The following is a 229,765-nucleotide window of genomic DNA, read 5'->3' as shown; positions in this document are numbered from 1 at the left end:
ATTGGATCCTTTTCACCCCGGAGCCGCTGCGGGCGGCGTTGATCGAGTTCGCATTGCCGGAGCCGCCGAGCGCACCGCTCAGATTGACGGTGTAATCACTCGTGGCGGATGCGGTCGGCAGAAAAGCGAGCTTTGCCGCCGTCAGCAGCGCAGACGTCTGTTGAGCCTTGGCGACAGCGGATTGCAGCGACTGATTTGAGACCTCCAGGCTGGCCATGATCGCATCCAAATCCTTGTCATGAAAAATGGACCACCAGTTGCCCCGCGGCAGATGATCGGCGGGCTCTGCCACTTTCCAGCCAGAGCCCTCTTTAAACTTTGCAGGCAGGCTCATGGCGGGAGCCTGCTTTTTCGGGCTGAAACTGCAGCCGGCAGCCACCAGCGTGAGCAGCGGGAAAAGAAAACGGGTCATCATAGAGCGGCAGGAGCGGGAGCAGAGGCAGGATGCGTTACGGGCGAGATGCGGTGTTTTTTCAGGAAGCGCAGGCGCAGGCTGTCGAGGAAGAGATACACAACCGGCGTGGTGTAAAGGGTGAGCACCTGGCTGACGATGAGCCCGCCCACCACGGCGATGCCCAGCGGGCGTCGCAGCTCAGAGCCCACACCGCTTCCGAAGGCCAGCGGCAGCGCACCCAGCAGGGCCGCGGCGGTCGTCATCAAAATGGGGCGCAGGCGCAGCTGGCAGGCCTCGTAGATGGCCTGAAAGGAGTCCAGCCCCCGCTCACGCTCCGTCTGCAACGCAAAGTCGATCATCATGATGGCATTCTTTTTCACGATGCCGATGAGCAGGAAGATGCCGATCATCGCCATGACATTGAAGTCCATGCCAAAGACATACAGCGCCAGCAGCGCCCCCACCCCGGCGGAGGGCAGCGTGGAAAGGATGGTGAGCGGGTGCAGGAAGCTCTCGTAGAGAATGCCCAGCACGAGATAGATCACAATAAGCGCCGTGAGGATCAGGATAGGCTGACTGTCCATGGAGGCCTGGAAGGCACCCGCCGTGCCGGCAAAGGTGCGCTGCACGTCTTCAGGCAGCCCCAGCTTGTCCACCGTCTCGGTCACCGCCTCGGTGGCCTGGGCAAAGGAGGTTCCGGGCGCCACATTGAAGGAGAAGGTGAGCGCGGTGAACTGCCCCTGATGGCTGATGGAAAGCGGCGCAGGCGCAGCCTCCCAGCGTGCCAGCTGATTCAGCGGCACCAGCTTGCCGGAGGTGGCGCGCACCATCACATGCTCGATGGCGCCTGCATCGTCGTTTTGAGAAGCCTCAAGGATGACGCGGTATTGATTCAGCGGCGCATAGATGGTTGAGACCATGCGCTGGCCAAAGGAGCTGTTTAAGGCGGCGTCCACCGCCTGCATCGTTACCCCGATGCGGGCGCAGGCATCGCGGTCCACCACGAGGCGGGTCACGGTGCCTTTGTCCTCAAAGTCGCTGTTCACATCGGTGAGCTCCTTGAGGCCCAGGAGCGCCAGGCGCACCTTGGGCTCCACATTGCGGAGGGTGGCCACGTCATTGGCCATGAGGGTGTATTGATACAGCGCACGGCTGGAGCGCCCGCCGATGCGCAGATCCTGCGAGGGCATGAGCAGGAGCATGGCGCCGGGGATTTTGGAGAGCTTGCCGCGAAAGCGCGCGAGGATGGCGTCCATGGGCTCACGCTCGGCCAGGGGCTTGAGCGCCACGAAAACACGGCCGGTGTTTTTGGGACCGCCCATGCGCGAGTCGGAGCCGCAGCTGGCATTGAGCTTGGCCACGGCGGGGTCGTTTTGCACGAGATTGGCGATGGTGATGATCTTGTCGCGCATGGCCTGGAAGGAGATGTTCTGGTCTGCGCTGATGCTGCCGATGAGGAGGCCGTTGTCCTGCTGAGGAAAGAAACCCTTGGGGATGGTGACGTAGAGCCAGCCTGTGAGGCCCACGATGCCGAAGAGGGAGCCCAGCGTGATCCAGCGGTGGCGCAGCGCGATGTGCAGCGTGTAGGCGTAGAAGGACTGCACCCACAGGAAGATGCCCTCCGAAAACCGGGCGAAGAAACCCGGCTTGTGATCATGAGGATCAGCCCTGACCATGCGTGCACACATCATCGGTGTGGTGGTGAGGGAGACCACGAGAGACACGGCGATGGCCACGGAGAGCACCACGGCAAACTCACGGAAGAGCAGGCCCATGAGGCCGCCCATGAGCAGAATGGGGATGAACACGGCCACGAGCGAGATGCTCATGGAGATGACGGTAAAGGTGACCTCCCGCGTGCCGCGCCGCGCCGCCTCCATGACGGGCATGCCGTTTTCGATATGCCGCGTGATGTTTTCCAGCACCACCACCGCATCATCCACCACGAAGCCGGTGCTGATGGTGAGGGCCATGAGCGAGAGATTGTCCAGGCTGTAGCCGCAAAGGTACATGATTCCAAAGGTGCCCAGCAGGGAGACGGGCACGGCCACTCCGGGAATGAGCGTGGCGCGTGCACGGCGCAGGAAGGCAAACACCACCAGTACCACCAGCGCGATGGCGATGAGCAGCGAGTGCTGCACATCATCAATGGAGGCCTTGATAGTGATGGTTCGCTCCATCGTGATCTCCAGGTTCATGGCCGCGGGAATCATGGCGCGCAGGCGCGGCATGAGGGCTTTGATCTTGTCCACCACCTCGATGATGTTGGCCCCGGCCTGGCGGAAGACGATGAAGGAGACGGAGGTCTTGCCGTTGGTGCTGCCGTAGTTGTAGGCATCCTGCACGGCGTCGGTGACCTCGCCCAGATCCGCGAGCCGCACGGCAGCTCCGTTGCTATAGCTGACGATGATGTTTTTGTACTCCTCGGCATGGGAGAGCTGGTCACTGGCCACCACCTGCCAGCGGTGGCTGCGGTCCTCCACCACACCTTTGGGCCGGGTCACGTTGGCGCCGGTGATGGCGGCACGCACGTCCTCCATAGTCAGATTGGCGCGCGTGAGAGCGGGCATGTTCATGGTGGCGCGCACTGCGGGCAGCGAGCTGCCGCCGATGCTGACATTTCCCACGCCGTCCACCTGCGAGATCTTTTGCGCGATGACAGTGGAGGCCACGTCATACATCTGCCCGGGCGTCGCCACATCCGAGGTCAGCGCCATGATCATGATCGGCGAGTCCGCCATGTTCATCTTCCGGTAGGTCGGATTTCCCGGCATGCCGGTGGGCAGCAGGCTGCGGGAGGCATTGATGGCGGCCTCCACGTCCCGCGCAGCGCTGTCCACATCCCGGCTGATGTCAAACTGCAGACTGATGCTCGTGGAGCCCATCGAAGAAGACGAGGTCATCTCCGTGACACCCGCGATGCGGCCCAGCGCACGCTCCAACGGCGTGGCCACCGTGGCGGCCATGGTCTCCGGACTGGCACCCGGCAGCGAAGCGGAGACAGAGATGGAGGGCATGTCCACCTGTGGCAGCGCGGACACCGGCAGATTGTTGTACGCCAGGGCACCTGCCAATGCGACCGCCAGCGTGGCGAGCGTCGTCGCCACGGGCCGGTGGATGAAGGTGTCCGTAAAACTCATGCGATGGCGGGACTGGCGACTGCCGGCTGCTCGGCCGCCTGCCTGCGATGGGCAGAGGGAGCAAAGCGGTCAAAGATGAGGTAGATGACCGGAGTGGTGAAAAGCGTGAGGAGCTGGCTGAAGAGCAGGCCGCCCACCATGGTGAGACCCAGCGGATGGCGCAGCTCGGAGCCCTCCCCGTGGCCAATCATGAGCGGCAGCGCACCGAGCAGCGCGGCCAGCGTGGTCATAAGAATGGGTCGGAAGCGCAGCAGACAAGCCTGGTAGATGGCCTCTCGCGGAGCCATGCCGTGCTCGCGCTCAGCCTCGATGGCGAAGTCAATCATCATGATGGCATTCTTTTTCACGATGCCGATGAGCAGCACGATGCCGATGATGGCCATGACACCGAGCTCGGTATCTGTGAGCTTCAGCGCCAGCAGCGCGCCCACAGCGGCAGAGGGCAGCGTGGAGAGAATGGTGAGCGGGTGGATGAAGCTCTCATACAAAATACCAAGCACGAGGTACATGACCACCACGGCGGCGAGGATGAGCAGGAGTTGATTGCTCAGCGCGCTCTGGAAGGCGAGGGCGGTACCGGCAAAGGCGGTCTCGATGCTCTCGGGCATGTTGATCTCGTCTTTGATGCGCTGGATCTCCGCCACAGCAGCACCTAGGGAGACACCGTGCGCTAGATTGAACGACACCGTGGCGGCGGGAAACTGATCCTGATGGGCAATGGCCAGCGTCGAAGGCTCCTCAACGATTTTGGCCACGGCGCTCAGCAGCACCTGCTGCCCGGTGGTGGAGGGCACTCGCACCTGGTCAAAGGCGGCCAGCCCATCCTGAAACTCCAGGTCGTGCTCCAGCACCACGCGGTACTGCCCGCTCTGAGTAAAGATGGTGGAGACGAGCCGCTGGCCAAAGGCATTGTAAAGAGCGGCATCAATGGCGGCGACGGTGACGCCGAGGCGGCTCGCGGTCTCGCGGTCAATAATGACACGCGCCTGCAGGCCGCGATCAAGCAGGTCATCGGCCACATCAGCGAGCAGCGGGGACTCGCGCAGTTCCTCCACCAGCGCATGCGTCCACTCCTGCAGGGATTCCATGTCGGGAGACTGGAGGGTGAACTGGAACTGCGTGCGGCTCACGCGGTCCTCGATGTTGAGATCCTGCACAGGCTGGAGGTAGAGCTGCACATCCGGCAGGTGATTGGCCTTGTCCTGCAGGCGGCGCACCACCTGCATGGCGGTGGCATCACGCTCATGGCGCGGGCGCAGATTGATCAGCAGGCGGCCCGTGTTAGGCGTGGTGTTCACCCCATCCACCCCGATGAAGGAGGAAACGCTCTGCACGGCGTTGTCTTCGAGGATGAGCCGCGCCAGCGCCTGCTGCCTGCGCCCGAGCGCGGAGAAGGACACATTTTGCGGAGCCTCCACAAAGCCCTGGATGAGCCCCGTATCCTGCAGCGGGAAGAAGCCCTTGGACACGCTCTCGTAGAGCACTCCGGTGGCCACGAGCGTGGCGATGAAGACAAGCATGGTGGTGGCTCCGTGATTGAGCACCACACGCAGTACGCGTCCGTAGAGGGCGATGACGGCATCGAACCCGCGCGAGACCATCTGCGCGATGGGCCCCTCCCCGCCATGCCTGAGCAAGCGGGCGCACATCATGGGAGTGAGCGTCAGGGAGACAACGGCGGAGATGACAATGGAAATGGCCAGCGTGATCGCGAACTCACGGAACAGGCGGCCCACAACGTCCTGCATGAAGAGCAGCGGAATGAGCACGGCGATGAGCGAGAGCGTGAGGGAAATGATGGTGAAGCCGATCTGCCTCGCACCTTTGAGCGCAGCCTCCATGGCAGATTCTCCCGCCTCGATGTAGCGCGCGATGTTTTCGATCATCACGATGGCGTCGTCGACCACGAAGCCAGTGGCAATCGTCAGGGCCATGAGCGTGAGGTTGTTCAGGCTGAAGCCGCAGACCCACATGACGGCAAAGGTGCCCACAAGGGAGAGCGGCACGGCCACGGCAGGAATGATGGTGGCGCTGACACTGCGCAGGAAGACAAAGATGACGGCCACCACCAGCACAATGGAGAGCAGCAGCTCATACTGCACGTCCTCCACCGAGGCGCGGATCGTCGTGGTGCGGTCGGTGAGAAGCTGCACGTCCACAGCCTTGGGCAGGTTTTCCTTGAGCTTGGGTATCAGGGCTTTGATGCGGTCCGCCACCTCGATGACGTTGGCACCGGGCTGGCGCTGCACATTCACCACCACAGCGGGCTGCACGTCCGCCCAGGCGGCGAGGCGCACGTTTTCCGCTTCATCCACCACATCGGCCACATCAATGACACGCACCGGTGCGTTGTTGCGCCAGGCGATGACGAGATTGCGGTAGTCGTCTGCGGAGATGAGCTGGTCATTCGCGTCCACGGTGCTGCTCCGCGTGGCACTGTCGAAGCCGCCCTTTGGCTGGTTCACATTGCCGGCGGCGATGGCGTTGCGCAGATCTTCCGTGCTGAGGCCGCGCGCGGAAAGTGCCACCGGATTGGCGCGGATGCGCACCGCCGGACGCATGCCGCCGCTGAGGGAGACGAGGCCCACACCGGAGATCTGCGAAAGCTTGGGCACGAGACGCGTGTCTGCTGCATCCTGCACCTTGATCAACGGCAGAGAGTGCGAGGTAAGCGCCAGCGTGATGATGGGCGCGTCGGCAGGGTTGACCTTGTTGTAAACCGGCGGGTTGGGCAGGTCGGTGGGCAGCAGCGTGGCGGCGGCATTGATGGCGGCCTGCACACTCTGCTCGGCGATGTCGAGCTTGAGCCCCAGCGTGAAGCGCAGGGTGATGACGGAGGAGCCACCGCTGCTGATGGAGTACATCTGCGCGAGGCCGGGCATCTGCCCAAACTGGCGCTCCAGAGGCGCGGTGACAGAGGAGGTCATCACCTCCGGGCCTGCTCCGGGATAAAGCGTGACGACCTGGATGGTAGGGTAGTCCACCTGCGGCAGTGCCGAAACCGGCAGCAGGCGGTAGGCCAGCCCGCCCACCAGCAGTACAGCCACCATCAGCAGTGTGGTGGCTACAGGCCGCTCGATGAAGATGCGTGAGGGGTTCATGTGCAGGGGCTCAAGCAGTGGCCTTCATCAGGGGAGCATGGCGGCTTTGTCGCCTTTCCCCTGCCCTTTTCCTTTGTCCTGGTCTCCGCCTTTGGCCAGCCTGCCCGCGGGCGGCTTGCCAGGGATGATGACCTCAACCTTGGCTCCCTCGCGCAGACGGTCCACCCCCTGGGTGATGACTTTGTCTCCGGGCTTCAGTCCTTCGGTGATGAGCACACGGTCCCCCTGTGTGGGGCCAGTGGTGACGACATGCATGCTGACGGTGCTGTCCGCCTCCTGCAGCACATAGACATACGCTCCCTTGGAGCCGCGCTGGATGCAGTTGGCCGGTGCTACGGTGGCATTGGGAATCGTGTTCACAAGCAAGCGCGCAATCACAAACTGATTGGGGAAAAGCAGGCCGTCCGCATTGGGAAATTGCGCCTTGAGCTTGAGTGTGCCGGAGGTGAGATCAATCTGGTTGTCGGTAGTGAGAAGGTGGCCGCGACCAAGAAGCTTGTTCATCTCCTTGTCCACGGCTTCGACCTGCACCTTGTCACCCGAGGCCAGACGCCTGCGCACGGCGTCCACTCGCTCCTGCGGGATATTGCAGACAAGCCCGATGGGATCCATCTGCGTGATGATGACGAGGCCGTTGGCGTCAGTGGAGCGTATCATGTTGCCAGGGTCCACCTGGCGCAGTCCCACGCGACCAGTGAGCGGTGCAGTGACTTTGGTGTAGCTGAGTTGCAGGGCCGCACTGGCGACTGCGGCGCGGTCGGAGGTCAGCGCAGCATCATACTGGCGCACCAGCGAGGCCTGCGTGTCCACCTGCTGGCGGGCGATGGAGTCCTGCTTCAGCAGCATGGTGTAGCGGTCCATGTCCTTATTGGCATTAGCCAGCAGGGCCTCATCGCGCTCGAGCTGCCCCTGGGCCTGGTCCAGCGCCACCTGGAAGGGGCGCGGGTCGATCTCCGCCAGCAAATCGCCAGCCTTGACCATCTGTCCTTCAACGAAGTGTACCTTGTCGAGCTGGCCGTCCACACGGCTGCGCACGGTCACGACATACAGCGGTGTCACGGTGCCCGCGAGGCTGACCCACTCATCGAAATTCTCCTGCTTGACCTCACCCACGGTCACAGCCGCCGTGCCGCCGCGCATTCCCCTGCCCCCGGGAGCACCAGCCGCCGCAGGCTCGGGCCGGTGCATCCACAGCCAGCCGCCGCCAGCAAGGGCTAGAAAGATGATGATGAAACATCCGGCGCGTCCTTTGGCTGACGACGGATTGATGGGAGGGGTGGATTCGTTCATTTCAAGTGTCTTGGCATGGCAGATGTAACCGAATTCTGAATGCAAAGTTCCGACTCGGCGCATGCAAAGCTACGAATCTGACATGCGTGAAGTAGCAGTCCAGCAGCAGGAAAGCATAATTAAAAAAAGATCAGCTTCTGTCCATGACTCGACTGTAGCTGTGCACGACAAGCCGTCAGCCTAGTCAATGTAGCGCCAAGCATGATTCATTGGTAATCCCCACCTTGCACCATTCAAATCCCCCTGCAGTTCTCAGCTCTGAAGAACACGCTGCCAGCCTTGCTCAAAATCGCCGACTAACGTGCAATCAATGGCAGCGAATGCATCGCCTTGGCAAAAGTGACGATGTGCTGATGGGAACGCCAACCAGCAGCCTTACGTTTGAAATGTCACTCCAGCACCTGTCACCGGTCAAAGTTTCATTCGCCAGTCACACCACAAGCTTCAAGCACCGGAAAAAATCACAGGCAGGCTGTGTGCAGAAGAAAGCACTTAACAAAAATCCGCCACCTAGGCTCACTTGCCGAGTTCAGAAACCGGTCGTGGAGTGAGGTCGTTGACCCCCTTCGGGAACATCCGCCCACGCGCTGTCAAAATCTCAGGCTCGTCAGGCGTGATGAGCACCACATGCTCAAAATGCGCTGAGGGCTTGCGATCCGTCGTCACCACAGTCCATTTATCCTCGAGGATGCGCGTCTTTCCCGTTCCCATGTTGATCATGGGCTCAATGGCAAGGGTCATTCCCGCTTTGAGCCGTGGCCGATCACCTTTCTTGCCATAGTTTGGCACCTGAGGCTCTTCGTGCAGCTTTCTGCCGACACCATGGCCGACAAACTCACGCACCACGGTGTAACCATACTGCGTCACATGGTGCTCAACACTGTGGCACAGATCTCCGAGCATCCACCCGTCTCGCGCAAACTTCACGGCATTGAGCAAAGACTCTTCCGTCGCTGCAAGAAGATGCAGCGTTTCCTTGGCCACATTGCCCACAGGAACAGTCAGAGCGTTATCTCCAACCCAGCCGTCGTAATAAACCCCCACATCGATTTTCACGATGTCTCCATCCTGAATGACGCGAGGTCCGCCGATGCCATGAACAACTTCCTCGTTGATGGAAATGCAGATCGTTCCTGGAAACTGACGATAACCCAAAAAGGCGCTGGTGGCTCCACAAGCCTTGATCTCGGCGGCTGCGAAACGATCCACCTCGGCAGTCGTCACCCCTGCATGCACTTGTGCAGAGGTTTTGATGAGCACATCGCGAGCCACCTGGCAGGCACGGCGAATGCCCTGCTGCTGCGCGCCGTGACGGATGGGGATGTTCCCCGATTTTACAAAAGCCATGACGCGCTGGATGAGGCTCACTTGAGAGCGAGTTTATACACAACGCCAATCAAGACCATGATGGCAAGAGCGACCCACAGCCAGACGACAGTGGTGGAGTCAACAGCACGGGCACCCTGCTGGATGCGATCCACACGGCCACGGATGCGGCCCTTCTTCAGGAAACCATCATAGTGGCTTTGCAGCAGGTGTGTTTCCACCTGGCGCATCACGTCGAGGACAACGCCCACAAGAATCAGAAGGCTCGTACCTCCGAAGAACTGGGCAGCCGAGCTGGAGATTTTCATCGAGCTGCTGACAATGCCTGGCATCACATAGAGCCCGGTAAGGAAGATCGCACCGGCAAAGGTGAGACGGCTCATGGTGAAATCAAGGAAATCGGCTGTGGGCTTGCCCGGGCGGATGCCTGGGACGTAGCCGCCGCTCTTCTTGAGGTCTTCAGAAATCTGCGTCGGCTGGAACATCGTGGCCACCCAGAAATAGCTGAAGAAGAAAATCAGCAGGGAGGAAGCGACATAGTAGACCCAGCCGCTGCTGATAAACAGCGCCATGCGCTGGATCCAGTTCACATCTTTGAAGAGTGAGGCAAGAATGGTGGAGGGGAACAGAAGGATCGCCTGGGCGAAGATGATCGGCATGACACCGGAATAATTGATCTTCAGCGGCAGGTATTGCGTCTGTCCACCGTAAACCTTGCGGCCCACAACGCGTTTGGCGTAGGTGATCGCGATTCGGCGCGTCGCCTGGGTCAGGGCAATGACACCAGCGATCACAAGAATCATAAAGCCCATGAGGAGTACCAGTGTGAAGGCGCTGGCGGGGCTGGCCTTGATGCTGCCCACGAAAGTCTGCCAGACCTGAATCAGGGCACCTGGAAGATCTGAAACGATGTTCACGCAAATCAGAATCGAGACACCGTTGCCAATGCCGCGGTCAGTGATCTGCTCGCCAAGCCACATCATGAGCATGGTGCCGGCGGTGATGGTGATGACACTTGTGAAAACAAATCCAGCTCCGTAGTTGGGAACCAGAGGACGTCCGCCAAGTTTGTCGATGGCATCCTGCAGGCCGGCCATCAGATAGTTCTGCGCAGGGTCGTGCAGAGACTGCGCAAGCAGAGTCGCCTGAAACACGCAGAGAACAATGGTGGCAATACGGGTGTACTGCGTGATCTTCTGACGCCCGCCTTCTTCACGGGCAAGCTTGCTCAGAGGAGGCCACACCGCCGTCAGCAGCTGCAGCATGATGCTGGCACTGATGTAAGGCATGATGCCAAGAGCAAAAATAGCGCAGTTTTGCAGCCCGCCGCCGCTGAAAATATTCAGAAGCGCGGCGACTTGAGAGGCGCCCGAGGCATTGTCTCCCGCCTTGTTTTCAATCCAGGCATTCAGCACAGTCGCGTCAACACCCGGAAGCGTGATGGACGTGCCGATACGGACGATGACAATCATCGCCAGAGTGAAAAGGATGCGTGAGCGCAGTTCGGGAACTTTGAAGCTGTTGGCGAAAGCAGAGATCATGAGAGAAAGACTCTAAGCGAAGATGGGCCTGCTTCCTGACAGCATTCGCTGCGCGGAGACCGGCCCATCAAAGAGGTTGGTTGGGTCAGAAAAATCAGGCAGCGATGGAGCCGCCGGCTTTCTCAATCTTTTCACGGGCCGTAGCGCTGACTTTCGCGCCCTCGATGGTGAGTTTACGGGAAAGATCACCAGTGCCGAGAATTTTGATGATGTCGCAATTGCGGCTGACAAGCCCCGCTTCGCGGAGAGCAGCTTCATTGATGACAGCACCATCGTCGAAGGCTTCATTCAGTTCACCGACGTTCACGACTTCGATGGCGTCCTGGAAGAGACTGTTGTTGAAACCTTTCTTCGGCAAACGGCGATGCATTGGCATCTGACCGCCTTCAAAGCCGGGGCGGATGCCGCGACCTGCACGGGCCATCTGGCCCTTGTTGCCTTTACCGGAAGTTTTACCGTGGCCTGAGCTTTCGCCACAGCCAATGCGCTTGCGGCGCTTTTTGGCACCGGGGCGGGGTTTGACGTCTTGGAGTTGCATGAAAAATTAAATGGAAAAAGGGGGAATTCGATCAGAGTGCCTTGCGCTCTTTGATTTCCTTGCCGCGTGCGCGGAGGATCTCATCAGCAGGGCGGAGGGCCGTAAGTGCGGCGAGCGTCGCGCGAACAACGTTGGCATGGTTGCTGGAACCAAGAGATTTGCCGATCACGTCCTTCACACCTGCAGCTTCGAGCACTGCACGGGCACCACCACCTGCGATGATGCCTGTACCCGCTGTGGCAGGTTTGAGGAGAATGTGTCCGCCGCCATGGGAACCAACCACTTCATGTGGGATGGTGCTGTCCTTCAGGCAGATGGAAAGCATGTTCTTGCGGGAAGCTTCCGTCGCCTTCTTGATCGCGTCAGAGACTTCGTTGGCCTTGCCAAAACCGCAGCCCACTTTGCCCTTGGCATCGCCGGAAACGACGAGTGCGCTGAAGCTGAAGCGACGACCACCTTTGACCACCTTGGCGCATCGGTTGATGTGAACGACTTTTTCGACGCCATCCGTCTCACGCGGCGCACGATCATCACGACCACGGAAACCACCGTAGGAGGGAGTCGGAGCTGCTGGAGCCTCCGCGACGGCGGCGGCTGGGGGATCGATAACTACTGTTTCTTCGGCCATAAGTTTACGTGAGGCGGTTTTAGAATTTCAGACCCTTTTCGCGGGCGGCATCAGCAAGGGCTTTCACCTTGCCATGATAGATGAAACCGGCACGGTCGAAGACCACTTCGGTAATGTTTTTTGCCATGGCGCGCTCAGCGAGGAGACTGCCAATTTTCGTGGCGTTCTCGACGTTGGCCTTGCCAGCGCCATAACCTTTTTCCTTGGTGGAAGCAGAAACGATCGTCTTCCCTGCCACGTCGTCGATGACCTGGGCGTAAACGTTCGTGTTCGAAAAGTAAACGGCGAGGCGGGGACGCTCGGCTGTGCCGCTGAGCTTGCGGCGGATGCGCTTGTGAATGCGAGCGCGAATTTCTTTGCGATTGGTAAGAGCCATGTTGAGTATCTCCGGAGATTATTTGACAGATTTGCCGGCTTTACGGCGGATGTGTTCACCCACATAACGCACGCCCTTGGCCTTGTAAGGCTCCGGCGGGTAGTAGGCACGAATGTCAGCGGCAAGCTGGCCGACAACCTGTTTGTCAATGCCTTCGATGGCGATCTTGGTGTTTTCAGTGACGGTCACCTTCACCCCTTTCGGGATCGGATGAAGACGGTCATGGGACTGCCCAAGCTGAAGGTCGATGTTGGTGCCCTTGACAGCAGCGCGGAAACCGACGCCGTGAATCTCAAGGTTGCGGGTGTAGCCCTGGCTGACTCCAATCAGCATGTTGGAGATAAGGCGCTGAGTGGTGCCATGAAGGGCACGCACCTTGCGGTCTTCGGATTCGCGGGTGACGTTGATCGTCTTGTCGTCCGAATTGACTTTAACACCGAGGGGAAGGGTCCAGCCAAGTTCTCCCTTGGGGCCCTTGACCTGCACCGAACGGTCATCACCAATCTTGATGGTGACCTTGTCTGGAATAGAAATGATTTGTTTGCCTACGCGTGACATAATGGTTGTGACGGGTTGGGGGTTTACCAGACGGTGGCGAGGAGTTCACCACCCACTTTGGCCTTGCGGGCCTTGGCGCCGGTCATGATGCCGCGGGGTGTGGAAAGAATGGAAATGCCCAGTCCACCGAGCACACGAGGGATCTCGGTGCTGCCGACGTACTTGCGCAGACCAGGCTTGCTGACACGGTCAATCTTGCGAATGACGGCAGTCTTGTCCTGGTACTTGAGCTTGAGTTTGAGACGGGGATGAGCGGCGCTGGTGTCCACTTCATAGCTCCAAATGTAGCCTTCTTCCTGAAGGATGCGGCAAAGTTCTGCCTTCATCTTGGAGAAAGGAATGAGCACCTGCTCCTGCTGTGCGGCGCAGGCGTTGCGGATGCGGGTGAGAAAGTCTGAAATCGGGTCGGTCATGACGCTGAGGGTGTCCGGGTGTTGGGGTTATGCGGCGGCTTCAGTGCCATCTTCCTTTTTAGGCTGGGCAGTGCGTGTGCGGAACGGCATGCCAAGGGTGCGCAGCATTTCACGCGCATGGTCATCGTTGTTCGTGCTGGTCACGAAAGTGATGTCAAAGCCAAGGGGGCGCTTGATCTTGTCGAGCTCGATTTCAGGGAAGATCGACTGCTCAGCAACACCGAGCGTGTAATTGCCGCGGCCGTCAAAGGCACGGGGGGCAACACCGCGGAAGTCACGGATGCGGGGAATTGCGGTGCGCACGAGACGCATCATGAAGTCGTACATCTTGCTGCCACGGAGAGTGACTTTGACGCCGACATTTTCACCTTCGCGCAGCTTGAAGTTGGCGATGGCTTTTTTACTCTTGGTGATGACAGGCTTCTGGCCGGTGATCAGAGTCACTTCGTTCACGGCGTCTTCGATCGCCTGCTTGCGCTCGGACTGGCTGCCGATGGCGCAGTTCACCACAATCTTCTTGAGCTGTGGTACCTGATGGATGTTTGCAAGACCAAGCTGATCTTTCAGCTGGGTACGCTTTTCTTTGTAGAGGGTCTGTAGGATGTGTTCCATGATTCAGTTTGGGCTGTGCCGCCTTTCCCTCGGTGATCGCCCCGTGCGGAGCGACGACGGCGAGGGGGGAGGCAAATGGGGGGCGTTGATTTAGGCCTTGACCTTCTTCTTCGCAACTTTCTTTTTCTTCTCTTTCACAGGCGCATCAACGCGCTTGACATTCGAGATATGAATGGGGCCTTCCTTGTCTTGGAAGCCGCCTGACTGGTTCTGCTGGGTGGGCTTGATCGCTTTCTTGATCATGCGCACGCCTTCGACGAGCACCCGGCCTTTGCCTGGCTGCACTTCCAGGACAACTCCCTGGGCACCTTTGGCGGCTCCGGAAATGACGACGACATTGTCGCCTTTTTTAACGTGGGTCTTGGTACGGCTCATGGGGATTACAGCACTTCAGGTGCGAGGGAAACGATCTTCATGAAGTTTTTGTCGCGCAGCTCACGGGCCACAGGGCCAAAGATACGGGTGCCGCGCGGGTTGTTGTCTTTGTCGATGATGACCATGGCGTTGCGGTCAAAACGCAGGATCGAGCCGTCAACACGGCGGATCGGATGCGAAGTGCGCACGATCACGGCACGGACGACTTCACCCTTTTTCACAGCCGCTGTCGGCGTGGACTCACGCACGTGCGCGGTGATGATGTCGCCGACATAAGCGAAGCGGGTGTTTTTCTTGCCGAGCACGCCGATCATCGTCGCCAGTCGGGCACCGGTGTTGTCAGCCACCGGGATTGAGGACTCCATTTGCAACATAAGCTGTTTCTCCTGGTCTGGTTTAAGGGTTCAAATTGCGAATTAGTGCTTCTGCACTTCGATCAGTTCCCAGCGCTTCAGCTTGGACAGCGGGCGGGTTTCGGCGATGAGCACCTTGTCACCTTCTTTGGCCAGACCATTTTCGTCGTGGGCATAGAACTTGGAGGTTTTGCGCACGATCTTCTTGAAGATTGGGTGCGGAACGCGGCGTTCGACTTTGACGACGATGGTCTTCGTCATTTTGTCGGACACCACGACGCCGACGCGCGTTTTGCGCACGGGTGTTTTTTCGGTGGCTGCAGGGGCTGCTGCGGTGGTCTCGCTCATGATGTTAAAATTGCTTCAGTGGGTTGATGACCGGATCAGGCGGCCTTCTTGGCGGCCGCAGCGCGGGCGCGTTCGGTGATGATGGTTTCGATCCGGGCGATCTCGCGACGGATGTGGGTCAGACGGGCGGGGTTTTCGAGCTGACCGCCACCTGCGCTCTGCTGCACGCGCAGATTCAGCGCTTCCTGCTTCAGTTCGCGACGGCGTGCGGAAAGTTCTTCCACAGTCGATTCACGGAGTTCTTTGATCTTCATAATTCAGTTCGCGTAGTTTATTTGTGCAGGCTTTCACGGCTGACGAAGCGGCAGCGCAGGCCCAGCTTCGTGGCGGCGAGACGGCAGGCTTCACGGGCGGTGGCCTCGTTGACACCGGAAATTTCAAACAGCATGTGCCCTGGAAGGACCACAGCAACCCAGAATTCCGGGGAGCCTTTACCCTTACCCATTCGAACTTCAGGCGGACGCTGCGTGACGGGCTTGTGCGGGAAAATGCGGCAGAAGACCTTTCCTTTACGCTTCAAAAAGCGGGTGATGGCAACACGGCAGGCTTCAATGTGGATGTTTTTGATCCAGCCACGCTCAAGAGTCTGGAGACCGAAGTCACCAAAGTCCAGCTTGTTGCCGCTGGTGGCGTTGCCACCACGGTTGCCGCGCTGCGATTTGCGATATTTTACTCTGCTTGGAAGAAGGGCCATACGTCTAGGTCCGGTAAAAAGGGGTTAGTTCAGAAAAGTTGGGCAATTAAGCCTGGGCTGGAGCGGGTGCAGGAGCTGGGGCACCATAGCCACCACCACCTTGAGGTCCGCGGCGGTCACCACCACGGGGACCAGGAGCGCCTGGACGGCGATCACCACGGTCATCGCGGCGCGGGCGACGCTCGCCGGAAGGGCGGGACACGCCTTCAGGAGCATTACCACGGTTCATCCAGCACTTCACGCCGATGATGCCATAAACGGTGCGGGCTTCAGCAAAGCCGTAGTCGATCGGGATACGAAGCGTCTGAAGGGGCACCTTGCCCTGGCGGTACCACTCGGCGCGGGCAATGTCAGCACCACCGAGACGGCCGGCGCAGCGGAGACGGATGCCGTCAGCACCCATGTCCATGGCGGTCTGCACGGAGCGCTTCATGGCGCGGCGGAAGGAAATACGGCGCTCAAGCTGAACGGCCACAGCTTCTGCGACGAGTTGGGCGTCGAGTTCTGGCTGCTTGATTTCGAAGATGTCGATCTTGACCTGTTTGCCACCGCACATTTCGGAGACCTTCTGGCTCATCACGTCGATTTCCTGACCTTTGCGGCCAATGACGAGACCTGGGCGGGCCGTGTGAAGGGTCACACGCACCTGGTTCCAAGCGCGCTCGATGACGATCTTGGAGATGGCGGCCTGCATGAGCTTTTCCTTGAGGTAAGCACGGATGGCAAGATCGCTGTGGAGCGAGTCTGCGTATTCTTTTTCAGGTGCGTACCACTTGGAGCGCCAGTCTTTGGTGACTGCAAGGCGGAAGCCGATCGGATTTACTTTCTGTCCCATAAAGTGAAGAGGTGCGGTTGGGTGGCGTTGCGGTTATTCAGAAGCTTTCTTGGCCTTGGCTGCCTTCTTGACGGCAGGAGCGTTGCGGCGGGCGGATTTCGGGGCCTTCTTTTCACCTTCGGCCTTGGCTTCTTCAGCCTTCGGCGCGCCGATGATGACGGTGATGTGGGTCATGCGCTTCTTGATCGGAGCTGCAGAACCGCGGGCGCGTGGCATGATGCGGCTCAGTGCAGGTCCCGGTGTGGCAACTGCGGACTGAACGATGAACTCGGAGGCATCCTGCTCATGGTTGTTCTCCGCATTGGCAATCGCCGAACGAAGGGTTTTGCCAACAAGGAAGGCGGCTTTCTTTGGAGTGAAGTCGAGAACGCTCAGCGCCTGGGAAACTGGCATGCCGGTGATGGCACGTGTGACCTGGCGGGCTTTCTGCGAGGAGATCCTGGCGTATTTGAGGACGGAGCGGACGGACATAAAGCGAGGGGGGGTTCTTGACTTCGTTAGAGAGATTTGTTGAGATCGACGCGACCCCGGTCACCGACACGGACGGGATCATTGGCAGTGGCCAGTTCTTGGACCACAGCGCCACAAACTGAGTTGCGGACTTCGGTGACGAGGACTTTGGCGATGGGCTTGTCTTCGCGGTAAATTTCAAAAGGCATTCCTGGCTTCACGCCGTCCTTGGCACCAATGGAGAGAACGGCAATGCCAAGTTCTGTCTTCAGGCTCACAACACGCGCGTTTTGCAGATCACCCACGGCCTGACCGCTCTGTCCACCACCAGCTTTGACAAGGGCGGCATCAGCGGCGGTGATGGCCTTGTTAAGTCGGTCAGCGGCGGCTGGATCAGCGCTCTGTGCGCTTTTCATCAGCCCCATTCCAGATTCAGCCAGTTCAATCAGAGCGTTGGAAAGTTCGTCCCGCTGCTCTTTCATGATGCGCAAGTCGCTGAGTGCGGCGAGCAGGCGCTCCTGTGTTTGGTCTTTGTTGTTTTCAAGCGCCCCAACTCCCAGTCCTTCGAGAAGACCACGCAGCTTCTCGTAGCGGTCTTTGAGCTCGTTGGATTCGGCGTTGGCAGCCGCTGCACTCTGCGCAAGAGCGTCATTCTTGTCCTTGGCGGCAAGAAGCTGAGCATCCTGTGCCTGGATCTTGGCAGCGGCAACTTGAAGCGAGATGTGAAGCTCCTGGTTTTCGAGCCTGTCATCCGCGCGCACTCCGGCCACACCCGCTGCAACAAGCAGCGAGAGCGTGGTGAAAGTGATGGAAGCGCGGAGTGACATGTCGGTGCCAGGGGCTCAGGAATTACTTGGCAGCCTTGACGGTGACGGCACCGTGAGACTTGAACATACGGGTCAGGGCAAACTCGCCCAACCGATGCCCCACCATGTTTTCCGTCACATAGACAGAGACGAAGTCTTTGCCGTTGTGAACAAGGAAGGTGTGACCGACAAGGTCAGGAGTGACCATGGAGGAACGGGCCCAGGTCTTGATGGGGCGTTTCTGCTTGGCATCGTTGAGCTTGTCCACCTTGTCGAGGAGAGCTTGCTGAACGAACGGGCCTTTTTTGAGTGAGCGTGCCATGTGATTGCTGGAATGAGGAATGGATTACTTCTTGGCGTGACGGCTCTGGATGATGAGCTTGTTCGTAGCCTTCTTCTTGTTGCGGGTCTTCTCACCTTTGGCGTGACCCCAAGGGCTCAGCAGATGCTGACGACCACCACCGGACTTGGAACGACCTTCACCACCACCGTTCGGATGGTCAATCGGGTTCATACACATACCACGGACGGTTGGGCGTGTGCCCTGCCAGCGTGTGCGGCCAGCCTTGGCGCTGACGACGTTCATGTGTTCCACATTGCCAACCTGACCGATCGTTGCGTAGCAAACGGCAAGGATCTTGCGGATTTCTCCGGATGGCATGCGCACCAGGGCGAAGTCACCTTCACGGTTGGAGAGCACTGCAGCCTGACCGGCGGCACGTGCGACGACGCCACCTTTTCCAGGCGAGAGTTCGATGTTGTGGATCGAAGTTCCGAGAGGGATCTTGCTCAGAGGAAGCGCGTTTCCGACTTCAGGAGCAGCCTTTTCACCAGCCATGACCAAGGCGCCCACTGCGAGGGCGTTTGGAGCAAGGATGTAAGCACGCTGGCCGTCTTTGTACTCGACAAGCGCGATGCGGGCAGAACGGTTGGGATCGTACTCGATGCCGACCACCTTGGCAGCTTCATCACGGCGGGAGCGTTTGAAATCGATGAGACGGTAACGCTTGTCGTGACCACCGCCGATATGACGGCAGGTGATACGGCCAGTGTTGTTACGGCCACCGGATTTACGGAGAGCCACGGTGAGGCTTTTCTCCGGGGAATGCTTGGTGATCTCCTCGAAGGAGTTCCACTCTTTGTAGCGATTGGTGGGCGTGGTAGGCTTGAATGTTTTCAGCGCCATGACGGTAAAATGAGTTAAAGGGTTGCGTGCCTGGGTTTACGCGAGGTCGAACTTCTCACCGTCCTTAAGGCGGACGATGGCTTTCTTCCAGTGGTTGGTGCGGCCGTAATCGGCGCGGCGCTCACGACGGGCCTTCCCGTCATAGTTCGCAGTGCGGACACCGGTGACTTTTTTGCCAAAGAGCTTTTCTATGGCCTGCTTGATGTCGATCTTGGTAGCCTCGACGTCGACGGAGAACACGTACTCGTTGTTTTTTTCGCCCAGCAGCGTGGCTTTTTCGCTGAGACGGATGGTTTTGATGACTTTATGAAGGTCTTTCATGATCAGGCGGTCCTCTTGGCAAGGGTTTCAAGGGCGTCACCGGTCACCACAACGCTGCGATAGCGCAGAAGGTGCTCGGCATTCACTTCGTCAGCGGAGATAAGCTGAACGTTCTGGACATTGCGGCCGGCGCGGAAGGTGAGCTCATCAAAGCCTTTGCCGATGAGGAGCACGTTTTTCGCGGTGGTAAGGCCATTGACAGCAGCGATGAAGCTCTTGGTCTTGCCATCAGCCACGGCGAAGCTCGCGGTGGTAAGCACTTCCCCGTCCAGGATGCGGGCGGTCAGAGCGGCACGAAGAGCAAGCTTGCGGGTGTTCTTGGTGGTTTTCTTGGCCCAAACCGTGGTGTTGCGTGGGCCGAAGACGACACCACCACCACTCCAGATGGGGGAACGCTTCGAACCCATACGGGCGTTGCCGGTTCCCTTCTGGTTCCAGAGCTTCTTGCCGGAGCCGGAAACTTCAGAGCGGTTCTTGGTGTGGGCATTGCCCTGGCGGCGGTTGGCGCGGTAGGCCACCAGCGTGTCGTTAAGAGCCTGGGAGCCTTTGTAGCCCTCGGTCAGTTGAATGTTGGCCGCCTTGGCGGCGTCGGCTGAGAGAATGGTCGCGGACATGATTCAGTTCCTCGTGGTTATTTCTTGGCGACAGCCTTTTTGCCGGGGCGCACCACAACGATGCTGCCAGTGTTGCCGGGGAGGGCGCCTTTGATGAGCAGGATGCCTTCTTCAGGGCGGCTCTGCACGACAACCAGATTCTGCGTGGTGCAGCGCGTGGTGCCGTCGTGGCCGGGCATCTTCTGGTTCTTCCAAACGAGACCGGGAGTCAGACGGCAGCCGATGGAACCAGGACGACGATGCATCATGTGACCATGCGAAGCAGGCTGTCCGGCGAAATTCCAGCGTTTCACAACGCCCTGGAAGCCTTTGCCCTTGGTGTTGCCGATCACGTCAACCACCTGGCCGTTGCTGAAGATGCTGGCGTCGAGCTTCGCGTCAGCCGCAGGCAGCTGGTCGTCGCTGGCAAGACGGAATTCTTTGACGATGCGCTTGGCGGTCGTGCAGCCGTGTTTCTTGAAGTGTCCAAGAAGAGGCTTGCTGACGCGGGATTCTTTTTCCTGGTCACCGTAGCCCACCTGCACTGCGCTGTACTTGTCTTTGCCATCGCTGCGCTTCACCTGAATGATGGTGTTGCCGCTGACATCAACCACTGTGACCGAAATCGCGTCGCCTTTGGCGTCATAGACTTTGGTCATTCCGAGTTTTTTACCGATCAATCCGAGACTCATGAGTGTGTCCTCCTGTTTTTAAAAGTGATGAGACCAAGTTAGATCTTGATCGTGATGTCCACGCCGGAGGGAAGATTAAGCTTCTTCAGCTCGTCCACAGTGCGGGAGGTGGGATCCACAATGTCAAGCAGGCGCTTGTGCGTGCGGATTTCAAACTGGTCCATCGACTTCTTGTCGACGTGCGGAGAGCGGTTCACGGTGAACTTCTCAATGCGGGTCGGCAGCGGGATGGGGCCTGCGACGCGTGCGCCTGTGCGCTTCGCGGTTTCGACGATGTCTGCGGTGCTCTTGTCGAGCACGCGGTAGTCATAGGCGCGGAGGCGGATTCTGATGCGTTGATTTGTCATGACGTTGGTCCTTAGGGTAGGGTTTCAGTGCGCTTGGGCGTTATGCCTTGGAGCCTCCACGTTGCTCGACGATCTGCTCAACAATCTGCTGCGGCACCTGCTCGAAGTGAGAAGGCTGCATGGAGTAGCTGGCGCGGCCGGAGGAAAGGGTGCGGATGGCGGTGGAATAGCCAAACATTTCTGCGAGCGGCACTTCGGCACGCAGGATGGCGGTGGTGCCGCGGCTGTCCATGCCCTGGATCTTGCCACGACGGCGGTTCAAGTCGCCCATGATGTCGCCCTGATAGTCTTCAGGTGTGGAGGCTTCCACAGCCATGATCGGCTCAAGCAGGATGCACTTGGCTTTCTTGAGGGCGTCCTTCACGGCGAAGATACCAGCCATCTTGAAGGCGTTTTCGTTGGAGTCCACTTCGTGGCTCGAACCATCGACCAGGTCGATGTGCATGTCGATCACCGGATAGCCGGCGATGATGCCGTTCAGTGCGGCTTCGATACAGCCAGCCTTCGCAGGGTTGATGAATTCCTTCGGAATCGTACCACCGACCACCTTGTTTTCGACGACGATGCCGGAGCCCTTTTCACCAGGACGCACCTTGATGACCACGTGTCCATACTGACCACGACCACCGGACTGCTTGACCAGCTTGCCTTCGCCATCGGCTTCCTGTGTGAGGGTTTCGCGGTAGGCAATCTGAGGCTTGCCGGTGTTTGTTTCCACCTTGTGCTCGCGCTTGAGGCGGTCGCAAAGAATTTCCAAGTGAAGCTCGCCCATGCCAGCGATGATGGTCTGGCCGGTTTCTTCGTCGGTCTTGACGAAGAAAGTCGGATCTTCTTCGGAGAGACGCTGGAGGGCGTTGCCCATCTTTTCCTGGTCGCCTTTGGTCTTTGGCTCCACGGCCATCGAGATCACCGGTTCTGGGAAGGTCGGCGGCTCAAGCTGCACTTCGAGGCTTTCGTCGCAGAAAGTGTCGCCAGTGCGGACATCCTTCACACCCACGAGGGCGGCAATATCGCCAGAGTAGCAGGTGTCGATGTCCTTGTGCACCGCAGCCTGGATCTGAATCAAGCGGCCCACGCGCTCAGACTTGCGTGTGCGGGGATTGTAGATCGTGTCACCCTTGGAAACCTTGCCGGAGTAAACGCGGAAGAAGACGAGACGGCCAAACTTGTCCGACCACAGCTTGAAGCCGAGAGCGATGAACTTGCCGTTATCGTCAGGCTTGGCCTCGACGATGTTTTCGGGCTCATCCACCACAGTGCCCTTCTGGGCTTCGATGTCGAGCGGGCCCGGGAGGTAATCGATCACGGCGTCGATCAGATACTGAACGCCTTTGTTCTTGAAGGCGGAACCACCGGCCATCGGGATGATCTTGTTGGCGATCACTGCGCGGCGGAGGCCGGCCTTGAGTTCTTTCGGACCGATGGGCTGTTCTTCGAGGAACATCATGCCCAGCTCTTCATCAGCGCTGCAGACGGCATCGAGGAGCTCATCATAGGCTGCCTTGGCAGTGGCGACTTCGTCACCTTCCAGTTCACGCACGGTGTACTTGGAGCCAAACTTTTCGTCATCAGAGTAGATGATGGACTTCTGGTTGACCACGTCGATCTGGCCGATCAGATTTTCTTCAGCACCGATCGGGATCAGGATCGGGAAAGCAGGAGCGCCGAGCTTGGTGCGGACGTCCTTCACCACGTTGAAGAAGTTGGCGCCGGTGCGGTCCATCTTGTTCACGAAGGCGATACGGGGCACACCATACTTTTCAGCCTGGCGGTACACCGTTTCAGACTGGGGCTGCACGCCCGCCACGCCGCAAAGCACGAAGATCGCACCGTCGAGCACGCGGAGGGAACGTTCCACTTCAGCGGTGAAGTCCACGTGTCCTGGGGTGTCGATGATGTTGACGCGGATGTCTTCGAGTTCGCGGGACTTGTAGATGCCAGCTTCCTTGAGCTGCTTCCACTTGGCGGTCACAGCAGCGGAGGTGATGGTGATACCACGTTCCTTTTCCTGCTCCATCCAGTCGGTGGTGGCAGCGCCGTCATGCACTTCACCGATCTTGTGGATCATGCCCGTGTAGAACAAAATACGCTCGGTCAGGGTCGTCTTGCCCGCGTCGATGTGGGCGCAGATCCCGATGTTACGGGTACGCTCAAGTGGGAATTCGCGGTTGGGGGAGTTGGGGTTCGACATGGGTCGGAAAAAACGTGAAGTGGACGGAAAAGGTGAAGTGGGAGCGATTAGAAGCGGAAGTGGGCGAAGGCGCGGTTGGCCTGAGCCTGCTTGTGGACGTCGTCACGCTTGCGGACGGCGTTCCCCTGCCCTTGCGCGGCGTCCTTCAGCTCATTGGCCAGGGCGCGGTGCATTGCCTGACCTTTGCGGCCACGGGCAAAACCGACGATCCAGCGCATGGCCAGGGACTCCTGACGGCGTGGGGAAACTTCAAGTGGGACCTGGTAGGTGGCGCCACCGACACGACGAGCCTTGACTTCGACACGTGGCTTGGTGTTCTCAATCGCACGATTGAAGAGCTCCAGAGGATCGACGCTGTCGGTCTTGTCGTTGAGCGTCTCAATGGCGGAATAAACGATGCGCTCTGCGAGCGACTTCTTGCCATCAAGCATGATGTTGCTGATGAGCGTTGCAACGAGTTCGCTGTCGTAACGGCTGTCCTTGCGGGCTTCTTTGGTGTAAACGCGTTTTCTGCGGGCCATGGCTTGATGAGATAAAGAGTGAGATCAGCGGAAATTATTTCTTCTTCGCAGTAGCGGCGGCAGCACCTGCCTTTGGACGCTTTGCACCGTACTTGGAACGGCCACGACGACGGGCATCAACGCCAAGGCAGTCAAGGGTGCCGCGGACGATGTGATAGCGCACACCGGGCAAGTCTTTCACACGACCACCACGGACGAGCACAATGCTGTGTTCCTGAAGATTGTGACCTTCACCGCCGATATAGGCGATGACTTCGTAGCCATTGGTCAGACGCACTTTGGCCACCTTACGCAGAGCGGAGTTTGGCTTTTTGGGGGTGCGGGTCATCACCTGGAGGCAGACGCCACGACGCTGCGGGCACTTGGCAAGCGCAGGAGACTTCGACTTTACCGCTTTGTCTTTGCGGCCGTGTCTGACGAGTTGATTGATGGTGGGCATGGTGTGAAAGAGCTGTGAACCTCGGCTTTGTTCGTAGCCAGTTTCGGGGGACAGCGCGCCATGCTCACATTGAGCATACGCAGACTTTTCCGGTTCTGGTTCCGATAATGAAGAGCCTCCGTGGAGGATCTTGATTTGCCAGCTTCGTGGGGGAAGGCTGGGCCTTGGGAGCGCGCATCTTGGCGAGTCCTGCTCACCCCGCAAGCGGTATTTCGATCTTTTTGCAATAATTATTCACATTGCCTCTCACTTGTTAACGCATTCTCACACAAAAAAGCTCATCCAAGGGCATTAATCCCATGTATTTGCATCGTCATCACTTCACGCCACACTGGCATCATGCGCACGCTTCTCTGCCTCTTTGTTCTTTTGCTGCACCCCCTCCCAGCCCAGCAGCAGCCAGCCCCAGCGGAGCGCAAGCTGGAGTCCCTTCTCCTCATGCCGGAGCCCAAAGCCTTGCGCGGCGCCTATTCCATCACTCTGCCCAATTCCAAGCGCACCGTTTTCACCTGCTATCGTGAGAGCACCGAGGCCTTCAACGGTGTTGAGGCCTACACACCTGAGGCCTTCGCCAAGCTGGGCCTCAGTGTCGAATCCTTCGCAGCGCGTGCCAAAACCGCTGCAGACAAGCGCCTCCTCCAGCTCAAGCCGGAACTCATCAAGGGCGAAGACGGCAGGATCGCCTACGCTGTTTATCGTGGTGAGTCACCGCTCTTCGCCACCCTGATCATCGCCCCTTCCCTGCCAAAAATTTTCGCAGACCTGTTTGGCCAGGAAGTCTGGGCCGCCACCCCTGACCGCCACTCCCTCTACATATTTCCAGCAAAGGCTGAGCTGGTTGATGAGTTTGCCGCCGATCTTGCCGAGCGCTACGCCTCTGATGCCTATGCGGCCAGCTGTGAAATTTTTGCGCTCAAGTCGGGCACAGAACCTCGGGTGATAGCCTCCTTTGCTGGGGATGAATAGCTCCGCAGCTTACCCGCAGCAGGCTCCTCCGCCTGTTTTTTGAACAGCCTCCCAACTCTTGGATGCCATATCAGGGCAACCAATGCCCTGATTCATTCAAAACCAGTGATATAGGATCACCGAAATCCGAAAGGCAATCATGACGCGCAAGCATCTTGAAAACCTTTTCTCCCAACTTCCCCCTGCCAGCGCCAGCATTACACCCTTCGTGAATATCGCTCACCAGGCCGTCTCCATGACCTACTCCGAGCATGATCAACCGGAGCCAGGAGAAAAGCCAGCACACCTCACGGCCCGTCAAAAACGAGGCCACCATCCTCCGTCGCCTCCTTAGCCGCACCCTTCTTATGCTCCAGCCCCTCCGCTCGGCGGCGGCGGGCCTCAGCAAAAAATTCCTTCAGAATGCGGACACAGTCGTCATTCAGCACCCCGGCGGTGATTTCCGTGCGGTGATTGAGATTCGGTGCCTGGAGGAGGTTCCAAAAACCACCCGCGGCACCACCCTTGACATCCGGACAGCCAAAAATGACGCGGCGCACCCGGCAGTGCATGATCGCCCCCGCACACATGGGACAGGGCTCTTTGGTCACATACAGGTCACAGTCGGTCAGTCGCCAGTCGCCCAGGGCGCTTTCAGCCTGGGTGAGCGCCAGCATTTCCGCGTGGGCTGTGGCGTCTTTCAGCGTCTCCACCTGGTTCCACGCGCGGCCGACGATGCTGCCCTGGTGCACGATGACAGCCCCGATGGGCACCTCATCCTGTTTCGCCGCCTTGCGTGCCTGGCGCAGCGCCTCGCGCATGAAATGTTCGTCGTCGTAGGGATTGATGATCAGGGGGTCAGTCACACAGGTTCATTAAACGCGCTCCAGCATAACTCAAACCTTGAACTTTAAACCCGGAACCTTATCTCAGCCCCATGCATCACTCGACGAACCTCATCCTCCCTTCCCTGCTGGCTGCCGACTGGTCCAAGATCGACCTCGAAGTCAGGCGCGCCTCCGCCGCCGGAGCCCAGTGGCTGCACTTGGACGTGATGGACGGGAACTTCGTGGACAACATCTCCTTCGGCCCGCAGATGGTGCAGACCGTGCGCAAATGCACCGACATGTACTTGGATGTTCACCTCATGATCCACCGCCCGGACCATTACCTGGAGCGTTTCATCAAGGCTGGAGCCCAAAACATCACCATCCATGTCGAGGCAAACTACGACACCAGCGTCGCCGAAACCCTGAAACGCATCCGCGCGGCGGGTCTCCACTGCGGCCTGGCCCTGCACCCGAGTACCCCGTTTGAGGCCGCCCTGCCTTTTGTCCGCGACATTGACCTTCTTCTGGTCATGACCGTGGTGCCCGGCTTCGGCGGCCAGCCCTTCATGGAAAAGGAAACCATGCCAAAGCTCGCTGCAGCACGCGACTACCGCGCCGCCCACGGCCTGAACTACCACCTCGAAGTGGACGGCGGCATTTACACAAGCACCGCCCCCATCGCCAAAAAGAACGGCGCCAACCTCTTCGTCTGCGGCACCTCCTCCTTCGGCCCGCCGGACATGGAGCAGTCCATGCGCGAGCTCGCGGCATCGGTAGCCTAAACTGAGACGCACCCCGCTGCTTCACGCCCAGGAAACCAGGCCTGTCGCCAGTCAGCACCCAAAATAAAAAGGGCAGGACTCAAGTCCTGCCCTTCGTGATCTATGGGAGACAACTACTCCAGAGGCGGCGTTGGGGCCAGCTTCACAGGGGGAGCCTGCTGGCTGTGATTTTCCCCATGATGATCGTCGTCATCATGATGATCGTCGTGCTCATCATGCTTGTCCTCACGCGGGTCATGCCCTTCGTGGTGGATGATGTCGCTGTGCTCAGTCACACCTTTGAGGTGCGTCTTGAACTTGCGGTGGCGCTGACGCTCCGGCAAAGGACTGAGCTGCATGTTGATGTTACGGCCCGCCATGCGCGGATCCTGATCCACATGCCCCATGGTCAGAAGGTCTTCCTTGATCTTCTTGGCCAGCTGGTGCCCGAGCTCCTGATGCGCCATCTGGCGCCCGCGGAACTGGAGCTGGATGCGCACTTTGTGCCCTTCCGCCAGGAAGTCCTCGGCATGCGTGATCTTGATCAGGTAATCGTGAGGGTCGATGCCGATGCGGAATTTCATTTCCTTCACCTTGCCGCCCTTCTGATGCTTGTGGGCCTCCTTCTTGTGCTTCTCCTGAATGTACTTGTATTTGCCGTAATTGACAATCTTGCACACGGGCGGGTCAGCGTTCGGAGCCACCTCGACCAGATCCAGTCCACGCTCTTTGGCGATCCGAATGGCCTGCGCCGTGGGGATCACCCCCAGCTGATGATGACCATCCTCCTCGACCACACGCACCTTCGGCGCGCGAATGCGCTCATTCACACGGGTTTGATCGACAAAACGGCCGTTCGGACGATCCCGTCCGCCTGGACGATTGCCACCGCCGGGGCGAAAGCCACCACCAGATCCTTGATAGCCACCGGCCGGACGCGGAGGCCCTGAAGGACGGGGGGCGCCCATGGGTGGTCCGGCTGGACGCGGCGCTGAATTAGGGGGGCCTGCCTGGCCCGCAGGCCTCGGCGGGCCTCCGGTGCCTTGGTTTTGCTGGGGACGTGGCGCAAAACTGCCGCCGCTCAACTGCTGGAATGGATTGCTTATGGGATACCTCCGGGTGTGTTCGAAACTCCAGGCCGCCTTGTGGCAGACACCTGGAAAAGGGTTGTGATGAGACGCGCTGTAAAAAACATCATATCAGCACGGACTCGGTTCCGGCATGCACGCGTCACCTGCCGCCCGTTCATGCGGGGTATGTGTACGCGACAAAGAAAAAAACATGCGGAGAAAGTCAGATTAAAGCGCTTTCAGTGGAAAGCCGTTGGCAGAGTCATGGACTCAAACGCTGCATATAGGTAACGACTTTCATGAGATTCAGCAAGCCGATTTATTGCCACTCAACATTTCCTAGTGGTCTTTGCCACAGACCTGGCACATAAACCGGTTCCCCCGGTGAGGGATTTCGTAGCTTTTTCCACCACAAAACGGGCAGGTCACCGCCACGCAGCTGCGCACAATTCGCCGGGTGATCATGCCGACCACCAGCGCTCCCACCAGCATCGTCACCAGGGGCGGGATGTGATGGCGCTCCAGCCAGCTCCAGATCAGCCAGATGAACCCGCAAAAAAACCCGCTGGCGACAACAGGCCCAAAAAAGCTGAGGACAAAATGGCGCGAGGAGCTCATGCGAGCGCAAACTGTTCACCCCAGCACGGCTTTCTGCAAGCCTGCACGCATGGCTTCCAGCGGGGCTGGCCGGTCAAACCAGTGCTCGAAGGAGATGGCCCCCTGATGCAGCAGGAGTGAAAGCCCGTCCACTGTCCTCGCCCCTGCCTCCCTGGCATCCGCCAGCAGCGGGGTGCAGCCATCGGCGCGATAGACCATGTCAAAAACAAGGTGGTCTGCCCTCAGCACACCTTCGGGCAGCAGCCTGGCGTCACTAGGCTTCATTCCTAATGAAGTGGCATTCACGATCAAATCGACCTCTGCCAGCGCTCTTGCCAGCGCATCATCACTCCATGACGCCACAGTCGCCTCAGGGCAGCAGCCCAGCGTGCCAATCTCAGCTGCCACAGCCTCAGCCTTAGCCTGCGAGCGGTTCACCAAAACCAGTTTTGGGCAGCCCCTTAGTGCACTCTGCACCGCCACCGCACGCCCGGCACCGCCACCTGCACCGATGATGAGCACCCGCAGGTCTTTGATATCTGCACCAAACGCTTCCTTCACACTGCGGAGAAAGCCGGGGCCGTCACTGTTGTAGCCGTGGAGAGTGCCCTCGCGAATGGCCAGCGTGTTCACCGCACCGAGCTGGCGCGCCAGCGGATCGAGCACGTCCACCGCATCCAAAGCTTCAAACTTGTGCGGGATGGTGATATTGACGCCGAGGAAGCCGCAAGCGGCAAACTGGCGAAAGGCCTGCGCCACGCTGCCCACGGGCACCTGCACGCGGATGTATTGCGCGTCGATGCCGCAGGCCTGCAGCGCCGGGTTGTGCATCTGCGGACTGCGCGAGTGGCCGATAGGGTCCCCGATCACCGCCAGACGGGCAGGCGGCGTGAAGCGCCCGGCCGCTGCGTTCCAGTTCATCAAATCTTCGAATGATAAAAAATCTCCCACGTCCCAGACATGCCGCAGAACCACGGGCTGTCAAAGCTGCCCGCAATTTTCCCGCTCGACATCCCGTTCCATCCGCGCTGCAATCAGCTGCACAGCCCCCTCCCAACCAACCATCCCCTCATGCGACTTTTCTTTCCTCTTCTCACGCTCACCGTCACAGCCGCCCTGTTCCTCGCCCAGGCCGCCGACACCGCCGTCAAGCCGCTGCGAGTCCTCATAGTCGCCGGAGGCTGCTGCCATGAATACGACAAGCAGCACCTCGTGCTCAAGGAAGGCATCGAAGCCCGTCTGAACGCCATTGTCGATGTCGCCTACAATCCCGACAAAACCACCAAGGCCACCTTTGAAATCTACAAGGCCAAGGACTGGGCCAAGGATTTTGACGTCATCGTCCACGATGAATGCAGCGCCGATGTGACCGACCCTGCCTACGTCGGTGCCATTCTGGACGCGCACAAAGCTGGCAAGCCCGCCGTGAATCTGCACTGCGCCATGCACAGCTACCGCTGGGGCAATTTCCGCGAGCCCGTGAAGGCTGGCGCGGACAACGCCGGCTGGTACGAGATGCTGGGCCTCCAGTCCACCGGCCACGGCCCGCAGGAGCCCATCGCCATCACCTTCACAGACAAGAACCACCCCATCACCCAGGGCATGGCAGACTGGACCACCATCAAGGAGGAACTCTACAACAACGTGCAGATTCTCACCGGCAAGGCTCTGGCCACCGGGGTGCAGATCGTGCCGCCAAAGGCCAAAAAAGGCGAAACGCTGCCTCCCGATGCCAAGCCCACGGAAGCCACCAGCGTGGTCGCCTGGACCAACGAATACGGCCCGAACAAGACCAAGATCTTCAGCACCACCATCGGCCACAACACCGCCACCGTCTCAGACACCCGCTACCTCGACCTCGTGACCCGTGCCATCCTCTGGACCACCGGCCACATCAACGAGAACGGCAAGGCCGAGCCGGGATATGGAAAATAAGACTTCCCATGGTTAGCTTTGCAAATGCCCGGTGGTTATCCCTCCGGGCATTTTGCTTTTTTACGCCACAAATCTTAACTTCTGCCCCCTTGCAGCGTTCTACTTGCCTTCCCATGCGCCACATCTTTGCTCCAGCTCTCGCTCTTGCATTCTCGTTTCAAGCTCACGGCGACCCCGGACATTCCGCCAACGGTGAGGCCTTCAATGAGGGGCCCCGCCAGGCGGCGGTGTTCATTCCCGGCTGCGGAGATGCGGTGCATTTCCCCATCAGCTCCAAGAACCCGGACGCGCAGAAGTTCTTCACCCAGGGCGTCGGCCAGCTCCACGGCTTCTGGTATTATGAGGCCGAGCGCTCCTTCCGTCAGGTGGCCGCCATCGACCCCGATTGCGCCATGGCCTACTGGGGCATGAGCATGGCCAACGTGAACAACGAGAAGCGCGCCAAAGCCTTCATCAAGAAAGCCTCCCCGCTCAAAGCCAAGGCCTCGCCACGCGAGCAAAAATGGATCGCAACCCTCGAAAATCTCTACCGCGACCCCGACAAACGCGACAAAAGGCAGAAGAGCCTCGACTGCATCAAGGACTTCGAGACCCTCGTGCAGGACGACCCCAAGGACATCGAAGCCAAGGCCTTCCTCGTCTGGCGCATCTGGTTCTCCCGCGAAGAGGCCCCCATGTCCAGCCTGCAGGCGGTCGATGCCCTGCTGGATCAGGTCTTCGCAGCCGTGCCGAACCACCCTGCGCACCACTACCGCATCCACCTGTGGGATCAGACCAAGCCCATATTCGCCCTCAAGTCGGGCGCGCTTTGCGGACAGGCCGCCCCTGGCATTGCCCATATGTGGCACATGCCCGGACACACCTTTTCCAAGCTGAAGCGCCCGGATGACGCCGCCTGGCAGCAGGAGGCCAGCACCCGCGTGGACCACGCCTACATGATCCGCACCTATATTTTGCCGGATCAGATACACAATTACGCTCACAACGAGGAGTGGCTCACCCGCACCTACAACGACCTCGGCCGCGCCAAAGACGCCGAGGCCCTGGCCCGCAGTCTCATCGCCATCCCCCGCCACCCCGTCTATAACACTCTGGATAAGCCCTCTACCTCCGCCAGCTACGGCCGCACCCGCTTGATCGAGACCCTCCTGAAATGGGAAAACTGGAATGAAGTCAAAGCCTTCACCCAGACACCTGTTGGCCAGGCCAGCCATGACATCACACGTCTGCACGCTATGGGGCTTGCCTGTTTTCAGCTCGGCGACGTGCCCGCCACCGCCGCAGCCTTGAAGCAACTCGAAGCCGTGGTCATACCGCCGCCTCCGAAGGCCGAGACTGACGACAAACAGGCCGCAGCACCTGCCAAGTCAGACTCCAAACCAGCGGCCCCGGAGACCAAGCCCAAAAAAAGCCCCAGGTCGGAAGTGAAGGCCAAAGCCAGTGCCATCGCCGAACTCAAGGCACTCGTGGCGCTTGGCAGCAAGGATGGCCCAATCCGCCGCGCCGAAACGAACAAACTGCTGGCAGACCTCAAGTCACTCGACATCCCCAAGGAACGTCTCGCCCGCTACTGGCTCATATTTGACGACAAGGTGCAGGCCGCTGAACTTACCAAGAGCTTCACCCAGGATCTCGTCGGCCTTGCCACGAAGACCGAAGTCCTCCAGGCCTGCGGCAAAACAGAGGAGGCTAAGAAAGCCTTCGAAGACACCCGCAAGCTGGCCTACGCCATGGATCGTGATCTGCCGATCGCCAAACGCCTCGACTCCCTCGCCAAATCCTTCGGCATCCAGAGCGACTGGCCTGCGCCAGCTCCAAAACGCACCGACAGCGGCATCCGGCCTGAAATCACCACGCTCGGCCCTGTCCACTGGAGTGCCCCCAAGGCTCCGGTTTTTGAAGCCCTGACGCTTGATGGCAACTCTGTGAAAAGCACCGACTTTACCGCCAAGAAGCCCACCCTCTTCCTTTTCTATCTCGGCCATGACTGCGGGCATTGCGTCGAGCAAATCCAGGCTTTCGCAAAGGCTGCCGCCGAATTCGACAAGGCGGGCATTCAACTCGTAGCCGTCACGCTCGAAACTCCGCAGGTCGCCACAGGCATTCGCCCCAAGCTCAACCTCAAAGCCGACCAGCCTCTCCCCTTCCCCATCCTGAGCGACGCCAGCCTTGCGGCCTTCAAAAAGGTGCGGGCTCACGACGACTTCGAAAACGAAAACCTGCATGCCACGATTCTCATCGACACGCAGGGCAGGCAGCGCTGGCAGGACATCAGCTGGGAGCCCTTCAAGGATGCCAAGTTCGCCCTGGAGGAATCCAAGCGCCTGCTGCAGCTCGACTCACCGGCAGCCTCCACTGCCCAGGCAGGCAAGTGAGCGGCTCGTGCATTTCGCTGATCCGTGACGTTGCCGCTTGTGGCATTCGCCGCTAAAGACTGCGCATGCTTTTCCCCCGCATATTTTTTCCGCTCGCAGCTGCCCTGGGCTCTCTTGTTCTGGCTGCGTGCCAGCTGCCTGCGCCGCAGGCTTATCAGCAGCAGCAGACAGCGCCGTCCTATCAGCCGCAGCAGGGGCCCTTCATGCTGGGGATCGATGTGCTGGAGTCGCGTGGCTTTGACCTGATCCGTGGCAAGCGGGTGGGTCTGATCACCAACCAGACGAGCATGACGGGACGCGGGGAGCGCACGCGGACGGCCATGCAACGCGGGCTGGGTCGGAATCTGGTGGCGCTGTATGCACCGGAGCATGGGATTGACGGCACCATCGGCGCGGGGCTGCATGTGAGTACGCGGCGTGACAATGTGACGGGCCTGACTGTGTACTCCCTCTACGGCCCGACGCGCAAGCCCACGCCAGCGATGCTGGCCCCCATCGATGTGCTGGTGTTTGACCTCCAGGACATTGGCTGCCGCAGCTACACCTACATCAGCACCATGATCGTGGCCATGGAGGCGGCGGCGGAATGCGGTAAGCAGTTTGTGGTGCTGGACCGGCCCAATCCGCTGGGCGGCTGGCGTGTGGAAGGACCGCCGCTGGAGTCCAAATGGAAATCCTTCGTGGGCCAGATCCCGGTGCCCTACGTACATGGCATGACGGCCGGTGAACTGGCCATGATGGCGTGCTCCCGCGGCTGGGTGGCGCGGGTGCCAAGGCTGGACGTGGTGAAAATGCAGGGCTGGAGCCGCGGCATGACGTGGCAGGACACGGGGCTGCGCTGGTACCAGACCTCCCCAAACATTCCACATGCCACCTCCCCTTTTTATTATTTGGCAACGGGCATCCTGGGCGGTGCGACTTCGGTGGACATCGGCATCGGCACGGAAAACCCCTTTGGCTACGCAGGTGGCAGCGGGGTAAATCCGCAGGCGCTGTATGCCTACTGCCAGCGGCTGAACACGCCCGGCGTGAGCTACTCACCTTATGCGAAGAATGGCTTTGGCGGGGTGCGCCTCAACATCTCCCCCCGTGCCACGGCAGACATCACCGCGCTGGATGTGCTGCTGCTGGCAGAGATCAACCGCCTCTCCGGTGGCAAGGTTATCGGCCGCATGGGAGGGTCCAAGCTGAACCTTTTTAACAAGGTGTATGGCAGCGAGTCCCTATACCACGACCTGCGGCGCGGCGTGCCGGCCATGAGCATCGTGTCGAGGTGGCAGAGCTACAATCAGGGCTTCCGCTCCCAGAGGCAGCGTTTCCTGCTTTATCCCTGACCACGCCAGCGGTAGCCCACACCGCGTACCGTCTCGATGATCTCCTCGCTCTCGCGCTCGATCTTCTTGCGCAGTTTGGCGATGTGCTGGTCCAGCGTGCGGCTTTCCGGCATGTAGTCGAGTCCCCAGCACACATCCAGCAGGGTGTCACGGCTGAGCACCTGCCCGGCGCGCTCATGCAGCAGTTTCAAAATGGACACCTCACGCGGGGTAAGGTCCATGCTTTCGCCCTCGCGCTGCGCACGGAGCTCTGCGGGCAGCACAGACAAGGAGCCCATCTGAAACCTGCCCACCGGAGACCTGGCCACCTGTGTGCGTCGCAGTGCGGAGCCGATGCGCGCAATGAGTTCGTGCTTGCCAAAGGGCTTGCGCACAAAGTCATCCGCCCCCAGACGCAGCCCGACGACGACATCGATTTCCTCGCTCTTGGCCGAGATAAACAAAACGGGCACTCCGGCATCCTCTGCGCGCACGCGGCGGCAGACTTCGTAGCCATCCATACCGGGCATCATGATGTCCAGGCACAGAAGGTCGGGTCGATGCTTGCGCCAAAGCATCAGTGCCTCTTCGCCATCACGCGCCAGCAATACGCGAAAGCCCTCCGGCTGCAAGCATGCGGCCAGGCTTTCGAGGGTGACGGGATCGTCTTCAGCAAGGAGGATGGTCATGGGTAGGTCGCGGCATGGTCAAAGGTTCAGGCATGCTTTTCAAGCGGCACGCGAAACTCAAAACACGCGCCCTTCTCAATCGGCAGCAGCCGCAGCGAGCCGCCCATCCGCTGAGCCAGATCCTGTGCGATGCTGAGCCCGAGCCCTGCGCCGCTAACCCCGGCCTGCACGCGGTCATCCACACGATAGAAGGGCTCAAAGATGTGCCCGGCCTCGCTGGCGGAAATACCCGGTCCGCCGTCGCTCACCGTGAGCGTGAATGAGTCTTCGCTCTGCCGGGTGTGTACAGCTGCCGGGGCATTCGGCGCGTATTTTTCCACATTGGAGAGCAGATTTGCCGTGATCTGCGCCAGGGCGTCGGCATCCAGCACCACCTCGCTGTCCCCCCCCTCGTGGCCATGGCTCAGCGTGATGCCACGCCGCAGCAAGGCTGGCTCAAACTGCCGCACAATGCCGCTCACGGTCTCTGCTGGCAGGCATGGGCAGGTATTGAGCTTCAAGCTCCCCTGCTCCTGGCGGGAAAATGTCAGCACGTTTTCGATGAGACGGCTCAGCCGCCCTGCCTCCTCACGCACCAGCCCCAGCCGCTTGACTGCGGACTCCGGCACCGACTCCGCGATGACATCCAAATTCAGCAGGATATTCGTCATGGGCGTGCGCAGCTCATGGGAGACGCGGTTCACAAAGGAGACACGCTCCTGCGCCAGCCGGGCTGCGCGGCGCTGCTGCGCGCTCATGCCTATGCCGCAACCCGCCACCAGCAGGGCCAGAGACAAGGCCCCGGCAAGCGTCGGCGTGTGGTAGGCCGCACGCATGACCCGCTCGTCCCAGGAGACGATCTGCCAGACGCCAAAGCGCGAGATGACCGGCGCGATCACATCCGGCCGCTGGGCTGGCGGCCTGCCCACGGAGCAGAGAATTTTCCCGTGCCCGTCTTGCACGGCATCCGGGCCGCCCAGCCGCTCCACGGCACGAAACTCCTGGAGCAGCCATGTTTGGAAAAAACCATTCATGACGGCTTCCACTTCACTGCGCTCAATCGTCAGCACCACAGCCGTGGCGAGCACCTGCACGTAAAACATCAGCGGCTTGCCGGGCTCATCGATCCAACCGGAACTCTGACCGCCCACGTCGGCAAAGAGGCGCTTGGAATCGAGCAACACGCGCAGACGCGGCAGGCCGCCGTGCTCACGCTCGATGGTGGGCTCCGGCTGCGGCGGGTCCGCAGGAAAACCGATGCTGAGGTGCGTCTCCGGGCTGGCGCTTTTCCAAAACAGCCAGGACACGCGCCGCACTCCCTCTACATTCTGCGCCATGCGGCGGGCGCCTTCGCTGTCGCGCATGGACTGCGCCAGCAGGGAGCCAGTGTTTCTGAGATGCCCTTCATAGAGTTCCTCCAGCTTGCGCGCCTCCGCCTGCATGGCGCTGTCCAGCGCATGCTGTGCCTGGCGGTCGCGCTCACGCCGCACCTCCGTCTCCCTCCGTGCCACCAGGACGCCTCCTGCGGCGATGCAGAAGGCCAGTGCGAGCATCATGCCCAGCATGAGGCCCGCACCGGAAACTGACGGTGCGGGCCGGGACGAGGAAGCTAGGGCAGCGGCACTCATTCCGGGTTCACATCCATAAACAGCAGCCAGATGCGGCCATCATCTTTGTGTTCGTTCGCTCCCGTGTCTCCAGGCGGATTGAGGGTGCCGATGAGGTAGGTGGTGCCGATGACCTGGGCATAGCCGGTGGTGGTCTTCTGCACGGAGAAAAGCGGCAGCTCAGGATAGTGCTCATCGTAATTTTTATCCTTCAGATTGCTCGTGATGCTGACATTCTCGGGAGCCAGGGTGAGGTGCACAAAGGGACCTTCAACAGTGGGCTCCAATTCGAGGCGGAAGCCGGTGCCACGCTGCTCCTGGGCAGTGGTACCAGCCAGTCCTGGCGGCCGGGCCGGTGTGCCCGGCTTTTTGGGATTGTCGCCAGGCTGGGCTGGCACGCCCTCTGTGGGAGGTGAAAACTCGGTGCCGTAGGTGTGGATCAGTCCTGACTCGTGCAGAGATCTCACACCTGACTGCGTCGTGATGGTGGCAATGTGCTCCAGAGCGGCCTCCTTCTGCGCCAGCATGGGCTTCAAAGCCGCCAGACAGGCAGCCCCGTCTGCCGCATGTTTTTTGAGAAGCTCCCAGCCCTTCATGCGGTCCACGGAAATGACCCTTGCGGTGAGGATCAGATTTCCCTGCCTCGTTTCAGGAACCGCCTTGGGGGCTGGCGCCGGCAAAGTCACGACCTGAAGCGTGGCATAGACGAGCATGATGCCGCCCGGCTGTGCATCCTTCAGCGTGGCAATGAGCGTGGGATAGCCAGGCAGCATGCGGCAGGCGGAGGAGGAATTTCGTGAGAGGACATCCATCACCGGGATGCCTTTGAGAGTGGTGTCCGCCTTGTACGGGCGGAAGCCTAAAAAGCGGTCCCGCTTGAACGCTTGCGTGACCGCCAGCGTCCGGCCTTCAGCATCCAGCGTGGCTTCAAACTCAAAAACATCCCCCATCTGGCGCATCTCAAAGGCCGTGGGGTACTGCACTCCTGCACGATCCGCCGGCGTCCACTCCGTAGGGTAGATGAGCTCGTCAACAGATTCAAAAGTGCTTCTGGTGCCGCTTTTCGTGGTGATAAGGTGGCACGCGTCCAGCCTTGCAGCGCCTGTCCCAGCCCTCACTGCGGCCAGCAAGTGGGCGTGGAGCCTGTCATGGCCTTCAGGCGCATCCAGCAGCGCAGCGTAGTCCGCCTGCGGCAGGGTGAAGGATTCGATCAGGCATTGCACGTTTTGGGGGGACGCTGCCGCAGCCCCGTTCCCCGCGCCATAGGGCTCGCCGCCCGTTTCTTTTCCAGATGCGGGGACAGCAGCCGCCACCTTTTTATCTTTGATGAAGGGATCCTTGGGCTTTTCCTGCTGCGCATGAAGCAGGCTGGTGCCGGCACAAGCGAGGTGAAGAAAAAGACAAAAGCAGCGGCGTGAGCGGATTTTCATGGTGCCGTGAGAGTGGCGCATGGGCGGCAGCCTGCGTCAACGCTGCATGATGGGAGTGTAAAAGTTCTGTCAAAAGCCCCAAATACATGCTTATGACTGCGCGTTAGATAACAAACCACCATGGAAGACCTCGAAATTGCCCGCGCCTGCGCCCTTTACGCCGATGACAAAAAAGCGGAGAACATCCGCATCCTGGACCTGCGCGGACTCTCGCCCATCTCCGACTACTTTGTGCTCTGCACCGCCCTGTCCACCCCGCAGCTGCGCGCCGTGCGCGACGAGATCGTGCAGCGCATGAAGGAGGAGCACCAGACGCCACCCACGGTGAAGGACGGCAACTTCGAGAGCCAGTGGATCATCCTCGTCTATGGCAGCGTGATGGTGCACATCCTCACCCCTGAAAAGCGTGAGTACTACGCCCTCGAAGAGCTGTGGGGCGATGCCCCTGAGCTGGCACTGACCGTCGAAGCCCCCGCACCCGAGCCCAAGGAGCCAAAGCCGAAGAAGGTCGCCAAAAAGGCTCCTGCCAAGAAAGCTGCTGCTAAAAAAGCCGCCAAGAAGGCTCCCGCGAAAAAGGCGGCGAAGAAGAAGTAGCACAACCCTCCCGGTTGCGGCGATGGGTTTTCAAACCGCGCGCGGGACGCTTGCACTAGGCCTGCGCTTTCGCTAAAACAGCGGGCATGTCCGCCCGCATTCTGCTCGTTCTCGTCTCCTGTGCCCTGAGCGTCATCACCGGTCTTGTGATCGCGCGGGGTGGCGCTGGAGGCGGGAAGACGGTGCGGCAGCGTCCTGTGATCGGACTTTCCATGGACACGCTCAAGGAGGAACGCTGGCAGGTGGACCGCGATCTCTTCACCGAGAAAATCAAGGCCGCTGGGGCTGATGTGCTGGTGCAGTCCGCCAACAGCAACGACGCGATCCAGCTGCAAAATGTGGAGAGCCTCATCACCCAGAAAGTGGACGCGCTCGTCATCATCCCACACGATGGCGCGGCCATGGCCAAGGCGGTGAAACTGGCGCATCAGGCGGGCATTCCGGTGCTCTCCTATGACCGGCTCATCACGGACTGCGACCTGGATCTGTACCTGACCTTTGACAATGTGAAGGTGGGCGAGCTGCAGGCAAAGTTCCTGGCAGAGCGCATCCCCGCAGCAGGCAAGCTGCGCCTCATCCGGATCTATGGCGCAAAGACGGACAACAACGCCAAGCTCTTCAAGCAGGGGCAGGACAACGTGCTGCAGCCACTCATCGCCGCCGGCAAGGTAGAGGTGATCTTTGAAGACTGGGCGGAAGACTGGAAACCCGAGAGCGCCAAGAAGATCACCAATGCCGCCATCACCAAAAACGGCCCGAATTTCGACGCCATCCTCGCCAGCAACGACGGAACGGCGGGCGGCGCGATCCAGGCACTGATGGAGGAAGGGCTGGCCGGAAAGATCATCGTCACCGGTCAAGACGCCGACCTCGCTGCGTGTCAGCGCATCGCTCAGGGCACCCAGTCCATGACCGTTTATAAACCCATCCAGAGCATCGCCACCAAGGCTGCGGAACTGGCGCTCAAACTCGCGCAGCGCAAGCCGCTGGTGGCCAAGGATGCCATCCCCAACGGTCAGGTCGAGGTGCCCACCGTGCTGCTGGACATTGTCTCCGTGACGAAGGAAAACCTGCGCGAGACCGTTGTGAAGGATGGTTTCCGCAAGGAAGCGGATGTTTTCCAATAGCACGAACCCACAGATAGGAACAAGGAAACTACAGCAGACGCCGTCTGAACGGTCGATGCAGGCATCCCTTAAGGTCATCATTGACACCAGCACCGCTTTTTGCTCCTGATCAACATACCTTCACCATGAGCCTTGGCTTTCACCCTGAATTCAATCCTTCTCAGCCTTCATCCGCCTTCGCTTGCTATCCTGACGGCTGCTGTGAAATCCTCTCTGTCTGTGAGGAGCTTGACAGCTTCGCCACTGAGGCTGGCTGGCGGCCCTTGTCTTCCTTTGCAGACAACCGCCCGGTGCCGGAGGACTTCGAAGGAGACCCTTCCGAGCTTGATGATATTCAAGGACCTTGGGAGGAGTGGTTCACTCCCGCCGATGCCCTGCCCACCATCGATGGCCTGATCGGCGCACTTGAGGAAAATCCGGACGACGTTTCCGAAACTGGGGATGCCGAAGCGCTCCTGTTTGAACTGCGGGCGCTTGGCGATGCTCTCCGGGCTGCGGACTCCGCTCGGGCCAGCTTCAGGCTCATGTTGGTGGAATAGTCTCTCTGCCGCAGTCATGCTCCTCGCAGCCCACAACATCACCAAGCGCTTCCCCGGCGTCACCGCTCTCAAGGACGTCTCGTTTGATCTGCAGGAGGGGGAAATACACGCGCTCTGCGGCGAGAACGGCGCGGGCAAAAGCACGCTCATCAAGCTGCTCTCGGGCATTCATCCACATGGGAGCTATGAGGGGAGCTTTGAGGTGGGTGGTGAAGAGGCGAAGTTTGCCACGATCAAGGATGCGGAGAAGGCGGGCATCGCGGTGATCTACCAGGAGCTGGCGCTGGTGGAAGAAATGACGGTGGCGGAAAACATCTTCCTGGGGCGCGAGCCGAGGCGCTGGGGAGCTTTCATTGACTGGCCACGCATGCACCGCGAGGCACAGGCGCTGCTGCAGCGCTTCAAGGTGGACCTGGACCCCGCTGCCCCGGTGCGCACGCTGGGCGTTGGGCAGAAGCAGCTTGTGGAAATCATCAAGGCGCTGGCAAAGAACTCCAAGATTCTGATTCTCGATGAGCCCACTGCCGCACTGGCTGAACATGAGGTGCTGATCCTTCTGGACATCTTGCGCGATCTTCGCAGCCGCGGCATCGCCAGCGTGTACATCTCCCACAAGCTGGATGAGGTTTTTGGCATTGCCGACCGCATCACGGTGCTGCGAGATGGCTCCACGGTGGGCACCAAGAATGCCGCTGACACGAGCAAGGCCGAAGTCATCCGCCAGATGGTCGGGCGTGAAATCGGCGATCTCTTCCCCCGCCGCAGCACGCAGCCCGGAGAGGTGATCCTGCGGGTGGATTCGCTCACAGCAGCGGATGCCGAGACGGACCTGACGCGGCTGCGGGACATCAGCTTTGAGCTGCGTGCAGGCGAGGTGCTGGGTATCGGCGGCCTGATGGGCGCAGGGCGTACAGAGCTGCTGATGCATCTCTTTGGGGCCTGGGGCCGACCGGTTTCCGGGCATGTGGAGCTGAAGGGTGGCGCGCTTTCAGGGCTGACACCGGAGAGGATCATCCAGCGCGGCTTGGTGCTCGCCTCGGAAGACCGGCGCCGCTATGGTCTGCATCTGGAGCAGACGATTGGCTTCAATCTCTCCCTGTCCTCCCTGCGCAGCATCACGCGCGGCGGGTTCATTCAGCGGAATGCGGAGATCCGGCGCAATCAGGACATCTTTGGCTCCCTGCGCGTGAAGGCCACGGGACTTGAGGCTGTGGTGGGCAAGCTCTCCGGTGGCAATCAGCAGAAGGTGGTGCTGGGCAAGGCGCTGCTTACCGAGCCCTCCGTGATCATGCTGGACGAACCCACACGCGGCATCGATGTGGGGGCCAAGCTGGAGATTTACAAGATCATCAACCAGCTCACCGCCGCGGGCAAAGCGGTGATCCTCGTCTCCAGCGAGCTGCCGGAACTCATCGGCATGAGCGACCGCATCCTCATGCTGAACGAGGGGCGCATCGGCGGGTCGTTCACGCGAAGCGAAGCTACGCAGGAGAAGCTGATGGCTGCGGCCATGGGGCATGCAGGGTGAGTCGAGGCAGCTTGAGGAGTGCGAGCGCGGAGATGCCAGGCGCAGGCCTGCATCGCAGCTACCGCTTTCGAGCGTCTCGCAGCTTTCGTGAGTGCTGGGAGGATGAGCATTCACCAGCTCCCGCATTCGGAGGTCTCCTGGGCATTCCCACACCAACACGCACGGCGAAAGCGGTAGCTGCGCTCGTTCCTCGCGACGCGACCGCACTCCACAGGCTGCGGCAAAGGCGAAGTTTTATGCAAAGACGCCCTGTTTGATTCGTTCGCACTTCATTCCATCCTTCTGCACCTGCCATGATCCGCACACTCCTCGCTTCCCTTTTTCTGGCCACCGCCGCCAGTGCTGCGCAGCCGCCAAACATCGTCTTCATCTTCTGCGATGACCTGGCCTACCAGGCGATGAGCTGCTACGGCGACCACCGCAAACTGCTCGACACGCCGAACATGGACCGCCTGGCCAAGGAAGGCATGCGATTTGACCGCTGCCTCGTCACCAACTCCATCTGCGGCCCCAGCCGCGCAGTCATCCAGACGGGCAAGTACTCCCACGCCAACGGCTTCTATAACAACAGCAACAGCAAGTTTGACAGCAGCCAGCCCACCTTCCCCAAGGTGATGCACGAGCACGGCTACCAGATGGCCATGATCGGGAAATGGCACCTCATGACCGACCCCGTGGGCTACGACTACTGGAACGTGCTCCCCGGCCAGGGCGTGTACTACAACCCGCCCATGATCGACAACGGCAAGAACGTGAAGTACGAAGGCTACACCACCGACATCATCGGCGACCTCACGCTCGACTGGCTGCAGAAGCGTGACAAGACGAAGCCCTTTATGATGATGTGCCAGCACAAGGCCCCGCACCGCGAGTGGGAGCCGCCCACACGCTACCTCGACTTTGACAAAGACCGCGTGTATGAGGAACCCGAGACGCTCTTTGACAGCTACTCCGGCCGCAGCAAGGCTGTGAGCGACCACGACATGGGCATCGACCGCACGATGACGGACCGCGACACCAAGCTGGTGACTCCAGGGAATCTGACCCCGGAACAAAAGAAGGCCTGGGATGCCTACTACGAGCCGCGCAATGCGAAGTACCGCGAAGCCGCACCTGCAGGCCGTGATCTGGTGAAATGGCGCTACCAGCGCTACATGCACGACTACCTGGCCTGCGTGAAAGCGGTGGACGACAACGTGGGCCGTGTGCTCGATTACCTGGACAAAGAGGGCCTCACCCAAAACACTGTGGTCATGCTCAGCAGCGACCAAGGCTTTTACCTAGGAGAGCACGGCTGGTTCGACAAACGCTGGATCTTTGAGGAGTCCCTGCGCACGCCCTTCCTTGTGCGCTGGCCTGGCGTCATCAAGCCCGGCTCCGTGAACAACAAGATCGTGAGCCTGATCGACTTTGCGAGCACCTTCCTGGACATCGCCCAGTGCCCGAACCTTCCTGAGGTGCATGGCCGCAGCCTGGTGCCGCTTTTCAAAGGCGAGGAGCCGGCCGACTGGCGCAAATCGCTCTACTACCACTACTACGAGTACCCTGTGCCGCACCGCGTGCGCCCGCACTACGGCGTCATCACCGACCGGTACAAGCTCATCCACTACTACAAGCCGGATGTGGACGACTGGGAGCTGATGGACCGAGAGAAGGACCCGCTGGAAACCAAGAGCTTCTACAACGACCCCGCCTATGCCGAGACCGTGAAGGAACTGAAGGCCGAGATCCTGCGCCTGCAGGCCGAGGTGAAGGAGACCATGCCACCGCCGCGCTTTACCCACGGAAACAAGGCCTTTGACGGCGAGGTGAATCCGCCCGTGCAGGAGCAGCCCAAGGGCAAAGGCAAAGGTGCTGGCAAGAAGAAGGCCGGGGCTAAGAAAGCGGAATAACAGCCAGATGGCAGCCTTGCTGCAATGCACCAAGGCTTGCATTTTATTGCTCCCTTTCGTGTCCCCGTTTGGACCGCGACAAGCGAGCCGGCGTCGCTTTTTCGTGTCTCTTGTGGTGCGAGAAAGCCGTACGGTCTGCGATCAATCACGTGCTGGGCATGGCCCAGCCCTCGTCTTTGGCACTGGATTGACCTATCTCCACATCGTTTTGCTCACGTACCATTCGACCACCTGGGGACCGTAGAAAACCCAGAGGACCGCGCCCAGGGCAAGATAGGGGCCAAAGGGGATCTTGGCGCTCCATTCGGCTTTGCCCAGAAAACGCGGAACCATGGCAAACAGGGTACCTATGACCGAGGCGGCAAAGATGGTGAAGAGCACCGCCTGCCAGCCACAGAAGGAGCCAATCATCATGAGGAAGAGCACGTCGCCAAAGCCCATGGCCTCGCGGGGGATCACCACCTGGGACACCGTACCGTGCAGGGTCTTGACGCCCTCCAGCGGAAACTCCTCCCCGCCGCCCTCTGATTTGACGAGCAGTTTCTCCATCCACATCACGGCTGTGACGTCGCGCCATGAGCGGTCGTTGACTTGCAACTCCGAACAAGTGACCACCATGTGGTCGGAGTCGCGGTAGCCATAGATGTCCTCCCACGACATTTTTTTGGCGCCGATGGAAACAACAGGGGGCGTTTCTTCATCTTCCTGGACCACACTCCATTTCACCGGACCGTCCAGCCATTCGCTGCCCATGAGCTTGCCGGCGACCTTGCACATGCCGGGCGAGGCTGATTTCAGAAAGGAGGGCTTCTGCCGGTGGTTCACCTTGCCAAAGGCCAGCTTTCCCAGCTCCACCACGATCCACAAGCCGCCAAGTCCCAGAGCGGCGCTGGCCAGGGAGACGAGCAGGCCACGGAGATGGGTGGTTTCCGCCATGAGGGCTGGCACCCACCAGGAGCAGAGCACGCCCGCCACAGCACCGCCGATGGTGATGCTGTGAGGAAGGATGAAGTGGTCGATGTCAATGAAGGTGCCTGAGATGAGCAGGCTCATGAAGATCCACAGGCAAAGCACCTGTGGCCCCCAGACCTGAATCTTGGGCCAAGGATCTCCGCCCACCGCGTATTCCCCGCTGACCTTGAGAAAGACCAGGTAAAACACCATGCCGGTCAGCAGCTCCACCAGGAAGTAGCGGATGGAGATCCCACTGCCACAGTTCGCACATTTGCCACGCAGCAGCAGCCAGCTGAGCAGCGGGATGTTCTGCCACATGGGAATCTGGTATTTGCAGGAGGGGCAAAAACTGCGCCGGGGATTGTTCACGGAAATGCCCAGCGGCAGGCGGTAGATGACCACATTCAGAAACGAACCGATGCCTGCGCCCATGTAAAAGGCCAGCAGATGCAGCAGGGTGTTGAGGATTTGAAAGCGCATGGAAATTGGCTGAGTTTGCAAACTTGGCCTGCCGTGCGTGTGTACGGAAGCAAAAACTCCGCATGACTTCATATTCCTGCCAGCTCCTGCACTGTGCCCTCCTGCCCCTTGTCATCACTCTTTCCTCCTGTGCTCATCCGGTGCCTCGGCGCAGCAGCCAGGAAACAAACCGCTCCGTGGCTCTCGCTGAAAAGCGCAACCTCGTCGATGTCCGCGCCGAGGTGCCAGGCATCGGGGTGGATCTGCGCTACGCGACCGCCAGCAACGTCACCGGCCACCCCATCTACCCCGCAGACATGCCGTGCCTGCTGCGACGGGAGACGGCTGAAAAGCTGAAGCTGGCCCAGAAAATCCTGCAAGCCCAGGGCTACGGACTCCTCATCTGGGATGCGTACCGCCCGCCGGAGGCGCAGGAGACGCTTCATAAGTCCGGCGGCAGCACCGGTATGTTTCTCTCTCCCAATGCGGGGTGGAGCCGCCACTGCGGCGGCATCGCGGTGGATCTCACGCTGGTGGATGCCCAGGGCCGAGAGCAGCGCATGCCCACGGGCTTTGACCAGGACTTTGCCCATGCCAGCAGAAACTACACGGGGAAAGACCCTTTGGTGAAACAAAACCTGCAGCTGCTGCAGGCCGCCATGAAGCAGGCCGGATTCATCCAGCTGGAGTCCGAGTGGTGGCACTTTGATGACGGTGACTATCTCAATCACCCCCAGCCCATTGTTTACGGCTGGCAGATTGCCCTTCCTGCGATGTGACCGCCGTGAGCATTCGGAACAACGCCACCTTCACCGTCATCGACGAGGCGGAAGGCTACATCGTGGTCAACAAGCCCGCGCCTTTGCAGATCCATCCGGGAGATCCCAAGGGCCCGCCCACGCTGTGGCATCGCGTGTGCGATCTGCTTTCCTACGAGATCGTCAATGGCGGGCAGGTTTCCATCATCAACCGCCTGGACCGCGAGACCAGCGGGGTGGTGCTCATTGCCAAGAACCACGAGCTGGCGCGGCTGTTTGGCATGGCCATGCAGGAGCGCCGCATCCACAAAACCTACACCGCCCTGGTGCACGGCTGGCCGGAGTGGGAGGAGCTGACGCTGGACGCGCCCATCGCCAATGCGCGCGATGTGCAGCCGAGCAACATCTGGGTGAAGCAGGTGGTGCACTCCGAAGGAACGCCCTGCCTCACCGCATTCCGCACGCTGCGCAGGTTTGAACGCGGCGGTGAAAAACATGCGCTGATCGAGGCACGGCCGGAGACGGGGCGCATGCACCAGATCCGCGTGCATCTGCATCACCTGGGCCTGCCGATTGTGGGAGACAAGCTCTATGGCCGCAACGACCGCTGCTACCTGGAGTTCATCGAGACGGGGTGGACCGAATCACTGGAAAAAAGGCTCATACTGCCACGACAGGCGCTGCATTCGTCCAGGCTGGAACTGAACCTCGAAGGTTTTCCCGCAGCTTGGGAGGCTCCGCTGCCTGAGGAGTTTGATTGGTAAAGGTACGCCATGCACTCTTGCCCGTCGTACTTCAAACCGAGCGCCGCACGCGGCTGTCGAGCTGGAAGACTTGGCCGCTGATGTTCTCCATGCTGTGGAGAAAGGCGATGAAGCGCGCGGCATCCTGAGGGCTGTTGAGGCGGCCGAGGGCGTGGGCGCTGAGCAGGTTCTCCTTCCACGCGGCGTCTTCCAGCAGATGGCGGGTCATCTTGGTTTCCAGAAAGCCGGGCAGGATGCAGTTGGCACGGATGTTTCGCGCACCGTACTCTTTGGCGGTGCTTTGCGTCAGGCCGATGAGGCCGGCCTTGGACGCAGCGTAGTTGGCCTGGCCGGCCGGCCCGCTGAGCGCGGAGTAGGAGCCGATATTGATGATGTGGCCACGGCGCTGCTTGGACATGAGCTTCACGGCGGCCTGGGTGGTGAGAAAGGCGCCCTTCAGGTTCACGTCCACGACGTGGTCGAAATCGGCCTCGGTCATCTTGAGCACGGGGCCATCGCGGAAGACGCCGGCGTTGTTGATGAGGAGGTCGAGCGCAGGCAGTGCGGTGAAGAAGGCGCGCACGGAGCAGGCGCTGCTCACGTCCAGTTCGGCACGGCCCGGAGCGAGAACGATGAAGCCCGCACTCAGGAGCTCGGCGGCGATAGCCTGCGCCAAGCCCCCTGCCCCGCCGGTGATGACGGCGGTGGGTAGATGGGAGGTGGCGGGGGTGGACATGCAGGGCTGCGGCGGCTGGCGGAACGAGTGGGCAGGACGAACATGGATGTTCGTCCTACACCCGGAGCGATGGCCGACCGTAGCGCGGGCAATCCTGCCCGCAAGCCGGGCGTCCCAGAGCCAAGACTCACTTCAGCGTGAAAGTCGGCAGCTTCACGATCTTGCCACCCGCCATGGCGGACTGGTGGGCGCATAGGCCCACGCAGGTCCAGTTGGCAGACTGGGTGGCGTTCGGGAAGGGCTGGCGTTTGGCAGCGAGGGCGCTGGCAAACTCGTGCGCCAGATGCGGATGGCTGCCGCCATGGCCGCTTCCTTGGGTAAAGCTGAGGTGGGTCTTCTTGCCCAGGTCATACACGCCCTTGGTGGTGAAGCGCTGAATGGCCTTGGGCAGGCGTTTGGCAAAGTCGGGCGCCTTGACCAGTTTCGGGATCTTGTGCTCGGGCAGCTTGGCGCGGTGCATGATGAGCGGCTCGTGCTCAATGAGCGGCCACTCGATGGAGACTTTGTCGCCATAGACGTCGATGCTTTCGCGATACTGACGGGCGGTGTCAAACAGGCTGCGGATGATGCGGGCGTTCACGTCCGTGCCCTTGAACTTGATGTGCGCGGTCTCGACAGCAAAGGGGGAGCCGTAGCATTTCTGCAGCTCCTTGCGCACGGTGCCGGAGCCAAAGCAGCTCACGTATTCGGCGGGCTTGCCGATGAGGCCGGCCACAGGGCCAACGCAGTGCGTAGCGTACCACATGGGGGGGAGGCCGGGCCAGTAGTTGGGCCAGCCGTCCATGTCCTGCTGGTGGGAGGCCTGCACAAACTGCAGCTTGCCCAGCGTGCCCTTGTCCAGCTGCTCCTTCATGTAGAGGTACTCGCGGGCATAGACCACGGTCTCCATCATCATGTAGCTAAGGCCGGTTTTCTTGACGAGATCGCAGATCTTTTTGCAGTCCTCGATGCTGGTGGCCATGGGCACGGTGCAGGCCACGTGCTTGCCCGCCTTGAGCGCGGCGATGCTCATCCAGCCGTGATCAGGAATCGGCGAGTTGATATGCACGGCATCGATGTTCGGGTCCTTGAGCATCGCCTTGAAGTCGGTGTAGCGCACGTCCACGTCGAAGGCATCGCCGATGGTGTTGAGCTTCTTCTCATCGCGCTGGCAGATGGCGTAGCAGGTGGTCAGCGGATGGCGCTGCCAGATGGGGATGAACTCCGCCCCGAATCCGAGGCCGACGACGGCGATGTTGAGCTTTTTGTCTGACATGGTGTTGGTTAATGAAAGGATGAACGCCGGGTTTATAGGCGGGAGCGAAGTGAAATGGGAAGGACAAAGTTTAGGAGAAATCGGACAGGAGGCCGCCGCGCAGCGTTTGCGATGGTTGGCGATGATTTGTCGTTGTTTGCAATCGTTGAAGACTTTGACCAAGCGAATACGCCAACGCCCCCGCTCCTCTGACAGCCATTGCAAACCATCGCAAACCACTGCAAACAATCGCCCCCATGCTCACCTCCGACTTCGACTACCACCTGCCACCCGAACTCATTGCCAGCGAGCCGCTGGCGGAGAGGTCTGCCTCGCGCATGATGGTGGTGCACCGGAAGGAGGGACGCATCGAGCACTGCATGTTCCGGGACGTGGGGCAATTTATTTCCAAGGAAGCAGGAGACCTGCTGGTGCTGAATGACACCCGCGTGGTCCCGGCGCGCTACTTCACGGACAAAGGCCACGAGGTGCTGCGCCTGCAGATGCTCACACCCACGCGCTGGCGCTGCATGGTGAAGCCGGGGAAGAAATTCCGCGTGGCCCACACGTTCTCCATCGGTGAAGCGACGGGCACAGTGGTGGAGATCATGGAGGACAATGGCGACCGCATCATCGAGTTTGACCGCGTGGTGGATGAGTCCAAGCACGGGCATCTGGCCCTGCCCCACTACATGGGGCGCGAGGACCAGCCCGCCGACCGCGAGCGCTATCAAACAGTCTTCGCGCGTGCCGAGGGCTCCATCGCCGCCCCTACCGCCGGGCTGCACTTCACGCCGGAGGTGCTAGATCCCCTGCCCCACACCTTTGTGACGCTGCACGTCGGCGTGGGCACCTTCCAGCCCGTGAAGGTGGAAAACATCGCCGAGCACAAGATGCACTCGGAGGTGTATGAGGTTTCAGCAGCCACCGCGCAGGCGGTTCAGCAGGCGAAGCGCGTCATCCCCGTGGGCACTACCGCCATGCGCACGCTGGAGACCGTGGCGCGCGATCACGGAAAAGTCATCGCCACCCAGGGCAGCACGGACATCTTCATTCATCCGGGCTTTGAGTTCAAAGTCGCCGGCGGACTGCTGACCAATTTCCACCTGCCCAAGTCCACGCTCATCATGCTGGTGAGCGCCCTGGCCGGACGCGAACTGATCCTGGAGGCGTATGCCGAGGCGATAAAGGAGAAGTACCGCTTCTTCAGCTACGGCGACTGCATGATGATTGTGTGAGTTGGAAATGATGCGGTCACTCATGCCCGCAGCGAATGTCTCGGGACGCTCGTTTTGCAGGCAGGAGTGCCCGCATCACTTTCCCAGGCCAGTTGCGGCGCAACTGGATTACTTTCATGCTCAGCCCTTCGCGATCTTCTCGCAGTTCTGCACGTCCAGCTTGCCTGATGCCAGCACGGGGATGTCGCTGACGCGGATCATCTTTTTGGGAATCCACAGAGGCGGCATGCCTTTGTCGAGCAGGCGGTAGCGGAGGTCGAGGATTTCCTGGTGCTCGGGACCGCCAGGCATGCTGGTGAGGAGGATGAGCGCCTCGCCTTTGTCGATGTCCGGCACGCCGACGACGGCGATCTTGCGCACGGTTTCGTTTTCGAGGCCCATGGCTTTGACCAGGGCTTCTTCGACGGTCTCATGCGGCACCATCTCTCCGGCGATCTTGGAGAAGCGGCTGAGGCGGCCTTCGATGTAGAGGAAGCCATCAATGTCGAGGCGGCCGATGTCCCCGGTGCGGAACCACCCGTCCTTCAGCACTTCCGCGCTGCGCTTGGGATCGTTGAGGTAGCCTTCAAAGACGTTGGGCCCCTTGAACCAGATCATGCCGCTCTGGTGCAGCGGGACGGGTTTGTCTGTCTCAGGGTTGGTGATGCGGACAGCCATGCCGGGCACGATGTGGCCGACGGACCCCTGGCGGTGGCTGGGCAGCCAGCAGTAACCGCTTGCCTCATCGCCGAGCGGCACGGGATCAGGGAGGTTGAGATTGGAGGCAGGAGATGTCTCGGTGAGACCGTAGCCTTCGAGCACGGTCTTGCCAAAGCGTGCCTCAAAGGCGTCTGCCACGGTGCTGGGCAGCTTTTCAGCGCCGGTGACGCAGTACTTGATCGAGGCGAGCGATTCGCGGTTCACGCCGCGCAGGTAGCTGCGCAGGAAGGTGGGCGTGGAGATCATGAGAGTGACGCGGTACTTCTCAATGAGCTGCGCGAGCTTCTTGACCTCCATGGGCGAGGGGTAGGTGACGAGGTGCAGCCCGTAGATGATGGGGAACCAGAGCGTGACGGTGCAGCCAAAGCTGTGGAAGAGCGGCAGGCAGCCGAGGATGCTGTCATTGGTCTGCATGCCGAGGCGGCTGCCAAACTGCAGCACGTTGGAGATGAGATTGCGGTGCGTGAGCGCGACGCCCTTGGGCTCTCCGGAGCTGCCGCTGGTGAAGAGCAGCAGCGCCTCCCGGCGTCCGCCCTTCTTTGAGATGCCCAGCAGCGCAGCCAGCAGGGCGGCGGGCAGCACCTTGCTGAGCACCAGCCACTTGGCGATGGAGGCCTTCATCTTGGGCAGGATACGCTCGATGAGGATGAGCTGCTTGCTGGGCGGCCAGGGGAAGCTCTGCATCTTGCGCACAAAGATGTCTGCGGTGAGGAAGCGGTCGATCTCGCCCCGGCGGATGGCGCTTTCGATGGCGGCACGTCCGGCGGTGAAGTTGAGGTTCACGGGGATCTTGCCAGCCAGGACCACGGCCACGTTGCAAATGAGGCCACCGAGCCCCGGTGGCAGGATGATTCCGACGCGCTGCTTCTGCGTCTCCTGCTTGACCACCTGGGCCAGTGCGAGCGCGGTGGCGAAGACTTTGTCAAAGCGCAGAATCTTCTCGTCCTTGCCGTCCACAACGCTGTTGCGCGTGCCGTGTTTTTTAAAGCCGCGGATGAGGGCGTAGCCCAGGCTCATGTCCAGCGCGGGAGATTCACCAAAGCTCTCCTCAGCGAGAACGAGGAGGGACTCCTGGTAGCTGGCGAGATTGACGTCCGCCCCCTGGAGGAGCTTGCCAAAATTGAAGACGACCTCGGCGTCGGTGTAGCGGCGCTCGATGGGCAGTGCGGTGTCCTGGCGGCTGTGCACGTAGAGCGGCAGCACGGGAATCTCCCCCTTGAGGAGAAACTCCAGCTTGGTGCCCGGCACGGTGGTCATGGGGGCGGAGATGGTGGCGGCCTCTGCGGGCAGGTAAATGACGACGGCGCCGCTTTTGGCAGCCTCAGCCAAGGCGCTGCGGTAGGCGGAGATCTCCGTTTCGCCGGGGGTGAACTCCATGGCGTGCACGCTGTCGCGCTCCAGGTGCACCCGCAGCAGGGGGTGCAGGGCGGCACCTTTTTTCACCACATAGACCAGCGGGCGGCCTTCGAGCACAACCTCCAGGCGCAGCAGGTCAAAATAGCCCAGCTGGCTTGGCAGGATCATGTACCCCCCCCCCCCGGAGGGAAGGTTCTCTTTGCCGAGGATGGTGAGGTCTTTGAGGGAAACGGGCTTTTCAGAGGCCATGGTGAATGCGCGTGGAGGAGTGAAGGCCCACCTAAGCAGGGAGCAACGCGCATGCCAGCGGGAAAAGGGGCGGAGGGGAGAGTTTGCGATTGTTGGCAATGGTTTGCAGTTGTTGAGGGGGGCTGGCTGTGGAAAGAGGTTCTGGCAAACCACGGCAAGCGCCCGCTCAGCGGGCCTTCAGCCACTGCTAACAACCGCCAACTTCTGTCATGCCCCCTCCCCCACGTTATCCCCGCCGTGAATCTCCCGCTCCGCCCCCTGCTGGCAGCGAGAACTGGCTGCGACCCTGGGCGCAGATGAAATACTTCTCCTTCCACCCTGCGGTGTATCCGAACATGCTCCGCGCCGTCTCCCCGGACGCGGGCCCTGGCGATCTGGTGAACGTGTATGACAAGGAGGGGCAGATCTTTGGCAGCGGCTTTTACAATCCGAATGCCAAGGTGCCGCTGCGCGTGCTCCAGCACGGCGAGGAGGTGCTGAATGAGGACTTGCTGGACGCACGGCTGGATGCCGCGCTGGACCTGCGCCTGAAGACTCTCCGGCTGAATGAGACCACGGATGCCTGGCGCGTGATCTCCTCCGATGGCGACGGCCTCAGCGGCCTGGTCGTGGACCGCTACGCGGACGTGCTTTCCATCGAAGTGACCACCCTCGGTGTGTGGCGCCGTCTTTCCCGCTGGCTGCCCAAGCTGCACGCCGCGCTGGGCACCAAGCAGCATCTCATCGAGGTCGATCCGGACATCGCCCGGATCGAGGGCATGCGATACGCCGACGTGCCGGAGGCGGACGCCCCCGCCCCACGCAGCGTGCGCATCCGCGAGAATGGCGTGCGCTACCAGGTGAGCTTTGAGGACGGGCACAAGACCGGCTTTTTCTGCGACCAGCGGGACAACCGCCTGAAATTTGGCAAGCTTGCACATGGACGGCGGGTGCTGGACCTGTGCAGCTACACGGGAGGCTTTGCCCTCAGCGCACGCGTATCCGGCGGCTGCGAGGATGTGACCGGGGTGGACCTGGATGAAAAAGCCATCGCCCAGGCCAGGAAAAACGCAGACCTGAACCAGGTCCGCATCGACTGGGTGCATGCTGACACCTTCACGTGGAGCCGCCAGATGCAGCAAAACGGCGCGCTCTGGGATGCTGTGGTGCTGGACCCGCCAAAGCTCGTCTTTTCCCGCGATGCAGAGGAAGGCCAACTGGGCCGCAACAAGTACTTTGACATGAACGCCGTGGCGCTGGGCCTGCTGAAGCGCGGTGGCCTCTTTGTCACCTGCTCGTGCTCCGGCCTGCTGGATGTCGCTGAGTTTGAGGAGATCGTGATGCGTGCCGCGCACCGCAACAAGCGCCGCCTGCAGATCATTGACCGCACCGGAGCCGGGACCGACCATCCGGTGATGTCCAACTGCCCGGAGAGCCGGTATTTGAAGGTGCTGTGGTGCCTGGCGTGGTGATTCCGGTGAATCAGTGGTGTGGCAGGCCCGCCGCCACTGATTTACTGATTGACTGACACACTGATTGCCACCCTGGAGCAGAAGGGCGAATCCGTCACAGGTTTCCTTTGCCTACACGTCACGACTGTTTACTCTAAGCGTCCCATGAATCCAGAGGTGCAAAACATTGTGGCTGCAGGCAAGCTCCCTGCTGCTGACGGCGAAAAACTTTCCAAACTTGAACCCGGAACTTTCGTTCTGCACAAAAGCTGGGGCGTCGGCAAGATCGCCGAATGGGATTTGCTGGGTGACCGCCTGCTGATCGACTTTGAAGGCAAGCCCGGCCATCCGCTCAAGCTCGCCTTTGCCATCAGTTCGCTGGAAATCATCTCCCCCGACCACCTCCTGGCCCGCCGTCTGGCAGACCTCGACTCGCTGAAGGAAATGGCTGCCAAGAATCCGCCTGCACTAGTGGAACTGGCGCTGAAGAGCAGCGGCAACACCCTGCACCTGGACGACCTGGAAAAGCTGCTGAAGGGCCGCATCGTCTCCGACGCCGACTACAAGAAGTGGTGGGAAGGCGCCAAGCGCGCGCTCAAGACGCACCGCCACATCGTCGTTCCGGCCAAGCGCACCGAGAAGCTGGTGCTGCGTGACCAGGCGGAAAACCCCGGCACGCAGATGGTGAAGTCCTTCCTCGCCGCCCGTGACCTGAAGTCCAAGCTCGCCACGCTGGCCAGCATCCAGAAGGACATTGACCTCTTCAGCGATCCGAAGACCGAGCTGATCCCCGTTTTCCAGGACATCTCAGACTCCGCACGCAAGAGCGTGAAGCTCAACCTCAAGGAGTGCCTGCAACTCCTGCTGGCACGCGACGAACTCATCGAAAGCCTGGAGGCGAGCTCGCCGATGGGGTCCATGAAAATTTCCGACCTGATCACCGAGACCAAGGAAGTGCTGGCAGACGCCATCAAGGGCCTCTCCTCCGGCTTCCTGGCACGCATCTACCGTGCCTTCCCCGAGGCCTTCCCAAACCGTGGCTGGGTGCCCGAGATCCTGCACCACCTCACCAAGACCGGCGGACGCGCCGTGGCCGAGATCGCCACCGTGCTGGATGCCAACGACGAGCTCGACGTGCTGGCAGAAGCCCTGAAGAAATCCCTGCGCAACCGCATGCTCTCCGCTGATCTGCTGATCTGGATGGCCCGCGAGCGCAAAGGCCTGGCGGAGTCCGTCTTCGACATTGATCTGGGTCATGCCATCCTCGGTGTCATTGAGAGCGACCACATGGAGGGCGGGCCCAAGCGCACCGGCCGCCTGCAGGACCTGCTCTCAGATGACAAGACGCTGCTGGGCGAAATGGTGGCGGAGGCAGAGGAGGAGGATGTACGCCTGCTGGCCAAACGCCTGATCAACGGATCCCTCTTTGACGAGCTCACCCGCCGCTCCCTGATGGCCCGCATCATCAAGGTGCGCCCTGAAATGGAGGCCCTGATGGACGAAAACGCCTCGGCCACCCACAAGGATGACTCCCTCATCGTCTCCTGGGAAAGCCTGGAGAAGAAAAAGCAAGAGCTGGAAGACCTGGTCAACGTCAAGATCCCGGAAAACAAGCGCGAGATCCAGATCGCCCGTGATGAGGGTGACCTGCGCGAAAACGGCGGCTACAAGGCCGCGCGCGACCAGCAGTCCGTCCTGCTGCGTATGCAGGGCAAGCTGGAACGCGAGCTGCGCAACGCCCGCGGCACCGACTTTGCGAACGTGCCTACGGACAAGGTCGGCATCGGCACCGTCGTGGACGTCGAGGACATCCCTTCCGGTGAGAAGGAGACCTTCACCATCCTGGGAGCCTGGGACGGCGACCTGGACAAGAACATCATCAGCTACCTCTCGGAGTCGGCCAAAGCCTTGATCGGCAAGGCTGTCGGCGAGGAGCTGGAGCTGCCGACAGACAGCCACCACGTCAGCCGCAGGGCCAAAGTCACGGCGGTGCGGGCTTTCAAGCCGTAAATACGCCACCCTCACGGGATAGGACCGGCTCTCAAGCAGAGTCCCCTCCCCCCTTGCATCACGCAAGGAGCAGCGGCCTCAGCGGCTGCGCGTGTGCGCCAGCCTGTTGCCTTCCGGCAGCAGGCGGCGCACTCTCATTCTTGATGGCGGCACTGCGTTAAGTGAAGGGACAAAAATGGCCCCGCTGGCCGGAACCACGACTAACATTTACGCCAGCAGTGGAGATTTTGCGCTGCATGCGGATTCAGGATGATTTTTTTCAATCCTGCTTCACGTTTGTAAAATCTGAGCCCCGCCAACCCAGGGGACTGCCACTTTTTCTGTGCATTTCTGTGCACACCTCACGCCCCCAATGCCTCCAGTCTCCCGCCCCTTATTCCCCCTCAGGAGCCTTCGAGAAAACATCTTTGCAGCTCGCAGCACCCGCCTTCCCCTGCTGGCGACAGCCGTTCTCGGACTGCTGACGCAGCCTGAAGCAGCGGGTCAGATGCCCGGCCAGAACAACAATCTCAGTGTCATCCTCAGTGGCACCGGGCTCGGCACGCCGCAGCCAGTTGCACCCACGCAAGACCCGGCCGTCTTTGATGCCAACCCCGGCCCGTGGGGGCAGATGAAGTGCGCCTACGTTTACCTGGAGGCTCCGGCCAGCCTGATCGAAGAATTCCCGCTGCCCAGCCCCGTGCCGCGCTGGACCTTTCCAGCCGCCGCGCTGCTGAACCTGCCCTCCTTCCTCAGCAAGGCAGGCATTTCCCAGTCTCTCATCGCTACGCTGCTGGACCCGAAACACATGGTCAAAGAGGGTGCCTACGTGCACCTTCTCCCCCCGCTGGCAGAGCTGGAGGCCCTGACTCCGGAGACCCGTGCGGTGATCTATACGGAACTGGCAAAGTACCCCGAAAACGAATACCACGCCGACCCGGTGCTCATCATTGGCACCACGGTGGAGGAGTGGTACAAAGGAAGCAAGCTGCGGCCTGAAATCATCAACAAGATCAGCAAGCTCAGCTATGCCCGCGGCGAGGCCACGGCCTTCAGCGACATCCCTGCGCTGCTGAACTACGCGCAGTCAGACTCCGAGGCCCGCGCCATCTTCAAAGCCTGCACACGCACGCGCAACCTGATGATCCGCCTCAAGCTGGACAAAAACTCCAACGCCGATGAGGTCATCAAGTACTGGAGCTTTGGCACGGGCATCCGCCGCAAGGACCTGGAGCCCCTGGTGCGCTCCATCATCGAGCTCGATGGGGTGGATGATCTCGGCATTGTGCACATCCTGCCAGCCCTCGCGCGCAAACTGCTCTACACCTACCCCGGCCTGGACATGGCCAAGCACGGCATCATGCCGGACTGCCACTGGACCTCGCTCAATTTTTTCAACTACGAGCCGCACGAGTACCTGCTGGACGCACGGCTGGCCACCAGCCAGGTGCTGGAGCAGTTTGTGCCCGTGGAGCCTCCCTACCAGTTTGCCGACATCCTCTTCTTCCTGGACAACACCACGGGGGACGCCTTCCACTCCTGCGTGCATCTGGCAGACAACATCGTCTACACCAAGAACGGCCGGAACATCCTTTCCCCGTGGGTGATCATGCGGCTGGAGGACGTGAAAAAAATCTACCTCTACAAGGGCAACGGCCGCGTGCAGGGCTTCCGCCGCAAGGACATCGCAGCGGAGAAAAAAGCCGCGCAGGAAGCGCCGTGATGGCATGAGTTTTGGCAGGTGCCTGCAATGAGAAGCAAATGGCGGGCGTTAAACACCACCACCATGCCCTCCCGCCGCCACTTCCTCCACACCGTCCTCGGCACCAGTGCCGCAGCCGCCTTTGCCGCCGACTCCAAGCTCAGCTACAAGGGGGAGAACATCCAGTTTGGCCTCGTCACCTACATGTGGGGCGCGGACTGGGACCTGCCCACGCTGCTGAAAAACTGTGAAACCGCGCAGGTGCTGGGCGTGGAGCTCCGCATCGACCACGCGCACAAGGTCAGCCCCGCCCTCACGCCCGAGGAGCGCGCCGCAGTGAGGAAGCAGTTTGAAGATTCGCCCGTGGACCTGCTGGGCATGGGAACGAACTACGAATTTCACTCCCCCAAGGAGGATGAGGTGAAGAAGAACATCGAAGGAGCCAAGCAGTACATCAAGCTCTGCCACGACCTCGGCGGCACCGGCGTGAAGGTGAAGCCCAACGCGCTGCCCAAGGACGTGCCGGCGGAAAAAACGCTGGTGCAGATCGGCAAGGCGCTGGCTGAACTGGGAGACTACGCGCTGGGCTTTGGCCAGGAGATCCGCCTGGAGGTGCACGGCAAGGACACCTCCGAGCTGCCGAACATCAAGACCATCATGGACGCCGCCGCCCGTGACAACGTGCGTGTGTGCTGGAACTCCAACGACACCGACCTCAACGGCGCCGGACTGGAGGCCAACTTTGCCCTCGTCAAAGACCTTCTGGGCCACACCACGCACATCCGTGGCGTGAACCAGAGCACCTACCCTCTGGACAAGCTGGCCAAACTCCTCGTGGAGGCCGACTACGAAGGCCACGTCTGCCTGGAGGCCCACAAGCTGCCCGCCGGAGACCGCGTGGCAGCCCTCGCTGAACAGCGCGAGCTTTTCATGAATCTGGTGACGGAGGCGCGGAAGAGCGTGAAGGACTGAGCTCCAGGAAAATGACGAATGAGTAAGCCCTAATGACGAAATAAGGTCGAATGCCAAAGGCCGAAGCTAGCATCGAGCCGTAACGCGCAGCCCCCTTGCAACGCGTATGCGCATTCGAGCTTCGGCATTATTTCGTCATTCGGATTTCGTGATTCGTCATTCCCCCTCCCTTTTCGCTGCTCGTATGAGCAGTACACCCCCTTGACACCCCCCTGCCCCTCTGCCATTTCAGAGGCTAGAATTCTGATTTTGCCCCTCCGCCATGGCCGCCCCTGCTCCTGCCCACAACTACACTGAAGACTCCATCAAATCCCTCGACTGGCGCGAGCACATCCGCCTGCGCCCGGGCATGTACATCGGCAAGCTGGGAGACGGCTCCCTGCCGGAGGACGGCATCTACGTGCTGCTCAAGGAGGTGCTGGACAACTGCATCGACGAGCATGTGATGGGCTTTGGCAATTCCATCGAGATCACCATCACCGACGACCAGACCGTGACGGTGCGCGACTACGGGCGCGGCATCCCGCTGGGCAAGCTGCTGGAGTGCGCCGCGCAGATCAACACGGGTGCGAAGTACGACAGCGAAGCATTCAAAAAATCCGTCGGCCTCAATGGCGTGGGCATCAAGGCGGTGAACGCCCTTTCCGAATTCTTCGAAATCCAGGCCGTGCGTGAGAAGCAGACGCGCTCCATCGAGTTCAGCCAGGGCCTCGTGGTCTATGACATGGGCAAGCCCAAGCCCTGCGACGAGCCAAACGGCACACGCATCGCCTTCCGTGCGGATGCGGAGAGCTTTGCTGACGACACGCATTTCCGCCTGGATTTTGTGCGCGAGATGCTGCGCTTCTACGCCTGGCTGAATCCAGGTCTCTCCCTGCTCCTCAAGACCCCGGCGGGTGAGGAGAAGTTCAAGTCCAAGGACGGCCTGATGGATCTGATCCGCTCCAAGCTGACCGAGGAGCCGCAGTACCCCATCATCCACCTGGAAGGCAAGGACGTGGAGGTGGCCTTCACCCATGGCACGGGCTACGGCGAGGAGTACTACAGCTTCGTCAACGGCCAGCACACCACGCAGGGCGGCACGCATCTGGCTGCCTTCCGCGAGGCCATCGTGCAGGAGTGCCGTGAGTTTTACAAAAAGCAGTTCGACCCCGCCGACGTGCGCGGCAGCCTCATCGCCGCCGTGAGCGTGAAGGTTCAGGAGCCCGTGTTTGAGTCGCAGACGAAGACCAAGCTGGGATCGACCCACATGGAGCCCAACGGGCGCAACCTGCGTGGCCACGTCACCAGCGTCATCAGCGCCCAGCTCGACAACTTCCTGCACAAACACTCGGACATCGCCAAGGCGCTGCAGGAGAAGATCAACTCCAACGAAAAAGAGCGCAAGGAGATCAGCGGCATCCAGAAGGCGGCGCGTGAAAACGCCCGCAAGGCCAAGGTGCACAACAAGAAGCTGCGCGACTGCCGCATCCACTTTGACACCAAGGACAAGCGCCGCGAGGAAAGCACCCTCTTCATCACCGAGGGTGACAGCGCCTCCGGCAGCATCACCAAGAGCCGCGATGTGGAGACGCAGGCCGTCTTCAGCCTGCGCGGCAAGCCGCTGAACTGCTTCGGCCTGACCCGCAAGATCGTGTATGAGAACGAGGAGTTTTATCTCCTGGCCAACGCGCTACAAATTGAGGAAGACCTGGAGGAGCTGCGCTTCAACCGCGTGGTGCTGGCCACCGATGCCGATGTGGACGGCATGCACATCCGTCTGCTGATGATCACGTACTTCCTGCAGTTCTTCCCCGAGCTGGTGCGCAAAGGACACCTGTACATCCTGCAGACGCCGCTCTTCCGCGTGCGCAACAAGAAGGAGACCTACTACTGCTACAGCGACGAGGAGCGCCAGCGCGCCATCCACCGCTGCGGCAAAAGCGCCGAGATCACCCGCTTCAAGGGTCTGGGCGAGATCAGCCCGGATGAGTTCAAGCACTTCATCGGCCCGCACATGCGTCTGGAGCCCGTGAAAATCCGTGACCACGAAACCGACGCCGACGGCAACGCCCTCCCCTCCGAGCACCGCAGCGTGAAGGAGATGCTCTCCTTCTACATGGGCAAAAACACTCCTGAGCGCCAGAGCTACATCGTGGAGAATCTCCGCATCGAGCAGGAGCTGGAGTTTAAGGAGACGGCTGAGCCAGCGGCGATCGCGGAGGCGGCGTGAGGTGGGCCGCAGGAAGCACGGGCAATCGTGCCCGTGTAGAAAGCGCTCTCTGCGGGCAGCATTGCCCGCACTACTTCCCCACAAAAAACCCGTCAGACCTTTCGGCCTGACGGGTTACTGAGACTTGGCTGCAGAGAACTCCCGGCGCTTACTTCGCCTTCACCTTGAAGCTGCGGAACACCACAGGATCGCTGTGTCCTGCAAAGCCGATGAAGCCCTTCGTGTGGTCCAGGCCCTTCGGCGGGTGGGCGATCAGGCTGCGATCGAGCTTGTCGATGTCCACGTCGAGGATCTTGGTGCCGTTGAGGATGACCTTGATCTTCTGGCCATCGACCTGGATTTCCTGGAAGTTCCACTCACCCACGGGGCGGAGGTAGCCGTGCTTGGCACCAGCGCAATGGTAGAGGGAGCCGTGGTACTGGTAGGGCTCCAGGCCTTTTTTGCCGGCGGCGGCCTGCTTGGCGTTGTAGCCGTCGCTGTCGATGACCTGAAGCTCCAGGCCATCAGAGGCGGAATGGCCGCCGAGAGGGGTGCGCAGGGCGATGCCGTTGTTGCCGGCAGGGGGGAGCTTGAACTCCACGCGGATGATGCCGTTTTCAAATTCGTCCTTGGTCAGCAGGTCGCCGCCTTTGCCGGGCTTGCAGGTGATCGCGCCGTCCACCACTTCGTAGCTGTCCACGGCCCCCTGCCAGTTGCTGAGGTCCTTGCCGTTGACGTATTCCTTGAAGCCGTCTTCGGCCCAGTTGCCTGCGAGTTCCTTGTTGGCTTCTTCAGCGGGGATCTCGCGGATGTAAACGTTCTTCCAGCGGATCTCGCTGCCGTGGGTCTGGAGCTGGATGGGGCCTTTGGCAAAGGCAGGATCTGGGAAGAAGCCGTTGGGCATTTTCTCAGCGGGCTTTGCCTCGGCCTTGGCGTCCTTTTTGCCGTAGGCCAGGTAGCCGGCCTTGCGGTTGGCAAAGAAGTTTTCCAGCACGGCGTTTTTCACCACGACTTCGCCGTTGAAGGTCACGGTCACGCGCTCGCCCACCATGCGGATGAGGAAGGTGTTCCACTCGCCGAGAGGCTTGTCCATGAGCTTGGTGGGGTTTTTGCCCTCGGGGCTCTTGTTGTTCCAGAGGCCGCCGGAACCGAAGGGCTTGCCGAGTGCGACGGCTTTTTCGTCCTTCTCCGTGAAGTCCCAGATCTGCACCTGCGGGATGCCGCGCAGGTAGATGCCGCTGTCGCCAAGAGGGAGCATTTTGTAATCGACCATGAGTTCAAAGTCGCCGTAGTCCTTGTCTGTGGTGAGGTACAAACCTTTGCCGTCGTTGACGAGCTGACCGTCCTCGACTTTCCAGTGAGCGTTGACGTGGTCGCCCTTGTCGTTGCCTTTGGCATCCACGAGGCCGCCCTCGATGGATTTCTTTTTGTACGCGGCCAGCTCCTCCGGGGTCATCTTCCAGAGGTCATTCGGGTCCTGGGTGCCCCAGCCATACCATCCGGAAAGATCCTTGCCGTTGAAGAGCGCGGTGAATCCGGGTGGTGGTACATTGTCCTCGGCGCGGCAGAATGCGGCGGCGGCGAGCAGGAGGGTCAGGGTCAGTGTTCGTTTCATGGATGGGTGAGAGAAGCAAAGGAGTCGCATCCCACAGCGGGCATCTTTCATTCTGCGGTTCGATGGTCACTTTCTGCTCGACATTGGTCACAAAAATCGGGACGCTTTTCCCCTTCATGAAATCTGCCATTTTTGTTCTGCTTTTCAGCTGCTGCTGCCAGCTTTCCCTGAATGCCCAGGCTCCCGCTGCGGGGGAGGCCGCCGCCGGTGCCCAGGCGCTGATGCAAAAGCTCTTTTCGCAGGACATCTCGGAGGAGGACCTGCAGGTACTGGCCAAGGAGGCAAACAAGGCCGGCGTCCCTCGCCAGCAGATCATCGAGGCGAAGCTCATCTGGGGCTTGCGCCAGCAGAGCACGCCTTTTCTGGTGAAGATCCTGCCGGAGGTGGAGATTCTGGCCAGCAGCTTTGACCCAGCCAATGCCGTGGCGCTGCCCAGCCTGGAAACGGTGAAGAGCTTCATCTCCTACATCAAGGCGATGAAGGCCTCCCAGGCCGGAGATGCGGTGGGCTTCAAGCAGAACATCTTGGAGGCCATCTGGCTCAGCCCGCAGCAGGCGCCCGTCTTCATCCAGGCCATGGAAAAGTTTCGCCTGGAGGCCAAGATGGCGGAGCTCGTGATCGACCTGAAAACGCCGCTGACCACCTCCGGCGGGGAGGCCACCACGCTGCATGACGTGCTGGGTGGCAAGAAGGCGCTGCTGGTGGACTTTTGGGCTTCCTGGTGTGGCCCGTGCATGAAGCTGATGCCTGCTCTCAAGGCCAAAGCGGGGGCTCTTACCTCCCACGGCATTGTTGTGGCGGCGATCAACAAGGACGATGAAAACGCGGAGGCCACGGCAGAGCGCATCCGCCAGGAGCAGAATGCCAGCCTGCCCTGGCTCATCGAGCCCGCCGAGCGCCCCTACACCCAGGCGCTGGAGATCGCCACCATCCCGCGCATGGTGCTGCTCTCCCCTGAAGGCAAAGTCCTCTTCAACGGCCACCCGGAAGACCCGGCGCTGTGGGTCGCGCTGAAGAAGATCGACGCGACGATCGAGCCCCGGCCCACTGAGTGAGGCGCTGAAGGCGAATCAGGCCTGCCTCATCGCACGCGGCGGCTGACAGAAACCATGGCAGGTGCTCTTTGCCTGTGAATTTATGAAAGGCGCCGTTCTCAATCTGCCGGGGCAGCCACCCTTGGTCTGCCTCTCATGTTTTACATTCACCGCGTAATGTCGAACGCACAATCCTCGCCGCCTGCTGGCGTGTCCCCGTGGTTCATCCTGACTTTGTTCGCTTTGTCGAAAGGTTGCATCAGGCTTGCTCGAGCTTAAAAGGGATGGTTCAGCGCTCTGCAGACGGCTATTTTCGCCCTTTTTGCCGTGGTGCTCAAAAAGAGGCCAAGCCTTGGCACTTGAGCGGGCTGCTGGGTGGGAAATATTTTGTCCAACTGAATGCCGCAGGCGACTGTACAAGTCATAGGGCGGCTCATATGCCGCCTTCACGACCACGCCATGTCCTCCCCCGACCGCACCCAGGAATTCCTCGAACTGCTCACGCGGCACGACCGCGCCCTGGGCGTGTACGTCTACAGCCTGGTGCCAGCCCCGCATGATGCGGAGGACATTCTCCAGCAGACCAAGATGATCCTCTGGCGCTGCTTTGACCAGTTTGAGCCCGGCACCAACTTCCTCGCCTGGGCGCGCAAGACCGCCTTTCATCAGATCCTCACTCACCGCCGCCAGAAAAAACGCGAGGCCACCCCGCTGAGCGACGAGGTGCTGGAGCTGCTGCACGACGAGGTTTCCAAGCTCAGCGACAGCACAGACCGCCGTGGCGATGCCCTGCGCACCTGCGTTGCCAAGCTTCCCGCCGCGCACCGCCAGCTCATCACCCTGCGCTACTTTGAAGACCTTGAAATCGATGGCGTGGCAGAGCGCATCCGCAGCACCGTGGGGGCTGTGTACCGCGCGCTGAGCCGCATCCGCATGAACCTCATGTCCTGCGTGGAAAAGGAACTCAAACTGGAAGGAGCCGAAGCATGAAGCCCGCCGATCAATTTCGCCTGCTGGAACTCTCCGAACGCTACGCCGATGACAAGCTCACAGCGGAGGAGCTTGCCGCGCTGGAGACCGAACTGCGCGACAACGCAGCCTCGCGCGCCTTCTTTGCCAAGGCCCTGCATCAGCGTGCCGAGCTCTGCTTTGACGACTCCTGGCATTCGCAGGCAGAGCCAGCCCCCGCCCCTGCACCGCGCACCGTGTGGTGGCGGCATGCCATCACCGCCGCTGCGGCGGCCTGCGTGACTCTGGGCTTCTTCTGGCTGCAGGGCCACCGGGACGGCACCGTGGCCACACTGGTGCGTGCGCAGCAGTGCCAGTGGGCCGGCAGCAGCCTGCCCACCGTGGAGGGCGCGCGCCTCAAGCCGGGCATGCTCGATCTCATGGAGGGCCTCGCCGTCATCCGCTTTGACAGCGGCGCGGAGCTGGTGCTGGAGGCCCCCGCCACCGTGGAGGTGCTGGACGGCATGAACTGCAAGCTGCGCCGCGGCACACTCGTCGCGGAAGTGCCCCCGCAGGCCAAAGGATTCAGCATTGATACCAAGGACGCCAAAGTCATCGACTGGGGCACCAAGTTCGGCCTGAGCGCCGGAGAGGACGGCAAGTACCTCGTGCAGGTGATGGAGGGCCTCGTGGAGGTGGACGACAAATCCGGTGCCGCCTCCAAAAAGCTGCAGAAAGGCCAGCGCGTGGACCGTGGCTGGTCGCAGAAGCAGATGCATCCCTCCGCCGGCGATGACGCCGATGCCGAGCCCAGCCGCTGGCAGCCCGCCGTTGTCATGGACGCCGGAGACGGCTGGCAGGCCATCACCACCGCCTTTGGCCATGGCAAGGACAGCTACATCCAGTCCTCCGACAAAGCCCCGCATGACTTTGGCACCCATCCCTTTTTCCGTGTGAAGCACAGCGGCGACACCAAGCCCGACCTCAACCGCAAGGGCTACATCGCCTTTGACCTCAGCAAATTCAGCGGCCGCAGTATCCAGGATGCGGAGCTCGTGCTCACCATCGAGCCCAGTGAGCTCGGCTTTGCCAGCTTTGTGCCGGACAGCACCTTTGCCGTTTATGGCGTGCTGGACGAAAGCACCGACGCCTGGGAGGAGAGCGGTCTGACCTGGCAGCAGGCCCCCGCGCACGACCCCGCCCAGCCCGAGCGCCACCTCCCCGTGGCCGCCAAGGTGAAGCTGCTGGGGAAATTTGAGATCGCCCAGGGCATCAACCGCGGCACCCGCAAGCTGCGCGGCATAGACCTGGCCGACTTCCTCAACGCCGACACCAACCAGATCGCCACCCTGATCATCTGCCGCGAAACCAATGAAACCCAGGACAGCGGCCTCGTGCACGCATTTGCCACCAAAGAAAACGGAACGCGGTCTGCGCCGATGCTGCGGGTGAGGCTGGGCTCAAAGTAGCCTTATCCCTGCGGAACAAGGACTCGCTACGCCTACATCGACTCGCTACGCCTACATCTGAAGGCTCATCAGTCCCGGACTGTCATCGCCCAGCGTCGCGGAGCCTCCCTTGTTGCACAGCTGCAAGGCTGTCTTCAGTCCCATCACTGAATCTTGATCGGCTTCGCCAGTGGGAAGCGTTTCTGGATCCACACAAGGGTGAAGAACAGGCGCAGCCGCCACCAGGTGCCTAGGGTCATACGGGTACGGCCGGCCAGGGCGCAGTTGATGGCGCAGACCACGCGAAACCGGTTGGTTGGCTGGAAGAAAAGCTGCGCGAAATGCTGGGTGTAAAACCGCTCGATGAACTGCCAGAAGCGGCTCACATGCCGGCGCGTGGCCCACTCGTAGCGCTTCATGCCAAAGGTGCGTGCCTTGCCGCTGGCGAGGGCGGCGTGCACGGCCTGCGCCCCCTGGCGGGCGCTGATCATGGCCAGCATCACCCCGCTGGAAAAAATGGGGTCGATGAACCCAGCCGCATCTCCCACGCGCACAAGGCGGTCGGAAACAAGTCTGCGGTTCGTGTAGGAGAAATCGGTCAGCACATGCCCCTGTGTGATGGGCTTCGCATTGATCATGCGGTCGTGCACGGCGCGGGTGCTCAGCACCGCGTCATCAAAGGCCTGCTGCGGGTCCTGCTTCAGCGCCTTGAAGTCTGCTTGGTCCAGCACCAGACCCACACTCGTTTTGTCGTCCTGCAGCGGGATCATCCAAAACCACGAGTTTTCGCGGCGGATGATCAGGATGTCCCCCTTCTCCTCCCCGGTGGTCATCTGCACGCCGCTGTAGTGGCCGAAGATGGCGATCTTTTTGTGCCCGGGGTAGTACTCGCGCAGGTTTTCGCGGTTTGCGGTGAAGTTGCCCAGCCCGCTGGCGTCCATGAGAAACGCGGCCTGCACCTCATGCTCCGTACCGTCCTTGTCGCGATACTTCACGGTGACGCGGTCTTTTTCAACGCGATGCTCCATGACTAGCGCCTCCTCACGCACCTCCGCGCCCAGCCCCTCGGCATGGCGCAGCAGGATGTCGTCAAACTTCGCACGCTCGACCTGCAAGGACTCGGGAAACTCGGTGAAGGAGCCGCGTGAGAAATTCATCCGCGTATGGATCGAGCCGTCGCCCATCCAGAACTGCGCGCCGCGTTTCACCATGAAGCCTGCCGACTGCACTTTCGCCCAGACGCCCAGCTCATCGAAGATTTCACGATTGTACGGCAGCAGCGACTCGCCGATGTGAAAACGCGGGAAACGGGACTTTTCCAGCACGAGGACTGACCGACCGTCCTGACGCAGCGTGGCCGCAGCCGTGGCTCCCGCAGGCCCGCCGCCGATGATGATGACATCCCAGGGTTTGCTCATGCGCAATGAATGGTGGGGGTCGGCACAGGCCGCAAGAAAAACTCCACAGCAAGCCGGGCCCGGCGTGCGATATTTTTTCACCCCGCTGCCATCTCCCGTCCACAGTTTTTGCCCCGGGCCGCCCGGCGCCTGCGCCAGAACCGCCCCACAAAAAGCGTACCACCCCTGCAGCCTCATCCCCTACCCTTGGCCCCATGAATGAAAAGCTCGAAACCCTGCTGGAGCGCATGCAGTCGCTGGAAAAGGAAATCCTGCGCGAGTTGCAGCGCAAGGAGATGGAATTTTTCTACGAGGTGCGCCAGGGCCGGGTGCGCTTTACCGAGGAGGCGCGTGCGCAGCACCGGCTGCTGCTCAAGCGCTTCACCGCCTACATCCGCGACTCCCGCTTTATGATCCTGCTGACCACGCCCGTCATCTGGTCATGTATCATCCCCATCGTGCTCCTTGACGTGTTCATGGTCGTCTACCAGGCCATCTGCTTTCCCATTTACGGCATCCCCAAGGTGAAGCGCAGCGACTACATCCGGCTGGACCGCCGCCACCTGGCCTACCTGAACTGGGCGGAGAAATTTAACTGCGAGTACTGCGGCTACGCCAACGGCGTGCTCGCCTGCGCCTCCGAAGTGGCCGCGCGCACAGAGCAGTACTGGTGCCCCATCAAGCACGCGCTGCGCATGAAGTCCATGCACAGCCGCTACCGCTTCTTCTTCGACTACGGTGACGCCCAGCACTACCGCCAGCAGCTCGAAAAGGTGCGGCGCTCGTTTGAAGACATCGAGAAATCCAAGGCCGAGGACGCCGCGCAGGCCCGCAGCCAAGGCTAAGCAGCCGCCGCCACACCTGAGCGACGGAGGGGGGGATCGGGACGATCACACTCCGCCGATCACTTAGGCACGACGGTGAAGCCTTCTTTGCTGTCTTTGATGAGCCAGCCTGCGGCTTCGAGTTCTTTGCGAAGGGTGTCGGCGGCGGCCCAGTCTTTGGCCTGCTTGGCGTCCCAGCGCTGCTGGGCCTTGGCCTGGATCTCGGCTGGCACGTCGGCCACGGCGTCTTCGGCCACGGGGGGCAGCACGATGCCAAGGGCACCGAGCATGAAGTGCAGGCCGCTGCGGGCTGCGGCGGCCTCTTCGGCGGAGAGCGCGGCGGGCTTGAGCTTGTTCAGCACGCCAAAGATGCCGCCCATGGCTCCGGGCACGTTGAGGTCATTGAGCAGCGTTTCCCAGGCTTCGCTGAAGGGGCCGGGAGTGCTGGAGTGCTGGAGTGCTGGAACTGCTGCGGCGAGCGCCTTGTCGGCCTTCGCGAGTTTTTGCAGGGCCTGACGTGCTGAGTCGAGGCTGTGCATGGTGAAATTCAGCGGGGCGCGGTAGTGGCCGGAGATGAGCACGTAGCGAACCTCGGCGGCGGTGTAGCCGCGCGCGGCCAGATCCGCCAGCGTGTAGAGATTGCCGATGCTCTTGCTCATCTTGCCGCCGTCCACCATGAGGTGGGCCACGTGCATCCAGTGATGCGCAAACTTCCCGTGCGTGCTGCAGCAGCTCTGGGCGATCTCGTTTTCATGATGCGGGAAGATGAGGTCCACACCTCCGCTGTGCAGATCGAAGTCCTCGCCGAGGTATTCGAGAATCATGGCGCTGCACTCCAGGTGCCAGCCAGGGCGGCCTTCGCCCCAGGGGCTGGGCCAGTAGTTGGCGCCGTCTTCGGGCTTGCGTGCTTTCCAGAGGGCAAAGTCGGTGAGCGAGTCCTTGGTGTATTCGTCGCTGTCGGTGGCGCTGGCGGCCTCGCTGGCCCCCAGGCGCAGCTCGCGGTCCTCCAAGTGGCTGAGGCGGCCGTAGTCTTTGAATGAGGAGACGCGGAAGTACACGCTGCCATCGGCGGCGGCGTAGGCATGCCCGCCGGAGATGAGCTTTTCGATCATCGCCACCTGATGCGGGATGTGCGCCACGGCGCTGGGCTCCACATGCGGCGGCAGCAGGTTCAGCGCAGCGCAGTCGGCGTGGAATTTCTGCGTCCAGCCCTGGGTGAAGTCGGTGAGTGTCTGCCCCGCCTTCTGCGAGTCGCGGATGGTTTTGTCGTCCACGTCGGTGATATTGCGCACATGCAGCGTGGGTGTGCCGGAGGCCTCCACCACGCGGCGCATCACGTCCTGCGCCACAAAGGTGCGGAAGTTGCCGATGTGCGCCGGGCCATACACCGTGGGTCCGCAGCAGTAAAAGCGCAGTGTTTTGCCGTCGAGCGGCGTGACATCGCGGTCGGTGCGGGAGAGGGTGTCGTGGAGTTTCAGAGCGGCAGACATGAGGGGCGGTGAAGGTGAATGACGAATGGAGATTGTCGAGTGCGGGAATGCGGTGGCTGGTGGCCAGTCAATCAGTCGAGCCCCCTCCTGCACGAAAATCGGCCGGAAAAGGATCCCGCAGCATCTGCCACTTCCCAAAACCCCACGCCTGCCCACTGGCGCAGCAGCCGCTTACTGCCCCCTTGCTGTTACCGATGCCCCTTGACCCTGCGCGGCGATGGGGTATCTTGAATCCTCTCCAAAACGGGGGCGTACTGGTTTCGACGGGTCGTCTTAGTTCGGAGCTGCATGCCGAGGATGATTCGTTGGCCTCGTTAAACACCGGATCAAAAACATAAATGCAAACTCTAACGAGCTAGCACTCGCAGCTTAAGCACTGCGACATCCTTCAGGCAATGTCTGGTAGCCTGAACGATGCCACTACCAGGCTGGTCTGATGGCCGGGCGACCGGGTCACAGACGAGATCAAACAGGACGCTGGGTGAAGAGTAGGCTGTCTCAAGCCGCCTCCCACCGAGACCAAAGATGAGACTGAGCATGGAGACGCTACGGGCAACGGTGATTCGGACAGGGGTTCAACTCCCCTCGCCTCCACCATTTTCACAAACCACCGCCACACAGGCGGCATACACACTAGGGTTGGAGCACCCGGCCTGCAAGGCGTCAGCGGCTAGGGCTGGTACCAGTAGGTGATCTTGCTTTTGTCGGCGAAATTAAGGGACTTGAGGTCTGTCTTGGGATAGACCCGGGCGCTGAGGTCGGCGTCGCGTCTGCCGGCCACGACCACGACGTGGGTCCATTTGGGGTCCTTCTCCTGGATCACATGCTGGTAGTGGTATTTCTTGCCGGCCTGTGCCGTTTCCGGCAGATCCACCGGCACCGAGAAGCTCCCGGACTTGGTCTTGCGGCTCAAGTCCTCCATCTTCTGCAGGGTCTTGGTCATGTCAAAATTCATGCGGGCGAGGTCCAGAGCCGCGCTCCTCTGCTGGACCAGCTGGTTCTGGTCATTGAAGAAGTAGATGAAGTTTACAAGCTCCTTCATCGGGATGTCCTGCGTGGGTGTCACGCTGAACTCGATCGTCGCCTTTGCCGGAGGATACTGGCCGTTTACGCGTATGGAACTGGGCATCGTCCTGCCCTTGGAGATCGCGCCCAGTTGAAACTTGGGCTTGGTTTCCGCGATTGCCGCTGCGACAGCGCCCAAGGCCAGAGACAGCAGGAGGAGCATTCTCATGCCAGGAATATTGTGGAGCCCGGGATTCACGCAAGGATAAAACTTCCCGCCCGACATCGCCCAACGCAGGGGCCATACAAAAAAAGACGTTAGCGACTGCGAGGTGGGCGCTACTGCATGGCTGTGGGTGGATGGAATGCGCTGGCTGGCGGAAAGCAGCTTATTGCTGAGCAACAGGGGAGGACTCTGCGATTTCGGACGCTGACGATCAGGGGACTGCCGCCCCGCTGGCTGCGGGCCGCTTCGCCCACGGTTTTGTTTTGCTTTTTTCCGCAGGGCCGGAGAAAAAGCTGCGTTTATCTGCTCTCTCCTTTCACCCACCCTGCCCCGACCATGAAACGCATCGCCGCCCTTTGCCTCGCCCTCGCCACCCTTCCCCTGCATGCCGAGGACTGGCAGCCGGAGGCGGGCTTCACCTCCCTCTTCAATGGCAAGGACCTCACCGGCTGGTGCTTCCGCGAGAAGACCAAGAAGGACGACCCTAACCCCGGCACCATCACCGCCAAGCACGATGGCAAGACCGAGGCCGCCGATGCGGGCAAGTACATCGTGAAGGACGGCGTCATCGCCGTGACCTTCCCCACGGAGATGGACAAGCTCACCGGACAGCTCTACACCGTGGCCGAGTTCCCGAAGAACTTCACCCTCAAGCTCGAATTCCGCGCCAGCGTGAACGCCGACAGCGGCGTCTTCATCCGCAAGCCCCAGCTCCAGTGCCGCGACTACCTCGTGGCCGGTCCGTATAAGGAACTGAAAGCCTACAAGCCCCAGGAGTGGAACCAGATCATCGTCGAAGTGAAGGACGGCGTGGCCCACTGCACCTGCAACGGCGAAGTCCTCGAAGACGCCCTCAAGCTCCCCGCCACCGGCCCCATCGGCCTGGAGGGAGATCGCGGCGTAATGGAGTACAGGCACATTCAGATCAAGGAAGTGGAGTGAGGTGAGAAGCGAGTGAGGTGGGATGTGGGCGAATTTATGATTTACGATTTTTAATTTATGATTTCAGAGGAGGAGCGCATTGCGGCCTCTTCCAAATCATCAATCGTAAATCGTAAATCATAAATGCCCGCGCCTCGGTGCTAGATAGGTTCCCCGGCGGTGGTATTAATATTGAGCCTCTCTGGCAGCCCGCCCCCCATCCCCCCATGAAAAACCTCTACCGCCGCGAATTTCTCCGCGACCTCGGCATCTCCGCCGGGGCGCTGCCTTTTCTTGCCGGGCTGCCCAGCCTGACGGGTGCGCCCACGCCGCAGCGCAAGCAGAGGCTGATCATCATGTTTTCGCCGAACGGCACGCTGCCGAATGAGTTCTGGCCGGATCAGGAGGGGGCGGATTTCAGCTTCAAGTCCATCCTCAAGCCGCTGGAGGCATTCAAGGACAAGATGCTCATCCTCCACGGCATCGCCAACAAGGTGAAGGGCGATGGCGACAGCCACATGCGCGGCATGAGCTGCCTGCTCACCTGCGACGAACTGCTCAAGGGCAACATCATGGGCGGCGGCGGCAATCCCGCCGGATGGGCCAGCAACATCTCCATCGACCAGGAGCTCAAAAACTTCCTCCAGAGCAAGAAGGAAACCAAGACGCGCTTTGGCTCCCTGGAGTTCGGCGTGGCCGTGCCCGAGCGCGCCGATCCCTGGACGCGCATGTGCTACGCCGGTGGCAACCAGCCCGTGGCCCCCATCGACGATCCGCACCAGATTCTCAAGAAGGTGTATGGAAAGATGAAGGACAAGGACAGCCTCGTCAGCATCTTGGACGACGTGCGCGACGACCTGAAGCGCATCTCTTCCAAGCTCAGCGCGCGGGACAAAGCCCTGCTGGACCAGCACATGACGCTGGTGCGCAGCATGGAGCAGGACCTGGCAGATGCCGACAAGCAGGGCAAGCTGGCGCACCCCGTGCCGCAGGTGGATCCCAGCATCGAGCTGGTGAACGACAACACGCCGCAGATCAGCCGCATCCAGATCGACCTCCTCGTCAATTCCCTGGCCAATGACATGGCCCGCATCGGCACGCTACAGTACATGCGCAGCGTGGGCATGGCGCAGATGCGCTGGCTCGGTGTGGAGGAGGGCCACCATTCGCTCTCCCACGACCCCGACGACAAAAAAGACAGCTACGAGAAGCTGCTCAAGATCAACACCTGGTTCGCCGGAGAGTTCGCCTACCTGGCCAAGCGCCTCAGCGAGACTCCCGAGGCCACCGGCGGCGGCAGCATGCTGGACAACACCCTGCTCGTCTGGACCAACGAACTCGGCAAGGGCAACACCCACACTCTGGACAACATCCCCTACATCATGATCGGTGGCGGCTGCGGGTTCAAAATGGGCCGCAGCCTCAAGTTTGACAAAGCCGCCCACAACCGCCTCTGGATGGCCGTGGCGCAGGGCATGGGGCACGATCTGCAGACCTTTGGCAAAAAGGAGCTGTGTGAGGGCGGCGCGCTGGCGCTGAGCTAGGGCCGTGTGTGCGAGAGAAGCAACGCGTCTTGCCAGCTCGGAATGAAGGGGTGTCTGTGGAGCGTGTGGGACCAGGATGGTCCCACTCCTTACAAACCCGCCCAGTGCCTCCGGCAGGAGAGGGATCATCCTGATCCCTCACGCGCCCGCATCGTCCATCGCACCCGGATTTCCCAAAGCCGAAGGTCCTGGATGGTCCCCCTCCTGGCTGGCTGGAGGCCGTTCCCGCACTATGCAGCCCACTCCCCTGCCCGTCGGCGGTTGCGAACCAGAGCTTGCAAAACACGCCAAACTCGCCAAGGAAACACGCTCTTATGCCAGCCACCCCAGTTATCAATCTCCGCAAGGGACACGCCGTCCGCTACAACAACGACGTCTGCGTCGTCACCGACACCGAACTCAAGACGCCTCCGCGCATGGCCTCCTTCGTGCAGATGTCCGTCCGCAGCATCACCATCGGCAAGATGTACAACCTGCGCATGACCTCCAATGAGTCGCTCGAATCCGTGAACCTCGTGAAGGACAACCACGAATTCAGCTACAAGGACGGCGACGGCTACCACTTCATCCATCCCGAAACGTTTGAAGACGTGCTCATCGGCGAGGACAAGCTGGACGCCAAGACCCGCGGCTATCTCATCGAAGGCCAGAAGTACCTCGTCGTCTTTGCGGATGACGTCGTCGCCGGCATCGAACTTCCCGCCAACATCATCATGACCGTCACCGACAGCCCTGCTGGCGTGAAGGGCGACTCCGCCAACAACGTGTACAAGGAAGCCACCACGGAGTCCGGCATGCGCGTGCAGGTCCCCCTCTTCATCGGCCCTGGCGACAAGATCAGCGTCAAGACCGAAGACGGCACCTACCTCGGCCGCGCGAACTAAGTTCTGCGGAATCGAATCCATTCAAGAGCGCCTGATCGTGAAAACGGTCAGGCGTTTTTGTTGTCTGGGGTGAATCGGATTGGGTAATGTAGAATACATGAGGCGGAGCATCGTGCACCGTCAGTAGCACGGGCAATCCTGCCCGTGTAGAGCGCACTCTTTGCGGGCAAGATTGCCCGCGCTACTCCGGACTCATGCCGCTCCTTCATCAAACGCCAGCGCGGCCATTTCCCGGTAATACGATGAGCTCTGCAGCAATTCTTCGTGCGTGCCGCTGGCAAGAATGCGCCCCAGATGCAGCACGTAAATCACGTCTGCCTCCACAATGGTGCTGAGGCGGTGGGCGATGACGAGGCTGGTGCGGTTGGCGCGCAGGCGGGCCAGCGCGGTCTGGATGAGGTGCTCGGACTTCACATCCACAGCGGAGGTGGCTTCATCAAGCAGGAGCACGGGGGCATCTTTGAGGAAGGCGCGGGCGAGGGCGAGGCGCTGGCGCTCCCCCCCGCTGAGGAGGACGCCGCGCTCGCCCACCTCGGCATCGAGCCCTTCGGGGTGGCGGCGCACGAAGTCTTCCGCGCAGGCGTCGCGCAGGGCGGCCCAGAGTTCGTCATCGGTGGCGGAGGGTTTACCGAGCAGGAGGTTGTCGCGCACGGTTCCGGCAAAGAGAAAGGCCTCCTGCGTCACGTAGGCCAGCGTGGCGCGCAGGAAGCGTTTGCTCAGCTTTGGCAAAGGAATGCCGTCCAGCGTGATGGTGCCACCCTGCGGATCGTAGAAACGCGTGAGCAGCTGGAAGAGCGTGCTCTTGCCCGAGCCCGTGGCGCCGACGATGGCTATGGTCTGATGCCGAGCCGCCTTGAGCGAGATGTCATGCAGCACCGGCTTGTCATCGCGATAGCCGAAGGTGACACCGTTGAATTCGACCTCGCCGCGCACTGCAGAGAGCGACTCCCCGGCATCGAGATCTTCCTCCGTTTCGTCATCGAGGATGGCAAAGACGCGCTTCGCAGCAGCCAGTCCGCTGAGCAGCGTCTGGTTCACCCCATGCAGGCGGGAGATGGGCTCATACAGAAAGCCGACGAGCAGCAGAAACTCCATGAGCCGCCCCGCTGTCATCGCCCCCTGCACGCACCACCAAGAGCCCGCCATCAGCAGCAGCACGAGGCCCGCATTTCCCAGCAGCGTCATGGACGGCGCATAAAAGGCCCACGCCGCCATCAGCCGCGTCTGCCGGTCCTGCAGCCGCTGGCTGGCGGCCAGAAACCGCCACTGCCGCATCTCCTCAGCCGTGTAGCTCTTGATCTGGCGGATGCCCGAGATCGTGTCGTGCAGCGTGGCATTCAGCGCGCTGGTGGCCTCCCGTGCCGCCGTGGCACGCGGAGACACCCAGCGCGAGTAGATCCACCCGCCAGCCGCGATGAAAGGAGTGGGCGCCAGCACCAGCAGCGCCAGCTTCATGTCCGCCACCATCATGACGATGGCGGTGACGAGGATCTGCAACAGCGCCGTGCAGCCCTGCTCGATGCCTTCCAAAATGACGCGCTGTGTCGCAGGCACATCATCCGCCAGCTTGGTGAGGATGTCTCCCGTGCTCTGGTGGTCAAACCACCCCAGCGGCAGCCTCGCCATCTTGCGGTGCAGCCGCCCGCGCAGGTCGGTGATCATGCGCTGCTCAAAGGTGCAGTTCACCCGGGTGCGCACATAGAAAAGCCCCTCACGCAGCGCAAAGGCCAGCAGCGCCAGGCCACCCGCGCGCCAGATCAGGTCCGCACGCCGCTGCGGGATGATCTCATCCACAAACCAGCGCACCACCCCCGGAAAGACATAGATCAACCCCGTGCCCGCCACCGCCAGCCCGAGCTGCAGCAGCGCGATCCGCCAGTGCGCGCGTGCAAACACGAGCAGGCGGCGCAGGGCAGCGCTGTTGGTCATGGGAGCAGGCGCAAGAGTCATGGAGAGGCTAGACGAGCGAGCGCGGCGTGGGATTCAAGCGGATGTGGAATTTGATGCGCAGGAGAGGCATTCAATTCCAGGAAATGCCGGCATCGCGTTTTTAAACCATGCGGCGAAAGCACGAGGAACGAGTGAGGCTGCCGCTTTCGAAAGTCTCGAGGCAGGCTCAGGATTCCTGCCTCTCGAGAGCTGCATGTCCAGTGAGAGCCTCTACCTTCGAAGGCTCGAAGATGCCCGCTCCTCCACCCGGCCATCGGAAAGCGGTAGCTGCGGTCGTTCCTCCCTCCGCGACCGCACTCCAAATTCAGCGAAGATCCCCATAGTCCAGCTGCCCTCAAAACGAAAAAAGCTCCGGCCCTTGCGGCACCGGAGCTGATTTGAAGAGATCGAAGCGGAACTCAGCCCACCAGATGCACCTGGGGCATCGGCACCACAAACTTGCCGCCGCGGGCCAGGAAGTCGCTCTCACGCTTGAGGAACTCCGGCATGAAGTGCCACGGCAGCACGAGGTAGTAGTCCGGCTTGGCGGCGCGGGATTCCTCCTCGGAGATGATCTTGATCTGCGTGCCGATGGTGTACTTGCCCCACTTGATCGGGTTGCGGTCAGCGATGGCAGGCACCAGGTCCGGCGTCACATTGCAGTACTGCAGGGTGGTGCTGCCCTTGGTGGAGGCACCGTAGCCGTGCACCAGCTTGCCCTCGGCCTTGGCCTTCTTGAGGAAGGCATCGAGGTCGATGCGGATGCGCTCGATGTTGTCGCGGAAGACGGCGTAGGGCGCGTCGGAGTCCAGCGCCATTTCAAACTCGCGGATGCGCAGTTCCTGCACACGGGCGGCGGCTTCGGCGGATGGCTTCACCTGCCCGGCGTTGGCGACGACGAGGCGGAAGCTGCCGCCGTTCACATCATTGAGATGCACGTCGATGACCTCCAGACCGTGGTCGCCAAACAGGCGCTCCAGCACTGCCAGCGAGTAGTACTCCAGGTGCTCGTGGCAGATGGTGTCAAAGCTGTTGATGTCCAGCATCGCAGGGAGGTAGCTCTGCTCCAGGATCCAGATGCCGTCCGTGGCCAGCACGTCGGCGATGTCCTGCACAAAGGCGTGCGGGTTTTCCAGGTCGTAGAACATGGAGATGCTCGTCACCACGCGGGCCTTTTCCGTGGCGTGAATGCTCTTGAAGGCGCGGGCGGAGAAGAAGTCATTCACCACCGTGAAACCCTTGGCACGTGCCTTGAGGGCCACGTCAGAGGGGTCGATGCCGATGTGGCGCAGGCCCTTGGTCTTGTAGCTGGAGAGCAGCGTGCCGTCGTTGCAACCGATGTCGAGCACGATGTCCTTTTCACGCAGGCCCACGGTCTGCTCCACGAGCTGGGTGATGCCCGTGAGGTTGTCGATCATGGACTGGTTGATGCCGGACTCGTAGTAGTAGCGGTGATACAGAACCTTCGGCGGCACGGAGTGGCGCATCTGCACGAGGCCGCAGGCGTTTTCATCCTGGGAGGGGTCGCAGCGCACGAGATCGAGCGGCACCTTGCGTTTGATGAGCGCGCTGCCGTCCTCGCTGGCCAGCACACCGCCAATAAACTGGTCTCCAAGGCTGACGACGGGAGTGAGGCTGCGGGAGCCGCAGATGCGGCAGGTGTTGCGGGTGATGAGGACGGGGCGGAAAGCTTGGATGGCCATGGGCTCAATTGGCATTGTTGTGCTGGTGTGTCCAGCTAGATTCATGGGCAGGATCAGACGCGGGCGGTGGCGCGGTTTTCAAGGAACCACTGGTAGGTGCGGGCCACGCCTTGGCGGAAGTCGGTCTTTGCCTTCCAGCCGAGTTTTTCCATGCGGCTGACGTCCAGCAGGCGGCGCGGGTTGCCGTCCGGCTGCGTGGTGTCCCACTGGATCTCCCCGGTGTAGCCAATGATGGTTTTGATAGCCTCCGCCGCATCGCGGATGCTGATCTCCGAGCCGGTGCCGATGTTGATGATGTCGGGGCTGCTGTAGTTTTCCAGCAGGAAGGCGCAGGCGGAGGCGAGGTCGTCCACAAAGAGAAACTCCCGCGTAGGCTTGCCGCTGCCCCAGAGGGTGACGCTGGGTGCGCCGGTCAGCTTGGCCTCATGAAAACGTCGGATCAGCGAAGGCAGCACGTGCGAGTGCTCCGGATCAAAATTATCAAAGGGGCCGTAGAGGTTCGCCGGCATGCCGCAGATGAAGTCGCGCCCGTATTGGTGCCGGTAGCCCTGGCAGAGCTTGATGCCCGCGATCTTGGCCACACCGTAGGGCGCATTGGTCTCCTCCATCGGCCCAGTCATGAGGCTGTCTTCACGGATGGGCATCTCCACCACCTTCGGATAGATGCAGGTGCTCCCAAGGAAGAGCAGCTTCTTCGTGTCATGGCGGTGCGCGGCGGAGAGCACGCTGTTCTGGATCTGCAGGTTGTTGAGCAGGAAATCCACCGGCTGGGTGTAGCTGGCCTTGATGCCGCCCACCGTCGCAGCTGCCAGGATGACCTGGTCCGGCCGCTCTGCGGCAAAGAAAGCATCCGTGGCATGCTGATCACGCAGGTCCAGCTCGGCCTTGGTTCGGGTGATGATCTGCCACTCGGGCTTGTCAGCGTAATGGCGCAGCAGCGCGCGTCCGACGAGACCCTGATGACCGGTGATGAATAGTTTGCCGCCTGATGAAGACATGCCTGCATGCCTAGCGGAAGCACGTGCGGTGTCCAGCACAGGTTCAGTTTCCAAGCGACAATGCTGCGGAGGCTGCAACGGGCGGGTGAAAACATGTCATGCTATTTTATAGCAGGTCTTTGCATGCAGGCCTGGGATTCAGTCTTTGCTGATCACCTCTGGCCGCCACTCTCTTGGAGAGAGTGGCGACCCCTACGAGAATCGAACTCGTGTCGCATCCGTGAAAGGGATGTGTCCTAACCGCTAGACGAAGGGGTCGTTTGCTCGGATTGAGCGGGCGGAGATAGTGCTTTCGATGTGAAATTTCGCAAGAGGAAAATGATAATAAAATGAAAAAAGTGCAAAGCCCCTCGCCAGCACATTCGCAGCCGATTTTTTTACCCCCTGTGCGGACTGCGGCGCGAGTACGCGAATGATCCTGATATTTGAGCAGTAGGCGTCGTTCCGCAGCACCTCGCGTCATTGCACGTGTCATGAGCCGTTGGCTCCAAGCACGCACGTTCCCGAACAGCCCACACTCCAAGCTGTTTGGCGAAAGCGGTTATGGCATGGCTCAATCACCCATCGCAAATCCATCTTCTCATCTCGCTCATGCGCCCGCCGCGAAAGACCAAGAGCGCGGCGATTATCAGCAATTCAGCTCAAACCAGCATCCAGCAGGATGGCGTCTCAAGCACGCGCCTTGGGAATGAGGGCAATCTTTGAAGTCATAGCTCGTGAGTAGGAAAGCCCCCGAGCTTTTTTAGCAAGTCCCAGGGCAGAGAATGCATGCGGGACATCGGGGCGTTGTAATTGCGAAGGGATCACTGAGCAAAACGCATGTTCAAAAGCATCTGGAGAAAGGGTTGCTGAGCAATGGTTCAGAAGAAATGAAAACAGTGGAAAATGCTTGAACAATCGTTCATTAATAATTAACCTCAGTTAAATAACTCAAATGCCGAGGTATTTGTTTATAATTACTAGATTTTTCACACAGGCTTGCTATCTTGCTATGTCGGGCCGCTTCATCTGCCGATGAGTTTTTCGTTCCGAAGTTTGTTTCAGCGTGGAGTCGGTTCTAACGAACCGAGGCAGGACGCTCCGCAAAACTTCGCGGTAACACATCTCCAGAGAGTGGCTGGCAAACACAGCCTCTCTTTCATGCAAGCATCTCACCCCCAACAGTTTTCAGCCGGAGCCTCCCCCTTTCAAATGGGAGGAAGCCCGCTCTTCAAAACCGCTGGCAATGAACCGATCGCTGCACCGCCAATCAATTCAGCTGCAGGGATGTCCCCCTTCAGCGTGATCGGTGCCACGCCCACGAATACACCGCTGACGGTGGGAGACGTCATCAATCAGCTGCCCGCCGAGGTCGTGCGCATGGGGGCCCTGCCAGCAGAGCAGCCGCTGTCCCTGCCCCCTGCCCTGCTGGAAAACGCGCTGCGCAGCGGACAGGCGGCCCTGCCGGTGTTTGAGCTCTACCGTGTCTGCCCCGCACTTTTTCAGGTGCCCATCTCCCCCCCAGGACCCACGGCTCGTGGCGCTGCCTGCGGCCAAGCTTCCGGGGCTGATCGCCCAAGCACGCGAAAGCCAGGGCGGAGCCCCGTCCGCAGCATCGGTGCCATCGCCTTTCTCGCTAGGCCAGCCGGGAGGTGCCGCACCAGCGCCCGCTGGCTCCCCCTTTCAGATGGGGCATTCCCCGGCAGCATCGCCTTTTTCCATGGGTGCGGGCTCCAATGGCTCGCCCTTCAACATCCCTCAAACGCCCAAGGCACCCGAGTCTGCTGGCTCGCCTTTCTCCATGGGCGGCAGCACCAACGGCTCTCCCTTCTCTGCTAGTGGTGGCAACAACGGCTCCCCCTTCGGCGCTCCGCAGCAGACTCCCGCAGCACCGCCTGCTGGCTCGCCTTTCTCCATGGGCGGCAGCACCAACGGCTCTCCATTCAGCACTCCGCAGCAGGCTCCCGCAGCACCGCCTGCTGGCTCGCCTTTCTCCATGGGCGGCAGCACCAACGGCTCTCCCTTCAGCGCTCCGCAGCAGACTCCCGCAGCACCGCCTGCTGGCTCGCCTTTCTCCATGGGCGGCAGCATCAACGGCTCTCCCTTTGGCACTTCGCAGCAGACTCCCGCAGCGCCACCTGCTGGCTCACCTTTCTCCATGGGCGGCAGCACCAACGGCTCTCCCTTCAGCGCTCCGCAGCAGTCTCCCGCAGTGCCACCTGCGGGCTCGCCTTTCTTGCTCGGCGGCAGCCTGGGCGGCGCTCCCTTTGGCACCTCGCAGCAGACTCCCGCTGCGGCACCCGCTTCTCTTTTCGCTCCTGCACCGCAGGAAGGCGGCTCGGCACCTTCGATGGGCCCGTCTGCGGCCTCCATTTCCACCCTCTTCACGCCCTCTTCCCAGCAGAAGGCATCCACACCTTCAGACGTGGCGCCAGCTCCTGGACTGCCATTCGGTTCTCCGTTTGTCTCAGCAATGAAGGAGGCCGCTCCGCCAGCGGAGTCGTCAGCGCGGAATCCCTTTGCCCCTCAGCCGCAGTCCGCAACGCCCGGCGGTGCGACTTCCGGCATGGCCAAGCTCGGCTTTGCCGCCGTGCTTGGTGGTTACAGCGTCGAAGAGCTCGGCTTCAATCCGACCACCCTGCCAGCATGGATCACCACCAGCGTTCCGGTGAGTGTGCTCAACGAGCAGATTTCTTCCGGCAACATCATCGTGGAACTCGGCATGCTGATCGATGGCATCTCCGACCTCGGTTTCCGCAACACCATCGCCAGCGCCAAGCGTGATTTCAGGATCAAGCTGCCGCAAAACGAGGTGTTTCATGCCATGACCAACGCCTCTGCAGCCCCTGCCGCCGCGCCGGCAGGGGCCTCCTTTGGCAACCCCGGCCAGGCGCAAAACACCGCCTCACGCCTCTCGGTGCAGCCCATGCCGCAGCAGCAGTCCCCGCAGCCCATGTTTGCCAGCGCACCCGCTGCGGCAGAGCCAGCGGCGCAGGCACCCACGTTTGGCGCGGCACTTTCCGCCTTCGCACAGCAGGGCCAGCCCGCCGCGGCATCACCGCTGATCCCGGCGTTTGGCCCAGCCCAGAACGGAGGTACTTCAGCGCCGTCGGCGTTCAGTGCCCCGGCCTCAGCACCAGCCTTTGGCTCCACGGCTCCAACCGGAGGGCCTGGATCATTTGCATTTGCCCCTCCCGCCGAAGCCGCGCCACCGCCACCCGCACCTGCTCCCTTTGCAGCCGTGCAGCCGACTGCGGCCACCCCATCCAAGCCACTGCAGCCCCTCTCAGGCGTATTCCCCGCCTTTGGAGCTCCGCCGCCCTCGCCTGCGGCATCTGCACACCATGCGCCGTTCTCCGGAGCGACCACCAAGCCCTTCGATCCTTTTGCCCCCTCCTCCGGGCCGCTGGCAGCCACCAAACCCCATTCGGAGTCAGGCTTCAACAGCGCCCAGTTGCTCGGGCAGTCACCCACCGCGCATCAGCAGCCAGCCTCGATTTTTGCCCCGGCCCCCGAGGTCAAGCCCGCCGCCAGCCTCTTCTCCGCACCATCTCCGGCCCCCTTCCAGCCTACGCCCTCCTTCGCCCCAGCTCTGGAGGAGATACCCTCCTTCCCCAGCACGGCATCTTCAGCGTCACAGCCCGCCTCACGCAGCCTCTTCAGCGCCGCCTCCGCAGCCGTGCCCCTCTTCTCTGAGCCAGCACCATCGCAGCCAAAGCCGGAATTCAGGCCCGCAGCACAGCCCGCCACCCTGGCTGGCTCTGCCAAAATGCCAGAGGTCAAGCATTCCTACCTCGGACTTTCCCCGCTCGACACCCAGACGGACCAGCTCCTGCTGCGTGCCCTGCTGAGCACCGAGGAAAAGCTCACGGCACCGCGTGTCGTGGAGCTGCTGGCCCTGCAGCAGGGCCTGAGCGCCTGCGTCTGCCTGCACGGCTCCCACGTCCTCAATCACGCCGACCCCTCCAAGCCGGAAGCCCTGGAGTTCCAGCGCCAGGTGCCGGACATCGCGCGTCAGATTCGCGGTCTTGCCCCGCTCATCGGCATCGACGGGGCGGAGACCTTCACCCTCAATGCGGGCGGGCGACTGATCACGTTCTGCTTCCCGGGGAGTTCCATCGTTGGTGTGCTGCACAATGTTGAACCCTCCACCGGCATGCGCGACAAGATCACCCTCATCGCACGCGAACTCGACCGCATGCTGGGCTAAGGCGCACCGACAGGCTGCGGCATCCCTCACTCCCCATTCGTCATCCCCCTCAGCCATGCCCAGCATCAATCACGACGACCGCACCATCAGCTTCAAGATCGTGTACTGCGGCACACCGCTCAGCGGGAAGACCTCCAATCTTCAGCAGATCCACGCCAAGCTGGACCCCACCGGACGGAGCGATCTCGTCTCCCTCTCCACGGCGCAGGACCGCACGCTCTTCTTTGATTTCCTCGCGGTGGAGGCCGATGCCCTGCCGGGCTACAAGACCTCCTTCCACCTCTACACCGTGCCCGGCCAGATCACCTACAACGCCACGCTGCAGCTCGTGCTGAGGCAGGCAGACGGAGTCGTCTTTGTGGCGGACTCCCAGATGGACCGGCAGCGCGACAACCTGCAGTCCCTGCAAAGCCTGGAAGCCAACCTGCGCATGAACGGCAGTGCGCTGGAGCGCCTGCCCATCGTCATCCAGTACAACAAGCGCGACCTGCCCAATGCTGCGCCGGTGGAGTACCTGGAGTACCTCTTCAACAACCGGCCCACGCCGTTCCTCAGCTTCGAGTCAGACGCCCGCACCGGGCGCAACGTGCTCGCCACGCTCAATGCCATCTCCCAGGCCGTGCTGCATCAGTTCCGCCTGCGCACCGCACCGCCAGACAGCAACGGCACGCCCAAGGAGATGCGCACGCAGGAGCTAGCCGCCGCCTGAGACGCCGCGCCGCCGCAGAGCACCGCCCTCCATCCTGACTTTTTTCCGCCGCCACCCCACTCTCCCATGGAACTCGCCGCGCTCGTGTCATCCCTGCCGGCTGTCATTCAGGCTACCGTCGCCGATGACGCCGGACGCGTGCTGGCCTGCGCTGGAGACGATGCACCGCCCACCGCCGCCGTCTTGGTGCTGGCGCATGCCACCCTCTCCGCCGCCGCCGAGCTGGGCCGCCGCTCTGGCAACGGCGAGTGCCTGGACATTGTGCAGCAGCATGAGAGCGGCGTGATCTACCTGCACGCCCTGCCGCACCACCGCCTGCTGCTGGTCCGCTGCAAGAGCTCAGCTACCATCCCTGCCCTGCGAGATGCCTGCACCCGGCTGATGCGTCCCATCTCCCCTCTACTGCAAACGCCACCAATTCCCGCCTTGGATCTCAGCGATGCCATGCACGCGCCTCCACGGTGGTGAGCGCCTGCAACGAGCGCCCAAAGTCTCTGCCTCAAGTGCCAACGCTGGGAAGACCAGTCCGCACTGGGAGCGCAGGTTTTTAGCCGGCTCCGGGACACTCCGCCGCCGCAACACGCCCCGTGGCAGCAAGCAGGCCGACAGCCACAGGGACGCTCGTCCTGAGCCGATGTGAACACAGCACTCCAAGCAAAGAGCTGTGCCTTGCCAAACCTTCTGGAGTGATACAATCGCGGTGATTGTTTGAGTAGGCTGTGATAGGGATGCCCCACCCATCCCCCGCGCCTTCATGACTTCCGCAGCAGCCCGGCTTTTCCTGCTTCCTCTCCTTCTCTGCGCACTCCCGGCACGTGCACTGGAGCGCTTTGATTTCTCCGCACCGCTGATGTTCACCACCTTCCGAATCTCCGTGCATGCGCAAGACCGTGCGCAGGCGGAGAAGGCGGCGGACGCGGCCTTCAAACGCATCGCCGCGCTCAATGCGGTGTTTTCCGACTACGAGCCGAACAGCGAGCTGATCCAATGCTGCAATGCCGGACCGGACAAGCCGGTAAAAGTGAGCGCAGATCTCTACGATCTGGTGCATCGCTCGCAGCAGCTAGCAGAGATCACCGACGGGGCTTTTGACATCACTTGCGGAAACCTGACGCATCTTTGGCGGCGCACCAAGCGCACGCACCAGCTCCCGCCTGCAGAGAGGCGGCAGCTGGCGCTGGCCGCCACGGACTGGCACGCCCTGCGGCTGGATGAAAAGGCGCACACGCTCACGCTACTGAAGCCGGGAATGCTGCTGGATGTGGGCGGCATCGCCAAAGGCTATGCGGCGGATGCGGGGCTGAAGGTGCTGCGTGAGCACGGCCTGAACAGCGCGCTGATGATGGCGGGCGGAGACATCGCCATCGGCGATCCACCACCGGGGGAGGATGCGTGGGAGATCAAGCTGCGGCAGTTTGCCACTCAGAAGCCGGAGGAGGATCTGATCTCCGTGCGCCTGCACAATTGCGGCGTGTCCACCTCGGGGGATTTGTATCAGTTCACCGAGATCGAAGGAAAGCGGTACTCGCACATCGTGTCTCCCTTCACCGGCATGGGGCTCACGGAGAGAATCGCCTGCTCGGTCATCGCCCCCGACTGCACCACCAGCGACGCCCTAGCCACGGCCATGTGTGTGCTGGGCAAGGAACGTGGAGAGAAAGCGGCTTCGCAGATCAAGGGAGTGACGGTGAAGTTTGCGCAGACAACCGCAGACGCGAAGTAACCGCACCGCACACAGCGGCAAGAAAGCCTATTGCTTTCTGATTGATGCCTCTCTTCCACCGCGCATTCTGAAACATGACTTCCTCCGGTTTGCGCAAGAGTCTTGATGTGGTGGCCGCCATCGAAGCGGCCAAGGGCACCCTCGTGCTGCTGGCAGGCTTTGGCCTGCTGGGGCTGCTGCACCGCGACCTGCATGCGCTGAGCGGCGAGATCGTGGCCCATCTGCACATGGACCCCGCGAGGAAATACCCGCACATCTTCATCGACCTGATGTCTTCGCTCAATGACCACAAGCTATGGCTCATGGCGGGCATGGCGCTGCTGTACTCGACCATTCGCTTTGTGGAGGCCTACGGCCTGTGGAAGCAGAAGACCTGGGCGGAGTGGCTGGCGCTGGTGGGCGGCTGCATCTACCTGCCGGCTGAAATTTACGAAATCGCGCGGAAGATCACTGTCATTCATGTGGGCGCACTGGTCGTCAATCTGGTGGTGGTCCTGCTGATGGCGAAGGTGCTGCTGCAAAAGCGCCGCAAGAAGCAGGCGCAAGGCTGAGCCTTTATTTGAATGGCCCTCAAAGGCATCTATACGCTAAACCCACCACATCATGTGCATGGAATTCGGCAACACCTGGAAGCAGATTCGATCCACCCTGATCGCAGGCTTGATCATTGGAGCCGTGGCAGCGGCAGCAGCCGCAGGCTTCAGCCACCACGAAGGACGCCCTTTGGACTTCAAGGTGCTGCTGGCTCTTCCTCTCGGCATAGGCGTGATGATTCCCCTGTTTGTGCTGCCCACCCTGCTCGTGTCCATCCGGATCGAGGATGGCATGATATCCCACTGGCTGTGCCGTCGCTGGAAGCTTAGCGAGGGACGTGTGGAAAGCCTGACCAAAGTGGAGATCGCCATGAGCACGGGCGCGAAGTTTTATTTCTCCGACCGCAAACCCATCTCCTTCATGGGGGCGGACCTTAAAAACTTGGAGTCCATGTGCCTGTACCTCTTGGAGCTGCGACCAGAGTTTGATCAGTTCGTCTTTGGCTCACGCGCGTCGATGATCCTGAAGACAGTGAGGCTGTTTAAGGAGAAGCGGCAGGGGGCATGAGCCAGGTCAGGGTATTGTAGTACCGGCTTCAGCCGGTTCTGGGTAGTGTTGGAATGGAGTGTGCGCTCCACGTCACGCCAGCTATCCTACTCTACTCTGGTATGTTGCGGCTGAAGGCCTGCCAGACACGCTCAAATCGCTTGGAGAGTTTATGCTCGATCATTTGGCGCGGGTCTCGATCACGAGGATAGGCATCACAGCCACGAACCTGCCATTCCTTGGAGTTCTTTCGGACCGTCAATTCCCACGACAAGTAGGAGCATGCCGGACGATCGTCCTGCGTTTGGAAAAAATAGGAGGGTCGCCAGGAAGAGACTTTTTGGGAGTCCAGCTCTCTCCAAAAGCGGCTGACTTCATCCTCCGACAAAAGTCGGGATGCCTTCCTGGCTTTTGCAACATCACTCGTCCGGATCACGGTGATCCGACTGCCTTTGATTTCATAAACCGTGCTGGCAAAAAAGCCGCCCATGTAGAGCCGGGCAAAGTCGGATTTGGCTTCATCTTGACGGCGACTGGTGCACCCAACGGCAAATTCAAGCCACAGACAGCAGGCTATGAGCAAGGGAAGCTTCATGGGTTTCACAGCAAAGATTTCTTTTTCCTGAACTCTCCCGGCGTCATGCCCGCGCGCTTCCGAAAGGCCTCCGCCATGTACTGCGGGTGCGTGAAGCCGCAGCGGGCGGCGATGGCATCGAGCGTGAGGTCGGTCTCCACCAGCAGCTTTTCCACTGCAGCAAAGCGGATGCGGTTGATCTCCTCCCCTGGGCTGCGACCGATGAAGGCCTTCATGCGGCGCTCCAGCACGCTGCGGGAGAGCGCGGTCTCGCGCGCCACGCGGGCGACGTCGATCTGCTCGGTGGCGTGCTGGCGGATGAAGCGCAGCGCAGCGGCGATGCGCGGATCTTCCACCGCGACGATGTCACTGGATTGGCGCACGACGATGTCTCCAGGTGGGAGCAGATGATTTTCTCCAGGCTTGGGGATGCGCTGCTTTTTCATCCAGGCATCGAGCAGGCGGGCGGCCTCGTAGCCAGCGGCCTGGCCGCGCAGGCGCACGCTGGAGAGCGGCGGAGAGGCGGTGTCGCAGAGCATGGTGTCATTTTCCGCGCCCACCACGGCTACCTCTTCAGGAACAGCGATGCCCGCACGCCGCGCGGCATCCAGCAACCAGAAACCGAGCTGATCATTCACGGCAAAGACGCCCACGGGTTTCTCCAGCGAGACGAGCCACTCGGACAACGCCTGCTGGTGGGCGTCCCAGCGCAGGCGGCGGCTGGATTTGAAAACGGAGCAGTCAAAGCCTTGGGCGCGCAGGGTTTTGACAAAGAAAGTGCAGCGCTCCTCAAAGAAGGCCTCCGAGGTGTCCAGGTAGCAGGCAAAGCGCTGAAAGCCGCGATTGCGCAGATGCTCGGCCACACGGGTGCCCACGATGCTGTTGTCCATGCCGACAAAGGGAAAGCTGTGCGGCAGCACGGTGGTGCGCAGCTCGATGACCGGCAGTTTGGTGGCCTTGAGCTGGCGCAGCAGCGCGGCATCCACCGTGCGGGAGAGAATGCCGTCTCCGGGCCAGTCTTTGAGCCAGTCGGGGAAGCGGCTGTGGAGATCGCGCGGCTCCAGGTAGAGCGACCACGGGCCGTGCTCAGCCACATATCGGCGGACGCCGCGCACGATGTCGCGCCCGTAAGAGCGTGAGGTATCCACAAGTACGGCGACCTGCGGGATGCGTGCGGGGTTGGTGCGAGGAGCCTGCGGCATGGGTGAGATGCAAACCGGAATCTGCCCATGGACGCAAGCACGAAGAGCAGCGCAACGGGCGAAGGCATTATTTTTGTAACGAAACAAACGGCTTAGGGTTACCCTGCGCAACATGCGCCTCTCCCGTACCCAAGCCTCCCCTGCCCTGCTGCTGAAAGCAGGCTGCACGATCCTCGTGACGGCCTGTCTGGCGGCCTCGTCACAGCTGCCGCCGAACGAGGTGAAGATCTCCACGGACAGGGAGTACCGGCGCATCCAGGCCAACGGCATCCCAGACCACACGCCGGGGCAGTTCCCCAACCGGCACAACCCGAACGTGATCGGGCCGCAAAGGTATGACTACAAGGTGCCGCTGCACCCGAAGGTGGCTGAGAAGCCGGTGCCATACCATATGCAGCCCTTTGGCATCGGGGTGAATGGCGTGGTGTTTGACCCCTTTGCTGCGGAGTGGTGGCAGGGCAATCCGGCCAGCGGCTGGCAGTACGAGCCGCACGGCGGAGCTATTGATCTGGGGCTGGACTCCAGCAATGCGCATGTGCAGCCCAATGGCGCGTATCATTACCACGGCATACCCACCGGGTTGATCGAAAAGCTGGCGGGCGACCAGAAGAAGATGGTGCTCGTCGGCTGGGCGGCGGACGGCTTCCCCATCTACGGCCCCTATGCCTACAGCGACGCCAAGAACTCGGACAGCCTGGTGAAGAAGCTGGTAGCCAGCTATGCGGTGAAGCAAGGCACGCGCCCGGCGGGATCTCCCGGCGGCAAGTATGACGGCGCCTTTGTGCAGGACTACGAATACGTGGAGGGCAAAGGCGACCTGGACGCCAGCAACGGACGCTACGGTGTGACGCCTGAGTTTCCCAAAGGCACCTACTACTACGTGCTAACGGACACCTACCCGTATGTGCCGCGCCAGTTTGCCGGCACGCCGGACGCCAGCTTTGCCCGCCGTGGCCCTCCCGGTGGCGGCTTTGGCCCTCCAGGACGTGGCCGTCGTGGCGGCCCCGGCGGCATGCGCCCGCCAGGCCCTCCCGGGCCTCCGGGATTTGGCCCGCCGCCGTTTTAAAGCTGCCCAGATGCGCCGCAACGGGTGCGGATTGATTCCAGACCAGTTGCGGCGCAACTGTACTACTTTATGGGTGATGCCGAATGACCGACCACCCGCTGCTGCGCCGACTGCCGAAATCCACCGACTGCTCCAATGACGAACTGCTGGCGGCGTTTCTGGACTACGTGGCGGAGAAAAATCTGGAACTGTACCCCGCGCAGGAGGAGGCGATCCTGGAGCTCTTTGATGACCGCAATGTGATCCTGAACACGCCCACGGGATCGGGCAAATCGCTGGTAGCGCTGGCGCTGCATTTCCGCTCTCTGGCCAAGGGGCGGCGCTCCGTGTACACCTGCCCGATCAAGGCGCTGGTGAATGAGAAGTTTCTCTCCCTGTGCCGCGACTTTGGCCCGGAGAATGTGGGCATGGCCACGGGGGATGCCACGGTGAACCGCAGCGCGCCCATCCTCTGCTGCACAGCGGAGATTCTGGCCAACTACGCCCTGCGGGACGGCGCCGACGCGCCCTTCCGCGAGGTGGTCATGGACGAATTTCACTACTACTCCGACCGCGAGCGCGGCGTGGCCTGGCAGGTGCCTTTGCTGACGATGAACAACGCGCGCTTTCTGCTGATGTCCGCCACGATGGGCGGCTCTGATTTTTTCAAAGAGAAGCTCAGCACGTTGACGAAGGCCGAGACGACCGTGGTGGCGGCTTATGAACGGCCGGTGCCGCTGGAGTTCAGCTATGCTCAAACTTCGGTGGATGTGACGCTGCAGGAGCTGGTGGCGGCGAACAAGGCGCCGGTGTATCTCGTGCACTTCACGCAGAACGAGGCCGCCCAGGCGGCGCAGGACCTGATGAGCCTGAACTTTTGCAGCACAGCGGAGAAGGCCGCGATCAAGGAGTCGCTGGTGGGGTCCAAGTTCACGAGCCCTTACGGCAAGGAGGTGAAGAAGTACATCAGCCACGGCGTGGGCATTCATCATGCGGGGCTGCTGCCGAAGTATCGTGTGCTGGTGGAGAAGCTGGCGCAGCGCGGGCTGCTGAAGGTCATCTGCGGCACGGACACGCTGGGCGTGGGGGTGAATGTGCCCATCCGCACCGTGCTGCTGACACGCCTGAGCAAGTACGGCGGCGAGAAGGTGGCCACGCTGAGCGCACGGGATTTTCACCAGATCACCGGACGTGCCGGACGGCGCGGCTATGACGATGTGGGCTACGTCGTGTGCCAGGCACCGGAGCACGTGATCGAAAATGCAAAGATGGATGCCAAGGCCGCAGGCGATGCGAAGAAGCTGCGCAAGATGGTGAAGAAGAAAGCGCCGGAGGGCTTTGTGGGCTGGAACGAGGACACCTACAAGAAGCTGCAAAACGCCGCACCTGAGCCTCTGGCATCCCGCTTTCAGGTGTCCCACGGCATGCTGCTCCAGGTCCTGAGCCGCAAGGGAGACGAATGCGCGGCCATGCGCCAGCTCATCGCGGACTCGCATGAAACAACGAACGCAAAAAAGCAGCACGAGAAGCGCGCGTGGGAGCTTTTCCGCGCGCTGGTGCAGCGCAAGATCATCGAGATCATTCCACCCAAGCAACGCGATGCTCAAGGCACCAAGCTGCGGCTGAATGTGGAGCTGCAGGAGGATTTTTCGCTGAACTACACGCTGTCGTTGTACCTCATCGACACGCTGGCGCTGATCGATCCCGCCTCGCCCACCTACGCGGCGGATGTGCTGACGCTGTGCGAGTCCATTTTGGAAAACCCGGACATCATTCTGCGCAAGCAGCTGGATCAGGTGAAGACCGAAGCCATGACTGCGATGAAGAACGAAGGCGTGCCGTATGAGGAGCGCATCGCGCGGCTGGAGGAGCTGGAATATCCCAAGCCCTGCCGCGACTTCATCTACAGCACCTTCAATGCCTTCAGCGAGGTGCACCCATGGATCGGCCAGGAAAACATCCGGCCCAAAAGCATCGTGCGGGAGATGTTTGAGAACTTCCGCAGCTTCAGCGACTACATCAACGACTACGAACTGCATCGCGCCGAAGGCGTGCTGCTGCGCCACCTCTCCAGCGTGCACAAGGTGCTGGCGCAGACCGTGCCGGAGAATTTTAAAAATGAGTCCGTGCAGGAGATGGAGGCCTGGCTGGCCGGCGTGCTGCGCGGCACGGACTCCAGCCTGCTGGATGAATGGGAGCGCATGCGCGACCCGAATTTCAAACCGGACGAGGTGGTGGAGAAGCGCGAGGAGGCGCCCGACATCACGCGCAACAAGCGCGAGTTCACCGCCCTCATCCGCACCGAGATCTTCCGTTTCCTGCGTCCTCTCTCTCTGGAGAACTATGGCACCGCCGCAGCCACCGTGACAGGTGGCGTGAACGCGGACGCCCTGGCTGCCATGATGGACCCATACTACGCCGAGCACGAGCGCATCCGCCTGGACAACGAAGCCCGCAACGGCCGCCACACCTACGTGGATCCAAGCGAAGACCAGGCCTCATGGCGCGTCTGCCAGGTGCTGATCGACCCCGAAGAGCTGAACGACTGGCAGGCGGAATTCAGCGTGGATCTGGCGCAGGCACGGGAGGATGGAAAGCCGACGCTGGTGCTGAAGGGTGTGGGGAAGATTGGGTAGCTCATCATAGTTGCTCAGTTGCGCCGCAACTGAGAGGTTTTCCGGTCCAGTTGCGGTGCAACTGGGCTACTTTTCCACCCGCACCGCCGAGTGCTTGTAGCTGGGCTGGCGGCTGTGAGGGTCGAAGGAGGCATGCGTGAGCTGGTTCACGCGAGGATCGTGCATGGGCAGGAAGACTTCACCGGGCCTCACGCAGGTGGTGAGGCGGGCTTTGGCGGTGAGTTCGGCACGCTTGGAAATAACGCGCACGGGCATGCCTTCGCGGATGCCGAGAGGGGCGGCGTCGTTGGGATGGAGATCGAGCATGAGCTCCTGCGGGATCATCTTGGCGAGCACGGCGGACTTTCCCGTACGCGTCTCGGTGTGCCACTGAGCGCTGGTGCCGCGGCCGGTGATCAGGACGAGCGGATACTCCGTGCTGCGCTGCTCCGGAATGGCCTGCGGGGCCTCGAAGACAAACTTCGCTCGTTTGTCGGGCGTGTAAAACTTCCCATCCTCAAACAGGCGGCGCTCCTTCCAGGTGGTGGCTTTGAACTTGGCGGCGTCATCTTTGGACAGCGGCCACTGCACACCGCTGGATTTCTGCACCATCTCATGGCCGGCGATGCCGGAGATATCGCAGGGCTGGCCCTCGGTGCAGCGCTGCAGCACACGGAAGACGGCCTCGGGCGTGCTCCAGGCGCGGAAGAGATCCTCGCAGCCCCAGTAATGGGCGATAAGGCGGAAGATGTGGAAGTCCGCAAGCGCCTGCCCCGGAGCACGGCGTACCTTGGGACTGTAGCCGATGCGGCGCTCGCTGTTGATAAAGCAGCCGTCCTTTTCCCCCCAGCCTGCGGCGGGCAGCACGAGGTGGGCGCGCTTGGCTGTCTCTGTGCTGCAGTACATGTCCTGCACGACGATGAAGTCGAGCTTGTCGAGGATGCGGTTGATCTCATTTTGGTCGATCCACGAGTGGCTGGGATTGGTGGCGACAAACCAGAGGGCTTTCACGGTGCCTTCATCGGCGGCCTTGAGGATCTGGTCATACGCCAGGCTGGGGCGGTCGGGGATGCGCTGCACGGGGATGCCGGTGGCGGCGGCGACTTTTTCACGATGGCGCGGATTGCGGAAGTCGTGGCCACCGAGAAGATTTGTCGTGTTCGAGAAAAGGCGCGAGCCCATGGCATTGCACTGGCCGGTGATGGAATTGGCACCGGTGCCGGGTTTGCCGATGTTTCCCGTCATCAGCGCCAGATTGATGATGGCCTGGGCGGTGCGTGTGGCCTGATGCCCCTGATTCACCCCCATGGTCCACCAGAAGGAGACGCGCAGCGTGCCGTGGATGATGGTCTGGGCGAAATGCACAAGGCGATGCACGCTAATGCCCGTCTCCTCCGAGACGCGTGCGGGATGGTAGTCCGCGAGGAATTTCTCGAACTCATCGAAGCCGGTGGTGTGCTCCTCCACAAAGGAGGTGTCCACTCCGCCGTCCCGGATGATGAGATGGGCGATGCCGTAGAGAAGGGCGAGGTCGCTTTTGGGTTTGATGGCATAATGCTGCGTGGCGGCCATAGCGGTCTCCGTGGCGCGGGGATCGACGACGATGATCTGCGGGTTGCGCTTGTTGCGCAGGACGCGCTGCCACATGATGGGATGGGCGATGCAGGGATTGGCCCCGATGAAGACGAGGACATCGCTCTCCTCAAAGTCCGCGTAAGTGAAAGGAGGCGCATCAAAACCGAAGCTCTCCTTGTAGGCGGTGACGGCGGTGGCCATGCACTGGCGGGTGTTGCCATCGCCATGGATCATGCCTAGGCCAAACTTGGTCAGCGCACCGAGAAAGGCCATCTCCTCAAACATGATCTGCCCGGTGCTGATGAAGGCGGCGGCCTCGGGGCCATGCTTGTCCAGCACGGCGCGCATCTGATCGCAGAAGTACTTGAGGGCGGTGTCCCAGTCCACCTCTTTGCCATGCAGCAGCGGCATGCGAGCGCGGTCGGGTGCGTCCAGCACGCTCAGCGCTTCCCAGCCTTTGGGGCAGGCGGTGCCGATGTTGACGGGATAGTCGGGGTCCGGTGTGAGATTGACCGCAGCGCCGTCTTTAAGATGCACCTTCAGACCGCAGCCGGTGGAACAGAAGCCGCAGACGGCTTTTGTAGCGGCGTCTGGCAGCAGATGCGCCGGCACCTGACCGAGCCCGAAGCGCGCGGGCTCGCGCACGAGGTCGGCGGTGAGCGGGCCATCCCACTCGCGCAAGGTCATGGCGGGCAGTTTCATCATGGTCAGTTTCCTGGCATTTTAGAGCCTGCGGAGGCGGTGAAGAAATAGAGCCTCTCGATGAGCTGGCTGCCGAAGGTGAGCAGCAGCGAGAGGGTGAACATCCAATGGGCGGCAGCACCACCGGCGATGGTCACCGGTATGAGCAGGCCGGTGGCGATGAGCAGTAGGCCACGTGCTTCGATGTGATGCGGGAGATGCCGTTGCAGGATGCGTGCGGATTTGTGCCAGAGGCAGGCCTCATCTGCCAGCGCACGGCGGTAGGAGGAGATCTCCCACAGTGACAAGGTCCAGCGGAAGAGAAGGACCAGCGCCATGGCCCACGTGGCGGCCGTGATTCCGGCCCAATGCCACACGGCGGCGCACAAGCCAGCACCCAGCAGCAGTGTGGTGCCGAGAAATTTGACGCTCACATTCTTCAGCGACCAGAAGGGCCTGCGTGTGTCCACATAGACCATGACGGAGCACCACACCGCGAGGAGTGCGGCGATTGCGGTGCCGGTGACGGCGAGGCGCATCCACTCGATGTTTCCAAGCCACCAGGTGGCAGCAATAGCCGTGCCGCCTGCCGGCAGCGCACCGAAGGCCATGATCTCTCGGGAGAGCCAGCTTTTGCGCCAGCCAAGGAAAGCGCGCCAGGCTTTGAGCGGCTGGCCGAGATGAAGCGTGCTGAGAGCCACGCCCGCCAGACCGACGATGAGCGCAGCAGCACTGGTGATGGCAGCCTGCGGCAGGGTGAGCAGGTGCAGCCACATGGCTGCGCCGCAGAAAGTAAAGGCTCCGGCGCTCATCTGAGTGAGAACGAGCATCCATGCGAGCGGATCGTGATGACCGTGATCGAGATCCAGACGGCCGACGTCGGCTGGCTGCGCGGCGGAGGGCACGGGCTGTGTGGAGATGTAGGTGGTGGTGGGGCGTGTATAGCTGGAATCAAACGCACCGGCAATCATGCTACCGCGATCTGGCACGACATCGATCTTCACGACCTTGATCTTGATGGCCTCATTGGGGCAGGACTGCACGCAGGCGGGGGCCTCTCCCTCTGCGAGGCGGCCCTGGCACATGTCGCACTTGCGCACGATGCCGCGCTTGAGGTTGAACTTCGGCACATCGTAAGGGCATTTCAGGATGCAGTAGCTGCAGCCGATGCACTGGTCGTCCAGATGACGCACGATGCCGGTGCTGCTGTCCTTATCATAGGCCAGCACGGGGCAGCCGTCTGCACAGGCAGGATCTGCGCAGTGGTGGCAGGCGGTGGTGACGGTCTGCAGGTAGGGCTGCTTGCGCGTGCCCACGAGCAGGCCCATGTCCCGCCAGCTCTCTCCTTCATCCAGGCCATTGAGGGAATGGCAGGCGGCCACGCAGGCCTTGCAGCCGGTGCAGGCGTCGAGATTGACCTCAAAGGCGTACTGCTCCCCCGGCTGCGGCTTGCTGAGGGGGATGAGGTGCGTGAAGCGCTCACGCACGGAGCGGGAGTCGTATTCTTCGGAGAAGAGGGCGACGGGCGTACGAAGCGTCTGCTGCTCGCGGAGGGCGGCGTCAATGATGCTAGCGCCGGAGCCTCCGGCTGAGATTGAACGCTCCATGTCGCGGATCATGGCTTAGCAGCTGAAGACCACCTGCAGTTCTCCCACGGTGTGGCGGTTGCAGAAGGCGTGGAAGGTTTCGCCCTCTGTCCGGTTTTTCAGGTAGCCATTGAGCATGGCCTCCAGCGTGGTGCCGAGAGACTCAAAGGCCACGCCGCTGAAGATCTGGCGGCCGATTTTGCGATTCTCGCCAAAACCACCTCCTACTGTGATGTGGTAGCCCTCTCCGCTCACGGATTTCACCTTGGTGCCGAGCAGGCCGATGTCTCCCATGAAGTGCTGGGCGCAGGAGTGGGCGCAGCCGGTGAAGTGGATGTTCACGGGCTTGTCGAGCTTCACGCGCTTGTCCAGGTACTCCATCATGGCGATGGCGTGGCCCTTGGTATCGCTGGCAGCAAACTTGCAGTACTTGTTTCCGGTGCAGGCCACGAAGCCGCTCTTGAGATTCGACTGCTCCGTGGGGAAGCCGAGCTTCTTGAGCGACTTGGCCACCGTGGCGGCGTAGGCAGCCTTGACGTTGGGGATGATGAAATTCTGCCACACCGTGAGGCGCACCTCGCCGGAGCCGTAGCTGTCTGCGAGATCGGCGATGCGATCGAGCTGCCGTGCGGTGAGCTGTCCCACCGGCACGCTGGCACCGACATAAACAAGCCCCTCCTGCTTCTGCGGGTAGGTGCCCACATGCGAGTGCCCCTGCTGCGAGAATTCACGTTTGGCCTGGCAGGCGGCGTCCGGCGCAAGGCGCGTGAGCTTGAACTTCAGGAACTTCTCAGCCTCCACGAGCACGCCATCGAGACCCTTGTCCTCCACCACGTATTTGAAGCGCGCCTTTTTGCGGTTGGTGCGGTCGCCGAACTGGATGAAGACGCGCAGCAGCGCGACCATCACATCATTGAGCTGCTCGGGCTTGACGATCACACCCCAGTCGCTGGCAAAGGTCTGATGACCGGTGACGCCGCCGAGGGCGATGCGGAAGTACACGCCGGGCTCGATGCCCTCGGAGTTTTCCGTGATGCGCACGGCGCTGGCGCCGATGTCGTTGGTGTCTTCCACAGCGGAGATGAGCCCACCGCCGTCGTAGGCGATGTTGAACTTGCGCGGCAGATCGTAGAACTCCTTGGAGGCGATGATGAGCGTGGCCAGCTCATGGACGAGCGGGCGCACGTCGATGAGCTCATGCGGATCATACCCCGCGCAGGGGTTCATGGTGATGTTACGGATGTTGTCCGCGCCAGCACCTTTGGAGTGGAGGCCGCAGCCCTGAATGCGGCGGAGCACCTCGGGGCAATTTTTCGGCTCAATGAGGCGGATTTGAAAATTGTTCCGCGTGGTGATCTGGATGTAGCCGGTGGTGAGATCGCGGGCGATGGCGGCCAGCTCGCGGAGCTGGTAGCTTTTCACGATGCCGCCGGGGATGCGCAGGCGGCACATGTAGCCGTCCTTTACGGGATTGAGCCAGAAGAGGCCGTTCCACTTGTAGCGGAAGACGGATTCGGGCTCGGGCTTGGCATTCCAGCGCGCGTCCATGACGAGCTGCTCGATGGCGTCAAAGGGGTGGAGTTCACGCTTGATGCGCTCCTCCTTGGTGAGGTCATCGAGAGCGGGGCCTGCAGGCGCGGCGGCCACAGGTGCGGCGGAAAGATCTCCGAAGGAGACCCCGCCGGCGGCGATGCCGGCAAAGAAGCCTTCGAGGTAGCGCTTCTGCTCGCCGGTAAAGTCGGCAGAGGGGGATGGCGCAAGGGCAAGTGGTTCAATAGACATCGCGGGCATAGCGTTTCTCCTTTTTCATCTGGTTCACGTAAGCGGAAGCTTCGTCGGCGGATTTGCCGCCTGCGGTTTGAATGATGGAGTGCAGGGCGTCGTCCACGTCCTTGGCCATGCGCTTGGCGTCTCCGCACACGTAGAAGTGCGCGCCCTCCTCCAGCCACTGCCAGAGCTCATTGGCGGCCTGGAGCATGCGGGTCTGCACGTAGATCTTCTCCTCCTGATCGCGGCTGAAGGCGGTGTCCAGCCGTGTGAGGTGGCCGCCCTGCACCCAACCGATAACCTGGTCGTGGTAGAGGAAGTCGGAGGCGCGCTTCTGGTCGCCAAAGAAGAGCCAGTTTTTGCCGGGGGCCTTGGTGGCTTCGCGCTCTTCCAGGAAGGCGCGGAAGGGGGCGATGCCGGTGCCGGGGCCGACCATGATGACGGGCTTTGTCAGATCGGTGGGCAGGCGGAAGTGATTGGCCGCATGGAAGTAGATGCCGGTGGTCTCTCCGAGCGGGAGGCGGTCGGCCAGGAAGGTGGAGGCCACGCCTTTGTGATGCACGCCATCCGTGCTGTAGCGCACGGCGCCTACGCAGAGGTGCACCTCGTCCGCATGCGCCTTGATGCTGGAGGCGATGGAGTAGAGACGTGGCTGGAGCTTGCGCAGGTCTGCCACAAAGGCGGCGGGGGCCATGCCGGTCTGTGCGGCTGGCTTTCCATAGAACTGACGGATCTCGTAATGCGCAATGAGCGCCGCACGCAGCGTGGCGGTGCCTCCATCTGGCAGCGGCACCTCGGCCAGGGGATCGAGCTGATGCGCGGCGAGGATGGTGTCCACCACGTCCGGGCAGTTTTGAACGAAGACGCCGAGGGCGTCTCCCACCTCGTAGCTGAGACCGCTGCCGGTGAGGGAGAAGGCGATGTGGCGAGTGTCCTTGCTGCTGCCGCGAGTGTTCAGCGGGGTGTTGTCGATCAGCTTTGCAGGGAAGGGATTTTTTTTGCTCCAGCCGGTTTCTTCTTCGACGGCGGCCTCAGCGGCGGGTGCGGCGGTGGAGCCGCTGAGTACGGTGAAGGCGCTGCTGCTCCACTGCTTGGCCTGGGTGTCAAACTCCACGTCGCAATCGACACGGTCTGTGATGCGGCGTGCACCCAGCTCGGCGAGGCGGGCGTCGAGCTTCTTGCCAGCGAGGCAGAAGGTATCGCCATAGTTTTTGTCACCGAGAGCGAGTACACTGTACTGCACGCCGTCAAATTTCGGGCTGCTGCCATTTTGATTGATGCTGTCCCAGAAGGAGACGGCGTTGTCCGGCATGTCCCCCTCCCCCCAGGTGCTGGTGATGAGGAGGACGTTCTTGTCCTTGATGAGATCGGCGGGTTGCAGCGAGTCGAGGCCCGCAGCGCGCGCTGCGAAGCCCCGACCCGATGCTTCCCTGGCCAGCCGCTTGGCCAAACTTTCCGCATTGCCGCTCTGGCTGCCGAAGGCGATCAAGAGCGGGATGGCAGCCGCCTGTGATGAAGGCAGAGCGGCGCCTGCGGCTGCGGGACCGCGGTTGAGTACACCGGCGAGGAAGCCATTGAGCCAGGCTCTCTGCTCGGCGGAGAAAGGTGCATTTTCTGGTATGATGGGGACTGTGGGCATAGCGGCGGCGGGGGTAGGGAAAGGCGGCGGTGGACGACGTCACTTCAGCGTGAGAAGCCTGAAGGCGAGGCAGAGCGCGGTGAGCAGCAGGATGAAGAATCCGATCTTGTAGAAGGCGAGCGGGTTGCGCTCGATGAGGGGCGTGTCGGCTTCATGAAAAGGCTGCACGCGGTCAGGGTGGCAGACATCATGCAGCAGCTCGGAGTAGTGCTGGTAGCGGCGCTGCGGCTGGATGGCGATGGCGCGATGGATGACGGCCTCCAACCAGGTGGGGATGTTGGGATTGATCCTGGAAAGGCGGCGCGCGGCGTGGAAGGCGGGCGTCTGAAAGCGCTCGATCTGGCCGTAAGGCAGCTTTCCGGTGAGCGCCTGGTACAGCGTGGCGCCGATGGCGAAGATCTCCGTGCGCTCGCTGATGGGCGCCTCATGAAAGCGCTCGGGCGCGAGATAGCTGGCGGTGCCTGCGCGGGAGGAGACGGAGAAGATGGCGGCGGCGCTGCCGAGGTCGACAAGCTTGAAGGTGAGGCGCGTGTAGTCACCGATGCAGAGGATATTCTCGGGCTTGATGTCGCCGTGGGCGAGTTCCAGGCGCAGCAGCACCTGCACAGCCTCGGCAAGGAATTTTCCCAGAGCGATGGCGGAGTCCACGGAGAGAGTGCGCTCCCGCAGCACCGCGGCGAGGCTGGGCGCATCCATGAACTCCATGAGGTAGCAGCGCGTGGTGAGAGCTGGCGGCTCATAGGCGCGCACAAAGTGGGAGGACTGTGCGCGAGTGGCATTCCACACCTCATGCGAAAAGGCCTCCAGGTGCGGGGCGCTGTCGATGGCCTCCACGGGTGCGAACTTCATGACGACACGGTGGCCGTCTTTCTCTGCGAGCCAGACACGGCTGGTGCCGTGGAAGGAGCGGATGAGCTCGTAGCCGTCGATGACATCTCCTTTGCTCAGCGTGGCGGGGATGGTGAGGGAGCGCGCATTCATCGCGCGCAGGCGGCCGGTCTGCTGGATGTCGAGCACGAGGGCGCTCATGTCATCGAGCGTCTCCTCGCTGGACTGCTGGCGTGCGGAGAGGACGATGCTGCGGGCGGAGCTGTGGCGGGAGAGCGCAGTGGAGAGATCCTCCTCGGAGACGTGATTGGAGACTCCGTCAGAGCAGAGCATGGCCACATCTCCATCCTGCAGGCTGAGGGAGAAGAATTCGGGCTCAACCTCCGCCTGCATGCCGAGAGCGCGCGTGAGCACGTTTGGACGCTCCAGCTCCACATGGGCGGTGGAGAGCGTGTGGAGGCCGCCATTGCGCCAAAGATAGACGCCGGAGTCTCCGAGATTGATGCCGTGGAGCGTGTCCCCCTCGATGACCACGGCGGCCAGCGTGGCCACCATCTCGGTGCGCTCATAGCGCACCTGGGACTCCTGGTAGAGGGAGTGATTGAGGATGCGGGCAAAGGTGGTGAGCGCCTGCCGAGGAGACCAGGAGCGCGGGCGGGCGCTGTAGTTTTCAATGAGCGAGCTGACAGCACGCTGCGCGGCCTCGCGTGCAGGAGCACCGCTGCCTGCACCGTCGCTGAGGACGGCAATGACGGTCTCATCCCACGCACGCACGGCGAAGGCGTCGGAGGAGGCGGAGCCCTCCTCACGAGCGATCCCGTGGCTGGTGGTGAGAATTTTCATGGCAGCGGCGTGAGATGAAGAAGAAGGATGATCAGATGCGGGCCTCGGAGAGAGCACCCCAGGTGGTGCGCCAGCGGATCTTCACCAGATTCAGTCCGATGAGGGCCAAGACGCACAGCGTGGCAAAGGCGAGCAGGCCGGCGAGGTAGCTGCCGGTGATCCCCTTGGAATATCCGAGAGAGCTGGCGAGCATGAAGCCGCCGAGACCACCACCGCAGCCGACGAGGCCGGTCATGACACCGATGTCCTTGGCAAAGCGCTGCGGCAGCAGCTGGAAGACGGAGCCATTGGCCATGCCGAAGGCGCAGGATGCCAGGAAGAAGCCGAGCGCGCAGAGCGGCAGCGTGCCTGCAAAGGCCGCGAGCACCAGCGCCAGCGCCGCAGCCAGGAAGAACACATGCAGCGCGCGGATGCCGCCGAGGCGGTCTGCCAGCGCACCACCGACCGGCCTGCCCAGCGCACCGACGAGCGTGCACATGGCGGCCCAGGTGCCGGCCTCGACCGGGGCGAGGTGAAACTCGGAGGTGAAATAGATGATAAGGGACGCCGCGAGGCCCGAGAAACCACCGAAGCTGATGGTGTAGAAGAAGCAGAACCAGTGTGCGTCTTTTTCCTTGAGCAGATGGGCGTAGTCCACGAGGCGTTTCTTTTTCACCTGCACCTGGGCTTCTTTGGAAAAGAGGATGTAGCAGGCCAGCACGAGCACCAGCGGGATCAGCGCGAGACCAAAGACTGCATTCCAGCCGTAGATGACGGCGAGGCGCGGAGCCAGGATAGCATCAATCACCACGCCCACATTTCCTGCACCAGCCAGGCCGAGCACCAGGCCCTGCATGTGCGGCGGGTACCAGCGGCCCGCCTGTGGCAGCGCCACGGCAAAGCTGGCACCAGCCACGCCGAGCACCACGCCGAGCATGAGCGTGTGGGAGAACTGATGCAGGCCCGTGAGCCAGGCGATGGTCATGCCCGCGATGACAATCAGCTGGGCGATGATGCCAGTGTTTTTGGCACCGATGCGATCCACCAGCATGCCGAGCAGGATGCGGATGAAGGCACCCGAGAGGTAGGGCACGGCCACCATGAGCCCCTTCTGCTGCGGGGTGAGGCCCAGCGTGGTGCCGATCTGCGCGCCGAGCGCGCCGAGGATGGTCCACACCATGAAGCTGACATCAAAGTAGAGGAAAGAGGTGAGCAGCGTGGGCCAGTGGCCGGAGGTCTTGAGAGCGGAAAGTTTCATGAGGGGGCGTTGTTTGGCGGTGTCTTTCTCATGAGCCGCAGGCGTGCCAAAATCGACACGACAGTTAAATAACAATTTGAATGTTTTTTATATAATCCATCGATTTTGTTCATGCATAAATCCAGCCATCCGCCGCTGAAACCCGTGCGGAGGATGGCTGGGAGGCGTGGTGGGATCAGAAATCAATCTGCATCTGCACGTAGCCAAACTGGGCGTTGCTGCCGGCACCGGTCTGCTTGAGATAGTCTCCTGCGACGAAGTAGCTGTAGCCGGTGAGGATGTTTACATGCGGATTGAGCTTGTAGCTGATGGTGAGGTCCAGCTCCTGGCCTCGGAAGCTGCTGGCATTCATGGCAGCGGAATTGACGGGGCGCACCTTGGTAGCGCCGTTGGCACGGTACCAGGAGTCGGCGTTGTTGGCATTCCAGTAGAGGTGGTAGTCCAGCATGACCTTCATCTTTGCGGTGGGCATGAAGCTGAAGTTCACCTGGGGGTTGTACATGTTCATCCAGCCGGTGGTGTCCATGTAGCCGTAGAAGAGGTGGTTGGTGGGAAAGAGATTCTGGAAGGTGCCCACCTGCTTGTCATTGGGGTCGCCATCTCCGCTGGCATAGTTGAACTGCAGGCCAAAGCGTGGCTTCCAGGCGGATTTCAGCCAGTTGTAGCCGACCGCCCAGTGGCCAGCATATGCGGTCAAGGAGCGTCCGCCCACCTTGCCGGTCTGGAAGTCCATCTCTGTTTCATAGTCAAAGCCCTTCAGCTTCTTGGGGTCCCCCTTCCAGAGGGTGCCAAGTGTGACAAAGCTGGTGGAGCCGATTGGGGCGCCAAAGGTGGCCTGGCCGTCATCCCGGTAGTGCAGGGCGTAGAAGTCCGTGGTCGTGTTGAAGGGCACAAACAGCGTGCTGAAGTAAACCCCGCTCAAGAAGGCGTTGCGGTGGTCCGCCTGGTCGATGAGGTCTGACTTGTTCCACTTATTATTGGCAAAGTTCACCGGACTGGCGGTGAAGGCGTCCACAGACCACTTGGTGGCGGTGTAGCGGACCTTGAAGGCGTCAAAGGTGCGCGCCTGATTCGCCCACTCCAGCGGTCCGATGAGGCGCTGATCTCCAAAAGAGAGGAACTGGCGGCCCAGCGTGGAGCTGAATCCCTTTTTCGCGTTTCCAATCTGGATGTAGGCCTTGAGGATGTCGAAGATGTCATCTCCTTCAGCACCGTTCACGCCGATGGTGTGCCCACGGTCTCCGCCGATTTCGCGGACATCCTGGCCCTGCACGTAGAGCTTGATCCAGGGATTGATGTCATAGCCAATGCCGAGGCGGAAGCGCTGGAGCAGCCAGGCAGCGTCCTGCACGCTGTTGACGGCGCTGTTGAAGTCGAAGTTGTTGTCACGGATTTCGTAGCGCATTTTCTCCTGCACATCGAAGGTGAAGTTCCCCATCTTCATGGGGGCATACGTCGGAGGTGGAGGCGCAAGGGTGAAGCCGGGCACAGGGGCCGGCGCAGTGGTCTTGGAGGCAGGAGCCTGGGCGAGCGCGATGGAGGCGGTGGCCAGCAGAAGTGGGGCGATCCGTTTCATGGGAGTCAGGTGGTGAGCGTGCGTACGTTTATGTTCTATTATATTACTTTATGGTATTTCTTCATGCTTTCTGCATGGCAGGGCATGGGGGCGGTGTTTTTCGGCTAGGCGGCGGCAGGGAAAGGGGTGCCGTGGGTGGCGAGCTCCGCAGCCATGTCCGGAGAGGGGACAAACTGCGGGTCACGGCTGGGGCGGATGTGGGAGCGGTCGTTGAGGTAGGTGATGAGGTGCTCCCGCAGCTCATAGTAGCGGGGATCCTCCATGATCTCCCGCCGGTTGCGCGGGCGCTCAAAGGGGATCTGCAGGATGTCCCCCACCTCGGCCTCGGGGCCGTCTGTCATCATGATGACGCGGTCGGAGAGGAAGATGGCCTCGTCCACGTCATGGGTGACCATGAGGGTGGTGATGCGGTTGCGCCGCCAGAGGTCGAGCAGCACCTCCTGCAACTCGTAGCGGGTGAGTGAGTCGAGCATGCCAAAGGGCTCGTCCAGCAGCAGCATCTTGGGCTGCAGGGCAAAGGCACGGGCGATGCCGACACGCTGGCGCATGCCCTGCGAGAGCTCCCCGGGGTATTTGTGCATGGCCTCCCCAAGGCCGACGATGGTGAGATAGTACTCGGCCATCTGTCGGCGCTCGGATTTGCTGGCGGTGAAGTACACCTGGTTCACCCCGAGCATGACATTCTCAAAGGCCGTCATCCAGGGCAGCAAGCAGGGAGACTGGAAGACAATCCCTCGGTCCGGGCCGGGGCCGGCAGCCTCGCGTCCGGCCAGGATCATGTTTCCCTGGCTGAGCTCACTCAGCCCGGCCACCATCATGAGCACGGTGCTTTTGCCGCAGCCGCTGTGGCCGATGAGCGTGGCAAACTCCCCCTCCTTGAGCTTGAGGTTGAAGTTTTTGACGATCGTCAGCGGCCCCTTGGGGCTGTCGTAGGTCTTCCACAGACGATCCAGTTCGAGCATGGGTGGAGCTGCGGTCTTCATGCGGCCACCTCCACTTCTTCGCGCTGGTGGTCTCCGCGGCGTCTGGGCCCGGAGCGGTTGAGGAACTGCAGGCTGTTCACAGTGGTGAGATCCTCCGGCAGGATGTCTGGGAGGGAGACATGCACCGATGATTTGACCTTGCTGCGGCCTTTGGCGTCCAGCAGCGTATTGATGAGCTGGGCGCGGAGTTTTTTGAATCTCGGATCATGGTTAAGCGTGCGGCGGTCCCGCGGCCGCTCGATGTCCACGAGGATGGGCTCTCCGAGCGTGGCGGGTGAGGTGGGCAGCAGCGGGATGACGCGATCGGCAAGAAGCAGCGCCTCATCGGGATCATTGGTGATCCACAGCACGGTGGTGAGGTTCTCGCGCCAGATCTCGCTGATCTCGTCCTGAATCTGCGCTCGGGTCAGGGCGTCGAGCGCGCTGAGCGGCTCATCCAGCAGGAGCACCTTCGGGTTCATGGCGATTGTGCGCGCCACAGAAACGCGCTGACGCATGCCGCCAGACAGCTCCTTGGGCAGCTTGTGGGAGGCGTGTCCGAGCTTCACCATGGTGATGAACTTTTGCACATGCACTTTGCGCTGCTGCGGAGTCCAGTCCTTGAAGACTTCATCCACGGCGAGGGCGATGTTTTCCTCCACCGTGAGCCAGGGCAGGAGCGAGTAGTTTTGGAAGACAAGACCGCGATCCGGACCGGGTTCCGTGATGCGACGCCCCTCGATGAGAGCCTCGCCAGTGTCCGGTGTCACAAGTCCGGAGATGAGGTTGATCAAAGTGGATTTGCCAGAACCGGAGTAACCGACAATGACAACGAACTCTCCTTCCTCGGCAGCGAGATTGATTTCCTTAAGCACCTCCGAGCGCGCACCCGGCTGGCCAAAGCCTTTGGAAGCACCTTTGATTTCGATAAGCGGCATATCTGGATCTGGGTTTGGGGTTAGGCAGTCTTGAAGCGGGACTCCACCACGCTCATCAGCCGGTCCAGCACGTAGCCGACGACGCCGATGGTGAGGATGCAGAGGATGATGTGGGCGTAGCTGTTGGCATTGTACTGCTGCCAGAGGAATCCACCGACGCCGGGGCGGCCGGTGAGCATTTCCACGGCGACGATGACGAGCCAGGCGATGCCGAGGCTGAGGCGGAAGCCGGTGAACATGTAGGGCAGCGTGGCGGGCACGAGCACCTTCCACAGCGTGCGGGATTTGGAGAGCTTCAGCACCTTGGCCACATTCAGGTAGTCCTGAGGCACGGCACGCACGCCCACGGCGGTGTTCATGACGGTGGGCCACATGGCGCAGATGGCGATGGTGAAAAGCGCGGCGGCGTCCGAGGCGCCAAAGGTGGTGCGGCCGTCGGCATTCACGAATTTGACTCCGCTGAAGAGGATCATGCCCAGCGGCAGCCAGGCCAGCGGGGACACTGGCCGCAGCACCTGAATGAGCGGATCAAACGCCTGGGTGAACTTCTTCGAGAGTCCGAGGAAGAACCCAATCGGCGTGCCGACGACGAGGGCGATGAAATAGCCCTCCGCCACCAGCACGAGCGACATCCAGGTGAACCGCAGAATGCCCTGATCCAGCTCCCCACGCTTGGCGAAAGGCTCGGTGATGTAGAGCCTGCTGGCCGTCCAGGTCTCCCCGGGCGTGGGCAGGTCTGCCGAGAGACCTTCGCGTTTGGTGACTTTGATCTTGTCACCAAATTCATCCACTTTTTCAGTCGTGATGGATTTTCCGGCAATCATATACCATAAAAGCCCACAAACTAATATTGCCACCACCGGCAAAAGGATGGACTCGAGCTTGAAGCGTTGGATCAGGTGCATTGTGCGGCTGTGCGGTTGAGGGTTTCAGGCTTTGGGTGTTTTGACCGCAAAGGAGGCAGCGTAGGCTTCGAGGTCGGCCTTCGGGTCAAAGGTGACGCCATCGAAGAGGGTTTCAGCCTTGTCATCGACGCCGCCATGGGCGTAGCCGATCTCCTTCATGGCCTCTTCGTAGATGTCCGAGCGCATGACCTGCTTGGCCACGCCTTCGTAGTCGGGAGCGCCGGCGGTGAAGCCCCAGCGACGAAGCTGCGTGAGCCACCACTTGGCATACTTGGCCTGGGGGTAGTTGCAGTTGCGGTCGCTGAAGATCATGTAGTTCGGGTCCTTGTACTTGCGGCCGTCTCCCATGTTATACTTGCCCTGCAGGCGGCCAAGGATGGCCTCGGGCGGGCAGTTGATGTAGGTGGCGGCGCTGACGATTTTTGCCTGCTCCTCGCGGTTTTCCATCTTGTCGAGCCAGACGCTGGCCTCATGCAGCGCCTTGAGCACGGCCTTGACGGTCTTGGGATTTTTGGCGGCAAACTCCTCGGTGAAAGCGCAGACTTTTTCAGGATGATCTTTCCAGATACCCTGGGTGGCGATGGAAGTGTAGCCGATCTCGTCGGCGATGGTCTTGGCATTCCAGGGCTCGCCCACGCAGAAGCCGTCCATCTTGCCGACTTTCATATTGGCCACCATCTGGGGAGGCGGCACGGTGATCAGGGAGATGTCCGCGCCGGCACCGGCGGCGTCTCCGGGATTGATGCCGCCGGCGGCGAGATAATAGCGCAGCCACATGGCGTGCGTTCCAGGCGGGAAGGTCATCGCAAAAGTAAGGGGATTTCCCTTGGCCTTGGCTTCATCGACGAAAGGCTTCAGCGCCTTGGGGTCATCGGCCACCTTGCCCTTGAAGGTGTTGGAAAGCGTGATGGCCTGGCCGTTGCGGTTGACGATCCACGGCACGATCATGGGCTTCTTGGGCGCGCCGCCCAGGCCCATCGTGCTGGCGATGGGCATGCCGAGGAGCATGTGCGTGGCCTGGATGTCGCCATTGGTGAGCGAGTCGCGGATGGCGGCCCAACTGGCACCTTTGCTGACGGTGGAGTTGATGCCATATTTTTTGAAGAGCCCCTTTTCATGCGCCACCACGATGCTGGAGCAGTCGGTGAGGGCGATCATGCCAAACTTCAGGTCGGCGGTTTCAGGGGCGTCGGAGGCGTAGGCGGAGCCCACCCAGCCCTGAGGCAGGCCGGAGAAGAGAGCACCGAGACCTGCGGTGGTGCCGGAGCGGAGGAGGGAACGACGGGTGAGCGGAGAGGATGGATTCATGCTTGGAGTTGCTGGATGCGTTTGATGTTTTTGTTGCTGGCGGCGGCTTTGGCTTGAGGGAAAGAGAGATCCGCATTCCAGGCCTCGCGCAGTGCGGTGCCCCCTGCGGTGTACTGGGCGCTGGTGATGAGGCCATGGGCGATGAACTGGTCGAGAAGCCAGCGACCCCGGCTGCTCACCGGCGTGTTGGCATCCCGGCGGTGGAAGATGTGAAAATCGGTCACCTCCACGGACTTCTCGGTGCCGAGGTCCAGCGGGCCGACGAGGGAGCGCTTGAGGATTTTTTCGCTGACGGAGAAGTAGCCGCTGCCGGCCAGGATGCGGACCACCTCGGCACGGTTCTCGCGCTGGTCGCAGAATTCGCAGGCCTCCTGGAGGGCGCTGATGACAGCCTGCACCTCCGCAGTGTGTGTGGAGACAAACTGCTCGGTGGAGAGCAGCACCTTCTCCGGATGCTCCGGCGCGAGTTGAGCGCTGGTTGCCGCGATCCAGCCGATGCCCTGCTCCACAGCATAGGAGCTCCAGGGCTCGCCGACACAGTAGCCGTCGATGAGGCCCTCGGCGAGGCTGGAGGTCATCTGCGTGGGAGGGAGGGCGACGATGCGCACGTCCTTCTCCACATCAATGCCGCCGGACTGCAGCCACTGGCGCAGCAGGAAGCAGTGGGAGGCATAGCGCGACACCATGGCAAAGGTGAAGCGGCGGCTGAAGGAGCTGCGGATGAGTTTTTTCAGGCTGGCGGCATCCCGCACGCCGCGGTTCCAGAGATCGCGGCTGAGGGTGATGGCATTGCCATGAAGATTGAAGACAAAGGGAGCCACCACGCGGCAGGGCGGCGAACTGAGGCCGAGGCGCATGGCGAGCGCCAGACCGGCGATGGCATGCGCAGCATCGAGCTGGCCGTAGAGCAGCTTTTCACGGACGGTGGCCCAGCCGACCTCGCAGCTCAGCTCCACCCGGGCGCCGTGCTTGCCGAAGAGATCCAGGTGCCTCGCCACCAGAAGAGGTGCACAATCCACCAGCGGGATGAACCCGATGCGGACCGGCTTGTAGGAGGCGGAGACGGCAGGCTTTTCGATCTTGGCGAGCTTTGGCATGCCCCACACAACAGCAGCAGAGGGACCAGTCCGCGATATTTCCTGCATAAACTACGCGCAAAGTTTTTCAATCGATGTATGAATTCCATTCATGGACCAAGCCATCGACACCCGACAGCTCCGCGCCTTTGTTCGCCTGGCACGCAGCGGCAGCTTCACCCAGACAGGCCGCGAGCTGCACCTGACGCAGAGCGCCGTGAGCCATGCCATCAAGTCCCTGGAGACAGATCTGGGCAGCATGCTCTTCCACCGCCAGGGCAAACGCGTGCACCTCACACACGCAGGACGCGAGCTGCTGCCGCATGCGGAGGCGATTCTGCAGTCCATGAGTCATGCGCGTTCAGTTCTTGGCACGCTGGACCAGACACCGCGCGGGAAACTGAAGATTGGCTGCACCACCGCCGCGGCGCAGTTCATCCTGCCCACCGTCCTGCGCGAATTCAAAGAATCCTTTCCGCTCTATGAAATCAAAGTCATCTGCGGAGAAACACCCGACACCATTGAACGCCTGGTGGGCAATGAGATTGACCTGGCGGTGAGCCTCCGCCCTCTCGATGTCTCGCGCATGAACTGCCACCCCATCTTTGATGATGAACTGGAGTTCCTGGTTTCGCCGCTGCACCGCTGGGTGCAGACGCGGCCCAAACTGAAGGATGCCGCGAACGAAACCTTCATCGTCGCAAGCCGCAACAGCCTGAACTTCTCCATGATTCAGGAATACTTCCTCAAAAACGGCGTGCGTCTCCACTCCTTCATCGAGCTGGGCAGCTCCGAGGCCACGGTGGAACTGGCCAAGCTCGGCATCGGCGTGGCGATTGCAGCACGCTGGATCGCCCGCAGCGCGATCGAAGCAGGACAGCTCATCGCGCTGCCACTCCCCAAGGCGAAGATCAAGCGCCGCTGGATTGTCTCAACTCTCAAGAACCGCCCCTTGAACCTGCCCGAGCGCACCTTCATCGGACTTTGCGAGGAGGTGGGACGGCGGATGAGCAATGACCGCCTGTGAAAGCGCCGAAGTCTGTTCGAGCAGCCTTCTGCGGAGCTCCGCCGCCTTGGCCGCCAGTTCACGCTGTTCACGCTCATACCGCACGCGGCCTTCTGCCGTTTCGATTCTCACCGGCTCATACCCGAGCGACTTCAGGTCATAGGGGCTGGCCCGCATATCGAGGTCCCGCCCCTGAAGCGCCAGCTCAAAACAAGCCCCGATCAAATCAGAGCCGGTCCACGGCCAGAGCTTTGACGACCATTTGTACAAATCCATGTTGGCGTGCAGGCAGGCTGGTTGCTCGAAATCCGGGCGCGACTCCAGCGTCGGCTGCAGCACATTCAAAGGCCGCGCTTCAGGCGTGAAAAAACGAAAGGCATCGTAGTGGGAGCAGCACACAGGCAGTGACTCCACGAAAGCCGCCAGCTCATGCGGCGGCAGACGCAGCTCATATCCCTGATGCCTCACCTGCTGCGCCGACTGGCGGTAAACCATGGCCCATTCATGCAGCCCGTAGCACGCAAACCTCCCTGCCCTGCCAAGCATGCGCGCGCAAAGCATGGCCACCCACGCGGCAAATTCGCGCTCCCGCTGAGTGAAACGCCGGGTGTCCAGGCTCAGTCGGTTCTTCACACACAAAAAACGCTCCCCCTGCAGCCAGGGGCACTCGGCGAGATCCTCCGCTGTGACTTCAATGGCCACCCCATAGGGCGGCACCCACTGTTTGAGCTTCGCTGGCGCAAAGCTGTAATAAGTGAACAGAAAGTCATGCACCGGATGTTTCGCATCACGGCTGCGGCGCTCCACAAAAGCGTCCGCATGCGCCATGACTCGTCCGGCATGCTCATGCATGCGCGCCCGCCACTCATCCCGTTCCCACACGATCATGGCACCAGCAGCGTCGCGAGCCCGAGAAAGGTGCCCATGCTGATCACATCCGTCGCCGTGGTGAGAAAGATGCTCGAAGCCGTGGCCGGATCAGCGCCGAACTTCCTCAGCAGCAGTGGGATCAAGGCGCCGCTCAGGCCGCTGACCACGCAGCTAAAGGTCATCGCCACCCACACCACAAAGGCCAGCATGAAAGCATTGGGATTGTTGTTCATGTGTGCATAGATCCCCATGCCGATGGCGGCGGAAATGCCGACAAGCATGCCGTTGTACAAACCCAGCAGGCCCTCCTTGATCACGAGCTTTCGCTCATCCCCCGCTTTCAGGTCTCCCAGGGTCATACCACGCAGGGTCACCGCCAGAGCCTGGCATCCGGTGTTGCCGGACTGCCCTGCAAGCACCGGCAAAAACGCCGCCAGCAGCACCAGCCGGCCCAGCGTCCCCTCAAAAACTCCGACCACCGTCGCGGCGATGAAACAGGTCACGAGATTGATCTGCAGCCAGGGATGCCGAAAGCGCAGGCTGCGCAGCAGCGGTGTGGTCAGGCGCTCTTCTTTTTCCACCCCCACCATCGAGCCGACCTGGGCGCTGATCTCGATCGCGCGCGCCTCAAATAAAGTCTGCCCGCGCACCAGCCCCAGCAGAATGCCGTCTTTGCTGCACACCGGATACACGGGGTAATGCTTGTTCACGACAAGCTTCATCGCGTCCGTGAGCTCCATGTCCGGGGCCAGGGTGAAGGGTTGCTTGATCATCACGTCCGCCAGCCGCGCGTCGGGCTCGGCCAGCATGAGGTCCCGCATCACCAGCAGCCCCAGCAGCCGGCCTTGCTCGTCGGTGATGTACCCGTAGGTGATAAAGGCTTTCTTGGCGAGCTTGCGCACTTCCTCAATGGTGTCGCGCGCGGTGGCCTCCGGGCGGAACACCGCCACCGGCTCCTCCATGAGCCGGCCCACGCTGTCCTCCGGGTGCTCGAGGTTGCGGGCCCATTGCCGTGTCTTGTTCAGCGGGACAAAAGTCAGGGCGGCAGTCCGCGACTCATCCTCCATCTCGTTCAGCACGTGCTGCGCCACCATGGGATTGAGCTGCTGCAGCACCCGGGCGGCATCCTCTCCGGAAGCTTGCTCCAGCAGGTCGGCGGCATCATGCGCCCCGCTTTGGGATACGGCGTCGAGCAGAGAGTCTGAGGTCGATTTCATACTGCGGCGGGAGGTTAGCCGCACTGGAGTCGCTTGTCATCGCCAACGCGAAAAAAACCTCGCGCAGGACGTTCAGTCGGGCACATTCCCCACCATGTCCCTGTATGACCGTGATTACATGCGTGAAGGACCGCCACGTTCCGTCGCTGGAGTGATGCGGGGATTCACCGCATTTCATGCAATCCTGGGGATCAATGTAGCGGTGTTCGTCATGCAGTTCCTGTTCGAAACCGGCGGAGTCCGGCACCCGCGGACGGGAGACTACATACCGCTGGGCGGTGTCAGTGTGGATGAACTGACACGCGGCAATGTCTGGACACTGCTCACCTACATGTTCGTGCATGGCAATTTGATGCACTTTGCCCTGAACATGATGATGCTGTGGTTCGCGGGGCGCGGGGTGCAGCACCTGTTTGGCAGCCGCCATTTCACCCTGATCTACCTTTTGTCCGGCATCGCGGGGGCCCTCACAGAGATGGCGGTGAACGGCTTTGTGCTGGGTGACGTGAGCACACCTCTGGTGGGAGCCTCGGCTTCGGTTTTTGGACTGCTCATGGCCCTTGCGGTGGTTTTGCCGGATGAAAAGATCACCGCCTTCATCTACTTCATCATACCTGTTCACCTGAGGCTCTGGACCCTGGCCAAGGGGCTCTTCATCATCCAGCTGGTCTTTGGCCTGACGGGTGTGCTGTTTCACATCCTGCCCGAGGGCATGAAAATCGCCTACTTTGCCCATCTCGGCGGTGCTTCGCTGGGGTGGTTTTATGCACGCAGCCTCGGCTATGGAGGCAGGCCCCTGACCTACGCCAGCCAATGGCAGCCTCCCCGCTACCAGCAGCAGCGCAGGCCGGCTATGGCACGCACCCGAGTGCGCCCATTGACCGAGCGCGAAATTGACACATCCCCACTCGCTGCACCGGGATCATTGGACTCCGCAGACGCCTGGATGGAGCAGGTGGTCAATCCCCTGCTGGACAAGATGAACCTCCACGGCAAAGACAGCCTCACCGCAGAGGAGTTGCTTACCCTGGAACGAGCCAGCCGTGAAGTGGAACGACGCCAGCGGCAGTCAAAAGGAGGCTGAAAAGCGTCGTTTCATGCTTTCCACACGTTCCACACGCTTGGCAGCCTTGCTTTTGCTGACCCTGCTGGCCGGATGGATGGTGCGCTCGTGTCGGAAAGGGACAACAACCCAGGTCCCGCCTCCCGCACTCTCCCCCCACCTGCAGCCATCACCGCAAGGCAGCTTCCCAGACGAGTAAGCCCCCCCTCACCATTCATTCAAAGCCAGTCATCTCTTACCATGTCCATCGCCACCCGCAAAGGAGACCAAGGCCAGACCGATCTGCTCTTTGGCTGCCGCCTCGCAAAATCCCATCCCCGTGTCCACGCCCTCGGTGCCGTGGATGAATTAAATGCCGCACTGGGCCCCTTGCGCATCGCAGCAGCCCGCGAGGAGACGCGGCAAATTGTCCCGCAAGTTCAGCGTTGGCTGATCGAGCTCATGGGGGAACTGGCCACCCCACCGGGAAATGAAGACCGCTATGCCGCCAGCCACCCGGAACGCATCTCTACCTCCAATGTCGTCTGGCTGGATGACTGGGTGGCCAAGTTGGAGGCGGGCGGTGCCCTGAAGTTCAAAGGCTGGGCCCTGCCTGGAGAAGCCGGAGTCATGAGTGGTGCGTATGCCGACCTTGCCCGTGTCGCCTGCCGCCGAGCTGAGCGCAGCGTCATTGATCTGCAAGGCACCCCCGATCACATTCCAAATGAGGAACTCATACGATTCCTCAACCGCCTGTCAGATGTACTCTGGCTGCTTGCGAGATGGGAAGAACAAGTGACCGATAACGCCCCTGTGCAAATGTAACCAGCCAGTCGTTTCAATAAAATTATAGCGCTTAAAGCGTTTCCTTCACCGAAACACCGACAACGATGAAATAGTTGTTCCCAGAGATTTTGGATCGATTCAATTTCCAACCCGAAAATGTAACGTCCAAATCGTATCCGCAAAAACCCGCCCAAGCAGCAGTTTCAAGTCAGTTATCACTAGTTAACAACGAAACGAAAACGTCATTTCATCTTCGGTTCACCAAACATGTCCTAGGCGATGCCTTGCTCCCGAGAGGGGGAGGTGATTCGCTCCATGCACGTGTTTCAGCAAGGCTCATAAACGCATCCGCCATCATTGAAGATGATCCAGACACGCTGTTCGCTGCCGCGATCTGCCTGATCAGGCACTGTGTTTTCAGCCCCGATTTTCCATGTCTTCCCCCAAAAGAAAAACGGAGTGATGCGAGGCACCACTCCGTCTTGAAACTTGCATCTATCAATCAATGCTCAGGGCTTGGCCTGCGGAGCTGCAGGCTTGGCCGTTTCTTGTGCGGCCGCCGGCTTTTCTGCAGGAGCCGGGCTGGCCGCAGGGGCCGGAGCTGGCTTGATCTCCGGTTTTGGAACAGCAGGCGGAGGCACTGCAGGCGTATTCACGTTGATGGAAGCTGCGGGAGCTGCCTCGGGCGTGGCTGGAGCAGGAGCACTGCCCGGCGCAGCTGGCAGAGTGTTCAGGCCTGGAATCATTTTCTTGATGTCAGGCAGTCCTGAAGAACTTGCGCCGCTTCCTGTGGCTGGAGCCTGCTGTTTCGCCGGTGGAGCTGCCGCAAGGATTTCAGAGCGCTTTTTCAGGAGGCTGCTCACTGTGTATTCCGTGACCTCATAGACCCAGCCTTCGAACTTCTTCTCATCAGCGAGCTTCTCCTCAAGCCTCTTCTTTTCCGCAGCAAAAGCTTCATCATTTTTCTTTTTGTCCTCCGGCTTCTCATCCTTCACGGCGGCGCGCTCTTTCGGGAACTCTCCGCTGACAGTGACGGTGACGTAGTATTTGTCGCCGTCCCCCTGCCCTGCTTTCTTGGCAGTCAGGATGGTGTAGGTGAATCCATCGAAGGTGACGAGCCTTGCCTTCACCGCGTCTTTCATGATGTCCGCAGCCTTGTCTTTGCTCAGCACGTCATTGAAAGTCGGGCTGGAGAACAAACTGCCGAGGGACACCTTGGCCGTGTCGATGCTTTCGCCGGGACCGGCTCCATCCAGAGTGAACTCTCCAGGCTCATTGGCACGTGAGGCTTTCCATGAATCAGCCGGCTTTGCAGCGGTGACTTCCACCGACTTGAGCTTCTGCACATCAAAGAAGCCCTTGGCCAGCCAGGTGTCCGGCTTCGCCACCAGATCTGGCAGCTGATCATTGATCTCCCAAATCGTGTCTTCTCCCTGAATGCGGACAAAGCGGTTGCCTGCAGGGCCGCCAAACATCCGCATCTGCTCATTGTTGGAGCCGCCGGAGCTGCTCACCTGCCCGCCGAGCACCAAAGAGTGCATCAGGGCGCCCTTCTCGTCGAACAATTCCACGAGGGTGCCTGCTCCAGTGGTGTTGGCATTTCCGGGAGAGTTCACCCCCACCTTGCTCCAGGAGTCCTTGCCGATGCGGCGGCCGCCTTTGATCTTTTCATACTTCAGGCTCAGCAGCGCGGTCTGCAGCTTCTCTTTCTCCACGGGGTATGCCGCTCTTTCCTGGACGACCCAGGTATCGTTCTGGACCACAAGGGTGGTTTCACCTTTGCCCTCCTTGATCACGATTTTTTTGATGCCGTTGATGTCAAACTCCGGAAACAACAGCTCCCGTGCCTTCACGCTCACGAGCGAGCGGTTTAGCAGTGAAGTACGCTTTTTGGATTGAACCAGGGCGGTGCCGATGATGGCGGCGAGTACAACCAAAAGGATGATGATCTTCTTCATGGCTTTGAGGAAAAGACAGTGTGTTGACTGGTTTTAAACTGCGAAATCAGGCCGCCGCCGTGCGGGTGCGACGCTGCATGGCAAAAATGAGCCCGACCATTCCCACCAGCACGGGAACAACCAGCACGTTAAGGGTCTTGATCAAGGTCTTGCGGAATTCCACCTCCTTGTTGACCTCTTTGCGGATGTTCCGCACTTCCTTGTCGATGGTCTTGGTGTTTTTTTCCATCTCCTTGATGTTGTTCATCGTCCCCTGGTCCACGATCAGAGCCCCCTTCTTCAGGTCGAGCTGCGGACGCGCCTTGCTCAGCTTTTCCGCCAGCTCCTGGCGTTCCTTCTCGAGATTGACCAGCTGCGGACGGTATTTTTCCTCCACCGTCTCGCGCATTTCCTTCAGCTTGATGAACGGACGCACCGGAGACTTGCGGTTGCGGACCTGGATGAGGTCACCGCCGCCGGCGAACACTTCCACGGCATTCAGCACCATGGGCAGGTTGCCACCGTTGGTCACGAGGCCCACTCCGAGTTCCCCCTGCTTCAGGCAGAAGGCATCATAGAGCATGTCGGCGTCGGAAAAGAGGATGACGTTGCGCTCGCTGTCCTTGGACTCTTTGAGCGAGTTGTCGGCTTTCTTTTCAGGCGCTTTCGCCTCGGAGGCTCCAGGTGCGCTGGCATCCTGCTGAGGGCCTCCGGTTTCTTTGGAGGGTGCGGCAGCCGCAGGCTTGCCATCCGGGAAGGCGGTCTTGAATTTGCCGGCAATACGCACGCCCAGCACCTGCTTTTTGCCGCTGGCGTTGAAGTTGACCATGGGCTCCCGGCGCAGTTTGTCAGCCGCAGCCGTGTCGATGAGCTCCGAAGCCTCGGAACTGTTCACGAGCGTGATCACATTGAGCCCAGGCTTATTTTCGACGGTCAAGGCACCGGAGTTGATGAGGGTGAAGGACTGCAGACCGGAGGTCACACGGTCGTCTTGGTTGATGGCCTGGCCGGGGAGCTGCAACGCCGTCGGCATGAGGCGGCCTTGGAGATTGCCACGGTAGTTCATGTCCACCAGCACCATGTCTTTTTTGTAGCCGATGCCCCAGGCCTTGAACAAACTCGGCAGATCGGAGGAGGTGTTGATCATGTTGCCCGGCTGGCCGGTCATCGGATTGGGTTGGCTGCTCATCGCCTGGGCGAGCAGGCTCTGCGGATCCACAAAGGCGATCACATTGCCGCCGCCTAGAAGATACTGGTCGATGGCATACTCGGCCGTCTTGCCGATGTCGGCAGGATGCACCACGAGAAGGACAGTGATGTCGCTGTCGATCTTGTCGGCTGTCATCGAAATCTCGCGCACCTCGTAGTCAGAACGAAGCTGCTGGATGAGCGCCCAGGCTTCCGGGCCACGCTGCTGCTGGAACGGCATGGAGGGCACGCCGCCGATGGGCATCGCGCTCATGTAGCCGATGACCGTCTTGGTCGGCTTGATGACCTTCGCGATGGCGCGGGAAACGTCGTATTCCAGCGCCGTGGCATCTTCCGGATTCAGAAACGGCAAGATCTCCTTGCGGTCAAGGCACTGGACCGTCAGCCCCAGATAGATCTGGTCGCCTTCCTGATTGACCTGCATGCCGCGGATTTCATCGTCCTTGGCCTTGTCCTCGTCATCCGTGTCCGGGTTCGGATGGATGACTTCCAGGGACACGCTGCCGTTGCTCTGCTTCTCATATTCCAGCAGAAGATCCTCAATGGCCCGCGCATGCGGTTTGAGGACGTTTGGCATGACGCGGTCGTCATTCGTGGCATAATATTTGATCGACACCGGTTCATCGGTGTTGATCCGGCTGAGAATGTTCTTCGTCCCCTGGGAGAGGGTGAAGAGACCGTCCTCGGTCAGGTCGAGACGGACGTTGCCAAAATTCACCCAGCCCACGAGAAAGTTCAGGGCGAAAATGATGGCGATGATCAACACGGTGATGATGCCGGCAGAGGCATTCTTGTTTGAAGCGCTCATGATGATGATAGGAAAGGTTGGATAATGAAGGCTCAGGGAACAATCAGGCGCGCTTGGAACGGAGTCCCAGGTCGGTCACCAGCAGCGCCACAACGATGACGGAAACAAAGTAGAGCACGTCACGCAGGACGAAGATGCCCTTGGTCATTTCAAAAAAGTGATCCATGAAACTGAAGTAGCTGATGAACCGCACCACGCTCTCCATCCCGTTTGGCACGGCGTTCACCACCGTCTGGGTCAGGCCCGGATCTCCGATCAGGGCGATCAGCAGGCAAAACGCGACGCTGATGATGAAGCACACCACCTGGCTGCGCGTAAAGGCGCTGATGGCGGAGGTCACCGCCAGGCATGCCATCGCGTAGAGGTAGCTGGCCACGTAGCCGCTGATGATCGGGCCGCTGTCAGGATTGCCCAGATAAGCCACCGTCGCGACGATCGGGAAGGTCAGCGCCAGGCCGATCAACCAGATCACCGCAGCCGCCAGAAACTTGCCCCAGATGGCCTGCCAGGGGGAGACCGGCATGGTCATGAGCAGCTCGATGGTGCCCAGCCGGTGCTCCTCAGACCACAGGCGCATGCCCACGGCCGGCGCCAGCACCGTGTAGATCCACGGGTGCCAGACAAAGAAACGGGTGGCCAGCGAAACGTCGTCACTGTCCAGGAGGCGTGAGAAAAAGAACGTGAAGCCATTCGTCGCCAGCAGGAAGATAACGACAATGACGTAAAACACGGGAGAGTTGAAGTAGGCCATAAACTCCCGCTTGAAGACGGCCAGAGTGTTTTGGATGTCTCGATTGCTCATGCGTTGGTTGGATTGGGGGGTGAAAAGGAGAAAGGATCTCAGGCCGCCTTTTTGCCGGCGGTCTCTGATTTGGTGATGCTGCGGAAGACCTCGTCGAGGGTGTTGGCACCAGGGACGAGTTTCTTGAGGCTGTCTGGGGTGCCGTCGGCCACCACCTTGCCACGGTCGATGATGATGGCGCGGGAGCATGCAGCCTCCACCTCTTCCAGAATGTGGGTGGAGAAGATGATGGCCTTGTTCTGGCCCATGCGCTTGATCATGCCGCGCACCTCGTGCTTCTGATTGGGGTCAAGACCGTCCGTCGGCTCGTCCAGAATCAGCACATCAGGGTCGTGAATGATGCTCTGCGCAAAGCAGGTGCGGTGGCGGTAGCCCTTGGACAGGGTGTCCACGCTCTGATTGCGCACCTTGTCCAGAAAGCACAGGTCCAGCACGCGGTCGATGGCCCTTGTGCGCTCCGCGCCATGCAAGCCGCGCAGCTCGGCGCAGAAGCCCAGGAAACTGGCCACCGTCATGTCGGAATAAAGCGGCGCATTTTCAGGCAGGTAGCCCAGGCGCTGCTTGGCCAGCTCCGGTTCTTCAAGCATGTTGATCCCGCAAAGGTTCACGCTTCCGCTGGTGGGGCGGAAATAGCCGGTGACCATGCGCATGGTCGTGGATTTGCCGGCACCATTCGGCCCGAGAAAGCCCAGGACTTCGCCTTTCTCCACTGAGAAGGAGACATCATCGACAGCCACTTTGGTGCCAAACACCTTGATGAGGTTCTTAACTTGGATCATAACGTCGTTGGATCGGTTGGTTGGGGGGAAATGAACGCCACAGGGAGACGGTTCTGGTTGTTCGCCCCCTCCGGACGTTCAATCGCGGAGCGCTTTTTTAGGGGGTACGCAGGTCTTTTCAACTGAATTCTCTCAGGCGGAAGGAGCGCCACAAACGCCGCTACAGACAATCAGATCACGGAATAAATTTCAACGTGACGGCGCTTCCGGCACACCTACACTACGTATTTCGGCCGCGAACCACCATGCTTTGGAACCAAAACATTGATCCAACCAAGGACCTCACACAAAAGCCCTTCGTTTTGTGGCGGCCTTTCATTGCCCTCTGGGAATGGCTGGTGCCCCCGACAGTGGCTCACCGTGACCGTCAGTCACCGCTGGCGCGGTGGGTGGCCGCCCTGGTGATCGTCATCATCTGCCTTTCCCTCCTTGCCCTTGGCATCGCGTATGCGCGCCCCTTGAAAAACTCCATCAAAAACATGCGCGCGGGCAGCATGGTGAAAGAGGCGCGACAGATGATGGAGAACGGCCAGGGGGTCAATGCGGTGATGAAAGCCCAGGAAGCTTACACCAAAGCTCCGGAAAGTGAGGAGGCCATCAGGCTGAATTTTGAATACTTCACCCTGCTGAAGCGCGACACGGCGCTGTTTTTCTATGACAAACTGAAGAACCTCGACGTCCTAACCCCGGCAGACGAGCTGCTCCATGTGCGCTGCCTCATGAACCTCGGGAAGACCAAGGACGCCTCCCAGGCTCTCGAACAGCTGATGCGGGTGGAGCAGCCCAGCGAGGCCCTGATCAAGCTGGCCGAAGAAGTTTGGGGAGATCGCGAGCAAAACAAGCCCCTGCTCAAGGTACTGCGCAACTACACCCAGGAACATCCGGATGACAAGGAGGCGCTGCTGCGCTTTGCCAAGGTGCAGATGTCCTCTGGAAATCCGATGGAAGTCGGGCTGGGCATGGACTCCCTCTGGAAGCTTGCCTCAGGTGATGATGACATCGGCCTTCAGACTCTGGAATACATGGACAGCCTGACGTCCTTGACCCCAGCAGACACCACCCGCTTGATTGAGCGCCTCAAACAACACCCCAAGGCAGATGACAGGCACTATGTGAGCGCGCTGAAGCGTGAAGTTCAGCAAAATCCCGGTCGCAAAAAGGAAATCGTGATGGAAGCCACGGCGAGGTATCAGGATAAAAAGCGTGACCAACTGCTCCCCTTCATACGCTGGCTGGTGGAAGAGGGAGAATTCCGTCAGCTCCTTTCCGTGCTGCCGGAGGAGGAAGCCAAAGCCCATCAGGGCTTGTTGGAAAATTACCTCAATGCTCTGACCGTGCTGCAGCGCTACGATGACCTCGAACGTCTGGTCAATGACCCCAAGGTCGCTGGTGTGCTCGATCCCACCACCATGGCCATGTTCCGCGCACACCTGGCCTACATCCTGAAAAAGCCCACCGAAGAGCTGCGCACCAAGCTGATCGCGGCCAAAGATGCAGCACAGTTCAACGGACGCTACGCAGCGCTGCTGCAAATCGCCAGGTATGGCGAGGAGCGTGGCCATTTTGACATCGCTGAGGATGCATACCGCCTCGCCATCAAGGCGGCCCAGCGTGCCTCCGCCTCTCCCCGCATCGAGCGCGACGCCTTCACCGGTCTGATCAAAGCCTGCCTGGCCAATCGCAGCACAGAGTCCCTGATACAAGCGGCACAGGAAGCGGTGACCCGCTGGCCGGATGACACGCATTTTGTCGAATCCTATCTATATGTCAGCCTGCTGGCGGGCAAAAACATCGAACTCGCCCTGCGGAATGCCGTTAATTTGCTGAAAATTCAGCCCTCAGACAATCAGCGCAAGCTCACGGTCGCACTTGCCCGCTGGAGGCTGCACGACATCCAACAGGCGGTGCAAAATCTTCAGTACATCGATCTAAACCCCCTCACTGAGGGACAGCGCGCCGTTTTTGCAGCCATTGCCAACAGCGGAGGATTTCACAATGAGGCACTCGGCGTGATCAAGGCCATCAATCCCAAGGCCTCCATGCTCCCCGAAGAGCAACGCTGTTTTGAGAGCGTCCTGGCGAAAAAGTAGGCCTATCTCCAGCCTTTGCTCATTCAGCATCATGCAGAGCGCATGGGCATGCCCTGCTTTAATCAGGCGCAAGCTAATGAATGCATTCTCTCATCAGCTGGCATGCGCATGGCCTCCAAGAAAAAAGGCCGCCTGCATGAATGCAAGGCGGCCTGTATAACCCAACTGGCGGAGCGGACGGGGCTCGAACCCGCGACCTCCAACGTGACAGGCTGGCGTTCTAACCAACTGAACTACCGCTCCTTTGCCGTTTGGGGTCGCGATAGTAAACGCTCAGTGCCGCCTGGCAAACGGAAACTTGTTATTCTTGAAAAAAACATCAGGGCACTTCTTCGCCAGAGCCTGTGTAGTACCAGCCCATGACCTTGCCATTGAGCACCAGCGCCTGCGCTTCTGTTGGTTGCATTCCAAAAACTGTTTTCACATTGCAACCAACCTTCACCGCCCAACCAGGCTTGCCCTGAACCGCCGTGGGCTGTGGATCCTGCCAGCTGGTGACATTCTCAGGTTTGATCTCGGTAATTTGCCCGCGCTTCATGCTGGCGATCAGCAGCGGGTAACCTCCCGCAGAATCGCGCACAGGTTTGCCGCCTGCATCCACCTCACTGCTGGAAGGGCCCACATCCGCTGCCTGAGACTGACTCTGCTGCTTGCTGGCCGCTATGGCCTTGAGCTCTTCAGCTCGGGTAATCTTCCACTTCTCGTAGGATGCGTTGAGCTGCGCCTTCAAGTCCGTGCCATCGATGGGAAGCTGCGCACGCGCCGGAGAGGCCGCAGTAGGAGCGAGAGTGATCACCCCGTTGTCGGCAGACAAAGCATACGCCTTCCCCCCAGCAGCGATCTTGCTCGACCCCACGCTCATCTTGAACATGGCGTCCTGGACAAGCTTTACCTCCCGCGGGAATGCAGATGCGGGAATTTTCAGCCAGTTGCCGGTAAGGGCTTCGATGGTTTCAAATTTCGGTTCCGCCTTCGCCGGAGCGGATTTTGGCTCAGGTGCCTTTTCCGCAGGCTTAGGAGCCTCCACCACCACGGGCTTCACAGGGGCAGGCTTCGTTTCTTGCACAACCGGCTTTTCCTCCTCGGCAGGCTTCACCGCCACCACCTTGGGCTTTGCCGTTGGATTGAGGCTTTTGAAGACAAGCTTCTTTCCGGGCGGTGCCCCGAAATAGTCGTAGGCCAGAAAGGCGCCACCAAGGATAAGGATTGTATAGAATAGGGATTTCATGGGTTTATTTATAGATGAAAGTTCACACCTCTCAGCATGATACACCGATTGAGTACTTCAATTTCTTGGGAATGCAGTTACATTTTTCTGTAAAGTTTGTGTCAAAAGCCGCATAGACCAGACGCTTGCGGCAGGAATCGACCGCGCTAAATAGCACTCATGCCCCAAACCAACCTGCTACTCGGTGTTAACATCGACCATGTCGTGACCTTGCGTCAGGCACGTTACCGCACCATGCCGGAGTCTCCTCAGGCCGAACCCACAGCCCTGGCAGCCGCCCTGGCAGCAGAGGCAGCAGGTGCGGATTCCATCACCGTACACCTGCGTGCTGATCGCCGCCATATCCAGGATGCAGATGTGTTTTTGCTGCGCAAAAACATCGCCACCAAGCTGAATCTGGAGATGGGCAACACGCAGGAAATTTTGAACATCGCACTCCAGGTGCGTCCCGATTTCGTCTGCATGGTGCCTGAAAACCGTGAAGAAGTCACCACGGAGGGAGGACTCGATGTGAACGGTCAGCGCGATGCCCTGCGTCAGACGGTCAAGTCACTCAGCGACAATGGCACCCGTGTCAGCATGTTTATCGATCCCGACCTCGATCAGGTCCGGGCCAGTGCCGAAATCGGAGCGGCCATGATCGAACTCCACACAGGCACCTTTGCCAACCACACCGGAGAAAAGCGAGCCGCCGAGGTGGAGCGCCTGTGTGCCGCCGCAGAGCTGGGGCATGCCTTGGGCCTGCAAATCAATGCCGGGCATGGTCTCACCACCCAAAACCTCCCTTCCCTCTGGCCCGTGCCCCATCTGGCGGAACTCAACATCGGCCACCACCTCATTTCCCGTGCAGTTTTCATCGGCCTGCACGGAGCAGTGCGCGAGATGCTCGCGGTCATGGCAACCTACCGCCATTGATCCTGCATGAAAGCCACCGGCATCGGCATAGACCTCGTGGAAGTGTCCCGCATCCGTGAGATGCTGGAGCGCCATGGTCAGCGCTTCAAGGAGCGCACTTTCACTGCTGGCGAAATAGCTTATTGTGACTCCTGCGCGGAACCCGCCATGAATTATGCCGCCAGATTTGCCGCGAAGGAAGCCGTGGCCAAAGCTCTCGGGACCGGGATCTGGGCGGAAGGGGTGAACTGGACCGACATCGAAGTCCTGCGCGCAGAGAACGGCAAACCCTCCATCCTTCTCCACGGCGCCGCCAGGCAGCATGCCGGTGACGCCACCTGCCTCGTCAGCCTGACTCACACACGTGAAATGGCCATGGCGCAGGTGCTTCTGGCTTGAGCTTTCTCTTTTCAGGCACTCCCCCAGCCGCTACAGTCTGGCTCCATACAACCTCATGCGACGAGCAATTTATCCGGGCAGCTTCGACCCCATCACCAACGGCCATCTCGACGTCTTGCAGCGTGCGGCAGGCATTTTTGACAATCTCATCATCGCCGTCGCCCGCGACAACGCCAAGCAGAGCCTCTTCAGCGTCGAAGAACGGGTCGAGCTCATCCGCAATGCGGCTGCTGAAATCCCAGGCATCGAGGTCATGCCCTTCGACGGCCTTCTGGTCAATTTCGCCCGCAAACACCAGGCCTGCGCCCTGGTCCGCGGCCTGCGCGCGGTGTCTGACTTTGAATTCGAGTTCCAGCTTGCGCTCATGAATCGTAAACTAGAGCCTAACCTTGAGACACTCTTTCTCATGCCCCGCGAAGAATACACCTACATCAGCAGCCGGCTGGTCAAGGAAATCTGCCGCCTCGGAGGCCACATCGAACAGTTCGTCCCGCCGAATGTGGTTTCAGCTCTCCGCAATAAACTTCAGATTAGTTGATTTTTAACCCTTCCCCGACCATGCACCGTCCATTATTCATTGATCTGCGCACCTTGCCGGAAGGCGGCAAAGATATTTCCGGGCAGGAACTCCCGACCTTCTTTGACCTCGACCCCAAAGACAGCATCCAAGCTGTTTCCCCTCTGAAATATGATCTTCACGTGGAGCGTGACGGCGCAGATCTCATTGTCACTGGCCGCCTGGGGGCCACTTTCAGCCTGGAATGCGGCGCCTGCCTGGAACGCTTCGACTACCGGGTGGAACTCGAAAACTACTCCTCCGAGGTCGAGATTGCAAAGGATGACACGATCAACTTGACGGATACCGTACGGGAAGATATTCTGCTCACCCTTCCGAGCTACCCACGCTGCGATGCTGGCAATGTCCATCCTCGTCAGTGTCCCGCCGAAGGCAGGTTTGAACCGGAGTTGGAACCAGCTCCCGACGAGCCTCAAAGTGCGGGTCCGGGTGTGTGGGAAGCTTTGAACAAGTTAAACTAGAACAGACCCCACCTCGATACTCTCATGGCCAATCCGAAGCGCAGACAATCCAAGAGCCGCCAACGCATGCGTCAAGGCGCAAACCGCTGGAAGGCACCCACACTCAAGAGCTGCCCGGAATGCGGCACCAGCGTCCCAGGTCACGTCGCCTGCCCTTCCTGCGGTTACTACCGCGGTCGTCAGGTGATCAGCAAGGTCGCCGGCGAAGGCTGATTCTTCTTTTGATTCATTGATTAACCCCGCCGGGCTGTTCCTCGGCGGGTTTTTTTCGTTTGTTTTATTCAGGCTGACGGCCCGGCCGGCCCCAGATCAAACATCGCAAACCATCGCGGCGTGGCGCAGTGCGAGCACCGGATCGTCCCAGGTGGGGATGAATTCATGCGCCACGAAGTCGTGGTAGCCGATTTCCAGCAGGGCCTGCATCACTGCCGGGTAGTTGATCTCCTGGTGCTCATCGAGCTCACAGCGCCCTGGATTGCCGGCTGTGTGGATATGCCCGATGTAATCTTTGTGCAGACGCAGGCGGCGGATGATGTCGCCGTTCATGATGCTGACGTGGTAGATGTCAAAGAGCAGCTTGAAATTGGGGCTGCCGATCTGCTTGATGAGATCCACACAGAAATCCACGTCGTCGCCAAAATAGCCGGGGTGGCCCTTCATCGGGTGCGAACTGTCGCGTGAATTCAGGTGCTCCAGCACCAGGGTGATGCCTTTTTTCTCCGCATTCGGAAGGACAGCCTTCCAGGTGTCGCGGCAGTTGTTGATCGCCTGCTCCCGGTCCATCCCCTCGAATTTCATGCCTGTGAAGGTAATGACTTTTTTGCAGCCCACATCCGCAGCGGCATCGATGGCGTCATTGAGCTTGGCGATGACTTCGTCACGGAACTTGGGATTGCACGGACCGTTGGCGAAGCCATGTGAGCCGACAAGGGAAATATCGAGGCCGAGAGCCTTCACATCAGGATAGTATTTGCGGTCAATGCCCTCCATCCCCACGAGACCGATGTCTTTGCAGTGCTTTGCCAGCACCATCATGTCCATGGGCTTGAAGCACCAGCCCATGACAGTGTGCTTGATGCCGTGGTTTTTGATCACGTAGGCAGGATCAGCGGCTGCTTTGGCGATAGACTGAGCACTGAGGCGGGACACAGCGGTGGCGGCGAGCGCGGTGGTGAAAAAATGGCGGCGTTTCATGGCAGGTGGAGTCAAACGGAGGGAAACTCACTTTCCTATGCAGAAGGTCGAGAAGATCACGTCCAAGATGCGCTCGACATCGACCTGACCGATGACATCTCCCAAAGCCTGAAGCGCCTCTCGAATCTCGAGGGCGATGAATTCCGGCGCTTCATTGCGCGCGAGCGCCGCCCTGGCTGCCACGAGACGCTCAGCGCAGCGTTCAAAGGCAGCCTTGTGCCGTGCGTTGATCGCGATGGGATGATCTGTGGCGAGCGGCCCTGCAGTGGCAATGACAGCGCGGATGGCATCACGCAGCGCCTCGGTGCCTTCCCCGGTCAGGCATGAAAATGGAATGGCGCCTTGCTCGCCGGCCCAGTCAGCATGGATGCCCAGATCGCTTTTGTTAAGAATGAGAATGCGCCGGCTGACGAGTGCGGGAGGAAGCTGCAGCCGCGCGGCACTGGCACCGAGGCTGCCATCGACGACTTCGATGACGAGATCGGCACGCTCCAGCTCACGCTCAGTGCGCTGAATTCCCACGCGCTCAACGTCATCGTCAGAATCACGCAGACCTGCGGTGTCCACAAGCCGCAGCGGTATGCCATGGACCTGGATGACTTCTTCGATCGTGTCACGGGTCGTTCCCGCCGTAGGACTGACGATGGCACGCTCAAAGCCCAGCAGCACATTGAGCAGACTGCTTTTGCCAACATTCGGGGACCCGGAAATGACTGTCCGTGCGCCATGCCGCAGGATGCGGCCCTGCTCTGAGGTGGCGATGAGTTTTTGAGCACGCCCAAGGACGCCATCCATGCGACGCTTCAAATTCTCCCCTGTCTCAGGCGAGATGTCCTCCTCCGGAAAATCAATGTAAGCCTCGATGTGGGCCAGCACCGGGATGATCTCCTGCTGCATGGCGGCCGCTTCACGCCCGATGACCCCGCCAAGCTGCTCATTGGCTGCGCGAAGAGCCAGGGTGCTTTGGGCATGAATCAAATCCATCACAGCCTCAGCCTGCGTGAGGTCCATCTTGCCGTTCAAAAAGGCACGCTGGGTGAACTCCCCCGGCTCCGCTGCACGCGCCCCGCATGAAAGCCACCGTTCCAGAACACGCTGGGTGACAAGAACACCGCCATGACCGTGGAACTCGATGACATCTTCACCTGTGTAGCTTGCCGGCCCTTTGAAATAGATCATCAGGCCATGATCCAACGCCCCGCCCTCAGCATCAAGAATCTGCACAAGATGCGCCTGCCGAGGCCGGATGTTCGCTGGCAAACGCGCAACGCGGGAGGCTGTTTGCAGCGCCTGCGGACCGGAAATGCGAACCACACTGATCGCAGCCTCTCCCAAGGCGGTGGAAATGGCTGCTATGGTGTCGTTGAGCATGGGCGATGGTGAGGGAGACGCGGCCACAGTTCAAGAAGCGTTCCTGGAAGTTGCAACAAAAGACTTCTTTGATGCTGAAGTCTTGATCCTTGAATCTGCAACGCTTATGCTCGCTGTCTTTCCAACCTGAATTTGCCGTTCACAGATGTTTGTTCCTGCCATCCAAGAAACCGCCATGGGTCCGTGGGCACCCAGGCAGGTGTCATGGCTGGAAATGGCCTGCTATTTTAGCGGAGCCCTCCTGGTGGCCGTCTTCGGGACGCTGTGGATTCTCCGTCGTGGCGGGCAGATCGGGCTGGATGAACCGGACACACGGCGCAAACTGCACGAAAAGCCGATCCCACGGCTTGGCGGTGCCCCTATTTTCCTGGCAGTAGGCCTTGCCTCTTTGGTAGCAGGTTACATTGGCGGACTCGGCTGGACCCGCTGGCTGCCTGTGGCAGTGTGCAACGCCTTGATATTCAGCGTTGGGTTCGTGGATGACCTCAAACCTCTCGGTGCCAAGGTCAAGCTGGTGGGCCAGATCGGCACGGCGTTGATCTTGTACTCCCTGGGGGTTTCAATCGACATTCTTAGCAACCCGTTCGGAGAAGGTGCCTTGTCACTGGGCTGGTGGAGCCTGCCGCTGACCTTGATCTGGCTGGTCAGCATTCCCAATATCGTCAATTTGATCGATGGCATGGATGGGCTGGCTGGCGGATTCGGCCTGTTTCTGAGCCTGACCCTTGCCTTCCTCGGCTATTACAGCCGTCAGCCTGACGTCTTGGTTGTCTCGCTGGCGATGGCAGGCGCACTGGCGGGCTTTCTTATCTTCAACCTTCCGCCCGCCAAAATTTTCCTTGGCGATGGCGGCGCCTATTTAATTGGCTTTTTCATCGCCTCTGTTTCGCTGTTCACCTCGAACAAAGGCTCCATCATCGGCGCGCTGCTCGTGGTCATCATCGCTCTGGGAGTCCCGATTTTGGACACCCTGTTTGCCATCATCCGAAGAGCCATCCGGGGTGTTTCCATCTTCAATGCGGATGCCGAGCACATTCATCATCGGCTGATTCTGCTTGGCTACAGCAAAGGAGGCGCACTGGCCGCGATGTACTGCGTCTGCCTGGCGCTCAGCCTCGTGGGATTGAGCATCTTGATGATCAAGGGCAGCGCGCTGCCAGTGGCGGGTGCCATCTTGTTCCTGCTGGCGCTGGGTGCCGCACGCTACCTGGGATACATCCGCAGCTGGTCCAATTTCCGCAGCCAGATCAACGAAACCATGGAGCGGCGCAGACAGCGGGAATTCTTCAGGGCCTATGGCCGGGTGCTGGATTTTGAGGTCGAGCGCTGCATGGACTTGGAGAGCTTTGCCACCATGTTTCAGCATGGGCTTGAACGCATGGATCTGAGCATGCACGAGAAGGCCGGCTGCAGGCCGGAAGTCCTGGCGCTGGGCGGAGGCAGGAGCTTTACCATCTACCGCCCCCAGGATGGCACAGATCTCGGCGAATGGCACCTCCGGCTCGATGTGCTGCTGCCAGCCCTCGAACGTTGCCTGGAGAAATGGAATGCGCTGCCATCCACCGCAGGCGCTGCAACCAAGGCAACGCCCCCTCATCTTCCGCTCTCAACCACGGCATGAAACAAGATTCCGCTCAGTCTGATGAGTCAACCAATCAGCGTCCGGTGCTTGTCGGGGATGAAACCGAGGCTGCGGAGCTGCCCGAAAGGCCTGATGACTTTCAGGAGGACGACTTTGATGACGACGGCGCCGCAGCCCAGGTGCGCAGCTATGACATTCCTGGACCGGCATGGCAGGGATATCTTTTTGCCGCATTCCCGATTTTTGCCTGCCTGTTTGGTGCCGGGCGCGACACCTGGTCCAAGGGGGTGATCACGCTTTTGATGGCGTTGATCCTGCTTTTCTTCGCCTCAAAGCGGAAGCTGCCCCTGCTGGCGCTATGCGGCCTGCTGGGGGCCACCCTTGCCCCGTTGCTTTCGTTTCTGCCTGCCAATTTTTTGTTTAAACCACCGGCCTGGCAAACCACACTGGTGCAGGACTGGGACATCCATTTGTCCAAAACACTGACCCCTCAGGCCTTTGTAACCCTGGAGGCTTGGCTGCTGTTTGCCACCTGCTGCCTCTGGCTGGCATGGTGCCTGACACGAGGATTTTCAGACAGCCAGCGCCGGGCGATGATGCAAACCCTCACCTTCGGCAGCATCCTGCTTTGCATTCTGTCCATCTTCGAGAGAACAGGAGCCATCAGCATCCCCTGGTGGCCGCGCAACCCCAAGGAATGGGGAGATGGCTTTGGCCCGTTTGCCAACCGCAACCACATCAGCAGCATCGCCGCCATGACATGCGTGCTCTGCGCGGCGACAGGATTTGATGCGCATCGGCGCAAATCCCGTTTGTGGATCCCTTGTTTGCTGGGCTTCATCCCGCCGCTCGTCTGCCTTTTCATGAACAGCTCACGGGCAGGACTGCTCTTGCTGTTTTTTGGCATGACGGCCTGGTTTGGCAGCATTGCCATGCGCCGCGGTTTTTTGCAGAAACTCGCCGTTTCGACATCCCTGGTCTTTATCATCTCCACCTTGCTGGTCATGTCGGGCGGAAACGTTTCCAAGCGGTTATCGGAAGGTGGCATTGCACAGTTTGCATCAGACAACGGCCGTGGCTCCCTCTTTCTGGAATCCCTCAGTATGACCCTGGACGCCCCATGGACGGGGATCGGACTTGGAAATTTTGCCGCCGTTTTCCCTCACTTCTCCCACCTGCCGGCAACGAGATTCCGTTTCCTGCATCCTGAAAGTGATCTGCTCTGGCTGCTGGCTGAGGGCGGGCTGCTGACTGTGCTTCCTGCGCTGCTGCTGCTGTTTTGGATTTTTTCCTCCACCGGTCCTTGGTATGGCAAGAAAAAGAAGCGCAAATCAAGCATGCAGGACCGTCGCCTGCGAAACTCCGCCGCAATCGTCTTCGGCCTCGGCGCCATCCACGGGCTGGGGGATGTGCCCAGCCATGGCCTCGGCTATGCGCTCTTCATGGCTCTGCTGGCAGGCATATCGATCCGGCCACGCAGGCTGCCGGATGCCGCCAGACTGCCTCAAAATGCACTCTTTCGCCTGAGCGGAGCCGCGCTGCTGGCACTTGGTGCGGCTTGGACGGCCATCGCCCTAGGACATCCGGTTTTGCCTGGCACCAGCGCAGCGGAAGCATTGCGCACCCGGGCAGGAAAACTGGCCGACTCCGGCTCGCCTGCCGGCGCGCTGCCACTCATGGACCAAGCCATCGAAATGGCACCGCTGGATTTTCGTTATTATTACGAACGAGCATGCCTGCGTCTCCGGCTCGGGCAGCCGAAGGATCTGGCTTTGCTGGACTTTTCACGCTCCCGATTGCTTGACCCGACCTACTCTGTGACCTGCTTCACCGAAGGCCTCTTCTGGCTCGATTATGACCCGCAGTACGCAGTCGTCGGCTGGCGCGAATTCCTGCGCCGAGATCCCGATTCAGCTCCCGGAGACTACGGCCACTACCGCCAGATGCTCGGCTATTCTTTCCAGCACCCGGAGCTGCGTGAGCCTCTCTGGACGCTGGCCACAACATCGGAGTTGAAATTTGAATTTCTAAGAACCGTGCAGACCCGGGAGGAATTTGACCGGTGCCTCAAAAGCCTTCTCGCCCAGCAGCCTGACCTCAGAGGTCTGGATCCCGCACATCGGGAAACCCTCTTCAGCCTGTGGTATCAGCATGGCAATCAGGAGGCCCTGATCACAGCCCTGGAAGCCAACCGCAAATGGCGCGATGACGGCTGGCGGATACTCTCAGAGCACTACGCCCGCAATTCAGACTTCCAGCGCGCCTGTCAGACTGCCCTCCCCTATCTGCCATCCGTCGTTCGCACCACCCCGGGAACGAGCACGGATGTTGCAGCCCTGGAGCGCGCCCTTCTTTACAATCCGACTGACGTCAGGCGCGCCATCGATCTGTTTCAGGCACAAAAAAGCCAGGGGGATGTAGATGGAGCCCTCAGCACGCTGGAAAAAGCGGCAGCCTACCCCAACGCCCCGGCGTACATCCGCCAGGAAATCGCCACCTTGTATATGATGAAGCAGGACTTTCGCCGTGCCTGGGAGAACCTGCGGGAGGCCATGCAAAAGCCTTAGGTCGCAGCCGATTGTGTCGGAACTGTTGAATCAGCAGCATGCCGCGGCGGAAGGCACCACATCACGGACTCGCTGCATCGAACGAATTGCCTTTGTCCTCCAGCCCGTTATTCTGTGAGCCATGCCCGCCTCTGAAATTGAACCCCACATTGAACCGGCAACCATCGAAGACCTGCCTCAGCTGGTGGAGCTCCTTCTTGCCTTGTTCAGTGAAGAAGAGGATTTCAAACCGGACCGCTCCAAACAGGAGCACGGCCTGCGCCTCATTCTGGAGCAGCCAAACCGTGGCCGCATCTTTGTGCTGCGCACGGAGCACAAGGTCATCGGCATGATCAACCTTCTGTTCACCATCAGCACGGCAGAGGGCGGACTGGTGCTCATCATGGAGGATGTCATTGTGCATCCGCAGCACCGCCGCCAGGGCTATGGCGGGCGCCTGCTCAATCATGCCATTGAGTTCGCCAGAGAGAAGCACTTCCGTCGTATCACCCTGCTCACAGACCGTATCAGCGCAGACTCTCAGTCCTTCTTTCAGCAACACGGCTTCCAGTTTTCCAAGATGATCCCGATGCGCCTCGTTTTTAACGAAACCTAAAGACGCTCACAACATGCACACGCTGCTTGCCTTCCTCCCCCGGCCCGAAGGCGATACCGCCAAAGTGTCACGGCAGTGGGCGGAAGCCTCCGACTGGTTTGTGCTTTTCACACTCGGGACGCTGTTTTTTCTTCTGGGGGCATTTGCCATGTGGGCTTGGCTGATCTGGCGGCGCACCACCAAGCCGGAGCCACACGTCAAACTGCTCATGGAGCTCGAAGAAGAATCCGAAGCGAATGCCCGCAAAACCACCTTGGATGAGGAGCCGGAAAGCAGAGCCCCTTGGGAAAAGGCTCCAGACTGGTGGCAAAGAACGGATCCATGATTCAGCCATGAACGAGTTGCGTTCATCGTTTCACGGATGGCGTGCACGCACGCATCATCTCACCCGGAACCGTCGCTTTCTGCTGCGCACGGCCGCCAGCATCGTCTCCGTGGGAATGATCATCGCCTGTGTGATCGTCATCGGCAACACCCCGCGCGGAGCACCTGCACAGAGCCAGGCCGCAGCCTCCGCCTTGAGCCGGCTGCATGAGGAGTTCAATCGCCTGCGCCGTGAAGACACCCCGCAGCCACGTCAGCTGGCCCTGTGGCTGCGCATGCTTCTGGCACAGCTGCCTCAGCTGACAGAAAAGTCTGAGTCGAAGCTGTTTCAGTCCTTTGTCCAAACAGGAAAAATAGGAGCCTATGAGGTGGCGCAGCTCATCCACCAACACGCCACCACAGATGCCCCCGCAGGCTTGTTCAGGAGCTTTCTTGCCGCAGCTCTGGCGGGAGATGCGGCCTCCTTGCAGCAGCTCGATCAAGATGCCCGTGCCAAGCCCCCTGCCATGCTCGCAGCAGAGCTGCTGGGCAGCGTGCAAAAACGCAACAACAACATCTCGGCCGCCATGCAGGCCTTCTATGCGGAAGGCCTGCATTTTGCCGACGCCTCCACCTCTCGTGAGGAGGCACTGCGGCTGGCCGTCACCCAGCGGGATCTCAAGCTCCTGCGTGCGATTTCCACGCAGCCTGGCTGGATCGAGCATTGCCCCCCGCTGCTCCAGCACCATGCTGGCTCACTGCTTGGCGATGTCTGGATGCAGTGGCTGGGCCTGGTGCGCCACCGCTTCAATGAGCTCCCCTTCGGCATGCTCGGCCTCGCGCTCTTCGCAGCAGCCCTTTGGTATTTCATTCTGGTGCAGCATAGCGACCACGAGAGCTGGCGCTGGGCACGGCCATTCGTCGCCATCATGGCTGGTGTGGCCAGCGTATGGCCCACGCTCACGATTCTGGCCTATCAGGAGTTCTTTCAGGGCATGACATCTGCAGCACCTTTTCCACACGATTTGATCTACTATGTAGTGGGCGTGGGATTGCGCGAGGAAGGCTGCAAGCTGCTCCTGTTTTCTTTGTTCCTGCCCTGGCTGCTGTGGCGGCGGACACCGGGACTCGCACTGCTCACAGGCGCATTTGTCGGGCTGGGGTTTTCGCTGGAGGAAAACATCGGCTACTATCAGAACTTTGGCGGCAGCATCGCATGGACACGCTTCCTCTCAGCCAATTTTCTGCATGTTTCCCTCACGGGCATTTGCGCACACAGCCTCTACAGCATGCTCCTGACCCGCTTTGCCCGTGCAGACCAGTTTATCATCACTTTCATGCTGACGGTGGCTGCTCACGGAGCCTATGATTATCTTTCTCCTGGCAGGCTCGATGACAATGGCTGGCTGTCCGTCATCGTGCTCATACTTTGCGCTGCACGCTTCATAGACCTCCTCGGGGAGGAAACAAGGCCAGTGCATCTCACCATCGCCCCCCGGGCGGTCTTCACCTTTGGGTCAGCCATTTTGATCGCCATCTCCCTCATCATCGGGGCATGGAGCACCCATACCATGGCAGGCGTCGCCAAAGCCGGCAGCGAATGCCTCAGCATGGTGCCGATCGCCCTGCTTTACTGGCGGAAGTTTGAGAATGCATGATTGGGTTGTGCTTTGCACTTCGCCCCGGTTCGCGCATGCTGCACCATGTCTTGGTTCGAACACAATTTCTGGACGCTGGTGCTGGCGGTTGCGTCGGTCTTTGGCTCGGTCATTGCGCTGCTGCACCTGCTGTTGCGGCACCATGACTACCGTTCCGCTGCCTTTTGGACGGCGCTTGTGGTCTTCACCCCCCTGATCGGGCCGCTGTTGTACCTTTTTCTTGGTATCAATATTCTGCGTCGCAGCGGCCGGCGCTACCGCAGCGGAATGAACGAACCATGGCGCGACCCGGTGCCGGAACATCCCCTGCCCGTCACGGACACTGAAAGCTGTGCTATGCAGGAGCACCAGCAGCTCGCACGCACGCTGGACCGCATATCCAGGTTCAGCCACACCCTGGGAAACCACTTCGACATCCTGCATAACGGTGACGAAGCGATGCCCCGCATGCTGGAAGCCATCCGTGATGCGAAGCAGAGCATCTCCCTGGCCAGCTACATCTTTGAGGCCACAGGCATCGGGGCTGAATTCGTGACCGAGCTCTCCAAGGCGGTGAAGCGCGGAGTGCAGGTGAGGGTCATGGTGGACGACGCAGGCACCCGCTACTCCTGGCCGCCGGTGGTGGAGGCTCTGACGCAGGCAGGTGTGACCGCACGCCGTTTCATGCCCAACCACCTGATTCTTCGCCTGATCACGATGAACCTCCGCAATCACCGCAAAATCCTGGTGGTGGACGGCCGGAAAGCCTTTACCGGCGGGATGAACATCCGCGAAGGAAACATGGTCGCACGTTCACCCGCACATCCCGTGCATGACCTTCACTTTGAAGTCACCGGTCCCTGCGTGGCACAGATCCAGAGGGTGTTTGCCGAAGACTGGGCCTTTTGCACTGGCGAGGGGTTGGAAGGCCCTCTCTGGTTTCCGAAACTTGCCGCCACCGGAAGCACCACCGCCATCGGCATCGTCGATGGCCCTGACGAAGACCTGGAGGTGATGCCTGCGGCGTTTTTTGCGGCCCTCAATGCGGCCCGGGAAGAGGTGAAGATCATCACCCCTTACTTTTTGCCCAACGGCGTGCTCATGGCAGCGCTGCGGCTCTGTGCCATTCGCGGGGTCAAGGTCAGCATCCTGACCCCGGCAGAGAACAACATCCCGTTTGTAGGGTGGGCTGCCCGCACCTTGTATCCAGATTTGCTGGCGGTGGGCTGCCGCATCTACGAGTCGCCCCCGCCCTTCGACCACTCAAAATTATTCATTATCGATGGTGTTTGGTCTTTTGTCGGATCCACAAACTGGGATCCCCGCAGCCTGCGCCTGAACTTTGAATTTAACCTCGCCTGTCACGATGCAGAGCTGTGCCAGCGGCTCGCTGAGGAAATGGACGCCAAGCTGGCCTCCAGCCGTGAAATCACGCGGGAAGTTCTGGAAAACACCCCTGTGGGGCAGCGCTTGCGCAACGGCTTTGCGCGCTTGTTCATTCCAGCACTGTAAGAAGTTTTGAATCTTTTGGCTAAACCAGCCGTATTTAGGAACGTTGTAAATTCCTGCCAGCCATGATGCCCCAAGGGTCTCCATCATTCATTCTCCGCCCCGGCCGCTGCCACGGAGGCATGAACCCGTTTTTTTTCGGGAATAAGGACGCACGCTTGTGCATCTCATCTGAACTCATGCTGGCTCTATGCCCGCACACCTAAACTCTTTGCCCCGGCAGACGGGGCCACTGCCGCGCACAGTCCAAAGCGCTCAACTTAACTCAAACCATCCTAACTCAATCATGAAGAAACTCATCGCCCTCGTCTTCGCCCTTGTCGCCACCGCCGGTTTCGCCGCCGAGTTCCCGGACATCAGCATCGCCGATCTCAAGAAGGCCATCGCAGAAAAGAAGGTCACCGTTATCGACGTGAATGGAGCTGCCTCCTACAAGGCAGGCCATGTGCCAACCGCGATTGACTTCGCCACCCAGGGTTCCAACCTTGCCAGCGTCCTGCCGGCTGACAAGAATTCCCTCGTCGTTGCCTACTGCGGCGGCCCTGCCTGCAGCGCTTACAAAGCCGCAGCCAATGCAGCGAACCAGCTTGGCTACACCAATGTGAAGCACCTCTCCGCTGGCATCTCCGGCTGGAAGGCCGCCAAAGAAACCTTGGAAAAGTAACTTTCCACAGGCTCCCTCACGCCGGGTGTGCGGACATCAGTCCTGCCACCCGGTTTTTTGTGGTCTCAGCCTGCCATCAGGCCGGCGCCCATGCTTCCATGGCCAGGCTCGCCGCCCCCAGGGCACCGGCATTGTCGCCCAGCGCCGAAGGCACCACCTTCAGCCCGGAATCTCTCAGGACTGGCATCAGTGCGTACGCTGAATGCGTGATCGCATTGCAGAAACGCTCCCCCAGAACCGTCAGAGGGCCATGCAGGATGAACACCCCCGTATCTACGACCAGATGGAGCAGGCCGATCACGCGTGCATAGTCCGTGCATACGGCATCCCATTCCGGCCCTGGCAACTCAGCCAGTGCAGCAAGACCTGAACGCAAATCTCCCGGCAGGGCAGTCCGGTCACCCACGCCAGCCAACCGCCTCCATGTCGCAGGAGCACTTAGCGCGTGGTGCAGTTCCTTGCCTCCGCCGGCTGGATTCATCAGCGGCCATAGCCAGCGGCCCAGCTCTCCTGCCGCATGATGAGCCCCCTCGATGAGCTTGCCGTCCTGGACCATGGCAACTCCGAAACCGCTGCGAGGCCCGAGGATGACATAATTGTTCAATTCGTGCCCCATGCCAAACCAGCGCTCCGCCAGGGCGATTGCGCGCAGATTGTTCTGCAAAATGACCGGCACCTTGAGCCGGGAACCGATCTTCTCGACCAGCGGAACCTGATTCCAATCTGGAATGAACGCATAATACAGGCCCACGCCGGCATGAGCATCCACCAGTCCAGGCACCCCCAGCCCCACAGACAGCAAGGGCCCTTGCATCGTCGTCGCCAGTTTTGAGACGCAGTTGAGTATCGACTTGATCACATGGTCTGACATCACATCTGCAGGCAGAGGCATCTCCACAGTCGCTTTCAAGCCGCCGGAAAAATCAACCCCGACGACCTGAATGCGCTGGGCATTGAATTCCACGCCCGCAAACCAGCCCGCCTCCGCCTGGGTGCTCAAGATGCGCCGAGGACGCCCCATGGGCCCCTGATTCAAGCCGGACTCGCTGAGATATTTCTCGGCAATCAAATGATCCACATACAGCCCGGTGGTTGAAGGTGAAATTCCGAGCACCTTGGCCAAAGTGGTGCGCGAGGTTGCACGACCGCTGCGAATCTGCAGAACTGCAGCACCGAGCGTTTCGCGTTGAACAATTGGGTTTTTTCGCATTCGAATAAAAAGCCGGTTGATCTCTTCCTGTCCAGCAGGATCAGTGTGTTGACTTCAACATTCTTCTCATGAGTGAATTACCCATCCGCACCAGTGATCGCAAGTGTGAAGTCGCTTGGTTTTCGGCCCTTTGCTCAGACGATTACGAATTTCTCGGCATTCCGGACGGGGCCATCCGCTCCAGCTACGAGCATTGCGGCGACATTGTGAAAAAGGCGGATGCGCTGGGCTACCAGAATATTTTGCTACCCTCCGGCTGGGTCGCCGGGCAGGACGCACTGGCCTTTGCCGCCGCCATGGCCCCGCAGACAGCACAGATCAACCAGCTGGTAGCCCTGCGCATGGGTGAGGTCTGGCCACCCATGCTGGCGCGCGCGCTGGCCACGGTGGACCACATTGCCAAAGGGCGGCTCTGCATCAACATCATCTCCTCTGACATGCCGGGCATCAGGGAGAGCAACGAAGTGCGCTACGCCCGGGCCAGCGAGATCATCCAGATCCTACAGGGACTGTGGCGTACTGACGGCCCCTTTGAGTGGAAGGGGGAGTTTTACAACATCAGCCTGCCAAGCACTGAGCCTGCCAAGCCCTACCAGCAAAACGGGGGGCCCCTGCTCTACTTTGGCGGCATCTCCCCGGCGGCACAGGATCTCTGCGCCAAACACTGCGACGTCTTCCTCATGTGGCCGGAGACGGAGGACAGCATCGCCGAGACGATGCGTGTGATGTCTGAAAAGGCCGCATCCTACGGGCGCAAAATCGACTTCGGCTTCCGCACGCATGTGATCGTTCGCGAGACCGAAGCGGAAGCACGAGCTGCAGCGGACAGGCTTATCTCCAAGCTGGATGCCGCCAAAGGGGCCGAGATCAAAGCCCGCTCCCAGGACAGCCAGAGCGCGGGGGTGAAAAGGCAGGACGAGCTGCGTGCGCAGAGCAAAGACCTTTACATTGAGCCTCACCTTTGGAGCGGCATCGGCCTGGCCCGCAGCGGCTGTGCCAGCGCCATCGTGGGAGACCCGGACCAGGTGCTCGCCAAACTGAACCGCTACATGGACATGGGCATGCGCGCCTTTGTGCTCAGCGGCTACCCGCATCTGGATGAGTGCGACCTCTTTGCCAAGCATGTGCTGCCCCGGCTGCCGTCCTGCCGTCTGAATGAACTGCAGGGCCGCCGCGTTCCAGATCCTGTCACACCGCTCACCACCGCACCCCGCCATTGATTGATATGCCAGCACCTGTTCGTTTCGCACTCGCCGGTTTCGGCGCCTGGGGCAAATTTCATGCTCAATCCATCGCTGGCAATCCTGAAGCACGGCTGGTGGCCATCTCCGCGCCTTCGGAGGCCTCGCGCGAAGAAGCGCGCAGGCTTTACCCGGACGCGCTGATTTTTGCCGACAGCCTCGAGATGATCGCGAAGGCGGAGTTTGATATCATCGACATCGCCACGCCGAGCCACACCCACCGCGAAATTGCGCTCGCGGCCATGGCCAGGAAGAAGCACGTGCTGCTGGAAAAGCCCATGGCCATCACGCTCGATGACTGCAAGGCCATCGTGGCCGGAGCACGGGATCACGGCGTGCATCTGGCTGTAGGCCATGAGCTGCGTCTTTCCAGCCAGTGGGGCCACATCAAAGAGATCATCGACGCCGGCACCATCGGCACGCCACAGTACGTCCTGGTCGAGCTCTCGCGCAAACCCTACCGCCTGGGCGCAAGCGGCTGGCGCTACGATCAGAGCCGCGTAGGCAGCTGGGTGCTGGAGGAGCCGATCCACTTCTTTGATCTGGCGCGCTGGTACCTGGAAGGCAGCGGCGACCCCGTGGAACTGCATGCGTATGCAAACTCCCGCGATCCACAGCGGCCGACGCTTTATGACAACTTCAGCGCCATGTTCAAATACGCCAATGGCAGCTACGCCGTGGTGTCACAAACACTGGCGGCCTTTGAGCATCATCAAACCGTGAAAGTCAGCGGCACCAAGGGCGCGCTGTGGGCCTCCTGGAGCGGCGCGCTGGACCGCACACTGGAGCCCGAGTATTTCCTCAAGGTGTTTGATGGCGAAAAACTCGAAAACGTGAAGCTCGCCAAGCACAGCGGCGAAGTCTTTGAGCTGCGCGAGGAAATAGCCCAATGCATCAACATGGTGCGCAGCAACAAGAAGCCCATCGCCACCGGCCTCGACGGCCTCTGGAGCGCAGGCCTTTGCCTCGTCGCCGAAGAATCCATCCGTCAGGGCAGGCCGCTGCCAGTCGGCGAGATGCTGAAGTTCTGAGACGCGCAAATCGCGCACATTTTGACAGTGCCCCCGCTTTCATAGCGTAGTGCAGGGCTTCCATGAAAATCCACGCCCTGCTGCTTGCCACCGCGCTCATCACCCCTTCCCTCTTTGCCGGCGACTGGCCGGCCTGGCGGGGCCCCACAATGGATGGCCATGCCGCAGCGGGGCAAAAGCTGCCGCTGAAATGGAGCGAAGGCGAAAAGGTGCTGTGGAAGGCCGAAGTGCGTGGTCGTGGCCATGGCTCGCCAACCATCGTGGCTGATCACGTCTATCTGGCCACGGCTGACATGGAGACTGAGGAGCAGCTCGTGCTCTGCCATGACCGCAAGACCGGCAAAAAGCTCTGGGAAGCCGTGGTGCACCGCGGCAATCTCAACACCAAGGGGCACAAGATCTCCTCGCAGGCCTCCTCGGATGTGGTGAGCGATGGCGAGCGCCTGTTCGTGAACTTTCTCAACAACGGCGCCATTTTCACCACCGCGCTGGACTTCTCCGGCAAGCAGCTCTGGCAGCGCCGTGTGTGCGACTTTCAGGTGCATCAGGGCTTTGGCTCCTCGCCGGTCATTTACCAGTCCATCGTACTCGTCTCGGCAGACCATCGCGGCGGCGGCAAAATGACCGGCCTCAACAAGCTCACAGGCGAGATCGTGTGGCAGCAGAACCGCCCGCCGGTGGCCAACTACGCATCTCCGGCTGTGGTGCAGGCAGCGGGCAAAACGCAAGCTGTGCTGGCAGGCTGCAACAAAGTGGAAAGCTTTGACCCGCTCACCGGCAAAAAGCTCTGGAGCATCGACGGCAGCACGGAGGAAACCGTGGTCACAGCAGTCACCGATGGCAGCCGCATCTTCCTTGGCGGTGGTTATCCCAAGAACCACACCATGGCCGTGGAGGCAGACGGCTCCGGCAAGATCGCGTGGGAAAACGTCACTCGCACCTATGTGCCGTCCATGATCGTGAAGAACGGCCATGTCTTTGCCGTGGGCGACGGCGGGCGTGCCGTGTGCTGGAAAGCCGCCACAGGCGAAGAGCTGTGGTCGGAGAAAGTGGACCGCGAGTTCTACGGATCTCCCGTCATGGCCGACTCGCGCATCTATGTGACCAGCAAAGGCGGAGTCACCTCCGTGTTTGAAGCCACACCGGAAAAGTTCACCCTGCTTTCTCAAAACCAGCTGGGAGACGAATCCTTCAGCACGCCCGCCATCTGCGACGGCCGCATCTACCTCCGCTCCGCCAAGACCAGCCCCACGCGGCAGGAGTATCTGTGGTGCGTAGGTGACTAAGAGCACAGACCAGGCTCAGGACAGGCCCGGAGAAAACAAAAAAAGTTTGCCCGTAATCCCTGCCCCGTTACATACCGACCGGTCTGTATGTCTAAGAAAGCCACCAGCATCAAGCGTGACCCTGCCGCAACCCGGCAGCGGCTGATCGACGCCACGGTGCGGCTCATGCTGCGGCATGGGTTTGCAGGCACCTCGGTGGACATGATCTGCCAGGAGGCGGGCATGACCAAAGGCGGGTTTTTTCACCACTTTGAAAACAAGGAGGCGCTGGCCATCGCTGCGGTGGAATGGTGGGGACGCATGGGCACCGCGCTGTATGCAGAGGCATGGAAGGACAGGACGCTCGATCCCCTCAAGCAGCTGCACAGCATGCTGGACATCATGGCAGGCTTTGCCAAACGGCCGGGAGAGCACTGCGCGTGCATGGTGGGCATGATGTCCCAGGAGATGGCCGCCACCAGCCCCGCCCTGCGGGCCGCGTGTGAAAAGGAGCTGAACCTCTGGACCTCCAACACGGCCAAAATGCTGGCCGCTGCGAAGAGGAAGCACAATCCGGGGGCGAAGTTTGACCCCGTGCAGGTGGCCTGGTTTCTCAACAGCCTATGGCAGGGCTCCATGCTCGTGGGCAAGACCTCCCGCTCCCAGGAATTGATTCGTCACAACCTCAAACAGGCCCGAACTTATGTGGACGGCCTCTTTGCCAAGATCTGACACCACTCCCAAGACTCTGCATGAACGAACCGGCACCATCCACCGAACTCAATGGTAAAGACACCTGCGCGCAGCTGGCCACGGAGCACTTCTTCCGGCACGAGTCGGCGCGCCTGGTGGCCACCCTGGCCGGGCAGTTTGGCGCGCAGCGGCTCCAATGGGTGGAGGACGTGGTGCAGGAGGCGCTGGTGCGTGCGCTGCAGACCTGGCCCTACCGCGGGGTGCCTGACAACCCGGCCGCATGGCTCACGCAGACCGCGCGCCATCTGGCTCTGGACCAGCTGCGCCGCGAGCAGCGCTGGGACGAGCGCGAAGAGGGCATCTCCGCAGAGCAGGCACGCTGGATGGCCGTGCCAGTGGAGGAGCCCTCGTGGGATGACTCCCATCTGCGCGACGACACCCTGCGTCTGATGTTTGTATGCTGCCACCCGCAGCTCTCCACAGAGGCGCAGATCGCGCTGGCGCTGCGCACGCTGTGCGGTCTGAGCCCGGCGGAGATCGCGGCGGCATTTGTCACCACGGAGGCCGCCATCTCCAAGAGGCTGGTGCGTGCACGCGCGCGCATCCGTGAGCTGGAGCTGCCCTTTGAGCTGCCGGAAGCACCCGAGCTGCCGCAGCGGCTGGATGCCGTCCTCGCCACCCTCTACCTTCTCTTTAATGAAGGCTACAAGGCCAGCAGCGGCGAGCATCTGGTGCGTGCAGATCTCTGCCATGAGGCCATCCGTCTAGCCGATCTGCTGGCCACCCACCCAGCCACCGATCTGCCACAGTGCCACGCTCTGCTGGCGCTCATGCTGCTGAGCGCCGCGCGCCTGCCCGCACGCACGGACTCTGCAGGAGACATCCTCCGCCTGCATGAGCAAAACCGCAGCCTTTGGGACCAGGGCCTCATCCAGCGCGGCATTCACCACCTGCAGCTCTCGGCATGCGGAGACACTCTCACAGAGTACCACCTGGAGGCGGGCATCGCAGCATGCCACAGCACCGCTGCAAACCACAAAGACACAGACTGGCCGCGCATTCTCTTGCTGTATGACCAGCTGGTGCAGCTCACCGCCTCCCCCGTGGTGGCGCTGAACCGTGCCATCGCCGTGGGGCGTGTGCATGGCGCGCAGCCCGGGCTGGACGCACTGGCCGCCATCAAGGGGCTTGACACCTACCTTTCACTGCACGCCGCACGCGGCGCCTTTGCAGCTGAGCTGGGGCAGCACCAGACCGCCGCCACCCACTACTGCCGCGCGCTGGCGCTCTCATCCCTGCCGTCCGAGCGCCGCTTTTTTGAAAGCCGGATCGCCGACTGTGAAGCCGCAGCCTCCGATTTTGACACAAAATAAAAAAAACTTTTGTCCCGCTGTCCTTTTCCGTCCCGCCCGTTCGTCGTCCCTTTGAAGCCACCTCATTTCCTCCCTTCCCATGAACGCCGAAGCCCCCCTGAATGACTACCTTGTGATCTCGCGCGGCCACTGGGACAGGGACAAGTCCAAGGAGCAGATCGACGCGGCCATCACCGATTTCTACGCATGGCTGTACGCCCACATCGACGCAGGCCGCATGCGCGCAGGCAGCCGCCTCAGCACTGAGGGAGCCTCCGTTTCCAAAGCAGGTGTCATGACCGACGGCCCCTTCGGCGAGGCTAAGGAAGTAGTGGGCGGCTACTGGTTTGTCAGCGCCCCCAGCCTGCAGGAGGCCGCCGAGCTGCTCTCCCACAGCCCGACACTGCTCTGCGGCATTCACTACGAGGTGCGCCCGCTGGAGTCCCAGCGCTGCACCGCCTCAGATCTCACCAACGAAACTCCTCCCCGATGAATCCCCAAAACCCCACTGACGAATACCTCCTCCTCATTCGCGGCACCCACTGGAACCACGGCATGTCCCCCTCCGAGCTGCAGCAGGTGATGACCGACTTTTACGCCTGGGTGGACCGCCTGGGAAAAACCGGCATCCACCGTGGCGCGCAGCCGCTGATGGAAGAGGGCAGGATTGTCTCCGGCCCAAAGGGCACCAGCGTGACCGACGGTGTCTTTGCCGAATCCAAGGAGGCCATTGCCGGGTACTTCCGCATCGCCGTAGGCAGCATGGACGAGGCGGTGCGCATCGCTCAGGAATGCCCGATTTTGCAATACGGCGCCAGCATCGAGGTACGCCCCATCGCCGATCTCTGCCGCCCCATGGCGGAGGTGAAGGCCGCCAGCCAGGAATGATCTCAACCCACCACCACCATGAGCACCCCCGACCACAGCTACCCCGCCTTCAGCCCCTACATCACCGTGCAGGATGCCGCCAAGGCCATCTCCTTTTACCAGGAGGCCTTTGGCGCCACCGAGCGCTTCCGCCTCGTGGACGCCGCCACCGGAAAGATTGGCCATGCCGAACTCAATCTGAATGGCGGCCTCCTCATGCTCTCCGACGAAAATCCCGCCTGGAACAAGTCACCGCAGACACTGGGCGGCACGCCGGTGAAGTTTTCCCTCATGGTGGAAAATGCAGACGCCGCCATAGCCAAAGCGGCAGCGGCGGGAGCCACGGTGCAGATGCCAGCAACAGACATGTTTTACGGCTTCCGCAGCGGCTGTGTGTGCGATCCCTCCGGCCACATCTGGATGCTGCAGCACGAGATCGAAAAAGTCTCCCCTGAGGAGATGCAGAAGCGCTGGAACTCCATGACGGAGAAGTGCCCGGCCTCCAAGGACTCAGACAAGTAACACCACCCACCCAACGCGCACCCTATGATCAAAAAAATCATCCTCGGCCTCGTGGCCGTCATCGCCCTCATCTGCATCGCCGCCTCGTTTCAGTCGGACGACATGACGGTGACTCGCAGCGCCACCACCACAGCGGCGCCGGCCACGGTGTTTAAAATCGTGAACGACTTCCGCCAGTGGGATGCGTGGTCTCCCTGGTCCAAGCTGGACCCCGCCATGAAGAAGACACTGGAAGGCCCGCCCGAAGGCGTGGGTGCGGTTTATCGCTGGAACGGCAACAACGAAGTGGGCGAAGGCAGCACCACGCTCGTCGAAAGCAGGCCGGGAGAAAAAGTCGCCATGAAGCTGGAGTTCGTGCGCCCTTTTGCAGGCACGAGCGATGTGCAGTTCACCTTTGTCCCGGAAGGCACCGGCACCAAGATCACCTGGGCCATGCAGAGCAAGAAGCCCTTCATCGGCAAAATCATGGGCATGTTCATGGACTGCGAGAAGATGTGCGGAGACCAGTTCCTGGAAGGTCTGGCCAATCTGAAAAAGCTGGCCGAGACAGCACCGAAAGCCTGAGCCACCCCATCCCCCCATGCCCAGCCATGCTTGACGACATTTCAGCGCCCATCTCCACCACCGCGCAGCCTGCGGTGGTGATCCACATCACCGTGCCGCGAGATGAGATCCAACAGGTGATGGGCCCAGCCATCCACGAGGTGATCGGCACGGCCAGCACGCAGGGCATTGGCCCCAATGGGCCGGTGTTTGCACACCACTTTGGCATGACACCCGGCATCTTTAATTTTGAAGTGGGCGTGCCCATCTCTGGCGAGCTGCAGCCAGCAGGTCGGGTCAAGGCGGGCGAGATCCCCGCCGCAACCATCATCCGCACCGTGTACACCGGCCCGTACGAGGGGCTGGGTCAGGCATGGGGAGACTTTCAGGACCTCATCGAGGCGCGGGGCCACACGCTGGGCCCCAGCCTCTGGGAGCGCTACCTCTCAGGCCCCGAGGCCAGCGATGATCCCGCCACCTTCCGCACCGAGCTGAATCAAACGATTCAGGACTGAACCAATACACACCCTGTCATGAATGCACATCCCATCGTCTCCCAGGATGAATGGCTGGAGGCGCGCCGCGCTCTGCTGGCCAAAGAAAAAGCCCACATGGAGGCCAATGATGAACTGGCCCGCCTGCGCCGCGAGCTGCCCTGGGTGAAGATCACCAAGCCCTACGTCTTTGACACACCCGCCGGTCAGGCCACGTTGAGCGATCTCTTTGACGGCCGCAGCCAGCTCTTTCTCTACCACTTCATGTTTGGCCCGGACTGGGAGGAGGGCTGCACCGGCTGCTCTTTTCTCTGCGATCACGTGGATGGCGCACGTCAGCATTTTGAGCATCATGACCTCACCTTTGTGGCGGTCTCCCGCGCACCGCTCGAAAAGCTGGAGGCCTACCGCAGGCGCATGGGCTGGGGCTTCCGCTGGGTGTCCTCCGCACACACGGACTTCAACTACGACTTCCATGTCTCCTTCCCACCAGAGCGTGTGACGAACGGCCGGCTCACTTACAATTTCACCGAACAGGACTACAGCCCCGACTGCCAGGAGCTGCCAGGCTTTTCCGTCTTTTTCAAAGACGACTCGGGACAGATCTTCCACACCTACTCCTCTTTCAGCCGTGGCGGTGAAGCCCTGCTGGGCGCGTATCAGTTCATCGACCAGACGCCGAAAGGCCGCATGGAGAACGTGAATGGCAACCTCATGGACTGGGTGAAGCGCCATGATCGCTACGACAACGACGGCCGCACTACGGCAAAGCCATGCTGCGGCTGCAGCACCGCCACCTGAACATCCCCTATTTCAACCATCTGATACCCCATGCCACTCCCAACACCCATCGAATCTCCGCTCTCCGAACGTGAGCTTGTGCTCGTTCGTGAAACCGACATTCCAGCCGCCAAACTCTACGCCGGATGGACGCAGCCAGACCTGCTCGTGAAGTGGTTCACGCCAGCCCCCTGGACCACCACCGCGTGCGAAATCGACCTCCGCCCCGGCGGCACCTGCAAGACCACCATGCGCAGCCCTGAAGGCCAGGAGTTTCCTAATGTGGGCGTGTATCTGGAGGTCGTGCCCAATGAGAAGCTCGTCTTTACCGATGCCTACCTGCCCGGCTGGGAGCCCAACCCGAATCACTTTTTCACCGCCGTGCTCACCTGGGAGACACTGCCGAGCGGCAAAACCCGCTACACCGCCCGCGCCCTGCACTGGACCAAGGAAGCCTGTGAAAAACACGCCTCCATGGGCTTCGCCGAAGGCTGGGGCAAAGCGTTTGACCAGCTCGTCGAACTCATGAGCAAATAATCACCCCACCCCCACCTCATACCACCATGTCCCAGTCCTACATCCAGCCCTATCTCTTCTTCGGCGGCCGCTGCGAGGAAGCACTCGAGTTTTACAAAACCGCCATCGGCGCCGAGGTGCAGATGCTCATGCGCTACAGCGACAGCCCCGAGCCCGCGCCACCGGGCATGCTGCCCGCCGGCTATGAGAGCAAGGTGATGCACGCCAGCTTCAAGGTGGGCGGCAGCGTCATCCTGGCCTCTGACGGCTGTGGTGGCGAGGAAAGCAAGGGCTTCCGCGGCTTCTCGCTCTCTCTCGCCCTGCCCACCGAGGCGGAGGCAAAGCGTGTCTTTGAGACCCTCTCCGCAGGCGGCAGTGTCAACATGCCCTTGGGCAAAACCTTCTGGTCCTCCTGCTTTGGCATGCTGCAGGACAAGTTTGGCATGGGGTGGATGGTCACCCTGGCTCCGAACGCAGATCCCCTGAATAGCTGACACAGCGCCCCTTCATCTCATGAGCCAGCTTGCATCCGAAATCCTCAGCAGCCGCCTTTTTCCTGCCAGCCGGGAGCGGCTGTTTGCCGCCTTCAGCGACCCAAGCCAGCTTGCCCAATGGTGGGGTCCCAAGGGCTTTACCAACACGTTTGACGAGTTTGACTTCCGCCCCGGCGGCGACTGGAAGTTCACCATGCACGGCCCGGACGGCACGGACTACGCCAACCACACCCGCTTCATCGAGATCCTGCCCGCTGAGCGTATCGTGTATGAGCACATCGCTCCACATTTCCAGATGACCATCACCCTGGCCGAGGAGGGAGCGTGCACTCGCATGACGTGGTGCATGCAGTTTCCCACCTCCGAGATGTGCGAGCGCTTCAAGCCCATCTGTGTTCCTGCCAATGAGGAAAACTTTGACCGGCTCGCGGCCCATCTTGAATAGTCTCACCTTCTCCCCCCATGAAATACACGCCTGCCATTGCCTCCAGCCTTCTTGGCCTCTTTTTCATCTTCTTCTCCTCCTTGGTGCTGCTGGGAAAGGCTCCATCGCCAGAGTTTCCCAAAGACTCGGCCATCTCACACTTCATGGCGGCCTTTGGCCCCACGGGCTACATGACGTTTGTGAAGGTGGTCGAGCTCATCGGCGGCATCCTGCTCATCATTCCCAAGACGCGAAACCTCGGCCTGCTGTGCCTCGGCCCTGTGATCCTGAACATCCTGGCCTACCACCACTTCGTAGCAGGAGATATCATCGCACAGCCGATGCTCATCGCCATCTCCGCAGTGGCGCTGTATATCCTGTGGTCTGAGCGCAAGGCCTGGGCAGGACTGCTGCGCTAGTGCGGTCATGCAGGCGGCCCTGCCTGCATGGGCATCTGCGCATTCCCCTGAAAGGTCGCGGGCACTGAGGCGGTTCTTGGTTGCAGCCCAACCGAGCACCATGACCACCCGCCGCTCCTTCCTCGCCACCACCGCCCTGTCTGCCGCGACACATGCTTTTGCGGCACCAAAAGACAGCGACATCAGGATCGCCCTCATCGGCTGCGGCGGGCGCGGCACGGGAGCGTGCAATCAGGCGCTGAGCGCGGGCTCCACCATCAAACTGGTGGCTGTGGTCGATCCTCTGGAGGGCAAGGCGCAGGCGGCTCTGGACATCCTCAAGGCCAAGCATGAAGGACAGGTGGATGTGCCGCCGGACCAGGTCTTCACAAATTTTGAGGACTACACCAAGGCCTTCGCTCTGGCAGATGTGGTGCTCATCACCACGCCGCCCGGACCGCGGCCTTTTCTCTTTGAACAGGCAGTGAAGGCCGGGAAGCATGTGTTCATGGAAAAACCCGTGGCCGTGGATGCCTCTGGCGTGCGCCGCGTGCTGGCAGCTTCCGAGGAGGCGAAGAAAAAGAAGCTCAATGTGTGCGTGGGCTTTCAGCGCCGCTACCAGCCGGGCTACATCGACATGATCGACCGCATCCACACCGGCGAGATCGGCGACCTCGTCTTTGGCCGTGTGTACTGGAACGGTACCTCCCGCCCTGGCTTCCCCCGCCTGCCAGAAGAGAGCGAGCTGCACTACCAGATCCGGAACTGGTACTTTTTCACCTGGATGAGCGGAGACCACATCCTGGAGCAGCATTGCCACAACCTCGACGTGGCCAATTGGGTGATGAAAGGCGTCATGCCCATCCGGGCTGTGGGCCAGGGAGGCAGGCAGGTGCGCCGCGCACGGGAAAATGGCACCATCTTTGACCATCACACGGTGGAGTTTGAATACGAGAGCGGCATGCGCATTCTGAGCCAGTGCTGCCAGATCGGCGGCAAATGCGCGCGCGATGTCAGCGAGCACTTCCATGGCACCAAAGGCGCGGCGGATCTGGCCAACGGCGGCAAGTTTCTCATCAACGGTCAGCCGCCCGGGGGCAAGCGCACGCGCAACAAGGAGGACCCCTACCAGCTGGAGCACGATGCGCTGTTTGAAAACATCCGCACCGGCAAGGTGCGCAACGACGCAGACTACGCCGCGCACAGCACCCTCATGGGCGTGATGGGTCGCATGGCCACCTACACGGGGCAGATCATCACCTGGGAGCAGGCGCAGAACTCGCAGGAAAACCTCGTGCCAGACAACATCACCTGGGCCACCGAGCCGCCGGTCAAACCGGATTCCGAAGGGTGGTATCCCGTGGCCATTCCTGGCACGACGATGCCGATGTGAGACTGTCGTTCATCGCAATGGTCCCAGCCCATGCGCGGCGCGGGCCTGCAGGCATTTCTCATCTCCTGCCTCCACGCTGCGGCAGGGCGTCGTGCGCTGCTCATAAATGCGGCAGGAGACACATGAGCCCACAGTGCCCTCCAGATTCACGCAGCGCACGGGGTTCTGCTCCGTGCCGAGAAAACACACCCGCCACGGGCTCACCTGCACCAGCATGCTTTCATCCAGCCCACGCTGCACCGCCTCCTGCCAGTAGAACGAAACGCGATACTGTGCGCAGCACGCTCCGCAGCTCTGACACTGAGAATGGGGGGAAGGGAGTGGCGGAGAGAAGGCCATGCGCGAAAAAAAAAGGCGAAGACTCAGAGCTTTTGCGCGATGACAAACACATGCAGTTCCGGGTGCTGATCATATTCCAGGTGGCGCAGCATGCACCCAGACGCAGCGAGTGTTTCCAGCATCTGGGGAATGCCGGGCGTGCTGTAGTGCATGGGCGGCCCCATGCTGGAGTCCTGCTTCTCCGCCGGAGCGTCCAACCCGCCGAGCGTGAAGATGAAGATGCCGCCGGGGGCGAGCGCACCGCACAGCCGGCCCATCACTCCCGCGTTTTGTGCCAGCGGCAGGTGCCAGATGCTGTCCCACGCGGTGATGAAGTCATACGCCCCCTCCGGGCACCACTGGCACACATCTGCATGATGAAAGACCACGCCAGGGTGCCGCTGGCGCGCCAGCTCGATCATGCGTGCGGAAATGTCCAGCCCCTCCACCTTGTAGCCGTGCTGCGAGAGCAGACAGATGAAGCGCCCATGACAACCGCAGCCCACATCCAGCGCCCGTCCGCCCTGCTGCGTGCTGAACTTCAGCGCATGCTCATGCTGACGCATGCCATTGGTTTCCAGATGCGGCTCAAGCCACTGGTGGGCGATCTCATCGTAACTTCGGGCGACTTCTGCAGGCTGCATAAGAGGCGGAGAATCAAGTCGGCAAGACCATCTGGCAAGCAGGACCCTAAGTCCGGCGGCGCCTTAAATCATGTCTACAGCGCTTTCCCGTCTTGTGCCGCGGCTGGCGTTTTGAGTAAAACCTCAAAGCTCGTGAAATGTGGCTCCGCTCCGGTGCGTCACTCATGCGCTCAACCGGTCTCAGTCCTCCTCCCGTCATGTCTTCCACCTCTCCCCAATGGCACTCCACCGTCACCCGCTACCAGTGGCTGGTTCTTCTCGTCGCCTCGCTCGGCTGGGTGTTTGATGCGTTTGAAGGGCAGATCTACAATCTCACGCGTGCGGACATGCTGCCCGACCTGCTGCATGTGAAGGCGGATGATCCACTGGTAAAGGTGTGGGGAGAGCGCTTTCTGGGCATTTTCCTCCTGGGAGGCACCTTTGGCGGGCTGCTCTTCAGCTCGCTCGCGGACAAGTGGGGGCGCAATCCGGTCATGGCGCTCACCATTCTCTTTTACTCGCTCTTCTCCGGAGTCACCGCCTTTGCCAGCGAGATCTGGCAGGTGGGTGCGCTGCGCTTTCTCGTAGCTATGGGCGTGGGCGGCGAGTGGGCGGTGGGTGCGGCGCTGGTGGCGGAGGTCTTTCCCAAAGAAGCACGCGAGCGCGCCGGCGGCATCTTCCACGCCACGAGCGTTGCAGGACTCTGGCTGGCGGCAGCAGCGGGGCTGTATGTGGGCGCGCAGTGGCGCACGGCCTACCTGCTGGGCGTGGTGCCCGCGCTGCTGGTGCTCTGGGTGCGCATGAGCATCAAGGAACCCGAGACGTGGAAAGAGGCACGTGCCACCAAAGCGAAACGCATGGGCAGCTTCAGCGAGCTCCTCGGCACGCCGCGCTGGCGCAGTCGCGCGATCTTCGGTGCGCTGCTGGCCATGGTGGGGCTGGCCACCTTCTGGGGCGTGGTGGTGGCCGGGCAGGACATCGCGGCTGACTTTCTCAAAAAAACCGGAGACACCGACTGGGCAAGCAAATCCAAGATCGCCTTCGGCTTCATCCAGACCGCAGGCGCAGGCGCAGGCATGCTGGCCTTTGGCCCGCTGAGCGCACGCTGGGGCTGCAAGAAGACCTTTGTGGTGCTGCATCTGGCCGCGCTGGTCATGACGCCCGCCATCTGCTGGCTGCCCTCCTATGCGGGGAGCTACACACTACTTCTTGTGCTGCTGCCCGTCTTTGGCTTCTGCGCGCAGGGCATCCACGCAGGCTACGCGGCTTTTTTTCCAGCGCTGTTTCCTACGCACCTGCGCGCCACAGGCTCGGGCTTCTGCTTCAATACAGGCCGCCTGCTCGCCGCACCGGTGCTCATCTGGCTCAGCGCCTGGATGAAGTCCACCCTGGACCTGCGCGTGGCCATCACAAGCCTTGGCGGCTTTTTCCTGCTCGGGCTCATCTTTCTGGCCTGCCTGCCGGAGACGCATGGCGAAGACCTGCCGGAGTAAGCGCAGCTATGGAGTTCCCGTCCAGCTCGGAGATACCGCATGAAATGTCGGCAGCAGCACTCAGTCCCTCTGGAGTCTTTCGCACCGCAGATCACCCGTGGCAGCATCCTGGGTCACCAGCGTGGCATGCAGAGGACCGTCCATGTTTTGGCCCACATTGATAACAGTGGTCTTTCCAATACGGTCCCGCCATACACCGCGACGAATCGGGGTGGTGTGATCGTGGCCGCAGACCACCAGCTCGGGCTGATGCTCTTCGAGGGCGTCCCACCACCACTCATGGCCTTCGACCAGTGAGCCCGCTAGCGAGAGCTGCGTGCCTGTGGGTGGTTCATGCATCACCCAGAGCTGGCGTGCAAGGTCGCCATGGACGGCCAAAAGTGGGTTCAGCCATGCAGAGTAATGCTTCCCGCCGAGCATCGCCCCCTCGCTAAAGGCCTCCTCCATCCCCATGGCGCAGGGAAAGCCCACCACGCCTGCCGTTCCAATCATGGCAAAGCTGCCGTTCAGGCGGATCGGAGTTGAGCCATGCAGGGACTTCCACGCATCGCGGAACTCAATCCAGTTTTCATCTTCATGATTTCCACGCACAAAGAAAAGAGGCGGTGCCAGCTCCTGCAGCTCCACCGAGCAAAGCGTGGGTGTCAGCTGCCGCGTGCTTCCATAGGGCTGCATGCCCGTGCCGTGCAGAAAATCGCCCCCCAGAATGACCGCGTCCGGTTTGACCTCGGCGGCAAGCTTCACCAACGCCGCGTAAAGCACGGCGCGCTGATGGAGATCTGTGGCGATGAGAATTCGGGCGGACATGTTTTTGTGCGGCGGCCTGCCGTTGGTTCGGATGCGCATGTCCTGCATGCAAGGACGAGAATGTTCAGCCTTGTCCCCTCACCTCGCCTCCACCGGCTCCCACTCGATCGTTCCCAGAGCTTGAATCGCCGCCATAAAATCAGCATCCTTAGCATCATCGGCAGAGAGGGTGATCGTCCCCAAAACATCGGGCACAGGGGCCACAAAGCCGGAGGCGCTGACCCTGGCAGCGCCTGTGGCCACCGGCTTGTCTCCCTGCTCGGCATGGGTGTACACGGTCAGACACCCCACGCCCTGCTTGAGCTTGATCTCCTGCAAAGCCACCGCCTGCTCCACCGGTTCGCCTTTGGCGGGCCGGGGGGCGGTCCTGGCGGTCAGCTCGATGTCTGCCTGCGTCTTGTAGCGCATGGCACAGTTGAAAAAGGTCATCTTCCAGGTCTTGCCGGGGTCTGTGGTGGAAAAAAACGAAAGCTCATGCTGCTCCGCGGTTCCGATGCCCATGTTGACACAGTGGTTTCCAGCGCGCCATGACACGGGAACATTCATTCGCAACCTGCCCATGCCGCCCAGCAAAAACTCCTGGCTGCCGCCTTTGTATCTGGCAAACGTGCAATACATCAGTGACTCCGCCAGCTCCTTCAGCATCTGGGTTTCTTCGTCAGTTGCCGAGATGACCGAGGCATGCAGATGGGCCCATTTTCCCAGGATTTCGAAACAGCAGCTGATGTTTGCCCGGGTCGATGCCTCCCCCTGGCTTTCGTCTTTGGTCACATAAGCCACGCATTCACAGTAGGGCGTGCTCCATTGCTTCACGCTGTCTTTTTGGATCATCCCCCCCTCGCCTGCAAGCTTCCAAAAATGATCACGGCAGGCTTTGCTGTCACCGCCGCTGCCGGCCGGCTTTCCTACAAAAGCGGAGACATTGAACCTTCCTGCATTGCCCTGGAAGACCTGCCCGTCAGCATTGTACTGCTGGCTTTCCACGGCAAGCACCGGGCCCTTGAACTTGATCTGCCACCCCTCGCCCACGACGGGTATGATCAAGGTCTCGGCACGCAGCACGGCGCTGCCGAGCAGGATGACCAGCAGCGCTGTGACAACGAACCTCATTGCCTTTGGAAAGATCTGGAGCGCAATGCTCACACCAGCGCGGGAGCAAAGCCGTCCTTCTGCTTCTTCTTCGGCTTGCCAGCACGCACCAGTTCCACATCCGCCGCCACGACTTTGTATTCGGGGCACATCGTATCCCCATCGCAGCCCTGGCCGGTGACATTGTTCACCATGGCGTCGGGGAAATGGAAGGTGGTGTAGAGGATGCCGGGCTTGACCTCATCCGTCACGCGGGCCTCCAGCTCCACCTCGCCACGGGCGCTGAAGAGGCGCACGATGTCGCCGCTGCGGATGCCTTTGCGCTGCGCGTCTGCGGGATTGAGAGAGAGGAAGTCCTGCCCCACGATCTCGCTATTGCCGGTGCGGCGGGTCATGGTGCCGCAGTTGTAATGCTCCAGGATGCGGCCGGTAGTAAGGATGAAGGGAAACTCGCCGCGGTGGGTTTCCAGTTCGGTGGACTCTTTCCAGGAGAAGAAATGGAAGTGCCCTTTGCCACGTGTGAACTGCTCCTGGTGCATGATCTGCGTGTCCACGCCGCCTTCCTTCACCGGCCACTGCAGGCCGTTTTCGCCCAGATTTTCCCAGGTGATGCCTTTGAAGAAGGGCACGATCTGCGCCACCTCCGCCAGCACGCCGTCCGGGGTGTAGTCTGGCTGGGCCACGCCAAAGCGCTGCAGCACCTCGCAGAGGATCTGGCCGTCGGGCTTGGTGCCCGGCAAAGGCTTCACCGTGGCATTCACACGCTGCACACGACGCTCGGCATTGGTGAAGGTGCCGCTCTTTTCCAGGAAGGAGGAGGCGGGGAGAATGACGTCCGCGTATTTGGCGGTCTCCGTCATGAAGATCTCCTGGACCACGAGGAACTCCAGGCTCTCCATGGCATGGCGCACGTGGTGGGCGTCGGGGTCGGTCTGCACCACGTCCTCGCCCATGAGCCAGAGGGCCTTCAGCTTGCCCTCGATGGCGGCGTCAAACATCTGCGGGATCTTCCAGCCGGGCTCGGTGGGCGTGGGCACGCCGTAGAAGTCGGCGTAGCGCTGCTGCACCTGCGGATCGGCCATTTCGTAGTAGCCTGCGCCCTGGTGCGGCTGGCAGCCCATGTCTGCGGCGCCCTGCACGTTGTTCTGACCGCGCAACGGGTTCACACCCACACCGGGGCGTCCGATGTTGCCGGTCATCATCGCCAGATTGGAGATGAGCATGACGGTCTTGGCTCCCTGCTGATGCTCGGTCACGCCCAGGCCATGGAAGCTCATCGCGGCCTCTGCGGAGGCGTACTCGATGGCCGCAGCGCGAACGAGATCAATGCTGACGCCGGTGATCTTTTCCAGCTCGGCGAGATCCAGCGCACGCAGTCCGGCCTCAAACTCCTCCCAGTTTTCGCAGCGCTTTTTGATGAAGTCGGTCTTCACCAGCCCCGCATCGAGGATGCAGCGGGCAAACATGTTGAGCAGCGCCACGTTGGTGCCAGGGCGGAGCTGCAGGTGGTGCTTGGCATAGGGCACCAGCTCGATCTTGCGCGGATCGATGACGATGAGCGGCGTGCCCTTCATGATATGCTGCTTCAGGCGTGCGCCCGTGACCGGGTGGCCTTCCGTCGGATTGGCACCGATGACGAGGACACAGCGGGTGTGCTCGATGTCCTCGTACGAATTCGTCGCGGCACCCGTGCCAAAGCTCTTCTGCATGCCCCAGGCGGTGGGTGAGTGGCAGACGCGGGCGCAGCAGTCGATGTTGTTGGTGCCCATCACATTGCGGATGAACTTCTGCATGAGGTAGTTTTCCTCATTGGTGCAGCGTGCGGAGGAGATGCCCGCCACCGACTGGCCGCCGTGATTCGCCTTGATGCGGGTCAGGTTTGTGAAGATGTGATCGTAGGCCTCCTGCCAGGTGGCTTCCTTGAACTGGCCGTCCGGCTGCTTGATCAGCGGGGTGCGCAGACGGTCCTTGTGGTTGTAGAACTTGAAGGCAAAGCGGCCCTTGAGGCAGGTGTGCGCGTGGTTCACCTCGGCGTCCACCGGGGCCTGGATGCTGAGCACCTGGTCGCCCTTGGTGGCCACGTTCAGATTGCAGCCCACGCCGCAATAGGTGCAGATGGTTCGCGTCTTCTTCGTGGCCTCGATGGACTTGGAGAAAAACACGTCGCTGATAGCCGAGGTGGGGCAGGCCTGGGAGCAGGCGCCGCAGGAGACGCACTCGGAGTCAGCAAAGGATTGGTCCAGCCCCTTGATGATCTTGGCATTGAAGCCGCGGCCGTGCATGGAGAGCACGTGCTGGCCCTGGATCTCATCACAGGCGCGTACGCAGCGGGCGCAGTTGATGCACTTGGAGAGCTCCGACGTCATGTAGGCGTGGGAGAGGTCCTTCTTGCGGTCCAGATGGTTGGCACCGGCCGGATAGCGCACCTTGCGGATGCCCACCTTGGCCGCCACGGTTTGCAGCTCGCAGTTGCCGCTGACTTCGCAGGTCAGGCAGTCCAGCGGGTGGTCGGTGAGCACCAGCTCGACGATGTTCTTGCGCAGCTTCCGCACCTTCTGCGATTCGGTAAAGACATGCATGCCCGCCGTCAGCGGCGTGTGGCAGGAGGCCACCACGCGGCGTGGGCCGTCGGCCTGCAGCGCTACTTCCACGGAGCACACGCGGCACGCCCCATAGGGGTCGAGCTGCGGCGCATCGCACAGCGTAGGCACATGCCCGCGCCCGCGATGGCGGTCGATGAAATTGAGCAGCGTGTCGCCTTCATTGAAGGTGTAGGCATCGCCGTCGATGAAAGCGGTGAGGGTGGAGAGATCCTTGACCATAAAGTGCGCGCGTTAAGGAGGATTTTGTCTAGTCTTGGAAATAGGATTTCAGTTCCTCCCCAAAATGCTGCAGGGCATTTTTGATGGGGAGCGGGACGCCGCCGCCGAGGGCGCAGAGGCTGGTCTGCTCCATCGTATCGAGGAGGTCGGTGATGAGTTCGCGGTCGATTTTGAAGCTGCTGTCGGTGCGGGCTTTGGCGATGAGCTCCTTGCCACGCGTGCTGCCGAGGCGGCAGGGGAAGCATTTGCCGCAGCTCTCGTCTGCCGTGAACTGGAAGAGGTGCTGGATGTACTCGATCATCGGCATCGACTCCGGGATGCTGACGATGCCGGCGTGGCCTTTCATGAAGCCTCCGTATTTGAAGGATTCAAAATCCATCGTGAGCTTGCCCACATGGCTCATCGGCACGATGCCGCCCAGCGGGCCGCCGATCTGGAGGGCCTTGACCTTGGTTTTGAAACCGCCGGCGAGGTCGATGATCGTCTGCAGGGGCGTGCCCATGGCGACTTCGTAGATGCCGGGCTTCACAAAGTAGGAGTCGAGCGAGACCAGCTTCGGCCCGGTGGACTGCGGGGTGCCGATCTTGGCGTAGCCTTTGCCGCCCAGGGTGAGGATGGCGCGGATGTTCGCCAGCGTCTCCACGTTGTTGACGATTGTTGGCTTGCGGAAGAGGCCCTCGATGGTGGGGAAAGGCGGGCGTGTGCGCACCTCGGGGCGCTGGCCTTCGATGCTGGCCAGCAGCGCAGTCTCCTCACCGCAGATGTAGGCACCCGCGCCCTTGATGGTCTTGAGCATGAAGTTGAAGCCGGTGCCGAGGATGTCCTTCCCCAGCAGCCCCGCCGAACGCAGGTCTTCGATGGCTTCGTTCACGATGGTGATCGAGTCCGGATACTCTGCACGAATGTAGAGGATGCCCGTCTCTGCCCCGGCGTACCAGCCCGCCACCATCATGCCCAGCAGCACGCTGTGCGGCTGCTTTTCCATGAGGTATTTGTCGATGTAGGCACCGGGGTCGCCCTCGTCGGCATTGCAGACGATGTACTTCACCGGGCCTGCTGCGGCTCGGCAGCTGGCCCACTTGAAGTGCATGGGGAAGCCCGCACCACCACGGCCGCGCAGTCCGCTGTCCTTGAGCTCGGCGCCCAGCGCATCGCGATCTCCAGTGAGGATGAGCTTTTTAAACGGCTCGTAGTAGGCCTCGATGCCCGGAAACTCAGCGGTGAGAATGGCAGGCTGCAGGTGGGAGACGACGGCGTAGCGGTCCTCGGAGTCACCCTTCCCTGTCTTCACCAGATCAGCCACGGCAGCATCGCTCTGGCCGGAGTAGTTTTTGCCTTGGTACTGGAAGGCACCGCCCTCATGGCAGCGGCCCAGGCAGCAGATGTGGCCGATCTCGTCTTTCTTGAAATGAGACTCCAGCGTGTGGTGCAGCTTTTCCTGGGTCCCGGCGCAGAGGCAGGCGCTGCCGTTGCAAAGAAAGACCTTCTTGCCCTCGTTCTCCTTTTTCAGGAAGTCGTAGAAGCTGACTGCGCCCAGTGTGATGGCATCTCCAAAGAGGTGGTCCTGCCCCATCTGGTGCACGATGTCGTCCTTCTCAGCCGTGCCCGCCTTGTCGGCGGCATCGACCATGCGTTCAAAGACGTTTTTTTCGACACCTTTGCGGAAAGAGAGAGCGCTGAGATTTTTGGACATGCGGTTGGGTTGCCAAGAGTAACGATCAAAACCTGGGAATGCATGCTCAAAAATTGCGATTAAACCGCTTCCACGATGATCTTTTCGCCTCGGATTTCCCGCACGCGGACGGAGGTTCCGCTCTGGAGATAACCACCTTCCACCATGGCCTCGACCAGCCGCCCCCCGATGTCGATGGTGCCGTAGGGCCGCAGTGCGCTGCGGGCAGTGCCGGTATCCCCAGCTCTGGCACGGATGGCCGCCTGCATGGCGGGCGCGTCCTCCAGCGTACCACCTGCCGAAGCCTGCAGAATCAGGGTGCGAAACGGCCGCAAATCCGGCAGCCAGACGCACAGCAGAGTGATGAGGACCGCCGCCCCCGTGACTCCAAGCGCAAAACTGCGGAGACCCGCGGCATAGGCCCCCAAGTTGAAGCCGCCAGCGCTCCCCCCCTCAGGCACCACCACCTCCCAGCCGGACATGGCATAGACCAGCGCCACCATCACACAGACAAAACCCACCACGCCCGGCAAAATAGTCCCCGGCGCCGCCAGCAGCTCCACCCCGATCAAAACAACGCCCAGGATGAAGATAGCGGCCACCACCATTGTCTCCTGTCCGGCCAGGCTTCCAGCCACGTAGTGCCCGAAGAAAAACAGCGCAAATGCCGCCACAGAAACAAACCCCGGCAGCCCAAACCCCGGCGTCTGCATTTCAAGGTATCCGCCAGCAAGACCAATCAGGATCAGAATGGCCGCATAGCGCGTCACCCAGATGGCGATCCGCTCAAAGCCGGTGGGCTCTGCGGTGATGACCTCCCCTTTCAGAGATTCGCGCTGCTTGATCTCCTCGATCGACTTCACGATGCCCCTGGCCAGCAGCGGCTTGCCATCGATCAGCATCGTCGCCTGCGCGGAATCCAGCGTGACGATCTCCCCCTTGGGAATGATTACCTGGCCGTTGATGCTGAGCCCACGGTCCATGTCGATCATCCCTTCGATAATGCGCACATCGTGCCCCTTTTCGCGCACCACGGTGCGCGCCATGCCCATGAAGGCGGAGTTGTTCTTGGCCCGCTCGGCCTCGGCGAGGGGTGTGCCATCACCTGAGACAGGCGTCGAGGCTCCGATGGCGCTGGCGGGTGCCATGTAGATGGCGTCCGTGGCCATCGCGATCATCGCCCCCGCAGAAATCGCCCGCGTGTTGACAAAGGCAAAACTGCGTGCCTTGAGGCCCTGCAGGTCCTTCATCATCAGGCTGATCGTGTCCCAGGCCAGCCCTCCAGGCGTGTCGAGCTCAAAGATCACCGCCTCAGCACCGTCATGGTTGCAGCGGCCGAGCGTACGCTTCATGAACTCAAACCGGGCCGGAATGATGAGGTCGTCCTGCCCCACGGGAATGATGACCACCTTGCCTGCAAAACTTTGGCTGTGAGAGATGACTGAAGGCGCTGGGACCTCCGGCTTGGCTGCCACCGGGGAGGTCGGTTTCGCCTCCTCCGCCTTTTTCAGCCGCTGCTCGTACCACACCCCGTTCAAGACAAGCAGCTTGCCCTCAGGCATGGCGGCTTTGGCCAGGGCCTCCACGTTGGGGACGATCCCACGCGCCAGCAGCGGCTTGCCCTCGATGGGCTGTACGGCGGTGTCGGCATCCAGCAGCAGCAGTTCTCCTTTGTCCGCCAGCGTCGTGGCCCCCAGCACCAGCCCCTTGTCTCGATCCACAAAAGCATCAGCAATCTCAGGGCGATGCCCTTTGAGTTTGCACAGGCTGCGGGCCCCCGCCTTGAGCACGGCCAGAGACTCTGCCAGCAGCGTGTCCTGCGCCTTGGGAGAAAGCGCCTCATCCGCCGTCACCTTGGGCGGAGCCGCACCGATGCGGGAGCCGGGAGCCATCCAGATCTCATCACAGGCCAGCGCCAGCAGAGCCCCGCCCCCAATGGCGGAGGTGTTCACATAGGCCTTCGTTTTGACCTTCAACCGGGTGATCTCCTCGGCCAGAGACAGCGCAGCCTGTGCACGGCTCTGCGTCACATTGATGTCGAGGATCAGCCCCTCCGCCCCTTGTGCGATGGCTTCGTCCATCCACTGTCTCATTTCGCGCCAGCGCCGCAGATCCTCGATGTCTGAGTCGGTGACCCCGACACGGGCCATTTGACCGGTCAGTGGGGCGGCAAAGCCGGTGACTGAGAGCACACCCAGGCAGACAGGCAGAAGGAAACGTAGGAATTGCATGCCCAAGATTACGAGTGTGTCGTCTGTGCCGCAACCGGCACTGCGTCAGCCTTTTTTGCCAAACAGCAGCCGCCAGGCGTACATGAGAATCAGCGCACCTCCTACCGCAGTGGCGATACCCTTGATGCTGAATTCCCCGGCCACGCCCCAGCCTATGAGGTGGCCGACCTTGCCGCCGATGACGCTGCCAATGATGCCCAGCAGCACCGTGGTGATGGGGTTCATGCCCTGCCTGCCGGGCATGATGAGCTTTGCAAGAATGCCTGCAACCAATCCGAGCGCCGACCAGATAAGAAGTCCTTGGAGTGACATAATAGCGCCATCTTACGGAGTCCGGCCCCTTGCCGTCAATTCCAATACCTATGTCACTTTGCAACTTGCTTCCATGCATTCCACCCGCCCTTGAGCACAAAGGCGTTCTCAATGGGCAATGTCTGCTTCAGCCGCTCAAGAATCTTGCGGCTGGCATCGCACTTGGCAGCATTGCAGTAAATGATGATGGGCTTGGTGTTCGTCTGCAGCGTGTCGAGCAATCCGAAGAGCTGCTCCTCAAAATGCTGCTCGTTCAGCAGCACCGCACCGGGAATGTGCTCCGCCTCATACTGCTCCTGAATGCGGGCGTCGATCCACAGCACTTTGCCCTGCCAGCGCTCCTGGATGAGCTGCATGGAAACTTCATCATTCCTCAGCGGTTCCTGCACCAGGTATAGCGCCGGGGCACGCGGATGCCAGACGTGAGTGGCCCAGGCCGCCGCAGCGGCCAGGAAAACGAGAACCATGGACTGAAGGATCGCGGCAACCATAAAGCGCTCAGATCAGGGCTTGGCCTCCGTAGCTGCAGGGGCGGCTTGCGGCTCCGGCTTCCGCGTGATGGTGAAAAAGGCGAGCTGGTAGCGGTATTTTTCGATCGGGCTGTTGGTCTCGATCTTCAGCGCCCCCATCGTGACATCCTGGGTGTTTTTTGGCTTCACCGTGACGAGATACTCCCTCCCCTCCCTGATCTCTTTCCAGTCGAATTCCACATTCTGCCGGGTCGGCGTGATCTTGATGATCTTCATCGGGTCATTGCCCACAAACTTGACGAGGCAGGCCTTGGATTTCGGATCATCCCCGATCCACCACTGCAGGTTTTTGGGCTGGATGTCCACCACCTCCGGCACTTCCAGGATGAAATTCACCTGCCAGTCCGGCTGCTTGGGGTCGTCCGTGTTGACCGTGATGTGTTTTTCATACCTTCCTTTGAAGGAGGAAACTTTGAAGGTCGCCGTACCCGTGCCCACCTCTCCGGGCTGATACTCCGCCTTGTCCAGCTCAGCGCTCAGGCAGCTGCAGGCGCTGTCCAGCTTGAGCACTTTCACCGGCTTGTCCCCCTTGTTGCGGAATTTGAAAGTGGTCTGCACCTCCTCGTCCTCGGGCTTGGGCTTCAGCTCTATGACGGGCACATCGAGCGCGAGTTCGGCATGCACCGTGGCGGCGAACGCGAACATAAGAAGAGTGAGGCGGCTGGCTTGCATATGAAAATATAGCACATCCCGCCCCCTGGAATGCAAGGCATCTTGACGTACACGGGCAGCCGCGCACCCTGCCCGCCTATGCGATTCGCGATTTGCAACGAGACCTACCAGAACTGGAGTTTTGAAAAAATGTGTGAAGATGCCGCAGCGGCAGGCTATCACGCCATTGAGCTGGCCCCCTTCACCTTGAAGGAGGACCCGCGTGAACTCACCGTCGAGGAGGCGCTGACGTTGTGCGCCAAGGCCAAGTCCTTCGGCCTCGAAATCCTGGGCCTGCACTGGCTGCTGACCAAGCCCACCTGGTTTCACATCACCACGCCGGATGCACTGCAGCGCAAGGAGACGGCGAAGTTTGGCCGCCATCTCGCCCAGTTCTGCGGCGCCACGGGCGGACGCATCATGGTGTGGGGCAGCCCCAAGGCACGCAATGTGCTGCCGGAGTGGAATTATGAAGACGCCTTCAAACGTGCCGCTGACTGCGTACGCGAAGTCGCCGAAGAGTGCGGCAAATACGGCGTCGTGATCGCCATGGAGCCCCTGGGCCGCAAGGAAACCAACTTCCTCAACACCGCCGAGGAAACCATCCGCCTCTGCAAGCTGGTGGACCACCCCTCCTGCAAGCTGCACCTCGACGTGAAGGCCATGAGCGACGAGTCCAAGCCCATCCCCGACATCATCCGCGACAGCAAGGAGTGGACCGTGCATTTCCACACCAACGACCCCAACCTGCGCGGCCCCGGCCAGGGCGAGGTGAAGTATGAGCCCATCATCGCCGCCCTGCGCGAGACGAACTACAATGGCTACCTGAGCGTGGAGGTCTTTGACTACACACCCGATGCGCCCACCATCGCGCGCCAGAGCATCCAGTATCTGAAGCAGGTGATGGGACTTTGATGAGCTGCGCGAGAGCTGCCGCAGCTTTCGTTCATCTTGTTGCCGGGCTCATAAAAAAGCGGGATGGTCCGGAGACCATCCCGCGTGAGGAGAGAGTGAGTAGCTGTGCGCTGCTCAGACAGCCGGATTATTCCTTGGGCTTGTCGGGAGCAGGAGGCGGGGTGGGAGCATCACCTTCCACTGGAGGACGACGGAAGCCGCCGCCTTCACCAGGAGCGCCTCCGGGAGCACCGCCAGGACCACCTTCGGGACGCATGCCCCCAGGACCACCAGGGCCGCCCTGTCCACCACGACCGCGGAACATCTCACGCATTTTTTCCACTCCCTGGGCATATTCCTCTGGAGAGAGAGATCCGTTGGCGTCGGTGTCCATGCGCTTGAAGGCTTCCTTCGGGTCAAACATTCCCATGCCACGGCGTCCGCCCTGGCCTTCGCCTTCGGGGCGCATGCCTGGGCTGCCCTGCGGCGGGCCGCCGGGAGAGCCGCCTTCACCGCCTGGCGGACGGCGGAAGCCTCCACCTTCCCCTGGAGGGCCGCCTTCAGGACGGCGGAAGCCGACCCCTTCTCCTGGAGGACCACCTTCAGGACGGCGCATGCCCTGACCTCCCGGGCCTCCCTGCCCGCCCTGCCGCTGCGCCATCTTGCCAGCTTCTTCCTGATCGATGAGACCATCTCCGTTGCTGTCCATCTGGCCAAAGCGCTCATCGCTCATCTTCCTGCTCATGACGGCAAACTCTTCCTTGTTGATTTTGCCATCGCCATTCGTGTCCAGGCGTTTGACGAATTCTGCGGCACGCCCGGCTGCATCTCCCCCTCCGGGACCACCAGGGCCGCCAGGAGGACGTCCGGGAGCACCACCTTCACGGGGAGGCTGAGGAGCACCCTCTGGCGGCGGGCCTTTGGGCGCATCCTGCGCGATGGAGAAGCAGGCAAGGCTCAGAAGACTGAACCCGCAGAGGAATGTTTTTTTGAGTTTCATATCGTGCGTGAGTTTGGTTATTGAAAGCACGCCGACTCAAACAAGGTGGTGCAGCAATGGTTGCGCAGTTTGCAGAAGTTTTTTCACGCCAGCTCCGCCAGCAGCGCCTGATTGAGACGCACACCGGCAATGAAGTTGTCGATGGGAAAGTTCTCATTCGGCGCATGCGCCTGGCAGTCTGGCAGCGCGAGTCCGAGCAGCAGCGTGTCGGCATGCAGCACGTCTTTAAACGCCTGCACGATGGGGATGCTGCCACCTTCGCGGATGAGCGCGGTCTTGTCTCCAAACACCTTTTTCAGCGCACGCTGCGCAGCGCTGCCCAGCGGAGAATGCGGGTCCATGATGTACGGCATGCCGGTATGGCCGGGCTTGATCTCCAGACGCACGCCCTTGGGCAGATGGGCGCGCAGATGCGCGGCGGCACGCTCCAGAATGACATCGGGATGCTGGTCCGGCACGAGGCGGAAGGAGAGCTTCACAAAGGCCTCGCGGCCGATGACGGTCTTGGAGCCCTCTCCCTGATAACCACCGCCGATGCCGTTCACCTCTGCCGTGGGCCTTGCCCAGCGGCGCTCGCGCTCGGTGTAGCCGGGCTCGCCAAAGAGTGCAGGAGAGCCGGTGAGTTCGAGCATCTCGGCATCGCCATCTCCCAGCTCGTTCCACGCTTTGCGCTCCCAGTCCTGCACGGGGCGCACGCCGTCATAAAAGCCGCCGATCATCACGCGTCCTTCGTCATCGTGCAGCGTGGCGGTGAGCCGTGCGGCAGCGGTGACGGGATTGGCAATGGCACCGCCAAAGATGCCGCTGTGCAAATCGATCGACGGACCGTAAACTTTGGCCTCCATGCAGGCGATGCCGCGCAGGCCGTAGGTGAAGGTGCCCACGCCGGGGGCCACCATGCCTGTGTCTGAGATGGCCACCACGTCGCACTTCAGCTCCTCGCGATGCTGCTGCAAAAACGGCTTGAGGTTCGGGCTGCCGATCTCCTCTTCCCCCTCAAAGAGCACGGTGAGATTCACCGGCAGGTCGGCGTGCTGCGCCAGTGTTTCGGCAAGGCCCTGCACGTGGGCCATGAGCTGGCCCTTGTTGTCCGTGGCGCCACGGCAGTAGATGCGGCCATCGCGGATGGTGGGCTCAAAGGCGGGCGTCTTCCACTCGGCCAGCGGCTCGGCGGGCTGCACATCGTAGTGCCCGTAGAGCAGCACCGTGCGGCGTCCGGGGATGTGCTTGTTTTTCACCAGCACCACCGGATGCCCGGGCGTCTCATGCAGTGCGCCGCTGAGCCCCATGGAGCGCAGATGCGCCAGCAACCACTCGGCACAGGCGCGTGTATCAGCGCGGCGAGTGGAGTCGGTGGAGACGGAGGGAAAACGCAGACAGGTCAGCAGATGGTCAAGGCCGGGGGGATTCATGGTGAAGGAATGACGAATGCAGCAGCCAATAGGTCAAGCGCTACCGCCAAAGCAAATTCGTCCTCGTCCTCGAACTCGATCCTGATGCAGGGCCGGAATCAATGCCAGCAAGCCAGCCTCTTTCCTCACTTCAGCTTCTTCACCTCCACCTCGTCCACGCTGCCCTTCCCTCCGTAGAGGTTGAGCAGCACGCCGGCCTTGGGGCCCTGAGTAAGTTCGGTTTTGAACTCGATTACGGTCTGGTCATTCACCAGCACAGTGATCTTGTCGCCTTTGGACTCAAAGGCCACGCGCTGCCATTCTTTGGCGGCATCCGCGCGGATGTTGGCGGTTTTGAGATTGGTCTGGCTCTCCACATCGCGCACGGCCACCACGCCCTTTGGGGTCACGGCGATGTTGATCTTGCGCTGCGCGCCGGGACGCTCTCCAGGCGCGTAAAAACCGAAGGCGATCCATGAGCAGGTCCAGGGCTTGACCAGGAGCTGGATGGAGGCGTCTTCCACCGGAGCGTCAAACGCACGCCAGATGACGGCCCCTTTCGCCGCTGCCTGATCCATGAGCAGCGTGCCGGCGGCGGCCTCAAACTTTGCCGCCTGCTCGCCTTTCGCAAAGGTCCACTTTTCGTCCAGCTTCTCCGCCTTGAAGTCATCGGCCAGGATGACATCGCCCTTCAGGCGCATGGGCTTCGGGGGCTTCTTCTCCGCCGCGTGCGCTGTGGTGAGAGCGAGCAGGAGACAGAGAAGAAGGTGGAGCTTCATGGCTGGCGGAGGCATTGAAATTAGTGCTTCACTTCACCTTCCGGGCCGTGTGTGGGCGGGCGGAAGAAGAGGGCCAGCAGCACGATGCCCGCCAGCGCCATACCGGTCGGCACCAGGAAGAGCTTGTGGTAGTCCACCAGGCCGTCATGCGTGTAGCTGGCCACCAGCTGCGGGAAGATCTTGCTGGCCACCACCATGCCGATGCCGAGGATCAGCAGATTGAACAAACCTTGTGCGCTGGAGCGAATGTCTTTGGGGAAGACAGCGTCCACAAAGATGTAAACCGTCACAAAGAAGAAGGCGTAGCAGATGCCGTGCAGCACCTGCACCGCGATGATGAGCCACTGGTTCTCCGGCGTGCCGAAGAAGGCAAAGATGCTGAAGCGCGCCGCGTGGCCGATGATGCCGATGATGAGCGTGCTCTTCCAGCCGATCTTCTTGAGCACCGAGCCGAGGATGAGCATGGTCAGGATCTCCGCCACCTGCCCGATGCTGCTGACGACCATGCTCATGTTGGCCGAGATGCCCACGCGCTGCAGGAAGGGGTCGATCACCACAAAGTAGCCGTTGTGGATGGTGGAGTCGATGAAGGTGACGATGAAGAGCACCAGCACGAAGGGATTGCCGAGAAGTTTGAGCGCCTTGATCCAGGCCACCTTGTCCATGCCTTCGGCGTCCTTGCGCGGCGGGGTGTGAGGCAGCGTGAGGCTGAAGGCCGCCAGCACCAGGGAGATGATGCCCGCCACGATGAAGACCCACTTGGTCTCAGAGGCGCCGGCTTTCTCGCTCAGCAGGAAGATGAAGGGCCAGCTGACGATGATCCAGCCGATGGTGCCGCCCATGCGCACAAATCCAAAGTCCTTGGCCGGGTCCTTGAGATTGGCAAAGGCCAGCGAATTGGTGACGGAGATCGTGGGCACATACAGCAGGCAGTACACCACGAAGCAGGAGAAGAAGGGCCAGAAGGAGGTCTGGAAGGCCGTGGCGATGAGCGCAATGCCGCCCACCAGATGGCTGAAGGCCAGGAAGCGCTCGGCAGAGAAATTGCGGTCGGCAAACTGGTTGCTGAAGAAAATGCCCACGATGGAGGCGATGCCGAAGGAGCTGCCCACCAGCCACTGCTGATCCGGCGTGAAATTCAGCATGCCCATGTAGGAAAAGATTTTGATCTGCCATGCCCCCCAGATGGCGATCTCTAAAATCATCATGAGGAAAAGCTTGAACTTGATGGACGATTGCGCGGGAGAGGCGGTCATAAGTGGGCGCGAGGCTAGGGAGAGCGCCGTATCTTGGCAAGGACAAAACCACTCCTGGCTTGAGCCTGGCAAAAGCCGGTGATATTTAGAAAGAATATGGTCCGCAAAATCGTCCGCTATCCCGAACCGGTGCTCCGCGCCAAATGCCGTCCTGTCACCGAAGTGACGCCCGAAATCCGTACCCTGGCGGAGGACATGCTGGAGACCATGAAGGAGGCCAATGGCGTCGGTCTCGCCGCCCCACAGGTGGCCGTGGACGTGCAGCTCGCCGTCATCGATGTCTCCCATAATCCGGACTGCATCACCTACATGAAGGTAAACGGCGAGAAGGTGGACATGGTGAAGCACATGCCGATCGTGTTCATGAATCCCATCCTGGACCTCGGCAAGGACAAGGAGATCGGCGAAGAAGGCTGCCTCAGCTTCCCCCGCCTGCGCGGAGACATCCGCCGCTCCAGCGAGGTCAAGGTGACCTACATGGATCTGGACGGCAAAACCGTCACCGTGGAGGCAGACGGCCTGCTCGGACGCGCCTTTCAGCACGAGATCGACCACCTCAACGGCATCCTCTTCATTGACCGCCTCAACGCGGTGGCCAAGGTGGGCATGAAGCGCAAGCTGGCCCGCCTGATGCAGGAGTGGGAAGAGGACGACGAGTAGCCCGGCGGCAAGATGGCAGGCGCAAAGGCTGTATAGGATCCCTGCCATGAACTTCCACCCAAACGCCGTTTCTCCTTCAGATTTGAATCCCCCGGCCTGCCCAGAATGCGCTGCACAGAGCGCTCCGGGCCCATACCTGGGGCGTCGTGATTTCATGCGCGCACTCTCTGGCAGTGCGCTGGGAGCCATGGCGGCATCCTCCCTGCCATCTGCTTTTGCCGCACCGGCAGAAGCACCGCGCAAGGCCAGGCCGGCGGAGGAACTCATTCGTGAGCTTTTTGCCACGCTGACTGCCGAGCAGAAAACCGCCGTAGTGCGCCCCTGGGACCATGGTGCCGAGGCAGGTGGCCTCCCCACGCGACTCAAGACACACAATGCCGCGCCGCTGGGCAAAAAGCTGAGCGAGCAGTTCACCGCACCTCAGCAGGATCTGATCAAACAAACCTTCAAGTCCATCCTCTCCGGCGACGAGGCCTACGACCGCATCAGCCGCCATGGCAAGTGGGACAGCAGCGGCTCCTTTGAGGGCAACGGCATCGCCATCTTCGGCGATCCCTCCGGCAAAGATCCCTTCTCCTGGGTCTTCGCCGGGCACCACCTGACCCTGCGCTGCGATGGCAATTCCCAGCCCAACACCGCCTTTGGCGGCCCCATGTACTACGGCCACTCCGCCAACGGCCACAGCGAGAACAATGTCTACAACGACCAGACCCGCGAAGTGATGAGCGTCTTTGACATGCTCAATGAACCTCAGCGCAAGCAGGCCGTCATCGTCGGCTCTCCAGGTGATGGCGTGGGCGCGCTCACCCCCAAGCTTGTGGCCAAACCCGCCACCGGCGTCGGTTACGCAGATCTCGATGAATCCCAGCGCAAACTGGTCGCCGATGTGATGCGCAAGCTTCTCAACCCCTTCCGCCAGGAAGACGGCGACGAAGTGATGCAGCTCATCAAGACCAACGGCGGCATGGAAAAACTGCGCCTCGCCTTCTACAAGGACAACGCGGAAAAAGGCAACGACCGCTGGGACGCCTGGCGCATCGAAGGCCCCGGCTTCGTCTGGAACTACCGCGTCCTACCCCACGTCCACTGCTTCGTGAACGTCGTCGGCCAGGCCTGAGTCCCTCAGACTTCCCGGGACACGCAGCGCCACATCTGCGCAGCAAAATCCGGCCCATCATGCCTTCCTCTGCGTTTTTCAAATCTCTGCGGTGCAAATCGGCCTGTCTCTTGTGGTGATCCGGATGCCCCTTTCAGTCACCTTCAGCGGGCTGCTGCTCGGCAGCCTGGCTGGAGCGGCTGACGTGCCCGCACCCGATTTCAAAAAAGACATCCTCCCCGTCTTTGAAGAGAAGTGCATCCGCTGCCACGGCGCAAAACGCCGCGGTGGCAGGCTGGACATGCGCACCCTGTCAGCCCTGCTCGAAGGTGGCGACACCGGCCCGGCCCTCAAACCCGGCAACGCGAAAAAAAGCCTCCTCATCGAGCTGATCCACTACAAAGAAATGCCGCCCAAAAAGGAAGGCCCCTTTATCACCCCCGCAGAACTCGAAATGCTACGCCGATGGATCGACACCATGTCAGGCGGCAGTATTTGAGCATCGTCCGCCCTTGTCGTGGTTCGAATCGATAATCAGGATACTCTGTCCTGAAGGCTGGCGGAACTGGCTTTGCCTAGGCCGATGAATCGGCTCCTGCCATCACCTTCAAATGGAGCCAGCAGTCGGGGTCGAACCGACGACCTGCGGTTTACAAAACCGCTGCTCTACCACTGAGCTATGCAGGCACATTCGTGAGGGGCCATCATAATAAACGCGTGCTTTCATTCGGCAAATGGATTTACAACAGGATTAGACAGGGAATGATCCCCACCCGCCCCATGCTCATCACCAGCTCCTCCAACGAACGCATCAAACACGCCCGCCGCGTGCGCGAAGGGCGCGAGCGTGATCTGATCTTTGTCGAGGGCGAGCGTCTCGTTGGTGAGTGCCTTTCCTCTGGGCTTGGCTTGCACGCCTGCTTCACCTCCGCAGCCCCCTCCCCCGCCCAGCAGGTGCTGCTCGAGCGCATCTCCTGCCCGGTGCATCAGCTTTCCGAGTCTGTGATGGAATCCCTCGGCGACACCATGTCCACCCAGGGCATCATCGTCATCGCCGAGCGTCCGCAGCCGTCGCTGGACAGCTTCTTCGCCAGCCCCGCCCCACTCATCCTCGGACTGGACCGCATCCAGGACCCCGGAAACTTCGGCACCCTGGTGCGCACTGCAGAGTCTGCCGGTGCCAGCGGCATCTTTTCCTTTGCTGGCTCCACGGACGCCTACTCGCCCAAAACCCTGCGCAGCTCCATGGGCTCCGCCTTCCGCCTGCCCATCCTGCCAGACGTCTCCGGCCTCGGCGTGCTGGAGACCTGCCGCAGCCGTGGCATCAAAACCGTCGTCGCCACCGGCGAGGCCGATCTCCTCCACTACGACTACGACTGGCGCCAGCCGACGCTCTTGATTCTGGGCAATGAGGGACGCGGCGCGAGCGCGGACATCATGCGAGCCTGCGACACCCGGGTCCGCATTCCCCTGCATGCGCCAGTGGAATCTCTGAACGTGGCGGCGGCAGGTTCGGCGATTTTGTTTGAGGCAGTGCGGCAGCGCGGCTTGCGATAAAGCAAACAGCCCGGCTGGCTTTCACTTTCGGATGGTACGTTGATCCAGGTCGGCTTCGAGAACCTTGCCGATGAGCAGTGTGATCTGAGCCTGGAACCGATCATGAGCGGACGACTCCCCTTGAAGCACCAGCCTGGATCCGTCTTCATCCCCGTCCATGAGGCGCAGGCCCATGGCCTCAAGGCGCCGGTCCATTTTTTTGAAGAGAGCGCCATTTTGAATCAACTCGGAAACATCTGCGCCTTCCCGCAAGGGCTCCCCCAAAATGAAGGCAAGGAGAGCGGGGCTCATGCGATATTCCCTGGATTCAAACTCGGCATCTTCCATGACCGATCGAATTTGCAGCCGTCCCTCCCGCAGCCTGGTCTTGCAGATATAAAGCTCGCAGAGATGCTGGATGGAAACGATCAGCGGGCTGTCTTTTGAAAGAACCAGAGGCGTTTCTGAGGCGGCCAAAGTCTTTCTGGCAGCCGCCGACCATTCGACCTTTGCGCTGAGAAACGCTGCCTCCGTGCTCGGAAGAGCTGAAAGGATCCGGTTCACCTCCGTTTCCAGGTCTCCCTTTAAATTGAGCGTTTGTTCCGGCGATGCTGACAAAAGCAAAGCCTCCAAACTGACCTCCTTTGCCCAGCCAGGTTCCGCGAACACAAACACCCAGCTAAGAAGCAACAGCGAGCCCAGTGTTTTCATACGGTTTGAGGTGCGAGCTTACGTGACATGGCGCCGAACGCCCATGGACCAGCATAGCAATCCCATTCGCATTGCTATCGAAAACTGCGCCTCGCAGTTCGAAGGAGAGTCACCCGATCTCCGGCAGCTTCCACTCCCCGCGGAAAGGCCGCGCATTCATGAGGACATTCGCCGCTTCATCATTCGCAAAGCTCTCCGTCTTCGGATCCCACACCAGCTTGCGCTTCGCCTTCAGCGCCATCGCCGTCAGTTGCGGCAGTGTGTCCGAACGCACTGCCGTCTCGATGTCACAAATCGCCCGCTGCTTGTTCTTGATCGCATCCACAAAGTTGCGGGTGTGTTCGAGGCTGGCGATGAGCTTGATGGGCATCGTCCCTTCCTTGTTCGCGGGATCGCGCAGGAGCGCGTCATCACTCGCCTTGATGTTGCCGCGCAGCACATGCACCCAGCCGTTTTCGCCGATGAAGCGCGTGCCGTGGCCGATGTCCATGTTCTTCTCGTTCACAAAGGTGATCGGCGCGGCGTTTGCATACTCCATGCGCACCTTCCACGTCAGCACGGCATCGCAGCCGCCTTTGTCAGGATAGGTGGCCTCCGCCTCCACGCTCACAGGGCCGGTGTCATCCGTGCCATTGCCCCACTGAGCGATGTCCAGATGATGAATGCCCCAGCAAGAAATCATGCCGAGCGAAAAATTTGTGAGGTTCTCGTGGTTGTCGCGCTTGAGCTTGCCCTCGTTAAATGTCGTCATCGGCGCAGGTCCCACCCAGCGCTCCCAGTCCACGTAGTCCGGCACTGGCTGCTCGGGGAAATCAGGCCCGATCTTGCCTCCCGGCACGCCCACCTGGATCTCCTTCAGTTTTCCGAGGCGGGCGTTCTGAGCCAGCTCGCAGGCCCAGCGAAACTTCAGATCGCTGCGCTGCTGAGTGCCGAACTGGAACACCACGCCTGTCTTTTTCACGGCCGCGCGCACGTGCTTGGACTCCTGCATGGACATGCCCATCGGCTTCTCATGGTAGATGTGCTTGCCATTCAGAATGGCATCCGTGGCCGGAATGCTGTGCCAATGCACCGGCAGCGCCATCAGCACCGCGTCGATGGACTTGTCACGGTTCAACTCGCGGAAATCACTCATCACTTTCAGATCCGCGCTGCCATACCGCTCCGCCACCGCCTGCTGCGCGCGCTCGATGCACTTCTTGTTCACATCGCACACCGCCGTCACGCGCACATCGTCGTGATTCAGGAAGGCCCGCATGTCATGCGTGCCCTGAGCGCCCACGCCGATGACACCGAGCGTGATCTTGTTGGACGGTGCTGTCTGCGAGCGCAGCACATGCGCTGGCACAAACACCGGAGCGACACCTGTGGCGATGATCTGGGAGAGAAAGGAGCGGCGTGTCTTCATGGCTGAATTCTTCAATGCTACGAAACCCGCCCCTATGTTTTGAAGGACAAACTTTGGGTGGAATCAGACGCCGACATCCGAAACTTGCGCCCACTCGTTCCCACCTGCACATCTCAGCATGTCAGAAAACTCTTTCGATTTCATCGTCATCGGCGGCGGCAGCGGTGGCTACGCAGCAGCCCGCACCGCCCACAGCGCCGGACTGCGTGTGGCCGTGATCGATGGCGCATCCGAACTCGGCGGCCTATGCATCCTGCGCGGCTGCATGCCCAGCAAGACGCTCATTGAGTCCGCAAACCGCCAGCTCCACATCCGCCATGCAGCGGAGTTTGGCCTCAAGGCCACCTCCCACGGTGTGGACATCCGCGCCATCCGCGACCGCAAGCGCACCCTCATCGCCGACTTTGCCGGCTATCGCCAGGGCCAGCTCGAAGACGGCCGCTTTGCCCTGCATCGCGGTCACGCGCGCTTCATCGATGCCCACACGCTGGAAGTTTCTCCGCGCGATGGCTCACCCACATACCAGCTCACCGCCAAGAGCTTCTGCATCGCCACCGGGTCGGAGGTCTTTGTGCCAGACGTGCCCGGCCTCGCCGAAACCGGCTTCTGGACCAGCGATGACGTGCTGGACACTGACAGCCTGCCCAAATCCATCGCCGTGCTCGGCGGTGGTGCCATCGGCCTGGAAATGGCCCATTATCTGGAGGCTATGGGCTGCGCCGTCACCCTCATCCAGCGCAATGCCCAGCTGCTCACCGGCCTCGACCGCGAATGCAGCGATGTCATTGCCAAAGCCTACTCTGAGCGCGGCATGAAGGTGCATCTTGGCACCCATCTGAACAGCATTGTCGCCATCAAGGACAAGAAGCTCATCGAGTTCACTGTCTCTGGCCACACGCAAGCAGTGCAGGTGGATCAGGTGCTGCTCGCCATGGGCCGCCAGCCTGCCACACATGGCCTGGATCTCACAGCCGCCAGGGTCTCCCAGCACAAAACCAAAGTCGTCGTCAATGACCGCATGCAGACCTCCCAGCCGCACATCTTCGCCGCCGGAGACGTGTGCAGCCCGCTGGATGTCGTCCACATTGCCATTCAGCAGGGAGAGATCGCCGCGCGCAATGCAGCAAGACTCATTCGAGACGAAACCGCCGATGAAACCATCGACTACCGCCTCACGCTTTTCGGCGTCTTCTCGCACCCGCAAGTCGCCGTCGTCGGTGCCACCACGGAAAAACTGCGTGCACAGGGCATCCCATTCCTCGAGGCCAGCTATCCCTTCAATGACCACGGCAAATCCATGGTCATGGGAGAGATGGCAGGATTTGTGAAGATGCTCGCGAACAAAGAAACCGGCGAGATCCTCGGTGCCTGCGTCGTCGGTCCTGAAGCGACGGAGTTGATCCATGAAATCGTCATCGCCATGAATTTCCGCTCCACCGTGCAGCAGTTCATGGCCATCCCTCATTATCACCCCACGCTGAGCGAGATCTGGACGTATCCGGCGGAGGAGATCGCGGACCAGATGGCGGAATGATCCCCGCAGGATAAGACATAACTCTGGCATAATGAGGCACAGGGTTCGCCCGTTGAATGAGGAGCCTCATTCCAACCATGCGCCGAGCCCTCTGTCTCCTGCTGGCCTTCCCTGCCCTCCTGCGGGCAGAGTCTGCCAAACTCAAATACAACCGCGATGTGCGGCCCATTCTCAATGAGAAGTGCTTCCACTGCCACGGCCCGGATGCCGCGCATCGCAAAGGAGACCTCCGTCTCGATCTACGCGAGGACGCGCTGAAGCCCGCCAAGTCTGGAGAAACCGCCCTCGTCCCCGGCCAGCCGGACAAGAGCCAGCTCATCGCCCGCGTGGAGCTGTCCCACGGTGACGATGACGTCATGCCGCCGGACAAGGACGGCAAACCGCTCACCGCCGAGGAAAAGGCCATCCTGCGCCAGTGGATCACGGAAGGCGCGGAGTACCAGGGCCACTGGGCCTTCATCAAGCCCGAGCGCGCTCCCGTGCCGGAGATCAAGGATCCCCAATTCACCATCCGCAATCCCATCGACGCCTTCATCGCCGAGCGCCTGCAGGAGGAAAAACTCACCCCATCCCCCGAGGCCGACCGCGCCACGCTGCTGCGCCGTGTGACGCTCGATCTCACCGGCCTGCCGCCCACGCTGGAAGAAATCGCCGCCTTTGAAAAAGACACATCTCCGCAGGCCTACGAAAAGGTGGTGGACCGCCTCTTAAAATCCGAGCACTACGGCGAGCGCATGGCCATGCAGTGGCTGGACTTCGCCCGCTTCGCCGACAGCCACGGCTTTCAGACCGACAGCAGCCGCGCCATGTGGCCCTGGCGTGACTGGGTCATCAAGGCCTTCAACGACAACAAGCCTTTCGATCAGTTCACACTCGAACAGATCGGCGGCGACCTGCTGCCCAATGCCACCCGCGAGCAAGTCGTGGCCACCGGCTTCAATCGCAATCACCGCCTCAATGGCGAAGGCGGCATCATCGCCGAAGAGTGGCGCATCGAAAACATCATCGACCGCGTGGAGACCACCAGCTTCACCTGGCTGGGCCTCACGCTGAACTGCTGCCGCTGCCACGACCACAAATACGATCCCTTCACGCAGAAGGACTTTTACTCCCTCTTCGCCTTCTTCAACAACATCACCGAAAGCGGCACCATTCAGGGCAGCTCCAATCGCAGCGGCGGCAACTCCGAGCCTGCAATCTCCGTGCCGGATGCCGAGGAGGAAAAGCAGCTCGCGCTGCTGCGCAAAAAGATCGACGCCGCGCAGGCGAAGGTGACCGAGACGCAGCTCCAGCTACCCAATCTAGTGGCAAGCTGGGAGGCTGATATGGAAAATCCTGAAGCCGCGAAAAAGCCCATGTGGGAAGTGCTTCCCATCACTGAAGCCAAATCCCAGGGCAAAGCCTCTCTGCGCAAGCTGCCCGATGCCTCATGGATCGCCGGTGGGCGCAATCCAGACTCCGACATCTACACCCTCACCGCCCCGCTGGCAGAGGGCAGCTTCACCGGCCTGCTGCTGGAAGCCCTGCCAGACCCCACACTGCCAAATCAAAGCCTGGGCCGCGCGACCAATGGCAATTTCGTCCTCACCGGCATCGAGGCCACGCTCAGCGCTCCCAGCTTGAAACAGCCTATGAAAATCACCTTCACCCGCGCCGAGGCCGACTACGCGCAAAAAGGCTACGATGTGAAGCTGCTGCTCGACAAAGATCCCAAGAACGGATGGGCCATCGATGGCAACGACCCGCAGAAGCGCGTGGAGCGCAATGCCATGTTCATCGTGGACAAAGCCGTGCGCGTGCCTGCCGGGGCCACCCTCACCGTGCGCCTGCTCCAGCAGTCCAAGTTTGCCGGTCACAATGTCGGCCGCTTCCGCCTCTCAAGCACCAATGCCGAGCCCGCTCTGGCCAGCCTCGACGGCACTGGCGGCCCGCCTGCCGCCGTGCTGGCCATCATGAAAACCCCCACCGAAAACCGCACGCCGCAGCAGCGCAGCGAGCTGGAGAAATACTACCGCGCCAGTGTGGACAGCCCCCTGCGCGATGCCGACTACGCCCTCGCCGCCGCCAAGGCCGAGATGGAGAAATTCGAACGCACCGTCCCCTCCGTGATGGTGATGAAAGAAGGCCCCGTGCGCGATGCCTTCGTGCTGAAACGCGGCGAGTATGACAAGCCCGGCGACAAGGTCAGCATGACCACGCCCGCCGTGCTGCCACCCATGCCCAAGAACGCGCCGCCAAACCGCCTCGGCCTGGCGCAGTGGATTGTGTCACCTGAAAATCCACTGACCTCCCGCGTGTGGGTGAACCGCGCCTGGGAAAAATTCTTCGGCTACGGTTTGTGCAAATCTTCGGAGAACCTCGGCACGCAGTCAGAGTATCCGGTGCATCCAGAGCTGCTCGACTGGCTGGCCACCGAGTTCATCCGCCTCGGCTGGGACATGAAGGCCATGCAAAAGCTCATCGTCATGAGTGCCACGTATCGTCAGTCGTCCAAGCTCACGCCCGCATTGCTGGAAAAAGATCCTGAGAACCGCCTCCTCGCACGCGGCCCGCGCTTCCGCCTTCCCGGCGAAGTCGTGCGCGATCAGGCGCTGGCCATCGCCGGACTGCTCGTGCCAAAAATCGGCGGCCCCAGCGTGAAGCCCTACATGCCCGAAGGCGTGTGGGATGAAACAAGCAAATACGGCGACCTGCGCGGCTACAAGGCGGACACCGGCGAAGGTCTCTACCGCCGCAGCTTCTACACCATCTGGAAGCGCACCGCCGCACCGCCCACCATGCTGCTCTTTGATGCCCCCACGCGCGAGATCTGCACCGTCAAACGCAGCCGCACGAATACCCCGCTGCAGGCGCTCTCGCTGCTCAATGAGATCACCTTTGTGGAAGCCGCGCGCTCCCTTGCCCAGCAGATGATGCAGCACGGCGGCACCACCCCGGAGCAGCGCATCGCCTACGGCTACCAGCGCGCCACCGGTCGCAGCATCGAGCCCGCAGCGCTCAAGCAGCTCGCCGCAGGCGTGCAGAAGCGCATCTCCGAATTCCAGGCCAAGCCCGCCGAGGCCACCGCGCTCATCGCCCAGGGTACCACCAAGGCGGATGCCTCGCTCAATCCTTCAGAGCTGGCAGCTTATACCACGACCGCCTCCGTCCTTCTCAACCTCGACCGCGTCATCACCCGCGACTGATATGAATCCCTCCCTTCAACTTCAGGACCGGCTCAACCGCCGCATCTTCCTCAAGAACTCCTCCGCCGCCATCGGTGCAGCGGCTCTCGGTTCTCTGCTGCAGGATGAAGCCCGCGCCGCCGCCCCCACGCGCTTCTTCCCCAACTTTGCGCCCAAGGCCAAACGCATCATCTACCTTTTCCAGTCAGGCGCGCCGTCACAGATGGATCTCTTTGATCCCAAGCCGCAGATGGAAAAGCACCGTGCCGAGGATCTGCCTGCCAGCATTCGCCAGGGGCAGCGCCTTACCACCATGACCTCGGGTCAGAAGGCCTTCCCCGTCGCTCCATCCATCTTCAAATTCGCCCAGCACGGCCAGGGCGGTGTCTGGCTCAGCGAACTATGGCCGCATCTCTCCACCGTGGCCGATGAGATGTGCGTCATCCGCTCCATGTTCACGGAGGCGATCAATCACGATCCCGCCATCACCTTCTGCCAGACTGGCTCACAGCTCGCAGGCCGCCCCAGCATCGGCGCATGGCTCAGCTACGGCCTTGGCAGCGCCAATCACGACCTGCCTGCGTATGTCGTCATGACTTCCTTCGGCACCGGCCGTCGCGATGACCAGCCGCTCTACGACCGCCTCTGGGGCAGCGGCTTCCTGCCCACGCAGCACCAGGGCGTGCGCTTCCGCAATTCGGGCGACCCCGTTCTCTATCTTTCCAATCCCGCCGGCGTGGACCGCCCCATGCGCCGCCAGATGCTGGATGAGTTGGCCGCTCTGAATCAGCGCGACTTCGAATCCTTTGGCGATCCCGAAACCGCCGCGCGCATCTCTCAGTATGAAATGGCATTTCGTATGCAGATGAGCGTGCCGGATCTGGTGGACACCTCCAAGGAACCCCAGCACGTGCTCGACAGCTACGGACCCGATGTGAAGAAGCCCGGCACCTACGCTGCCAATTGCCTCCTCGCACGCCGCCTGGCCGAGCGCGATGTGCGCTGCATCCAGCTCTTCCACATGGGCTGGGACCACCACGGCGGTCTGCCCAATGCCATCCGCGGTCAGTGCCGCGACACCGACCAGCCCACCGCTGCACTCATCAAAGACCTGAAACAGCGCGGCCTGCTGGATGACACCCTCATCGTCTGGGGCGGCGAATTCGGCCGCACCATCTACTCACAAGGAACCCTCACCGCCACCAACTACGGCCGTGATCACCACCCCCGCTGCTACTCCCTTTTCATGGCAGGAGCCGGCGTCAAAAAAGGCACCACCTACGGCGAAACGGATGACTACAGCTACAACATCGTCCGGGACCCCGTACACGTGCACGACCTCAATGCCACCCTCATGCACCTCCTCGGCATCAATCACGAGCGCCTCAACTACAAGTTCCAAGGCCTCGACATGCGCCTCACCGGCATCGCGGGAAATGTGGTGAAGGGCGTGCTGGCATAGCCATCCCGAATCATCTGCCGCAGGCTGCAGTAGCACGGGCAATCCTGCCCGTGGCGAGCGCGTTCTTTGCGGGCAGGATTGCCCGCGCTACCCATCCTTCCGCTCCCTCTGCCTTGCCCGAAACTCCCCCGGCCCGCACCCGACCTGCCGTGCAAACATCCGGCTGAAGTAGTGCCGGTTTGGAAAGCCAAACTCCACGGCGATTTGATCAATCGTCTTGTCCGTCAGCGCCAGCGCCTCTCCTGCCAGCCTCAGGCGCGTGCTCAGCACATAAGCCGCGGGCGTCTGTCCCAGGTGCTCGCGAAAGGCGCGGATGAAGCGCTCCACGCTCATGCCCGCACGCTCCGCTAAAAACGGATTCGTCAGCCGGCTGTGCGGTGCACGTGCGATGAAGGCCAGCACCGCCGCGATCCTCTCCGGCAATGCCAGTGGTGCGTCGGTCTCCAGCGTGGCAAAGACGGTGTGCAGCAGCGCCGCACTGAGATGATGCAGGCGGTGATCCCTTAGCTCCGTCTGCGGCTGCCGATGCGTAGCCACGAGTTGCCTGAGCATCGGCCGTAGCGCGTCATCCACCGCGATGACGATCGGCTCCGGCACCATCTTCACGCCAGGCCTTGCGGTGGTGAAGTGCAGCCAGAAGTGGCTGGCCCTCACCGGCCCGCAGCAGTCAAACACCGTGTCCGCCGGAATGAGCACCGCGCACTGCGGCCCCAGCGGGATCTTGCGCCGCTGAAAGAGCAGATGACATCCCGGCTTCGGATTGTGGTAAAAGCGCCAGAAAGGCGAGTCCACCCCCTGATGGTTCCAGTCCTCCAGCGCAGGCTGGTAGCCGCTCTCATGGATCAAAAACGGCGTCCATCCGGACTGCGCCACACGAGCCAGATCCACACCCCACGGCGTGGTGTAGTTCAGGTATTTGCGGCGTGCTGGCATGGAAAGGATTGGAAATCAGATACGCCATTGCTCTGAATTTTCACCAGCTTTCAGCTCCAGAACCGCAGGATAAGACATAAATCATCCAAAAAGAGGCACAGACGGCGAGCGTTGTTTCATGCAGCCTCCTTACCACCATGCAGCACCGGCTTACCATCCTCGTCCTCGCCTTTCCCGCCCTGCTCTCCGCAGCCGCGCCAGCCAAGAAGGTGAAGTTCAACCGCGATGTGCGGCCCATCCTCTCGGACAAATGCTTCTTCTGCCACGGCCCCGATCCCAAGAAGCGCGAGGCCGACCTCCGCCTGGACGAGCGCGAAGCCGCCGTGGAGGCCAAGGCTTTCGTGCCCGGCAAGGCTGACATGAGCGAGATCATCCAGCGCATCCTCACCACGGATGAGGACGACCACATGCCGCCCGCCAAGTCCAAGCTGGGCGATCTCACCGCCGAGGAGACGGCTATCCTCAAGCAGTGGATCAATGAAGGCGCGGAGTATGAGGCGCACTGGTCCTTCATTCCGCTCAAGCCAGATGCCGCGAATCAACGCAGCATCGACGACATCGTCAGCGCCGAAATCGCCGAGCGCGGCCTCAAGCTGCAACCCGAAGCCGCCCCTGAAACGCTCATCCGCCGCCTCTCCTTCGACCTCACCGGCCTGCCCCCATCGCCCGAAGAAATCAGCGCCTTCGTGGCCGAGCATCAGTTTGATTCCAAAGGCAGCATCCAGCATCTCGTCACACGCCTCCTCGCCTCCCCGCACTATGGCGAGCGCATGGCTGTGGACTGGCTGGATGTGGCACGCTACGCCGACAGCTACGGCTTTCAGGTGGACCGCGAGCGCGAGGTCTGGCCCTGGCGTGACTGGGTGGTGAAGGCCTACAACCAGAACCTGCCCTTCGACAAATTCATCACCTGGCAGCTTGCGGGCGATCTGCTCCCCAATCCCACCGATGAGCAGATCATGGCCACCGCCTACAACCGCCTGCACCAGCAGGAAAGCGAAGGCGGCAGCGTCGAAGAAGAGTACCGCGTGGAATACGTGGCCGACCGCGTGCAGACCGTGGCCACCACCTTCCTCGGCCTCACCTTTGAGTGCTCACGCTGCCATGACCACAAGTATGACCCCGTCACGCAGAAGGACTACTACGGCCTCTTCTCCATGCTGCAAAACATCGACGAAGCGGGGCTGTATTCCTACTTCACACCGTCCCCGCCCACACCGGCCATGATGATGATGGACGCGCCCGCCAAGGAGAAGCTGGCCGCGCTGAATGCCAAGGTGAAGCAGCTTGAGAAGAAGCTTAGTGATGCGGGCACTATTGAACGCAATGCGCTGGAACTGCGGCCAGGAGTGCCCGCATCACTGGAAGGCCAGATCGCGCACTTCACGTTTGATGAGGTTAAGGGCAACAAGCTCGCCGACGCGCTGCATCCAGCCCCACCGCCTGCACCTTCGCAGCCAAAGCCTGTGGCTGATGCGAAGGACAAAACTCCGGCGCAGAAAAAGAAAGACGCCAAGGCCCCGCCTCCCGGTCCCGAGGCCATCCTCAAAGGCGAAAACAAACTCGTCCCCGGCAAGATCGGCAATGCCATCCAGTTCACTGGCGACGACGCCGTGGACACACCGCTCGGCAATTTCAATCGACACGATCCTTTCAGCATCTCCCTCTGGCTTCAGACACCGGATGAGAAACAACGCGCCGTCGTCCTTCACCGCTCTCAGGCCTGGACAGACGCCGCCAGCCGCGGCTACGAGCTGCTCATTGAAGAGGGCCGCATCAAGTGGTCGCTCATTCACTTCTGGCCTGGCAATGCCATCTCCATCCGCACCCAGGCCAAGGTGCCGCTCAAGGAATGGACCCACGTCATCGTCACCAACGACGGCAGCAGCCGCGCCTCCGGCCTGAAGGTTTTTATTAACGGCAAACTGGCGCAGGTGGACGTGATCAAAGACCACCTCACCAAAAACATCACTGGTGGCGGGCATGACAACATCAGCCTCGGCGAGCGCATGCGCGACCGTGGATTCAAAGACGGCCTCGTGGACGACCTGCGCATCTTCGACCGCGACCTCTCCCTGCCCTTTGATGCGAAACTGCAGCCGTTGCTCGCCGAACTGAAAGCCGCACGCGCCGAAGTCACCTCCTTTGCTGATGCACAAAAGGAGATCATGGTCATGCAGGAGCTCCCGCAGTCCAAGAAGGCCTACATCCTCACGCGCGGCGAGTATGACAAGCGCGCCGAAGAAGTCGGCCCTGCCACGCCTGCCTTCCTGCCGCCGATGCCTGCCAATGCGCCGAAGAACCGCCTCGGCTACGCGCAGTGGCTCACAGCGCCGAATCATCCGCTGACCGCACGTGTCACCGTCAATCGCATCTGGCTCAGCCTCTTCGGACGCGGCTTGGTGAAAACCACCGAAGACTTCGGCAGCCAGGGCGAGCGCCCATTGTATCCCGAGTTACTCGACCACCTCGCGCTGAAGTTCATCCAAAGCGGCTGGGATGTGAAGGCTCTGATTCAGGAGATCGTCACCAGCAAAGTGTATCTGCAGCAGAGCATCGCGGATGCGAAGACGATGGCCGACGATCCCGACAACCAGTGGCTCGCCCGCGGTCCACACTTCCGCCTGCCTGCCGAAATGATCCGCGACAACGCTCTCGCAGCCTCTGGCCTGCTCAAGCTCACCATGGGCGGCGCACCAGTCTATCCTTATGAAATGACCGAGGCCTTCAAACCCATGGGCCCCAGCGCAGGCGATGCCGTCTATCGCCGCAGCCTCTACACCAACTGGCGCCGGACCAGCCCCCCGCCCGCCATGGTCGCCTTCGATGCCCCACGCCGCGCCGTCTGCATCTCCAAACGCGAACGCACCGACTCCCCGCTGCAGGCCCTCATCCTCCTCAACGGCGTGCAGTACGTGGAGGCCGCCCGCGTCCTCGGTGAGAAACTCCACCTCGAAACGAAAGGCGACCTTCCCAAAATGATCGACCTCGGCTTCCTCCGCTGCCTCAGCCGCAAGCCCGATGCAAAGGAGGCTCAAATTTGCACGCAGCTTTATCAGGAGCAGCTCACCCATTTCAAAGCAGCGCCCAAAGAAGCCGAAGAACTGATGAAAACCGGCAATGCCAAACGTGACGCCTCCATTCCCCTACCCGAAGCCGCCGCGGCTGCCGTGCTGGCGCAGGCTTTGTTAAATCACGACGCCTGTGTTGTTAAACGTTAACCAATTCAATTCGATGAATGATTCATCCCTCATGTTTGACCGCCGCACCCTCCTCAATCGCTTTGGCATGGGCCTCGGCGGCATCGCTTTGAATGAGCTTCTTGCGCAGGGCTCGGAACCCGCAGATCACGGCGTTCTCGGCGGCACGCATTTCGCGCCGAAGGCGAAGCGCATCATCTACCTCTTCATGTCCGGCGGGCCGTCGCATCTGGACTTGTTTGACTACAAGCCGCTCCTCAACAAACGCCACGGAGAGCAGCTTCCCGACTCCGTGCGCGGCACCCAGCGCCTCACGGGCATGTCCGGAAATCAGTCCTCCATCCCCATGGTGGGTTCTCCGTTCAAGTTCTCGCAGCATGGTCAGGCGGGCGGGTGGTTCAGCGAGCTGCTGCCGCACACCGCCAGCATTGCGGACGACATCTGCGTCGCACGCTCCATGTTCACGGAGTCCATCAATCACGGCCCCGGCGTCACCTTCTTCCAGACCGGCACCCAGATCCCCGGACGTCCCAGCTTCGGCTCCTGGCTCAGCTACGGCCTCGGCGCAGAAAACGCCAATCTGCCCTCCTTCACCGTCCTTATCACCAAAGGCAAAGGTGGCCAGCCGCTCGGCTCCCACCTCTGGGGCAGCGGCTTCCTGCCGACCAAGCACCAGGGCGTGCTCTTCCGCGCGGCGAAGGATCCCGTGCTGTATCTTGGCAATCCAGCAGGCGTCAGCGCCGACAGCCGCCGCCTCATGCTGGACCGCCTCAAGGAACTGCACGAGCACCAGTACGCCGGCACACCCGATGCCGAAATCCAGAACCGCATCGACCACTACGAGATGGCCTTCCGCATGCAGACCAGCATTCCCGAAGTGACCGACCTCAGCGACGAGCCGCAGCACATCCTCGACAGCTACGGCCCGGATGTGAAAACGCCCGGCACCTTTGCCGCGAACTGCCTGCAGGCGCGTCGCCTTGCCGAGAAAGGCGTGCGCTTCATCCAGCTCTACCATCAGGACTGGGACCACCACGGCGGCCTGCCCGGTGCCCTGCCAAAACTCTGCAAAGAAACCGACCAGCCCGCCGCTGCGCTCATCAAAGACCTCAAGCAGCGGGGACTGCTGGACGACACCCTCGTCGTCTGGGGCGGCGAATTCGGCCGCACCGCCTACTGCCAGGGCAAGATCAGCACCAACTTTGGCCGCGACCACCACCCCCGCTGCTTCAGCGCCTGGTTTGCCGGTGGCGGCATCAAGGCAGGCTCCGTCTATGGCGAGACCGACGACTTCGGCTACAACACGGTGAAGGACGGCCTCCACATCCACGACTTCCACGCCACGCTCATGCACCTCCTCGGCATCGACCACGAGCGCCTCACCTACAAGTTCCAGGGCCGCCGCTATCGGCTGACGGACATCCACGGAAAGGTGCAGAAAGGGCTGCTGGCCTGAGAGTTTAAGTCACTCGCTCGCCTCTCATCAGGCCCACCAAACCAATCACCGCTCAGCAACGCCCATCGTACTTCCGAGCCAGTACGACAGACACTCCTGTCTGTCGGTCAGCGCTCACGCAGACAGCTTTGGGGTGCGAGTTGTTTCACAGCACACACCTCAGCGAAGCATCTCGCCAGCTCACAGGACGCACACATGCCTTCAGTGTTTGCCAAACGTCGACCGACAGGCAGGAGTGCCTTTCGTACCTCCGGGCAACGCCACGCCAGAACAGCCACCGAGACGGTTGCGCTGGGGACAGAACGCGTGTTCATTGCTCGTCCCCTTTCATGAGCCAAGCCCGCACCGCCAAACAGCACCGCAAAACCGCCGAGACGGACATTGAGATCGAGCTCAATGTCGATGGTTCCGGCAAATCGAAGATCGACACCGGAGTGCCGTTCTTTGACCACATGCTCACGCTGTTCAGCAAGCACGGCCTCTTTGACCTGAATGTGAAGGTCGTGGGAGACATCGAGGTGGACTATCACCACACCGTCGAGGACACCGGCATCGTGCTCGGCAACTGCTTCCGCGAAGCTCTTGGCAACAAGGCCGGCATCACGCGCTACGGCTTCTTCCTCCTGCCCATGGACGAAACCCTGGCCGAGGTGGCGATGGACCTCAGCGGCCGCGCCTTCCTGAGCTACCACGCACCCGAACGCGTCGAGGCCATCGGAGGTGTGAACCGCTTCAGCTACCAGCTTGTGGAGGAGTTTCTCCGCGCCTTCTCCTCCAGCCTGCTGGCCACCCTCCATGTCGAGATCCGCCGTGGCCGCGATGCCCACCACATGGCCGAGGCCATTTTCAAAGGCCTGGCCCGCGCACTGGATGCCGCCACGAAGCTCGATCCCCGCGTCACTGGCATCCCTAGCACGAAAGACGTCCTGTGATGAAACTCGGAGTGCTTGATTACGGCGGCGGAAACCTCCGCAGCGTGCTGAACGCCTTTGATGCGATCGGTGCCCACGCAGACCTCGTCACAAAGCCGGAAGACTTTGCGTCCATCGACGTGCTCATCTTCCCCGGCCAGGGCGCGTTTGGCGACTCCATCCGCATCCTCAAGGAAACCGGCCTCTGGGAGCCCCTGCAGGCCTGGCTCAAGGCGGAAAAGCCCTACCTCGGCATCTGCCTGGGCTACCAGCTCCTGTTTGAAAGCAGCGAGGAATCCCCCGGTGTAGAGGGTCTCTGCGTGGCCAAAGGCCAGGTCAAAAAGTTCGATCCCACCAGCGGCCTCAAGATCCCGCACATGGGCTGGAATGTGGCCCAGTGGGAGCCCACGCAGGCCGCCATCTGGTCCGGATTGCCGAATCCGACGCACATTTACTTCGTTCACTCCTACTATCCGGATGTGCAGGACGAGTCCCTGGCCCTCTGCCGCACCGACTACGGCGTCAGCTTCATCAGCGGCATTGCCAAAAAGAACCTTGTCGCGGTGCAGTTCCACCCGGAAAAGAGCCAGGAGGCAGGCCTGACGCTGCTGCGAAATTCACTGCAAGTGCTGAAGACGCAGGCCCAGATCGAGTAGCCGCAAGAAGACACAAGGAGGCGCAAAAATCCGGTCTGTTTTTTTTGCGCTTTTTGCGTCTCTATGCGGCCTGTCATGCGCCGCACTACGGCTGCGCGGCAAGATCCCGGATGAACTGCTGATCCTCGGCGGAGAGCCGTGCGAAGGGCACCTCAAAGACCTGTCCGTCTGCGCGCTTGAAGCGGCCGGCATCCTTCGCGGGCGTGGTGAAGCTTTCCAGGGAGGCCTGCATCACGCGGCCGGTGCTGTCCTTCCAGTCACGCACCACCGTGGGCAGCGGAGAGGGTGCGGTCATGGGGCTGGCTGCAGGTTTGGCAGTCTCGGCAGCAGGGCTTGCAGGAGTCTGCGTTGTCTTTTTGGACCTGCTGCCGGCCTTCTTGTTTTCAGCCGTGACAAACTTGACCGGCGTGTTCACGGCGATCATCACACGGTCGGTCATTGGACTGAAAAAGGGCAGCAGCTTCTCGGGATGGCTCGTGCCCTCGATTTCCTCCTCGCTCCGCCACTCCGTGGTGCTGCGTGCGTTGATGAAAGATTTGATGATCTGCCCGTCCATGAACAGGATCAGGATCATGCGCGAGGGCTTGGGCATCATTTGTTCAGACGCCAGCGCCGCCATTTTCCAGGCCACGGGCTCGCAGCGCGCAAAGCCGCCGGGCGGCATCACGCCTTCTCCAGGCAGGCCCAGAAGAATGGCGGCGGTGTCGTTGCGCAGATGCACATGGGCGGAGAAATGCGGCATTTGATCGCGAAGGGCAGGAGCGAAAGGAAAGCCATCCCACACAGCCTGGGCATAGGCAGCCGCGAGTTCCTTGGCCGGCTGCACATTCCCCTCAGCCTGACCGGGCTCCATCTTTTCAAACTGTTTGATCAGCCGGTCAAACTCCTCCTGAGCCTGGGCCGTGGAGGCGGCATCCATGCCCGCTTTGGCAGGTTGTTTTTCAGCGGGCTCATTCCCGCCCGCCATTGCCCCGCCTTCCAGCGTTGGCAGCACCGCGCCGGGCGCGTGCGGCTCAAAATAGGCCTCCAGATGCTTTGTCGCGTCACTGCCAGAGTAGCGGTGCTCGATGCCTGCCGCCCAGTCTTCGTCTGTCTCACTGGCAGCCAGGGTCTTGGCATCCGGCACCGGGCCCTCCACCACCTCGTCATAGAGGAAGGCTCCGCGCACTCCCACCGCCACTCGCTTGGGCCGTGGTTTCAGCTCCGCCGCATGCAGGCTGGCCACGGACCAGGCCATCTCCACCATGTAGCGCTTGGCATCCTCGGTGAATTTCCGCAGGTCTGGCACATGCACCATGAAGGCGCAGGAGTCCGGGTTGATCCGGCAGTAGCTCAAAAATTTGCCATGGGAGAGGCTGATCCGGGACTTCTTCTTGGTCTTCTCCACCCCCATCTCGCGCCCCATCATCACCATCTGGGAAAAAGCCTCCGCCAGCTTTTCCGCAGCTGGCGTGTTTCCATACGCCGTCTTTCCCTTGTCCATGTCGATGAGGTTGTTCGCCTCATGGAAGGCGGTGGCCGCAGGCGAGCTGGCCTTTGGCGTGTATTCGCTCAGGAGCTCAGCCGAAGACTTCTTGAACGACTCCACCGTGGCAAAGCAGGCCATCACGCCCGCCAGCCCGGCCCAGATCATAGGGCCGATGAAAAAGAACGAGTGCGACTTCTTGATGGCCACCTGCTGATGCGTGGCCGGGTCCAGGTAGGTCTTGATCACCGTCTTGCCGATCGTCCTGCCATAGAGCCAGATGGCCAGCACCGCGCCCCAACCTGAGGCTGGCTTCACCATGCGCAGCACCCACTCCCAGTGGGTGGCCGCATAACCGGCTGCAAACGCCATTCCCAGCACCGTTGCGCCCAAGAAGGCGAAGATGGGGATCAAAATTCCGTGACCTTTCCAGATGAGCATGCAGCGCGCTTACCACCCGCTGGCACCCATGGGAAGATTTTTTTGAAGAAAAAAATATCACCCACCTAAGCCAGATCTCTAGTCGGTCTCAGCTCTGCCCGGCACTGAACACCTGTCAGCAGGCCTGGATCGCGCCTTGCAGCACCGCCTCCTGGCGCTGCGCCATTTCCTGCGCCTCCTCAGGCTCATGGTCGTCCCAGCCGGCGAGGTGCATGAGGCCGTGCACGAGGTAGAGCGCCACCTCGCGGTCCAGCGGCTGGCTGTGCTCGGTGCCCTGGCGCAGAGCGGTGTCCGCACTGATGAGGATCTCCCCATGGTGGAAGGTGATGACGTCTGTGGGCGTGGGATCGTCAAGGAAGTCAGCATGCACGCGGGCGATGTCCGCGTCATCGACGATGGTGATCTCGATCTCTTCCAGCGTGGCGAGCGGGGCCTCGGGAGACTTCAGCTCTTTGAGGCAGCCCGGCAGCGCGGCTTTGCCGATGCGCCGCAGCCAGGGCAGCGGGATGGCGTGCGCTTTCTGCCGGTTGTAAATGCGGAGCTTGGGCAGCGGCATCAGGCGGCGGAGGCAGGAGGGGATTTACGGCTGCGGGGTTTCCGGACCGGCGCGGCCAGTTCTGAGGCGGGGGCGGCAAAGGAGGCCTCGACGATCTTTTCCGAGACCGCAGCCTCCGGCTCATCATCCCCGACCAGCACAGGCTTGGACTCATCCCGCACTGGCGGCTGCTGCGCAGGCTTGGACTCGATGGCCTTCTGGTACTTGATGCGGCCGTGCATCATGCTCAGCAGCGTCTTGGCAAAGCTGGCCTTGATGCGGGCGAGCTCGGCGATGGTGAGATCACACTCATCGAGCTGGCCGTCCATCATGCGTGCCTGCACGATGTCGTCGATCATCGTTTCAATGCGGGAGGCGTTGGGCTTTTCCAGCGTGCGGGAGGCGCTCTCCACGGCATCTGCCAGGGAGATGATGGCGGACTCCTTGAACTGCGGGCGCGGGCCGGGGTAGCGGAAGGTTTCCTCGCTCACCTGGGGCACGTCGTCGTCCTTGGCCTTGCCGCTCTTCACCTGGCGCTCCACCTCGGCCTTCTGATCCAGCGCCTGGCGGTAGAAGAACCAGGCGAGGGAGTTGCCATGGTGCTGCTCGATGACGTCGATGATGCGGGAGTTGAGGTTGTGCTTGATGGCCAGGTCCACGCCGTCTTTGACATGGGCGATGATGACCAGCGCGCTCATGCGCGGGGTGAGGTCCTCGTGCGGATTGTCCGAGGGGTCCATGTTCTCAATGAAGTACTCCGGCTTGCTGAGCTTGCCGATGTCATGGAAGTAGGCGCACACACGGCACATGCTGGCGCTGGCGCCGATCTTTTCCGCCGCGGCCTCGGAGAGATTGGCGACGACAAGGCTGTGGTGATAGGTGCCGGGGGCCTCGATGCTGAGGCGGCGCATGAGCGGGTGGTTCAGGTCTCCGAGCTCCAGCCACGTCACATCCGTGGTGACGCCAAAGACGCTCTCCAGCACCGGCAGCAGGCCGCCCACGGCCATGCCGGTGACGATGCCGATGAGCAGCGGCAGCCCCATCATGCGGCCCACCTTTTCCTCCATGATCACCCCTGCCGCCTCATGCAGCAGCAGCGAGTAGGCCATGGCCACCAGCCCGACGTAGAGCCCCGCCATGAAAAGGCGGTTGCGCTTGCTCACCCGCTTGGTCAGCAGCACCCCGGTGAAGCCGATCAGGGTGGAGGTGGCCATGTAGGTGGGCGCGGAGATGGAAATGCACACCATCACACCGAAGAGCGTGCCGTAAATCGCCCCAAACAGCCCGATGCGCCGCCCCAGGATGACGGAGAGGACCACCGGGCCAAAGGCATGCGGCAGCACGATGGCCTTGAGCGTCTTGCCCCAGCTCTGGGCAAAGGACACATCCAGCATCATCAGCACGAGCGCCAGGTGGGTGAAGATGGTGCCCAGCACCAGCAGCAGCACGCCGTTGTCACAGATCTCCTGCCGCAGCACCACGCGCTCATGCACCACCATGGCAAAGCCAATGGCGGCAGCATACAGCATGTGCAGCCAGGTGACGGCGGGCAGCCCGGCCTCCACCTGGGTGCCCAGGCGCATCAGGATGCCGATGCCGACGAAAAACAGCACGTAGGCACCGACCGCCCCGGCGGGATGGGTGCGCATCTCATCCAGCAGATCTCCCTCCTGGTGCTTTCGGCGGGTTTTACCGCAGGAAAGCCCTTCGCGTTGCAAGCGGGCACGACGAATGGACTCAAACATGATGTGTTGGGGAGGGGGGAGTGGCTATGACCCTATCACTACATCGGGGCTCGGACAAGAATCTTTCCCCTCTGCCTCATCCTTTTTGTGCCACTTTGTCTCACCCTGACGGCTGCGACCAGCCTGATAGGCCTCAATGATGCGCTGCACGACAGGCAGACGGACGATGTCCTTAGGCGCAAACGCCACAAATTTCACCCCTTCCACGTCCTGCAGCAGCTCGACGGCCTCCTTCAGCCCCGACTTCACGTGGCGGCGGAGGTCGATCTGTGAGGGATCTCCCGTGACCACGCAGCGCGCGCCTTCGCCCAGGCGGGTCAGAAACATCAGCATCTGCTCCGTGGTGGTGTTCTGCGCTTCGTCGAGGATGATGAAGGCATTCTTCAGCGTGCGCCCGCGCATGTAGGCCAGCGGGGCGATCTCGATGCTGCCGCGCTCGATGAGGCGCTCCGCCTCCTCTGGCTCCAGCATGTCGTAGAGGGCATCATACAGCGGGCGCAGGTAGGGGAAGATCTTTTCCTTGAGGTCTCCGGGCAGAAAGCCCAGCGCCTCGCCGGCCTCGACGGCCGGGCGGGTGAGCACCAGACGCTGCACCAGCTTTTCTTTGAGGTAATGCAGCCCCTGCGCCATGGCCAGGTAGGTCTTGCCCGTGCCTGCGGGGCCGATGCCAAAGACGACTTCACACTCCCGCATGGCCTGCACGTAGGCGATCTGCCCACGCGTCTTGGCCAGCACAGGGGAGCGCTTGCCAGAGCCAAGCAGCTTGAGCTGCATGATGGCCTCCGCCGGGGCCTCGCCCGTCTCGCGCTGCACGCTCTCCACCACCAGGCGCACCATCCCGGCGGAGACTTCCCCGCCGCTGCGGCGCACCCTTTCGAGCTGGGCAAACACTTCGCGGGCAGCAGCGATTTTGTCCGCCTCTCCCTCCAGCCGCACCCAGCCTTCACGGCTGGTCACGGTGATGCCAAAGGACTCTCCGATCAGCCGCAGGCTGCCGAGGTCGTTGCCAATCAGCTTTTGGAGAAACTGCGGCGTCTCGTAAGTGAGCGTTTCGACAGGCATCAGCGGTAACCATAGGCCAGCGCCCAGAGCACGCTGGGGTCTGCCTTCGACTTCAGCTCAAAGACGATCCTGTAAGTGCCGGTCTTGGGCGGGTTCACACGCACGCTCATGAAGAACTTGTCCACCTTGGCATTGATCTGCACGGGCTGGTTCTTCTCGTCATACACTTTCATGTCCAGCGCCACGCCTTCCTGGCTGGTGCCGAGCCAGAAAGCATACTCATTGCCCTTGAAGAGCTGGTGGGTGATCTGAAGCTTCTGCCCGCTTTTCACCTCGCCATTCCAGTAGTCTTCACGCACGATGAAGCCCTGATCCACAAAGGGAGTGGCCGCCTCCATCGCAAAATCATGCGCCTCGTCCACCGTCGCAAAGACAACCGTGGCGCCGAGCATCATCACAAAGGCGCCTACGAGAGCCAGCAACCGGGACCAGGGGCGATTCATTTTTTTCATTCCTTCCATGGGTGAGATCATGCGGGTGGGGTGCGCCGGTTATTTTTTCGCCAGGATTTCCGTCAGGAGCCCGTCGCAGGTCTTGCCGATGTCCGTGACGGCATCCTTGGAGAAGCCGTCCACCGCGCCCTCCATCTGCTGCAGCACGGAGGCGAGCCCCTTTTGGATGGACTTCACCACATCGTGGTCGCGGGTGCTGCCGGGCATCTTGGCGATGCTGCTGACAAAGTGCTCCACCAGCATGGGCTGGTTCAGCAGCTCAGCGCGGTCGGCGGAAAAGCTCTTTTTCACCACGGAGGTCACGGAGGCCGTGCCACGCAGCCAGCCGCCCAGGCTCACGCACTGGGAGAGGTCGTTGTCCTTCATCTGCTCCATGGTGTCGCGCACGGTCTTCTGGGTCTGGTCAAACTCCTTGCGGATGGCGCTCCAGTTCCCCTTGTCCGCCGCGTCCAGGATGGCCTGGGCATGGGGCAGCACGGACTTGCTCAGCCCGAGGCTCTTGGCCAGGGAGATGACGTCATGGCCGATGTCCTTGACCGCCTCCTTGTCCTGAGCCTGCACGGCCACAAAGCCCTCGGCCACGGTGTAGCCAAAGAGGAGGGAAAGCTTGGTGCGGTCGCTGGTGGTGGGGATGTCCTGCTTGCGCAGCTCGGCCTGCCAGTTGGGCTCGCCCAGCTTGTCGAGCACGGAGAAGACCTCGCTCGGCACCGGCACGATCACGTCGTCCACCACCTTGCCGGGGAAGGCGAGCGGGTCGAAATTCTCCACCCCCTTGGTGCCCTGGGGGGCGGCGGTGAGAGAGAGGCTGCCAGCCATGAGCAGGGCGGCGGCCAGGGTGGGGCAGAGGAACAGGGAGCGTTTCATGTCAAAAAAGTGCCGTGGGTAGGTGCGCAGATCGTGCTGGGGCAACTCAACCGCATAACCCCCAAATCGCAACTGGTTTGACCAGCAAGCACACGACAGCCGGTCATTTGGAGATGCGGTTGCGCAGATGCACGGTGCAGGCCGGCATCAGTGCTACCACTTTCGCGGGGCAGCGCGTGTGGTCCGGCCTCTCCGCTTTGTCCGGCATGCGCCCGCCATGGGGGGCTTCTTTGGAGCAGCCTCAGGATTCACCGCCCCCGTCCGGCCTGCGAAAGCGGTGGCTGCGCTCGTCCCTCGCTCCGCGACCACACTTCAAATATCAGCGCGTTCTTGCGAGAGCGCCACTGGGCAGATGCCCCCATCATTTCCTCACCATCACAAACACCGTGGCCGCCCGCACCTGTGAAGCCAGCGTTTCCATGTCGGCTCCGGCGGGCACTTGAACCGGCGTGGCCGACGAGTAGGCAGGCAGGCCTTTGAGAAGGTTCAGCGCCACCCGGGATTTGATGGCGTAGGTCACATTTTCGCGCCCTCTGAGGATGGCGGCCACGATGCCGGTCACGGCCCCTGTTTTCACATCGACGAGCGGCCCGCCTGAGTTGCCCGGCTGCGCGGGAACGGTGATCTGGTAGTGGTCAGGATCATCCCGGAGGCCGCTCAGGCTGCTGATGCGGCCATCGGTGAATTTGGGCTCCACACCCTGCAGGCCAGCATCGGGAAATCCGATGGTGAAAACCGCCGCGCCCATGCTCCCCTCCTGAGCCGCCACCGGCAGCCAGTGGGCTGCGGGCTCCTTGGTCTTGAGAACAGCCACGTCTCCATCGGCGTCCGCCTTCACCACCTGCGCGTGGAGGATGACGCCATCCGCACCCCGCACATCGACCTCGGTGGCCTCATGCACGACGTGCTCATTCGTCAGCAGCCACCCCTGGCTGGAGATGAAAAAGCCGGTGCCGGTGGCGGAGTAGTTGCCCGCCACGAGAAAGTCCGCCACCTTGCCACGCTCCTGCCTGGACTCCTGCTCCAGGCCAAAGAGCATCGCACAAAAAGCCTTGGGGGTCACTCTGCCCCCGAGCCAGTTGAAAAGAACGGGGTTTGCCCTCAGACGCGACTCCATGTGCTCGGCGAGAAACACCCTGATGTCCTCCGGGTCATTGTCCACGTCGGCATCGGCATACAGCTTGTCCGCATCCGCCATGATCGACTCCACCTCGCGGAGGATTTCGCCGGACACCTTTTCATTTCCACCGCTGATCTGGTCTGCCAGCATTTTGCGCAAAGCCGCCATCACAGCGGCTTTTTCATCCGCCTCCTGCCGCTTCGCCTTTGCCTGGGCCTCACGCTTGGCCTCGAGCTGGCTTTGGATTTCACTGCCCAGTCCTTTTTCGGCCATCTGGCGCTTCTTCAGCACGCCATAGGCAAAGTAAAAGCCCCCCGCAAGCAATGCGACCCCGAGCACGATCACCCCTGCGATCATGGCCACGGCCATTCCCCCGCTCTCATCGCCCGCCTTGGTCGCGGCTTTGGCCGGTGGCCGTGGTGCCTGCGGCTGCGGCCGGGCAGGATTCGGCGCGCTTCGCTGCGCTGGCGGCGCAGTCTGGCGTACCTGGGCCACAGGCATGGCCTGAGGCGGAGCCACCATGAAGATCTGCTGGCAAAAAGGACACTGCATCTGTCCTCCCACAAACCGCTGTTCCACCGAAAGGAGGTTATGACATATGGGGCAGTTGATTTGGAGAATCATTGCTATTGCAACGATCTAAGCAAATCACTCTTTTGAACGCAATGGCATTTTTATTAACCCATCCTCGGCAGCACCTCGACCACATCCGCCAGCACTCTGCCACTGCCGTGGCGGAGCTCATTGCAGCGCCCAAAGAGGATCTGACCACTCGTCGCGCCGAGGAGATCGGCGAGGCGCTGGTCCACGGAGATGCGGAAGTAGCCGCGCGGGTGGCTGGAGTGGGGCACCTGATAGCGCTCCAAAATGGCCCCAAAGGGCACCAGGCCCTCCAGCACGAGCTGCTGCGCCTCTTCGGGCAGGATGTCCAGATGGATGCCGATGGCGCCAAACTCCACCGGCATGCCGTCATTGCGGCGGTGCAGCACGGAGGCGCGCACGAGGTAGTTGCCGATGCGGGCGCGGGCGGCCACGTCGAGGTCGATCTCGCTGGCGTGAAATTCCCGCAGGTGCGGTGTCATGTCCTTGTCATGCACCAGGAGAAAGCGCTCCTGGTCCGCCAGATCCTGCGGCTGCACAAAGGTCACTCGCGGGCGCGCGCTGCCGATGCCGTAGAAAAAGATCAGCGGCGCGAGGATGTCCTCGTCCTGCCGTGGGCTCTCGTTCACCGCCGTGGAGGTGGCGCTGGCGCGGGCTGCTTCAAGTGTAGCGGGCATACTGGCGGTGCTGGGGGAGGAAGAAATCGTGCAGCAGGCGGTCCACCTGCAGCAGGCCGTCGCGGCTGAGCGTCACGCCTTTCTCATCCAGCGTGGCAAAGCCTTCCTTGGCCAGGTAATCGAGCTGCGGCCCGAAGTGCTGGCGCGGGTCTTCGCCGAATTTTTTGACGTAGTAGTCAAACTCGCTGCGGCCCAGCTTCAACTTGAGGATGAACTCGCGCACAAAGCGATCTTCTGGTGTGGTCTGGTAGGCGCGGAAGATGGGCAGCTGACCGGCATCCACCGCCTGCATATAGGGGCCCACATCGGCCTGATTTTGGTAATGCACGCCACCCAGGTGGCCAAAGGAGGCCACGCCGCAGCTCAGCAGATCGGCCCCTTCCCAGAGGGAGTCGCGATAGACGAACTTGATGCGCTGGGGATCCTTCACCACGGTGTAGGCGCTGGTCACGGTGTAGCCGTCTTTTTGGAATTCGTCGAAGGCGTAGCTCACCCAGTCGCGCTTGGTCTGCCAGTCGGCCACGGGGGCGGTCACCTTCCCCTCCGCCTTCATCTGCTGGTACATGGTGGTGTTGTAGGGCACCTCCATCTGGTAGATGGTCACGGCATCGGGCTGCAGGGCGATGGCCTTGGCCACGGCGACCTTCCAGTTTTCCCAGGTCTCGTTCATCATCCCGGCGATGAGGTCGATGTTGATGTGCTCAAAGCCGAGCGTGCGGGCAAAGCGGTAGGCTTTTTCGATCTCGCCGCTGCGGTGGGCGCGGCCGTTCGTTTCGAGGATGTGGTCGTCGAAGTTTTCCACCCCGAGGCTCAGGCGCGTGACGCCGATGTCGCGGATGCCGGTGAGCTTCACCTCATTGAGCGTGCCGGGCTCGGCCTCAAAGGCCACCTCCTCCGCCTCGTCCCAGGGGATCATGTCCTTCATGCGGTTGGTCAGGTCCTTGAGCTGGGGCACGGAGAGGTAGCTGGGCGTGCCGCCGCCGAAGTAAACGAAGTGCGCCTTGCGCCCCTTCAGGTAGGGCTGGCTGGCAAAGCGCTCCATCTCGCGCATGCCGGCGTCGATGTAGGCCTTCACCTCGGCGGCGTTCTTGTCGGTATAGACCTTGAAGTAGCAGAAGTGGCAGCGCTTGCGGCAGAAGGGGATGTGGAAATACACGCCCAGCGGGATGTTGGCGGGCGCAGGCTGCTGCAGCACCGCCTCCACGGCTGGCACCTGGTCAGGCTTCCAGAAGGAGAACGGCGGGTAGTTGGAGACGAAGTAGTTTCCAGCCTCGGTCTTTTCGACCTTTTTCTCCGGGGCGGGAGTATCGAGCGCGGTTTGCATGAGTGGGGGGTGATTAGGTAACGGCTGCCGAATTTTGTTTCTACGGTCAAACTTATCAGCATGCGCCGCAAATGGGAATTATTTCCCTGTTTTACGATTCCGATGAGGCGCGCAGCACGACTCCAAAAAGAATGTCCACACACGAGAATAGGCTTAAAGCCTATTTTAGGTTTAGTAAATTAAATGACTTGAACCCCAAATTTTTCTCCCCATGCATCGCCGCCCCAACCATGAGAGTGCCTTACACGTTTACCTTATTCGCCATCTTAACCGCTGCTTTTTTGGCCCCGCTGGGCGCTGCCGAGGCAGTCAAAGGGATTTCTGCCGCTGCGTCCGAAGCCGTCGTGGAACGCGCCGTCTCCAGCCTCAATGGCAAGCTCGACACCAGCTATGGGGCGGTGAACCGCGCCTCCATGCGTGGCCTCTCCGGCACGGTCTCCATCCCGGTGGGCCAGCGGCTGGGCCTGCAGATGGACGGGCTCTACCAGCACGGTCTGGGCACCAACATCTTTGGCACCGGCGGCCACTTCTTTGCTCGCGATCCCGGCAAAGGCCTCATCGGCCTGGCGTTCAGCGGCATGACCAGCCAGAAGTTCACCGATCTTTTCATCGGTCTCGAAGGGGAGTATTACTTCAAGTCCGTCACCCTGGGTGCTGTGGCGGGGTATGACAACTACGACCTCCGCGTCCCCTCCGGCCTCCCGGTGCTGGCCAATGAGCGCAGCTACGCAGCCACCCGCGTCTATGCCGCCATCTATCCCATGGACGACCTCATGATCCGGCTGGAGCACCAGAGCCGCTTCAACCGCAACTTCTTCGTGGCCCACGTCGAGTGGCAGACGCCGATGAGCGGCGTGGCCGTGTATGTGAACGGCGGGCTGGGTGAAAACAACTTCACCCAGCTCATGGCCGGCGTGCGCCTCTATTTCGGCGGCAGCAAGCCCCTCAAGGAACGCCATCGCAAGGACGACCCGGACAATATCAACAGCAGCTTCGTAGGCACCAGCATTGCCGGAGCATCGCAGCCGGTCACAGACTCTCCTGCATCCGGTGATTCGGGAGGCTCCGGCGGCTCTGGAGGCAGTGGTGGCTCTGGCGGCAGCGGAGGCGTGGGGGGTGGCAGCATCACGCTAAGCGGGGGCGGCAGCAGTCTTTATCCGGGCGGCTATCCAGGCGGTGCCATTTTTGCCCCTGGTGGCCCACTTGTCATTCCTGGCAGCATCTTTTTTGTTCCCGGCGGGACGACCCCGCCCTGAGTCCACGCGGCGGCAGAGCCTTTGCCTGCCGCCGCCGTACTCATCCCCCCCTCACATAGAGTCACTGGGGAGCATTGGCAGCGCCTGGCAGCACCTCACTGCCGGGCGCTGCTGTGTCTGGCAGAGGACATTCCTTGGCCACCCTTTCACCCATGCCGGCGGGCCTCACTTACCATGCGCCAGCACCACGCGGAAGCCGATGGTGTTGCGCCGTGTCTCCGGCGGCACGGGGGTGCGGGCGGAGGCCAGCAGCTCATCCTGGGAGGAGGAGCGCCAGTTGCCGCCGCGGGTGGTGCCCAGCGTGTGCGGCACCGGCGCGTCTGGTTTGGCAGGAGGCGCTGTGGTGTAGTCGGTCTCCACCCATTCGGAGACATTCCCCCCCAGCCCGGTGATGCCGCGGTCGTTGGGCGGCAGGGCCGTCACCGGGGCGAGGAACGGGAACTTGTCCTCGTAGCCGGGAATCGCGTTGTCGAGGCTGGCTTTGCGCGCGCCGTTGATGTCTGCGAGGTTGTCCACATCCGCCGGCGGCGGCCACTCAAAGCCCCAGGGGTAGATGCCGCGGATGCGGCCGTTGCGCTCCTCAGGGGTGGTGCCGCGCTCCAGCGGCAGCCCCACCGCACGGCTCCATTCTTCATCCGTGGGCAGGCGGTAGAGGTCCTTGGCGCCGATGAGCCCGGCGTTGCGCTCGCGCTCCGTCAGCCAGGCGCAGAAGGCGCGGGCCTCCTCGCGGTCCACGCCCACCACCGGCTGGGTGCCGCCGCCTTTGTTGGTGCCGTCCACCCGCCCCGGGCGGCGTGCCTGCGTGGCCTTGCAAAATTCCATGAAGTCGCGGTGGCGCGTCTCCCACGCGGAAAACATGACGTCCCCCAGGGGCACCAGGTTCATGCCCAGGCTGTTGGCCTTCCACTGGCGGCCAAAGGTCACGGCCTTGCGCGTCTGCATGTCTGCAAAGAGCTCCGCCTGCTCCCCTTCCCTCACCTCCCCCTCCAGCACCACGTCGGCAAAGCCTTCCTCCCGCAGCTCAAACTCCACCGGCCCGGTGCGCACGCGCGGCAGCTCCAGGGGCGTCTCCCCCAGAAACTGCTCGTGCTGAAACACGCGCACCTTTTCCGGCTGGCTGTGCACGATGACGCTGCCGTAGGTCTGCCGCTCCACACGCAGGTGAAAGGCGCGCCAGTTTTTGTCATCGCTCTGCTCGCCTTTGTCCGTGTCCCGGCCGTCGGGCATGTCATCGGTGGCGGACTGGCCGCTTTCCACAAAGTAGAAGGGCTCCACCTCATAGCGGTGCTCCTGGCTCAGGTAGGCCACGCTGCGGTCGCGGTCCGTGAGCCAGTAGCGGAAGGCCTCGGCATCGCCATCCGGAACGACGACGAGGTAGGCGCTCTCCTGGTCCTTGCCGCGCTGAAAGCGCACCACCTTGCCCTCAAAGGACCTGCCCGTGGCCTCCAGAAAGCGGCGGAAGAATTTCATCTCCACGGGCTCGGCGCTGATGTGGCCGCCGGGTCCGGGCTTGAACACCATGCCCAGGCTGTTCACCCAGCGCTCGCCTTTTTGCGGCAGCTTGGAGGGCTCCAGCTTCAGCTCAAAGACCGCCGGTTTTTCATCCAGCGCGATGTGGTCGATCTCCACCTGCTTGTACCCAGGCAGCCGCAGCTGGTAGATCACCGGCACGCCTTCGGCGGGGTTGAGCTCCAGCGGGGTCTCCCCGAGCTGGTCCTCCCCCGCAAACACCACCGCCCCGGGCGGGCTGGTCACGATCTTGAGGCGCGGCACCGTGTTGTTCATGGCCACCAGCGTCTGGGCGCGGCGGCTTTGCGCCAGCCACATGCCAAAGCCCACCGCCAGCAGCAGCGCCACAGAGCCGGCCGCGATCCACGTCCACATCAGCCGGCGGGAGGAGGGCAGCGGCTCGCCACGCAGCGCCAGCGCCATCTCGCGTGCATTGATGAAGCGCCCCTTCGCCTTGGGCGCGCAGGCGGTGCACACCACATCCTGCAGCCTGCGCCAGTCCTCCAGGCTGGCGCCCGTCTCCGTGCAGGAGGGCAGGTCCGGGAAGTCCAGGCGGTCCTTCCCCGTGCTGGCCTCATACAGCACCATGCCCAGGGAGAAAATGTCTGACGCCGCCGTCCCCGGCCCCTCGGGGGCCACAAAGCCCTCCGTGCCCACAAAGCTGCGCTGCCCCAGCAGCGCCACCAGCCCGATGTCCGCCAGGCGGCAGATGCCGTCGATGAAGATGAGGTTCGAAGGCTTGACGTCCCGGTGGATGAGCTGGTTGCGGTGCAGGTAGTCCAGCCCTTCCGCGATGGTGGTGCCCAGCTTGATGCACTGCCCTGCGGGGATGCACTTCTCCCGCTTCATCTGCAGGCCCAGGGTGTGCGGCGTGTAGCTCTCCGCCTGGATGTCGCGCCCGCGCTCCAGATCGTCCGCCAGCTCCATCACGTAATAGTAAAAGCCTTCCTGGTCGTTGCGCCCCACCTGGAGGATGGGCACCAGCGCCTCATGGCGGCGGGAGATGGGCTCGAAGCGCTTGATCGCCTCAAACTCCCGCTCAAAGGAGTCCGGCCGGTCGTAGTCCTCCCGCCACACCACCTTCACCGCACGCAGCACGCCGGTGACGCTGCGCGCCAGCCAGACCTCCCCAAACGCCCCCTGGCCGATGATTCGAAGAGTCTCGTGATCGCGGATGTCTGGCGCTGTGCGTGACTTGGACTGCATGCAGAAGGTTGGGCTGCGTGAATTACACCGCAACCGCGCCTGCTTGTCGAGTTGTGAAGTGGGGAAATGCGGGGCTGTGGCACTGGCAGCCACAGTCCATGGGACAAGCGCCTAGAGACATCCTGCGCCCCCGACGCCCGGCCTGAAGACGGCCTTTCAGCCCCGGCCTCCTGGCCGCCCCATCAGATCCCGCCCTTGATCCGCACCAAATTCCGCGAGCCCTGCGTGTGCAGCTTTTCAATCCGGCCATGAAGCGGGGAGGCAGGAACCTCCAGATGGGCCAGATCATGGGACAGGAGGATGCAAAGCACACTGTGCTGCTTGCTGGCCAGCTCGCTCAGAGCGTCGGCACCGCGCACCATCTTGAGCGGAGGATGCGGGGTGAAGTAGGGCTGCAGATGCTCCGGGCCTGACGGGAAGAAGAGGACGCCTTCGGGCATCTTGCCGGTGTAGTAAGTCACCGCACGGGCGATGAAGCTCGAAGTCACGAGAGGCTCGCCGGGCTGGCGCACTTTGACCGCCTCGGCGGCGATGTCCCGGGTGGAGGTGTAGATCGGGATCTTGTCATCCACACCGTACTGCATCACGATCACGATCACGGCAGTCACCAGGACGGTGGCGCCAGCCCAGGCGACCGTGCGGCGCATCAGCAGCAGCACCATCGGCACGCTGATGAAAGCGGCCAGCGTGTAAATGACCGGCACGAGGTCTTTGATGAAGACATTGCTCTCCTTGGGCGGCAGGATCAGGGACACCACGGCAGCCGCGCCCAGCACCAGCACCGTCTGCAGCACCGCCAGGGAGGAGGCCAGAACGCGCTCCCCTTTGCTGCGGAAGCCGTTGCTGATCCATTGGTCCATCGTGTGGCCCATCAGCAGTGCGATGGTCACAAAAAAGAAGAACGTGTAGGTGGGCAGCTTGCTGTTGCAGATGGTGAAGAAGATCAGGTTCGGCACAAACCAGCAGGCCATGAAGAGCATGCGATTGTCTGTTTTGAGCCCTTTCACCGCGCGCACCACGGCGGCGATGAGCAGAGGAATCCACGGCAGTGAACCCGCCGTGAGGATCATGAGGTAGTAGTACCAGTGGTTGCTGTGCTTGTGCTCCGCGCTGGTGAGGCGCTCCCAGTTTTCATGCACAAAGAAGCGGTGCCAGTATTCCATGCCATACTTCTGAAACATGACCGCATACCACGGTCCGGCGATCGCCAGCCAGGCCAGAATGCCGATCCACAGGCCTTTGCCGCGCCAGGGGGAGCGCTTGCCCGTGAGCCAGATGTAGCCGATGGAGCCAATCGTGGGCACCAGCAGGCCGATCGGCCCCTTGGTCAGCATGGCAAACGCCGAGGCGACAAAGTGCAGGATCATCCAGCGGTCACGTTTGTCCTCCTCCTCCGTGGCCAGCCAGAAGCAGAACACGGAGGCGCTGATGCACAGCGCCAGGCAGATGTCCGTCAGCATCAGCCGCGACATGAGCACATACTCCACCCCCGTGGCCAGCACCACGGCGGCGCAGAAACCGGCTCGTGGCGAGAACATGCGCCGGCCAAACCACCAGGTGAGAAAGACCAGCAGCGTGGCCGCAGCGGCGGAGGGCGCACGGCAGGCAAAGGGGTTGTCCCCAAAGATCTTCATGGCGATCATGGACTGCCAGTAGAAGAAGATCGGCTTTTCAAACTGGCGCTCGCCAAAGATCGTGGGGGTCAGCCATTCGTTCCCCTGCACCATTTCCTTGGTGGTCTCGGCGTAGAAGGGCTCGTCCGGGTCAATGAGCGGCAGATGCCCGAGACGCCACCAGAACATGACGGTGCAAATGGCAAGGAGAGTGATGAATTGGGAGCGCGTGGACATCAGGTTGGGTTGGAGGGAATGAAGACTTCCGAGTCGCGTGCATACGCACAAAAGCGGCTGCTGCTAAGGAAAAGTTGGGTTTCGTGGCACTCGATGGCCGCGAGCTTGCGCGCCTTCTGGTGCAGGGAGAGGTGCAGCGTCAGCCCCGCCGCCTCAGGGCAGAACCAGCGGCGGTGGATCAGGTAGGCCCACTGCGGCAGGTCCATCCCGGCACGGCGCATGGCCTCTTGGATGAGGTCGTAGGAGCCTACGTGGTCCGGGTGGTTGTCATCCTGGGAAGGCACCACGAGCAGCGTGGGGCGGAAGGTCTGCAGCTCGGACACATGCAGCTCCAGGGTGCGTGCGTCTTTCTGCTGGGAGAGGCGGGTCAGCCCCTGGTCAGGCAGGCCGAAAAAGGCCGCCGCATCCGCCGGCAGGCCGAGAGTCTGCAAGGAGCGCGCCGCCTCAACCCGCCGCCGGGCACCCCAGCGCTGGCGGCAGGCGGCGTCGATCTTCCACCGCTGCTCCACATACCGCTGCGGCCAGGGGTTGTTGTCACCGTCAGTCTGGAAAACGACCCGCACCTGCGCCCCGAGTGCGACCGCCTGCTGGATCAGCCCTCCACAGCCCAGCGCCTCGTCATCCGGATGTGGGGCAAACACCATCACACGATCCTGCGGTGAAAGCGTGAAAGAGGTGGGCATCGGGGGTGGGTCAGGGGGAGAGTGGGCGGGCCCGTGGGTCGGAGGGGCCGGGCGGGGCACTCCCATACCCGGCTTCTTTCACCGTGCCAGATGAATTCTTTACGGCGGCATATTCTGGTTGGACAGCGCGGAGGAAACCGTGGAAGATTGCCCACCCTTCTCTCATGCAGGCCTCCAGCCAGACCACTCCCAGTACGTGCAAGATCGCCGCGCTCATCCCGGCCTACCGTGAAGCCCAGGCCATTGCCGACGTAGTCAGCCGGACAATCCCGCAGGTCGATCTGGTCCTCGTCGTGGACGACGGCTCTCCGGACAACACCGCCGAGCTGGCGCGCCAGGCAGGGGCCGAGGTCATCGTTCATACGGTGAACCAGGGCAAAGGCTCCGCCATGAAGACCGGCATGAAGATCCTGGCCGAGCGCGGCTACGACTACATCATGCTCCTTGACGGCGACGGCCAGCACGCGCCCGAGGAGATCGCCCGCTTCACCGCCGTGGCCCGCGCCGGAGCCGCCCATGTGGTGCTGGGAAACCGCTTCGAAAACGTCAAGGGCATGCCCATCGTGCGCCGTTTTGTGAACAGCCTGATGTCCAGCATCATCAGCAATGCCTGCGGCGTCCGCATCCCGGACACGCAGTGCGGCTTCCGCCTGGTGCGCTCCTCTCTGGTGACGTACATCATGGGCAGCAGTGACCACTTTGACTTTGAAACGGAAATGCTCCTCCTGGCCAGCCGCGCCGGATTCACCATCCAGAGTGTGCCCGTCAGCACCATCTACGGCAGCGAGAAGACCAAGATCCGCCCCGTGCAGGACACCATCAAGTTCATCAAGCTGATGCGCCGCTGGCAGAAACAGGCCGGCACCTTCCCTGCCGCCCCGGGCGCCAGTCTGCGCGAGGCCGCTGCGGAGAAGTAGGACCGCTCCGGCGGCGGAAAGGCCTCAGGCCATTTCGTTGATGGTCTTGCGAAAGCGCCCCAGGGCGATGAAGAAGAATGCCGCGCCGATGGCGACCAGCACCAGAAACTGCGGCCACACCACACTCAGGCCGGCGCCACGAAACAGCACCGCCTTGCCAAGCGACACGAAATGCGTCGTCGGCGCAAAGAGCATCAGATGCTGCACGATGGCCGGCATGCTTTCGCGCGGGGTGAAGCCGCCGGAAAGCAGCTCCATCGGCAGCAGGAACAGCACCGCCAGCAGCCCAAACTGCGGCATGGAGCGCGCCAGCGTGGCCATGAAAATCCCCAGGGAGGTGGTGGCGAAAAGATGCAACGCCGTACCCAGCAGAAAGAGCACCACGGAGCCCTCCACCGGCACGCGCAGAGCCCCCTGCACCACCACCAGCAGGGCGATCGTCGCCGCCGCCAGCACCACCAGCCCCATGGACCAGATTTTGGCGACCATGATCTCAAACGGCGTGACGGGCATCACCAGCAGGTGCTCGATGGTGCCATGCTCGCGCTCCCGAATCAGCGCCGCACCCGTCAGGATGATGGAGAGCATGGTCACGTTGTTGATGACCTCCATCAGGGCGCCAAACCAGGACTGCTCCAGATTGGGATTGAAGCGCTCCCGCAGGACCAGATCCACCCTCGGCGTGGCGCTGCTGCGGTAGTGCGCCACGAATTCGCTGACCTCGTCGGAGATCATCTGCTGCACATAGCTGCTGCCGGTGAAGGCCTGCGTCATGCGGGTGGCGTCCACATTGAGCTGGAGACGCGGCGACTTGCCCGCCAGCACGTCGCGCTGAAAATCCGGGGGGATGTCGATCACAAAGGTGTAGTCGCCATTGTCCATGCCCGCATCCATCTCCGGCAGCGAAATCATGACCGGCGGGCTGAAGCGCGGCATGGAAAAAGCCGAGGCGATGCGCGCCGAAAGCGGCGAGCCATCCTCGTCCACAATGGCGATGGGCGCCTTGTGCAGCGTGTCCGGCATGGCCGTGGCGGCCACGTAGATCGAAACCGTGAAGGTGTAGGCGATCAGCACGAGCATGACCGGATCACGCGCCAGGCTCCAGAGCTCCTTGATCCCCAGCCGGTAGATGTTGGTGGCAAACGACATGGTCATGAATCCTGCTTTTTCTGCAGCGCAATGGACAGGCCTATGATGAACAGCACCCCCAGCAGCATGGGCCAGAAGAAATGGTACTGGCCGGAGAAGCCCAGAGCCTTGTTGAACACGCCGCGGCTGATGTTGAGAAAATAGGTGGCCGGCTGGATGCGGCCGATGAACAGGCCCGTCCCCTCCAGTGAGGAAACCGGATTCAGCAGCCCGGCAAACTGCACCACCGGGATGATCGTGCCCACGAGGGTCACGAAAATGGCCGCAATCTGGCTGCGGGTAAAGGTGGAGCAGAACATGCCCAGGCCGGTCGAAAACATCACAAACAAGAGCGCGGCCAGGGCGTAGGCCGGAAAGCTCCCCTTGAGCGGCACGCCAAAAACCGTGACGGCCAGCAGCGTGAGCAGCCCGAAGTTCAGCATGGCCAGCAGCACGTAGGGCAGCTGCTTGCCGAGCAGAAACTCGCTGCGCGTGACCGGGGTGACGTAGAGATTGATGATGGATCCCAGCTCCTTTTCACGCACGACCGACAGCGCGGCGAGCATGGCGGGAATCATGAGCAGGAGCATCGGGATCACCGCCGGCACCATGGAGGGCAGGCTGGCCACATCGGGGTTGTAACGGTAGCGCGTCTCGATGACGGCGGGGCCGCTTCCGGCATTCTGGCCCAGCCTTCGCTGTGAGACATCCAGCAGCCAGTTCTGGTGCATGCCATGCACATAGGCCTGCACCGTCTCGGCGCGGGCGGGCATGGAGCCGTCCACCCAGGCGGCGATTTGCACGGGAGTTCCACGCCCCAGGTTCCTGGCAAAGTTGGGCGGGATCTCAATGGCCAGCGCGAGCTCCCCAGAACGCATCCGCTGATCCAGATCCGCGTAGTCGGTGATGGCCGGACGTTCGACAAAGTAGCGCGATCCGGACAAGTTCAGCGCGTAGTTCTGGCTCAGGCCGGTCTGGTCACGATCCAGCACGGCATACGTCAGATTTTCCACGTCCAGGCTCATGCCATAGCCAAAGACAAACATCAGGATGACCGAGCCGAGCAAGGCCATGGTGGCGCGCACCGGATCACGCCTGAGTTCCAGGGCTTCCCGCAGGGTGTAGCTCCAGGCACGCCGCCAGCTGAAGGCTTTCCTGACCGCGCCTGCCACCGGCGGCGTCTGAGGCGCGGCAGCCTCCGCTGCCACAGCGGGCGGCAGGCTTTCCGGCGGGGCGCTCTCCTTCAGGTAGCCGATGAACGCTTCTTCCAGCGAAGCCGCACCACGCTTGCGGACGAGTGCGGCAGGTGCGTCGGTCACCAGCACTTTGCCCGCATTCATCAGCGAGATGCGGTCGCAGCGCCCGGCCTCGTTCATGAAGTGGGTGGAGATGAAAATCGTGACCCCGTCATGGCGCGAGAGATCAATCATCAGCTGCCACAGGATGTCCCGGGCGATGGGGTCCACCCCCGACGTGGGCTCGTCCAAGATCAGCAGCTCCGGCTTGTGCACCATCGCCACCGCAAGCGACAGGCGCTGGCGCATGCCCAGCGGCAGGCTGTCCGGCATCGCGTCGAGCAGCGAGGCCAGGCCAAAGCGCTGGGCCATCTCCGCGACGCGCCCGTCAATCTCGGCCTCGGGCACTGAAAACAGCCGTGCATGCAGCACGAGGTTTTGCTGCACCGAGAGCTCCGAGTACAGCGAAAATCCCTGCGACATGTACCCGACGCGGCGACGCGTGGTGATGTCCTTCGGATCGACTTCATGCCCCAGCAGCATCGCGCGCCCCTCGCTCGCCGGCAGCAGGCCGGTCAGCATCTTCATCGTGGTGGACTTGCCGCAGCCATTTGACCCGATGAACCCAAAGATTTCCCCCCGCCGAATGCGAAAGCTGACGTGGTCAACCGCCGTGAAAGCCCCGAACCGCCGCGTCAGATCTGTGGCTTCGATGGCAATCCCGGCATTGGCTTCGGCGGCGAGCGGCGGAATCGAAACCGCACGGTGGCCACGCTGCTGCTCCTCTGGCAGCAGGGCGATGAAAGCCGCGTCGAGCGACTCACTGCGGGAGCGGGCCAGCAGCTCTGCGGGTGACCCCGTGGCCAGCACCTGGCCGGCATTCATCGCCACCAGCCAGTCAAAGCGCTGCGCCTCCTCCATGTATGCCGTGGCGACGATGACGCTCATGCTGGGGCGGCTGTCGCGGATGCGTTGGATCAGGTCCCAAAACTGCGACCTGGCCAGCGGGTCCACGCCGGTGGTCGGCTCATCGAGGATCAGCAGATCGGGGTCATGGATCAGCGCACAGCACAGCCCCAGCTTTTGCTTCATGCCGCCGGAAAGCTTTCCCGCCGGACGCGAGAGAAACGGAAACAGCCCGGTGCTGCGCGTCAGCTCGTCTATGCGGCGGCGGCGCTCGGCGGCATCATGGCCGAAGAGCCGCCCAAAGAACTGCAGATTCTCCTCCACCGACAGCGTCGGATAAAGGTTTTTGCCAAGCCCCTGCGGCATGTAGGCGATGTGCGGGCAGACCAGCCTGCGATGACTCACGTCCGTCATGTCTCCGCCGAGGACTTCGACGCTCCCTTGCTGCACTTTGCGCGCACCGGCCACCAGCGCCAGCAGGCTGGATTTGCCCACGCCATCCGGGCCGATCAGCCCCGCCATCCGGCCCGCAGGAATCTCCAGCGTGACGCCGGCCAGGGCGAGGTTTTTGCCGTAGCTCAGGCTGACATCCGTCAAGCGGGCAACGGACTTGGAACTGGCTTGCACCGGGTTCATTGCGGCAGCTTGATCGCCAGGCTCTCCGGCCACTCAGCTTTTGCATCGAGCTTGAGCCAGGCCACCCCGGGCAGCCCCGTCTTGACCAGCTTCAGGTTCTTCTGCAGCAGCGGGCGGCCAAACTGCGCCTTCACGCGAAACATCAGCTTCTGCCGTTCGTTCGCCGTCTCCACTGTCTTGGGGGTGAACTGGGCGACGCTGGCCACATAGGATATCTGCGCCGGGATCACATAATGCGGCGCGGCGTCGAGGATCACGCGCACTTCGCTGCCCAGCGCCACCTTTCCCACCGCCGCCTCGGGCAGGAAAAAGGTCAGGTAGACATCGCTGAGATCCACCAGGTTCAGAACCTTGCCGCCGGGGGCCAGCACTTCGCCGGGCTGTGCCACGCGGTATTGCACGCGGCCGTCACGCGGTGACTTGAGCTGGCAGTCCACAATGTCGGCCTCGATGCTGGCCGCGGTCGCCTTGCTCGCGTTGACTGCGGAGTTGGCTCCGATGACCTGGGCTTCCGCAGCCTTGATGGCAGCCTTGGCGGCGGCCACCTGGGCTTGCGCTGCCGTCACCGCAGCCTCCGCCCCATGCAGTCTGGCGAGGTCATCGTCGTGGTCCTGCATGGAGATGGCCCCGCTGGCAGACAGCGCCTTGGTGCGGGTGTACCGGCTCTTCGCGGCTTCGAGTTCTGCCTGGCGCTGGACGGTCGCAGCCTGCGCGGCTGCCTCGTCGCTCCGCCGTGCAGCCACCTGAGCCTCGGCACTGGCCACGGCGGTGATGGCCTGCTGCAGCTGGGCCTTGGCCGCATCGTGCTGCGCATTGAGCACGTCCACCTGCATCTGCGCCAGCAGCTGCCCCGCCTGCACAAAGTCGCCCTCGTCCACCAGAATGTTCTGCACACGTCCGGCCAGCTTGGTGGCGATGTCGATCTCCGTGGCTTCCACGCGCCCGTTTCCGCTGACAAACCCTGGGCCAGGTCCGGCATGTTTGAATTCAAACCCAAACACGATCACCAGCAGGACCACGGCACCTGCAACGACGGCCAGCCACCAGTTTTTCTTCAAGAAGGACGAACCAGCCTTGGCAGGAGGCGACACCGCCGACGCGGCCTCTGTAACAGCGGGTGAGACTGGTGGAACGACAGAGGCACTGGCGGGGCCAGCGGGTGTACCGGGCGGAGTCATGGGTGTCGATAGTTTTGAATGCTCGCAAAATCCACCTCATTCAAAGCATCTGGACTGTTCATTCATGCGCCGTTTTTGCAGCAGACGCATGGCTGGTCTGCTGGGGGCACATGTGTTCCAGGAGGCCGGACATCTGCCGATTTTCCCATGTCCCCGCGCCTAGAGAATCTGCCCGATCGGGCGTCATGCGCCACGGACATCTGGCATCGTGCCAGCCCTCAGGCACCGGGTGCAAAAGCGGTTCATTTGTTCACATTGGCAAATATGATTCTGCGCACGATGCCGCACGCCCAGCCGTAAGCCTGCAAGATGTTCCGAGGTTGTGGCGTTCGCCTCATCCCCTCAACAGGCTTCGCCGCCTCCCATGCGAAAGGTACGAAAATCGCATTGAAGCCCGGCGAGTGCTCACGATGATTTGTTTTCCCATCCCCTTCCAACACTCCATGCACCACCGACCCCGCCCCTCCTATGGCCGCCTGCTGGCCGCCACTCTGGCCCTGACCGGAATCTCCCAGGCGAATGACTGGACCAACTGGCGCGGCCCGCTCCAAAACGGCGTGAGCCTGGAGCACTACACCAAGGCTGGAAAGCTTGCTGACAAGCCCGCCTGGAGCGCCCCCATCCGCAGCCGTGGCACACCTGTGGTGGTGGATGGCAAGGTCATCCTCTGGGGCTACAAAGGTGAAACCTCCGACCTCATCGAGCTGCTCACCTGCCTGGACGCCAAGAGTGGCAAGGTCCTCTGGCAGCACGAGATCCCCGACTACCTCAGCGACTCCATCTACAACCGCTACGCCATCGGTGCCCCCACCGTGGACCCGGAGACCAAGCGCATCTACCTCACCAGCAACGCGGGCAATTTCCTCTGCTTTGAGCTGGACGGCACCAAGGTGTTTGAGATCCCGCTGATGGAAGAGTTTGGCCGCATGACCTTCCCGAACTCCCGCGTGGGCAGCCCGGTGATCGAGGGCGAGTTCGTCATCATCCACTTCATCTTCTCCAACTGGGGCGCCGACGGCCCTGCCGCCGACCGCGTTTACGGCTTTGACAAAAAGACCGGCGAGCTGGCCTGGTGGACCCTCCCCGGCGTGAGCCCGCCCGTGGACAGCTCCTTCTCCACCCCCGTGGTGGAAACCCGCGACGGCAAGCGCGTGGCCTACTTCACCACCGGCTGCGGCCACGTCGTCTGCGTCAACACGCACAACGGCAAGCCCTACTGGAAGATGCAAATCTGCAAAAACGGCGTGAACCCCTCCGTGGTCCTGCACAAGGACAACCTCATCGCCATCCACGGAGATGAGAACGTGGACAACTCCGAGAAGGGCCGCATGGTCTGCATCAAGCTCCCGGAGAAGCTCACCGCCCCCGTGCCTCCGGCCACCGAAGCCACCACGCTGGAGCCCAGCGCCGAAGTCTGGCGCAACCCCATCGGCGCCACCAGCAGCTCACCTGTCCTCGTGGGAGATGTGATCTACCAGCTCACCGACGGTGCCGAGCTCTACGCCATCGACGCCAACACCGGCACCGACCTCTGGAAGCTCAAGCTCAGCAACGCCAACCTCCACTCCTCCCCCCTCTACGTGGACGGCCTGCTCTACTGCCCCATGCTCGACGGCAAGCTCGTCGTCGTGAAGCCCGGCAAGACATCCGGCGAAGTGGTGCAGGAGATCAAGCTGGAAGGCAACTGCCTCGGCGCACCCACCGTGTGCGACGGCACCCTCTACGTGACGACCACCGAAGCCTTCCACGCCTTCCCGATCCCGAACAAGGGCATCAAGACGGACGCCGCCCCCGTGGTGGAAATGCCCAAGGCCGGCAAGGCCGTGGCGCTGCAGATCATCCCGGCTGAGACCGTCGTCATGACCGGCCACAAGCAGGCCTTCCGCGTGCGCAGCGTGGACGCCAACGGCTTCCTGGTGAACCCCGACGTCAAAGGCGTGAAGTGGGAAACCTTCATCCCCCCGACCGCCAAGGTGAAAGCCACGATGGACGGCAAGTTCAACGACGCAGGCGAGCTCGTGGTGGCCGCCGACGCCAAGTCCAGCGCCGGTGCCTTCAAGGCCACCGCTCCGGACGGCACCTTCGGCACCATCCGCGGCCGCGCCCTGCGCAACCTGCCGCTGGTGGAAAACTTTGACGGCTACGAGCTCAAGGACGAGCAGCCCACGGAGAAGATCATGTTCTCCTACCCGCCGCTCCCCTGGATCGGTGCGCGCTTCAAGTTCGACGTGCGTGAAGTCGTCGGCGCTCCTGGCAACAAGGTCTTCGCCAAGACCTTCGACCGCCTGCTCTTCCAGCGCGCCACCGTCTTCGTGGCTCCCTCCAACCTCTCCAACTACACCATGCAGGCAGACGTGATGACGGACGGCAGCGCACGCTCCAAGTCCGACATCGGCCTCATCAACCAGCGCTACCTCATCTGCGTCCGTGGCAATGCCGGCAAGCTGGAGATCAGCTCCAACCCCGAGCGCCTCAAGCAGGAAGTGCCCTTCAAGGTCGTGGCCAACACCTGGTACACCCTGAAGACCAAGGTGGACGTGGCCAAGGACGGCAGCGGCGTGGTCATGGCCAAGATCTGGGACAAGGCCCAGCCCGAGCCTGCCGCCTGGACCATCGAAGTGAAAGTGCCCCGCGCCCACAAAAACGGCTCCCCTGGCATTTTCGCCCTGACACCGATGAACCAGAAGCGCGTCTATCTCGACAACCTGAGCGTCACCCCGAACTGATCAGCCACCCTTTTAAACCCAACTGCTTTCAACGTCATACATGAGAACGAAACTCACCCCCATCCTCGCTGCGGCTCTGGCTGCCACAGCAGCCCTGAACGCCGCCGACTACACCCAGTGGGGTGGCGGCAACACCCGCAACATGGTGTCTGACGAAAAAGGTCTGCCCACCGACTTCAACCCCGGCAAGAAATACGGCCCCAAGGCCGCGCCCAAGGTAGCCGGACGCCTCCGCCCCAACGCCCAGGACGCCAACAAGGCCCCTGGTGCCGAGGACATCGACATGAGCACCACCAAGAACTGCCTCTGGGTGGCCAAGCTCGGCTCCCAGACCTACGGCACGCCGATGATCGCCAACGGCCAGGTCTATGTGGGCACCAACAATGAGTCCCCCCGTGACCCCAAGAGCGTGGGCGACCGCGGCATCATGATGGTGTTTGATGAATACACCGGCCAGTTCAAGTGGCAGATGGTCTCCCCCAAGATGGGCAGCGGCAAGGTGAATGACTGGGAATACCTCGGCATCTGCGCCAGCCCCACCATCGTCGGCGACAAGGCCTACGTGCCCAGCAACCGCTGCCAGATCGTCTGCCTCGACGTCAAAGGCATGTCCAATGGCAACCAGGGCATGCAGGACGAAGGCGCCTTCATGGCCCCTCTGGACAAGGATGGCAAGCCCACCGCCCCCCTCACCCCGGGCGATACCGATGCCGACATCCTCTGGGTGTACGACATGTACAAAGAACTCGGCGTCTTCCAGCACAACGCCACCGCCGGCTACCCGCTGGTGATCGACGGCAAGGTCTTCGTCCCCACCTGCAACGGCGTGGACTGGACCCACACCAACATCCCCGCCCCGAACTCCCCCAGCTTCATCATGCTGGACGCCGAAACCGGCGCCCTCCTCGGTGAAATGGATCACGTGGCCTCCGAACGCGTGCTGCACTGCTCCTGGTCCTCCCCCAACTCCGTGGACGTGGAAGGCAAGAAGCAGATCGTCTTCGCCGCCGGTGACGGCTGGGTGTACTCCATGGCCCCCGAAACCCACAAGGACGCTGAAGGGCTGGACATCCTGAACGAAAACTGGCGCTATGACGCCAACCCGCCCGAGTATCGCAAGAACTCCGCTGGCGAGCCCATCAAGTACGTCGAATACGACGGCCCCAGCGAAATCATCGCCACCCCCACCATCGCTGATGGCCTGGTGTATGTGAACATCGGCCAGGACCCCGAGCACGGCGAAGGCGTCGGCTGCCTGAGCTGCATCGACCCCAAGGGCAAAGGCGATCTCACCGGCAAGGCCCTCTGGACCTTCAAAGGCATCGAGCGCACCATCTCCACCCCAGCGGTGAAAGACGGCCTCGTCTATGCCGCCGACTACACCGGCCGCGTGTTCTGCCTCGACGCCAAGACCGGCAAGGAATACTGGAAATTCGACACCAAAGGCCACATCTGGGCCAGCCCGCTGGTCGCTGATGGCAAAGTGTGGATCGGCAACGAAGAAGGCGAACTCTTCATCCTCGCTGAAGGCAAGGAGCTCAAGGAACTCGGCACCATCGAATTCCCCTCCCCGCTCCTCAGCTCCGTCGTGGCCGCCAATGGCGCCCTCTACGTGACCACCCACACCCACCTCTACTGCTTCAAGGAAGGCGCCAAGACGCCTGAGGCGAAGTAAGCGGAAGGTCGGAGAAAGTTCATCCCCAAAAGGCGGGCCGGAAACGGTCCGCCTTTTTTCATGCTTTGGAGGAGAGGGATCGTCGCGATCCCTCACGCTGTCATACCACCATCTGCTGAAAACGGGCCTGTACGGGCTTGTGCACTGTGCACGGGTGCTTGGCACTCCGGTCGTAGGTTGGGGGTGTTTGGCGTCGAGAGCACACGCCTGCTCGACCGCCCCTCCGCCAAACCGCCCGACCATCAGCGCATTCCTACGACGTGGTGCTTGCCGCACGCTGGTGGACGGGCGGGCTGTCGCCACACCCATCCTACGTATGGCGGGCACGCAAGCACTGGCTGACTGACTTGCCTTGAAGTCTCCACCTGAACACAAAGTCTTTTCTTCAGAGCCGAACTTTCATTGGCTGCGAAATCCCCCCGTTTTCAATGGATTGTGGTATCACTCCGTTCGGCGATCTCGCATGACACCAAACCCGCAACACCCAGCGAGCGCGCTGTTTTACTCCATAAACACGCCGCAGGTGCGGGGATCAAGATGATCCCCCTCCGTCGCTGCGGCGAAGCCTCTGGCGGAGTGGGATCGTCCCGATCCCACAGGCTCCCGCATCGCCCAACGCCCTCGCACATCCGCGAACACGCCGCAGGTGCGGGGATCAAGATGATTCCCCTCCGTCGCTGCGGCGAAGCCTCCGGCGGAGTGGGATCGTCCCGATCCCACAGGCTCCCGCATCGTCCAGCGCCCTAGCACATCCGCGAACACGCCGCAGGTGCGGGGATCAAGATGATCCCCCTCCGTCGCTGCGGCGAAGCCTCCGGCGGAGTGTCCCACAGGCTCCCGCATCGCCCAGCGCCCTCGCACATCCGCGAACACGCTGCAGGTGCGGGGATCAAGATGATCCCCCTCCGTCGCTGGGGCGAAGCCTCCGGCGGAGTGGGATCGTCCCGATCCCACAGGCTCCCGCATCGCCCAGTGCCCTCGCACATCCGCGAACACACCGCTGGTGTGGGGATCAAGATGATTCCCCTCCTTCGGCTCGTGCCTCGGCCTTGAGACCCGTTTTCATCGCATCGTGGTTACAGGCAGGGCTGGTATTGAAGAATGATGATCCAAAACGCGTAGTTTCTGGATGCAGCCCAGCCTTCTTTGCCTGCCGTTACCGTATCTCCGCGCAGTGTCCCTGGCGCTCGTTTTCTCCGCAGCGCATGCAGACATTCCCAAACCGGACGATGCACCGCAGCCGCTGTCTCCGGCGGAAAGCGCCAAGCTGTTCCAGGTGCCCGCCGGTTATCAGATCCGCCTTCTCGCGAGCGAGCCGCTGATCCGTGAGCCCTCCGGCATCTGCTGGGATGACAAGGGGCGATGCTTTGTCTGCGAGCTGCACGGCTACAATGTGGAAGGGCAGTACGACATCGATGAGCTCAACAAGTCGGGCCAGCTCGATCTCGAAGTGCGCCGCATCCAGGCCAGCGAGGCGGCGAAGAAGAAGGCCGAGGCGGAAACCTACGGCACCGTGAAGCTGCTGCGCGACACCGATGGCGACGGCGTGATGGACCAGGCCACCGTGTGGGCGGACCACCTGCCACCATGTTATGGTATCGCTGCCGCGAATGGCGGCCTCCTGGTGGCCTGCGCACCGCACATTGTCTTTCTGAAAGACAGCGATGGCGACGACAAGGCGGACGTGAACGAGAAGCTCTTCAGCGGCTTTGGCACCGGCAATCTGGAGCGCGGCATCAATGCCCCCACACTCGGGCCGGACGGCTGGTATTACTTTGGGCGCGGCTGGGCCGGGGGCGAGATCACCGGGCCGCATCTGGCACAGCCGGTGAAACTGCCCGCCACGGACTTCCGCATCCACGCCGATGGCAGCGCCATCGAGCCCGTGAGCGGCAGCACCAAAACGATGGGCATGGCTTTCACGCCCAGTGGCGAGCGCTTTGTCTGCACCACGACGCATCCCGGCCTGTACGTCACCCCCATCCCGTGGCGCTACCTCATGCGCAATCCGGACGCCGCCGCGCCGCTGCTGGATGCCCCTGCCAGCGATGACACGCGGGTCTATCCCATCTCCAAACCGCACCCCTGGCGCACCAAGCGCGAGCAGCATGCGGAGTACTTTGCCTTCTACCGCAAGATCAGCCTCAGCGATGCCGCCGCCTCCGGCTACTTCACCTCCGCCTGCGGCCCGCTGGTCTGGCGCGGCCAGTATTTCGTCTGCGAGCCTGCGCAGAATCTGGTGCACCGCGCCGACATCGTGCGGGACGGCACCCGCCTGCGGCTGCAGCGCGTGAAGGGCGAGGAGCAGAGCGAGTTCCTCGCCTCCCGCGATTCCTGGTTTCATCCCATGAGCCTCGCGCGCACGCCTGAGGGCCACATGGCCATCTGCGACTTCTACCGCGAAATCATCGAGGACTACTCCGCCATCCCGCGCCACCTGCAGCAGCAGTATGGCGTGATCCACGGACACGATCGCGGCCGCATCTGGATCCTGGAGGCCAAGCAGCCCTACGAGACACCGAAACTCAGCGCCGCCGAGGCTCTGGTGCTGAAGCTGCGCCATGCGGATGACAAACCGCTCGATGCCCCCACACGCGCGCTTTGCTTCAGCAAGGACCTGGAGCCCCACCTCGCCCTGCAACTGGCGCTCAGCGTCGGCGCAGAAAAGGAAGCGCTGCTCGCGCTGGCGCGAAACCACGGGCAGCTCAAGTGGATGGATGCGGCCATCGCGAGCTCCGCGCATCATTTGGAAAAAGACCTGCTGTTGGCGCTTGCTGCTGATCCGGGAAAGAGCGAACCGGTGATGAACAACCTCGCCGGCATCATCGCCAGCCGTGGGGATGCGCAGGAGATCTCCGCCTGTCTCGCAGCCGTTACCACTGGCAAGGCTGGCGAAATCCTGCGCCTGGGCCTGGAAGAAACCAAGCCCCTGCCCCAGCAGGCCGAGCTGCCTGCGCCCACCGCGCCCAGCGCCGAACAGAATGCCGCATGGGAAAAGCGCGTGCCCGCCGTGCTGGCGGCGCTGAAGGAGAAGCCCGATCTCGAAGAAGGCCGCGTGCTGTTTCAGAGCATCTGCGGTGCCTGCCACAAATCCCACGGCATCGGCGTCAGCGTGGGGCCGGATCTGGATGCGGAGTTTCAGCGTGCCCCTGAGGTCATCCTGCGTGACGTGCTTTTCCCCAGCGAAGCCGCGCGCCCGGGCTACGAGACGCTGCGCGTGAAAACACAGCGCGGCGAGACGCTCCTCGGCATCGCCGCCTCAGACTCGCCCACTAGCGTGACTTTGAAACTCCCCGGCGGCACAGAGCGCACCGTGCTGCGCAAGCGCGCGGAGATCCGCACACTGCGCAATGTTTCTCTCATGCCCGCAGGCCTCGGCGATGCGCTGAAGCCGGAGCAGGTGGCCAGCATCATCGCCTTCCTGCGTTCGGCGCCGTGAGAGCAGGAATTCTGGAATGAGATGATGAAGTGGGATTAGAAGAAACAGGATGCCGGGGCAATGATGCCCCCGGTCCCGTGTTCCCGGCGGTTTGTTTCATCTCACGCTTTCGGATGCAGCACTCCGTCGATCGTGCGCAGAAGCATGTTTGAATTGTACGGCTTGTACAGGACTGTTTCCACCCCCAGCGATTTCATGGTGTCGAGCTGGGCCTGATTGCACAGCCCCGTGGAGGCAATCACCGGGACGTCGGGGTTTATTTTCCGCAGCGTGCGCAGAAACAGCACTCCATTCAAGACCGGCATCATGATGTCCGTCAAAATGAGGGCAACCTCCTGCGAGTGCTCGGTGTGCAAGACAAGGGCTTCCGTCGCATTATTGGCCAGCAGGACACGGTAGCCGTTTGCCTCCAGCACGGTGCGCGCCGCGTTGGCGATCGCCACCTCGTCGTCCACCACGAGCACGCATTCCCCATGGCCGGTCGGAGCAGCTGCAGAGGCAGAGATGTCCGCAATCGCCTCCTGATCCGGAGCGGCTGGCAGATAAATCTGAAAAGTCGCCCCTGCACCCGGTGCGGTCACCACCTTGAGCAGGCCGCCATGGCTCTTGACGATGCCATGCACCGTGGAGAGGCCGAGTCCTGTGCCCTTGCCAATTTCCTTGGTGGTGAAGAAGGGATCAAAGATGCGTTCCAGGATTTCCGGCGGGATGCCGCTGCCCGTGTCGCTCACTTCCACCAGCACATGCGGGCCGGGTGTGATCTCGGGCAGCATGCTCGCGTAGCTGGTGTCGATGTCGAGATTGGCGGCGCTCAGCCGCAGCCTGCCCCCTTCGGGCATGGCATCACGCGCGTTCACGCAGAGGTTGAGCAGCACCTGGTGCAGCTGCGTCGCATCTCCCAGCACCAGCCGCAGGTTCGGCGCATTCACGCACTCGACGGTGATGTCCTTTGGGAAGGTGCTTCGTATCATCTGCTCCATCTCAGTGAGCAGCATCTCGATCTGCAAAGGATGCCTTTCGCCTTCCAGGCCACGGCCAAAGGCCAGCACTTGCCTGACGATCTGCGCCCCACGCGCCGCGCTCATCTCAATGGTGTCGCACAGGCTGCTGCGCTTTTCCTCAGACAACTTCATGCGCAGCACGGCCACGGACATCATGATGGGGGTGAGGATGTTGTTCAGGTCATGCGCCACGCCGCTGGCCAGCGTGCCGATGCTCTCCATGCGCTGCGCCCGGAGGAACTGCGCCTCGAGCTTCTTGCGTTCGGTGATGTCATGAAATGTCCACACACGGCCGTAGTAGGTGCCATCCGTACCGCGCACGGGCGCGGAGTGGCGCTCCAGGGTGGTGCCGTCCACCTGCTCGATGACGTCCGTGCTCGATTCGTCCGGATGCGCGTTGAGGTGAGTGATTTTTTGGAGAAAAACCTCCGGATCTTTCACCTGGCCGAGGACGAACTGCACCTGTCGGGAGTCGTCGGGGTCGTCTGCGATATGCGGCGGGATTTTCCACAGCTCGTTCATGCGCCGGTTCTGCAGCAGTTTTTTCCCATCGCTGTCCACCACGAGGATGCCATCAATCGCGGAGTGCACCTGCGCCTCAAAGAAGGCGGTGCGCCAGCGCAGCTCCTGCTCTGCCTGCCGGCGTCCGGCCTCGCCTTCGCTCACCTCCAGGGCAAAACCGATGTCCAGCGCCAGCTCATCGAGCAGGCGCAGCTCCACCTCGTCAAAGAAGCCGGTTTCCCCTGAGTAGAGCGTGAGGGTGCCGCTGACCCTGCCGCCGACGGTGATGGGAAAGCTGGCGGAGGAGCGGTAGCCGCGCTTCAGCGCCTCGTCACGCCAGGCCAGCATGCGCGGGTCGTTCTCCATGTCGCTGCAGGTGACGTGCTGGCCGCTGAGGAAGCAGCTGCCCGTGGGGCCGCAGCTCCGCGTCTGGTCACTCAGGTCGATGTTCACGTTGTCCAGGTAGCCTTCCACCACGCCGGCGGAGGCCACCGGCTGCAGTTTCTGCGTGGCTGCGTCATGCATGCCCACCCAGGCCATGCGGAAGCCGCCCTTCGACACCGCGATCTCGCAGGCCCGCGTCAGGATCACCTGCGGGTCCTTCTCATGCACGATGGTCTGGTTGATGTTGCTGAGCACCTCGTACACGCGGTTCAGGTGGCGGATGCGCAGCTCCGCCTGCTTTTTCGCGGTGATGTCCTGGAATGTGCCGCGCAGCTTGGTGGTCTTGCCGTTCTCAATGACCGCGAAACCCTGGACCCGCACCCAGATGTGATTCCCTTTTGCCGTGATGAATGGCGACTCCAGATCATAAGACGTGCCGTGGACGATGGCGGCTTGCACGGCGGCCTCGATCGCCGGCCACGCGTCGGGACCGTAGAAGTCCGTTGCCTTTTCGAGCAGGGGCTGCTCGTAAGGGAACTCGACTTCATGGATGCGAGCCGTCTCCTCCGACCACGTGACCCGCTGGGAAGCCAGATCCAGCTCCCAGCCGCCGACCTTCGCCATGGCGCTGGTGCGCTCCAGGAGCTCCGTGGTGCTGGCCAGCGATTCCTCCGCCCGTTTACGCTCGGTGATGTCCTGAACGTAGGAGATCAGATAGCTGCCGTGCTCGCGTGACTGGTCAATGAGGGCCGTGGACAGGTAGGCCCAGACGACTTCTCCATTTTTGTGGAGGTACCGCTTTTCAGCGTGCATGGCTTTGGGCCCGCCGTTCAGCGCGTTGCTGAGAAAGTCGCGTCCGATGTCCTTGTCATCCGCATGGGTGATATCCTTGAAGGTCAGCCGGATCAGTTCGTCCTTGGAGTAGCCCAGCATGCTGCACAAGGTGGGGTTGACATTGATAAACCTTCCATCCGCCGCCACCAGACACACACCGACGGTGGCGCTCTCAAAGGACGAGCGGAAAAGCTCCTCGCTTTCCCGCAGTTTCGACTCGGTACGCTTTCGCTCCGTGATCACCTGCGCGAAAATGATCAGGCCGCCGATCACGTTCTCCGAAGCATGCCACGGGCGGACCTCCCACTGCAGCCAATCCACGGTGCCATCGGCCTGCTGGAACATGTCCTCGTCACAGCTCGCGGGCTGCCCGAGCAACGCCCGGCGGTGAATTTCCTTCCAGCGTTCGGGAATGTCTGGAAACAGCTCGTAGTGCGAGCGTCCGAGGATTTCTTTTCCTCCCAGATGATAGTCGGTGATCCAGCGATCGCTGGCCTGCAGGTAGCGCATCTCGGTGTCAAACATCGCCACGGCTGCGGGCGTGTGTTTGATGAGGTGGCGCAGCAGCTCCTCGCTTCTGGCCAGCGCCTCTTCGGTGCGTTTCTGCTCGGTGATGTCCCGCGCGATCTTGGAGGCGCCGATCACTTTGCCACTGGCGTCCTTGAGCGGCGAGATGGTGGCGGAGATGAAAATTTTCCGCCCGTCCTTGCAGAGGCGCACCGTGTCGAAATGTTTCACGGTCTCACCGCGGGAGATGCGGGCCAGGATCTCGGCCTCTTCGTGGTGGCGCTCAGGCGGGAGCAGCATCAGCAGCGGCTGGCCGATGGCCTCCTCCGCCGTGTAGCCAAAGATCTTCTCCGCGCCGCGGTTCCAGCTGGTGACGACGCCCTCCAGCGTCTTGCCGATGATGGCGTCGTCGGAGGACTCGACGATGGAGGCCAGCTCGGTCTGCTTCTGCTCCAGCCGTTTGCGCTTGGTGATGTCCTGGATGTGGGAGATGAGGTAGGCGCCGTGCTCGTGCGCGTCGTCAATGACGGCGGTGGAGAGCAGGGCCCAGATGACGTGCCCGTCCTTGTGCAGGTAGCGCTTTTCCGTCCGCATGGTCTTGGGCCCGCCCGCCTGCGACTTGCTGATGAAGCTGAGCCCGATGTCCAGATCATCCTTGTGCGTAACGTCATTGAAGGTCAGCTGCAGCATCTCCTCCTTGGTGTAGCCCAGCATGGCGCACAGGGTGCGGTTGGCATTGATGAACCGGCCGCTGGCCGACACAAGGCACACGCCGTCGGTGGCGCTTTCAAAGGAGGCGCGGAACAGCTCCTCGCTCTTGCGCAGCCTGATCTCGTTGAGTTTGCGCTCCGTGATCACCTGCGTGAAGAAGATCACGCCGCCGAGCACCTTCCCCGCGGCATGCCATGGCTGGATCTCCCACTGCAGCCACTCAACGCCGCCATCCGCACGCGTGAACATGTCCTCGCTGCAGCTCTGGGGTTTGCCGCCCAGGGCCTGGCGGTGGATTTCCTTCCAGCGCTCGGGAATGTCTGGAAAGACCTCGTAGTGATGCCGCCCGATGATCTCCTTTCCTTCGAGGTGGTAGTCGGTGATCCAGCGGTCGCTGACCTGAAGATAGCGCAGTTCGGTGTCAAACATGGCCACCGCCGCAGGAGTGTGTTTGATGAGATGGCGCAGCCTCTCCTCTCCGGCCTGCAACGCCGCCTCCGACTGCTTGCGCTCCGTGATGTCCTCAATCAGGGTCACCACGCATTTTTTGCCGGCGAGTTCGATGAGCTCGGCATTGAGAGAGATGGTCTTGCGGATGCCGCCACGCGTCCGCACGGGGAGCTCCTGATGGCGCAGCGAGCCGCCGTCGAGCAGGGGCTGGATGAACTGGCTGCACGCTGCCTCGCTGGGCCAGATGCCCTTGTCCAGCGTCGTGTAGCCGATGACCTCCTCCGGCGGATAGCCCAGAATCCGGCAGAAGCTTTCGTTCACCTCGATGTAGCGCCCGGTTTCGATCTCGGTGATGGCGATGCCGCTGGGGTTGGCCTGGAAGGCCTTGGAGAATTTCTCCTCATTCTCCCGCAGCTGCTTCACCTCCCGGCGGCGGATGGTCAGATTGAACAGCAGCACAGCCGCGCAGGCGAGGGCCAGCACCAGCACCACCGCGACCACCCAGTACAGGTAGTGGACGCTGCTGCGGATGGAGCTCGAAAGCACGATGCTGTTGCTGTGATTGTATTTGATGAGATCCTCGGCGGCCAGGATGGCGGGCTGAAAGGCCGGCACCATCTCGCGCTCCAGGTAGGCGGCGCAGGCATCCCGGTCCCCGGTCAGCACCAGGGCCTCATAGGCCGTGCGCTTCTTGTTAAAAGCGGCCTGGCTGCTCTTCAGCTGGTCCAGCAGCGCGCGGTCCTTCCCCGGGTTCATGCGGATGGTCGTCTCATAGCGCTCGAGCGCATCGGCATAGGTCACGTCCGCCTCATGCACGATCTTCAGGGCGGCGTCCCGGGACTGCACCGACTGCGCGGAGGCCGCCACCAGCAGCCAGCCGATGCTGCGGGACATGGCCATGCGCATGTAATGCGCGTTGATGGTGCCAGGCACTGCGTCCTGGGCGATCAGGTCACTGTCCGTTTCCACCTGCCTCCCGCTGTAGTAAGCCATCGCCGCGAGCGCGATTAGCAGCCCCAGAATGGCGATACTTGCCAGCCGGATCAGGAGAGTGGTGTTGCGCTTATGGTTCATCTAGGGCTCCTCATTTTATAAAATCTATAGGGGGGCAACTCACCATCGTCGGCACATCACCGGGCCAGCTTTACTAGCCAAACCTTTAGAACTCAGTCGCAACTCATACCCTTAAGCAAATAAATGATAACTTATATCATTCCATATCAAAATAATATCCAAGAAAGCTCTTTTATGCAGGGCCAAAGGCCCATCACCCACGGGTTTTCTCCTCGCAGTCATGGGGTGGCGCTTTGCCCGTCCATGCCGGGAAAAACGCCCTTGATTCAGCCGCCATTGGTAGCATTTCCGTCTGTCACACCCACCGCCCACCTTCTTCTGTTTACATGAACGATGAAGTGAGCTCTGCGACGCGAGGAGAGCCGCAACGCTGGATCTTCTGAATCGAAGCGCAGCGATGTGTTGATTGATGCCGAGGTTCCCTAAAGACGCCCCCACCGTTCAGGATGGTGCGCCCCTACCCCGCCAACGTCTTGTACAGCGCCATGGTCTTCCGGGCGATGCTCTTCCAGCTGAAGTGGTCTTCGGCACGCTGGCGGCCGGCCTGGGCCATGCGGTTGCGCAGCGTGGGGTCGGCCATGAGCTTGTTGATGCCGGCGGCGAGATCCTTCGCAAATTTCTCCGGATGCAGCGCCTCAAAGGGGCTCTCGGTCTGCTGCTCCAGCGGCACGAGGATGCCGGTCTCGCCATCGACGACGACTTCCTTGATGCCGCCCACGGCGCTGGCCACCACGGCCGTCTCGCAGGCCATGGCCTCCAGATTGATGATGCCAAAGGGCTCGTAAATGGACGGGCAGCAGAAGACCTCGGCATGCGAGTACATGACGATCTTTTCCTGCACGGGCAGCATGCTCTGCACCCAGATGACGCCGGGGCGGGTCTTGCTGGCCTCGGCCACGGCGGCCTCCATCTCGGCCTTGATCTCGGGGGTGTCCGGCGCTCCGGCGCAGAGAACGACCTGGAAGCCGGGATCGAGATGCTGGATGGCACGCACCAGGTGCACGATGCCCTTCTGCCGGGCGATGCGGCCGACGAAGAGGACGTAGGGCTTGTCGGGATCGACTCCGTGCTTGCGCAGCACGTCGGGGGCCTCGGTGCGGCGGTATTCGGCGAGGTCGATGCCGTTGTAGATGACGTGGACCTTGTGGGGATCGACGTCGAAATGCTGCAGGATGTCCGCCTTGGTGCCTTCGGAGACGGCGATGATGGCGTCCGCCATTTTCAGCGCGGTGCTTTCCAGCCAGACGGTGAAGTCGTAGCCGTGGCCGAGCTGCTCGCGCTTCCAGGGGCGCAGGGGCTCCAGGGAGTGAACGGTCAGCACCATGGGCACGCCGTAGTTCAGCTTGGCGAGGATGCCGCCAAAATGCGCGTACCACGTGTGCAGGTGCACGAGGCTGGCGTCGATGCCGCTGGTGTTGAAGTCCAGGCAGCGCTGCAGGGCGCCGAAGACGGACTTCAGATTGAGCGGGCTGTCCCAGCCGGTGGTGTCGAGGCCGAAGCCCTTCACCTTGAGATTGCCCTCATGGCTGTCCTGGTCGCCAAAGCAGCGCACGTCCACCTCCATGAGCTTGGCGAGCTCCTTGGTGAGGTATTCGACGTGGACACCGGCGCCGCCGTAAATGTGGGGGGGAAATTCGTTGGTGAGGAAGAGTGCTTTCATGGGTGCGGGCGTGGCTGTGCCGTGGCGCAGCGGCTGGGATGAGGGCGTGTGCGGGGTCATTTCCCCTGGGATTTGAACCATTCCTCGATAGCGGGAATGTCGAAGATGCGGAAGCGTTTTTTGATGCGCTGCTCGAGCGCGAGCTGGGCGTGCTTGGCCACCTCCAGGGAGGGGTCTTCCTTGATGGCCTTGATGAGCTGCGCGTTGGTCTCCGGCAGCGGGCTGCCCAGAAGCAGGAAGCAGACGCGCACGCGCACCTCCCAGGGCTGCTTATAGTCGGCCAGGAGCTTCAGCAGGGCGGCGGGCGGCACATCCGCCTCGTCGCGGATGCTGCTGTCTTTGAAGAGCTCGGCCACGGGCAGGCGGTAGCCGGGGTCTTCACGCTGGAGGAGCTGGATGGCACGGATGGCGCGCAGGTACTCGGCCTGCGCGGCGTCATGCAGATGCTCCTGCTGCGGGTCGCGCATGTACTCGACGAGCAGCTCGATGGGGCGGCGCTCGCCGGTGGCGATGGCCTCGTCTGCATACATGGTGAGGCGGTTGCGCTCCTTGAGCCGGATGAACTCCTCCTGCGTGGGGGAGACCTGCGGCTTCATGTCGGGCATGCGCGGGGTGCCCGGCTGGCCGGAGGCCGCAGTCCCGGAGGTGGCGGCCACCTCGGGAATCTTCAGCGTGGCGGAGATGCTTTCGAGGGATTGCCGGGTGTTTTGCTGCATGAGCAGCTGCTCGCGGCGCATGACGTCCAGCTGCTTTTCAAGTGCGGCGATCTGCTCGGCAGCTTTGGCGAGCTGGGCCTTCAGGGCGGCATCTGGCGCGGCGGGCGCAGACACTGCCGTGGGGGCTGGTGCGGCGGAGGCCTGCGGGGGATCGGCCTTCTCAGGCCCGAGCCACCGGCCTGCCAGCAACACCCCGAGGCTGACGAGGATGGAGCACCCGAGGGAGATGCCCACGTGCCAGGCCGTCAGGGGCGAGCCCAGGAGGCCGGAGGTGGTGGCGGATTTCTCAGCGGCAGCAGCGCCGCCGTCCTTGTCATTCGCCAGCGCAGGACTGCAGCGGGCGAAGAGCAGCGCCTCCTTCTGGCCGTCTTCGTCTTCAGTGTCAGGAGGTGATTGGGGAGGGAGAGGATCAGACATGCAAAATTGTGCGTCGGTGACGTTACTCGATGGAGGTTGCCAGAAGCAACAAACAAGGCCAGCCTTTGTGCGTCAACCCGTGTCATGGCAACAGATTCCACCCAGACGCCCAGCGTTTCCACCCTCCCGCTCCCCGCGGCCCCTCTTGACCAGCAGCCTGAAATGCTGCGGCGCCTGGCGCTGTGGGGGCTGCCTGCGGCGCTGGGGCTGCTGTTTCTGCTCTGGCCCTACCAGCAGTGGGACTACGCGAGCCGTGAGAGCATCCTGATCGGCTGGGCCCGCTGGGTGAGCAAGCGTGCGGACTGGCAGTTCTGCCTGCTGGTGCCGCCGCTGGTGGGCTGGCTGGTGTGGCTGCGGCGTGATGAGCTGCGCCGCCTGCCCTTGCAGGGCACCTGGCGGGGGCTGCTGCCGCTGGGGATGGGACTGTTCTTTTACTGGATCGGCTACAAGGCAAACACGGGCTACCCGGGCTTTCTCGCAGTGCAGTTTGTGCTCGCCGGGTTCATCCTGCTGGTGGCGGGCGTGGCGTGGATGCGCACGCTGTTCTTTGCGTGGCTGTTTTTGTTTTTCACCTGGCCGATGCAGCCGCTGGAGGATTCCCTGGCCTCTCCGCTGCGCCCGCGCACGGCGGCGATGGCGGCAGCGGTGCTGAACGCGGTGCAGGTGCCTGCGGTGAACGAGGGCTCGGCCCTGCAGTCCGCTGCGGAGCCGGACAAAGGCCTTCAGATCGGCGAAGTCTTCAGCCTGGATGTGGATGCGAAGTGCAGCGGGATCAATTCGCTCTTTGCGCTGATGATGATCTCGGCGCTGCTGGGCTACCTGGCGCTGCGGCGGCCGCTTTCGCGCTTCATTCTCTTTGCATGCGCGGTGCCGCTGGCGGTGGCGGGCAATGTGGGGCGGCTGCTGCTGCTGGTGGCGGGGACAAAGCAGTTTGGCGCGGATTTTGCCGTGGGCAGGCACATCGGCGACCACCAGGAGATGTCGCTCTACCACACCTTTGCGGGCTTTGCCGTCTTTGGCATCGCGCTGGGGGGGATGTTTGCCCTCTGCTGGCTGCTGGAGGGCCGGGAGATGAAGGCCAACCTGCAGCGCCATGGCCAGCCGCGGAACAAAGAGGCTGCCTCGGGCATCGCCGTGCCGCGCCGCATGCTGGCCCAGCTGCTGGCGGCCCTGGGGCTGCCGCTGCTGCTGCTGGGCATCTGCCTGGGCACGGACATCAGCTTTCATGTGGCGGCACCGGGGGTGAAGCTGCGGGCGGATGACTCCCACCTGCCCTACCTCCCCCTCTCTCTGGGCGACTACCAGGGGCGCGAGTACGACATGACGACGGATGAAAAAAACCTGCTGGATGAGGGCGTGCGCCTGGCGCGCAATGTGTACGCCTCCGCCGCAGGCAGGCAGATCATGGCCACGGTGATCCTGAGCGGCTTTGAAAAACGCAGCCTGCACCGCCCGGAGGTCTGCCTGCCCAACCAGGGCTGGACGGTGACTGACCGCACGCAGATCCCCCTGCGCATGAAGGACGGGCGGGAGATCACCATCATGATGATGCGCATCTTCCGGGATGCGGAACCCCAGCCGGGCGTGCGGGTGCGCACCCGGGCGGTCAATTTTTACTGGTACATCGGCTCAGACGGCACCTCCTGCGCAGACCATTACGAGCACGTCTTCCTCTCCTACTACGACTCGGTGTTTCGCAACATCCAGCACCGCTGGGCCATGGCCTCCATCTACGTGCCGCTGCCGGAGCAGCGCATCGGCCAGGAGGACCCCATGCAGGAGCTCAATGCCGTGGAGGATACGCGCGAGTTTCTGGCCCAGCTGGCGCCGGCTTTCATGCTGACAAAGGAGGAGTGGCTCAAAAACGCCCAGACCCCCAAAGCTGCGCCTTGAGGCCCCTCAGCGCCTAACGGCTCAGGTCCTCCTGGGTCAGCACCTTGAATCCGGCGCTGGAGAGCACCTCGCCGCCCACCTCCGGGGAGTCGAGATGGAGGACGAACAAAGGATTGCCCGCAGGGCGCACAAAGAGCGGGTAGGAGAAGTCGATGTTGATCTCCGCGCTGAGCAGGGCGGAAAGGGCGTGCACGAGGGAGTGGTCGGTCTGCTTCAGCTCCACCACGGTGACGGGAAAGACCACGTGCGGGATGCCTTTCTCGATGAAGAGCAGCTCGGTGGTCTCGGGGTCGCTGGGGATGAGGCGCACGAGGGCGAGCTCGGTGCTGTCCTGCAGGGAGAGGCCGAGCACCTCGATGCGGTGCTCGGTGAGCAGCTTGACCAGGGCCATGAGCGCGCCGACGCGGTTGTGCAGAAACACGGAGAGCTGCCTCACCGGCGTGCCTGCGGGCGTGCCGGTCGCGGACTGGGTCTGGGGTTTGGAGGTGATCATGGGCGCTAGCCTGCGGGGCCTGTGGCGGAGCGGGTCTCGTCAAACAACGTCACCCGCAGCGGGATGCTGGCCAGGGTTTCATCCTGGTGCTGCACCAGCCAGCGGTAGACGCCCTGGCGGTCAAACTTGAGGCGCTGGAGGTTGCACACGATGTTGCGTGAGACAAACGGGATGAAGGACGAGGGAAAGATCACCTCCAGCTGCACGGGCATGGGCGGCAGGCACTCCTTGCCGTCGGGGTCGATGCAGCGGATCACAAATTCATGCTGCCCGGCATCATCTCCCTGAAACACCACACGGACGGCGATGGAGCACTGCGGATGGATGACGGGGAAAGTCTGGGCACAGAGGGTGTCGAAAGCCCCCTGCATGCTGAGCTTGCCCTGGTAGTCGGCGGCAAAATCACAGACGGCGGCGAGTTGGATGTTCATCGTGAAGATGGCGGGGGTTAGCGGCCAAAGAGCCTCTTGAAGAAGCCGCCGATGCCTTTTTGCGGCGGGGGCGGTGGCGGAGCCTGCGCCGGGCGCGCGGTCGGCACCTCCTCGGTTTTTCCACCGGTGGACTCTTCCACCAGCGTGGCCTTGGGCACTTCCTTCATGGCCAGCAGCATGGGGTCGTCTGCCGGGGCTTTTTCAAAGATGTTGGTGAAGACCTCGTTCACGATGGGCGCGGCTTTTTTGCCACCGCTGATGTCCTCCCCGGGCTCCCCCTCATACACCACGGCAAAGGCAAACATGGGCTTGCCCGCAGGCAGGAAGCCGGTGAACCAGGCGAGGTTCTGATCTTTGCTGATGCGCCACTGGGCGGTGCCCGTCTTGCCGGCGATCTCGGCCTGCTTGATGGCCGCCGCATGCCCGGTGCCGCCGCCGCCATTGACCACGGCCACCATGCCGCTGATCACCGTCTGGCGCTGCTCAGGATTGAGATCGATCTTTTTGCGGTCCTTGGGCTCGTAGGCCTGCACCACACGGTCTCCGAGGTCCTGCACCTGCAGCACGAGGCGCGGCTGGGGGATGCGGGTGCCGTCTCCGAGCCCGGCCATGCACTGGCACACCTGGAGCGGCGTGGCCAGCACCATGCCCTGGCCGATGGCGATGTTGGCCAGATCTCCCGGCAGCATCTTGTGGCCGCGGTGCTGGAGGAGGTAGCTGTTGGTGGGCACAAAGCCCTCCCCTTCCGCCTTGAGGGGGATGCCGGTGCGCTCGCCAAAGCCGAGGCGCAGCGCCATGTTCGTGATGTAGTCGGCGCCGGACTCCAGCGCGGCACGGTAGAACCAGGTGTTGCAGGAGCGCTTGATGGCGCTGACCACGTTCATGGAGCCCTCCCCTTCCTTGTTCCAGTTCTTGAACACGCGGTCGCCGATCTCCAGCGCGTTGGGGCAGTCGTACATCGTTTTCGCGTCCACTTTGCCGCTGTCCAGCGCGCCCAGGGCGGTGACGATCTTGAAGGTGGAGGCCGGGGGGTATTCGCCGCGGAAGGAGCGCGGGTAGAGCGGCAGGTGCGGGTCCTTCGTCAGCTCGTCGTAGCGCTTCTGGCGGATGCCGGGCACAAATTCATTGAGGTCAAAGCCGGGATTGGACGCCATGGCGAGGATGTCGCCATTGGTGACGTCCATGATGACCATGGCGCCGCCGGTGGTGTGCTTTTTGAGCGCGTTTTCGGCGTACTTTTGGAAGTTGTAGTCGATGGAGAGCACCACGTTGTTCCCCGGGCTGGGCGCACGGCGCACGTCTTCGGAGAGGCGCTTGCCATCCGGGCTGAAGAGGACGTTCACGATGCCCGGCTGGCCTTTGAGGTCGCTGTCAAAGGCGGTTTCGATGCCTTCGCGGCCTTCCATCTCTTCAAACACGGGGTCGCCGTCCACGATGGGGCCTGTGGGCAGCGGGCGGGTCTTGCCGGTGTAGCCGATGATGTGGCAGGCGGTGGCCCCCTGCGGGTAATGCCGCAGATAGGCCGGCTGGATGACGAGGCTGCTGCCGAGCAGGGGCTTGAGCTTTTCCTCCATGTCTGGCGTGATCTCCACATTCAGCCCCTCCTCCACGGAAAAGACCAGCGGCAGCCAGCGGCGGTGCTTGTAGTGCAGCAGCACCCTGTCGTCTGAAAGCGACCACGCTTTGCCAAGCGCTGCATTGACCTTGTCCACGGTGGAGCGTGCAAAGGCGGTGATCTGCGCGTCGCTGGCCTTGTCCATGTAGGGCATGACGAGTGCGAGGTAGTTGGCAGCGCGGTTCTGCGCAAAGGGGATGCCGTGGCGGTCCACGATCTGCCCGCGCGGCGCAGGCACGCTCAGGGTCAGGGCGCGGGCTTCCTTCTGGGTGGCCCAGGAGGCGGTGAGGTCCTGCTTTTCAGGCACGGCCGCCTTCTGCTTTTTCGCCTCGTCTTCGGCGGACTCGACAGGCTGCGCCTTGAGCACCACCTGGGCTTGCACCTGCGGACCAAGCAAGGCGAGCGTCCCAAAACCCACTGCCAGAAGCCGGCTGGTCAGGGACGACGAGGTCAGAGCATACGAAAAAAGCATGGGGATAAAAGACAGACAGCAGCAGCGCGTGCGACGTGCCGGTGCAGTGCTGAACATGCGGCTACGCACGCACGGCGTCAAGCCGGAGGTCAGGCGCAGGCGATTTCGGCTGGCTGCGGGAAAGGCGCTCTGCCGGCGACCATTGCCCCGGTCACAGGACGCGACACGCTGTGGCGCTGGGGGCTTCGCATCCGCCGGCATGACTGCGCGCAAAACACCTTTCCGCTGGGCAGGCAGTCTCTGCCGCGAGAGGCGTGGGTTCCGGCGGCTGCTGGCTGGGGAGAGCCAGTCCTGCCTGCGCTGGGCAGGCGCGTGAGGCGGGAGGTGTGTCCCCTCAAGCCTGCGCGGGGTGATGCGAGGCTGGCGTTTCGGCAATGATTTTGGTAAGACGCCGCCAACGCACAGAGGTTTCAGGCGTTTGAGCGGCCGGGCTGATGCCGGCGGGCCGCGTTTTGTCCGTGGTTTGCGGCAGGCGTGGCGCGGCTGGGATGAGGGCACAAAAAACCCCGCATCCTTTTGAGGGGATGCGGGGTGATGTTTAATCTGGCAACGTCCTACTTTCGCATAGCCTTTCGCCATACTATCATCGGCGCAACAGCGTTTCACTTCCGTGTTCGGA

Annotated in this window: 195 protein-coding genes, 3 tRNA genes and 1 other RNA gene (1 of these 199 cut by a window edge); 87 read left to right on the top strand and 112 right to left on the bottom strand. The window is 61.5% G+C overall.

Features of this window, described 5'->3' with window-relative positions; all coding sequences use genetic code 11:
* The 29 genes from ACFQDI_RS12405 to rpsL all read right to left on the bottom strand — a co-directional run.
* A protein-coding gene (locus tag ACFQDI_RS12405) for an efflux transporter outer membrane subunit (RefSeq protein ID WP_377166965.1) crosses the window boundary here: on the bottom strand, positions 1-415 show its beginning. Its footprint begins 995 nt before the window's first position; only the first 415 of its 1,410 coding nucleotides appear in the window; its start codon is at positions 413-415; its stop codon lies beyond the left edge, outside the window.
* Positions 412-3,534: an efflux RND transporter permease subunit gene (locus tag ACFQDI_RS12400; protein ID WP_377166963.1), complete on the bottom strand. Its 3,123-nt coding sequence runs from the start codon at positions 3,532-3,534 to the stop codon at positions 412-414. Before ACFQDI_RS12400 ends, ACFQDI_RS12405 begins: the two co-directional genes overlap by 4 nt.
* Positions 3,531-6,635 carry a multidrug efflux RND transporter permease subunit gene (locus tag ACFQDI_RS12395; protein WP_377166961.1) on the bottom strand — a complete coding sequence of 1,035 codons (3,105 nt, stop codon included), beginning with the start codon at positions 6,633-6,635 and terminating at the stop codon, positions 3,531-3,533. The genes ACFQDI_RS12400 and ACFQDI_RS12395 overlap by 4 nt, the downstream gene beginning before the upstream one ends.
* Positions 6,636-6,662: 27 nt before the next feature.
* Positions 6,663-7,925, bottom strand: coding sequence for an MdtA/MuxA family multidrug efflux RND transporter periplasmic adaptor subunit (locus ACFQDI_RS12390; protein ID WP_377166959.1), 1,263 nt, complete (start codon positions 7,923-7,925; stop codon positions 6,663-6,665).
* Positions 7,926-8,441: 516 nt separating this feature from the next.
* Complete coding sequence (map, locus tag ACFQDI_RS12385) at positions 8,442-9,272, bottom strand: type I methionyl aminopeptidase (RefSeq protein WP_377166957.1); 831 nt, start codon at positions 9,270-9,272, stop codon at positions 8,442-8,444.
* A gap of 17 nt (positions 9,273-9,289) precedes the next feature.
* A complete protein-coding gene (gene secY / locus ACFQDI_RS12380) occupies positions 9,290-10,792 on the bottom strand; it encodes a preprotein translocase subunit SecY (protein ID WP_377166955.1) in 1,503 nt (500 codons plus the stop codon).
* Positions 10,793-10,886: 94 nt separating this feature from the next.
* On the bottom strand, positions 10,887-11,330 hold the full coding sequence (rplO, locus tag ACFQDI_RS12375) for a 50S ribosomal protein L15 (RefSeq protein ID WP_377166953.1): 444 nt from the start codon (positions 11,328-11,330) through the stop codon (positions 10,887-10,889).
* Positions 11,331-11,361: 31 nt separating this feature from the next.
* Positions 11,362-11,958: a 30S ribosomal protein S5 gene (gene rpsE / locus ACFQDI_RS12370; protein ID WP_377166951.1), complete on the bottom strand. Its 597-nt coding sequence runs from the start codon at positions 11,956-11,958 to the stop codon at positions 11,362-11,364.
* A 19-nt stretch (positions 11,959-11,977) separates the two neighbouring features.
* On the bottom strand, positions 11,978-12,334 hold the full coding sequence (gene rplR, locus ACFQDI_RS12365; protein ID WP_377166949.1) for a 50S ribosomal protein L18: 357 nt from the start codon (positions 12,332-12,334) through the stop codon (positions 11,978-11,980).
* Between the two features lie 18 nt (positions 12,335-12,352).
* Positions 12,353-12,892 carry a 50S ribosomal protein L6 gene (rplF, locus tag ACFQDI_RS12360; RefSeq protein ID WP_377166947.1) on the bottom strand — a complete coding sequence of 180 codons (540 nt, stop codon included), beginning with the start codon at positions 12,890-12,892 and terminating at the stop codon, positions 12,353-12,355.
* Between the two features lie 23 nt (positions 12,893-12,915).
* A complete protein-coding gene (gene rpsH, locus ACFQDI_RS12355; RefSeq protein WP_377166945.1) occupies positions 12,916-13,305 on the bottom strand; it encodes a 30S ribosomal protein S8 in 390 nt (129 codons plus the stop codon).
* A gap of 27 nt (positions 13,306-13,332) precedes the next feature.
* Positions 13,333-13,917 (bottom strand): 50S ribosomal protein L5, encoded by a 585-nt coding sequence (gene rplE, locus ACFQDI_RS12350; RefSeq protein WP_377166943.1) that lies wholly within the window; start codon positions 13,915-13,917, stop codon positions 13,333-13,335.
* A gap of 90 nt (positions 13,918-14,007) precedes the next feature.
* Positions 14,008-14,292, bottom strand: coding sequence for a 50S ribosomal protein L24 (gene rplX, locus ACFQDI_RS12345; RefSeq protein ID WP_377166941.1), 285 nt, complete (start codon positions 14,290-14,292; stop codon positions 14,008-14,010).
* Positions 14,293-14,297: 5 nt separating this feature from the next.
* A complete protein-coding gene (rplN, locus tag ACFQDI_RS12340; RefSeq protein ID WP_294398988.1) occupies positions 14,298-14,666 on the bottom strand; it encodes a 50S ribosomal protein L14 in 369 nt (122 codons plus the stop codon).
* Between the two features lie 42 nt (positions 14,667-14,708).
* Complete coding sequence (gene rpsQ / locus ACFQDI_RS12335) at positions 14,709-14,993, bottom strand: 30S ribosomal protein S17 (RefSeq protein WP_377166939.1); 285 nt, start codon at positions 14,991-14,993, stop codon at positions 14,709-14,711.
* 35 nt (positions 14,994-15,028) lie between these two features.
* On the bottom strand, positions 15,029-15,247 hold the full coding sequence (rpmC, locus tag ACFQDI_RS12330; RefSeq protein WP_377166937.1) for a 50S ribosomal protein L29: 219 nt from the start codon (positions 15,245-15,247) through the stop codon (positions 15,029-15,031).
* Between the two features lie 17 nt (positions 15,248-15,264).
* Positions 15,265-15,687, bottom strand: a complete 423-nt coding sequence (rplP, locus tag ACFQDI_RS12325) for a 50S ribosomal protein L16 (RefSeq protein WP_377166935.1) — start codon at positions 15,685-15,687, stop codon at positions 15,265-15,267.
* Between the two features lie 46 nt (positions 15,688-15,733).
* Positions 15,734-16,522, bottom strand: coding sequence for a 30S ribosomal protein S3 (gene rpsC / locus ACFQDI_RS12320; protein WP_377166933.1), 789 nt, complete (start codon positions 16,520-16,522; stop codon positions 15,734-15,736).
* A 33-nt stretch (positions 16,523-16,555) separates the two neighbouring features.
* Positions 16,556-16,993 (bottom strand): 50S ribosomal protein L22, encoded by a 438-nt coding sequence (gene rplV, locus ACFQDI_RS12315; RefSeq protein WP_377166931.1) that lies wholly within the window; start codon positions 16,991-16,993, stop codon positions 16,556-16,558.
* Between the two features lie 26 nt (positions 16,994-17,019).
* The gene (locus ACFQDI_RS12310) at positions 17,020-17,799 is read right to left on the bottom strand and encodes a hypothetical protein (protein WP_377166929.1); all 780 of its coding nucleotides are present in this window, start codon (positions 17,797-17,799) and stop codon (positions 17,020-17,022) included.
* Between the two features lie 22 nt (positions 17,800-17,821).
* On the bottom strand, positions 17,822-18,100 hold the full coding sequence (gene rpsS, locus ACFQDI_RS12305) for a 30S ribosomal protein S19 (protein ID WP_377166927.1): 279 nt from the start codon (positions 18,098-18,100) through the stop codon (positions 17,822-17,824).
* Between the two features lie 24 nt (positions 18,101-18,124).
* A complete protein-coding gene (rplB, locus tag ACFQDI_RS12300) occupies positions 18,125-18,964 on the bottom strand; it encodes a 50S ribosomal protein L2 (protein WP_377166925.1) in 840 nt (279 codons plus the stop codon).
* 36 nt (positions 18,965-19,000) lie between these two features.
* Positions 19,001-19,285, bottom strand: a complete 285-nt coding sequence (gene rplW / locus ACFQDI_RS12295) for a 50S ribosomal protein L23 (RefSeq protein ID WP_377166923.1) — start codon at positions 19,283-19,285, stop codon at positions 19,001-19,003.
* Between the two features lie 2 nt (positions 19,286-19,287).
* On the bottom strand, positions 19,288-19,899 hold the full coding sequence (rplD, locus tag ACFQDI_RS12290) for a 50S ribosomal protein L4 (protein WP_377166921.1): 612 nt from the start codon (positions 19,897-19,899) through the stop codon (positions 19,288-19,290).
* A gap of 17 nt (positions 19,900-19,916) precedes the next feature.
* Positions 19,917-20,570: a 50S ribosomal protein L3 gene (gene rplC, locus ACFQDI_RS12285; RefSeq protein WP_377166919.1), complete on the bottom strand. Its 654-nt coding sequence runs from the start codon at positions 20,568-20,570 to the stop codon at positions 19,917-19,919.
* Positions 20,571-20,608: 38 nt separating this feature from the next.
* Complete coding sequence (gene rpsJ / locus ACFQDI_RS12280; RefSeq protein ID WP_294398955.1) at positions 20,609-20,917, bottom strand: 30S ribosomal protein S10; 309 nt, start codon at positions 20,915-20,917, stop codon at positions 20,609-20,611.
* 40 nt (positions 20,918-20,957) lie between these two features.
* Entirely contained in the window at positions 20,958-23,108 is a 2,151-nt protein-coding gene (fusA, locus tag ACFQDI_RS12275; protein ID WP_377166916.1) for an elongation factor G, read from the bottom strand.
* A gap of 47 nt (positions 23,109-23,155) precedes the next feature.
* Positions 23,156-23,629 carry a 30S ribosomal protein S7 gene (gene rpsG / locus ACFQDI_RS12270; protein ID WP_377166914.1) on the bottom strand — a complete coding sequence of 158 codons (474 nt, stop codon included), beginning with the start codon at positions 23,627-23,629 and terminating at the stop codon, positions 23,156-23,158.
* 34 nt (positions 23,630-23,663) lie between these two features.
* Complete coding sequence (gene rpsL / locus ACFQDI_RS12265; RefSeq protein WP_377166912.1) at positions 23,664-24,068, bottom strand: 30S ribosomal protein S12; 405 nt, start codon at positions 24,066-24,068, stop codon at positions 23,664-23,666.
* Positions 24,069-24,407: 339 nt separating this feature from the next.
* Here rpsL and ACFQDI_RS12260 point away from each other — a divergent pair, with 339 nt between their 5' ends.
* Complete coding sequence (locus tag ACFQDI_RS12260; protein ID WP_377166910.1) at positions 24,408-25,034, top strand: hypothetical protein; 627 nt, start codon at positions 24,408-24,410, stop codon at positions 25,032-25,034.
* A gap of 287 nt (positions 25,035-25,321) precedes the next feature.
* On the opposite strand, the gene tadA is transcribed toward ACFQDI_RS12260, so the two are convergent.
* Entirely contained in the window at positions 25,322-25,879 is a 558-nt protein-coding gene (gene tadA / locus ACFQDI_RS12255; RefSeq protein ID WP_377166908.1) for a tRNA adenosine(34) deaminase TadA, read from the bottom strand.
* Between the two features lie 71 nt (positions 25,880-25,950).
* Here tadA and rpe point away from each other — a divergent pair, with 71 nt between their 5' ends.
* On the top strand, positions 25,951-26,625 hold the full coding sequence (rpe, locus tag ACFQDI_RS12250) for a ribulose-phosphate 3-epimerase (RefSeq protein WP_377166906.1): 675 nt from the start codon (positions 25,951-25,953) through the stop codon (positions 26,623-26,625).
* A gap of 113 nt (positions 26,626-26,738) precedes the next feature.
* Here rpe and infC read toward each other — a convergent pair whose 3' ends face one another.
* From infC to aroE, 3 genes are all read right to left on the bottom strand, one after another.
* Positions 26,739-27,572 (bottom strand): translation initiation factor IF-3, encoded by an 834-nt coding sequence (infC, locus tag ACFQDI_RS12245; protein ID WP_377166904.1) that lies wholly within the window; start codon positions 27,570-27,572, stop codon positions 26,739-26,741.
* Positions 27,573-28,013: 441 nt separating this feature from the next.
* On the bottom strand, positions 28,014-28,292 hold the full coding sequence (locus ACFQDI_RS12240) for a hypothetical protein (RefSeq protein WP_377166902.1): 279 nt from the start codon (positions 28,290-28,292) through the stop codon (positions 28,014-28,016).
* A gap of 15 nt (positions 28,293-28,307) precedes the next feature.
* On the bottom strand, positions 28,308-29,192 hold the full coding sequence (gene aroE, locus ACFQDI_RS12235; RefSeq protein WP_377166900.1) for a shikimate dehydrogenase: 885 nt from the start codon (positions 29,190-29,192) through the stop codon (positions 28,308-28,310).
* 150 nt (positions 29,193-29,342) lie between these two features.
* Between aroE and ACFQDI_RS12230 the strand changes: the two genes are divergently transcribed.
* From ACFQDI_RS12230 to ACFQDI_RS12220, 3 genes are all read left to right on the top strand, one after another.
* Entirely contained in the window at positions 29,343-30,206 is an 864-nt protein-coding gene (locus ACFQDI_RS12230) for a ThuA domain-containing protein (RefSeq protein WP_377166898.1), read from the top strand.
* A 113-nt stretch (positions 30,207-30,319) separates the two neighbouring features.
* Positions 30,320-32,581: a peroxiredoxin family protein gene (locus ACFQDI_RS12225; RefSeq protein WP_377166896.1), complete on the top strand. Its 2,262-nt coding sequence runs from the start codon at positions 30,320-30,322 to the stop codon at positions 32,579-32,581.
* Between the two features lie 65 nt (positions 32,582-32,646).
* Entirely contained in the window at positions 32,647-33,915 is a 1,269-nt protein-coding gene (locus ACFQDI_RS12220; RefSeq protein ID WP_377166894.1) for an exo-beta-N-acetylmuramidase NamZ family protein, read from the top strand.
* On the opposite strand, the gene ACFQDI_RS12215 is transcribed toward ACFQDI_RS12220, so the two are convergent.
* The 3 genes from ACFQDI_RS12215 to ACFQDI_RS12205 all read right to left on the bottom strand — a co-directional run bounded on the left by ACFQDI_RS12215 (position 33,906) and on the right by ACFQDI_RS12205 (position 37,599).
* Positions 33,906-34,583, bottom strand: coding sequence for a response regulator transcription factor (locus ACFQDI_RS12215; protein WP_377166892.1), 678 nt, complete (start codon positions 34,581-34,583; stop codon positions 33,906-33,908). The genes ACFQDI_RS12220 and ACFQDI_RS12215 overlap by 10 nt on opposite strands.
* A gap of 26 nt (positions 34,584-34,609) precedes the next feature.
* Complete coding sequence (locus tag ACFQDI_RS12210) at positions 34,610-36,118, bottom strand: sensor histidine kinase (protein WP_377166890.1); 1,509 nt, start codon at positions 36,116-36,118, stop codon at positions 34,610-34,612.
* Positions 36,119-36,186: 68 nt separating this feature from the next.
* A complete protein-coding gene (locus ACFQDI_RS12205) occupies positions 36,187-37,599 on the bottom strand; it encodes a hypothetical protein (protein WP_377166888.1) in 1,413 nt (470 codons plus the stop codon).
* A 120-nt stretch (positions 37,600-37,719) separates the two neighbouring features.
* Between ACFQDI_RS12205 and rsfS the strand changes: the two genes are divergently transcribed.
* The 5 genes from rsfS to ACFQDI_RS12180 all read left to right on the top strand — a co-directional run bounded on the left by rsfS (position 37,720) and on the right by ACFQDI_RS12180 (position 43,279).
* Positions 37,720-38,193, top strand: a complete 474-nt coding sequence (gene rsfS, locus ACFQDI_RS12200; RefSeq protein ID WP_377166886.1) for a ribosome silencing factor — start codon at positions 37,720-37,722, stop codon at positions 38,191-38,193.
* 86 nt (positions 38,194-38,279) lie between these two features.
* Positions 38,280-39,320 carry a sugar ABC transporter substrate-binding protein gene (locus ACFQDI_RS12195; RefSeq protein WP_377166884.1) on the top strand — a complete coding sequence of 347 codons (1,041 nt, stop codon included), beginning with the start codon at positions 38,280-38,282 and terminating at the stop codon, positions 39,318-39,320.
* Between the two features lie 80 nt (positions 39,321-39,400).
* On the top strand, positions 39,401-39,859 hold the full coding sequence (locus tag ACFQDI_RS12190; RefSeq protein ID WP_377166882.1) for a hypothetical protein: 459 nt from the start codon (positions 39,401-39,403) through the stop codon (positions 39,857-39,859).
* Between the two features lie 16 nt (positions 39,860-39,875).
* Positions 39,876-41,387 carry a sugar ABC transporter ATP-binding protein gene (locus ACFQDI_RS12185; RefSeq protein ID WP_377166880.1) on the top strand — a complete coding sequence of 504 codons (1,512 nt, stop codon included), beginning with the start codon at positions 39,876-39,878 and terminating at the stop codon, positions 41,385-41,387.
* 293 nt (positions 41,388-41,680) lie between these two features.
* Complete coding sequence (locus ACFQDI_RS12180) at positions 41,681-43,279, top strand: sulfatase family protein (protein ID WP_377166878.1); 1,599 nt, start codon at positions 41,681-41,683, stop codon at positions 43,277-43,279.
* A 192-nt stretch (positions 43,280-43,471) separates the two neighbouring features.
* Here the strand turns inward: ACFQDI_RS12180 and ACFQDI_RS12175 are convergent, their stop codons facing one another.
* Positions 43,472-44,713, bottom strand: coding sequence for a prepilin peptidase (locus tag ACFQDI_RS12175; RefSeq protein ID WP_377166876.1), 1,242 nt, complete (start codon positions 44,711-44,713; stop codon positions 43,472-43,474).
* 62 nt (positions 44,714-44,775) lie between these two features.
* Here ACFQDI_RS12175 and ACFQDI_RS12170 point away from each other — a divergent pair, with 62 nt between their 5' ends.
* Positions 44,776-45,471: a M15 family metallopeptidase gene (locus tag ACFQDI_RS12170; protein ID WP_377166874.1), complete on the top strand. Its 696-nt coding sequence runs from the start codon at positions 44,776-44,778 to the stop codon at positions 45,469-45,471.
* A 5-nt stretch (positions 45,472-45,476) separates the two neighbouring features.
* Positions 45,477-46,214, top strand: coding sequence for an RluA family pseudouridine synthase (locus ACFQDI_RS12165; protein ID WP_377166872.1), 738 nt, complete (start codon positions 45,477-45,479; stop codon positions 46,212-46,214).
* Between the two features lie 31 nt (positions 46,215-46,245).
* Here the strand turns inward: ACFQDI_RS12165 and ACFQDI_RS12160 are convergent, their stop codons facing one another.
* Positions 46,246-46,929, bottom strand: a complete 684-nt coding sequence (locus ACFQDI_RS12160) for an SDR family NAD(P)-dependent oxidoreductase (protein WP_377166870.1) — start codon at positions 46,927-46,929, stop codon at positions 46,246-46,248.
* 127 nt (positions 46,930-47,056) lie between these two features.
* Positions 47,057-48,184: a Gfo/Idh/MocA family protein gene (locus ACFQDI_RS12155; RefSeq protein WP_377166868.1), complete on the bottom strand. Its 1,128-nt coding sequence runs from the start codon at positions 48,182-48,184 to the stop codon at positions 47,057-47,059.
* Between the two features lie 236 nt (positions 48,185-48,420).
* Here ACFQDI_RS12155 and queA point away from each other — a divergent pair, with 236 nt between their 5' ends.
* Entirely contained in the window at positions 48,421-49,401 is a 981-nt protein-coding gene (queA, locus tag ACFQDI_RS12150; protein ID WP_377166866.1) for a tRNA preQ1(34) S-adenosylmethionine ribosyltransferase-isomerase QueA, read from the top strand.
* A gap of 120 nt (positions 49,402-49,521) precedes the next feature.
* On the opposite strand, the gene ACFQDI_RS12145 is transcribed toward queA, so the two are convergent.
* Positions 49,522-51,705 carry an AMP-binding protein gene (locus tag ACFQDI_RS12145; protein ID WP_377166864.1) on the bottom strand — a complete coding sequence of 728 codons (2,184 nt, stop codon included), beginning with the start codon at positions 51,703-51,705 and terminating at the stop codon, positions 49,522-49,524.
* A 209-nt stretch (positions 51,706-51,914) separates the two neighbouring features.
* Here ACFQDI_RS12145 and ACFQDI_RS12140 point away from each other — a divergent pair, with 209 nt between their 5' ends.
* From ACFQDI_RS12140 to ACFQDI_RS12120, 5 genes are all read left to right on the top strand, one after another.
* Positions 51,915-53,156, top strand: a complete 1,242-nt coding sequence (locus ACFQDI_RS12140; protein ID WP_377166862.1) for a class I SAM-dependent rRNA methyltransferase — start codon at positions 51,915-51,917, stop codon at positions 53,154-53,156.
* A 144-nt stretch (positions 53,157-53,300) separates the two neighbouring features.
* Positions 53,301-55,145 carry a GreA/GreB family elongation factor gene (locus ACFQDI_RS12135; protein WP_377166861.1) on the top strand — a complete coding sequence of 615 codons (1,845 nt, stop codon included), beginning with the start codon at positions 53,301-53,303 and terminating at the stop codon, positions 55,143-55,145.
* Positions 55,146-55,497: 352 nt separating this feature from the next.
* A complete protein-coding gene (locus ACFQDI_RS12130; RefSeq protein ID WP_377166859.1) occupies positions 55,498-56,847 on the top strand; it encodes a hypothetical protein in 1,350 nt (449 codons plus the stop codon).
* 63 nt (positions 56,848-56,910) lie between these two features.
* Positions 56,911-57,798: a sugar phosphate isomerase/epimerase family protein gene (locus ACFQDI_RS12125; protein ID WP_377166857.1), complete on the top strand. Its 888-nt coding sequence runs from the start codon at positions 56,911-56,913 to the stop codon at positions 57,796-57,798.
* Between the two features lie 262 nt (positions 57,799-58,060).
* Entirely contained in the window at positions 58,061-60,010 is a 1,950-nt protein-coding gene (locus tag ACFQDI_RS12120; protein ID WP_377166855.1) for a DNA topoisomerase IV subunit B, read from the top strand.
* A 148-nt stretch (positions 60,011-60,158) separates the two neighbouring features.
* Here ACFQDI_RS12120 and ACFQDI_RS12115 read toward each other — a convergent pair whose 3' ends face one another.
* Entirely contained in the window at positions 60,159-61,604 is a 1,446-nt protein-coding gene (locus ACFQDI_RS12115; protein WP_377166853.1) for a 3-keto-disaccharide hydrolase, read from the bottom strand.
* A gap of 116 nt (positions 61,605-61,720) precedes the next feature.
* Between ACFQDI_RS12115 and ACFQDI_RS12110 the strand changes: the two genes are divergently transcribed.
* The 3 genes from ACFQDI_RS12110 (at position 61,721) to ACFQDI_RS12100 (ending at position 65,055) form a co-directional block, all read left to right on the top strand.
* Positions 61,721-62,659, top strand: coding sequence for a TlpA family protein disulfide reductase (locus ACFQDI_RS12110; RefSeq protein WP_377166851.1), 939 nt, complete (start codon positions 61,721-61,723; stop codon positions 62,657-62,659).
* A 438-nt stretch (positions 62,660-63,097) separates the two neighbouring features.
* Entirely contained in the window at positions 63,098-63,628 is a 531-nt protein-coding gene (locus tag ACFQDI_RS12105) for a sigma-70 family RNA polymerase sigma factor (protein ID WP_377166849.1), read from the top strand.
* Positions 63,625-65,055, top strand: a complete 1,431-nt coding sequence (locus tag ACFQDI_RS12100; RefSeq protein ID WP_377166847.1) for a DNRLRE domain-containing protein — start codon at positions 63,625-63,627, stop codon at positions 65,053-65,055. Before ACFQDI_RS12105 ends, ACFQDI_RS12100 begins: the two co-directional genes overlap by 4 nt.
* A gap of 143 nt (positions 65,056-65,198) precedes the next feature.
* On the opposite strand, the gene ACFQDI_RS12095 is transcribed toward ACFQDI_RS12100, so the two are convergent.
* Entirely contained in the window at positions 65,199-66,452 is a 1,254-nt protein-coding gene (locus ACFQDI_RS12095; protein WP_377166845.1) for an NAD(P)/FAD-dependent oxidoreductase, read from the bottom strand.
* A gap of 194 nt (positions 66,453-66,646) precedes the next feature.
* Here ACFQDI_RS12095 and ACFQDI_RS12090 point away from each other — a divergent pair, with 194 nt between their 5' ends.
* Entirely contained in the window at positions 66,647-67,276 is a 630-nt protein-coding gene (locus ACFQDI_RS12090) for a hypothetical protein (RefSeq protein WP_377166843.1), read from the top strand.
* A gap of 59 nt (positions 67,277-67,335) precedes the next feature.
* Here the strand turns inward: ACFQDI_RS12090 and cysS are convergent, their stop codons facing one another.
* On the bottom strand, positions 67,336-68,745 hold the full coding sequence (gene cysS / locus ACFQDI_RS12085; protein ID WP_377166841.1) for a cysteine--tRNA ligase: 1,410 nt from the start codon (positions 68,743-68,745) through the stop codon (positions 67,336-67,338).
* A 245-nt stretch (positions 68,746-68,990) separates the two neighbouring features.
* Between cysS and ssrA the strand changes: the two genes are divergently transcribed.
* Positions 68,991-69,342, top strand: a transfer-messenger RNA (tmRNA) gene (gene ssrA, locus ACFQDI_RS12080).
* Positions 69,343-69,415: 73 nt separating this feature from the next.
* Here ssrA and ACFQDI_RS12075 read toward each other — a convergent pair.
* Entirely contained in the window at positions 69,416-69,979 is a 564-nt protein-coding gene (locus ACFQDI_RS12075) for an early set domain-containing protein (RefSeq protein ID WP_377166839.1), read from the bottom strand.
* Positions 69,980-70,312: 333 nt separating this feature from the next.
* Between ACFQDI_RS12075 and ACFQDI_RS12070 the strand changes: the two genes are divergently transcribed.
* The 3 genes from ACFQDI_RS12070 (at position 70,313) to ACFQDI_RS12060 (ending at position 73,325) form a co-directional block, all read left to right on the top strand.
* Positions 70,313-70,918, top strand: a complete 606-nt coding sequence (locus tag ACFQDI_RS12070; protein ID WP_377166837.1) for a 3-keto-disaccharide hydrolase — start codon at positions 70,313-70,315, stop codon at positions 70,916-70,918.
* A 206-nt stretch (positions 70,919-71,124) separates the two neighbouring features.
* Complete coding sequence (locus tag ACFQDI_RS12065) at positions 71,125-72,441, top strand: DUF1552 domain-containing protein (RefSeq protein WP_377166835.1); 1,317 nt, start codon at positions 71,125-71,127, stop codon at positions 72,439-72,441.
* A 314-nt stretch (positions 72,442-72,755) separates the two neighbouring features.
* The gene (locus ACFQDI_RS12060) at positions 72,756-73,325 is read left to right on the top strand and encodes an elongation factor P (RefSeq protein ID WP_184338114.1); all 570 of its coding nucleotides are present in this window, start codon (positions 72,756-72,758) and stop codon (positions 73,323-73,325) included.
* A 192-nt stretch (positions 73,326-73,517) separates the two neighbouring features.
* Here the strand turns inward: ACFQDI_RS12060 and ACFQDI_RS12055 are convergent, their stop codons facing one another.
* From ACFQDI_RS12055 to ACFQDI_RS12040, 4 genes are all read right to left on the bottom strand, one after another.
* Positions 73,518-75,275 (bottom strand): ABC transporter ATP-binding protein, encoded by a 1,758-nt coding sequence (locus ACFQDI_RS12055; protein ID WP_377166833.1) that lies wholly within the window; start codon positions 75,273-75,275, stop codon positions 73,518-73,520.
* 398 nt (positions 75,276-75,673) lie between these two features.
* The gene (locus ACFQDI_RS12050) at positions 75,674-76,957 is read right to left on the bottom strand and encodes a class I SAM-dependent methyltransferase (RefSeq protein WP_377166831.1); all 1,284 of its coding nucleotides are present in this window, start codon (positions 76,955-76,957) and stop codon (positions 75,674-75,676) included.
* 53 nt (positions 76,958-77,010) lie between these two features.
* Positions 77,011-77,955 carry a GDP-L-fucose synthase family protein gene (locus ACFQDI_RS12045; protein WP_377166829.1) on the bottom strand — a complete coding sequence of 315 codons (945 nt, stop codon included), beginning with the start codon at positions 77,953-77,955 and terminating at the stop codon, positions 77,011-77,013.
* A 183-nt stretch (positions 77,956-78,138) separates the two neighbouring features.
* Positions 78,139-78,213, bottom strand: a tRNA-Glu gene (locus ACFQDI_RS12040).
* Positions 78,214-78,428: 215 nt separating this feature from the next.
* Here ACFQDI_RS12040 and ACFQDI_RS12035 point away from each other — a divergent pair.
* The 8 genes from ACFQDI_RS12035 (at position 78,429) to ACFQDI_RS12000 (ending at position 85,677) form a co-directional block, all read left to right on the top strand.
* A complete protein-coding gene (locus ACFQDI_RS12035; RefSeq protein WP_377166827.1) occupies positions 78,429-78,647 on the top strand; it encodes a hypothetical protein in 219 nt (72 codons plus the stop codon).
* 574 nt (positions 78,648-79,221) lie between these two features.
* The gene (locus ACFQDI_RS12030; RefSeq protein WP_377166825.1) at positions 79,222-79,773 is read left to right on the top strand and encodes a hypothetical protein; all 552 of its coding nucleotides are present in this window, start codon (positions 79,222-79,224) and stop codon (positions 79,771-79,773) included.
* Positions 79,655-82,144, top strand: a complete 2,490-nt coding sequence (locus ACFQDI_RS12025) for a hypothetical protein (RefSeq protein WP_377166823.1) — start codon at positions 79,655-79,657, stop codon at positions 82,142-82,144. The genes ACFQDI_RS12030 and ACFQDI_RS12025 overlap by 119 nt, the downstream gene beginning before the upstream one ends.
* Positions 82,145-82,199: 55 nt before the next feature.
* Positions 82,200-82,853 carry a GTP-binding protein gene (locus tag ACFQDI_RS12020; RefSeq protein WP_377166821.1) on the top strand — a complete coding sequence of 218 codons (654 nt, stop codon included), beginning with the start codon at positions 82,200-82,202 and terminating at the stop codon, positions 82,851-82,853.
* Between the two features lie 66 nt (positions 82,854-82,919).
* A complete protein-coding gene (locus tag ACFQDI_RS12015; protein WP_377166819.1) occupies positions 82,920-83,321 on the top strand; it encodes a roadblock/LC7 domain-containing protein in 402 nt (133 codons plus the stop codon).
* A 286-nt stretch (positions 83,322-83,607) separates the two neighbouring features.
* Positions 83,608-84,576, top strand: a complete 969-nt coding sequence (locus ACFQDI_RS12010) for an FAD:protein FMN transferase (RefSeq protein WP_377166817.1) — start codon at positions 83,608-83,610, stop codon at positions 84,574-84,576.
* A 74-nt stretch (positions 84,577-84,650) separates the two neighbouring features.
* Positions 84,651-85,127 carry a DUF2127 domain-containing protein gene (locus ACFQDI_RS12005; RefSeq protein ID WP_377166815.1) on the top strand — a complete coding sequence of 159 codons (477 nt, stop codon included), beginning with the start codon at positions 84,651-84,653 and terminating at the stop codon, positions 85,125-85,127.
* A gap of 52 nt (positions 85,128-85,179) precedes the next feature.
* A complete protein-coding gene (locus ACFQDI_RS12000) occupies positions 85,180-85,677 on the top strand; it encodes a hypothetical protein (RefSeq protein ID WP_377166813.1) in 498 nt (165 codons plus the stop codon).
* Between the two features lie 91 nt (positions 85,678-85,768).
* Here ACFQDI_RS12000 and ACFQDI_RS11995 read toward each other — a convergent pair whose 3' ends face one another.
* Positions 85,769-86,251, bottom strand: a complete 483-nt coding sequence (locus ACFQDI_RS11995) for a hypothetical protein (RefSeq protein WP_377166811.1) — start codon at positions 86,249-86,251, stop codon at positions 85,769-85,771.
* Between the two features lie 5 nt (positions 86,252-86,256).
* Entirely contained in the window at positions 86,257-87,432 is a 1,176-nt protein-coding gene (locus ACFQDI_RS11990; protein WP_377166809.1) for an AraC family transcriptional regulator, read from the bottom strand.
* Positions 87,433-87,544: 112 nt separating this feature from the next.
* On the opposite strand from ACFQDI_RS11990, the gene ACFQDI_RS11985 reads away from it, so the two are divergent.
* Complete coding sequence (locus ACFQDI_RS11985; RefSeq protein WP_377166807.1) at positions 87,545-88,498, top strand: YHYH protein; 954 nt, start codon at positions 87,545-87,547, stop codon at positions 88,496-88,498.
* An 83-nt stretch (positions 88,499-88,581) separates the two neighbouring features.
* The gene (locus ACFQDI_RS11980) at positions 88,582-91,113 is read left to right on the top strand and encodes a DEAD/DEAH box helicase (protein ID WP_377166805.1); all 2,532 of its coding nucleotides are present in this window, start codon (positions 88,582-88,584) and stop codon (positions 91,111-91,113) included.
* A 66-nt stretch (positions 91,114-91,179) separates the two neighbouring features.
* On the opposite strand, the gene ACFQDI_RS11975 is transcribed toward ACFQDI_RS11980, so the two are convergent.
* The 12 genes from ACFQDI_RS11975 to ACFQDI_RS11920 all read right to left on the bottom strand — a co-directional run bounded on the left by ACFQDI_RS11975 (position 91,180) and on the right by ACFQDI_RS11920 (position 108,034).
* A complete protein-coding gene (locus ACFQDI_RS11975; RefSeq protein WP_377166803.1) occupies positions 91,180-93,372 on the bottom strand; it encodes a molybdopterin oxidoreductase family protein in 2,193 nt (730 codons plus the stop codon).
* 2 nt (positions 93,373-93,374) lie between these two features.
* A complete protein-coding gene (locus ACFQDI_RS11970; protein WP_377166801.1) occupies positions 93,375-94,955 on the bottom strand; it encodes a DmsC/YnfH family molybdoenzyme membrane anchor subunit in 1,581 nt (526 codons plus the stop codon).
* 15 nt (positions 94,956-94,970) lie between these two features.
* Positions 94,971-96,716 (bottom strand): NirA family protein, encoded by a 1,746-nt coding sequence (locus tag ACFQDI_RS11965; protein WP_377166799.1) that lies wholly within the window; start codon positions 96,714-96,716, stop codon positions 94,971-94,973.
* Positions 96,706-98,340, bottom strand: a complete 1,635-nt coding sequence (locus ACFQDI_RS11960; protein ID WP_377166797.1) for a diflavin oxidoreductase — start codon at positions 98,338-98,340, stop codon at positions 96,706-96,708. Before ACFQDI_RS11960 ends, ACFQDI_RS11965 begins: the two co-directional genes overlap by 11 nt.
* Positions 98,341-98,379: 39 nt before the next feature.
* Complete coding sequence (locus ACFQDI_RS11955; RefSeq protein WP_377166795.1) at positions 98,380-100,011, bottom strand: bifunctional protein-serine/threonine kinase/phosphatase; 1,632 nt, start codon at positions 100,009-100,011, stop codon at positions 98,380-98,382.
* Between the two features lie 31 nt (positions 100,012-100,042).
* Positions 100,043-101,248 carry an MFS transporter gene (locus ACFQDI_RS11950; RefSeq protein ID WP_377166793.1) on the bottom strand — a complete coding sequence of 402 codons (1,206 nt, stop codon included), beginning with the start codon at positions 101,246-101,248 and terminating at the stop codon, positions 100,043-100,045.
* 175 nt (positions 101,249-101,423) lie between these two features.
* Positions 101,424-102,824, bottom strand: coding sequence for an alginate export family protein (locus ACFQDI_RS11945; protein WP_377166791.1), 1,401 nt, complete (start codon positions 102,822-102,824; stop codon positions 101,424-101,426).
* A gap of 104 nt (positions 102,825-102,928) precedes the next feature.
* On the bottom strand, positions 102,929-103,807 hold the full coding sequence (locus ACFQDI_RS11940) for an ABC transporter ATP-binding protein (protein ID WP_377166789.1): 879 nt from the start codon (positions 103,805-103,807) through the stop codon (positions 102,929-102,931).
* The gene (locus ACFQDI_RS11935) at positions 103,804-104,724 is read right to left on the bottom strand and encodes an ABC transporter ATP-binding protein (RefSeq protein WP_377166787.1); all 921 of its coding nucleotides are present in this window, start codon (positions 104,722-104,724) and stop codon (positions 103,804-103,806) included. Before ACFQDI_RS11935 ends, ACFQDI_RS11940 begins: the two co-directional genes overlap by 4 nt.
* 20 nt (positions 104,725-104,744) lie before the next feature.
* Positions 104,745-105,548, bottom strand: a complete 804-nt coding sequence (gene ntrB / locus ACFQDI_RS11930; protein ID WP_377166785.1) for a nitrate ABC transporter permease — start codon at positions 105,546-105,548, stop codon at positions 104,745-104,747.
* A gap of 105 nt (positions 105,549-105,653) precedes the next feature.
* Positions 105,654-106,937 (bottom strand): CmpA/NrtA family ABC transporter substrate-binding protein, encoded by a 1,284-nt coding sequence (locus ACFQDI_RS11925; protein ID WP_377166783.1) that lies wholly within the window; start codon positions 106,935-106,937, stop codon positions 105,654-105,656.
* Positions 106,934-108,034 carry a CmpA/NrtA family ABC transporter substrate-binding protein gene (locus ACFQDI_RS11920; protein ID WP_377166781.1) on the bottom strand — a complete coding sequence of 367 codons (1,101 nt, stop codon included), beginning with the start codon at positions 108,032-108,034 and terminating at the stop codon, positions 106,934-106,936. The genes ACFQDI_RS11925 and ACFQDI_RS11920 overlap by 4 nt, the downstream gene beginning before the upstream one ends.
* Positions 108,035-108,125: 91 nt before the next feature.
* On the opposite strand from ACFQDI_RS11920, the gene ACFQDI_RS11915 reads away from it, so the two are divergent.
* Positions 108,126-109,040, top strand: a complete 915-nt coding sequence (locus ACFQDI_RS11915; RefSeq protein ID WP_377166779.1) for a LysR family transcriptional regulator — start codon at positions 108,126-108,128, stop codon at positions 109,038-109,040.
* Here ACFQDI_RS11915 and ACFQDI_RS11910 read toward each other — a convergent pair.
* A complete protein-coding gene (locus tag ACFQDI_RS11910; protein WP_377166777.1) occupies positions 108,945-109,907 on the bottom strand; it encodes a hypothetical protein in 963 nt (320 codons plus the stop codon). The two genes, ACFQDI_RS11915 and ACFQDI_RS11910, sit on opposite strands and share 96 nt — an antisense overlap.
* Positions 109,904-111,106: a magnesium transporter gene (locus tag ACFQDI_RS11905; protein ID WP_377166775.1), complete on the bottom strand. Its 1,203-nt coding sequence runs from the start codon at positions 111,104-111,106 to the stop codon at positions 109,904-109,906. The genes ACFQDI_RS11910 and ACFQDI_RS11905 overlap by 4 nt, the downstream gene beginning before the upstream one ends.
* 94 nt (positions 111,107-111,200) lie before the next feature.
* Here ACFQDI_RS11905 and ACFQDI_RS11900 point away from each other — a divergent pair, with 94 nt between their 5' ends.
* Both ACFQDI_RS11900 and ACFQDI_RS11895 read left to right on the top strand, forming a co-directional pair.
* Positions 111,201-112,190, top strand: coding sequence for a rhomboid family intramembrane serine protease (locus tag ACFQDI_RS11900; protein ID WP_377166773.1), 990 nt, complete (start codon positions 111,201-111,203; stop codon positions 112,188-112,190).
* A gap of 219 nt (positions 112,191-112,409) precedes the next feature.
* Positions 112,410-112,973 carry a cob(I)yrinic acid a,c-diamide adenosyltransferase gene (locus ACFQDI_RS11895; protein WP_377166771.1) on the top strand — a complete coding sequence of 188 codons (564 nt, stop codon included), beginning with the start codon at positions 112,410-112,412 and terminating at the stop codon, positions 112,971-112,973.
* Positions 112,974-113,443: 470 nt separating this feature from the next.
* Here the strand turns inward: ACFQDI_RS11895 and ACFQDI_RS11890 are convergent, their stop codons facing one another.
* Genes ACFQDI_RS11890 through ACFQDI_RS11875 form a run of 4 tightly spaced genes read right to left on the bottom strand, consistent with a single transcriptional unit; the run spans position 113,444 to position 118,469 of the window.
* A complete protein-coding gene (locus tag ACFQDI_RS11890) occupies positions 113,444-114,892 on the bottom strand; it encodes a DUF4340 domain-containing protein (protein WP_377166769.1) in 1,449 nt (482 codons plus the stop codon).
* A gap of 46 nt (positions 114,893-114,938) precedes the next feature.
* On the bottom strand, positions 114,939-116,888 hold the full coding sequence (locus ACFQDI_RS11885) for a Gldg family protein (protein ID WP_377166767.1): 1,950 nt from the start codon (positions 116,886-116,888) through the stop codon (positions 114,939-114,941).
* Between the two features lie 43 nt (positions 116,889-116,931).
* Positions 116,932-117,690, bottom strand: a complete 759-nt coding sequence (locus tag ACFQDI_RS11880) for an ABC transporter permease (protein ID WP_377166765.1) — start codon at positions 117,688-117,690, stop codon at positions 116,932-116,934.
* 38 nt (positions 117,691-117,728) lie between these two features.
* Positions 117,729-118,469: an ABC transporter ATP-binding protein gene (locus ACFQDI_RS11875; RefSeq protein ID WP_377166763.1), complete on the bottom strand. Its 741-nt coding sequence runs from the start codon at positions 118,467-118,469 to the stop codon at positions 117,729-117,731.
* A gap of 245 nt (positions 118,470-118,714) precedes the next feature.
* Between ACFQDI_RS11875 and ACFQDI_RS11870 the strand changes: the two genes are divergently transcribed.
* Positions 118,715-120,559, top strand: coding sequence for a hypothetical protein (locus ACFQDI_RS11870; RefSeq protein WP_377166761.1), 1,845 nt, complete (start codon positions 118,715-118,717; stop codon positions 120,557-120,559).
* A 166-nt stretch (positions 120,560-120,725) separates the two neighbouring features.
* Here ACFQDI_RS11870 and ACFQDI_RS11865 read toward each other — a convergent pair.
* Positions 120,726-120,802 (bottom strand) — tRNA-Asp (locus ACFQDI_RS11865).
* A 76-nt stretch (positions 120,803-120,878) separates the two neighbouring features.
* Positions 120,879-121,787 carry a hypothetical protein gene (locus ACFQDI_RS11860; RefSeq protein ID WP_377166759.1) on the bottom strand — a complete coding sequence of 303 codons (909 nt, stop codon included), beginning with the start codon at positions 121,785-121,787 and terminating at the stop codon, positions 120,879-120,881.
* Positions 121,788-121,946: 159 nt separating this feature from the next.
* Here ACFQDI_RS11860 and ACFQDI_RS11855 point away from each other — a divergent pair, with 159 nt between their 5' ends.
* Genes ACFQDI_RS11855 through rpmF form a run of 5 tightly spaced genes read left to right on the top strand, consistent with a single transcriptional unit; the run spans position 121,947 to position 124,331 of the window.
* Positions 121,947-122,702, top strand: a complete 756-nt coding sequence (locus ACFQDI_RS11855; protein ID WP_377166757.1) for a pyridoxine 5'-phosphate synthase — start codon at positions 121,947-121,949, stop codon at positions 122,700-122,702.
* Between the two features lie 6 nt (positions 122,703-122,708).
* Positions 122,709-123,080, top strand: coding sequence for a holo-ACP synthase (acpS, locus tag ACFQDI_RS11850; RefSeq protein WP_377166755.1), 372 nt, complete (start codon positions 122,709-122,711; stop codon positions 123,078-123,080).
* A gap of 55 nt (positions 123,081-123,135) precedes the next feature.
* Positions 123,136-123,618 carry a pantetheine-phosphate adenylyltransferase gene (coaD, locus tag ACFQDI_RS11845; RefSeq protein WP_377166753.1) on the top strand — a complete coding sequence of 161 codons (483 nt, stop codon included), beginning with the start codon at positions 123,136-123,138 and terminating at the stop codon, positions 123,616-123,618.
* A gap of 20 nt (positions 123,619-123,638) precedes the next feature.
* A complete protein-coding gene (locus tag ACFQDI_RS11840; protein ID WP_377166751.1) occupies positions 123,639-124,118 on the top strand; it encodes a YceD family protein in 480 nt (159 codons plus the stop codon).
* Positions 124,119-124,142: 24 nt separating this feature from the next.
* Complete coding sequence (gene rpmF, locus ACFQDI_RS11835; RefSeq protein ID WP_377166749.1) at positions 124,143-124,331, top strand: 50S ribosomal protein L32; 189 nt, start codon at positions 124,143-124,145, stop codon at positions 124,329-124,331.
* Positions 124,332-124,427: 96 nt separating this feature from the next.
* Here the strand turns inward: rpmF and ACFQDI_RS11830 are convergent, their stop codons facing one another.
* Complete coding sequence (locus ACFQDI_RS11830) at positions 124,428-125,312, bottom strand: TIM barrel protein (protein WP_377166747.1); 885 nt, start codon at positions 125,310-125,312, stop codon at positions 124,428-124,430.
* Positions 125,313-125,339: 27 nt separating this feature from the next.
* Positions 125,340-126,683, bottom strand: a complete 1,344-nt coding sequence (gene mnmE, locus ACFQDI_RS11825; protein WP_377166745.1) for a tRNA uridine-5-carboxymethylaminomethyl(34) synthesis GTPase MnmE — start codon at positions 126,681-126,683, stop codon at positions 125,340-125,342.
* A gap of 175 nt (positions 126,684-126,858) precedes the next feature.
* On the opposite strand from mnmE, the gene ACFQDI_RS11820 reads away from it, so the two are divergent.
* The 7 genes from ACFQDI_RS11820 to ACFQDI_RS11790 all read left to right on the top strand — a co-directional run bounded on the left by ACFQDI_RS11820 (position 126,859) and on the right by ACFQDI_RS11790 (position 135,540).
* The gene (locus ACFQDI_RS11820; RefSeq protein WP_377166743.1) at positions 126,859-128,304 is read left to right on the top strand and encodes an MraY family glycosyltransferase; all 1,446 of its coding nucleotides are present in this window, start codon (positions 126,859-126,861) and stop codon (positions 128,302-128,304) included.
* A complete protein-coding gene (locus ACFQDI_RS11815; protein ID WP_377166741.1) occupies positions 128,301-130,832 on the top strand; it encodes an O-antigen ligase family protein in 2,532 nt (843 codons plus the stop codon). Before ACFQDI_RS11820 ends, ACFQDI_RS11815 begins: the two co-directional genes overlap by 4 nt.
* Before the next feature lie 121 nt (positions 130,833-130,953).
* Positions 130,954-131,427 (top strand): GNAT family N-acetyltransferase, encoded by a 474-nt coding sequence (locus ACFQDI_RS11810; protein WP_377166739.1) that lies wholly within the window; start codon positions 130,954-130,956, stop codon positions 131,425-131,427.
* Positions 131,428-131,440: 13 nt separating this feature from the next.
* On the top strand, positions 131,441-131,752 hold the full coding sequence (locus tag ACFQDI_RS11805) for a hypothetical protein (RefSeq protein WP_377166737.1): 312 nt from the start codon (positions 131,441-131,443) through the stop codon (positions 131,750-131,752).
* A 7-nt stretch (positions 131,753-131,759) separates the two neighbouring features.
* Positions 131,760-133,388 (top strand): PrsW family glutamic-type intramembrane protease, encoded by a 1,629-nt coding sequence (locus ACFQDI_RS11800; protein ID WP_377166735.1) that lies wholly within the window; start codon positions 131,760-131,762, stop codon positions 133,386-133,388.
* A gap of 45 nt (positions 133,389-133,433) precedes the next feature.
* On the top strand, positions 133,434-134,879 hold the full coding sequence (cls, locus tag ACFQDI_RS11795) for a cardiolipin synthase (protein ID WP_377166733.1): 1,446 nt from the start codon (positions 133,434-133,436) through the stop codon (positions 134,877-134,879).
* Positions 134,880-135,162: 283 nt separating this feature from the next.
* Positions 135,163-135,540 carry a rhodanese-like domain-containing protein gene (locus tag ACFQDI_RS11790; protein WP_377166731.1) on the top strand — a complete coding sequence of 126 codons (378 nt, stop codon included), beginning with the start codon at positions 135,163-135,165 and terminating at the stop codon, positions 135,538-135,540.
* A 76-nt stretch (positions 135,541-135,616) separates the two neighbouring features.
* Here ACFQDI_RS11790 and ACFQDI_RS11785 read toward each other — a convergent pair whose 3' ends face one another.
* Entirely contained in the window at positions 135,617-136,750 is a 1,134-nt protein-coding gene (locus tag ACFQDI_RS11785) for an ROK family protein (RefSeq protein WP_377166729.1), read from the bottom strand.
* Between the two features lie 68 nt (positions 136,751-136,818).
* Between ACFQDI_RS11785 and ACFQDI_RS11780 the strand changes: the two genes are divergently transcribed.
* The 16 genes from ACFQDI_RS11780 (at position 136,819) to ACFQDI_RS11705 (ending at position 148,763) form a co-directional block, all read left to right on the top strand.
* A complete protein-coding gene (locus tag ACFQDI_RS11780; RefSeq protein WP_377166727.1) occupies positions 136,819-137,970 on the top strand; it encodes an LLM class flavin-dependent oxidoreductase in 1,152 nt (383 codons plus the stop codon).
* A gap of 5 nt (positions 137,971-137,975) precedes the next feature.
* The gene (locus tag ACFQDI_RS11775; RefSeq protein ID WP_377166725.1) at positions 137,976-139,022 is read left to right on the top strand and encodes a Gfo/Idh/MocA family protein; all 1,047 of its coding nucleotides are present in this window, start codon (positions 137,976-137,978) and stop codon (positions 139,020-139,022) included.
* A gap of 62 nt (positions 139,023-139,084) precedes the next feature.
* A complete protein-coding gene (locus ACFQDI_RS11770) occupies positions 139,085-140,308 on the top strand; it encodes an outer membrane protein assembly factor BamB family protein (protein WP_377166723.1) in 1,224 nt (407 codons plus the stop codon).
* An 87-nt stretch (positions 140,309-140,395) separates the two neighbouring features.
* Positions 140,396-141,019 (top strand): TetR/AcrR family transcriptional regulator, encoded by a 624-nt coding sequence (locus ACFQDI_RS11765; RefSeq protein ID WP_377166721.1) that lies wholly within the window; start codon positions 140,396-140,398, stop codon positions 141,017-141,019.
* Between the two features lie 20 nt (positions 141,020-141,039).
* A complete protein-coding gene (locus ACFQDI_RS11760; protein ID WP_377166719.1) occupies positions 141,040-142,353 on the top strand; it encodes an RNA polymerase sigma factor in 1,314 nt (437 codons plus the stop codon).
* A gap of 79 nt (positions 142,354-142,432) precedes the next feature.
* A complete protein-coding gene (locus tag ACFQDI_RS11755; protein WP_377166717.1) occupies positions 142,433-142,825 on the top strand; it encodes a YciI family protein in 393 nt (130 codons plus the stop codon).
* Positions 142,822-143,220, top strand: coding sequence for a YciI family protein (locus tag ACFQDI_RS11750; protein ID WP_377166715.1), 399 nt, complete (start codon positions 142,822-142,824; stop codon positions 143,218-143,220). Before ACFQDI_RS11755 ends, ACFQDI_RS11750 begins: the two co-directional genes overlap by 4 nt.
* A gap of 18 nt (positions 143,221-143,238) precedes the next feature.
* Positions 143,239-143,721 carry a VOC family protein gene (locus ACFQDI_RS11745; RefSeq protein ID WP_377166713.1) on the top strand — a complete coding sequence of 161 codons (483 nt, stop codon included), beginning with the start codon at positions 143,239-143,241 and terminating at the stop codon, positions 143,719-143,721.
* Positions 143,722-143,745: 24 nt separating this feature from the next.
* On the top strand, positions 143,746-144,285 hold the full coding sequence (locus ACFQDI_RS11740) for an SRPBCC family protein (RefSeq protein ID WP_377166711.1): 540 nt from the start codon (positions 143,746-143,748) through the stop codon (positions 144,283-144,285).
* Positions 144,286-144,311: 26 nt separating this feature from the next.
* The gene (locus tag ACFQDI_RS11735) at positions 144,312-144,779 is read left to right on the top strand and encodes a GyrI-like domain-containing protein (RefSeq protein WP_377166709.1); all 468 of its coding nucleotides are present in this window, start codon (positions 144,312-144,314) and stop codon (positions 144,777-144,779) included.
* 18 nt (positions 144,780-144,797) lie between these two features.
* Complete coding sequence (locus tag ACFQDI_RS11730) at positions 144,798-145,559, top strand: DUF899 domain-containing protein (RefSeq protein ID WP_377166707.1); 762 nt, start codon at positions 144,798-144,800, stop codon at positions 145,557-145,559.
* 30 nt (positions 145,560-145,589) lie between these two features.
* Positions 145,590-146,075 carry an SRPBCC family protein gene (locus tag ACFQDI_RS11725; protein ID WP_184338050.1) on the top strand — a complete coding sequence of 162 codons (486 nt, stop codon included), beginning with the start codon at positions 145,590-145,592 and terminating at the stop codon, positions 146,073-146,075.
* 26 nt (positions 146,076-146,101) lie between these two features.
* A complete protein-coding gene (locus tag ACFQDI_RS11720) occupies positions 146,102-146,548 on the top strand; it encodes a VOC family protein (RefSeq protein WP_377166705.1) in 447 nt (148 codons plus the stop codon).
* 19 nt (positions 146,549-146,567) lie between these two features.
* A complete protein-coding gene (locus ACFQDI_RS11715) occupies positions 146,568-146,993 on the top strand; it encodes an SRPBCC family protein (RefSeq protein WP_377166703.1) in 426 nt (141 codons plus the stop codon).
* Between the two features lie 17 nt (positions 146,994-147,010).
* Positions 147,011-147,391 carry a hypothetical protein gene (locus ACFQDI_RS11710; protein ID WP_377166701.1) on the top strand — a complete coding sequence of 127 codons (381 nt, stop codon included), beginning with the start codon at positions 147,011-147,013 and terminating at the stop codon, positions 147,389-147,391.
* Positions 147,392-147,491: 100 nt separating this feature from the next.
* Positions 147,492-148,763: a Gfo/Idh/MocA family protein gene (locus tag ACFQDI_RS11705; protein ID WP_377166699.1), complete on the top strand. Its 1,272-nt coding sequence runs from the start codon at positions 147,492-147,494 to the stop codon at positions 148,761-148,763.
* Between the two features lie 9 nt (positions 148,764-148,772).
* On the opposite strand, the gene ACFQDI_RS11700 is transcribed toward ACFQDI_RS11705, so the two are convergent.
* The gene (locus ACFQDI_RS11700; RefSeq protein ID WP_377166697.1) at positions 148,773-149,102 is read right to left on the bottom strand and encodes a YkgJ family cysteine cluster protein; all 330 of its coding nucleotides are present in this window, start codon (positions 149,100-149,102) and stop codon (positions 148,773-148,775) included.
* Between the two features lie 23 nt (positions 149,103-149,125).
* Entirely contained in the window at positions 149,126-149,725 is a 600-nt protein-coding gene (locus ACFQDI_RS11695) for a class I SAM-dependent methyltransferase (RefSeq protein WP_377166695.1), read from the bottom strand.
* A 197-nt stretch (positions 149,726-149,922) separates the two neighbouring features.
* On the opposite strand from ACFQDI_RS11695, the gene ACFQDI_RS11690 reads away from it, so the two are divergent.
* Complete coding sequence (locus ACFQDI_RS11690; RefSeq protein WP_377166693.1) at positions 149,923-151,197, top strand: MFS transporter; 1,275 nt, start codon at positions 149,923-149,925, stop codon at positions 151,195-151,197.
* A 60-nt stretch (positions 151,198-151,257) separates the two neighbouring features.
* Here the strand turns inward: ACFQDI_RS11690 and ACFQDI_RS11685 are convergent, their stop codons facing one another.
* Genes ACFQDI_RS11685 through ACFQDI_RS11650 form a run of 8 tightly spaced genes read right to left on the bottom strand, consistent with a single transcriptional unit; the run spans position 151,258 to position 161,305 of the window.
* Positions 151,258-152,043 carry a metallophosphoesterase family protein gene (locus tag ACFQDI_RS11685; protein WP_377166691.1) on the bottom strand — a complete coding sequence of 262 codons (786 nt, stop codon included), beginning with the start codon at positions 152,041-152,043 and terminating at the stop codon, positions 151,258-151,260.
* A 39-nt stretch (positions 152,044-152,082) separates the two neighbouring features.
* Positions 152,083-153,114, bottom strand: a complete 1,032-nt coding sequence (locus ACFQDI_RS11680; protein ID WP_377166689.1) for a hypothetical protein — start codon at positions 153,112-153,114, stop codon at positions 152,083-152,085.
* Between the two features lie 29 nt (positions 153,115-153,143).
* Positions 153,144-155,915: a formate dehydrogenase subunit alpha gene (gene fdhF, locus ACFQDI_RS11675; RefSeq protein WP_377166687.1), complete on the bottom strand. Its 2,772-nt coding sequence runs from the start codon at positions 155,913-155,915 to the stop codon at positions 153,144-153,146.
* A 28-nt stretch (positions 155,916-155,943) separates the two neighbouring features.
* Positions 155,944-157,608, bottom strand: a complete 1,665-nt coding sequence (locus ACFQDI_RS11670; RefSeq protein ID WP_377166685.1) for an NADH-ubiquinone oxidoreductase-F iron-sulfur binding region domain-containing protein — start codon at positions 157,606-157,608, stop codon at positions 155,944-155,946.
* Between the two features lie 59 nt (positions 157,609-157,667).
* Positions 157,668-159,818: an NfeD family protein gene (locus ACFQDI_RS11665; RefSeq protein ID WP_377166683.1), complete on the bottom strand. Its 2,151-nt coding sequence runs from the start codon at positions 159,816-159,818 to the stop codon at positions 157,668-157,670.
* Between the two features lie 45 nt (positions 159,819-159,863).
* On the bottom strand, positions 159,864-160,130 hold the full coding sequence (locus ACFQDI_RS11660) for a GlsB/YeaQ/YmgE family stress response membrane protein (protein WP_377166681.1): 267 nt from the start codon (positions 160,128-160,130) through the stop codon (positions 159,864-159,866).
* 53 nt (positions 160,131-160,183) lie between these two features.
* Positions 160,184-160,597, bottom strand: coding sequence for a rhodanese-like domain-containing protein (locus ACFQDI_RS11655; protein ID WP_377166679.1), 414 nt, complete (start codon positions 160,595-160,597; stop codon positions 160,184-160,186).
* Positions 160,598-160,633: 36 nt separating this feature from the next.
* A complete protein-coding gene (locus ACFQDI_RS11650; RefSeq protein WP_377166677.1) occupies positions 160,634-161,305 on the bottom strand; it encodes a DUF1573 domain-containing protein in 672 nt (223 codons plus the stop codon).
* 105 nt (positions 161,306-161,410) lie between these two features.
* Here ACFQDI_RS11650 and ACFQDI_RS11645 point away from each other — a divergent pair, with 105 nt between their 5' ends.
* Positions 161,411-162,226 (top strand): sugar phosphate isomerase/epimerase family protein, encoded by an 816-nt coding sequence (locus tag ACFQDI_RS11645; protein WP_377166675.1) that lies wholly within the window; start codon positions 161,411-161,413, stop codon positions 162,224-162,226.
* Between the two features lie 127 nt (positions 162,227-162,353).
* On the opposite strand, the gene ACFQDI_RS11640 is transcribed toward ACFQDI_RS11645, so the two are convergent.
* The 4 genes from ACFQDI_RS11640 to ACFQDI_RS11625 all read right to left on the bottom strand — a co-directional run bounded on the left by ACFQDI_RS11640 (position 162,354) and on the right by ACFQDI_RS11625 (position 166,631).
* A complete protein-coding gene (locus tag ACFQDI_RS11640) occupies positions 162,354-163,205 on the bottom strand; it encodes a hypothetical protein (protein WP_377166673.1) in 852 nt (283 codons plus the stop codon).
* A gap of 83 nt (positions 163,206-163,288) precedes the next feature.
* On the bottom strand, positions 163,289-164,617 hold the full coding sequence (locus ACFQDI_RS11635) for a dipeptidase (protein ID WP_377166671.1): 1,329 nt from the start codon (positions 164,615-164,617) through the stop codon (positions 163,289-163,291).
* 125 nt (positions 164,618-164,742) lie between these two features.
* On the bottom strand, positions 164,743-165,375 hold the full coding sequence (locus tag ACFQDI_RS11630) for a hypothetical protein (protein WP_377166669.1): 633 nt from the start codon (positions 165,373-165,375) through the stop codon (positions 164,743-164,745).
* 20 nt (positions 165,376-165,395) lie between these two features.
* Positions 165,396-166,631, bottom strand: coding sequence for a nucleoside permease (locus ACFQDI_RS11625; protein ID WP_377166667.1), 1,236 nt, complete (start codon positions 166,629-166,631; stop codon positions 165,396-165,398).
* A 96-nt stretch (positions 166,632-166,727) separates the two neighbouring features.
* Between ACFQDI_RS11625 and def the strand changes: the two genes are divergently transcribed.
* The 3 genes from def (at position 166,728) to ACFQDI_RS11610 (ending at position 168,886) form a co-directional block, all read left to right on the top strand.
* Positions 166,728-167,291: a peptide deformylase gene (def, locus tag ACFQDI_RS11620; protein ID WP_377166665.1), complete on the top strand. Its 564-nt coding sequence runs from the start codon at positions 166,728-166,730 to the stop codon at positions 167,289-167,291.
* Between the two features lie 154 nt (positions 167,292-167,445).
* Positions 167,446-168,408 carry a DUF3500 domain-containing protein gene (locus ACFQDI_RS11615; protein ID WP_377166663.1) on the top strand — a complete coding sequence of 321 codons (963 nt, stop codon included), beginning with the start codon at positions 167,446-167,448 and terminating at the stop codon, positions 168,406-168,408.
* Positions 168,409-168,532: 124 nt separating this feature from the next.
* Positions 168,533-168,886 (top strand): c-type cytochrome domain-containing protein, encoded by a 354-nt coding sequence (locus ACFQDI_RS11610; RefSeq protein ID WP_377166661.1) that lies wholly within the window; start codon positions 168,533-168,535, stop codon positions 168,884-168,886.
* Positions 168,887-168,999: 113 nt separating this feature from the next.
* On the opposite strand, the gene ACFQDI_RS11605 is transcribed toward ACFQDI_RS11610, so the two are convergent.
* Positions 169,000-169,074: transfer RNA gene (locus ACFQDI_RS11605), tRNA-Thr, on the bottom strand.
* A gap of 93 nt (positions 169,075-169,167) precedes the next feature.
* On the opposite strand from ACFQDI_RS11605, the gene ACFQDI_RS11600 reads away from it, so the two are divergent.
* Positions 169,168-169,944: a TrmH family RNA methyltransferase gene (locus ACFQDI_RS11600; RefSeq protein WP_377166659.1), complete on the top strand. Its 777-nt coding sequence runs from the start codon at positions 169,168-169,170 to the stop codon at positions 169,942-169,944.
* 21 nt (positions 169,945-169,965) lie between these two features.
* Here ACFQDI_RS11600 and ACFQDI_RS11595 read toward each other — a convergent pair whose 3' ends face one another.
* Positions 169,966-170,634 carry a hypothetical protein gene (locus tag ACFQDI_RS11595; RefSeq protein ID WP_377166657.1) on the bottom strand — a complete coding sequence of 223 codons (669 nt, stop codon included), beginning with the start codon at positions 170,632-170,634 and terminating at the stop codon, positions 169,966-169,968.
* Positions 170,635-170,743: 109 nt separating this feature from the next.
* Entirely contained in the window at positions 170,744-172,042 is a 1,299-nt protein-coding gene (locus ACFQDI_RS11590) for a Gfo/Idh/MocA family protein (protein ID WP_377166655.1), read from the bottom strand.
* 118 nt (positions 172,043-172,160) lie between these two features.
* On the opposite strand from ACFQDI_RS11590, the gene ACFQDI_RS11585 reads away from it, so the two are divergent.
* From ACFQDI_RS11585 to ACFQDI_RS11575, 3 genes are all read left to right on the top strand, one after another.
* The gene (locus ACFQDI_RS11585) at positions 172,161-173,576 is read left to right on the top strand and encodes a dihydrolipoyl dehydrogenase family protein (protein ID WP_377166653.1); all 1,416 of its coding nucleotides are present in this window, start codon (positions 172,161-172,163) and stop codon (positions 173,574-173,576) included.
* Positions 173,577-173,653: 77 nt separating this feature from the next.
* Entirely contained in the window at positions 173,654-176,761 is a 3,108-nt protein-coding gene (locus ACFQDI_RS11580; RefSeq protein WP_377166651.1) for a PSD1 and planctomycete cytochrome C domain-containing protein, read from the top strand.
* 1 nt (position 176,762) lies between these two features.
* Positions 176,763-178,202: a DUF1501 domain-containing protein gene (locus ACFQDI_RS11575; RefSeq protein WP_377166649.1), complete on the top strand. Its 1,440-nt coding sequence runs from the start codon at positions 176,763-176,765 to the stop codon at positions 178,200-178,202.
* A gap of 87 nt (positions 178,203-178,289) precedes the next feature.
* Here ACFQDI_RS11575 and ACFQDI_RS11570 read toward each other — a convergent pair whose 3' ends face one another.
* Complete coding sequence (locus ACFQDI_RS11570) at positions 178,290-179,135, bottom strand: AraC family transcriptional regulator (protein ID WP_377166647.1); 846 nt, start codon at positions 179,133-179,135, stop codon at positions 178,290-178,292.
* 137 nt (positions 179,136-179,272) lie between these two features.
* On the opposite strand from ACFQDI_RS11570, the gene ACFQDI_RS11565 reads away from it, so the two are divergent.
* The 4 genes from ACFQDI_RS11565 to hisH all read left to right on the top strand — a co-directional run bounded on the left by ACFQDI_RS11565 (position 179,273) and on the right by hisH (position 185,358).
* Complete coding sequence (locus ACFQDI_RS11565; RefSeq protein WP_377166645.1) at positions 179,273-182,356, top strand: DUF1553 domain-containing protein; 3,084 nt, start codon at positions 179,273-179,275, stop codon at positions 182,354-182,356.
* A 13-nt stretch (positions 182,357-182,369) separates the two neighbouring features.
* A complete protein-coding gene (locus ACFQDI_RS11560; RefSeq protein WP_377166643.1) occupies positions 182,370-183,791 on the top strand; it encodes a DUF1501 domain-containing protein in 1,422 nt (473 codons plus the stop codon).
* A 329-nt stretch (positions 183,792-184,120) separates the two neighbouring features.
* The gene (gene hisB, locus ACFQDI_RS11555; RefSeq protein WP_377166641.1) at positions 184,121-184,723 is read left to right on the top strand and encodes an imidazoleglycerol-phosphate dehydratase HisB; all 603 of its coding nucleotides are present in this window, start codon (positions 184,121-184,123) and stop codon (positions 184,721-184,723) included.
* The gene (hisH, locus tag ACFQDI_RS11550) at positions 184,723-185,358 is read left to right on the top strand and encodes an imidazole glycerol phosphate synthase subunit HisH (protein ID WP_377166639.1); all 636 of its coding nucleotides are present in this window, start codon (positions 184,723-184,725) and stop codon (positions 185,356-185,358) included. Before hisB ends, hisH begins: the two co-directional genes overlap by 1 nt.
* A gap of 85 nt (positions 185,359-185,443) precedes the next feature.
* On the opposite strand, the gene ACFQDI_RS11545 is transcribed toward hisH, so the two are convergent.
* The 9 genes from ACFQDI_RS11545 to ACFQDI_RS11505 form a co-directional block, all read right to left on the bottom strand.
* Positions 185,444-187,264, bottom strand: a complete 1,821-nt coding sequence (locus ACFQDI_RS11545; RefSeq protein WP_377166637.1) for a hypothetical protein — start codon at positions 187,262-187,264, stop codon at positions 185,444-185,446.
* Between the two features lie 115 nt (positions 187,265-187,379).
* Positions 187,380-187,820: an rRNA maturation RNase YbeY gene (gene ybeY, locus ACFQDI_RS11540; RefSeq protein WP_377166635.1), complete on the bottom strand. Its 441-nt coding sequence runs from the start codon at positions 187,818-187,820 to the stop codon at positions 187,380-187,382.
* Positions 187,820-189,544 carry an HD family phosphohydrolase gene (locus ACFQDI_RS11535; protein ID WP_377166633.1) on the bottom strand — a complete coding sequence of 575 codons (1,725 nt, stop codon included), beginning with the start codon at positions 189,542-189,544 and terminating at the stop codon, positions 187,820-187,822. Before ACFQDI_RS11535 ends, ybeY begins: the two co-directional genes overlap by 1 nt.
* A gap of 24 nt (positions 189,545-189,568) precedes the next feature.
* Positions 189,569-190,606, bottom strand: a complete 1,038-nt coding sequence (locus ACFQDI_RS11530; protein ID WP_377166631.1) for a PhoH family protein — start codon at positions 190,604-190,606, stop codon at positions 189,569-189,571.
* Entirely contained in the window at positions 190,606-191,049 is a 444-nt protein-coding gene (locus ACFQDI_RS11525) for a hypothetical protein (protein WP_377166629.1), read from the bottom strand. The genes ACFQDI_RS11530 and ACFQDI_RS11525 overlap by 1 nt, the downstream gene beginning before the upstream one ends.
* 48 nt (positions 191,050-191,097) lie before the next feature.
* Positions 191,098-191,922 (bottom strand): hypothetical protein, encoded by an 825-nt coding sequence (locus ACFQDI_RS11520; RefSeq protein WP_377166627.1) that lies wholly within the window; start codon positions 191,920-191,922, stop codon positions 191,098-191,100.
* A 361-nt stretch (positions 191,923-192,283) separates the two neighbouring features.
* The gene (locus ACFQDI_RS11515; RefSeq protein WP_377166625.1) at positions 192,284-193,564 is read right to left on the bottom strand and encodes a S1C family serine protease; all 1,281 of its coding nucleotides are present in this window, start codon (positions 193,562-193,564) and stop codon (positions 192,284-192,286) included.
* 155 nt (positions 193,565-193,719) lie between these two features.
* Complete coding sequence (locus ACFQDI_RS11510) at positions 193,720-194,319, bottom strand: hypothetical protein (RefSeq protein ID WP_377166623.1); 600 nt, start codon at positions 194,317-194,319, stop codon at positions 193,720-193,722.
* Complete coding sequence (locus tag ACFQDI_RS11505) at positions 194,303-195,643, bottom strand: coproporphyrinogen-III oxidase family protein (protein ID WP_377166621.1); 1,341 nt, start codon at positions 195,641-195,643, stop codon at positions 194,303-194,305. The genes ACFQDI_RS11510 and ACFQDI_RS11505 overlap by 17 nt, the downstream gene beginning before the upstream one ends.
* 344 nt (positions 195,644-195,987) lie before the next feature.
* Between ACFQDI_RS11505 and ACFQDI_RS11500 the strand changes: the two genes are divergently transcribed.
* Positions 195,988-196,899 (top strand): hypothetical protein, encoded by a 912-nt coding sequence (locus ACFQDI_RS11500; RefSeq protein ID WP_377166619.1) that lies wholly within the window; start codon positions 195,988-195,990, stop codon positions 196,897-196,899.
* A gap of 165 nt (positions 196,900-197,064) precedes the next feature.
* On the opposite strand, the gene ACFQDI_RS11495 is transcribed toward ACFQDI_RS11500, so the two are convergent.
* The 3 genes from ACFQDI_RS11495 to ACFQDI_RS11485 all read right to left on the bottom strand — a co-directional run bounded on the left by ACFQDI_RS11495 (position 197,065) and on the right by ACFQDI_RS11485 (position 202,147).
* Positions 197,065-199,614: a protein kinase domain-containing protein gene (locus tag ACFQDI_RS11495; RefSeq protein ID WP_377166617.1), complete on the bottom strand. Its 2,550-nt coding sequence runs from the start codon at positions 199,612-199,614 to the stop codon at positions 197,065-197,067.
* A 182-nt stretch (positions 199,615-199,796) separates the two neighbouring features.
* Positions 199,797-201,464, bottom strand: a complete 1,668-nt coding sequence (locus ACFQDI_RS11490; protein ID WP_377166615.1) for an ArnT family glycosyltransferase — start codon at positions 201,462-201,464, stop codon at positions 199,797-199,799.
* A complete protein-coding gene (locus ACFQDI_RS11485; RefSeq protein WP_377166613.1) occupies positions 201,464-202,147 on the bottom strand; it encodes a PIG-L deacetylase family protein in 684 nt (227 codons plus the stop codon). The genes ACFQDI_RS11490 and ACFQDI_RS11485 overlap by 1 nt, the downstream gene beginning before the upstream one ends.
* Positions 202,148-202,311: 164 nt before the next feature.
* Between ACFQDI_RS11485 and ACFQDI_RS11480 the strand changes: the two genes are divergently transcribed.
* Positions 202,312-203,064 (top strand): glycosyltransferase family 2 protein, encoded by a 753-nt coding sequence (locus ACFQDI_RS11480; RefSeq protein ID WP_377166611.1) that lies wholly within the window; start codon positions 202,312-202,314, stop codon positions 203,062-203,064.
* Between the two features lie 24 nt (positions 203,065-203,088).
* Here the strand turns inward: ACFQDI_RS11480 and ACFQDI_RS11475 are convergent, their stop codons facing one another.
* The 3 genes from ACFQDI_RS11475 to ACFQDI_RS11465 are packed head-to-tail and all read right to left on the bottom strand — an operon-like array spanning position 203,089 to position 208,147.
* On the bottom strand, positions 203,089-204,213 hold the full coding sequence (locus ACFQDI_RS11475) for an ABC-2 transporter permease (RefSeq protein ID WP_377166609.1): 1,125 nt from the start codon (positions 204,211-204,213) through the stop codon (positions 203,089-203,091).
* A 2-nt stretch (positions 204,214-204,215) separates the two neighbouring features.
* Positions 204,216-206,969, bottom strand: a complete 2,754-nt coding sequence (gene rbbA / locus ACFQDI_RS11470; RefSeq protein WP_377166607.1) for a ribosome-associated ATPase/putative transporter RbbA — start codon at positions 206,967-206,969, stop codon at positions 204,216-204,218.
* Positions 206,966-208,147 (bottom strand): HlyD family secretion protein, encoded by a 1,182-nt coding sequence (locus tag ACFQDI_RS11465; protein ID WP_377166605.1) that lies wholly within the window; start codon positions 208,145-208,147, stop codon positions 206,966-206,968. Before ACFQDI_RS11465 ends, rbbA begins: the two co-directional genes overlap by 4 nt.
* 443 nt (positions 208,148-208,590) lie before the next feature.
* Here ACFQDI_RS11465 and ACFQDI_RS11460 point away from each other — a divergent pair, with 443 nt between their 5' ends.
* The 3 genes from ACFQDI_RS11460 (at position 208,591) to ACFQDI_RS11450 (ending at position 215,987) form a co-directional block, all read left to right on the top strand.
* Positions 208,591-210,873, top strand: coding sequence for an outer membrane protein assembly factor BamB family protein (locus ACFQDI_RS11460; RefSeq protein WP_377166603.1), 2,283 nt, complete (start codon positions 208,591-208,593; stop codon positions 210,871-210,873).
* A 40-nt stretch (positions 210,874-210,913) separates the two neighbouring features.
* On the top strand, positions 210,914-212,548 hold the full coding sequence (locus ACFQDI_RS11455) for an outer membrane protein assembly factor BamB family protein (RefSeq protein ID WP_377166601.1): 1,635 nt from the start codon (positions 210,914-210,916) through the stop codon (positions 212,546-212,548).
* 1,174 nt (positions 212,549-213,722) lie between these two features.
* Positions 213,723-215,987 carry a PVC-type heme-binding CxxCH protein gene (locus tag ACFQDI_RS11450; RefSeq protein ID WP_377166599.1) on the top strand — a complete coding sequence of 755 codons (2,265 nt, stop codon included), beginning with the start codon at positions 213,723-213,725 and terminating at the stop codon, positions 215,985-215,987.
* Positions 215,988-216,088: 101 nt separating this feature from the next.
* Here the strand turns inward: ACFQDI_RS11450 and ACFQDI_RS11445 are convergent, their stop codons facing one another.
* The 3 genes from ACFQDI_RS11445 to ACFQDI_RS11435 form a co-directional block, all read right to left on the bottom strand.
* The gene (locus tag ACFQDI_RS11445) at positions 216,089-221,449 is read right to left on the bottom strand and encodes a PAS domain S-box protein (protein WP_377166597.1); all 5,361 of its coding nucleotides are present in this window, start codon (positions 221,447-221,449) and stop codon (positions 216,089-216,091) included.
* A gap of 457 nt (positions 221,450-221,906) precedes the next feature.
* Entirely contained in the window at positions 221,907-223,109 is a 1,203-nt protein-coding gene (gene glgA / locus ACFQDI_RS11440) for a glycogen synthase (RefSeq protein ID WP_377166595.1), read from the bottom strand.
* A 56-nt stretch (positions 223,110-223,165) separates the two neighbouring features.
* Positions 223,166-224,242 (bottom strand): hypothetical protein, encoded by a 1,077-nt coding sequence (locus ACFQDI_RS11435; protein WP_377166593.1) that lies wholly within the window; start codon positions 224,240-224,242, stop codon positions 223,166-223,168.
* A gap of 84 nt (positions 224,243-224,326) precedes the next feature.
* Between ACFQDI_RS11435 and ACFQDI_RS11430 the strand changes: the two genes are divergently transcribed.
* A complete protein-coding gene (locus ACFQDI_RS11430; protein ID WP_377166591.1) occupies positions 224,327-226,135 on the top strand; it encodes an exosortase/archaeosortase family protein in 1,809 nt (602 codons plus the stop codon).
* Between the two features lie 13 nt (positions 226,136-226,148).
* On the opposite strand, the gene ACFQDI_RS11425 is transcribed toward ACFQDI_RS11430, so the two are convergent.
* Genes ACFQDI_RS11425 through ACFQDI_RS11415 form a run of 3 tightly spaced genes read right to left on the bottom strand, consistent with a single transcriptional unit; the run spans position 226,149 to position 229,146 of the window.
* Positions 226,149-226,628: a hypothetical protein gene (locus tag ACFQDI_RS11425; RefSeq protein WP_377166589.1), complete on the bottom strand. Its 480-nt coding sequence runs from the start codon at positions 226,626-226,628 to the stop codon at positions 226,149-226,151.
* 5 nt (positions 226,629-226,633) lie between these two features.
* Positions 226,634-227,059, bottom strand: coding sequence for a DUF6941 family protein (locus ACFQDI_RS11420; protein WP_377166587.1), 426 nt, complete (start codon positions 227,057-227,059; stop codon positions 226,634-226,636).
* 17 nt (positions 227,060-227,076) lie between these two features.
* Complete coding sequence (locus tag ACFQDI_RS11415) at positions 227,077-229,146, bottom strand: penicillin-binding transpeptidase domain-containing protein (protein ID WP_377166585.1); 2,070 nt, start codon at positions 229,144-229,146, stop codon at positions 227,077-227,079.
* Positions 229,147-229,765: the final 619 nt, after the last annotated feature.

The sequence above is a fragment of the Prosthecobacter fluviatilis genome (genome assembly GCF_042655725.1).
Classification (GTDB): domain Bacteria; phylum Verrucomicrobiota; class Verrucomicrobiia; order Verrucomicrobiales; family Verrucomicrobiaceae; genus Prosthecobacter; species Prosthecobacter fluviatilis.
The sequence above is the reverse complement of the archived record's forward strand: the minus strand, read 5'-3'. Positions and strand labels throughout refer to the sequence as shown.

Coding starts and splice junctions, on each gene's coding strand:
- ACFQDI_RS12400 (WP_377166963.1), bottom strand. CDS start 3,534: ATGAGTTTTACGGACACCTTCATCCACCGGCCCGTGGCGACGACGCTC.
- ACFQDI_RS12395 (WP_377166961.1), bottom strand. CDS start 6,635: ATGAACCCCTCACGCATCTTCATCGAGCGGCCTGTAGCCACCACACTG.
- ACFQDI_RS12390 (WP_377166959.1), bottom strand. CDS start 7,925: ATGAACGAATCCACCCCTCCCATCAATCCGTCGTCAGCCAAAGGACGC.
- map (WP_377166957.1), bottom strand. CDS start 9,272: ATGGCTTTTGTAAAATCGGGGAACATCCCCATCCGTCACGGCGCGCAG.
- secY (WP_377166955.1), bottom strand. CDS start 10,792: ATGATCTCTGCTTTCGCCAACAGCTTCAAAGTTCCCGAACTGCGCTCA.
- rplO (WP_377166953.1), bottom strand. CDS start 11,330: ATGCAACTCCAAGACGTCAAACCCCGCCCCGGTGCCAAAAAGCGCCGC.
- rpsE (WP_377166951.1), bottom strand. CDS start 11,958: ATGGCCGAAGAAACAGTAGTTATCGATCCCCCAGCCGCCGCCGTCGCG.
- rplR (WP_377166949.1), bottom strand. CDS start 12,334: ATGGCTCTTACCAATCGCAAAGAAATTCGCGCTCGCATTCACAAGCGC.
- rplF (WP_377166947.1), bottom strand. CDS start 12,892: ATGTCACGCGTAGGCAAACAAATCATTTCTATTCCAGACAAGGTCACC.
- rpsH (WP_377166945.1), bottom strand. CDS start 13,305: ATGACCGACCCGATTTCAGACTTTCTCACCCGCATCCGCAACGCCTGC.
- rplE (WP_377166943.1), bottom strand. CDS start 13,917: ATGGAACACATCCTACAGACCCTCTACAAAGAAAAGCGTACCCAGCTG.
- rplX (WP_377166941.1), bottom strand. CDS start 14,292: ATGAGCCGTACCAAGACCCACGTTAAAAAAGGCGACAATGTCGTCGTC.
- rplN (WP_294398988.1), bottom strand. CDS start 14,666: ATGTTGCAAATGGAGTCCTCAATCCCGGTGGCTGACAACACCGGTGCC.
- rpsQ (WP_377166939.1), bottom strand. CDS start 14,993: ATGAGCGAGACCACCGCAGCAGCCCCTGCAGCCACCGAAAAAACACCC.
- rpmC (WP_377166937.1), bottom strand. CDS start 15,247: ATGAAGATCAAAGAACTCCGTGAATCGACTGTGGAAGAACTTTCCGCA.
- rplP (WP_377166935.1), bottom strand. CDS start 15,687: ATGGCCCTTCTTCCAAGCAGAGTAAAATATCGCAAATCGCAGCGCGGC.
- rpsC (WP_377166933.1), bottom strand. CDS start 16,522: ATGGGACAGAAAGTAAATCCGATCGGCTTCCGCCTTGCAGTCACCAAA.
- rplV (WP_377166931.1), bottom strand. CDS start 16,993: ATGTCCGTCCGCTCCGTCCTCAAATACGCCAGGATCTCCTCGCAGAAA.
- ACFQDI_RS12310 (WP_377166929.1), bottom strand. CDS start 17,799: ATGTCACTCCGCGCTTCCATCACTTTCACCACGCTCTCGCTGCTTGTT.
- rpsS (WP_377166927.1), bottom strand. CDS start 18,100: ATGGCACGCTCACTCAAAAAAGGCCCGTTCGTTCAGCAAGCTCTCCTC.
- rplB (WP_377166925.1), bottom strand. CDS start 18,964: ATGGCGCTGAAAACATTCAAGCCTACCACGCCCACCAATCGCTACAAA.
- rplW (WP_377166923.1), bottom strand. CDS start 19,285: ATGAAAGACCTTCATAAAGTCATCAAAACCATCCGTCTCAGCGAAAAA.
- rplD (WP_377166921.1), bottom strand. CDS start 19,899: ATGTCCGCGACCATTCTCTCAGCCGACGCCGCCAAGGCGGCCAACATT.
- rplC (WP_377166919.1), bottom strand. CDS start 20,570: ATGAGTCTCGGATTGATCGGTAAAAAACTCGGAATGACCAAAGTCTAT.
- rpsJ (WP_294398955.1), bottom strand. CDS start 20,917: ATGACAAATCAACGCATCAGAATCCGCCTCCGCGCCTATGACTACCGC.
- fusA (WP_377166916.1), bottom strand. CDS start 23,108: ATGTCGAACCCCAACTCCCCCAACCGCGAATTCCCACTTGAGCGTACC.
- rpsG (WP_377166914.1), bottom strand. CDS start 23,629: ATGGCCCGCAGAAAACGCGTTTACACCAAAGAAGCCCGCAAGGACAGC.
- rpsL (WP_377166912.1), bottom strand. CDS start 24,068: ATGCCCACCATCAATCAACTCGTCAGACACGGCCGCAAAGACAAAGCG.
- ACFQDI_RS12260 (WP_377166910.1), top strand. CDS start 24,408: ATGCGCACGCTTCTCTGCCTCTTTGTTCTTTTGCTGCACCCCCTCCCA.
- rpe (WP_377166906.1), top strand. CDS start 25,951: ATGCATCACTCGACGAACCTCATCCTCCCTTCCCTGCTGGCTGCCGAC.
- infC (WP_377166904.1), bottom strand. CDS start 27,572: ATGGGCGCCCCCCGTCCTTCAGGGCCTCCGCGTCCGGCCGGTGGCTAT.
- ACFQDI_RS12240 (WP_377166902.1), bottom strand. CDS start 28,292: ATGAGCTCCTCGCGCCATTTTGTCCTCAGCTTTTTTGGGCCTGTTGTC.
- aroE (WP_377166900.1), bottom strand. CDS start 29,192: ATGAACTGGAACGCAGCGGCCGGGCGCTTCACGCCGCCTGCCCGTCTG.
- ACFQDI_RS12230 (WP_377166898.1), top strand. CDS start 29,343: ATGCGACTTTTCTTTCCTCTTCTCACGCTCACCGTCACAGCCGCCCTG.
- ACFQDI_RS12225 (WP_377166896.1), top strand. CDS start 30,320: ATGCGCCACATCTTTGCTCCAGCTCTCGCTCTTGCATTCTCGTTTCAA.
- ACFQDI_RS12220 (WP_377166894.1), top strand. CDS start 32,647: ATGCTTTTCCCCCGCATATTTTTTCCGCTCGCAGCTGCCCTGGGCTCT.
- ACFQDI_RS12215 (WP_377166892.1), bottom strand. CDS start 34,583: ATGACCATCCTCCTTGCTGAAGACGATCCCGTCACCCTCGAAAGCCTG.
- ACFQDI_RS12210 (WP_377166890.1), bottom strand. CDS start 36,118: ATGATGCTCGCACTGGCCTTCTGCATCGCCGCAGGAGGCGTCCTGGTG.
- ACFQDI_RS12205 (WP_377166888.1), bottom strand. CDS start 37,599: ATGAAAATCCGCTCACGCCGCTGCTTTTGTCTTTTTCTTCACCTCGCT.
- rsfS (WP_377166886.1), top strand. CDS start 37,720: ATGGAAGACCTCGAAATTGCCCGCGCCTGCGCCCTTTACGCCGATGAC.
- ACFQDI_RS12195 (WP_377166884.1), top strand. CDS start 38,280: ATGTCCGCCCGCATTCTGCTCGTTCTCGTCTCCTGTGCCCTGAGCGTC.
- ACFQDI_RS12185 (WP_377166880.1), top strand. CDS start 39,876: ATGCTCCTCGCAGCCCACAACATCACCAAGCGCTTCCCCGGCGTCACC.
- ACFQDI_RS12180 (WP_377166878.1), top strand. CDS start 41,681: ATGATCCGCACACTCCTCGCTTCCCTTTTTCTGGCCACCGCCGCCAGT.
- ACFQDI_RS12175 (WP_377166876.1), bottom strand. CDS start 44,713: ATGCGCTTTCAAATCCTCAACACCCTGCTGCATCTGCTGGCCTTTTAC.
- ACFQDI_RS12170 (WP_377166874.1), top strand. CDS start 44,776: ATGACTTCATATTCCTGCCAGCTCCTGCACTGTGCCCTCCTGCCCCTT.
- ACFQDI_RS12160 (WP_377166870.1), bottom strand. CDS start 46,929: ATGTCCACCCCCGCCACCTCCCATCTACCCACCGCCGTCATCACCGGC.
- ACFQDI_RS12155 (WP_377166868.1), bottom strand. CDS start 48,184: ATGTCAGACAAAAAGCTCAACATCGCCGTCGTCGGCCTCGGATTCGGG.
- queA (WP_377166866.1), top strand. CDS start 48,421: ATGCTCACCTCCGACTTCGACTACCACCTGCCACCCGAACTCATTGCC.
- ACFQDI_RS12145 (WP_377166864.1), bottom strand. CDS start 51,705: ATGGCCTCTGAAAAGCCCGTTTCCCTCAAAGACCTCACCATCCTCGGC.
- ACFQDI_RS12140 (WP_377166862.1), top strand. CDS start 51,915: ATGCCCCCTCCCCCACGTTATCCCCGCCGTGAATCTCCCGCTCCGCCC.
- ACFQDI_RS12135 (WP_377166861.1), top strand. CDS start 53,301: ATGAATCCAGAGGTGCAAAACATTGTGGCTGCAGGCAAGCTCCCTGCT.
- ACFQDI_RS12130 (WP_377166859.1), top strand. CDS start 55,498: ATGCCTCCAGTCTCCCGCCCCTTATTCCCCCTCAGGAGCCTTCGAGAA.
- ACFQDI_RS12125 (WP_377166857.1), top strand. CDS start 56,911: ATGCCCTCCCGCCGCCACTTCCTCCACACCGTCCTCGGCACCAGTGCC.
- ACFQDI_RS12120 (WP_377166855.1), top strand. CDS start 58,061: ATGGCCGCCCCTGCTCCTGCCCACAACTACACTGAAGACTCCATCAAA.
- ACFQDI_RS12115 (WP_377166853.1), bottom strand. CDS start 61,604: ATGAAACGAACACTGACCCTGACCCTCCTGCTCGCCGCCGCCGCATTC.
- ACFQDI_RS12110 (WP_377166851.1), top strand. CDS start 61,721: ATGAAATCTGCCATTTTTGTTCTGCTTTTCAGCTGCTGCTGCCAGCTT.
- ACFQDI_RS12105 (WP_377166849.1), top strand. CDS start 63,098: ATGTCCTCCCCCGACCGCACCCAGGAATTCCTCGAACTGCTCACGCGG.
- ACFQDI_RS12100 (WP_377166847.1), top strand. CDS start 63,625: ATGAAGCCCGCCGATCAATTTCGCCTGCTGGAACTCTCCGAACGCTAC.
- ACFQDI_RS12095 (WP_377166845.1), bottom strand. CDS start 66,452: ATGAGCAAACCCTGGGATGTCATCATCATCGGCGGCGGGCCTGCGGGA.
- ACFQDI_RS12090 (WP_377166843.1), top strand. CDS start 66,647: ATGAATGAAAAGCTCGAAACCCTGCTGGAGCGCATGCAGTCGCTGGAA.
- cysS (WP_377166841.1), bottom strand. CDS start 68,745: ATGTCTGCCGCTCTGAAACTCCACGACACCCTCTCCCGCACCGACCGC.
- ACFQDI_RS12075 (WP_377166839.1), bottom strand. CDS start 69,979: ATGAGAATGCTCCTCCTGCTGTCTCTGGCCTTGGGCGCTGTCGCAGCG.
- ACFQDI_RS12070 (WP_377166837.1), top strand. CDS start 70,313: ATGAAACGCATCGCCGCCCTTTGCCTCGCCCTCGCCACCCTTCCCCTG.
- ACFQDI_RS12065 (WP_377166835.1), top strand. CDS start 71,125: ATGAAAAACCTCTACCGCCGCGAATTTCTCCGCGACCTCGGCATCTCC.
- ACFQDI_RS12060 (WP_184338114.1), top strand. CDS start 72,756: ATGCCAGCCACCCCAGTTATCAATCTCCGCAAGGGACACGCCGTCCGC.
- ACFQDI_RS12055 (WP_377166833.1), bottom strand. CDS start 75,275: ATGACTCTTGCGCCTGCTCCCATGACCAACAGCGCTGCCCTGCGCCGC.
- ACFQDI_RS12050 (WP_377166831.1), bottom strand. CDS start 76,957: ATGGCCATCCAAGCTTTCCGCCCCGTCCTCATCACCCGCAACACCTGC.
- ACFQDI_RS12045 (WP_377166829.1), bottom strand. CDS start 77,955: ATGTCTTCATCAGGCGGCAAACTATTCATCACCGGTCATCAGGGTCTC.
- ACFQDI_RS12035 (WP_377166827.1), top strand. CDS start 78,429: ATGAGCCGTTGGCTCCAAGCACGCACGTTCCCGAACAGCCCACACTCC.
- ACFQDI_RS12030 (WP_377166825.1), top strand. CDS start 79,222: ATGTCCCCCTTCAGCGTGATCGGTGCCACGCCCACGAATACACCGCTG.
- ACFQDI_RS12025 (WP_377166823.1), top strand. CDS start 79,655: ATGGGTGCGGGCTCCAATGGCTCGCCCTTCAACATCCCTCAAACGCCC.
- ACFQDI_RS12020 (WP_377166821.1), top strand. CDS start 82,200: ATGCCCAGCATCAATCACGACGACCGCACCATCAGCTTCAAGATCGTG.
- ACFQDI_RS12015 (WP_377166819.1), top strand. CDS start 82,920: ATGGAACTCGCCGCGCTCGTGTCATCCCTGCCGGCTGTCATTCAGGCT.
- ACFQDI_RS12010 (WP_377166817.1), top strand. CDS start 83,608: ATGACTTCCGCAGCAGCCCGGCTTTTCCTGCTTCCTCTCCTTCTCTGC.
- ACFQDI_RS12005 (WP_377166815.1), top strand. CDS start 84,651: ATGACTTCCTCCGGTTTGCGCAAGAGTCTTGATGTGGTGGCCGCCATC.
- ACFQDI_RS12000 (WP_377166813.1), top strand. CDS start 85,180: ATGTGCATGGAATTCGGCAACACCTGGAAGCAGATTCGATCCACCCTG.
- ACFQDI_RS11995 (WP_377166811.1), bottom strand. CDS start 86,251: ATGAAGCTTCCCTTGCTCATAGCCTGCTGTCTGTGGCTTGAATTTGCC.
- ACFQDI_RS11990 (WP_377166809.1), bottom strand. CDS start 87,432: ATGCCGCAGGCTCCTCGCACCAACCCCGCACGCATCCCGCAGGTCGCC.
- ACFQDI_RS11985 (WP_377166807.1), top strand. CDS start 87,545: ATGCGCCTCTCCCGTACCCAAGCCTCCCCTGCCCTGCTGCTGAAAGCA.
- ACFQDI_RS11980 (WP_377166805.1), top strand. CDS start 88,582: ATGACCGACCACCCGCTGCTGCGCCGACTGCCGAAATCCACCGACTGC.
- ACFQDI_RS11975 (WP_377166803.1), bottom strand. CDS start 93,372: ATGATGAAACTGCCCGCCATGACCTTGCGCGAGTGGGATGGCCCGCTC.
- ACFQDI_RS11970 (WP_377166801.1), bottom strand. CDS start 94,955: ATGGAGCGTTCAATCTCAGCCGGAGGCTCCGGCGCTAGCATCATTGAC.
- ACFQDI_RS11965 (WP_377166799.1), bottom strand. CDS start 96,716: ATGTCTATTGAACCACTTGCCCTTGCGCCATCCCCCTCTGCCGACTTT.
- ACFQDI_RS11960 (WP_377166797.1), bottom strand. CDS start 98,340: ATGCCCACAGTCCCCATCATACCAGAAAATGCACCTTTCTCCGCCGAG.
- ACFQDI_RS11955 (WP_377166795.1), bottom strand. CDS start 100,011: ATGAAAATTCTCACCACCAGCCACGGGATCGCTCGTGAGGAGGGCTCC.
- ACFQDI_RS11950 (WP_377166793.1), bottom strand. CDS start 101,248: ATGAAACTTTCCGCTCTCAAGACCTCCGGCCACTGGCCCACGCTGCTC.
- ACFQDI_RS11945 (WP_377166791.1), bottom strand. CDS start 102,824: ATGAAACGGATCGCCCCACTTCTGCTGGCCACCGCCTCCATCGCGCTC.
- ACFQDI_RS11940 (WP_377166789.1), bottom strand. CDS start 103,807: ATGAAGACCGCAGCTCCACCCATGCTCGAACTGGATCGTCTGTGGAAG.
- ACFQDI_RS11935 (WP_377166787.1), bottom strand. CDS start 104,724: ATGCCGCTTATCGAAATCAAAGGTGCTTCCAAAGGCTTTGGCCAGCCG.
- ntrB (WP_377166785.1), bottom strand. CDS start 105,548: ATGATTGCCGGAAAATCCATCACGACTGAAAAAGTGGATGAATTTGGT.
- ACFQDI_RS11925 (WP_377166783.1), bottom strand. CDS start 106,937: ATGAATCCATCCTCTCCGCTCACCCGTCGTTCCCTCCTCCGCTCCGGC.
- ACFQDI_RS11920 (WP_377166781.1), bottom strand. CDS start 108,034: ATGCCAAAGCTCGCCAAGATCGAAAAGCCTGCCGTCTCCGCCTCCTAC.
- ACFQDI_RS11915 (WP_377166779.1), top strand. CDS start 108,126: ATGGACCAAGCCATCGACACCCGACAGCTCCGCGCCTTTGTTCGCCTG.
- ACFQDI_RS11910 (WP_377166777.1), bottom strand. CDS start 109,907: ATGATCGTGTGGGAACGGGATGAGTGGCGGGCGCGCATGCATGAGCAT.
- ACFQDI_RS11905 (WP_377166775.1), bottom strand. CDS start 111,106: ATGAAATCGACCTCAGACTCTCTGCTCGACGCCGTATCCCAAAGCGGG.
- ACFQDI_RS11900 (WP_377166773.1), top strand. CDS start 111,201: ATGTCCCTGTATGACCGTGATTACATGCGTGAAGGACCGCCACGTTCC.
- ACFQDI_RS11895 (WP_377166771.1), top strand. CDS start 112,410: ATGTCCATCGCCACCCGCAAAGGAGACCAAGGCCAGACCGATCTGCTC.
- ACFQDI_RS11890 (WP_377166769.1), bottom strand. CDS start 114,892: ATGAAGAAGATCATCATCCTTTTGGTTGTACTCGCCGCCATCATCGGC.
- ACFQDI_RS11885 (WP_377166767.1), bottom strand. CDS start 116,888: ATGAGCGCTTCAAACAAGAATGCCTCTGCCGGCATCATCACCGTGTTG.
- ACFQDI_RS11880 (WP_377166765.1), bottom strand. CDS start 117,690: ATGAGCAATCGAGACATCCAAAACACTCTGGCCGTCTTCAAGCGGGAG.
- ACFQDI_RS11875 (WP_377166763.1), bottom strand. CDS start 118,469: ATGATCCAAGTTAAGAACCTCATCAAGGTGTTTGGCACCAAAGTGGCT.
- ACFQDI_RS11870 (WP_377166761.1), top strand. CDS start 118,715: ATGCTTTGGAACCAAAACATTGATCCAACCAAGGACCTCACACAAAAG.
- ACFQDI_RS11860 (WP_377166759.1), bottom strand. CDS start 121,787: ATGAAATCCCTATTCTATACAATCCTTATCCTTGGTGGCGCCTTTCTG.
- ACFQDI_RS11855 (WP_377166757.1), top strand. CDS start 121,947: ATGCCCCAAACCAACCTGCTACTCGGTGTTAACATCGACCATGTCGTG.
- acpS (WP_377166755.1), top strand. CDS start 122,709: ATGAAAGCCACCGGCATCGGCATAGACCTCGTGGAAGTGTCCCGCATC.
- coaD (WP_377166753.1), top strand. CDS start 123,136: ATGCGACGAGCAATTTATCCGGGCAGCTTCGACCCCATCACCAACGGC.
- ACFQDI_RS11840 (WP_377166751.1), top strand. CDS start 123,639: ATGCACCGTCCATTATTCATTGATCTGCGCACCTTGCCGGAAGGCGGC.
- rpmF (WP_377166749.1), top strand. CDS start 124,143: ATGGCCAATCCGAAGCGCAGACAATCCAAGAGCCGCCAACGCATGCGT.
- ACFQDI_RS11830 (WP_377166747.1), bottom strand. CDS start 125,312: ATGAAACGCCGCCATTTTTTCACCACCGCGCTCGCCGCCACCGCTGTG.
- mnmE (WP_377166745.1), bottom strand. CDS start 126,683: ATGCTCAACGACACCATAGCAGCCATTTCCACCGCCTTGGGAGAGGCT.
- ACFQDI_RS11820 (WP_377166743.1), top strand. CDS start 126,859: ATGGGTCCGTGGGCACCCAGGCAGGTGTCATGGCTGGAAATGGCCTGC.
- ACFQDI_RS11815 (WP_377166741.1), top strand. CDS start 128,301: ATGAAACAAGATTCCGCTCAGTCTGATGAGTCAACCAATCAGCGTCCG.
- ACFQDI_RS11810 (WP_377166739.1), top strand. CDS start 130,954: ATGCCCGCCTCTGAAATTGAACCCCACATTGAACCGGCAACCATCGAA.
- ACFQDI_RS11805 (WP_377166737.1), top strand. CDS start 131,441: ATGCACACGCTGCTTGCCTTCCTCCCCCGGCCCGAAGGCGATACCGCC.
- ACFQDI_RS11800 (WP_377166735.1), top strand. CDS start 131,760: ATGAACGAGTTGCGTTCATCGTTTCACGGATGGCGTGCACGCACGCAT.
- cls (WP_377166733.1), top strand. CDS start 133,434: ATGTCTTGGTTCGAACACAATTTCTGGACGCTGGTGCTGGCGGTTGCG.
- ACFQDI_RS11790 (WP_377166731.1), top strand. CDS start 135,163: ATGAAGAAACTCATCGCCCTCGTCTTCGCCCTTGTCGCCACCGCCGGT.
- ACFQDI_RS11785 (WP_377166729.1), bottom strand. CDS start 136,750: ATGCGAAAAAACCCAATTGTTCAACGCGAAACGCTCGGTGCTGCAGTT.
- ACFQDI_RS11780 (WP_377166727.1), top strand. CDS start 136,819: ATGAGTGAATTACCCATCCGCACCAGTGATCGCAAGTGTGAAGTCGCT.
- ACFQDI_RS11775 (WP_377166725.1), top strand. CDS start 137,976: ATGCCAGCACCTGTTCGTTTCGCACTCGCCGGTTTCGGCGCCTGGGGC.
- ACFQDI_RS11770 (WP_377166723.1), top strand. CDS start 139,085: ATGAAAATCCACGCCCTGCTGCTTGCCACCGCGCTCATCACCCCTTCC.
- ACFQDI_RS11765 (WP_377166721.1), top strand. CDS start 140,396: ATGTCTAAGAAAGCCACCAGCATCAAGCGTGACCCTGCCGCAACCCGG.
- ACFQDI_RS11760 (WP_377166719.1), top strand. CDS start 141,040: ATGAACGAACCGGCACCATCCACCGAACTCAATGGTAAAGACACCTGC.
- ACFQDI_RS11755 (WP_377166717.1), top strand. CDS start 142,433: ATGAACGCCGAAGCCCCCCTGAATGACTACCTTGTGATCTCGCGCGGC.
- ACFQDI_RS11750 (WP_377166715.1), top strand. CDS start 142,822: ATGAATCCCCAAAACCCCACTGACGAATACCTCCTCCTCATTCGCGGC.
- ACFQDI_RS11745 (WP_377166713.1), top strand. CDS start 143,239: ATGAGCACCCCCGACCACAGCTACCCCGCCTTCAGCCCCTACATCACC.
- ACFQDI_RS11740 (WP_377166711.1), top strand. CDS start 143,746: ATGATCAAAAAAATCATCCTCGGCCTCGTGGCCGTCATCGCCCTCATC.
- ACFQDI_RS11735 (WP_377166709.1), top strand. CDS start 144,312: ATGCTTGACGACATTTCAGCGCCCATCTCCACCACCGCGCAGCCTGCG.
- ACFQDI_RS11730 (WP_377166707.1), top strand. CDS start 144,798: ATGAATGCACATCCCATCGTCTCCCAGGATGAATGGCTGGAGGCGCGC.
- ACFQDI_RS11725 (WP_184338050.1), top strand. CDS start 145,590: ATGCCACTCCCAACACCCATCGAATCTCCGCTCTCCGAACGTGAGCTT.
- ACFQDI_RS11720 (WP_377166705.1), top strand. CDS start 146,102: ATGTCCCAGTCCTACATCCAGCCCTATCTCTTCTTCGGCGGCCGCTGC.
- ACFQDI_RS11715 (WP_377166703.1), top strand. CDS start 146,568: ATGAGCCAGCTTGCATCCGAAATCCTCAGCAGCCGCCTTTTTCCTGCC.
- ACFQDI_RS11710 (WP_377166701.1), top strand. CDS start 147,011: ATGAAATACACGCCTGCCATTGCCTCCAGCCTTCTTGGCCTCTTTTTC.
- ACFQDI_RS11705 (WP_377166699.1), top strand. CDS start 147,492: ATGACCACCCGCCGCTCCTTCCTCGCCACCACCGCCCTGTCTGCCGCG.
- ACFQDI_RS11700 (WP_377166697.1), bottom strand. CDS start 149,102: ATGGCCTTCTCTCCGCCACTCCCTTCCCCCCATTCTCAGTGTCAGAGC.
- ACFQDI_RS11695 (WP_377166695.1), bottom strand. CDS start 149,725: ATGCAGCCTGCAGAAGTCGCCCGAAGTTACGATGAGATCGCCCACCAG.
- ACFQDI_RS11690 (WP_377166693.1), top strand. CDS start 149,923: ATGTCTTCCACCTCTCCCCAATGGCACTCCACCGTCACCCGCTACCAG.
- ACFQDI_RS11685 (WP_377166691.1), bottom strand. CDS start 152,043: ATGCGCATCCGAACCAACGGCAGGCCGCCGCACAAAAACATGTCCGCC.
- ACFQDI_RS11680 (WP_377166689.1), bottom strand. CDS start 153,114: ATGAGGTTCGTTGTCACAGCGCTGCTGGTCATCCTGCTCGGCAGCGCC.
- fdhF (WP_377166687.1), bottom strand. CDS start 155,915: ATGGTCAAGGATCTCTCCACCCTCACCGCTTTCATCGACGGCGATGCC.
- ACFQDI_RS11670 (WP_377166685.1), bottom strand. CDS start 157,608: ATGTCCAAAAATCTCAGCGCTCTCTCTTTCCGCAAAGGTGTCGAAAAA.
- ACFQDI_RS11665 (WP_377166683.1), bottom strand. CDS start 159,818: ATGCAATTCCTACGTTTCCTTCTGCCTGTCTGCCTGGGTGTGCTCTCA.
- ACFQDI_RS11660 (WP_377166681.1), bottom strand. CDS start 160,130: ATGTCACTCCAAGGACTTCTTATCTGGTCGGCGCTCGGATTGGTTGCA.
- ACFQDI_RS11655 (WP_377166679.1), bottom strand. CDS start 160,597: ATGGTTCTCGTTTTCCTGGCCGCTGCGGCGGCCTGGGCCACTCACGTC.
- ACFQDI_RS11650 (WP_377166677.1), bottom strand. CDS start 161,305: ATGTTCGCGTTCGCCGCCACGGTGCATGCCGAACTCGCGCTCGATGTG.
- ACFQDI_RS11645 (WP_377166675.1), top strand. CDS start 161,411: ATGCGATTCGCGATTTGCAACGAGACCTACCAGAACTGGAGTTTTGAA.
- ACFQDI_RS11640 (WP_377166673.1), bottom strand. CDS start 163,205: ATGAAACTCAAAAAAACATTCCTCTGCGGGTTCAGTCTTCTGAGCCTT.
- ACFQDI_RS11635 (WP_377166671.1), bottom strand. CDS start 164,617: ATGAATCCCCCCGGCCTTGACCATCTGCTGACCTGTCTGCGTTTTCCC.
- ACFQDI_RS11630 (WP_377166669.1), bottom strand. CDS start 165,375: ATGAAGCTCCACCTTCTTCTCTGTCTCCTGCTCGCTCTCACCACAGCG.
- ACFQDI_RS11625 (WP_377166667.1), bottom strand. CDS start 166,631: ATGACCGCCTCTCCCGCGCAATCGTCCATCAAGTTCAAGCTTTTCCTC.
- def (WP_377166665.1), top strand. CDS start 166,728: ATGGTCCGCAAAATCGTCCGCTATCCCGAACCGGTGCTCCGCGCCAAA.
- ACFQDI_RS11615 (WP_377166663.1), top strand. CDS start 167,446: ATGCGCGCACTCTCTGGCAGTGCGCTGGGAGCCATGGCGGCATCCTCC.
- ACFQDI_RS11610 (WP_377166661.1), top strand. CDS start 168,533: ATGCCCCTTTCAGTCACCTTCAGCGGGCTGCTGCTCGGCAGCCTGGCT.
- ACFQDI_RS11600 (WP_377166659.1), top strand. CDS start 169,168: ATGCTCATCACCAGCTCCTCCAACGAACGCATCAAACACGCCCGCCGC.
- ACFQDI_RS11595 (WP_377166657.1), bottom strand. CDS start 170,634: ATGAAAACACTGGGCTCGCTGTTGCTTCTTAGCTGGGTGTTTGTGTTC.
- ACFQDI_RS11590 (WP_377166655.1), bottom strand. CDS start 172,042: ATGAAGACACGCCGCTCCTTTCTCTCCCAGATCATCGCCACAGGTGTC.
- ACFQDI_RS11585 (WP_377166653.1), top strand. CDS start 172,161: ATGTCAGAAAACTCTTTCGATTTCATCGTCATCGGCGGCGGCAGCGGT.
- ACFQDI_RS11580 (WP_377166651.1), top strand. CDS start 173,654: ATGCGCCGAGCCCTCTGTCTCCTGCTGGCCTTCCCTGCCCTCCTGCGG.
- ACFQDI_RS11575 (WP_377166649.1), top strand. CDS start 176,763: ATGAATCCCTCCCTTCAACTTCAGGACCGGCTCAACCGCCGCATCTTC.
- ACFQDI_RS11570 (WP_377166647.1), bottom strand. CDS start 179,135: ATGCCAGCACGCCGCAAATACCTGAACTACACCACGCCGTGGGGTGTG.
- ACFQDI_RS11565 (WP_377166645.1), top strand. CDS start 179,273: ATGCAGCACCGGCTTACCATCCTCGTCCTCGCCTTTCCCGCCCTGCTC.
- ACFQDI_RS11560 (WP_377166643.1), top strand. CDS start 182,370: ATGAATGATTCATCCCTCATGTTTGACCGCCGCACCCTCCTCAATCGC.
- hisB (WP_377166641.1), top strand. CDS start 184,121: ATGAGCCAAGCCCGCACCGCCAAACAGCACCGCAAAACCGCCGAGACG.
- hisH (WP_377166639.1), top strand. CDS start 184,723: ATGAAACTCGGAGTGCTTGATTACGGCGGCGGAAACCTCCGCAGCGTG.
- ACFQDI_RS11545 (WP_377166637.1), bottom strand. CDS start 187,264: ATGCTCATCTGGAAAGGTCACGGAATTTTGATCCCCATCTTCGCCTTC.
- ybeY (WP_377166635.1), bottom strand. CDS start 187,820: ATGCCGCTGCCCAAGCTCCGCATTTACAACCGGCAGAAAGCGCACGCC.
- ACFQDI_RS11535 (WP_377166633.1), bottom strand. CDS start 189,544: ATGTTTGAGTCCATTCGTCGTGCCCGCTTGCAACGCGAAGGGCTTTCC.
- ACFQDI_RS11530 (WP_377166631.1), bottom strand. CDS start 190,606: ATGCCTGTCGAAACGCTCACTTACGAGACGCCGCAGTTTCTCCAAAAG.
- ACFQDI_RS11525 (WP_377166629.1), bottom strand. CDS start 191,049: ATGAATCGCCCCTGGTCCCGGTTGCTGGCTCTCGTAGGCGCCTTTGTG.
- ACFQDI_RS11520 (WP_377166627.1), bottom strand. CDS start 191,922: ATGAAACGCTCCCTGTTCCTCTGCCCCACCCTGGCCGCCGCCCTGCTC.
- ACFQDI_RS11515 (WP_377166625.1), bottom strand. CDS start 193,564: ATGGTGGCTCCGCCTCAGGCCATGCCTGTGGCCCAGGTACGCCAGACT.
- ACFQDI_RS11510 (WP_377166623.1), bottom strand. CDS start 194,319: ATGCCCGCTACACTTGAAGCAGCCCGCGCCAGCGCCACCTCCACGGCG.
- ACFQDI_RS11505 (WP_377166621.1), bottom strand. CDS start 195,643: ATGCAAACCGCGCTCGATACTCCCGCCCCGGAGAAAAAGGTCGAAAAG.
- ACFQDI_RS11495 (WP_377166617.1), bottom strand. CDS start 199,614: ATGCAGTCCAAGTCACGCACAGCGCCAGACATCCGCGATCACGAGACT.
- ACFQDI_RS11490 (WP_377166615.1), bottom strand. CDS start 201,464: ATGTCCACGCGCTCCCAATTCATCACTCTCCTTGCCATTTGCACCGTC.
- ACFQDI_RS11485 (WP_377166613.1), bottom strand. CDS start 202,147: ATGCCCACCTCTTTCACGCTTTCACCGCAGGATCGTGTGATGGTGTTT.
- ACFQDI_RS11480 (WP_377166611.1), top strand. CDS start 202,312: ATGCAGGCCTCCAGCCAGACCACTCCCAGTACGTGCAAGATCGCCGCG.
- ACFQDI_RS11475 (WP_377166609.1), bottom strand. CDS start 204,213: ATGTCGTTTGCCACCAACATCTACCGGCTGGGGATCAAGGAGCTCTGG.
- rbbA (WP_377166607.1), bottom strand. CDS start 206,969: ATGAACCCGGTGCAAGCCAGTTCCAAGTCCGTTGCCCGCTTGACGGAT.
- ACFQDI_RS11465 (WP_377166605.1), bottom strand. CDS start 208,147: ATGACTCCGCCCGGTACACCCGCTGGCCCCGCCAGTGCCTCTGTCGTT.
- ACFQDI_RS11460 (WP_377166603.1), top strand. CDS start 208,591: ATGCACCACCGACCCCGCCCCTCCTATGGCCGCCTGCTGGCCGCCACT.
- ACFQDI_RS11455 (WP_377166601.1), top strand. CDS start 210,914: ATGAGAACGAAACTCACCCCCATCCTCGCTGCGGCTCTGGCTGCCACA.
- ACFQDI_RS11445 (WP_377166597.1), bottom strand. CDS start 221,449: ATGAACCATAAGCGCAACACCACTCTCCTGATCCGGCTGGCAAGTATC.
- glgA (WP_377166595.1), bottom strand. CDS start 223,109: ATGAAAGCACTCTTCCTCACCAACGAATTTCCCCCCCACATTTACGGC.
- ACFQDI_RS11435 (WP_377166593.1), bottom strand. CDS start 224,242: ATGTCTGATCCTCTCCCTCCCCAATCACCTCCTGACACTGAAGACGAA.
- ACFQDI_RS11430 (WP_377166591.1), top strand. CDS start 224,327: ATGGCAACAGATTCCACCCAGACGCCCAGCGTTTCCACCCTCCCGCTC.
- ACFQDI_RS11425 (WP_377166589.1), bottom strand. CDS start 226,628: ATGATCACCTCCAAACCCCAGACCCAGTCCGCGACCGGCACGCCCGCA.
- ACFQDI_RS11420 (WP_377166587.1), bottom strand. CDS start 227,059: ATGAACATCCAACTCGCCGCCGTCTGTGATTTTGCCGCCGACTACCAG.
- ACFQDI_RS11415 (WP_377166585.1), bottom strand. CDS start 229,146: ATGCTTTTTTCGTATGCTCTGACCTCGTCGTCCCTGACCAGCCGGCTT.